Raw genomic sequence first — 230,686 nt, 5'->3', positions numbered from 1 at the left:
CGCCTTCCTTACTGCTGTATTCATGCAGTACGCCGTCGATCTCGACTTCGGTAACCGCGCAGCCGGGCATAGACGACAATAGGATGCGACGCAACGCGTTACCCAAAGTATGACCGAAACCACGCTCGAGTGGCTCCAGAGTCACCTTGGCACGAGTTGGGTTAACCTGCTCGATATCAACGAGACGCGGTTTAAGAAATTCTGTAACAGAACCCTGCATTGTGTCCTCTCTTGTTTGTTAGCCTTACTTAGAGTAAAGCTCGACGATCAGCTGTTCGTTAATTTCCGCAGACAAATCGCTACGTTCTGGCAGACGCTTGAAAGCACCTTCCATTTTTGCGCTGTCGACTTCAACCCATGTAGGCTTCTCGCGTTGAGCAGCCACTTCCAGAGCAGCCTTGATACGGGCTTGCTTCTGTGACTTCTCGCGAATGCTTACAACATCATTCGCAGACACTTTGAATGACGGAATGTTAACAACACGACCGTTGACCATAATTGACTTATGGCTAACCAGCTGACGTGCTTCTGCACGAGTCGCACCAAAGCCCATACGATAAACTACGTTATCCAGACGGGTTTCCAAAAGTTGCAGCAGGTTTTCACCTGTGTTGCCTTTCAGACGTGCAGCCTCTTTGTAGTAGTTACGGAATTGCTTTTCCAGCACACCGTAAATACGACGAACTTTTTGTTTCTCGCGTAACTGCAAGCCATAATCAGACAGACGTGGCTTACGAGCGCCATGCTGTCCAGGTGCTGCTTCCAGCTTACACTTCGAATCGATTGCTCTCACACCGCTTTTCAGGAAAAGGTCAGTACCTTCCCGGCGGCTGAGCTTGAGCTTGGGACCCAAGTATCTTGCCATGATCTTTCTCCAACTATCCTAACGAAACTGCCAATTACACGCGGCGTTTTTTAGGAGGACGACAACCGTTATGAGGGATCGGCGTCACATCAGTGATGTTGGTAATTTTGTAACCAACAGCGTTCAGCGCACGAATGGCTGACTCACGACCTGGACCTGGACCCTTCACGAAAACTTCAAGGTTTTTAACACCATAATCCTGAGCGGCAGTACCTGCGCGCTCAGCTGCCACCTGCGCAGCAAATGGAGTAGATTTACGTGAACCACGGAAACCTGAACCACCTGCAGTCGCCCATGACAGAGCGTTACCTTGACGATCTGTGATAGTAACAATTGTATTGTTGAAAGACGCATGGATATGAGCCATGCCATCAGCAACCTGTTTACGTACGCGCTTACGCGGAGAACGTGACGGAACTTTAGCCATTGTCTACCTTCCCGTTACTTCTTGATTGGTTTACGTGGACCTTTGCGAGTACGCGCATTGGTCTTAGTACGTTGCCCACGGAGAGGCAGGCTACGGCGATGGCGGAGGCCACGATAACAACCAAGGTCCATAAGACGCTTGATGTTCATTGAAACCTCACGGCGTAAGTCACCTTCTACTGAGTATTTGGCAACTTCTTCGCGTAGAGTATCGATTTGAGCTTCGCTCAATTCCTTGATCTTAGCGTCTTCGGCAATGGCTGTAGCCGCGCAGATAGCTTTAGCGCGAGTACGACCGATACCGTAGATAGCAGTCAGTGCAATGACTGTGTGCTTTTGATCAGGAATGTTAATGCCAGCGATACGGGCCACTATGCACTCCTTAAGTTAAAGGCCATCTGTGAAAAGCCCGAAAGGATACTCGACAGATGACTAGTTTGCAAACAATATTTTTGGCCAGCCCAGTTAAGAGCTGGCCAAGATTTTTTAGCCTTGACGCTGTTTGTGTTTTGGTTCAACACAGATAACGCGTACAACGCCACTACGCTTGACGATCTTGCAGTTACGGCAGATCTTCTTCACGGAAGCTCGAACTTTCATTTCATCACTCCGTAAAGCTATCTTATCGACCAAAGCGATCGAGATTCGCTTTGTTCACCAGATTAGCTTTCTTCATCACAGACTCATATTGATGAGACATCATATGGGTCTGAACCTGAGCCATGAAGTCCATGATCACAACTACCATAATCAGTAGTGAAGTACCGCCAAAATAGAACTGTACTTTCCATGCGATTAACATGAACTCCGGAATTAAACAGATAAAGGTAATATACAACGCGCCTGCCAGAGTCAAACGGGTCATCACTTTATCAATGTAACGCGAAGTCTGTTCGCCGGGACGGATCCCGGGAATAAACGCACCGCTCTTCTTCAGGTTATCTGCTGTCTCGCGTGGGTTAAATACCAACGCGGTATAGAAGAAACAGAAGAAAATAATTGCTGCTGCATACAACAGAGAGTACAGCGGCTGTCCGGGAGAAACTGCGAGAGAAACCTCAGACAGCCATTCCATAGACGGATTCTTACCAAACCACTGAGCCAGTGTGCCTGGGAACAGAATAATGCTGGACGCAAAAATTGGCGGAATTACGCCGGCCATATTAACCTTCAGCGGCAGGTGGGTTGACTGCGCGGCAAACACCTTACGGCCTTGCTGACGCTTGGCATAGTTAACGACGATACGACGCTGACCACGCTCCACAAATACCACGAAATAGGTTACGGCAAACACAATCACCGCAATCAACAACAATACCAGTACGTTCAAGTCGCCTTGACGCGCTTGCTCGGCCGTTTGACCGATAGCAGAAGGCAGACCGGCTACGATACCTGCGAAAATCAGGATCGAAATACCGTTACCTATACCACGCTCGGTAATTTGCTCGCCAAGCCACATCAGGAACATGGTTCCGGTGACTAAACTGACGACTGCAACAAAATAGAACTCAAAACCAGGATCGACCACCAGGCCGTTCACCAGATTTGGCAATCCTGTTGCAATACCGATCGACTGGAATGTACCCAACACCAGCGTACCCCATCTTGTATACTGGCTGATTTTCTTGCGTCCTGACTCACCTTCCTTCTTCAGTTCAGCGAGTGCGGGATGCACAACAGTCAGCAACTGCATGATGATCGAGGCCGAAATATACGGCATGATCCCCAATGCAAAAATAGAGGCGCGCTCAAGGGCACCACCCGAGAACATGTTGAACATGCCCAGGATGGTGCTCTTTTGCTGAGCAAAGAGCTCTGCCAATACAGCAGCGTCAATACCAGGAATTGGCACAAATGAACCGGCACGAAACACGATAATTGCGCCAATCACGAACAGGAGGCGAGCTTTCAATTCAGAAAGTCCACCTTTCGCGCTTTTTAAATCAAGTCCTGGTTTTGCCATCGACCTATTATTCCTCGATATTCTCGATCTTACCGCCGGCAGCTTCGATAACTGCGCGTGCACCTTTGGTTACCTTCAGACCTTTTACGGTCACTGGGCGCTCAATGGTACCTGAAAGAACGATTTTCGCAAACTGGATGTTGCGAGTTATTACGTTCGCATCTTTCAGTGCGTTCAGGTCGATAACGTCACCAGTAACTTTTGCCAGTTCGCTCAAGCGAACTTCAGCAGTTACCATAGCGATACGCGAGGTAAAGCCGAACTTAGGCAGACGGATCTTAAGTGGCATTTGACCACCCTCGAAGCCAGGGCGTACACCGCCACCGCTACGAGATTTTTGACCCTTGTGACCGCGACCAGCGGTCTTACCTAAGCCAGAACCAATACCACGGCCTACACGCTTAGGTGCAGACTTAGCGCCTGCTGCTGGAGATAAAGTATTCAGACGCATTTATTAGTCCTCCACCTTTACCATGTAGTAGACCTTATTGATCATACCGCGAACAGCAGGAGTATCTTCCAGCTCAACGGTGTGACCAATACGACGCAGACCAAGACCAGTCAGAGTGGCCTTGTGCTTAGGCAGACGGCCGATAGCACTTTTGGTCTGGGTTACTTTGATAGTTTTAGTAGCCATGGTGCATTACCCCCGAATTTCATCAACATTCAGGCCACGCTTGGCTGCAATCTGCGCTGGTGACTTCATGTGTACCAGAGCGTCAACAGTTGCACGAACGATGTTGATCGGGTTAGTAGAACCGTATGCTTTCGACAGAACGTTGTGAACGCCTGCTACTTCCAATACGGCACGCATTGCGCCACCGGCGATAATACCGGTACCCTCTGAAGCAGGTTGCATATAAACGCGTGAACCAGAGTGGCGACCCTTCACTGGATGGTGCAGAGTGCCTTCGTTCAGGTTTACAGTAACCATGTTGCGACGGGCTTTTTCCATTGCTTTTTGAATAGCAGCTGGAACTTCACGCGCTTTACCATAGCCGTAGCCGATCTTACCATTACCATCACCCACTACAGTCAGAGCGGTGAAGCTAAAGATACGACCACCTTTAACTACTTTAGAAACACGATTAACTGCAATCAGCTTTTCTTGCAGATCGTCTTTTTGCTGAGCTTCTAATTTAGCCATTGTTTTACCCCTTAGAACTGGAGGCCAGCTTCACGAGCGGCTTCTGCAAGAGCAGCAACACGACCGTGATACTTGAACCCAGAACGATCGAAAGCAACAACAGTTACGCCTTTTTCGATCGCGCGCTCAGCAATAGCTTTACCTACTGCTTTGGCCGCATCTACGTTACCGGTGTACTTCAGTTGTTCCTTTACTGCTTTCTCGGCAGTAGAGGCAACAGCCAACACCTGAGCTTCAGGGTTGATTACCTGAGCGTAAATGTGACGCGGTGTACGATGTACAACCAGACGGTTGGCGCCCAGCTCTTGGATCTTCTTGCGAGCGCGAGTCGCGCGGCGCAAGCGAGATGTTTTCTTATCCATATCGCGTTACCTACTTCTTCTTAGCCTCTTTACGGCGTACTTGTTCGTCATCATAGCGAACACCCTTGCCCTTATAAGGCTCTGGTGGACGATAGCCACGAATTTCAGCCGCAACCTGACCAACCAGCTCTTTATCGATACTTTTCAGTACGATGTCTGTTTGGCTTGGGCATTCAGCTGTAACGCCTGCTGGCAATTGATGAACCAGAGGGTGAGAGAAACCTAAGGTCAGGTCAAGAGCGCTGCCGCTAACTTTGGCACGGTAACCCACACCAACCAGCTTCAGCTTCTTTTCGAAACCCTGAGAAACACCAACAACCATGTTGTTGATCAGTGCACGAGCAGTACCAGCCTGTGCCCAAGCGTTAGCAACGCCTTCGACAGGAGAGAACTTGATTTCCGCACCTTCAACAACAACGTTAACTGCGCTGTTGATTACTCGAGTCAGACTACCTTTACCGCCTTTAACGGTAATAGTTTGGTCGTTTAAAGTCACCTCTACGCCGGCTGGAATAGATACTGGTGCTTTTGCTACACGAGACATTCCTAGCTCCTTACGCTACGTAGCAGATAACCTCACCACCCATGCCTGCAAGGCGGGCGGCACGATCAGTCATCAGGCCTTTAGAAGTGGACACAATTGCGACACCCAGTCCGCCCATAACCTTTGGCAGCTCGTCTTTACCTTTGTAAATACGAAGACCAGGACGGCTTACGCGCTGGATAGTCTCAACAACAGGTTGGCCCTGGAAATACTTCAGAGTGATTTCCAGTTCAGGCTTAGCGCCTTCTTCTGCTACGGCGTAGTCAGTGATGTAACCTTCATCTTTCAGCAGCTTTGCGATAGCAACTTTCAGTTTGGCAGAAGGCATCTTCACAGATACTTTGTTAGCAGCTTGGCCGTTACGAATACGGGTCAACATATCCGCAATAGGATCTTGCATGCTCATATTAGCTTACTCCGTGACAAGTGCTTACCAGCTGGCCTTACGCAGACCAGGAACTTCACCACGCATGGTTGCTTCACGCAGCTTGATACGGCTCAGGCCGAATTTGCGCAGGAAACCATGAGGGCGGCCAGTTTGATTACAGCGATTGCGTTGACGCGATGCGCTTGAATCACGTGGTAGAGCTTGCAGCTTAAGAACCGCATCCCAACGAGCTTCGTCAGAAGACTCAGGGCTGCTGATGATAGCCTTAAGAGCTGCACGCTTTTCAGCATACTTGGCCACGAGCTTTGCACGTTTTGCTTCACGTGCCTTCATTGACAGTTTTGCCATTTCGCTACCCCTTATTTCTTGAATGGGAAGTTGAAAGCATCAAGCAAAGCGCGACCTTCTTCGTCAGTATTCGCAGAGGTAGTGATAACAATATCCATACCACGAATCTTATCGACTTTATCGTAGTCGATTTCTGGGAAGATGATCTGCTCGCGCACGCCCATCGCGTAGTTACCACGGCCGTCGAACGACTTAGCGCTCAGGCCACGGAAGTCACGGATACGAGGGATTGCGATGTCAACTAAACGCTCAAAGAATTCCCACATACGCTCACCGCGCAGGGTCACTTTACAGCCAATAGGGTAGCCTTCACGGATTTTAAAACCAGCAACTGACTTACGAGCTACAGTCACAACTGGTTTTTGGCCGGCAATAGCAGTCATATCACGGACAGCATTTTCCATGATTTTCTTGTCAGCTACGGCTTCGCCAACACCCATGTTCAGGGTGATTTTCTCAATCCGAGGGACTTGCATGACACTGGTATAACCGAACTTTTTAGTCAGTTCAGCAACAACAGTCTCTTTGTATCTATCATGCAGTTTCGCCATCGTTTACTCCAGTTACTTAACGAGTTCACTGTTCGATTTGAAGAAACGGACTTTCTTACCGTCTTCGAATCGGAAACCAACACGATCCGCCTTGCCAGTGACAGGGTTAAAGATCGCAACATTAGATGCTTGAATCGGTGCTTCTTTCTCAACGATACCACCAGTCACACCCAGTTGTGGGTTAGGCTTCTGGTGCTTCTTAACGAGATTGATGCCTTCAACAATTAACTTACCGGTAGTAAGTACACGAGTAACCTTACCGCGCTTACCCTTATCCTTACCGGCCAGTACAATTACTTCGTCTTCACGACGGATTTTTGCTGCCATTTTGAAGCTCCTTACAGTACTTCTGGTGCCAGCGACACAATCTTCATGAATTGCTCAGTACGCAGTTCACGTGTCACAGGTCCAAAGATACGAGTACCAATCGGGGCAAGGTTTGCGTTAAGCAATACCGCTGCATTCCGATCGAAGCGAATGACAGAACCGTCTGGACGACGTACGCCTTTCTTAGTACGGACTACCACCGCGTTATACACATCACCTTTCTTCGCTTTAGCGCGAGGAATGGCTTCTTTAACAGAAACCTTGATGATGTCGCCGATACCGGCATAACGACGATGAGAGCCACCCAAGACCTTAATACACTGAACTCTGCGCGCGCCGCTGTTACATGCGACATCGAGAGTCGATTGCATTTGGATCATTTTAAGTGCTCCGCTATCGTTACTACACAATCCCCACCATGGGGCTAAATAAACACCACTTTTGCCGTTCAAATCGGTCAAAAATGGCGCGCAAGTATAACACCATAAATAGAGGATGGATAGTATTAAAAAACAAACGGCCCCGAAAAGGAGCCGTTTACCAGTTAACCTAATTAAAAATTAGGCCTTGCTTACTACTTCAACCAGGGTCCATGACTTGGTCTTGGACAGAGGGCGACATTCGCGAATAGACACGAAATCACCTTCTTTACACTGGTTTTGTTCGTCATGTGCATGGATCTTAGTAGTACGTTTGATGTACTTACCGTAGATTGGGTGCTTAACTTGACGCTCAACAGCTACAGTGATGGACTTGTCCATCTTGTCGCTGATGACTTTACCCTGCAAAGTACGGATTTTCTCAGACATTATGCACCTGCCTTAGAAGTAATAATGGTCTTAACGCGCGCAATGTTACGGCGCACTTGCTTCAGCTGGTGAGTTTGTGCCAGCTGACCAGTGGCGTGTTGCATACGCAGGTTAAACTGCTCACGCAGCAGACCAAGCAGTTCAGCGTTCAATTCCTCAACGCTCTTTTCTCTCAGTTCGCTCGCTTTCATTACATCACCGTCTTAGTTACGAAGGTAGTCTTGATAGGCAGTTTAGCAGCGGCCAGTGCGAAAGCTTCGCGGGCCAGCTCTTCTGAAACGCCATTCATTTCATAGAGTACCTTACCTGGTTGAATCTGACATACCCAGTATTCAACGTTACCTTTACCTTTACCCATACGCACTTCAAGAGGCTTAGAGGTAATTGGCTTGTCAGGGAAAACCCGGATCCAGATTTTTCCTTGACGCTTAACGTGACGTGTCATTGCACGACGGGCAGATTCGATCTGACGTGCAGTCAAACGGCCGCGGCCAACTGCTTTCAGACCAAATGTACCGAAGCTAACTTCAGTACCGTTCGCCAGACCGCGGTTGCGGCCTTTGAACATTTTGCGAAACTTCATACGTTTAGGTTGCAGCATTGCCGGCTCTCCTATTTACCACGAGGCTTGCGCTTAGGTTGCTGCTTCGGCTCTTCGATCTGAGGCATGATACCGTCCAGAACTTCACCTTTGAAGACCCAAACTTTAATGCCGATCACACCGTATTGAGTGTGACTTTCAGAGGTTGAATAGTCGATGTCAGCACGCAGTGTATGCAGAGGCACACGGCCTTCGCGATACCACTCGGTGCGCGCAATCTCAGCGCCGCCTAAACGGCCACTAACTTCAACTTTGATACCTTTAGCGCCCAGACGCATAGCGTTCTGTACCGCACGCTTCATAGCGCGACGGAACATAACACGACGTTCCAGCTGTTGAGCGATTGAATCGGCTACCAGCTTGGCGTCCAACTCAGGCTTGCGGATCTCAGCGATGTTAATTTGCGCAGGAGTGCCAGTAATTTTGGCAACTTCAGCACGCAGAACCTCAACGTCTTCACCTTTCTTACCGATCACAACACCTGGACGGGCAGTGTGAATAGTAACGCGGATGCTTTTCGCTGGGCGTTCGATAACGATCTTAGATACTGATGCGGCTTTCAGCTTCTCTTCGAGAAACTTACGCACTTCCCAGTCGCCGTGCAGATTAGCAGCGTAGTCTGCTTTATCAGCGTACCAGGTAGAGATCCAAGGCTTAGTGATACCCAGACGGATACCATTAGGATGTACTTTCTGTCCCATTGCTCTCTCCTAGCGATCTGATACAACCACAGTAATGTGGCTGGTACGCTTCATGATACGGTCGGCGCGACCTTTAGCACGTGGCATGATGCGCTTCATGGTTGGGCCTTCATCAACGAAGACTTTTCCAACTTTCAGTTCATCAATGTCGGCACCTTGATTGTGCTCAGCATTGGCAATGGCTGAATCCAGTACTTTTTTGACCAGTACGGCGGCTTTCTTGGGGCTAAAGGTCAGGATCTCGAGGGCCTTGGAAACAGGCAGACCGCGGATCTGATCAGCTACCAAACGAGCCTTTTGAGGCGACGTACGGGCAAAACGATGTTTAGCTAAAACTTCCATCTTACTCCTCCCGTATTAGCGCTTCTTCGCTTTCTTATCAGCAGCATGGCCGCGATAAGTGCGAGTTGGTGAGAATTCACCAAGCTTGTGGCCGATCATTTCGTCAGTTACGAACACAGGAACGTGCTGACGACCATTATGGACAGCGATGGTCAAACCAATCATGTTTGGAATGATCATAGAGCGACGTGACCAAGTCTTAATAGGCTTCTTGTCACCTGCTTCCACCGCTTTCTCTACCTTCTTCAGCAAGTGCAGGTCAATGAATGGACCTTTCTTGAGAGAACGTGGCATGGCGAATCCTCTTACTATTTATTACGACGACGTACGATGTACTTGTCAGTGCGCTTGTTACTACGGGTCTTGTAACCCTTAGTTGGCACACCCCATGGAGTCACTGGGTGACGACCACCAGAAGTACGGCCTTCACCACCACCATGTGGGTGGTCTACTGGGTTCATTGCAACACCACGAACTGTTGGGCGTACGCCTCTCCAGCGCTTGGCACCAGCTTTACCCAGCTGACGCAGCATATGCTCGGCGTTACCAACTTCACCCAGAGTCGCGCGGCAATCAACTGGCACTTTGCGCATTTCGCCAGAGCGAAGACGCAGAGTGGCATAAGCGCCATCACGAGCTACAACTTGTACATAAGCACCGGCAGAACGTGCAATTTGAGCACCTTTGCCAGGTTTCATTTCAACAGCGTGAACTACGCTACCAACTGGGATGTTACGCAGTGGCAGGGCGTTACCTGTCTTGATTTCAGCTTCTACGCCAGAAACGATTTTGTCACCAGCCTGCATGCCTTTGGCTGCCAGGATATAGCGACGCTCACCGTCTGCGTACAGTACCAGCGCGATGTGCGCAGTACGGTTTGGATCGTATTCCAGACGCTCAATCTTCGCTGGGATACCATCTTTATCACGTTTGAAGTCAATAAGACGGTAGTGTTGCTTATGACCACCACCAACGTGACGAACAGTGATACGACCAGTGTTGTTACGGCCGCCACTCTTAGATTTTTTCGCCAACAGGCCAGCAAAAGGTTTACCCTTGTGCAGGTCAGTGTTCACCACTTTAACGACGTGGCGACGACCTGGAGAGGTTGGCTTACACTTAATAACTGCCATGAGTAATCTCCTTACGCTTCAGCGCCGACGAAATCGATGTCAGCACCCTCAGCCAGAGTAACATAGGCTTTTTTCCAATCGCTGCGACGACCAGCACGGGCACCGTGACGCTTGGTTTTGCCTTTGTTCACCAGAGTGCGAACTGAATCAACTTCAACTTCAAACAGTTTTTCAACTGCAGCTTTGATCTCTGCTTTAGTGGCGTCGATAGCTACACGGAAAACTACAGTGTTGTTCTTCTCAGCAACCACAGTACTCTTTTCAGAGATGTGAGGCGCCAGAATAACTTTCAGTAAACGTTCTTCGCGGATCATGCCAGCATCTCCTCGATTTGCTTAACAGCATCAGCAGTTACCAGCACTTTGTCGAACGCGATCAGGCTTACTGGGTCGATACCAGCAACATCACGAACATCAACCTTGTACAGGTTGCGAGCTGCCAAGAACAGGTTCTCGTCAACTTCGGAAGTTACAATCAATACGTCTTCCAGACCCATGTCTTTCAGCTTGGCCTTCAGCTCTTTAGTTTTAGGAGCTTCAACAGCAAACTTTTCAACAACGATCAGACGTTCTTGACGTACCAGCTCGGACAGAATGCTCTTCAGAGCGCCGCGGTACATTTTCTTGTTGACTTTCTGGCTGTGATCCTGGGTTTTAGCAGCGAAAGTTACGCCACCGCCACGCCAGATTGGGCCCTTGACACCACCCGCACGAGCGCGGCCAGTACCTTTTTGGCGCCATGGCTTTTTGCCAGAGCCAGTCACTTCAGCGCGAGTTTTCTGAGCACGAGTGCCCTGACGCGCGTTTGCAGCGTAAGCTACAACTACCTGATGAACCAGTGCTTCATTAAAGTCACGGCCGAAGGTAGTTTCGGAAACTTCAAGAGCGCTTTGCGCGTCTTTCAATACCAATTCCATTACTATCTCCTCAGACCTTAGGCTTTAACGGCAGGCTTGATGATCAGGTCGCCATTGGTAGCGCCTGGAACAGCACCTTTAACCAGCAGCAGGTTACGCTCAGCATCTACACGTACTACGTCCAGATTTTGAGTGGTAACACGCTCAGCACCCATGTGGCCTGACATTTTTTTGCCTTTGAATACGCGACCTGGCGTCTGGTTCTGACCGATAGAACCGTTAGCACGGTGCGCCAATGAGTTACCGTGAGTCATATCCTGGGTACGGAAGTTCCAGCGCTTAACGCCACCTTGGAAACCTTTACCTTTTGATTGACCGGTAACATCTACTTTCGCTACGTCAGCGAAGATATCTACGTTCAGCTCAGCACCAACTTCAATGCCTTCGCCTTCACCGTCTGCCAGACGCATTTCCCACAAACCACGGCCGGCGTCAACGCCCGCTTTGGCAAAGTGACCTGCTTCTGGTTTAGTGATGCGGTTGGCTTTTTTGGCACCAGTAGTAACTTGAAGTGCACGGTAGCCGTCGTTTTCCAGAGTTTTCACCTGAGTAACGCGGTTTGCATTTACTTCAATTACAGTAACAGGGATAGACACGCCATCTTCGGTGAAGATGCGGGTCATACCCACTTTACGACCAATAAGACCGATAGCCATCTCTCAAACCTCTTCTAAGGATCTCAATTAACCCAAGCTAATCTGTACGTCGACACCAGCCGCAAGATCCAGACGCATCAGCGCGTCGACTGTCTTCTCAGTTGGCTCTACGATGTCAACCAAACGCTTGTGAGTACGGATTTCGTATTGGTCACGAGCATCTTTATTAACGTGCGGAGAGATCAAAACGGTATAACGCTCTTTGCGCGTAGGCAGTGGGATAGGACCACGTACCTGGGCGCCAGTACGCTTAGCAGTTTCAACGATTTCCGCAGTAGACTGATCAATCAAACGATGATCAAATCCTTTCAAGCGGATACGGATTCTTTGGTTCTGCATTGACCAGAGCTCCTAAAATGGACACATAAAAAATCACCCTCTAGCCATTTCCTTTCTTGGAAAGACAGAGCGAGATGATTTAACCGTTCGACTCCCAATCGGAGTCGCTGTATTTGTGTTTAGCCCCTAGGGCTAAATCAACTTTTGTCGCTTACTCAAGTTAAGCGAGGAGGCTATTATACTCATCCAGTTACGGATTACAAGCCTACTGTCGGAATTATCAACAGCATTAACGCTTCAAAAAGTGGCGCAAATTATACTGACTTTAGCGCTCATTGCCAACCGTTTTTGAGCGACTGACAAGCGGCCAATAAAAAGGCGACCCGGGGGTCGCCTTTTTACGATAGCTTAGATCAGCAATTAAGCGATGATCTTGGCTACAACACCAGCACCAACTGTACGGCCACCTTCACGGATGGCGAAGCGCAGACCTTCGTCCATCGCGATTGGGCAGATCAGAGTTACTGTCATCTTGATGTTGTCACCTGGCATTACCATCTCTACGCCTTCTGGCAGTTCGATAGTACCGGTCACGTCAGTTGTACGGAAGTAGAACTGTGGACGGTAGCCTTTGAAGAATGGAGTGTGACGACCACCTTCTTCTTTAGACAGCACGTAAACTTCTGATTCGAACTTGGTGTGTGGAGTGATTGAACCAGGCTTAGCCAGTACTTGACCACGCTCTACTTCATCACGCTTGGTACCACGCAGCAGGATACCGCAGTTCTCACCGGCACGACCTTCGTCCAGCAGCTTACGGAACATTTCTACACCAGTACAGGTAGTCTTGGTAGTGTCGTGGATACCCACGATTTCTACTTCGTCACCAACTTTGATGATACCGCGCTCTACACGACCTGTTACTACAGTACCGCGACCAGAGATTGAGAATACGTCTTCGATAGGCAGCAGGAATGGCTTATCGATATCACGCTCTGGCTCAGGGATGTAGGTATCCAGTGCTTCTGCCAGTTCGATGATCTTGGCTTCCCACTGAGCATCGCCTTCCAGAGCTTTCAGAGCAGAACCCTGAATTACTGGCAGGTCATCACCTGGGAAATCGTACTCAGACAGCAGTTCACGAACTTCCATCTCTACCAGTTCCAGCAGCTCTTCATCGTCTACCATGTCACACTTGTTCATGAATACGATGATGAAAGGTACACCTACCTGACGAGACAGCAGGATGTGCTCACGAGTCTGTGGCATTGGGCCGTCAGTAGAAGCTACTACCAGGATTGCGCCGTCCATCTGGGCAGCACCGGTGATCATGTTTTTAACATAGTCAGCGTGACCTGGGCAGTCTACGTGGGCGTAGTGACGAGTTGGAGTGTCATACTCGATGTGAGAGGTATTGATGGTAATACCGCGCTCACGCTCTTCTGGAGCGTTATCGATCGCTGCGAAGTCACGCGCCTCACCACCGTAAGTCTTAGACAGTACAGTTGAGATAGCAGCAGTCAGAGTGGTTTTACCATGGTCAACGTGACCAATGGTGCCCACGTTAACGTGGGGCTTGGAACGTTCAAATTTAGCTTTAGACACGATATATTCCTTTCTTTTCAGAAGAGTCCGGCGCTGCCGGACACCATCAATCAAAATAACAGTTAATGCCGTTACCTAAATCAGGTACGAGCTTCGATAACTGCTTTAGCAACGTTTTGCGGCGCTTCAGAGTACTTCAAAAACTCCATGGAGTATGAAGCCCGACCCTGAGTCGCTGAGCGCAAATCTGTTGCATAACCAAACATTTCAGCCAAAGGTACCACAGCTCGAATGATCTTGATACCGGCGACGCCGTCATCCATACCTTCGATAAGACCACGACGACGGTTCAGATCACCTACTACGTCACCCATGTAGTCTTCTGGGGTTGTCACTTCAACCTTCATGCAAGGCTCGAGCAACACAGGGTTAGCTTGCAGCGCCCCCTTCTTGAAGCCCATAGAACCTGCAACTTTGAACGCCATTTCGTTCGAGTCCACATCATGATATGAACCATCGAACAGAGTGACCTTCACGTCCAATACAGGGAAGCCGGCGACAACACCGTTCTTCATCTGTTCTTGGATACCTTTGTCAACCGCAGGAATGTATTCTCTAGGAACTACACCACCAACGATTTCGTTGACAAACTCATAACCGGCACCCTCTTCACGAGGCTCCAGTTTCAGCCAGACATGACCGAATTGACCACGACCACCAGACTGACGCACAAACTTACCTTCCACTTCCACGGCACTGCGGATAGTTTCACGATAAGCCACCTGAGGTTTACCAACGTTACATTCAACGCTGAACTCACGGCGCATACGGTCGATGATAATGTCCAAGTGTAGCTCACCCATACCTGAAATCAGAGTCTGACCCGACTCCTCATCAGTCTCAACCCGGAAAGAAGGATCTTCCATTGCCAGCTTCTGCAGCGCAATGCCCATCTTTTCCTGGTCAGCTTTGGAACGAGGTTCCACAGCAATGGTAATAACCGGCTCGGGGAATTCCATCCGCTCCAGAATTACCTTATGGTCTGGGTCACACAGGGTGTCACCGGTTGTCACATCTTTCAGGCCGATAGCAGCAGCTATATCACCTGCGCGCACTTCTTTCAGTTCTTTACGGTCGTTGGCGTGCATCTGCACGATACGACCGATACGCTCACGCTTCTCTTTTACAGAGTTGTAAACGGCTGAACCCGACTCCAGGACACCTGAGTAAACCCGGATAAAGGTCAAAGTACCCACAAATGGGTCTGTTGCGATTTTGAATGCCAACGCAGAGAAAGGTGCATTGTCATCAGAAACACGCTCAACTTCCTGTTCTCTGTCATCGATGCCCTTAATCGCAGGAACATCAACAGGAGCAGGAAGGTATTCAACAACGGCATCGAGAACTGCCTGTACGCCTTTATTTTTAAAGGCACTACCACAGGTAGCCAGCACAATTTCGTTGTTGATAGTACGTTGACGAAGCGCTTTTTTGATCTCTTCTTCTGTGAGCTCACCTTCTTCAAGGTATTTGTCCATCAGCTCATCAGAAGCCTCTGCGGCACTCTCTACCAGGTATTCGCGCATTTCGGTTGCCTTGGCAAGCAAATGCTCTGGGATCTCTTCGTGAGTGAAAGTCAGGCCCTGGTCTTCTTCATTCCAGTTGATGGCTTTCATCTTGATGAGATCGATAACCCCGCTAAAGTTTTCTTCTGTACCAATATTCAATTGAATAGGTACACAAGTTGCACCGAGACGGTTACGGATCTGTCCTACTACGCGATCAAAGTCGGCACCGGCACGGTCCATCTTATTGACGAACACCAGACGGGGGACATGATACTTGTCGGCTTGACGCCATACGGTCTCAGATTGAGGTTCCACACCAGAAGAACCACAAAAGACCACTACGGCACCGTCAAGTACGCGCAGAGAACGCTCTACCTCAATAGTAAAATCGACGTGACCTGGGGTATCGATGATATTGATACGATGCTCAGTAAACTGGGCATCCATACCTCGCCAGAACGTGGTAACAGCCGCAGAGGTAATAGTAATACCCCGCTCCTGCTCCTGAACCATCCAGTCAGTGGTAGACGCACCGTCATGGGTTTCACCCATCTTGTGGTTTACCCCTGTATAGAACAGGACTCGCTCTGTGGTAGTGGTTTTACCTGCGTCAACGTGAGCACAAATACCTATGTTGCGATAACGCTCAATTGGAGTTGTACGAGCCACGATTATACCCTCTTGACTAAGATAAAAATCTTAGCAATGTCAGAGAAAGCGCGGGCAATCCCGCGCCCGATATTACCAACGGTAATGAGCAAACGCTTTGTTGGCTTCTGCCATACGATGCACGTCTTCGCGCTTCTTAACGGCAGTACCTTTGTTTTCGGAAGCGTCCAGCAGTTCACCTGCCAGGCGCAGAGCCATAGATTTTTCACCACGCTTACGAGCAGCTTCAACCAACCAGCGCATCGCCAGTGCGTTACGACGAACTGGGCGAACTTCACATGGAACCTGGTAAGTAGAACCACCAACACGGCGAGACTTAACCTCTACCGCTGGGCGAACGTTTTCCAGGGCTGCTTCAAGGATAACCAGATGCTCTTCGCCTTTCTTATCGGCGACAACATCCAGTGCTTTGTAGATAATTTTTTCAGCAGTCGACTTTTTGCCGTCCTGCATAATGACGTTGATGAACTTAGCCAGCAACTCACTTTGAAACTTTGGATCAGGTAGGATCTTACGTTGTCCTACTACGCGACGTCTTGGCATAACTATTCTCCGTATGCTTCAGGTATTTCCAAAACTGGAATTTATATTTAGCTTGGCCTTACTTAACGGAAAACCATTAAGACTTAGGACGCTTAGCACCGTACTTAGAACGAGCTTGGCGACGTGAAGTCACACCAGCACAGTCCAGGGCGCCACGAACAGTGTGATAACGCACACCAGGTAAGTCTTTAACACGACCACCACGGATCAGGATTACACTGTGTTCCTGCAGGTTGTGGCCTTCACCGCCGATGTACGAAGTTACTTCGAAACCGTTGGTCAGACGCACACGAGCTACTTTACGTAGTGCAGAGTTAGGTTTTTTTGGAGTAGTGGTGTACACACGAGTACAAACACCACGCTTTTGTGGGCACGCGTTCAACGCAGGCACGTTAGTCTTTTCGACTTTAGGTGCGCGAGGCTTACGTACCAACTGGTTTACAGTTGCCATGTATAGCTCCGAATCAGTTGATTTCAACTCAACAATAAGGTGTGAAAAATCTAATCCCACAATAGTGGGACGCGGAATTTTAGAAAGGTAAGGCTTGGCTGTCAAGAAATAGCCAACTTTTGCAGCGTATTCCAATGAAAAAGGCGCCTTTCGGCGCCTTTTATAACATCTATGCTACTTATTCCTGACTACCAGCCAGGTTCAACAGATCGGCCAGGTTCTGTTCGGCTTCGCTGGCGCTGATGCTAGGTGCTTCAGTCGCTACTTCACCGCGGGCCTGGTTACGGTTGTTGTGGTAAGCATAACCGGTACCAGCCGGGATCAGACGACCTACGATCACGTTCTCTTTCAGACCGCGCAGGTTATCACTCTTACCGCCTACTGCCGCTTCGGTCAGTACGCGAGTGGTTTCCTGGAACGAGGCCGCAGAGATGAAGGACTCAGTCGCCAGAGAGGCTTTGGTGATACCCAGCAGTTCGCGTTCGAACTTGGCCGGAATCTTGCCCTGCTCTTCCAGTTCGCGGTTAGCGATCTTGACGCGGGACACCTCAACCTGCTCCCCTTCGAGGAACTCAGAATCACCGGCTTCAGTGATCAGACACTTACGCAGCATCTGGCGAATGATCACCTCAATGTGCTTGTCGTTAATCTTCACACCCTGCAGACGATATACGTCCTGTACTTCATTCACAATGTAGTTGGCTACGTTGTGGATACCGCGCAGACGCAGAATATCGTGAGCAGACTCTGGACCATCGGCGATCACTTCACCGCGTTCGACTTTTTCACCTTCGAACACGTTCAGGTTACGCCATTTAGGGATCATCTCTTCGTATGGGTTACCGCCTTCAGCAGGGGTAATGACCAGACGACGCTTACCTTTGGTCTCTTTACCGAAGGAGATAGTACCGCTGATCTCAGCCAGAATCGCCGGCTCTTTTGGCTTACGGGCTTCGAACAGGTCAGCAACCCTTGGCAGACCACCGGTAATATCGCGAGTCTTGGACGATTCCTGAGGAATACGAGCCAGTGCATCACCGACGCTGATCTGAGCATTATCTTCCAGGTTTACGATCGCATTGCTGGGCAGGAAGTACTGCGCAGGTACGTCGGTACCAGGAATGGTCAGGTCATTACCGTTTTCGTCAACCAAACGGATCATTGGACGCATTTCTTTGCCGGCGCTTGGGCGCTGGGCCACATCCAATACCACGATAGAAGACAGACCGGTCAGCTCGTCGGTTTGACGCGAGATGGTGACACCGTCAATCATCTGCTCAAACTTCACATAACCCGCCACCTCAGTGATGATTGGGTGAGTATGTGGATCCCAGTTAGCGATAGTCTGGCCAGCTGTAACTTCGGCGCCTTCCAGCGTTTCCAGCACAGTACCGTAAGGCACCTTGTAGCGCTCTTTCTCACGGCCCAGTTCATCGATAATCGCCAGCTCGGACGAGCGCGATACGATAACCAGCTTGCCATCGCTGTTCTTAACGAACTTGGCGTTATGCAGCTTCAGGTTACCGGCGTTCTTCACCTGAACGTTGTTTTCTGCAGAAGCCCTGGATGCCGCACCACCGATGTGGAAGGTACGCATCGTCAGCTGTGTACCAGGCTCACCGATTGACTGAGCAGCGACAACCCCGATTGCTTCACCTTGGTTAATCAGGTGGCCTCGGGCCAGGTCACGACCGTAACACTTGGCACAAACACCGAAGTCGGTATCACAGGAGATCACAGAGCGAACTTTAACTTCGTCAACACTGTACTCTTCCAGCTTGTCACACCATGCTTCATCCAGCAGAGTGTTACGTGGCGCCAGGACTTCGTCGGAACCAGGATAGTAAACATCCTCGGCAACAACACGACCCAGTACCCGCTCACGGAGCGGCTCAACCACGTCACCACCTTCAATCAGCGGCTTCATGATCAGACCTTCGTGAGTACCACAGTCATCTTCGATAACAACCAGATCCTGAGCAACATCCACCAGACGACGAGTCAGATAACCTGAGTTCGCAGTCTTAAGTGCGGTATCCGCCAGACCCTTACGAGCACCGTGAGTAGAAATAAAGTACTGCAGTACGTTCAGACCTTCACGGAAGTTCGCCACGATGGGCGTTTCGATGATAGAGCCGTCTGGCTTGGCCATCAGGCCACGCATACCCGCCAACTGACGGATCTGAGCGGCACTACCACGAGCGCCTGAGTCGGCCATCATGTAGATGCTGTTGAAGGAAGCCTGTTTCTCTTCTTCACCGTCGCGGTTGATAACCACTTCGGAAGACAGGTTTTCCATCATCGCCTTGGAGACTTTCTCGTTGGCGCTGGCCCAGATATCGATAACCTTGTTGTAACGCTCACCGGCAGTAACCAGACCAGACTGGAACTGTTCCTGGATTTCCAGAACTTCGGCTTCTGCGTCGGCAACCAGCTTGTACTTGGCTTCCGGGATTTCCATATCGTTGATACCGACAGAGGCACCAGAGATAGTGGCGTATTGGAAACCTGTGTACATCAGTTGGTCAGCAAAGATAACAGTATCTTTCAGACCCAGCTGACGGTAGCAGGTGTTCAGCAAACGGGAGATCTGCTTCTTGCCCATGTTCTGGTTAACCAGATCAAAAGACATACCGGCTGGCAAGATCAGTGACAACAGAGCACGACCTACTGTGGTGTCGACAATGCGGCGCTGCTGGGTGCGTTCACCATTCTCATCGATATGAGTTTCGGTGATACGAACTTTAACCCGGGCGTGCAGCTCGGCGGCACCAGTGCGATAGGCTTTCTCGGCTTCGGCAACAGACTCAAAGGCCATACCTTCACCGCGGCCATTTACGCGTTCACGGCTCATGTAGTACAGACCCAGTACCACGTCCTGAGAAGGAGTGATAACCGGCTCACCGTTGGCAGGCGACAGAATGTTGTTGGTTGACATCATCAACGCACGGGCTTCCAGCTGGGCTTCCAGCGTCAGAGGCACGTGTACCGCCATTTGGTCACCGTCGAAGTCGGCGTTATAGGCCGCACACACCAGTGGGTGCAGTTGAATCGCTTTACCTTCGATCAGTACAGGTTCGAACGCCTGGATACCCAAACGGTGCAGTGTTGGTGCACGGTTCAGCATCACAGGGTGTTCGCGGATCACTTCATCCAGTACGTCCCAAACCTCGGCAACTTCACGCTCAACCATCTTCTTGGCGGCTTTGATGGTAGTGGCCAGGCCACGACCTTCCAGCTTGCCGTAGATAAATGGTTTGAACAGTTCCAGCGCCATTTTCTTCGGCAGACCACACTGGTGCAGACGCAGAGTTGGGCCCACGGTAATTACCGAACGGCCTGAGTAGTCAACACGCTTACCCAGCAGGTTTTGACGGAAACGACCTTGCTTACCCTTGATCATGTCGGCCAAGGACTTTAGAGGACGCTTGTTGGAACCGGTAATGGCACGACCGCGACGACCGTTATCCAGCAGGGCATCAACAGATTCCTGCAGCATACGCTTTTCGTTGCGAACTATGATATCCGGAGCAGCCAGATCCAGCAGACGCTTCAAACGGTTGTTACGGTTGATCACGCGGCGATACAGATCGTTCAGATCTGAAGTCGCGAAACGGCCGCCGTCCAGTGGAACCAGAGGACGCAAATCAGGTGGCAGAACCGGCAGCACCTTGAGGATCATCCACTCTGGCTTGTTGCCTGAATGGTAGAAGGCCTCAACCAGCTTCAACCGCTTGGTGACTTTCTTGCGACGGGTCTCAGAGTTGATAGATGGCAGCTCTTCGCGCATCTGCTCAACTTCTTTCTCCAGATCGATAGCGCGCAGCAGTTCCAGAACCGCTTCGGCACCCATCTTGGCTTCAAACTCGTCACCATACTCTTCCAGCGCATCCAGGTAGGTTTCTTCGGTCAGCATTTGACCGCGCTCCAGGCTGGTCATGCCTGGCTCGATAACCACATAAGATTCGAAGTAGAGTACCCGCTCAATATCACGCAGAGTCATGTCCAGCATCAGACCGATACGGGATGGCAGTGACTTGAGGAACCAGATGTGGGCAACTGGGCTGGCCAGTTCGATGTGGCCCATACGCTCACGACGTACTTTGGTCTGGGTCACTTCAACGCCACACTTCTCACAGATCACACCGCGGTGCTTGAGACGCTTGTACTTACCGCACAGACACTCGTAATCTTTGACCGGGCCAAAGATACGGGCACAGAACAGGCCTTCACGCTCAGGCTTGAATGTACGGTAGTTGATGGTTTCAGGCTTCTTAACTTCACCAAATGACCAAGAACGGATCAGATCAGGCGACGCCAGGCCGATCTTGATGCCTTCAAATTCTTCAGTCTTGCTTTGCTGTTTCAGAAACTTTAATAAGTCTTTCACGTTTCTCTCCTGAAGGAGTTAAACCCGGTGCCCCGCTCTCGCGGAGCACCAATTCGTTGCCAAACGCAGGCTTTAAACCGCGTCTTACTCTTGATCCAACTCGATGTTGATACCGAGAGAACGGATCTCCTTCAGCAATACGTTGAAGGACTCTGGCATTCCTGGCTGCATCTGATGGTTACCGTCAACGATGTTCTTGTACATCTGAGTACGACCGTTAACGTCATCCGATTTCACTGTGAGCATTTCCTGCAGAGTATACGCAGCACCGTATGCCTCCAGGGCCCACACTTCCATCTCACCGAAACGCTGACCACCGAACTGAGCTTTACCGCCCAGAGGTTGCTGAGTAACCAAGCTGTACGAACCGGTAGAACGGGCGTGCATCTTGTCATCAACCAAGTGGTTCAGTTTGAGCATGTACATGTAACCTACGGTCACAGGACGCTCGAACTGGTTACCGGTACGACCATCAAACAGATTCAGCTGACCAGAAGTCGGCAGACCTGCGAGTTCAAGCATCTGCTTGATCTCTTTCTCTTTGGCACCGTCGAAGGCTGGGGTTGCCGTTGGCAGACCATCCTTCAGGTGTTTGGCCAGACGCAGAACTTCATCATCGGTAAATGAATCGATATCCACGCGCTGCTTCACTTCATCGCCCAGTTCATAGACCTGTTTGATGTAGCCACGCAGTTCGGCCAGCTCACGCTGTTCTTCCAGCATGGCATTGATGCGATTACCAATACCTTTAGCCGCAGCACCCAAGTGAACTTCCAGTACCTGACCTATGTTCATCCGCGAAGGTACACCCAGAGGGTTCAGTACGATGTCGACAGGGTTACCCTGCTCGTCGTATGGCATATCTTCGATAGGACAGATCTTGGAGATCACACCCTTGTTACCGTGACGACCGGCCATCTTGTCACCAGGCTGGATGGTACGCTTAACCGCCAGGTAAACCTTAACGATCTTCAGTACGCCTGGAGCCAGATCATCACCTTGGGTGATCTTGCGACGCTTGACTTCGAACTTCTTGTCAAAGTCGGCTTTCAGCTCTTCGTGCTGTTCAGCCAGCTGTTCCAGTTCGGTTTGCTTGGCTTCATCGTCGATAACCTGAACCAATACGTCTTTGCGTGGCAGTTCAGCCAGTTTGGCTTCACTGAAACCGGCGCTCAGCAGCAGGTTACGGGCACGGCTCAGTACACCCTCTTCGAGGATCTTGAACTCTTCAGTCAAGTCCTTACGGGCTTGAGCAATGTGCATCTCTTCGATTTCGATGGCGCGCTTGTCTTTTTCAACACCGTCACGGGTGAAGACTTGCACGTCGATAACTGTACCCTTCACTGAGTTAGGTACACGCAGAGAGCTGTCTTTAACGTCAGACGCTTTCTCACCGAAAATAGCCCGCAGCAGTTTCTCTTCCGGAGTCAGCTGAGTTTCACCCTTAGGCGTTACCTTACCAACCAGAATGTCACCGCCTTTAACTTCGGCGCCGATGTAAACGATACCGGATTCATCCAGCTTGCTCAGTGCAGACTCACCTACGTTAGGGATGTCAGCAGTGATCTCTTCGCTACCCAGCTTGGTGTCACGGGCAATACAGGACAGTTCCTGAATGTGGATAGTCGTGAAACGGTCTTCCTGCGCTACGCGCTCGGAAATAAGGATGGAATCCTCAAAGTTGTAACCGTTCCATGGCATGAAGGCCACGCGCATGTTCTGACCCAGAGCCAGGTCGCCCAAGTCGGTTGACGGACCATCGGCCAGCACGTCACCACGCACCACAGGCTCACCTACGCTACAGCATGGACGCTGGTTGATGCAGGTGTTCTGGTTGGAACGGGTGTACTTGGTCAGGTTGTAGATATCGATACCGGCTTCGCCTGGGCGCAGCTCATCTTCGTTAACCTTAACCACGATGCGGCTGGCATCAACATAGTCGATCACACCGCCACGCTTGGCAGCCACAACCACGCCTGAGTCAACAGCCAGTGTACGTTCAATACCTGTACCCACCAGAGGCTTCTCTGACTTGAGTGTTGGTACTGCCTGACGTTGCATGTTTGCACCCATCAATGCACGGTTAGCGTCGTCGTGCTCAAGGAATGGGATCAAAGATGCCGCCACAGAGATGATCTGCTGTGGAGATACGTCCATATACTGGATATCGGAAGCGCGCATAAAGGTAGATTCACCCTTGTGGCGACAGGCAACCTGCTCTTCCACAATGCGACCTTCGTTGTCGAGCTCGATGTTGGCCTGTGCAATCACATAGCGGCCTTCTTCGATGGCTGACAGATATTCCACTTCATCGGTAACCACACTGTCGATCACCTTACGATAAGGTGTTTCCAGGAAGCCGTATGAGTTGGTACGGGCAAAGGTAGACAGTGAGTTGATCAGACCAATGTTTGGACCTTCAGGGGTCTCAATTGGACACAGACGACCATAGTGAGTTGGGTGCACGTCTCGAACTTCGAAGCCGGCACGCTCACGGGTCAGACCGCCAGGACCAAGAGCCGAAATACGGCGCTTGTGAGTCACTTCTGACAGTGGGTTGTTCTGATCCATAAACTGCGACAGCTGAGAAGAACCGAAGAACTCTTTCACTGCAGCAGAGATTGGCTTGGCGTTGATCAGATCCTGAGGCATCAGCTCGTTCAGATCGCCCAGAGACAGACGTTCACGTACAGCGCGCTCAACACGTACCAGACCGACACGGAACTGGTTCTCGGCCATTTCGCCAACGCTACGGATACGACGGTTACCCAGGTGGTCGATATCATCGACTTCATCAAAACCGTTACGGATTTCGATGATCTTCTTCATTACGGCAACTATGTCTTCTTTGGTCAGTACACCGGTACCCTCGTTCTCGTCGATTTCGAGACGACGGTTGAACTTCATCCGGCCCACTTTAGATAGGTCATAGCGCTCTTCGCTGAAGAACAGGTTTTGGAACAGAGCTTCGGCGGCATCCTTGGTTGGTGGCTCGCCAGGACGCATCATGCGATAGATTTCAACCAGCGCTTCCAAACGGTTGGTGGTTGAGTCAATACGCAGAGTGTCAGAGATGTAAGCACCGTGATCCAGCTCGTTGATGTACAGGGTGCTGACCTCTTTGATACCGGCCAGTGACAGATTGGCCAGGTCTTCCAGGCTGATCTCGTTGTTGGCGGTAACCAGTACTTCACCTGTGTCAGGATCGATATAGTCCTGAGCCGCCACTTTACCAACTATGTACTCAACCGGAACTTCCAGTTCAGTAGTGTTGGTTTTTTCCAGTTGGCGGATATGACGGGCAGTGATACGACGGCCCTTCTCTACCAGCACAGTGCCTTCTGAATCCTTGATGTCATAGCTGGCAGTTTCGCCACGAAGACGCTCAGGAACCAGTGTCATGACCAGAGAATCTTTCTTGATCTTGAAGTCGACACGCTCAAAGAAGATGTCGAGGATATCCTGAGTAGAATATTCCAGGGCACGCAGAATGATGCTGGCAGGCAGCTTACGGCGACGGTCGATACGTACAAACAACGCATCTTTAGGGTCGAACTCGAAGTCGAGCCAAGACCCGCGGTAAGGAATAATACGCGCGTTATACAGCACTTTACCTGAAGAGTGTGTCTTACCACGGTCGTGGTCGAAGAACACACCTGGGCTACGGTGCAACTGAGATACGATAACACGCTCAGTACCATTGATAACAAAGGTACCGTTTTCAGTCATCAGAGGGATATCCCCCATGTAGACTTCTTGTTCTTTAATATCTTTTACAGTGCCGGCGGCAGCTTCACGATCATACAGCACCATGCGCAGCTTAACGCGCAGTGGAGCGGAGTATGTCACACCGCGGATTTGACACTCTTTCACATCAAAAACAGGCTCGCCCAGCTTATAGCTGACGTACTGCAGTTCTGAATTACCAGAAAAGCTCTTGATGGGAAAAACGCTACGGAAAGCGGCCTCAAGGCCACGCTCACCGGTAGGATCTTGATCGGTGAACTTCTTAAAAGAGTCTAACTGAATAGACAACAGGTAAGGGATGTCCAACACCTGTGGACGCTTACCGAAGTCTTTGCGAATACGCTTCTTTTCAGAATAGGAGTAAACCATGGGTTTCCTCTGCTTGCGAGATGTGACCAAGACTGAATCAACACAGTTAATCCAGCACGTTTGCCCATCACCGTTGATGGCAAGAACCTAACCAATAATCACTGCTAGGGACTGCAAAATCTGGCGACAAACGGTGAAAAAAATCGCCAACGCTTACAGCGCAAAAAAGGCCGACGGTCAAAAAACCGCCAGCCTCCACCCAATTGGCTTGGGTGATTGTAAGTCAGTATGACTTACTTGATCTCTACTTGAGCACCAGCTTCTTCGAGTTCTTTCTTCAGAGCTTCAGCTTCTTCTTTAGAGACAGCTTCTTTAACAGCTACTGGAGCAGATTCAGCCATAGCTTTGGCTTCTTTCAGACCCAGACCTGTGGCACCACGTACAGCCTTGATCACAGCAACTTTGTTGTCACCGTGAGAAGTCATAACTACGTCGAACTCGGTTTTCTCTTCAGCAGCAGCAGCTTCACCAGCGCCGCCAGCAACTACTGCGGCAGCAGCAGATACGCCGAACTTCTCTTCCATAGCTTCGATCAGTTCAACAACTTCCATTACAGACATAGCTGCAAAGGCTTCAAGGATTTGGTCTTTAGTGATAGACATAACAAATGTTTCCTATTGTTCTGAATTCAATTCTGTTAAGCAGCCAGCTTGAAATTAAGCGGCTTCTTGTTTTTGATCGCGCAGAGCGGCCAGAGTACGAACGAACTTGCCAGCAGATGCTTCTTTCATAGTCATCATCAGCTGTGCCAGTGCTTCTTCGTAAGTTGGCAGTTTTGCCAAACGATCAATGTCAGCTGCAGGGATGAATTCCCCTTCATAAGCTGCACCTTTAACTTCGAAAGCGGCTTGCTCTTTAGCAAAGTCTTTTAACAGACGAGCTGCAGCACCTGGGTGCTCGTTAGAGAAAGCAATCAAAGTTGGGCCAGAGAACACCTCTGTCAGACACTCAAAAGCAGTGCCTTCAACTGCGCGGCGAGCCAGGGTGTTACGTACTACACGTACATACACACCGTTTGCGCGAGCAGTCTTACGCAGAACTGTCATAGCACCTACAGTTACACCGCGTGAATCGGCGACAACTGCAGAAAGCGCACCTTTGGCAGCTTCGTTGACTTCAGCAACAATCGCTTTTTTGTCTTCGAGTCTTAATGCCATTGGCTTTACTCCTGGATTCTACCTGGGGAATCCCCCAGTGTTTACCATACTGAATACAAACGTACTCAGTTACTTACGGTGCAGATAATCCAGCAGAAATAAATCTATCTGGGGCCTGACACCGTCTACGCAGGAAATTAAGTATCCCAGACGGTCAACACCTGCGGTCTTGGACGGAAACCCATCCGAGTGTAAACACTCGTCATAGGTTCCAACCCACAAAAGTGCGCGCATTATAGGCTAACGCGCGCATTTTGTAAAATTAGTTAGCAGTGTCCAGAGTGTTCTGGTCAACAGCTACACCTGCACCCATAGTGGTGGAGATGCTTACCTTCTTCACGTACTGGCCTTTGGCTGCAGCAGGCTTGGCCTTCTTCAGTGCAGTCAGCAGTGCTTCCAGGTTTTCTTTCAGTTGAGCGGTTTCGAAGTCCACTTTACCGATAGTAGTGTGGATGATACCGTTCTTGTCGTTACGGTAACGAACCTGACCAGCCTTGGCGTTCTTAACAGCTTCGGCAACGTTAGGAGTTACAGTACCAGTTTTAGGGTTAGGCATCAGGCCGCGTGGGCCCAGGATTTGACCCAGCATACCAACAACGCGCATTGCATCAGGAGATGCGATAACTACGTCGAAGTTCATTTCGCCGGCTTTCACCTGCTCAGCCAGATCTTCCATACCTACCAGTTCAGCACCAGCTTCTTTCGCAGCTTCGGCATTGGCACCTTGAGTGAATACAGCAACACGTACTTCACGACCAGTACCGTGTGGCAGCACAGTGGCACCACGAACGTTTTGGTCAGATTTACGAGGATCAACACCCAGGTTAACGGCAACGTCTACGCTCTCAACGAACTTGGCAGTAGCCAGTTCTTTCAGCAGAGCTACAGCTTCGTTGATGTCGTATGCTTTGGTTACGTCCACTTTTTCGCGGATGGTGCGCATGCGCTTAGTCAGCTTTGCCATTATATTAGTCCTCTACTACCAAACCCATGGAACGCGCAGTACCTTCGATTGAGCGAGTCATCGCTTCAATGTCAGCACCAGTCATATCGGTTGCCTTGGTTTCAGCAATTTCCTGAACCTGGCTACGCTTGATAGTACCCACTTTCTGAGTGTTAGGACGAGCAGAACCTGACTTCAGACCAGCGGCTTTCTTCAGCAAGAAGGCTGCAGGTGGAGTCTTGGTTTCGAAAGTGAATGAGCGATCGTTGTAAACAGTGATCACTACTGGAATTGGCATACCTTTTTCGAACTTTTCAGTACGAGCGTTGAATGCTTTACAGAATTCCATGATGTTCACACCTTTTTGACCCAGAGCTGGACCAACTGGTGGAGACGGGTTTGCAGCACCGGCTGCTACTTGCAGCTTGATGTAAGCTTCAATTTTCTTTGCCATCTGACATTTCCTCAGTTTGGGTTCAAACGCTCAGGCGACATGCCTTGAGCTCCCCGAAAACAACGGGTGCGGATTATATAGAAATCCGCACCCGTTGCCAAACGGATTTTGTATTTTATTTAATCAGGATTTCTCGACCTGATTAAAGTCCAACTCAACCGGAGTTGAACGACCGAAGATCATCACAGACACCTTGACGCGGTTCTTGTCATAATCCACTTCTTCAACAGTACCATTGAAGTCGGCAAACGGACCATCGGTAACTCGAACCACTTCGCCGGGTTCGAACATAACTCGATGAGTCGGAGAATCTGTAGTCTCCTGCAGACGACGCAGGATAGCCTCGGCTTCTTTATCGGAAATAGGAGCAGGACGATCTGAAGTGCCGCCGATAAAGCCCATCACACGTGGGATGCTTTTCACCAAGTGCCAGCTTTGATCGTTCATTTCCATCTGTACCAGCACATAGCCGGGGAAGAACTTGCGCTCGCTCTTGCGGCGTTGGCCGGCACGCATTTCCACAACTTCTTCGGTCGGAACCAGGACTTCGCCGAAGAACTCTTCCATACCGTGCATTTTGATGTGTTCAAGCAGAGACTTACATACACGGCCTTCATAACCGGAAAAAGCCTGAACCACATACCATCTTTTCTTAGCTTCTTTAGCTTCAGTCATTCTAGTGCCTATACGCCAGTAATAAAGTTGACAATGCGCAGCAATACCGCATCCAGTCCCCAGAGAATCAAGGCCAGGATACCTGTCGCAGCCAGTACGATAAAGGTGGTATTCAACGCCTCTTGACGAGTCGGCCATACGACTTTGCGTACTTCAATTTGGGACTCACGGGCAAAGGCCAATGCTTGCTTACCCTTAACAGTTTGCAGAGCAATAAAACCAGCAATAGCAAATACAACAACCACACCCGCAGCGCGGATTGGCAGAGTGATGATTTCACTGTTGTTGTACATCTGGTTGCCAACGATAGCCACTACCACCAGTAGTATAGCTATTACCCACTTTACGATATCCAGAGAGTTGCCCTGGTTTTCAGTATTTGTTGTCATCGGTTAATTCCGTTACTCATTACGACCTGAGCCAAGGGACAGCTGAGTAAGTTTAAGGCTTAAATCAGCGCCAGCCCGCTTTCGAACTCGCCCCTGACGAGAATTCTCCGGCTCAGGGCACAAAAATCGGCCATAGATTGTATTCTTAATCAGCTTTGTTATCAAGGATACACAGGGCGAAACCAAGAGAAAGCCTGACACTTTACGCCAGCAAGCAAAAAAGGAAGCCGAAGCTTCCTTTTTCAAAGTAACCTGTCTCGCAATTAAGCGATGATCTTGGCTACAACACCAGCACCAACTGTACGGCCACCTTCACGGATGGCGAAGCGCAGACCTTCGTCCATCGCGATTGGGCAGATCAGAGTTACTGTCATCTTGATGTTGTCACCTGGCATTACCATCTCTACGCCTTCTGGCAGTTCGATAGTACCGGTCACGTCAGTTGTACGGAAGTAGAACTGTGGACGGTAGCCTTTGAAGAATGGAGTGTGACGACCACCTTCTTCTTTAGACAGCACGTAAACTTCTGATTCGAACTTGGTGTGTGGAGTGATTGAACCAGGCTTAGCCAGTACTTGACCACGCTCTACTTCATCACGCTTGGTACCACGCAGCAGGATACCGCAGTTCTCACCGGCACGACCTTCGTCCAGCAGCTTACGGAACATTTCTACACCAGTACAGGTAGTCTTGGTAGTGTCGTGGATACCCACGATTTCTACTTCGTCACCAACTTTGATGATACCGCGCTCTACACGACCTGTTACTACAGTACCGCGACCAGAGATTGAGAATACGTCTTCGATAGGCAGCAGGAATGGCTTATCGATATCACGCTCTGGCTCAGGGATGTAGGTATCCAGTGCTTCTGCCAGTTCGATGATCTTGGCTTCCCACTGAGCATCGCCTTCCAGAGCTTTCAGAGCAGAACCCTGAATTACTGGCAGGTCATCACCTGGGAAATCGTACTCAGACAGCAGTTCACGAACTTCCATCTCTACCAGTTCCAGCAGCTCTTCATCGTCTACCATGTCACACTTGTTCATGAATACGATGATGAAAGGTACACCTACCTGACGAGACAGCAGGATGTGCTCACGAGTCTGTGGCATTGGGCCGTCAGTAGAAGCTACTACCAGGATTGCGCCGTCCATCTGGGCAGCACCGGTGATCATGTTTTTAACATAGTCAGCGTGACCTGGGCAGTCTACGTGGGCGTAGTGACGAGTTGGAGTGTCATACTCGATGTGAGAGGTATTGATGGTAATACCGCGCTCACGCTCTTCTGGAGCGTTATCGATCGCTGCGAAGTCACGCGCCTCACCACCGTAAGTCTTAGACAGTACAGTTGAGATAGCAGCAGTCAGAGTGGTTTTACCATGGTCCACGTGGCCAATGGTACCCACGTTAACGTGGGGTTTACTACGTTCAAATTTAGCTTTAGACATGGTATTGCCTCAATCTAAGATTTTCTGGTGGTGAAACCATATATAGTGAAAAAGTCCGATGCAAATGAATGACATCGAACAGATTATAAAAGGCAGAGGTAAAATTTAAGATAGGCTGGTGCTGATAGGCAGATTCGAACTGCCGACCTCATCCTTACCAAGGATGCGCTCTACCACCTGAGCCATATCAGCATGCAAATTTGGAGCGGGCAGCGGGAATCGAACCCGCGTTATCAGCTTGGAAGGCTGGAGTAATACCATTATACGATGCCCGCGCAACCTACTTAAGGCTACCTACTTACCTTGAAAATGGTGGAGGGAGAAGGATTCGAACCTTCGAAGGCGGAGCCGTCAGATTTACAGTCTGATCCCTTTGGCCACTCGGGAACCCCTCCGATAAAATTGGTGCCGGCACCAAGAGTCGAACTCGGGACCTACTGATTACAAGTCAGTTGCTCTACCAACTGAGCTATGCCGGCACTTCATTTCGGTAGCGGATATTAGGTAAATGTTGGGGCGAGTGCAATAGGAAATTGGCTTTTTTTCGAAAAAAAGCCCTGAATGGTGCTTTTTTACTCTGACACTACGTAGGTATTCAACTCCTTCTTAACCCTCTGTACACGGGATAAACAATTCGGCTTGGCATAGGGATTTTTTATTGTTCATGAATAATTCATGGTGTACTGTGCCTTGCCTGAGCAGAGGAAATCAGATGACAACAGCCAACTCAATTCAACAGGCATTATATATGCCGTTTCACCGCCAGCAATGGGCCGAACTTCGCGAGTCGGTGCCTTTGACCTTGAGCGAAACCGAATTGAAAAAGCTGCGGGGGATTAATGAAAAGGTTTCCCTCACTGAAGTTACCGACATCTATTTGCCCCTCAGTCGTCTGCTTAACTTGATCGTTGGCGCCAAGCAGCAAAGAGGTTTGGTGTTAAATGAGTTTTTGGGGCAAACCCCGGCCAAGAGTCCTTACATTATCAGTATTGCCGGCAGTGTCGCCGTTGGGAAAAGTACCACAGCCCGTATCCTGCAGGCACTTTTGAGCCATTGGCCCGAACACCCTAAGGTCGATCTGATTACTACGGATGGTTTTCTCTACCCGCTGGCCGAGCTGAAACAAAAAGGGTTGTTGCAGCGTAAAGGCTTTCCGGAAAGCTATGACATGAAGCTATTGGTGGAGTTTATCGCTGCCATCAAGTCAGGCGCCGAGTTGGTCGAGGCTCCGCTATATTCCCACATCAGTTACGACCGGCTCCCCGAAGTGCAGCAGGTCAGACAGCCGGACATTTTGATCCTTGAAGGCTTGAATGTACTGCAGACAGAGCTGGATTCTCCCGTGAGTATCAAGCGTCCATTTGTTTCTGATTTCGTGGACTTCTCTATCTATGTAGATGCGGACGAATCACTGCTGAAACATTGGTATATAGATAGGTTCCTGCAGTTCCGGCATACGGCTTTTGCCAATGAGCGCTCCTACTTCCACCACTATGCCAAGCTGAGCGATGCCGAAGCCGAACATATAGCCGCCAATATCTGGGACACCATCAATGGCCCGAACCTGAATCTGAATATTGAGCCCACCCGCGAGCGGGCACATCTTATTCTGAAAAAGGGTCAAGACCACCTGATGGATAAAGTGCTGCTGCGAAAATAATCAAGCGCCGCGTAAGCTGATTTCCCCGCCGACAAAATGCTGTGGACCCGTTTCTGTCTGTAGGATGACGCCACCTTGCTCATCCACTCCCAGGTAGTGGCCGCTAATTTGCTGTTCACCCAGCAGCAATTTGACCTGTTGACCGGCAAAGATATCGGCACTCTGCCACCTGGTGCTGAATGCAGCCAATCCCTGAGTCTCAAACAGCTTAATATCTTTCAATAACTGTTGGTGGAGATTGATAGCCAACTCAGTCTTGTCCGGCATAGATTCAAGTCCACTGAGATCGCTCCAGGGTTGATCCAGTTGTTCACCCAGTTCAGCAGGCATAGCCATATTCAGGCCTATCCCGATCACCAGATCGCATTCGCTGTCGGCAGTACCACTCATTTCAATCAGCACACCGGCAAGTTTACGGCCATCGAGATAGATATCGTTGGGCCACTTCACTCCCAAACCGGCAATACCGAAAGACTCCAACACGCTAACCAGTGAACAGGCAACCACCAGACTCAAGCCCATCGCCTGAGAAAGGCCTTGAGAGAACTGCCAGTACATAGAGAAATAGAGGTGACTGCCGTAGGGCGACAACCACTGGCGTCCTCTACGCCCTCGTCCGGCAGATTGGTACTCGGCAATACAGAGATCGCCATTACTCAATTCATCGACATGGTTGAGCAGGAATGTATTGGTACCACCGAGTTCATCAAAGTAGAAACAACGGTTATCTATAGCGGAAAGCAAACGCGGCTTATCGATAAGATGCAGGCTTCTCGCTAACTTATAGCCTTTGCCTTTCACGCTGAAGATATCGATCCCAAAGGCAGTCAAGGCACTGATATGTTTGCTGACAGCCGTACGGCTGACACCGAGCTGTTCGGCCAGCTTTTCGCCGGAGACAAACTCACCCTGCTGCAACAGCTGTAATATTTCCCGCTTGCGCTTCCACTGTTCGGTCATCGTCAGAGACTCCTCTCTCCTGTTGCCGCAAAAATTCGCGGCTCGGGTTGCAATTCGACACCGAAGCGCGCTTGCACTTGCCTGATAATTTCCCGCGCCAAATTAGCCACATCCTTACCCCTGGCACCACCTTTATTCACCAGTACCAGGGCTTGCTTATCATGGACTGCTGCCGCTCCCAACTGGAAACCTTTCAAACCTGCCTTATCGATAAGCCAGCCTGCGGCCAACTTAACAGTACCATCCTGCTGAGCATAACCCACCAAATCAGGAAAGCGTTCGGCCAATTTAAGATAGTCGGCAGCAGCAACCACAGGATTCTTGAAAAAGCTGCCGGCATTGCCAAGCACTACAGGATCCGGCAGTTTTTCCTGACGAACCTGACATACCCGCTCAAAAATCATGGTCGCGGTCACCTCAATCTCTTCAGCGAGCGACTGCAACGGCCCATAACTCAGTTTCGGCTGCCAGGCTTTAGGCAGTTTCAAGCCGACAGAGGTGATCACAGCCTTCCCCTTGAGCTCATTTTTGAAAATCGACTCACGATAGCCAAAATCACAATCAGCGGCCTCGAGACGAGTTAGCGCGCCGGTCTGCAGATCCAAGTACTCAACCCAGTCACACAACTGACACAGCTCAATTCCATAGGCGCCTATGTTTTGAATAGGCGCTGCACCAACTGTCCCCGGGATCAGAGCCATATTCTCAAGCCCCGGCATCCCCAGCTTAAGCGTTTCGCAAACCAAATCGTGCCAGTTTTCACCGGCGGCAACCTTTAGATAAAAATGCTCTTGATCCTCACAGACATCGATTCCCTTGGTACCGATTTGAATCACTGTCCCTTGATAATCTTCAAGCAGCAATAGATTACTGCCACCACCGAGGATCAGCATAGGGGTCTCATCGCCCTTATGCTGCATGCAAGCCTGGACAAGCTCCGTGGTAGAACTCACTCTGATGAGTTCCCGACAGCAACAGTCGATTCCAAAGGTGTTCAAAGATTTAAGGGAGTGGACTAGAGTTGGCATCTAAAGCTTTCACTGCAAATAAAAGCAGCATTGTAACGGGATTAGCCGGCTATTTCAGCCGCAAAACACCCATAAGCGAATATCCAGCAGCAAGCTACTCGGCTGCTACCGACTCAAAGCTGGATTAAGGCAAATCTCACAGGCCCTAAACGCAAAAAAGCCACCTTATGCAGGTGGCTTCTCTACTTAATTGGGCGTCTGGCGATGGCCAGCTTCGAGCAAGCTCTCCGCGTTCGTCTGGCGCATCAAACTGAGTTTGATAAACGCGACAACCTCACCCTACTCCACATGGGATTGTGCCTCACTACGTTCGGACTCTTTATCTTCCCCATGTGAGAGTGGACATTTCAAAATGCAATTAAAACGAAAAATCCCCAACACAAAGTGCTGGGGATTTTCATTTTATTAGGCGTCTGGCGATGACCTACTCTCACATGGGGAGACCCCACACTACCATCGGCGCGATTGCGTTTCACTTCTGAGTTCGGGATGGGATCAGGTGGGACCACAATGCTATTGTCACCAGACATATTCTTACTGGTTAATTGTCCGTCTGACGGTATTGTTTCCTCGCTACGCTGCTCATGTACTTCAGTACACTGCGCGGCTCGCTCGTCACGGCTTTGTCAGCCAAACAATTACCTGCGTCATTAACCTTTATTCTTCAATTCAGAAAGCTGTGCTCTTCTTCAGAGCCTGAGTTCAAACTTCAATCAAGTATCTAACTTCTTCAAGTCCGTAAAACCCATCTGGGTTGTATGGTTAAGCCTCTCGAGTCATTAGTACAGGTTAGCTCAACGCCTCGCAACGCTTACACACCCTGCCTATCAACGTCCTGGTCTCGAACGGCTCTTCAGAGGGCTCCAGGCCCTAGGGATGACTCATCTTGGGGCTCGCTTCCCGCTTAGATGCTTTCAGCGGTTATCGATTCCGAACGTAGCTACCGGGCAATGCCATTGGCATGACAACCCGAACACCAGCGGTTCGTCCACTCCGGTCCTCTCGTACTAGGAGCAGCTCCCCTCAATCATCCAACGCCCACGGCAGATAGGGACCGAACTGTCTCACGACGTTCTGAACCCAGCTCGCGTACCACTTTAAATGGCGAACAGCCATACCCTTGGGACCGACTTCAGCCCCAGGATGTGATGAGCCGACATCGAGGTGCCAAACACCGCCGTCGATATGAACTCTTGGGCGGTATCAGCCTGTTATCCCCGGAGTACCTTTTATCCGTTGAGCGATGGCCCTTCCATTCAGAACCACCGGATCACTATGACCTGCTTTCGCACCTGCTCGACGTGTCTGTCTCGCAGTTAAGCTGGCTTATGCCATTACACTAACCGTACGATGTCCGACCGTACTTAGCCAACCTTCGTGCTCCTCCGTTACTCTTTGGGAGGAGACCGCCCCAGTCAAACTACCCACCAGGCACTGTCCCTAACCCCGATTAGGGGCCCAGGTTAGAACATCAACACTACAAGGGTGGTATTTCAAGGTTGACTCCAACAAGACTGGCGTCTCATCTTCATAGTCTCCCACCTATCCTACACATGTAGGGTCAATGTTCAGTGCCAAGCTATAGTAAAGGTTCACGGGGTCTTTCCGTCTAGCCGCGGGTATACGGCATCTTCACCGCAATTTCAACTTCACTGAGTCTCGGCTGGAGACAGCGTGGCCATCATTACGCCATTCGTGCAGGTCGGAACTTACCCGACAAGGAATTTCGCTACCTTAGGACCGTTATAGTTACGGCCGCCGTTTACCGGGGCTTCGATCATGAGCTTCTCCGAAGATAACCCAATCAATTAACCTTCCGGCACCGGGCAGGCGTCACACCGTATACGTCATCTTGCGATTTTGCACAGTGCTGTGTTTTTGATAAACAGTTGCAGCCACCTGGTATCTGCGACTCCCGTCAGCTCAGAGAGCAAGTCTCATCACCAACAGGAGCGTACCTTCTCCCGAAGTTACGGTACCATTTTGCCTAGTTCCTTCAGCCGAGTTCTCTCAAGCGCCTTGGTATTCTCTACCCGACCACCTGTGTCGGTTTGGGGTACGATTCCTGCTAACCTGAAGCTTAGAAGATTTTCCTGGAAGCATGGCATCAACCACTTCATCCCCTTAGGGACTCGTCGTCAGCTCTCAGTGTATGTGTGCCCGGATTTGCCTAAGCACACCACCTACTACCTTAAACGCGGACTACCAACGCCGCGCCGGCCTAGCCTTCTCCGTCTCTCCATCGCAGTTAGCAGAAGTACGGGAATATTAACCCGTTTCCCATCGACTACGCCTTTCAGCCTCGCCTTAGGGGTCGACTCACCCTGCCCCGATTAACGTTGGACAGGAACCCTTGGTCTTTCGGCGAGGGGGTTTTTCACCCCCTTTATCGTTACTCATGTCAGCATTCGCACTTCTGATACCTCCAGCGTGGGTTACCCCTTCGCCTTCAACGGCTTACAGAACGCTCCTCTACCGCACTGATGCAAGCATCAGTACCCGTAGCTTCGGTGAATTGCTTAGCCCCGTTACATCTTCCGCGCAGGCCGACTCGACTAGTGAGCTATTACGCTTTCTTTAAATGATGGCTGCTTCTAAGCCAACATCCTAGCTGTCTAAGCCTTCCCACATCGTTTCCCACTTAGCAATTACTTTGGGACCTTAGCTGACGGTCTGGGTTGTTTCCCTTTTGACGACGGACGTTAGCACCCGCCGTCTGTCTCCCGGATAGCACTCTTTGGTATTCGGAGTTTGCAAAGGGTTGGTAAGTCGGGATGACCCCCTAGCCTTAACAGTGCTCTACCCCCAAAGGTGTTCGTCCGAGGCGCTACCTAAATAGCTTTCGAGGAGAACCAGATATCTCCCGGTTTGATTGGCCTTTCACCCCCAGCCACAAGTCATCCGCTAATTTTTCAACATTAGTCGGTTCGGTCCTCCAGTTGATGTTACTCAACCTTCAACCTGCCCATGGCTAGATCACCGGGTTTCGGGTCTACACCTAGCAACTATACGCGCAGTTAACACTCGGTTTCCCTACGGCTCCGCTATTCGCTTAACCTCGCTACTAAATGTAAGTCGCTGACCCATTATACAAAAGGTACGCAGTCACGGTCTCAAGAACCGCTTCCACTGCTTGTACGTATACGGTTTCAGGTTCTATTTCACTCCCCTCACAGGGGTTCTTTTCGCCTTTCCCTCACGGTACTGGTTCACTATCGGTCAGTCAGGAGTATTTAGCCTTGGAGGATGGTCCCCCCATATTCAGACAACATATCACGTGTGCCGCCTTACTCGATTTCATCTCTGGTTAGTTTACGTGTACGGGGCTATCACCCTGTGCCGCTGTGCTTTCCAACACATTCCACTAACACCCCAAAGACTTAAGGGCTAATCCCCGTTCGCTCGCCGCTACTTGGGGAATCTCGGTTGATTTCTTTTCCTAAGGGTACTTAGATGTTTCAGTTCCCCTCGTTCGCCTCACTAAGCTATGTATTCACTTAGTGATGACACCTTATGGTGCCGGGTTTCCCCATTCGGACATCGCTGGCTCAAATGCTTGTTACTAGCTCACCAACGCTTTTCGCAAGTTACTACGTCCTTCATCGCCTCTGACTGCCAAGGCATCCACCGTATACGCTTGGTCGCTTAACCATACAACCCGGATGAGTTTTCATCGGACTGTATTGCAACCAGCTTAGGTTTACTTGTCTCACCTCCGGGTTAAGGAAGTGGACTCGCCTTGAAGAATTTCCAAAACACTTGATTGAAGTGTTTGAGAACTCAATTTGTATGCATCAAATCCTACTCCGAAGAGAGGTTTTGATGTCTACTATCAGCTTTCCAAATTGTTAAAGAGCGGGCTTAAAAAAGCCAAAGATAAATACTGACTTATCTTTGGCGTCTCTCGTCCTTTGTAGAGTGACGGTTCCAGCACTTCCAAGGGAAGTGGTGGAGCTATGCGGGATCGAACCGCAGACCTCCTGCGTGCAAGGCAGGCGCTCTCCCAGCTGAGCTATAGCCCCGTTTCTTTGCGGTTCTTTTTACCGATTTCGTTGTTAGCCTTCGCCTCTTCGCTCAGTCATTTAGTTAACTAAACTCCTTCACTCATCGCTCGGCTGCCTCGAACTCAATAAAAATCTCTCGCAAACAGTCTTGAACACCGTTCTGTTCATTTCTTCGACGCTAGTCAAGGCAAACAGGGAGGAAGTTTACTGGAGTAAACGACGACCTGCTTAACGCAGAATAGCGGAAGAATTGGTGGGTCTGAGTAGACTCGAACTACCGACCTCTCGCTTATCAGGCGAACGCTCTAACCACCTGAGCTACAGACCCCCATGCTCTACTTCTTTTATCAAGCAATCTGTGTGAACACTCAAAAGGTACACGGATGTACCGAATGTCGAAAATGCAGGAGCAATTTCCGACCAAGCACCAATTATCGCTTAGGTAAGGAGGTGATCCAGCCCCAGGTTCCCCTAGGGCTACCTTGTTACGACTTCACCCCAGTCATGAACCACACCGTGGTAAACGCCCTCCCGAAGGTTAAGCTATCTACTTCTGGTGCAGCCCACTCCCATGGTGTGACGGGCGGTGTGTACAAGGCCCGGGAACGTATTCACCGTGGCATTCTGATCCACGATTACTAGCGATTCCGACTTCATGGAGTCGAGTTGCAGACTCCAATCCGGACTACGACCAGCTTTATGGGATTAGCTCCACCTCGCGGCTTCGCAACCCTCTGTACTGACCATTGTAGCACGTGTGTAGCCCTACTCGTAAGGGCCATGATGACTTGACGTCGTCCCCACCTTCCTCCGGTTTATCACCGGCAGTCTCCCTAAAGTTCCCGGCATTACCCGCTGGCAAGTAAGGATAGGGGTTGCGCTCGTTGCGGGACTTAACCCAACATTTCACAACACGAGCTGACGACAGCCATGCAGCACCTGTCTCACAGTTCCCGAAGGCACCAATTCATCTCTGAAAAGTTCTGTGGATGTCAAGAGTAGGTAAGGTTCTTCGCGTTGCATCGAATTAAACCACATGCTCCACCGCTTGTGCGGGCCCCCGTCAATTCATTTGAGTTTTAACCTTGCGGCCGTACTCCCCAGGCGGTCTACTTAATGCGTTAGCTTGAGAGCCCAGTGTTCAAGACACCAAACTCCGAGTAGACATCGTTTACGGCGTGGACTACCAGGGTATCTAATCCTGTTTGCTCCCCACGCTTTCGTGCCTGAGCGTCAGTCTTTGTCCAGGGGGCCGCCTTCGCCACCGGTATTCCTCCAGATCTCTACGCATTTCACCGCTACACCTGGAATTCTACCCCCCTCTACAAGACTCTAGTTTGCCAGTTCGAAATGCGGTTCCCAGGTTGAGCCCGGGGCTTTCACATCTCGCTTAACAAACCGCCTGCGCACGCTTTACGCCCAGTAATTCCGATTAACGCTCGCACCCTCCGTATTACCGCGGCTGCTGGCACGGAGTTAGCCGGTGCTTCTTCTGCGAGTAACGTCACAGATGTAAGGTATTAACTTACACCCTTTCCTCCTCGCTGAAAGTGCTTTACAACCCGAAGGCCTTCTTCACACACGCGGCATGGCTGCATCAGGGTTTCCCCCATTGTGCAATATTCCCCACTGCTGCCTCCCGTAGGAGTCTGGGCCGTGTCTCAGTCCCAGTGTGGCTGATCATCCTCTCAGACCAGCTAGGGATCGTCGCCTAGGTGAGCCTTTACCTCACCTACTAGCTAATCCCACCTGGGCTTATCCATCAGCGCAAGGCCCGAAGGTCCCCTGCTTTCCCCCGTAGGGCGTATGCGGTATTAGCAGTCGTTTCCAACTGTTATCCCCCACAAATGGGCAAATTCCCAGGCATTACTCACCCGTCCGCCGCTCGTCATCTTCAAAAGCAAGCTTTTGAAATGTTACCGCTCGACTTGCATGTGTTAGGCCTGCCGCCAGCGTTCAATCTGAGCCATGATCAAACTCTTCAATTAAAGTTTTGGTTGATTCCGAAGAATCGACTCAATGAATTCTGTTCGTATGAACACTCTTCATCGAGTTAAATCGTTTTGTCGATTTCTCAATGCCTGTGAGTGTCCACACAGATTGCTTGATAGATTGTTAAAGAGCAGGACCGCGATGGAGCCCATCGGGTCAGGGCTGCGTATTCTACGCTTTCCCTTAAGTTCGTCAAGAAGTTTTTTATCACCATTTTGACGCCAACCTTGGATTATCTGGGAGTTAACCTCCATCGTCCCGGTCAGTGGATGCGCATTATAAGGAGGCCAGCCGATAGCGCAAGTGCTTTTTGACAGCTTCGGCGCCAAGCGTCCACCTTTTAACCGTAGCGGCTATTTACTGGTCTTTCCCCATTAAAAACTTGCTTTAAAGGCCCTGCTTATGTTGAAAAATGAGAGCAAAGGTCATTTTTTCGGCATCAGTCTGGTTTAAAGGTAAATAATTCATTACCATAGTTGCCGCTGTTAACAGTAATTTATCAATTCTTCTTCACAGAGAACATTTTTATGCAAAAGTCATTTTTGATTGTGCTGGGTATCGCCATTCTGGGCGCGCTTGCGATATATCAGCTCATGCCTCAACTGCCTGCATTTTTGGCCTTCCCTGTTGGCGCACTCCTTGCCGCTGCAGTTTATGCCTTCACATCCAGCCCAAGTCAGGTTCAAGCTAAAACACAAGAAGCTTACAATGGCCCAACCATGACTCTCTATGTAGGTAATCTGCCTTATAGAGCTCACGATACTGAAGTTAAGTCATTGTTTGAGGAATATGGCCCGGTGAATTCGGTTCGCTTGGTCAGAGATCGCAAGACCGGCAGACGTAAAGGATTTGGTTTTGTGGAAATGTCAGAGTCCGGCGCTCAAAAAGCGATGACCAAATTGAATGACTTCATCTTTCAGGAGCGCACCCTGAAAGTTCGTGAAGCCAAATCACAAGATTCAGATAAGCAGGAATAATAGTTCTATGTCATCACGCTGGTCGAGGCCTTGGCCGTTTGAGTAAAACCATACTCGGCCAGCGTTGATTTCAATCCTTCGGTAATTTTTTCACTGGTGTAAAAGGCCCACTCACTATCTGCTTGTTGTGAGACAGTCGGCTCCTGCTGATATTGCAGCAGACTCTTTACCCGTTTCGCTATCGCCTCGCCGGAGTCCAATAGTTCAACATCATCACCCAGTATTTGTTGTAGCTCAGGCTTCAGCATAGGGAAGTGCGTACAACCAAGCACAAGCACATCCAGTTCACTGTAGATAACAGGTTGCAGTAACTTCTTTATTGCTGCGACATCTATAGCCAGCCCAGCCGCCTTGGCCTCCGCAAGCAGCACCAGTTCAGAACAGCCAAAGAGCTCTACCTGGCAATCACAGGCAAAGTGGTTGATCAACTCTTTGGTGTAAGCCCTTTTGACTGTGCCAGGTGTGGCCAACAAACCTATATGTTTACGTTTGGAGATGGCTGCCGCCGGTTTAATAGCCGGGACAACACCTACAACCGGGATTGTCAGCTGAGCTCTCAACTCAGGAAGTACCAAGGTACTGGCTGTATTACAGGCAATGACCACTATCGCGGCATCTATCTGCTTGGCCATGGTCACAACTAAATCCACGCATCCGCTTATCAACTCGGCTTCCGCCAACTCACCATAAGGCAAGCGCGCGTTATCAAACAGATAGCAATACTGTCTCTGTGGTAATAGCTTGCGGATCTCCCCAAGCACAGACAAGCCACCTATGCCTGAGTCAAAAACCAATATGGGTCGCGACAAATTGTGCCTCTAAGCGATATACAAAGGGTGTCGTGGCTAGAAGCCACAACGGCGGATGAAACGCTATTTTTTCATAGCTTGGACAAAAGCACAAAGGTGCGAAACTGGACATCAGCGCCACGTAGTATAATATTTGCGCCCCGTTTGAAGCCAAGAGTGAATATTATGAATTTAGAAGCAATGGACCCAAGTCAATATGATGCGCAGCTGGAACAAAAGCGCCTCAAACTGGAACAGGCCTTTGCCCGCTTCACTCCACCGGCACTCGAAGTGTTTCCCTCAGCGCAGCAACACTACCGCATGAGAGCAGAATTTCGGGTTTGGCATGACGGGGAAGATCTCTACTACTATATGTTTGACCAACAGCAAAAAGCCAAGGTTCGTTGCGATCAGTTTCTGCCCGCCAGCGCTTTAATCAATCAGATGATGCCCGCACTGATGGCCGAGCTGCGCCCCAACAGCATACTGAGACACAAGCTGTTTCAAGTAGACTTCCTCTCTACTCTGTCTGGCGAGATTTTGGTGTCACTGCTGTATCACAAGCAGTTGGATGATAACTGGCTCAATGAAGCCAAGGCGTTGAAACAGAGACTCGAGAAAGCGTTCAAGGTCGACATCATAGGTCGAGCCCGTAAGCAGAAGTTTGTGTTGGACAGAGATTTCGTCATCGAACGCCTGCAAGTCAACCAACAGGAATACATCTATAAACAAGTGGAAAACAGCTTCACCCAGCCTAATGCCCAAGTGGCAACCAAGATGTTGGAGTGGGCGATAGACTGTACCCGTCACAGTAGTGGCGATCTGCTTGAGCTTTATTGTGGCAACGGTAACTTCTCCATCGCCCTGGCACAAAACTTCAACAAGGTGCTGGCAACCGAGTTAGCTAAACCCTCGGTCGATTCCGCTCAATACAATATTGAGCAAAATGGCACTGAGAACCTGCAGATCATTCGTATGTCGGCCGAGGAGTTTACCCAGGCCATGACGGGGGAGCGTAGCTTCAGACGTCTGGAAGGAATTGACCTCAAGAGTTACGACTGCAACACCATCTTTGTTGATCCTCCGCGAGCCGGCTTGGATCCCGATACAGTCAATCTGGTGCAGGGCTATGAGTCCATCCTCTATATTTCCTGCAACCCGCCAACCCTGGCCGACAATCTCGAACAGTTGAGTCAAACTCACGAGATCAAACGCTTTGCCCTGTTTGATCAGTTCCCTTACACCGACCACATGGAAGCGGGCGTATTGCTTTCCAGGAAAAGCCTATAGATTAGGATGAGACTGGTGTAGCAAGCCCAATAAGTCACTGGCCGATACAATGAATGACTGCAGAACCTGCAAAGCTACTAGCAAAACGGCTTTGCGGGCGCTGCATAAGCATCACCTTCCAGTTCATAGAGTCATCCTCTCCTCTTTAACTGCAGTTAAAGAGGAGAGGACTACCGAAGCAACTCAAAGAGATGTGGGACAGCACAGATGAAGCTGACGCCTAGCTCATGGAACCTCTGGCGGCAACAAGTCAGAAAGAGCGGTATCAGGCCGTTATTCCAATTTGGCCAGTGTCCTAAAAACCATCTTCATGGCATAGTTGCTTCTGCGGTTCATCCGTTACACACCTGCCAACTGGAAGGTATGAACAACAAATCAAACTACGGAAGCGAATGGGCTATGGCTACCGGGATACCGAATACTCCTTTCTGGAAGTCAGAGTGGCATTCCCCAGAGATCCGCGATGAACCAAACAAAAGGGCCCCGAAAGGCCCTTTTGTTTTGGCAAATTTTAATCAGCGGCTATCACGCTTTTGCTGCAACGCTTCGGCGCCCGTTGCCACCATTCGCAGTTGAGTCACCAGTCGGTCGGCCAGAATCTTGCGATCGGCACGTTTCATATCCAGGGCGGCGGCGCCGGCATTGAACACCAGAGTCACCAATGCCTCAGCCTGTGCCCTGGCCAACTCAGGGCTGCGGCCGGCGGTGTCCTCGGTGTAGTGCGCCAGTTCCGAGATAAAGTGTTCAATCTCCCGCGCCACGGCGGCACGAAAGGCGGCCGAGGTGCCTGAGCGCTCATGCAGCAGGATCCTGAATACGTTGGGATTGGATTCCAGTACTTCCATAAAGGTGTCGACCGAGATGCGGATAACACTGCCGCCGGCTTCGGCGCGCTGACGTCCCTTACGCATCATCTGTCTCAGCGTCAGGCCACCTTCATCGACCATGGTCAGCCCCAGTTCATTCATATCCTTGAAATGACGGTAGAAAGAGGTTGGCGCTATATTGGCTTCCCTGGCCACTTCCCTAAGACTCAGGCTGGAAAAACTGCGCTCGGCACTCAGTTGATTGAATGCTGCATCCACCAAGGCGCGGCGGGTTTTCTCTTTCTGCTGTGCTCTGATACCCATCTTTATTCCATTCACTGGATCTGTTGCGCAAATAATACAGGCTTTACTCAATAATCACATCCTCGGCTGGTGTCACTGTGATTGTGCTCCAATAGCAACTTAGCGTACACTTGTTAGCTTAAAGCGTTTTGGAAGTCATCATAATGAAAAAACCTCCCCTCATCTGGACCAACCTGATCCTCTTCCTGCTGACGTTTGCCGGTGCCTGTATTCTGGTGCCTTGGCGAGGCATCAGCCATGGCTTTGAGCTCAGTGAGTGGCTCACCTTCGTACTATTGGCCTTCGCCAGTGGTTTGTCTATCACCGCCGGTTACCATAGGCTGTGGTCACATAAGGCTTATAAGGCTCACCCGGCCGTGCGTTTCCTGTTTGCCCTGGGCGGTGCGCTGGCGTTGCAGAACAGTGCCTTGCATTGGGCTTCGGATCACCGTATCCATCACAAGCATGTGGATGACAATGACAAGGATCCCTACTCAGCGAACATGGGTTTCTGGTACAGCCATATTGGTTGGATGCTCAGGGAATATCAGGCACAACGTTATCACGACTATAACAACGTCAGAGACCTGCAAAACGATGCCATAGTCATGTGGCAGCATAAGCATTATCTGCTGCTGGCGCTATTGATGAATGTGGGCCTCCCCGCTCTGCTTGGTTGGTTGAACGGCGATATCCTGTCGATGTTGCTGCTGGCTGGTCTGCTCCGCTTGGTGGTAGTTCATCACTGCACCTTTTTTATCAACTCATTGGCGCATATCTGGGGTAAGCAACCCTATACAGACCGTAACACCGCCCGAGACAACGGTGTGCTGGCACTGTTTACTTATGGTGAGGGTTACCATAACTTCCACCATATCTTTGAAAACGATTACCGCAATGGTATCCACTGGTGGCATTACGACCCCACCAAGTGGTTGATCCGTTTCCTGTCCTGGTTTGGCCTGACCAAAGACCTGCGCAAGAGCCCTCAGGAGCGCATCGAAGCCGCCAAACTGCAGATGCAACTCAAGCGCGCCCAGAATAAGGTGGCCCACCTGCCCAATTGCGAGGAGATCCTGGAAAAACTGCAGGCAGAATACGAGGAATTGAAGAGCCACTTGCTGGCCTACTTTGAAGCCAAGAAGGCGCTGCTTGAGGCCCGCAAGCAGCAGTTGGCGGATAAGCATCTACTGTCTCAGGTGACGGAAATGCGTTTACGTTTTCGCGCCCAACGAAAACAATGGCGCCAACTGCGAGCCAGCATAGCCTAAAACCTTGTCGTAGCCTCCCAAGGCCTGGCGATCGGCTTAACAGAATTTACCTGAGTTGTGAAACGGTCGGCTTGTACTGCGGCCGTTTCTGTTTATGATCAGGGGTTATTTCAATCACTCAGGGACCCGGCTATGTCAGATCAGTCAGTAAAACTCACGGAATACAGCCACGGCGCAGGTTGCGGTTGCAAGATTTCTCCCAAAGTCCTCAGTACCATTTTAGCGTCTCAACTGCCGGACTTTAAAGATCCCCGCCTGTTGGTCGGCAACCAGAGCCGGGATGATGCGGCCGTGTATCAGTTGGATGATCACACGGGCATTATCAGCACCACAGACTTCTTTATGCCGATAGTCGATGACCCTTTCACTTTCGGCCGTATCGCAGCCACCAATGCCATCAGCGATATCTATGCCATGGGCGGCAAACCTATTATGGCAATTGCCATTCTGGGCTGGCCGGTGAACAAGCTGTCACCCGAGATTGCCCAGCAGGTAGTGGATGGCGGACGCCAAGCCTGCATGGATGCCGGGATCATGCTGGCCGGAGGCCATAGCATAGACGCGCCTGAGCCTATTTTTGGCCTGGCAGTCACAGGCACAGTGGCGCTGGAGCACCTCAAGCAGAACGATACCGCCAAGGCGGGTGACAAACTCTATCTCACCAAGCCTCTGGGAATTGGCATACTGACCACGGCACAAAAGCAGAAGAAGCTGGCGCCACAGGATGTCAATATCGCCCCCGAAGCCATGTGCCAACTCAATAAGATAGGTGCCGAAGTCGCCAAGATAAGCGCGGTTCACGCCATGACAGATGTGACGGGCTTTGGTCTGGCAGGCCACCTGCTGGAAATGTGTCAGGGTTCCAACCTCAAGGCCAGCATAGATACTGCCAAACTGCCGTTGCTGGAAAAAGCCTCCGAGTATCTGGCTATGGGCTGTATCCCGGGCGGCACCCACAGAAACTTTGACAGCTACGGTGAGCACCTCCCCGAGGTTTCCGAGCAACAAAAGGCCTTACTGTGCGATCCGCAAACCAGCGGTGGCTTACTTATCGCTGTCGGCGCCGAGGGTGAGGCAGAACTGCAGCAACTGCTGACCAGCCAAGGGCTGAAGCTACACTGCATAGGTGCGCTCGACTGCCGCGACGACAGTCAGCAGTGGGTGGAGCTTATATGAGTCGACAGATAATCGCGCCTGCAGAGTACCGGGAGATCTTCCTATCCGATCGTCCCCTGGTCGATCTGCGGGCGCCGGTTGAGTTTGCCAAGGGTGCCTTTCCTGCCAGCACCAACCTGCCACTGATGAACGACAGCGAAAGGCAGAAGGTGGGCACCTGTTATAAAGAGCATGGACAGGCTGCCGCCATAGAGCTCGGCCATTCGCTGGTCAAAGGCAAGATCAAGGCCGCACGTATTCAAGCCTGGCTGGATTTCTTCAGCGCCCACCCTGATGCCAACCTCTACTGTTTTCGGGGTGGTCTGAGATCTCAGCTGACCCAGCAATGGATCCGCGAGGCCGGTCTTGAAGTGCCCTATATTCAGGGCGGCTACAAAGCGATGCGCCAATACCTTATCGATACCATAGATAACACCCCGCAGCAGCAACAGCTGTTGATCCTCAGCGGTATTACCGGCTCAGGCAAGACAGAGTTTATTCTCAGTCGCAGCGAGTCAGTGGATCTGGAGGGCACTGCCAATCACAGAGGGTCGAGCTTTGGCAAGAATGTCACGCCGCAGCCCAGTCAGATCAATTTTGAAAACAGCTTGGCTCGGGAACTGTTGCGGCATCAAGAGAGGCAAGAGTCCTGCCTGCTGCTGGAAGATGAAAGCTTCCTGATTGGCCGCCGCGCCATACCCAAAGTCTTCTTCAGTGCCATGCAACAGGCCCAGGTATTAGTGTTGGAAGAGCCACTGGAGGCCAGACTCCCTCGCCTTCTGGATGAGTATGTGCACAAGATGCAGCGGGGTTTTGAACAGCATTATGGCGCCGAAGAAGGCATGGCGGTGTTCGGCGCCTATCTGCGTCAGAGTGTCGAGGGCATACGTAAGCGCCTTGGGCACCAGCAAACTGATCAACTGTTGCAGTTGGTCGACTCAAGCTTGCAGACCCAGCTGCAGCGCAACACTACAGAGCAACATCTGGAGTGGATCTCACTGCTGCTGGAGAAGTATTACGACCCCATGTATCAGTACCAGCTGGAGAAAAAGGCCGAGCGGATCATCTTCCGCGGTGACCGCCAGGCCATTCATCAGTGGCTGGATGAGAGGCGGTCAAACCGCTCCGAATGAATTCAAAAGCAAGAGAGATTCAATCCGAAGAGCCCGGCAACTGCCGGGCTCTGTCCGTTATCTCCTACCTTCCTCAACAGCAATACCGCTCAGCTGTCGGGTTTGGCCAGCAGATCGGCTACCCGCTGCTGCAGTGAGTGACGGCTCTCCTCCGCGCCGGGTACCTGAGATGCGATATTGACCTTAAGCCTTGACCAGAAACGTCTTGGTCGGGTCGTCAGGGCATGTCCATCTTTGTGGCTAAAGAAAGATCCCCACAAACCTTTGAGCGCCATAGGCACCACAGGCACAGGATCCTTTGCCAGTATCTGTTCGATACCGGGCCGAAACTCATGCAACTCACCATCGGGAGACAACCTGCCCTCAGGGAAAATACACACCAACTCTTCATTGGCCAGCGCCTGGTGGATACGCTCGAAGGCCCGGGTATAGGTATCAATGCACTTTTTCGGTGAGCAGATAGGGATCACCCCGGCATGGCGGAACAGATACTTGAGCAAGGGCATTTCACTTATGCTCTTGTCCATCACAAAGCGCACCGGACGAGTGGATGCTCCCAGCAGCACCAAGGCATCGACGTAGCTGACATGGTTACACACCAGCACGGCGGCCCCCTGCTTGGGAATGTTTTCCCGGCCTTCAACCTTGAGACGATACAACAAATGGCTCAGCAGGTAACTGATAAACCTCAGCGTAAACTCAGGCACCTGGCTATAGACATACAACGCCACCACGGCGTTGAATACCGCCAACAGAGTAAATAACTGATGAATCGATAGGCCGACCAGCTCCAGCAATATTATCGACAATATCGCCGAGCACACCATAAACAGGGCATTGACTATATTATTGGCGGCTATGGCCTGGGCACATTCACCGGGGGCCGAGCGCGACTGAATAAAGGCATACAGAGGCACAATAAACAGGCCGCCACTGACCCCTACCATAAACAGTGCGAACATCAGCCTGAAGTGTTCACTGCGGCCGACAAACTCGGCTATGTCGTAGAGATATCCCGCCGGCAGTTGGCTGTAGTCAGGAATGGCCCACAGCAGATCCAGGCCAAAGAAGGTTAACCCTGCTACCCCGAAAGGCAGCAACCCCAGCTCTACATGGCCAAAGGAGAAGCGTTCGCAGACAAAAGAGCCGACCGCAATACCTATGGAAAACAGCGCCAACAGCAGCGACACCACAGTGGCGTCCGAGTGCAGCGAGCCTCTGGCAAAATTGGGGAACTGGGTCAGGTAGGTGGCACCCAAAAACCAGAACCAGCTGATCGCCAGAATCGCCATCCAGATTGACGGCGTTTGCCGTACCCGCTTGATACTGGCCAAAGTACCGGACAAGGGGGCAAAGCGTACCTTGTCTATCGGCAACGGCGCCGGCAGTGATGGAATCGCCCGGCTGGAGAGGAAACCGGCCAAGGCCAGCATACATACAGTTATCGCCGCCCACATCAGGCCGTTGTCACTGGTTACCAGCAGCCCGGCACTCAGGGTGCCTATCAAAATAGACAGGAAGGTGCCCATTTCCACCCAGGCATTACCGGTGACCAACTCATCCTCTCTAAGCGCCTGCGGCAGCAGCGAGTATTTTACCGGACCAAAGTAGGCCGATTGGGTGCCGGTAAGAAACAGCAGCAGCAACATCAACAGATAGCTTTGCGCCATAATCGCCGCGGCGGCGCAGGACATGATGATAAGCTCCAGCAGCTTTAACCTGCGGATCATCAGCGCCTTGTCCATATTGTCGGCCACCATGCCCGCATGGGCGGAAAACAGAAAGAAAGGCAGGATGAAGATCCCTGCCGCCAGATTAACAAACAGATCGACACTCATCGGCAGGTTATCGACCTGGCTGTAGGTCACCAGCAGCAGCAACACATTCTTGTAGATGTTGTCGTTGAGCGCCCCCAAACATTGAGTGGCGAAATAGGGTAAAAATCGTTTGCTCAGGAACATGCTCCCTCCTCCTGTTGCATTGCCGTCCACCACAAGTGCACCTGAAATGTCAGTAACTGCAACCAAGAAGCCTGACTGAAAAGCTTATCGTCCAGCGCCAGGCCGGTCAGCCCATGGATACTGCTCCAGAAACTGCGACTGGCGAGTGCCAGCTTGGATGAGGACAAGTTTGGCAACAAGTCACCGAGTTGCTGCTCGAGTAAACCTATCAGCTCGGCAATCAACTGTTGTTGCGATTTAGGCAGAGGTTCTTCCGGCCCCAGATGTAAGGCAAACACCAAACGAAATGCCTGTGGTTGGTTATGGGCAAACTCAGCATAGGCCTTACCTAACGCCAACAGCTTCTGCTCACCGGATGTGAATGTTTGTCCGCACACCAACTGCATTTGCTCAAGCAGACGCCCCAAGACCCTGGCGGATACACTCAAGAGCAGATAGTTATAGCTACCAAAGAGGTTGATTAGGGTACTGGGGGCATAGCCCACTTGGGAGGCGATCCGCCTAAGACTCAGGCTGGTATATTCCTCCTGCGTCAACAACTGCTCAACGGCATCCAGTGCCATGAGGCGGATCTCTTGATGACTGTGTTCCTTGCGTCTTGCCATAGTGTCCATTCCTGAGAAGAGATGGCAGCAGACTAACAGCCTTCAAAATAAAAAACAATGTTCACAATATGATATTTTTTAGACACCCGTGCTGAATACCATTAATTAACCTTGGAAAATATCTTCAAAAAAAGCTAACGAAAATCGGGCGATCAGCCTCTGGAGCATAAGAGCCCCAAGCGTATCAGGGTTCCGGCACAAAGGCGCACTGTGCAAAACAGATTCAAAGGTTCGGGAATATGGCTCTATATTAAATCGAAGGGCGTTTTCAACCACGGCCCAGGCGCGTTCACTCAAACCACAAGTGCCAGCGCCTATTGACCCTGCCAGCGCAGCAGTAACCTGTGCTCACCGACGCCGAAATAGTCGGCTTCCAGCCCCAGGTTTTCAAACCCCATGCGGCTGTAGATATGGCGGGCGGGATTATCCGGCGCTACCGTCAGTAGCAGTTCATCGACACCATGGCGGCAGTCTTCCAGGCACGTACTGAGCAAGCTTTTGCCTATCCCTCGGCCCTGTTGTGCAGGAGACACGGCCAGTGACAGCAACCAGTGTCGCCCCGGCTGTTCAGCGCTCACCCGCAGCAGATAACCGGCCAGTTTCCCGTCGATAAAGGCCCCCAGAAAACTTGTGGGCCAGGCATCCAGTGCTTGACGGAAGAAGAAGTCCGGGTAGCAGTGCTCACCGAAGGTTGCCAACTCCAAGGCCAATACGGCATCCAGATCGGCTCTGGATATTGGTCTTATCTGCATCCGATTAATCTCCGGCCAGTATCTTGTCCCACTCGAGGTTAGGGGAGCCGACCACGATAAAGTTGGGATTTTCCAGCGATTCGCGCTCGTTGTAGGTCAAGGGCTGCAGCTCGGTATCCATCAACTGGCCACCGGCTTCTTCTATGATAATCTGCGCCGCACCTGTGTCCCATTCACCCGTGGGGCCCACCCGCACATAGCAATCTGCCCTGCCCTCTGCAACCAGGCAGCTCTTGAGTGCCGCACCGCCGAGCACCACGAGTTCACAATGCTTGGGTTGGTTGAACAGCTTGAGCACAGACTGAGGGTCCTGACGGCGACTGACCGCCAGGCGCAACGAGTTATCCTGCTCTTTCGGCAACTGCTTACTGTGAATTCTCAGCTCTGCCTGGAGGGTACGTTTGTAAGCGCCAAGACCTGCTATGGCGTAGTAACATACTTCAGTCATGGGCACATAAACCACACCCATGATGGGGCGGTTATGCTCAACCAGGGCAATGATGACCGAGAAGTCGCCGCTGCCGGCGATGAACTCTCCGGTGCCATCCAAGGGATCTACCAGCCAGTAGCGGCGCCACTGGCTACGCTCAGAGAGGGGAATATCGGCGGCTTCCTCGGACAAAACCGGGATCTCCGGGGTCAGCGCCTTTAAGCTGCTGCAGATAATCTCATGGGCCGCGATGTCGGCCGAAGTGACAGGGGTGTTGTCTTCCTTGGTTTCCTTGCTGAAACTGCCTTGTTGGTAGATCTGGCGAATTTTCTGTCCCGCTTCCGTTGCAATGACAATAACGTGATCTATCAACTCTTCTGGCTTCATAACTACTCCAAACGCCTTCCATCGGATAAGCAAAAGTCAGTGGCCGGGTGTGGCCAATTTTTTAGGGTGACTCAGTCAGTTTCAGCTGTTTCATCGCCAAAAACAAGGCGCTGACGCTGCGTCCTTCTGAAAAATCATTCATATCCAGCAGTTCTTGCCAACGCTCCAGGGGCCAGGGAACCAGTTCTATCGGTTCAGGCTCATCGCCTTCCAGGCGACTCTCGTAGAGATCTTCGGCCAGGAAAATCTGCATCTTACTGGCGAAATACCCAGGAGCCAGGCTTAACTCTTTCAGTTTAGTCAGTTTGCGGGCGCCATAGCCTATCTCTTCCTGCAATTCACGGTTGGCGGCTTCGGCGGCTGTCTCTCCCGGGTCGATCAGTCCCTTGGGGAATCCCAGCTCATAGTTATGGGTACCCGCGGCATACTCGCTGCCCAGCAGTAACCATTCACCATTGAGAACCGGCACCACCATCACGGCGCCGCGGCTGGCGCCTTTCATCCGTTCGTAGTGGCGTTCCTCTTGATTGGAGAAACGCAGATGTACCTGTTCTATTTGAAACAGACGACTGCGGGCAACAACTTCGGTGTGCAATATTTCCGGCTTCTTCTGCCGCTCTGTCATAGAGGCCTCTGACGCTGACAAACTGAAAATGTGACTCAGGCTACAATGTTATACCAATTTACACGAAATAACAGAGCCGCGGAGTTTGTCTGGGCGGTGGGAATTTTCAGATTAGTTGACTTGGATGCAAGCGCTGGCGGGTTACCGCAGGGGTTTTAAATGGGAAAGCTCAACTGAACAAACGGCAGCCGAGAGAAACCCGGCTGCCAGCCTCTTTAAAGGCCCGGGATCTTGCCGTTGTAATTGATAGGGAAATATCCCTGGGCATCTCGCTTGCCCAGAAATGGCAAAGCTTTTTTTAGATCTTCAGACTGAGCCTGAGTCTCACGAATGCGGGCCTTGACCTCAAGTTGTTCATTAGCCTTGAGCAGCAAGGTGCCAGCCACGCCTATGGCGTTTTTCTCTTCATCAGTCGCCAGTTGCACCTGACCGGCAACACACTGCAGGCCGAGTTCTATGTCTCCCAAAGGATACTGGCCAAACTGATTCCTGATGCCGACCCGGTTGAGAAAGACTTTGCCACTGAGCGCCTCACACCAAGGCTGCCCCTGCGCCAGGGTGTCGAGCAACACTGAGATATCACCGCTTACCTGAGTGCGAAATGGCAGACGACTGCCGGCCATTAAAAACTCGGCCGGAGCTTCAAAACGCAGCTTCTCGGCGCTGATACCGCCGGCAGCCAAGGTGACTTGGCCCTTGGCATTGACGGCACTGGCGCGGCTGCCCAGTTGGAAGTCCAGTTTGGCTCTGCCGGTCAGCAGCGCCCAGGGGCTGAGCTCCCAACTCAGTTGCTCCAACTGACGTTGCTGCAACTTAACCACATCAATACTGCCACTCCAGATGGTGCCGCTGACACCGCCAAGCTGCAAATTGGCCGGCAGGGGGGCCAGCGAAACCGCCAAGCGTGCAGGGAAGAGTGCCAGCATAAACGCCAGGTAGATCAGCACACAGAGTATTATTTTACTAATCAGTTTCAAGACAACACCTTACGACTGAGATAACTGGATTCGTCTGACTTTCACCATGCCAGGGCTATCACCTTCGGCCAGATCCAGGCTATCCAGCGACAAGCCCTGTTTCTGTACCAGATCACCAAGATAGGAGATCAGGCTATCGAAGGGCACTTCATCCATCCAGATCTGGATCTGTTTTCCCTGCGGTGCCATGCGGGTGATCTCCAGGTCATAGCTGGCGGCGCTCTGGGTCACCACTGTGCTGAGACTCCCCTTGAGAGCCGGTCTATTACCGCTCTGTTTAATACCGGCAATCTTATTGGCCGTCTGTTTCACAAAGCTGAGCATCTGGGTCTGAGCATTGAGGCTATTCTGCGCCTTCTGCTCGGCATTGCTTATCGGTGTCCAGATCCCCCAGTAAAGGATACCAACAGCCACTATCACCGCCATGGCAGCGACCAGCTGTTGCTCCCTCTGTGCCAGTGATTCCCACCAGTTACGCAAATTTTCCATTTATTTGCTCCTTAGGGTCAGGGTACTGGTGACCGCATTTTCAGTACTGTTCATCGCCCCGCCCTCGAGACGGAATTTACGCCCGGCCAGCTCTTTAAACTGCTCTATCTGGGCATAGCTCTTGGCCGTCACCTGCATACGAATTTCACTGCGTCCGGCATCAAACCTCAGGCTGTTGGGCTTGAGATCCGGCACTTGTTTGAAGGCACCTTCGAGCCCATCCAGCATGGCAAAGAACTCACCACCCGAACCACTGCCCTGCAGGGTTCTGAGTTGAGATTCCAGCTGCGAGCGCAAGTTAACTATCCGCGAACTGCCGGGAACCACCTGACGATAAATACTTTCGCTCTGGGCCCTCAGTTCATCGGCCTCTGTCTGCATCTGATGGATATTGAGTCCCTTGTTGACCAAACCGAGCAGCAGCGCGACAGCGGCGACGATAGCCACTCGCTTCCATAGCAGCAGGTGCTTGCTGTATTCACGCTTGGGAACATAGGGGCCGGACAGCAGATTGATAGGCGACTTGTGTAGCCCCTTGGCCAACACCAGCATGGGCATCTCCAGTGGCATCTGCCGACACTCAAGCTCTGGCCATTGAAATTCGGTATAGCAGGCCAGACTCGGCGCCGTTTGCTGCTCTTCGAGCAACCCGGGCAGCAAGGGCTGCAGCCAGTCTTTGGGCATACTCATACCCATGCCTTCGCCGGTACGCAACAACAGCTGATCTTCATAGGCCATCAGGGCCCAGTCACAGTCTTCCCGTTCCAGTGCCAGACAATCCGGCACCATTTTACGCACCTTGAGCCCGGCCTCATCCAACCAGGAGAGCCAGTTTTGCATCTGCTCATGAGCAACCACAGCCACACTCAGGCTCTCGCCATCGCGGGGACCAACCACAAAGTGCAGTTCATCAACATTTTGGGCCAGGGTGTCTTCAAGCAGGAAAGGCAACGCCTTTAGAGCCTGGCGTTGCCCCTTCTCCGGCAGATTAACCGAAGTGAGCTGAAGGGCACTGGCCGGCACCAGTACGTCGACCGGGCGATTACCGGCTCGCTGCGCCAGAGTCTCCAGTGACCGCGCATCAGCCAGCTCTCCCGAGGCAATAATCTCCTGTTCCTGCTCAGACCATACGACCCAGGCGCAGGGCGAGCCCAGGTTTTTGCCTAAACGGATAAATAAGCGTTCACTCACTATTATTCTCCACAATCCCTGGCCTTGGTGGCTTAGGGGCTTGTCCTGTTATTCTTGTCCGCCATATTGCCGGGTCAACACTTCGAGCTGATTACCACCCACTATGTGCAGCATGCTCTCCAATCGGAACAGGGCATCATCCACCCTGGCCTTGGCCTCCAGTTTGAAAAACTTACTGTCGACCACGAAACTGGACTTGAGCTGATCATTCTTACTGGCAATAGTGGTCAGCGATCCCAGCGCCCAGAAATCTTCTATCTTGTCGAAGCCCCCCGCAGGGCGCTGGTTAATAATACTTTCGGCCTCGCCTACCGAGATTTGATTTTCCAGCATTCCCGCCAGCAGTGCTGCCTGCTCGACCTTGATGGTGTTGACGTTCAGCAACTGTCGGTCATTTCCCGGTATGGCGCAAACATAGGGCCTTAAAATGCGATAAGTCTCTTGGTTAAAGCCAAAAACGGCCCGTAACTCACTGCTGTGACTCATTAAGGTATTGGCCGCCCGATAAGGGACCACCCTTGCTTCATACTCGGCATCTTCGGCACCGAAGGGCGAGGCTATCGAGTCCTCGTCCAGATAATCTTTCAAGGTATGGGTCAAACGCTCGGCGCCGAACTCATCCATCCCCAAGGATTCCAACAATCCCTTGAACTGTCTGGCGGCCAGCGGCATCTTTTGCGGCTGACCATCTGCCGCCTCTTTGCTGCTGACACTCAAGGCATTGAGGTTAAAACAGCTGCGAAGGTCGGAAATGGTGCCACCAATCTCGCCGTTCTCCGCCGGAAAAACCACATCCGCCATGGCCCAGTATTGTTGCAGATGCACCCGACCTTCCGAGTCATCCAAATCCTGCTTCAATACCTTACGCGCCAATTCTTCGGCCGAAATAGCGTACCAGTAAGCCTGGTCATACTGCGCCAGATTCAAGGTTCTGCGCACCGACAACTGGTTGCGTCCGGTGATACTGGTAGCCAGCACGGCCACAATCGCCACTATCAGCAATACCACTATCAGGGCGACGCCTCTTTGCTTGCCTCCCATCAGAACTCCTCCTTGCCTTGGCCTGAGTTATTGCCGTCCTGGCCGTCGGAGTCCTGCTTGTCGTCGTTCTGATTGCCGTTGTTGTCACCCTTGTTGGTGTCGCCACCATTGTCGTCCTGTTTGTCGGCCGCAGGTGCCCCGACAGGCAACAGGAATTTGCGGGTGATAATGCCTCTGTCCTCTGTCTCTATCTCTATGGCGATCGCCTTGGGCAACTTGCTGGCCTCAACCTTGCGTTGCCACTTGTCCTCGACAAAAAACGCGTATTTGACCGATAACACCTTGTCCATCAATACGGTTTTAATCGGTTCGGCACCAAACTCCGGCTCGGGGTAAGGGTAGTACCAACGCTCGAGCCGCCCCTCCTGCACTACATAGGCCACAGACTGCAGACTGCCTCTTGGCAGCAAGCCACCCGGATTGAGCCACCCCAGGCGAAAAAACACCAGCGCCTCGGACTCAGAGTCCAGAATATCTGTCCCGGTCTGAAACACTGTGCTGCCGCGGCCGCCTTCCAACAGCCTGGGAGTACGGGCAACCATCTGCCCCAGATCCCGCTCCAACACCCCAAAGCCCTGCTGCAGGTACTTGAGCTGTTTTGAAAAGTCGCGGGTGACCTCGTCATTTTTCAGCACAGTTTGCAATACGGCGTTAGCCGCCAGGCCCAGCATGGCGAAGATCGCTATGGCGATCAGCATCTCCAGCAGGGTAAAACCGCTATTCCTGCTTGAGTACATACGAATTCACCTGAGCGATGATCCGCCCGAATCTGTCATCATCACTGACACTGATACGGATCATCCGAAAATTATCATCTGTGGTCTTGACCACTTCTTTGCGCCAATACCAGGTTTGGCCGGCCAGTTCGCTGCGACCATCTTTACGCCCAAGGGCCGGAAAACCCTTTTCCAACCTGGCATCTACCATCTGGTTATCTGCTACCCACTGCGCCAGGGTGCGTTCCTCCAGTATCGGCATATTGGCAATCTGATCGCCTATGCTTTTGGTAATAGCCACGGCCGCAATGGCAAACACCGCCAAGGCGACTATGACTTCCAGCAGCGTCATCCCCTTTTGCCGGGCAGGTTTATTCAAAATCATCGAACCTCCCCAGTTTGAGGCGACCCAGACTATCACCGCTGACCAGTACCTCTACGGTTTCGCCTTGGCTATCGCGGGCGATAAAACTCAGCTCGAAAGCGGTCATTTCGCCACTTGGCAACAGCATGATCTGCGGCTCGGGAAACTTCTTTTTGTCCGCGTCCGATTCCTCAATAAAGGGCTCGTCGAACCAGGAGTCCTGCTCTTCATCTTCCTGCACCAAAGGCAGGCCTTCGAGCTCGACCGACAGGCTGATGCCTTCCGGCAACTGCTTTTCGGCCAGCAGTCTGTCCTGTTCCAGCGGTTGCCATTTGTTCTCTTTAAACAGCACGAAGTGGTACTTGTCCTTGTCCACCACTATGCCGATAAACTGACCACTGAGCACAGTTTCATCCAGCACTGTCTCGGTGGCCGCCATAAACCTCTGCGCCTCACGGGTTAACTGCTGCTTGGGGCCACTATTACCCATGGTCATGGTCACAGCCGTAGCTGCCAGCCCCATCAGCAGCACCACCAACATCACTTCCAGCAGGGTAAAACCCCGTGAGTGCCTGATTTGCATTTTATTGGAAGTCTTGCAGATTCCAGTTGCCTATGTCGTCTTCTGTGCCGGGTTGGCCGTCAGGGCCTGAGCTGAAGACGTCGATCTTGCCGTGTTCACCCGGGCTCATCAGCAGATAAGGGTTGCCCCAGGGATCCATAGGCAAGCGCTTAACGTAACCGCCGTCACGATAGTTGCGTGGCTCAGGAGAAATATTGGGCTTCTCGACCAGAGCTTCCAGCCCCTGTTCGGTTGTGGGGTACACACTGTTGTCCAGCTTGTACATATCCAGCTGGTTTTCCAGTGCGACTATGTCAGACACCGCCTTTTGCTGGTCGGCCTTGTCCTTGTTACCCATCAGATTGGGCACCACCATGGAGGCCAGGATCCCCAGGATCACTATCACCACCATCACTTCCAGCAGGGTAAAACCTTTCTGTCTGTTGTTGCTTTGCATTAACTTACTTCCTCCTAAAAAACCTCAAATGGCTGCGGTGAAATGAGACTCAGCCACTAATCATATTGTTGAGCGCCAATATCGGTTGCAAAATCGCCAGAACAATAAACAACACTATCCCGGCCATACTCACCACCAACAGGGGTTCAAACACCCCCAAGGCGATATTGACGTTGGACTCGAACTCCCTGTCCTGGTTATCTGCGGCGCGCTCGAGCATCTGCTCCAGCTCACCACTCTTCTCGCCCGAGGCTATCATATACAACATCATGGGCGGGAACAGCTTGGTATTAGTCAGTGCCGCCCCCAGACTGGTTCCCTCACGCACTCTGGCCGTGGCCTCTTCCACCGCCTGACGCACCCGCACATTCAGCAAGACCTCACTGGCAATCCGCATGCCATCGAGCAGCGGCACTGAACTGGCACTGAGGATACTCAAGGTTCGGGCAAAGCGTGACGTATTCAGGCCCTTGCTGACCTTGCCAACCACAGGCAAACGCAGCAACAGCTTGTGATACTTGAGTTTGAAGGCGGGCTTGGTGAGCATCTTCTGAAACAGCAGTGCCAGCAAGACTATGGCGCCCAGGACGAACAGCCCGTAGTGTTGAACAAAGTCAGAAGCGGCGATCAAAAACTGGGTAGTACCGGGTAACTCCTGGCCCATATGTTCAAATTGGCCAACCACCTTGGGCACCACGGCCGCCAGCAGCACGGCGATAACACCGATAGCCACTGTGGTCAGCACTATGGGGTAAATCATCGCCTGGGTCAGCTTGGTCTTGAGTTGCTGGCGCCGCTCCGTGTAGTCCGCCAGGCGATTGAGTACGATTTCCAGATGACCGGACTTTTCGCCCGAGGCCACCATGGCGCGGTAGAGATCATCAAATACATGGGGAAACTCGGCCATGGAGTCGGCCAGAGAATAGCCTTCCACCACTCGCGAGCGCACCGCCATCACCATGGAGGCGAGACGGTCTTTTTCGCACTGTTGGCCTACGGCCTTGAGGGCCTCTTCCACCGGTAAACCGGCGGCGACCAGAGTCGCTATCTGGCGGGTGATCAGCGCCAATTCGGCCACGGAGATCTTCTTGCGCCGGTTCAACCAGCTGCCACTGCTGGCCTTGGCTTCCTTTTCGGTAACCGGGGCGATATCCAACGGCATCAGCTTCTGCTCACGCAGCTGACTGCGGGCCTGTCTGGCGGTATCGGCTTCGATAACCCCTTTGACCTGCTTCCCGGCTTGATTGAGCGCCTTGTACTCGAATGCCGCCATGAATTACTCCTCGCGGGTCACGCGCAGCACTTCTTCCAGGGTAGTGATCCCCGCCAGCACCTTGACCATGCCGTCATGGCGAATGCTGGGGCTGTGCTGACGAATATATTTTTCAATCGCCAGTTCGCCACGGCCGCCGTGAATGAGTTCGCGGACGTTGTCGTCCACCAGCAGCAGTTCATGGATCCCGGTACGGCCACGATAACCGTTATGGCCGCAGCTCTTGCAACCCTTGGCGCGATAGATCACCGCTTCTTCATCGCCTATACCCAGGAGTTCACGTTCGCGGGCATCCGGGGCGTGGGCCTCCTTACACTCGTTGCATAGAGTCCGCACCAGGCGCTGGGCCAGCACTCCCAGCAGACTGGAAGACACCAGGAAAGGCTCAACGCCCATGTCCTGCAAACGGGTAATGGCGCCGGAAGCCGTGTTGGTGTGCAAGGTAGAGATCACCAGGTGACCAGTGAGAGAGGCTTGCACCGCAATCTGGGCTGTTTCCAGGTCACGGATTTCCCCTATCATCACCACATCAGGATCCTGACGCAGAATGGCCCGCAAGCCGCGGGCAAAGGTCATGTCCACCTTGGTGTTGACCTGGGTCTGGCCTATGCCTTCCAGTTCGTATTCTATCGGGTCTTCAACTGTGAGTATGTTGATGTCGTTGTGATTGATCTCGGTTAGACCGGCATAGAGGGTAGTACTCTTGCCCGAACCCGTAGGGCCGGTGACCAGAATAATGCCGTGAGGTTTACGGATCAGCTCATCAAACTGACGGCGGATGCTGTCTTTCATCCCCAGTTGTGCCAAGTCCAGATTACCGGCGTTCTTGTCCAGCAGACGCAGCACGACCCGCTCGCCGTGGCTCGACGGCATGGTCGATACCCGCACATCCACGGCGCGGCCACCGATACGCAGCGAGATCCGGCCGTCCTGCGGCACCCGCTTCTCGGCGATATCCAAACGGGCCATTACCTTGATCCGCGATACCAGGAGTGAGGAAAGCTTACGGTTCGGCTTGAGCACTTCCTTGAGCACACCATCGACCCGGAAACGCACCACCAGCTGCTTCTCGTAGGTTTCAATATGAATATCCGAAGCCTCTTCTTTGATGGCTTCAGACAATAAGGCGTTGATCAGCTTGATGATAGGTGCATCATCTTCCCCTTCCAGCAGATCTTCGGTCTGCGGCATCTCTTCTGCCAGGGTAAAGAGATCCATCTCATTGCCTATGTCTTCCATCAGCTGCTGCGCCTCGGAAGAGTTACTCTGATAGGCCTGGGTCAGGTAGCGCTCAAACTCATTGGCTTCCAGCTTGTGCAGCGGTAACTCCTGACCGGCATAACGACGCACCTCAAACAGCACAGACAAAGGCGTTGCCTGAGTGTAATACAGAGTCAGCCGTTCATCTTGATCTTTGCTGAGCACCAAGTTGTATCTGTGGGCAAAGGCAAACGGCAGCCGCTCACGGCTGTTTGAATGAAACAGTTCGTCACTCTCTGCCTCGGCGACCAGCGCCAGCTCACTGGAAACCTGAGCCAGCTCTTCTGTTGGCGGCTGGACTTCACTCATCGGCTTCGCCCTGTTTGTTCTCATCCAATGTCTTCAGGGTGGAGTCCGTCTTGCGCATCTTGGTATCCAGCCCCTTACCTTGCTTATAGCGCTCGAGGATCTCATTGACCTCGGGTGGCAGATACTCTTCCTGGCTCCATTCTTCCAACATAGGCACATTGGTGTTTGGCATCAGGTTAATGCCGCGCTTCTGCTGCTCGAGCTGCAAGGCACGGAAGTAGTTATACTTACGGCCGGCAATGCCTTCCATGGTGACACCGTCACGGATAATGGTCGGCTTGATAAACACCATCAGGTTCTTTTTCTTCTTGCCGCTGCTGGACGATTTGAACAAGTGTCCCAAAATTGGAATATCACCCAGGAAAGGCACTTTCTGTACGCTCTCCTGCACCTCTTCATTGATCAGTCCACCCAGCACCACGATTTGGCCCGAGTCGGCCATCACAGTAGTAGTCAGGCGACGGGTGGCAAAGGTCACGTCCACATTGGTCTTGCCGTTGATACCGGAGACTTCCTGCTCAATGGTGAGCTTGACCGCGTTGCCTTCGTTGATCTGTGGCACCACCTTGAGCTTGACCCCGACTTCCTTACGCTCAACGGTTTGGAACGGGTTACTGTTGCCATTGGTCGAGTTTTGCGCACCTGTGAGGATAGGCACTTCGTCACCGACAATGAAGGAGGCTTCCTGGTTATCCAGGGTGGTAATAGAAGGCGTCGCCAACACGTTGGAGTTGGTATCGCTGGACACAGCCTGCACCAGAGCGCCAAAGTCGCCCATGGTCACGCCCCAGGCCATGCCGTTCACCTTACCGAGCGCCTGAGCCAACAGAGTAATATCACCCTTGGTGTCAGGGTTTTGGGTACAGGTCAGGTTGTCACCCGAACCGGTACAGGTCTGGGAAGCCTTCTGATCCTGCGCCGCCCAGATACCCGCACCAATTTCACCTATGGTGGGGCCAAGGTTATTGAACTGAGTACCGCCACCGGCCTCGGTGGCCCACTGAATGCCGAAGCCCACGTCATCCCCTTCAGCTACCTCGACTATGATGGCTTCCACCAGCACCTGGGCGCGGCGGATATCCAACTGGTTGATCACACTCTCCAGGGTGCGCATCTGATCCGGCTCGGCGCTGATCACCAAAGCATTGGTGTCTTCATGGGCCATGATATTGATTTCGTTGCGGCGTTTGCCACCGGCGCTGCCGGGGGCTGGTGCGGCACCATCTTTACCTTCCAGTTTTTGGGCAAAACCCGTCAGGACTTCCACCAGGTCTTCGGCCTTGGCATAACGCAAGTAGCGAACCTTGGTGTTACCCGTGCTGGCCTGCTCGGCGTCGAGACGATGAATAAGCTCCACCACCCGCTGACGGCTGCGTTCATCGCCACTGACCACCACGGCGTTGATACGCTCGTCGGCCACCACTTTGGGCGCCTGGCCCGGCAGTTGTGCCTGGTTGGCACTGGCGCGATAGAGGGTATCTATGATACGAACCATTTCACCGGCAGAGGCGTATTCCAAAGGCACCACCTGCACTTCGGTGTCACCCTGTTTGTCCACCCGACGTACAATCTCCACTAGCTTGTTGACCACATTGGCGCGGCCGGTGATCATCAAAACGTTGGAAGGATCATAGTTGACCACGTTGCCGCCACCGGCGTTGTCATTGAGCTGACGCAGCAAAGGCGCCAGCTGTTTGGCTTCTGTGTTGTACAGCGCCACAATGCGGGTCACCATCTCATCGCCAAGTCCCGGGGTATTGTCATCGGCAACCCGAATGGAAGAGGTCTTGGCGTCTTTGTCTTTAATTACCTTGATGACATTGTTTTCCAGCTCGACCACGGCATAACCGTAGACCTGCAACACGTTGAGGAAGAACTGGTAATACTGCTCATCGTTGAGCATGTCATAGCTGCGGACATTGATTTTGCCGCGAATAGTAGGATCGACAATGATGGTCTTATTGAGGTTCTTACCAACTATGTTGATAAACTCCTGAATATCAGTGCCTTTAAAGTTCGCCGCATATTGCTCAGACCAAGCGCTTTGTTGGGTCAGCAAGGCCGCTGTGGCTACCAGACCAGCGATAAGCTTGGTTCGAATCCGTTTGTTGTTCATTATTGTACTTTCCCCTAAACCTGCTTTATTGCGGCAAACTGAACATGATTTCAACCAACTGACCTTCACGCTCTACCATCACAGAGACCTCGGTCAGATCCGGCAGCTGGCCCATCACCTCCAGCGCCTGGCTCATATCAGTTAAATCATAACCATTGATGGATTTTGCCAGGTCATTGGGCTGGAACCCGGCATCCTTGAATAATCCGGCATCTTTACCCGGGTTGAGTCTGTACCCTTGTACTTCACCATCCTTTTGTACCGGAGAGATCGCCAGGTAATCGGTAATCTTGCTGGGATCGGCCAGCAACTCATCGCGGGAGGCCACCAACTCGCGGCCGATGTCGGCATCACGGCGGTCAACCTTGGTCACATCACCACCGCTGCGGGCCTGTTGCAGCTGGGCGTTGGCTTGTGACTGAGTGGTATATTGCAGACCGTCGAGCATCAGAGTCTCGTAGCGGCCGGCATTGGTAATAATGATGCGGTCGGCATACACCTCTTTCAGCGATGCCGAGGTACCCTTGATCTTGTCGCCCAGGCTGTAGGTTTCCTGACTGCCTTGAGACTCAATAATAGCCAGGCCTTTCTGCTCGGCACTGGATGCCACCACCCCGGTCAACAAAATCGACAGTGAAGTTTTTGGAGCATCTGTGATCATTTCGGCGGCTGGCTCAGACTTGGGCTTGGTGCTGCTGGCATCTTTCTTGCCGAATAGTGCCAAGCCGTTGATAGTGCCAATATCGACATTCTGGGATTGGGTGCCAGAAACCGGGGTTGGTGTCCAGTTGGCTGTCGGTTTGCCTGTTGGGATCAGCTTCCAGCTGATCTGTGCCATCAAATACAGAACCAACAGCATCAGTAGCCAAAACACGGCAGAGCTGGCGGGTTTTTGCGGTATGCTGCCCGTCTTGGCGATAATCTTATCCAATAAATCCATATTTTCCGGACCCTCTAATCAGGTCTCTGTTCTGATTATGATAGTGACTGAACCCTTCGCCATGCTAACCCACACTCTTGTTTGCAACAAGACCATAACAGGGAGTAGATTGGCGAAAATTGTACGATTATGCTACCTTTGCGCGCCTGGAAAGGGTGTGAAGCGCTCCACTGTTTAACCCCGTATCGACGGCTTGGACAAGGGATTTATCCCCGAGTTGTGAGCTCATCCCCTTTTTCATTTATGACAGGAGTATCCATGGCCCATAGCAATGACAACGCCGAGGCGGTCCGGCTCGATAAATGGCTCTGGGCAGCGCGTTTTTACAAGACCCGCGCCCTGGCCAAAGAGATGATCAACGGCGGTAAAGTACATTACAACGGCCAAAGGACCAAATCCAGCAAACTGGCAGAAGTCGGTGCGCGCATTAGGTTACGCCAGGGATATGACGAAAAAGAGATCGTCATAAAAAAAGTTTCCGGTGTCCGTCAGGGGGCGGTTATCGCCCAGAGCCTGTACGAAGAAACACCGCAGAGCATACAAAAGCGGGAAAGTAATGCAGAAGCCAGAAGGCTCAACATACTGCATAATCCGGCGCCCGATACCAAGCCGGACAAGAAACAGCGGCGGCAAATCATCCGCTTCCGCGAGACCTGAATTAACAGTGAGAAACCCAATGAACCAAGATACTCTCCATCGCTATCTGTTTGATAACGCCGATGTAAGGGGTGAACTGGCCCAGCTCAGTGATAGCTACCGCCAGATAGTTAACACCCACGATTACCCGGAGCGCCTTAAGGTACTGCTGGGTGAATTGCTGGCCGCCACCTCGTTGCTGACAGCCACGCTGAAATTTGAAGGAGATATCAGTGTGCAACTCCAGGGTCAGGGTGGCCCCGTGTCACTGGCAGTGATCAATGGTAACAACCGCCAGGAATTGAGGGGCGTTGCCCGTTGGCAGGGCGAGATTGCTGCCGATACGCCACTGGAACAGCTCTTTGGTCAAGGCTATATGGTTATCACCCTTACCCCGACAGAAGGCGAGCGTTACCAGGGCGTAGTGGCGCTGGATAAGCCCAGCATCGCCGAATGTCTGGAGAGCTACTTTGCCCAATCTGAGCAATTGCCTACCGGTATCTGGTTATTTGCCGATGGCGAACATGCCGCCGGTATGCTGCTGCAGGTATTGCCGAGCGAGCAGAGTGAAAATACCGAGTTTGAACACCTGACTCAGCTGACTGCGACTATTAAGGCCGAAGAACTGTTCAGCCTGCCGGCCACCGAAGTCCTGCATCGCCTCTACCATCAGGAGCAGGTGCGGCTGTTCGATCCGGTGAGCGTCAGCTTCAAGTGTACCTGCTCCCGTGAGCGCAGCGCTGCAGCCATCCGCACCCTGGCGAAAGAAGAGATAGACGCCATCATCCAGGAAAAAGGCCTGGTGGAGATGGGCTGTGAATACTGCAACAGCCACTATCGCTTCGACGCTATCGATATCGAAGCCATCTTCGCCAACGCTCAGGCACCGGATACTCCCCAATAATGGGGCGATAAATCTGTCGTTTTTCAAGAGGGCGAGTGATCGCCCTCTTTTTTTCACCATTTTCCAGATCTTGCTCACACTTCAGCCAGCGCTTAAGTTACAATCGCGCCAACCCGGCAGCAGACCGGGACCATACCAGACCTCACAATAGATGGAGACCTTACCTATGGCGGCAGAAGCAAACCGCATCCAACTCAATCTCAACAGTGCCCAACTGGTCGAGCAGGCTATTCTGCGCGGCGAAGGCACTCTGACAGCCAACGGCGCCCTGGTGGCCCAGACCGGCGAGCGCACCGGCCGTTCCCCCGCCGACCGTTTTATTGTCAAGGAGCCGGGTACCGAGGCCGATATCGAGTGGGGCGCGGTCAACCAAGCGTTTGAACCTCAAAAATTTGCTGCCCTATGGGAAAGGGTCGAGGCCTATCTGGCCGACAAGCAAGTATTTGTCTCTGAACTGGAAGTCGGCGCCGACGCCGATCACTACCTGCCTATCAGAGTCACGACTGAATACGCTTGGCACCAATTGTTTGCCCGTAACCTGTTTATCGTGCCAGAGCACTATAACCAGAGTCAGAAACCCGAGTGGCAGATTATCAATGCCCCTGGTTTTGTCTGCTCACCCGAGCGCGATGGCACCAACTCAGACGGCACAGTTATCATCAACTTCGCCGAGCGTAAGGTACTGCTGGCCGGTATGCGCTATGCCGGTGAAATGAAAAAATCCATGTTCTCGGTACAAAACTTCCTGCTGCCGGCCAAAGACGTACTGCCGATGCACTGCTCGGCCAACGTCGGTAAAGATGGTGACACTACCCTCTTCTTCGGCCTCTCAGGCACAGGCAAGACCACACTGTCTGCCGATCCCAAGCGCTTCCTTATCGGTGATGACGAGCACGGCTGGGCCGAAGGCGGCGTCTTCAATATTGAAGGTGGCTGTTATGCCAAGTGTATCGATCTCAGCCAGAAGAATGAGCCGGTGATCTGGGATGCCATTCGCTTCGGTACTGTGCTGGAAAACGTGGTACTGGACGCGCAGTGCGTGCCCGACTACAAGGATGCCAGCCTGACCGAGAACACCCGTGCCGCTTACCCACTGGAGCACATCGCCCAGCGCAAAGAAGACAACCGTGGCAACGAGCCACACGCCGTGGTGTTCCTCACCTGCGACGTTTCCGGCGTCCTGCCCCCGGTAGCCAAACTCAGCAAGGAGCAGGCGGCCTATCACTTCCTCTCAGGTTATACCGCCAAGGTGGGTTCCACCGAAGTGGGCTCAACCGCCGCGATTCAGTCAACCTTCTCCACCTGTTTCGGTGCTCCCTTCTTCCCTCGCCCTGCCGGGGTATATGCCGAACTGCTGATGAAGCGTATCCAAGCCTTCGGTAGCCAGGTTTACCTGGTGAACACAGGCTGGACCGGTGGCCCTTACGGCGTGGGTAAGCGTTTCGACATTCCTGTCACCCGTGCCATTGTTGATGCCATCGTCAGCGGTGAACTCAAAGAAGTGCCGACCGAACATATCGAGCAGTTGAACCTGGATATCCCGGTTGCCGTCCCCGGCGTCGACAGCACGTTGCTGAACCCGGTCAACACTTGGGCCGATAAGGAAGAATATGCCAAGTACGCCAAGCAGCTGGCTGAATCCTTCCAAAGCAACTTCGCCAAGTATCAGGTGTCTGATGCCATCAAGGCCGCTGGCCCTAAAGCCTGATAACGACAGTTGATGATGAAAACGGCTCCATTAAGGAGCCGTTTTCTTTTCCGAGAATTATATGTTCAATACCAAACCTAAGAGCCACAATACATTAATCGTTTCATCATCCATTAGGCATTAACTTAGTATCAGCATAAGTTGAGTTATCAAGTTAATCAGCCTGTCTTATTACTGTCATATATATACTTTAAGTTGCTCACTCCTGATTAATAATTAAACAATTCCCATATAAAAATAAGGGTATAACCAGTTACCGTACGACGATACAAATATACACTTTTGGGTAATTGTTATGACTAATATGTAACGGGAAAATTACGCGACAATTTTGTCTCAAGCAAATGCATCAAGGAGTGATAATGTACAAGGGTAAAATTCGCGGTCAAGGTATGACCGAATATATCATTATAGTAGCGCTTATTGCTGTCTCCGCCATTGGCGTATACAGCTTCTTCGGTAAAACCATTCGAAATCAAGTGGCTGGTCTGGCAACAGAGATGTCCGGTGTTGATTCGTCAGCTCAGATTGGTGCTGCCAAAACTGCTGCGGGGACAACCTCTACTGTTGCCAACGGTGATTATAACTTGGGTAACTATAACGCTGCTGCAAATAAGGCTGCGGCTGGTGGTTCTTCTGGTGGTTCAGGCGGTAATTAATACCTCTCTTACCTATAAAATGGGGAATACGTCTGGTGATTCCCCTTCTCATTCGTTAAAGGATTAACTCATGGCATCTAATAAACAGATGGGCCAAGGGATGACGGAATATATCATCATAGTGGCTCTGATCGCGATTACTGCAATTGGCGTATACAGTTTTTTTGGAAAAACAATACGCAACCAAGTCGCCGGACTTTCAAGTGAAGTTTCGGGGCAAGACTCCTCTGGACAAATATCCAATGCCAAGACAGCTGCCGACGATGCCAGCAATACAGCCGATAGCAACTACAACCTGAGCAACTATAACGAAGGGGCCAATAAGGCTGCCGGTGGTTCAGGTCAAGGCGGTGGCGACAGCGGAATCGACTAAACCAATACCAAGACCAGAGAGCAGGCAGGAGCAAAGGAATGATGCCTTCCCGTCAACAGGGGCAAGCCATGATAATGTCATTGATTCTTATGGCATTTGCACTAATGGTAATCCTCTTTAGTTTCAATGTGTCCCAACTGAATATCAAGGGCACTAAATTACAAAATACCGCAGATAATACAGCCTACAGTGTTGCCACTCTTGCTGCCAGGGACATGAATTTCAAGGCGTACACCAATAGAGCTGCGGTTGCCAATCAGGTAGCAGTAGCCCAACTCGTTGGCCTTTCATCTTGGTTCAATATGGCTGAAGTATTTTCACAGAATGCTTGCCGGGTATTGTGTGCAGTTCCCTACGTTGGCCAAGTGGTCAACGGTATCGCGCAAGTGGTAAAGGGGCTGAATCAAGGTGTGCAGCCTGCCATCAAAGTACTGGTCAATGTAGAAAATACCGTACTTAAAGCCATAAGTATCGCTCAGCAATCCATGCACTATGCAGGGGTAACGGCAGCGTTCGATAGCGCTGGCGATATAGTCAAAGCCAATGATCCAAATGCTCGTATGGATTTGATGCAAAACCCGCTATTGATACAAGATCTAAAGAATGTATGGGTAGACTTTCAAACTCTTCAAAAAAGACAAAACAGAAATAAGGGTGGCAGTCAGTATAAGGACTTTATAGGTGTCACTCTTAAATCCCGAGATCCTTTCAGCAACAAACGCACCTATAAACTGCCTTTCCCTTGGTCATTCCACTTTTTTCCGATCAAAGCCAAGACTTATAAAGCCGGCGGCAGCGAGCTTGTCAGCAACGGGAATCGTCCAGAATCATGGACATCCATGGATACCTTGAGTGTGCACTTTTCCAAGTTCAGATGTAAACGTTGGCGCTGCAAATGGCGTACCAGAGAAATTTCTGCCGGTTGGGGTGGAACCGTGTCCGACAATAGAGCCATTCTCAGCAGGTTGAACGATAGAACTTACTGGGGAAGCAGCAGAGGACATAATAGAAGCGCATCCAACTTTGCAGCCGCCGATCAAGTGACCCGTGGCAGCTATGATGGCGTACAACCTTTCTATTCCCTGTCGAATTCCGCAAAAGGGAAAAGTGAAACCAGCAATATTCTGGTCGTGGTATCCAAAAAACAAGACAAAGTGAGAACCAGCAACAGCGTACCTCTCGGAGGGGACATAGTTGACCCTGCGACCAATGAAAAAATGCTGGGTGACAGAATGACCGCATTGGCCGCGGCACAAGTCTACTACTCGCGGCCGAGAGATCTGATGAAATCAGGTTCTGCCTGGGCCAGAAAAGATAGTAAGCATGAGTACGGCAACCTCTATAACCCATTCTGGCAAGTGCGCCTGAGCCAATCTACTCAAGGGGAGAGGGCCGCAGTTCAGGCTCTGACAAGGTTACTCTAATGCAGTTCATTCATCGACAACGGGGCCAGGCCCTGGCTGAATCAATCATAGGGATGAGCTTTGTGATAATCCCATTGCTACTGTTGCTACCTTTCGTCTCAAAAATAACCGGGGTCCAACACAGAGCTAATCAGGCGGCTCAATATGCTGCTTGGGAACGCACGGTATGGAAGGAGCAGGCACCTTCACGCATGGTCACTGGCAAGGGAATTTTCCTGGCAAAAAAAACGGAACAACAGTTATCAGCCCAACTCCCATGGCGCTTTTATCAAGGAAAAGGCCAGGTAATAGATAGTCGTCCACCTAAGCAATGGAACTGGGAACAGAATGTTCACCCCTTGCTGAAACACCAGACTCGCCATGATGGTTCTCTATCTGGCTTGATCAAGGATAAGGGGGAAGGAAAGAACCGTCTAAGCTTCACCGAGCCGAGCTCCAAGATACCGGGTACGGTGAACTCTTTGATAGGCAAAGCACTTGGGGTGCTGGCCTATACCGGCTTCTCCCTTGAGCAAGATCAGTTCTACCGCACTCGCGTGGAAACTGACCTGGTACAGATGCACCTCGAGCCATTCGACAGTATGCAGCTGACTTATAAGGGCAACAGCGCCTTACTCGCCTCAGGATGGAATGCAGCTGGCCCTGAACATCTGCGTCGTAGAGCCGAACGCCTGGTACCAACCAACTACGCAGATGTCAGTTGGGTGAGAACCGCCCAAAAGGTTGCCAGCTTCATTCCCTTTGGTAAAGAACTGCACCCCAACTCCCTGAAGCTGGGCCATGTGGAAACTGAAGTACTGCCTGCCAACCGTCTTTGTAATTATGGTTCTAAAGGATGTGGAGGTTAACTATGAAACAACTCCTTTTGGGCTGTTGGTTTCTCAGCCTTCCTCTGCTGGCCGCTGAATGGCCTGAAATACAGTTTCCCGATTCCGCCACCGTGGAAGTGGTAGCTGAAGAAATGGTTTATCAAGGCACTCCCATGGCAACTTGGGTGATGCGGGATAAAAGCAATCAGATGATGACCGCAGCCTTCTTCAAACGCCAATGGCAGGGCAAAAGTGAACGCTTTGATGAACAGATGTTTGGCCAGGATTACATCATCAATAGCTTGCAACCACCTTTCCTGTTAACGGCCCGAATAAGGAAAGACTTTGATGGTGTTCTAGCTTACATAGGCATAAGTAAAGATCCCGGTAGCCCAGTCCATAGTAAGTTGGCATTTCCAATGCCGAGCGGTAGCACTGTGTTGTCTGATGTCAGTTCAAAGGATCTCTTCAAGAGTGGCCGAACCTTGGTTTTCAACAGCAACCGCACACTGGCAGATACCTTCCATTACTACCAACGTCACTTTCAACGTCAGGGTTGGAGCGAAGTTGGTACCTATCTGGATAGCGAAATCGGCACCCTGATGCTCACCCAGGGAAGCAACACTCTGGACATTAGCATAAACCGAAAAAATGGCTTGGTTTACGTGGTCGCTAACCAAGTTATGGAAGGGATTTAAGGTGTTAAACAAAAACCAAAAAGGACAAGCAAGCTTTGAGTATCTCGTGGTGTGCGGTGCCTTGGTCGCCGCACTCTTGACCCCAATAGAATCTCAAGGCGACCAGAATGTGGTCGAGCTGTGCCTGGAGGCTCTCAGAGCTTGGTATACCGCATTCGCCTATGCCAAATCACTGCCTGCATTACCTCTTTAGTATTGAGACAAAAGATGAAACTGAAATCGATAGACTTTAACTGGATCCTGCTGCTGGTTGCCATCGCCTTGGGTGGTGTCGCAGCCTTTGCAACCAAATCATATTTAGAGCAGCGGGAAGCCGAGCTCAGAGCTGAACTCAGTGACAGTGATGTCGTGATGGCTGACGTGCTTGTAGCCAATCAACCTCTTGAAAAAGGTATGATCATTTCTGAGCAGAATATGACCGTACGGCAAATACGAGCCGATATAGTCCCCTTGGAGGCCTACCATCCCAGTCAATTCGGTGAGGTGGTCGGCAAGATGCTATTACACCCGATGGCTCCCGGCAGACCCCTGCTTACTGCTTATGTACCCGGTCATGGTGTCAGTAAATTTTCCGACATGCTTGATGAAGGCCAACGTGCAGTGACTATCGAGATTGATGTCATTAACTCAACGGCCGGAATGTTGGTTCCATCTGATCATATCGATCTATTGTTGGCGTATGACGAACCGCTGGGTGACAACAACAACAATCGCAAGAAGTTACAGCTACTTCTGGAAGACGTCACTGTATTGGCAACCGGCAGACGCAGCCAGGAAGTACCTGATGAACTGGCAGACACCCTATTTGAAGATCCCGCCTCCTACAATACTGTGACCTTGGCTTTATCCGTGGATGATGCAGCCAGGGTGTCCTTGGCCCGCAACAAAGGTTCATTTGTCACTCTATTGCGTAATCAACAGGAAACTTTGCCACTGGAGTTTGCTTCCCTGTATCAGGATGAAATATTTGAAAAATCAGCTTCTGACAATAGTCGCCTGGTAGAGATTATTGTCGGTGGCGGCGGCGTTCAAACCCAATATCAAGAATACCCAAATCCAGATGCAGCCGAGCCTAAGCTGCAAATCACCCAACAAGAGACAAGAACCGCATTATGAGAAGTTTCATCCTCTTTCTGGCAGCCTTGCTGTTGCCATGGCAGACCTTTGCCCATAACAACCCTCCTCTCTCGCTTTATGTCGGCGCAGTGGAGCTCTATAAGGTCAACAATGTTGAACGCGTTGTGGTCGGAAATGGTGCAATTCTCAGTGCCAAAGTCATTGATGATAAAGGAGTATTGTTAATAGGTGAGTCTGAAGGTGTCTCAGACCTTCAGCTGTGGCAAAAAAATGGGAAACTCATCAAGCGCAGTGTCACTGTTTATGCCAAAAACCAACTGACCAGCATCCAGAATATCCAGCACCTACTGGCTTCTTTCCCCAAGCTAAGCGTGACTCAATCCAATGAGCTGCTGGTCGTTCAGGGAGAAGTCGATGAGAAACATAAAGGCGTCGTTGAAAAAATACTGGCCAGTCACCCAAACCTGATTTCACTTGTTGAGTTCAAACAATATGCCCCGGACATGGTTCCCATGGTGAAAATGCAGGTGCAGATAGTCGAGTTCAATAAATCTCGTCTTAACAACATTGGTATTCAATGGGATTCAGTTATGTCAGGCCCAGCCTTTGGTGCAGCTAAAGCCTTTACTGCCAACCCCATTTTCAGTGTGACATCTCCTGGCAATTATGTCGGCACCATCAATGAGGCTATTTCAGACAGCATTGGTGTTCTGGATACCAGAGGATGGAGTTATTTCGGCATAGTTACCGGAATTGGATCCAAGATTCAGTTGATGGCCGAAAAGGGGGATGCCCGCATGCTGGCGCAACCCAACCTCACCACTCGAAGTGGTGAGGCTGCCAGCTTCCTGGCCGGAGGCGAGTTCCCCATTCCTATGACCTCAGCCCTGGGCGTCGTCACCGTAGAATTCAAGGAATATGGGATCAAGTTGGATATCGAACCTGAGGTGGACGAACATCAAAACATCATTAGCCGAGTGCGAGCCGAAGTCAGTGCGATTGACCCTTCAGTTGCTATTGATGATGTTCCCGGCCTACTCACCCGTAAAGCAGAGTCCGTAATCAACGTCAAAAACAAAGAAACCATGGTGATTTCAGGGCTGGTCAACAGCGAAATGTCAAAGTCCGTTTCCCGTTTTCCACTGCTTGGTGATATTCCCATCCTGGGAGAACTATTCAAGTCACGTAATTTTAGGGAAAACAAGACCGAACTGGTTATTTTCGTTACCCCTACAATAGTTTATCCGGGTCATGAAGAGCACGAAGCACAGTTGGCCCGGGGTAAAGAACTTGCGGCAGAAGCTGACCAGCTAGAAGCCTTCTACATCCTGGACTAGGAGCGGTATATGTTCAGTATTATGGTGAGCACCAATAAAGGTACCCGGGTCGGTGAGTTTCAATGTATTCATTCCCAGTGCCAAATAGGCAAAGATCCAGACAACCTTATCGTCTTGAGAGGATTCAAAGTTTCACGCTTGCACGCCACGCTCATACAGGATGAAGAAGGCATCTTCGTGGAAGACAACAAGAGCCGCACCGGTATCAGGGTGAATGACGAAAAGCGGCAGCGTTTCGGTCCACTCAAGACAACAGACAGGATACAGGTAGGGGATTATCAGCTTCGCGTGATTAATCAAGATCCCGAATACCAGTTCGACAATAAAGATTCGTCAGCAGAATGCCCACCGGAGAATCCTGCTGACAAGCAGGTTGCAGACGTTGAAAGCACTAGGAACATGAAACCACTGGCTATGACCAATGCCAAGCTGGATCATATTCAATTCAGAAATGAGTGGCGCCGACGGGTACACAGAGAACTGCTGAAACAGATGGATCTTCGCAGGGTCAACGTCAACGAGATGAGCGACCAGGAGCTACGCCAGCAGAGTGAGTCTCTTATCCAGCAAATCATTAGCCAAATGCAGCTTCCTGCAGAGATTGAAGTCAACTCTCTAATAGAAGAAGTTCTGGATGAAACCATAGGGCTTGGCCCCTTGGAAGGCTTGGTTGCAGACCCTGAAGTGTCTGAAATCATGGTTAATAGTCATGATCAGATCTTTTATGAAAAAGCCGGCCAGCTGTTTCTTTCAGACGTTGCCTTTTCAGATGATCAGGCCGTATTGGGCGCCATAGAGCGAATAGTTACACCAATAGGCAGACGCATAGATGAAAGCTCACCCATGGTGGATGCGCGTCTTAAAGATGGTTCCCGGGTTAATGCAGTAATACCACCTTTGGCTCTTAAAGGCCCATGCATCACCATACGTAAATTTATGCAGCAGCGACTGAACTGTAGTGATCTGGTGCGCTTTGGTTCTATGAGTCAGGCAATGGCTGACTTTCTGGAGATTGCGGTTAAGCAGAAGCGAAATGTCGTTATCTCTGGTGGTACAGGTTCAGGGAAAACAACCCTGTTGAATGTTCTCTCCAACTTTATTCCGGAAAGCGAACGCATTATCACAGTTGAAGATGCCGCCGAGTTGCAACTCTATCAACCAAATCTGGTTTCACTGGAAGCTCGTCCAGCCAACCAGGAAGGTAAAGGCGCCATAGAGATCCGTGATCTGGTCAAAAACTGTCTTCGGATGCGTCCTGACAGAGTCGTTATCGGTGAATGCCGTGGAGGTGAGGCACTGGACATGCTTCAGGCCATGAATACGGGGCATGACGGCTCGCTGACTACAGCCCACTCAAACTCACCACGAGACTGTATCTCAAGGCTGGAAGTCATGGTGATGATGGCTGGCATGGAATTACCGGTACAAGCCATTCGTGAACAGATATCTTCAGCCGTCAATATCATAGTCCAGCAATCACGTTTCGCCGATGGTTCTCGTCGCGTTACCAGCATTTGCGAGGTTACCGGCATTGAAGGCTCCATAGTGCAACTCTCGGAGATATTCCGTTTTCAACAGACGGGTTTCAACGAGCACGGCAAAGTACAGGGTTACTATACGGCAACCGGTTCTGTCCCGGAGTTTTATGAGCGCTTAAGGCAACAAGGTATCAAGGTCAAACTGGATATTTTTGAGCGGGAGTCTCGCCATGAGTAGTCCGTTGTTCATCATAGGTTGCATTGGTATCAGTGCGGTGCTGCTGGTGTGGTCATTGAGGCACCTGTCGTCTAATTGGGCCAGAGAATATCAGGACAAATTCACCACATCAGCCAGTACAAACCTTGCCGATATGTTCATGTTCATCGAACCGCAGCAACTGTTTTTGATGAACATTATTACTTTGGTATCAGTGCCATTTCTAGTTTGGTTGCTGTTTGGTTCTTTGATACTGGGTATTGTCCTCAGCATAATATTGGCTCTGCTGCCACGCTTTGCATATCGCTATCTACGTAAGCGTCGCCAACGTAAGTTTGTCGAACAGTTGCCTGATGCACTTAATATGATCGCCTCTTCAATGCAGTCCGGCGCCAATACCACCTCAGCCATTGAATTTATGGCTGAGGAAATGGATGCCCCCATACGGCAGGAATTTCAGTTGTTTCTGCGGGAGCAACGCTTGGGGGTAGAGTTCAATACCGCTCTGAACAACATGTATGCTCGAATTCCTGAACCCGAATTTCAGTTAGTGATTGCCGGTATGCAAATATCCCGAGAAGTAGGGGGAAACCTGGCTGAAGTACTGTCAAGGCTGTCCAGTACACTGCGAAAAAAGCTGGAGATGGAAGGCAAGATAGACGCGCTAACATCACAAGGTAAGCTTCAGGGATTAGTGATGACCTTGCTACCAGTGTTTATCGGGGTAGTACTCAATCACATGGAGCCGGATGCCATGGGACGCATTTTTACCGAGCCCTTGGGCTGGCTCACCATCGCAGTCGTCGTATTGATGCTGTTCTGCGGTTACATATCCATTCGTAAGATAGTCACTATCGATGTGTAGTAGGAGCCGCAATCATGATTAATCTGATCATCCTCTGCTACGCCTGTGCTTTGGGCTTCACCATTATCAGTTGCGCAAGGATTTATCGCCGGGTTCCTCCCGATAACAGGGAGTTCATGGATCCGCTTTCACCAGGGTTAAAAATAATTTGGCCACTGGTGCAAGTATTGGCTTTCTACATCAGTGAGAAGCTCAGTGTCGACTATCTGGAACGGGTTTCCAAGAAACTACAGATATCCGGCCTGTCATACATCATGAGTGCCGAGCAATACTTCGCCATCAGGATCCTCAGCACGCTATTTGCAGTGGGACTGATGCTGGCAGCAACCGCGATGCTGGGAGAGGTCAACAGCCGCTACCTGCTCTTTGCTGCCATTGTTGGCTATTTCCTCCCCGTGATGACACTGAACGATCTGCGTAAGAAGCGTCAGCTAGACATTGTTAAAGTGCTACCTGTGTATCTGGACTATCTGACCATGTCCATCGAAGCCGGTTTGAATATGACTGGTGCGCTGACCCAAGCGGTTGAACGCGGTCCAGAAGGGCCTTTAAAAATTGAAATTGAAAAGGTTATCCGCGATATGCGCGCCGGGATGTCCAGAGCTCAGTCTTTTAGGAATATGGCCGAACGGGTACAAATAACCGAAATCAACAGCTTGGTAAGTGCCTTGGCTCAAGCAGAAAGAACCGGAGCAAGCCTGGGTAAAACACTTAGAATTCAAGCAGACCAGCGCCGAGTAGAACGTTTCCAACGTGCCGAAAAGAAAGCCCTGGAGGCTCCAGTAAAGCTGGTATTCCCACTCATAGTGTTCATCTTCCCTGTCACCTTCATGATTCTTCTTTTCCCGATAGTTATGAAGTTTATGTACGAGCTATGAAGATGGAAACCAAGACACTTATTACAGCCTCAGGCTATGAATTAGGGCAAGTGTTTCTGGCCAACAATCCCTGGCTGCGTCTAAGAGGGTTACTGGGAAGGCCAAAATTAACACCTTCTCAGGGAATGTTAATCAGCCCCTGCAGCTCGGTACACACTATAGGAATGCGTTATCCGCTGGACATAGTGTATCTGGACGCCCAGCACACAGTCCTCAAAGTGGTTTCCGAACTCAAACCCTGGCGCAGCAGTTTTTGCCATGGCGCCCATCACACACTTGAGCTGGTAAATGGAACAGCAGCCAAGGCCCAAATCCATGAAGGAGAAACACTCAGATGGAAAAGTTCCTAATCACGCTTATGTGCACCCTGATGTTGATTATGCAAGGGTGCGCTTCTCAGACACAGCACCAGGGCAATCAGGCTATCATGGAGATACAAGCCAGAGCTGAACATGCCTACAAACTGGCGATGATGGATCAGGCCGAAAGTCTGTACCTCGAAGTGTTGAGATCTGTTCCCAATTACGCTCCCGGTTGGTTTCGTCTGGGCAACATCTATACCCGAACCGGACGTCAAGATGCTGCCATAGCGGCCTATCAACGTTGCATTGAGCTTGAGCCAGACAATCAAAAAGCTTGGTATAACATGAGCCTGGTACGCTTGAAACAATCTGCTCAGGTATTGGAAATAGCCCAACAGCATGGTGACACTAGTTCTGTGGTTCATAGGCAAATAAAAGCGTTGCTCCAAGCCATCTACGAACTGCAACGTGAACCCAGCCCGGAGCAGGCCGCGAGATGAAACGGTTAACATCGCAAACAGGCCAAGCGATGATGGAGTTTAACCTCGCTCTGCCCTTTCTGATGCCACTGGTATTGGTTGCCATGATGTTGCTCGTTCAATGGGGATTTATCTATTCCGCCAAGAGCACCTTGGATGCTGCAACCGTCAAAGCCGTGCGCTCAGGAGCCCTCAATCACGGTAGTTTGAGTGCCATACGTAAAGGGCTGAGCGAAGGTATGATGCCCCTTTACAATCAGGATCCCAGCCTGACAGGTACCTTGGGAGCGTTAGCCAAAGCCAGGATTGCGGTGACAACCCAAGCCAAGATAACCATTCTCAGCCCGGATAAGAAGGTCTTCGATCGCTTTAAAGTAAGGTCCACCTACCAGGGCAAGAGCCTCTATGAAATCCCCAACAATAACCTTATGTACCGTAATCCGGCGTTACAAAACCTTGGGAATAACCGACAACTGAACATCCAGGATGCGAATCTTCTACAAATAGAAGTTCGCTGGTGCCAAAAGTTAATCGTTCCCTTTGCCAACTATGTACTCAGAGAGATTGTCAGTTCGCCACTATACATGCCCAGCAAGGAGCAACTGGAGTGCAATCTGCTCAGCCGAGCTACCGGGGATATTTATCTTGCTATGGTCTCTGATGGCCTTATGCGTATGCAAACTCCTTTCAGGATGTAACCAACACTTATAGGGAAGTAAATCATGTCCAAAAAAACTTACCTGGCTCTGCTGATAGCCGGGATAATGCTGACCGGTGGTTGTAATGGTGAGCTAGAGCCAGATGAAGGCCCGGGTCAGGAAGTTCCAACTGACCCAACAGATCCAACCGACCCGACGGATCCAACTGACCCAGACCCGGTTGACCCACCCAGCCATGAAGGTAGCTGGGAAATACGTGATGAGGACAATGACGGTATTCTGGATGAGAGGGATGATTACCCTTTTGATCCAACAAAACATCAATTTCCTCAAATTATTGAGCAAGAACCCAACGATAACCCCTCAATCGCAACCCAGGCAGGAATGGCTCCCCCATTTACGGTGCGAGGAGCCATTTCTCAAAAATCAGACAATGGCGATCTGTTTTCCTTTGAAGGAGAAGCCGGTCAATTCTACACCTTGATGCTCAGCTATGAGGATCCGGATTTCAAACCCAATATCTACTTTTCTGATGCTCAGGGTAATGCACTCAACTTTGGTGAGTTGGAAATAGATCCTGTGCTCAAGAAAGTCGCTATCAGCGTTGAAATTCTCAAAGATGGCCTTTATCACATTGGCGTCAACGATATTAACTTTGATGGCCGTCCTAGCTTCAGCTACAGCGCCCGTATTTTTGCTGATCGTGACAGTGATGGAGTTTATGACCAGCAAGAACTGGCATTGGGCATGGATCCAGAGAGTGATGACTCAGACCAAGATGGGATACCCGATACTCTGGAGTATCTGTATGGTTTAGCAGCCGATGACTTTGATCCAGATGGCGATGGTATTCCCAACTGGTATGACACAGATAGTGATGGTGATGGCCTGAGTGATGGATTTGAGGGTGGCGCCGATGCAGACGGCGATGGTCAGGGTAACTTCCTCGATTTGGATTCCGATGGCAATGGCATCGCTGATGCCATTGAGGCCGGCGACAATCCCAAGCACCCTTTGGACAGAGATCTTGATGGAGTCCCTGATTTTCTGGACTTGGACGATGACAATGATGGCGTCCTGGATATCAATGATCAGGACAGGCTGACCGCCGTCAGTATCAGCTCCGTAGCTATCCTGGGGCAGGCCTATACAGTCCATAACGATACCAAAGTCAGGTTTTTCCGCGAAGGCGATACACTGAACGTAGAATTGGATTCTCCCTTATCTGCCGGTCAACACTTTTTGGTTATCACCCGGGAAGGCTTACCTCCAATCAACTTACCTTTAACTCAAGCCTCAGGTCTTATCACTACAGTACTGCCCAAAGGTGCCAGTGAAGTTTTTGTCTCTGATGGTGCTCTGCGCACCAATGCGAGAGCCTTGAAACTTCAGCCTGCAGGCACCCCGGTTATCAGCACAGCCGGCGCAGTGATGCTTGACGAAAACGCCCAGGTGACTCTCTATGGTGACAGCCTAAATGGCAATATCACAGTGACAGCCAATGGAATACCTTTAGAGGTCATTTCAAATACAGCCCATTCTGCGAGAGTGAACGTCCCAACAGGACTTGTGGACGGTACGCTGCAAATCAACAACGCTCAGGGACAGAGCAACCAAGTACAATACTATGTACTCAAAGAAGCAGAAGTTACCCTCACCTCTGTAGGCGGTGTTGATCCCTTAGGTGTACGTGTAGAAACACTGCTGAATACCACAACGACACTGGATTACAACGGTCGGGCAAACATTAAAGTCTTTAAGAATCGGCTGACTCCTGTCACAGCCTTTGTTCCTACTGCAGATAATAGTCAGGGATATGTTTATCTAAACAGTTACTTGTTACCAGGCGAACAACAACTGACATTGGATATAAACAGTACGACTTTTAAGTACGTGCTGGACTTTATTGGCGTTGACAAGATCCCACAGGCTTCGTTGGCTAATTTTCGCGACACCATAGTGACTTATCCTGAGTTCATAGAACTGCAGGAACACTTCGCTGGCATGCTGCAAAGTTCTCCAATGGCACTGGAGCAATTATCTCAAGCAACAAACCTGTTGCTAATAAGCAACAGCAACAAGATATATCAGCGCTATAGTCAGAACCAGGTTAGCAACACAGCCAAAGCCCAGTCATTCAATGCTTCTCCAATGGCTATGGCCATGGTCAAGCGGGCTTCAGCAACCGGAAGCATTAAACCAAACATCACCAATTATGGTACGGCTTACTTTGACTATAGTCTTGCGGCCACTAACTTCCTCGATAATTGGCTACCGTCGGATCCAAGCTGTCCCAATAACAGCGAGATCACCAAAGAACAGAAAAACAAACTCCAGTACGATGGCTGCTCAGAGCTGCAAAATCGTACCCGGCTTTATTTGAGTACCATGATTATCCCTCTGGGTGAAAATGGACAGTATGATGAGTCCAAGCTGGATAGTCCGCTGCGCAAGCACGCTCAATCAGCTTGGGATGGCAATATAATAGGACCGCAATCTGGAACATACTTTGGTCTGGAGTTTTGGTCCAAAGATCAGTACTACAATGTTTGTCCCTATCAAGATTGCCTTTACCAAGTTCTCGCTCCGGGTGTAGATACTCCTTTGGGGCCTTCACCATTTAGCTTTCGTAATCAGTCTGCCTATGATGAGGCCAACCTCAAAGCTCGCCAATACTTGGCAATTCGCACCGTCATAGACGGTATCTTGCTTAAGTTTTTTGACCTTATTTTAATCGGGGTAGGTTATGAACCGGCAGGATTCGACCCCGTGGTCATCACCAAGTTAGTGATCCAGTACTCACCCAAGCTGCTAGAGGAAACTGAAAAACTTTATAAGGATGACAATGTTACTGGAACTGACCTTGCCAACTTCCTGGAACAGCTTGCGATAGAATTCTATAAAAATGAAATAGAAGTCTTCTACGATCCTGCCAATAGAGGCAAATTGGGCCCCATCACTACAGCAGTGCTGCAAAGTATGGGAGTAAAACCCGAAGACCTGGCAGCCTTGGCAGCCGGAGCCGCGTTACGCAAATGGGCTCCTTTTATTGGCCAAATGGAAGCGATAAAAACTGGCGCCCAGGTAGCAGACATACTGATCGACCAGCTCAAGACCATTACAGATATGGTCGGCGTACCGGTGAAGTCTGACTTTACCCTCACTTGGGGGATGCAAATTGTCGACATAGACCCTGCCATTATGAAAGCTGAGCCTATAGACAAGCCGTTGTCTATCATCGGCACAGGGTTTGGCGTTAACGAACGTTGGTATTGGTTTGATGAAGAACCCTTAACCGAACTGAAAGATGAGGGCAACAATGCTTATGAAGAGCGTGAATATGAATCTGTCTCCGAGGATGGCACTCTGCTGAAAATAAGCGTTCCAGGCTCTATGTTGAAAAACGCTGTCGGTCCTATCGCCGTTGCTGTTGAGCACAGAGGGCAGCGTGCTGAGTCACCTGTAAAAATCAAGATTGGTGATGGCCTTGAGATCATACGTTTGAAAGCAAGTAGCGGCCAACCCGGTGACCTAGTCGTCATCGAAGGCTTGGGATTCAGCCAAACCAAAGCAGATAATAGAGTCACATTCGCCGGTAAGAATGGTGAACGTATCGTTGCCTTTATCAACAAGGTCGAGCCAGGGAAACTAACGGTGAAAGTCCCCAATAATGTTGTCTCGGGTAATGTCACTGTAGAAGTAGATAACGAGCTCAGCAATGGACTCAAGTTTGAAGTCCCCCATCTACTGGAAATCACTTTCGGTGATAACGGCAACTTCAACGACGATATCTTTAAACTGGTTGTCGATGATAAAGTACTGACCGATGGCAGTAGCCCGCAACGCCAGGTTGGCCCCTTATCAATACCGCTTACCTCAGGCACCCACACAGTAAAACTGGTAGGGATCCGGGCTGAAGATGAGATAGGCACCTATTACATCCAGTTTGAAGGCGATGTTCTCTCTGTCTCGGGGGATGAATTGGAAGGCCGTGACCTATTGAAAGATAGCGTCAAACAATTCCAGGTCGAAGTCGGAACTCCCCAACAGAAGGCTCGTAGTCAATATCAGCCGTTGCGCAATCTGCAGCAGGAATAAAATCAAGGGAAGAGCCGTAAGGCTCTTCCCTGTTTCAAGGAGTTGAACAATGAAAATTCCATTTGCATATCTTTCACTTGGAGTAACCCTTTTCACGCTGCCAGTGGCGGCCAAACCAAATGAGAAGCTGACTCAACAGTGCTTGGATAGTTTTGAAATCATCAAAAACCAGGATGTACAAGCCTTTGTGGCACTAATGCCCTACGAAGCGAGTGCCAAGGAACAAGAGCATGCGGCCCAAATACTGGCCCGTTCACACAAGCGTTGGTATCAAGATAAGACTCTCGGCACCATTACGCCCCAAGATGTGAGTTACAGCGAACCCAGCAAAAGCAAGCAACAGAAAGGTGCGCTTCAGGAAGCGCGGGTTAAGCTACTGATAGAAGGAGAAAACTACCGTTCTTCTGTCAGCTGCAAATTTCTCCAAACCGATAAAGGCTGGTTTCTTTCCAAGTTGCCTTAACCCGTTTTGACGAACTTAACTCAAGGATGAATCAATATGCGTAAACTTTCCCTCCTGTCGGTAGCACTCAGTGCTACGCTGCTCTCTGCCTGTGGCGGCTCCGATTCAGATGACAATCAACCACCTGTTACGACTGATATTAGTGTTCAGGGCCAGGTTAGTTATTTGGGTGCTGTGCCGGGGGCCGATGTCTGCGCCGATCTCAATCGTAACCTGTCTTGCGATGCTGATGAGCCCACAACAACTACCGACAACGATGGCAAGTATCAGCTCGATTGGCGCAGCGATGACCCAACGCCCGACTATTATCTGCTGGCCAACTGGTTACCGCAGGCCAGTGACAATACCTCAGCCAAACAGCAGCACAACAAGCAGAGTGTTGCTGCCCAGACCACTGATGACGGCAGTCTGGTGCTCTTTGCCCTGAACCAGCATACGGGTGCCATCAACCTAGTGACCCATTTGGAATTCAGTCGTTTACAGCAGATGTTGCAAGCGGGCATTGGTGACGCCCAGCGCGATAACCTGCTTCAGGAACTCAGGCAGCTATATTCCCAGCTGTTCGCCCCGGAGAGCGAGAACCCTTACCAGCTTGCTGCCGAAGTCACAGCAGCGCCGGCCTTTGCCGAGGCATTTTGGTTACTGCAGCACATTCACGCTTTGACTGAAGCTCAGATAGAAAAGCTACTCGGTGAAGGCAATCATGAGGCCATTCTGGCGGCCGAGCAGACCCTCGCCATGACCCTGAATGAGCTGCGACAGTTGATCGCCGCCAGTGGTCAAACAGCGGCGACATTCCTGGCCACAGATCCCCAAGAGGTGCGTAACAAGGTAAACAACGCCATGGTTGCCCTGGGTTACCTGGAACCTCTTGATGACAAAACCATGAACGACAATGATTGGGTGATAGTACTCAATGGCTTGATGGAAGATGATGAGCAAGCTCATCTGCTTGATCTGGGGCTGACTGGCGGATCGGAGGTGTTCACCCTGCAATATGGCGACCCCTCCAAGTTTCTGACCGGAAGTGTCAACCAAGGCAAGGTCCTGGCCCAGGATGTCACTCTGGGAGATGAGGTCGCCAACGAGTGCTGGAATACTCAAATGGAGCGCTGGATAAATGCCGATCGCAAGGATCAGGGCTATAGCCCAAGCGCGCCGGTTATCGAAGGCAATCAACTACATACCTTCTATGATGGTACTCAGGTACCAATCACTATGCAGGTGGACAAGTACCAGGCCGGCGCCGAAGACTGGCAAACCTTGCTGGCAGGTACCCCGGCCGCGCTGCAGTTGGCCAAGCTAGAATGGCCTGGGCAGGTTTACCGCATCTGGACGGCGCAGCAAGCCGATGTAATGTGCCGGAATGAAGAGTTTGTTTCCTGGGAGATGCCGGTTGCCAACGCCGAAGATCTCGACTCCAGGTCGCTGATTACCCTCTTCTGGCCTATAGCAACAGAGGATGAAATTACCCTGGATGGCGAGCAGCGTTTCACGCTGAACTTTGGCGATACCCCTGAAAGCTACGAGTGGCAGCTAATCCAAAGCCCGAGTGGTGCGCCTTTGTTGCAGATCACAGAGCTGCTGGACAATCCAGAGCTGGCCGACAAGGTTCTGCCCAGCCAATATCTGATCCAAGGTGACCAACTCATTGAAGTGAATATTTACCGCGCCTTTGATTTCGATGCCGGCAGGCAGCAATTGCGACTCACCTACGAGCAAAGCTTCAGCGATTCCCTGTATCAACATCTGAAACAACTGGCGCAGGCCAATTGAGCAAGTAATGAGGAAGACTAATGTCTGTTACCAACCCCGTCATCCAGCAGCGGCAATTGTTGGCACCTATGTATCTGGACGGCTATTTTCCGGATTTTCTGGTTGATAAACTCAAAGGCGTATTGCTGCAACTGTGCAGCGAGATAGAAGCCCTTAAGCCCGAGGATGAAGGCGCCTTGCTGCAACTGACTCACGCCGCTACCCTGGCCATCAATGAGCTGCAAGATGAGTTTGAAGCCAACGGCAGTGAACTGGAGACAGTCGCCCGGGATTGCCTCGCCGATGAGTTTTACATCATCAGCCGTGCTTATGGCTTCGACAGTCTGGATATCGAACAAGCCATCTCCCCCAGAGATTGGTGATAAAAAAACGGCCCTTGCGGGCCGTTTTTGTTTTCAGGGGAGATTATGAGTAGCTCGGAGGCTTAGTTGGCGGCAGCCTGCTGACCGGCGATACGGCCAAAGACAATGATGTCTGTATAGGCGTTGCCACCCAGGCGGTTGGTACCGTGAGTCAAACCTGTCACCTCACCGGCGGCAAACAGACCTGGGATCACCTTGCCTTGTTCATTCAGTACGTGGGTCTTGGTATCTGTTACCAAACCACCCATGGTGTGGTGTACTGATGGCGTGGCTTTCAGGATCCAATATGGGCCCTTGCTCAAGTCCACCAGCCCGGCTCTGTGATTGAAGGCTTCATCCTTACCGGTTTTCGCATAGTGGTTCACATCCTTGATGGTCTTCTTGAGGTTTTCCAGCGGAATGTTGAACACCTTGGCGGCTTCTTCAATGCTGTTCACTTCATACATCAGACCACGGCTGGTGAAGTCTTTGTATTCACCTTGGTGCATACCAATGGTACCGGCCACATCGTCGATGTCCTTGTTCCACAGCACATAGGTGTAACGACCGGGTTGTTCCAGAATCGCATGGGAGATCACATCGCGACGTTCCAGCTCTTCCACAAAGCGCTCACCGTTTTGGTTGACCAGAATCGCACCGAAGAAACGGGAGTCGGCGATCAGGGCAATGGCGCCAGTCTCTGGGTTACAGATAGGATAGGTTTGGATATAGCCCAGGTTGCGGGTGTCAGCGTGGATCTTCTCACCCATGACAATACCGTCACCTGTGCCACCTGCAATACCCGTAGTACCGTAACGCTCATCCAGCTCTGGGTTGTATTGCTTACGCATAGCCACGTTGGCAGAGAAGCCACCGGTAGCTACCACAACACCGCGCTTGGCATGATAAGTGATCTTCTTGCCGTTTTTGGTCGCTTCAACACCGACGACCCGACCATTGTTGTCCATCAGCAGACGCTCGGCGGTAGTGTTGGTGTGAATAGGCAGACCGACTTCTTCGGCTTTCTTGGCAAATTTGCCAATCACTTCGGCACCCGTGTGTCCTTTGGGGATCAGGGCGCGCTTGACGCTGTGACCACCAAACTGGAACAGCTGGTTGGGATAGTACTCAACCTTGACATAGTCACGCAGCCATTCGGCGGCATCGACGGCATTGTCTACCATCACCTTGACCATCTCAGGATCACCCTTGAAGTCGCCCCCTTTGAGTGTGTCCTGGATAAACAGCTCTTTGGAGTCAGTAATTCCCATGCTCTTCTGTACCCAGCTACCGGCTACGTTCATCTCGGCGCCGGAGATCAGCGAGTTACCACCTATGATAGGCATCTTTTCAATGATGACGGCAGAAGCACCGGCTTCCATGGCCTCCAGACCGGCACTGAAACCGGCACCACCTGAACCTATCACAACCACATCATAGGTGTATTCGGCCGGAGTCAGGGCTTCACCATGCTTGGCGGTGGCCGTGGCGGCAACCAGAGTCACACCTGCGGCTTCAACACTGGCAGCCACGGCTTTTTTGAGGGCATTGGAAGTCACGGTCGCACCGGAAACCCCGTCAACATCTACAGAGTTGTTGTCTATGATCGCCTGTTTCACATCTTTGAATGCGGCGGCGGCCAACACAGGGTTTTCTTTCTGCTTCAGCACATCGATAGCCACAATACGGCCATCCTGAATGCTGGTTTCTACCTGGATCTCACCATGCTTGCCCTGGGCAGTCCCCTGACTCTTGATGATCTCATGGGTCACCTGACAGCCGGTAATCACCACGGCAGTGGATACGGCCACGCCCAAAACGGATTTGTTCAACTGCATATTCAGTTCCTGTCGATTAAAAAAGGGAGCCTGGCTCCATTGTTAAAACTGGTATCCAAAAGCCAACCCATACTCGATACCGTCGTTGTACTGTGCACCCCAACTGTCGTACTGAGTCAGGTGCAACTTGCCGTAGAAGGCATCGGTAAATTGGGTCTGCCAACCCAGAATGATCTGGTGCCCATAGCTGTCGTAACTGAACAGCTTTTGGTGGTCTTCATCCCTGTCTATCTGCGCTTCGTAGTTGACGGACAAGTTGTGCTTCAATCCGGCAAAACTCAGCGGGTATTTGGCATTGAGCACCAGGGCATAACCTGAAATGTCATTGAAGTTCTCATCTGTTGGTGAGAAATGACCAAAGGTATAGTTGAAACCAACCCCGTAGTTCAGCGCCAAATCGCCAAACTTACTGTTGTGCGTAACCCCCAGATACAGGTTGTCTTCGACCAGAGTCTCACTGGCAGAGATAAAGTTCTGGGCCCAAAAGTTAAAACCGCTTTCACCCAGCTTATGCTCTATGATTGCCAATGATTTTAAAGTGGTTTTACCATCTTCATTCTTCTGGTTTTCCGCGACTTCACCCGGGTTTTCCAGCTTGATATTGGCGAAATAACTGCCCCAATCGGCCAAACCCAAATGATTCAGCTTGAGAAAGGGTTGGTTAAAGACGCCAGGGTTATCATCCTTGGTATCACTGGTATAAAACTTATAACCAAGATCCAGACTTGTTTTGGTTACATCGGCCTGCACATTGGCAGAAAATGCCATAGCCAGTGCCACCCCACTCAACAACCATTTTGAGCTCATAATATTTCCTCAGACAAATACAATGCCAAGTAATTGAAAACTTTAAACACATGAATTGGACGAGAAAATAATAATTAATTGCCACCAATAGCAGCTGTGATCTTGGTCGATTACAATCCTTAAAAAAATAAACTCTGTGGTTTAAGGAAGTAGATAACAGGAGACCACAAGTTAAGTGAAAATTCCGTCAAACAAATTAAAAAGAGACAGACCAAGCTATCTCTTTTTAAAATATTAATAGCCAATCTATAAATATAAGCCTAAGCTCACACATTCCTTTAATCCGTAATTTCTATCTCGGCAATAAACATCTGCGGTGGCCGATATTCCTTGAACTGCCAACCCAGCTGTTTCGCCAGTCGCTTGACCAACATCAGCCCCAGACCAAAACCTCCCATGCCATCCTGTAAGCTTGAGTTGCTGACTCGGATGCACTTGCCCCGCTGCTCCACCTTGACTTCGCCGGTGCCATGCTCGAGCGCATTGCGCAGCAGATTATTGAGCATGATGCACAGAGGCTCTTTCAGCACCAGTAGTTGGGTATCGTCACAATCCAATTGAATAACCCCCTGCTTGCCCTGGGCGTGCTCCTGCTCAGTTGCCAGCTGCCGCAACAACTCGGCCGGAGCCAAGCGCTGTTTTTCCAGCCGAGTGCTGCTCTTGTTGGTGAGCCACAACAGGGTTTCTATGATGGACTTCATCTGCGCCGTCGCCTGGCTGGCAGCCAGTACTGGCCCGGTCAACTTGCCCTTTTGCAAGGTGAGCAGCTCAAAGGATGATTGGCAGATAGCCACAGGAGTGCGCAGCTCGTGGCTGGCAAAACGCAGGAAGTTGAGTTCCCGCTGCTGGGCCTTTTGTAGCTGCTGCAGCGAAGTATTGAGCGCATCCACTATCGATTGCAGCTCGGCATAGCCTTGTTTGGGAAAACTGAAGCCATTCATGCTTTGCCAGTCGTGCTGTTTGATCGCCTGACTGATCTTGTGCACCGGGGTGATCACTTGCTTTTGCATATGAAACGCCAGGCTGGCCACCACCCCGAAGGTCATCACTATCAGCAATAAAATGGCGGTCATGTTCTTGGGCGCAAAAACAAGATCATGGGTGGCATCGTAATGCAGCCACAGATACAGCGGCTGGCCTGAAGCCGTGTAATGCACACTCAGGGCATCGATATAGGGGCCATCGAGATGCTGATAACGAATACCCGTTTCTGAAGTGGGAGGCTGAAAGTCATTGATAGCTTTGATCTTATCCGGCACCCGCTGCCAGTCGGCAAACACGCTGATGTTGTCGGTATCCAGCTCTGTGCTGCCCTGAAGGAACACCGCTTCAGCCGCCTGCCCTGCGTTACGCAGAGTGATCTCATGCATGGAAAACATGCCGGTGCACATCATGCAAAGGGGGATGATGCTATTGATGGCCAGAGTGACCGCCAGAAAAATAAGCCCGTAAATTTGATAGCTGCGCTTGAGGCTGAACTTGGGCATCATCTTCAGTCACTCCTCAGGCAGAGTCCTACTCCGCGAATGGTGTGGATCAGTTGACTGTCGAACGGCTTATCCACCACCCGCCGCAACAGATGCAGATGGCTGCGCAGGCTGTCGCTGTCAGGTGGGCAGTCGGGCCAGAGCATACGCTCTATCTCTTCCCGCTCCACGGTTTCCGGGCTGCGGCGAGCCAGCAAGGCCAGTATCTGCCAGCCGGTGCGGCTCAGGGACAACAACTGCCCTTGGCGATAGGCCTCGTGTTTGCCAAAGTCCATCTCCAGCTCACCCAGTTGTAATCTTGGTGGTGCCGGACGGCGCTGAGCCACAACTCTTAGGCGGGCCACCAGCTCCTCCATGGCGAAGGGTTTGATCAGATAATCATCGGCGCCGGCATCAAAGCCGCTCAACCTGTCATCCAAACCGCTGCGGGCGGTCAGCATGATCACCGGCGTGGTCATACACTGGGCCTTCCAGCCCTGGCATGCTCGAACACCGTCCCCGTCGGGCAAGTTGAGATCCAGCACCACCACATCGAAATGCTGCTGTCTCAGCAGTTCATTGGCCTGAGCCAGGGTTTCGGCATAGTCACATTCAATGCCTTTTATCGCCAGGTACTGAATAATATTGTTTGCCAACAGACGATTATCTTCGACCAGCAGAATTAACATGTCAGATCAACTCAAATTGATGGGCCAGATGGATCAGATTTGCCCTGTTGCTGGCACCCAGTTTCTTGCGCATTGACTCCATATGGTATTCAACCCCACGAACACTAATGTGCAGTCGATCAGAGATCTCATGATTTTGTAGTCCGGTTGCGGCCATTCGCAGCACTTTTCTGGCATTGGCCTTGAAGATCCGGCTCTGCAGAAAGGGGTTGAACCTCTGCCTGTCATGTTCAAACAGCAGACTTTGCACCAAGATCAAGGTCTGCTGTACCCGTTCCGGATCCGGCTCGGGACGGCCCGATGCCAGCAATATGAAACGACCAAACCAGGTCGGGTTGGCATAGCTGGGGACAGGAAAGCTCAGAACAGTGTCGTAACCATGTTTGGCAAACAAAGTTTTTACCGGGTCGTGCTCTTGCCAGCGATACCGCCAGGCTTTATCTGCGCTTAAAGACTCGGCAAAGTTACTGTCGCTGCGGGCAAAATGTTCCAGATAATATTGCTGCAGGGTCGCTATCCTACCGGAGGAAGCCAGTGAGGCTATTGGCCTTCGCAGCCACACAGGGGCGAACAAGCCTTGATTTTCCGGGTGTTCCAAATACTCCCTGGCATTGCTTGGCAACCCCTGAAACCAGAACCCCTGGAACCCCAGCCTGGCGATCAGCGGGCCGACGGTTTGCAGTACTTGTCTGAAACTGCTCTGTGCTTCCGTGAGTGCAGCCTGATTCAATACTGTACTCATGCGATTACTCCTCAAGAATAAGAATCAAAGCCAACATAACTCAGGCTACGAATTGAACAAAGACAGTTGAAACAGATATTTAGAATAGGCTGCAAAAATGTAACCCCATGTAAAAACTACGGAGTTTTTGACGTTATTTTCACGTCACCTCCACTATGCTGATAAGGCCAGCTTCGAGCCGCTGTTTATAGCGCATGCCTGCCGCCAATGGCAGCGATAGTGGCCTCGAGCTCACTGAACCCCTGTCTGTTTGCTGTTGAATTTCCGAACAATGAAACCGTTGACCCTGAAAGCCAAGGCTGTTAATTATATTCGTACTCAGTAAAGTATAAGGATATACAAGATGAACAAATGGATATTATTAGCATGCTTTTCAGCAGGTTATACTTCATCTACCGCAATCGCAGAACCTGTCTCGGGTACGCTGCAACGCATTGAAGCCCATGCGGAATATTTTGGCTTTCAAGATCCGCAAGCCTACCTTCACTTCTCCGCCGAACTGAACCGGCTGATGGCCGGTGACAAGACACTGGGCGAGCCGATACTGTCTTCAACCACTTACAGCCAAACTCTGGGGGCCGGAATGGCCTTCTCGGCTCTTTCCAGTCAGCAACGAAGCGAACTCAGGGAGCTGGTTCAGGCGCGTAGAGCCAATATGGCCAAGAGCCTGGGGGTGAGCGAAGCGGCGCTGCAACAGAGGGTTGCGCAATATGCTGCCTATTCACGGCTGAATGCCAGGCTGCATGAGATCCCCATTGCCAAGGTAGTTCAAAACGCCTCACTCAGTGACAGCCCCAGACATCTGGAACTCAGTACAGAACAGCTGGCTGAATTGGGAGAGCCAGACTCACCTATAGCCCAGTTGGCCATTACTCAACTGGCGGCGCAGGCAGGTGTGCCCCAATTCACTCCGTTCGTGGTGCACTTCAGCGCCCGCGGTTCAGAGCAGAGATTTATCTACAATGACTTCTCCGGAGCCTGGAGCATTTCCGCCGAAACAACGTGTCCAAGCCGCGAGTGTGGCTCGAAAACCCAGTGAGCAAAGGCTATTCCCGATTCCCTAAACAAAGAGCCCCGGTGGTTAATCCTACCGGGGCTTGGTTTCCTTAGAACTTCATCAGGAACTGAGTCGAGGCCTCGACATCCGGGGTAAACAACCTGTCCTTGTCGTAGTAAGCCACCTGTTTGCGCAGCGCCTTTAACAGTTGTTCATTCTGGGGTGACAACTGCCTGTGGTTCACTTTCTTCTGCAGATCCATCGCCTGGGCCACCTGCATCAGCTCAAAGCCATAGATGCGTGCCACGCCATCCACCACCTTGCTGAGATTCTTGCCGGCCTGGAAGTAGTTGCTGAAGTTATCCTCGATACCGCCTTGGTTGGCTATACCATAGAAGGACACGGGATTGGCCGCATGGGCTATCTCGACAAACAGGGCGGTGAAGCCATTCTGCAGGGTATAAAAGGCCTGGCCATTGGCATCATCAGGGTCGACCAAGGCTCTTGGCAAACCCGTGAAGTAAGGGTCAATCAACTTGATCTGGCGATTACTGGAGTATTTGCCCAACTGCGCCATGGCATTGATAAAGGCCTCGGTTTGGGACGCCAATTGGATGGTATCGAAGTTGGCCGAGGAGTTAATCGCCCCCGATACCGTCCCTTGGGTAAAATACTGTGCCACTTGAGGGGCATCGGCGTAACGTCCGGGTTTGGCATTGATGTAAACCGTAGGATTATCATCAGAGCTGCTAATCTGAATATTCACCAAGGTTTCCAACTGCTGCAGCTGCGACATGGCATGGGCCACAGGCCAGTGAGCACCGCGATAAGATAGCGCATCCTGCAACGGCCGCTTCTCGTCACGCTGGAATAGATATCCCCCCTCCAGATTGGCCAAAATCTCTTGACCTACCTTCTCGACATTCGGCATAGGTCTGGCCGCCAGGGTATGAGGCAGCAGAGGGCTGATATTGCCGTTGATCCCCTCAAGGGCCGCGGCAATGAGTCTGGGAGAGAATTGAATGATCTGGCGGGCATCACCAATGGCGTTGACCACCTGTGCCGTTGCCAGGGCGTTGTTGGACAGAATCGAGAGTGAGTCCTTGCCAAAGGGCACCAGCGGCTTGATCCTGGCTTGCTTCATCGCCTTGGCGGCAGACATCCGCTGACCTTTGTAGAACACATCCCACTCGCCCATCATGGCGGCGCCTATGTGTGAGGCCAACAGGATGTCACTCAACCCCACAGAGCCATCTTCCGGCACCACGGGAATAATGTCTTCGTTGATAAACTCCTGGTAGATGCGGGCCACGTCCGGCTGCACACCCACATGACCCGTGGCTATCTGATTCAGGCGAATCGTCATCGCCATTTTCACGGTTTCCGGCGCTATGGGTTGGCCACTGGCCGCCGAGTGGGTAAACAGCATATTGCGGTTAAAGTCTTCCGACAGTTTGCGAGCTTCGGCACTCAAAGAACCGTCTTTGCCAAATACCGGGGTATCCTTGTTCTTGCCCACCCCAACGGTGAGCCCGTATACGGGCGTGCCTTTACGGGCAGAATCTATCAGGAGTTCATGGCTTGCATGAATTGTCTTTTGCGCTTCTTTGCTGAGAGCCACCTGCACTTGTTTATCTTTCAGCTGCAGTAGCTGCTCTATCTTGAGTGACTGACCATCCAGGGTAATCACCTCTGCCGCAGAAGCGCACCCCAGGGGTAAAGCCACTGCCGAAACTATCAATATATTGGATAAGCCTCTCATCAACACTGTTCTCCAAGAATAAAACGACTTAATCAGAACTTATTAATGTGAACGCCAAAAGCACTATTGATAATTTAAATGGCTGCCACATTAAAGCACTACTTTACTTATATAAGTTATTTATCCAGCCGCTAATAAATACTGGTATAAATATAAGATTCTTTTTTAATTTTCTCAGTTAAGAAATTACAGCACAGGAAATAACTAAAGAAGCGAGATTGGATATTTATTCAGACTGGACTGCAAATATGTAAATTACTGCCCTTGAGTGCCGTTTTTTGACATTACTTTGACAAAACAAAATTTAGGGAGGTGCAGTTTGCTTTCATTGCTATAACCACAACAGAAAGGGAGAGTCACTCCGGGTGACTTGCAGGGCTCGGCAAATTGGTGAAAGATAGAGCGCTTCAACAATAACAATTATCCTGTACCCGGAGCCTTTCATGCGCATGCTGTCCCTGCTCTGGCTCGCTGTCGCGACGTTACCTGGCGCCGCTCTTGCCGAACCAGCCACCCAAGCCAACACCTATATCAATGATGCCATTTTGCCGCCGCTCAAACCCTGGAGTGGTGCCAGCGAGGCCTTAATGCGTGCAGCCGACGACGGCTGGGCCACACCTTTTGAGCAATCCGGCGGTATTGAAAGCCCAAGTTATCAGCAGACCTTTGCCTGGCTGGATAGGCTGATGACCCAAAGCAACAAGCTTAACAAGGTGAGCCTGGGCAAGAGCCCCCAGGGGCGGGATATCTGGATGATAGTGGCCAGCGCCGAAGGTGCTGCCACCCCGGCACAGCTGAGACGTAACCACAAGCCCAATGTTCTGGTGCAAGCCGGGATCCACTCGGGTGAAATTGACGGCAAAGATGCCGGCATGATGTTATTGCGGGATATCATAGTCGGCGACAAGGCCGAGCTGTTGGAACAGGTCAACCTGCTGTTTGTGCCGATTTTCAGTGTCGATGCGCACGAGCGCTCCAGCCAAAGCAACCGAGTTAACCAACGCGGCCCTCTGAACATGGGCTGGCGAACCACCAGCCAAAACATCAACCTCAATCGTGACTACGCCAAGGCCGACAGCATGGAGATGCAACACATGCTGACCGCCATCAACGACTGGCAGCCGCAGCTGTATATCGATGTGCATGTCACCGACGGTATCGACTACCAATATGATGTGACCTTTGGTTACAACCTGTCTCAGGGGCTGAGCCCCGCCGGCTACAACTGGCTGCAGCAGGAATATCGCCCGGCGATAGAACAGGCGCTGACCCAGGCAGGTCATATCCCGGGGCCTCTGGTCTTCGCCTTGGACAATACCGATTTGAGCAAGGGCATGTCACTGTGGAATGCCTCGGCCCGCTACTCCAACGGTTACGGCGATGCCAGACACCTGCCGACCATATTGATTGAAAACCACAGCCTCAAGCCGTTTCGGCAACGGGTACTGGGCACTTATGTGATGCTGGAGCAAACCCTCAAGACTGTGGGCGCCAAAGCGACCAAGCTGCGCGCAGCGATAGAGAAAGACAAGTACCGCTATCCACGGCTGGTGCCCCTGACCTGGAAGTCACAAAAGCAGGAGCAGGGCTGGGATTTCAAAGGCATAGACTATCAACTGGAACAGAGCCCTATTTCGGGCAAACAAGTGGTGCGCTGGACCGGTGAGCCCAAGCTTTATCCCAACCTGCCGGTAATAGGCAACACAGAGGCGGATATCCGGGTCAGCCGCCCGGCCGCTTACTATATTCCGCCCCAGTGGCAAGAGGTGATTGCCAAGCTATCGCTGCACGGCATTCGTATGAGCCGCCTGGAGCAACCTCAAACACTGAAGCTGCAACAGTATCGCCTCAGCGAACCCCAGTTTGCCGCCAGTGACTATGAAGGCCGCCAGAGAGTCAGTGCCAAAGCCAAACTGGAAAAGGTTGAACTCACCTTACCCACCGGTACCGTCAAAATAAGCACTGAGCAGCCGCTTGGCGATCTGGCGATGATACTGCTGGAGCCGCAATCGCCCGACTCACTGCTGCAGTGGGGCCTGTTCAACACCATATTCACCCGCACCGAGTATATTGAGGACTACGCGGTTGAACCTTTGGCACAACAGATGCTGGCCAACTCCAAAGCGCTCCAGGCCGAATTTGACCAGGCGCTCAAAGACCCGGCCTTTGCCGCCGATGCCAAGGCCAGGTTACGTTGGTTCTACGAGCGCAGCCCTTACTATGACAAGGCTTACCAGGCTTATCCCGTCTATCGCGCCAGATAGGCCCTGATAATAAACTATCCAGGAGTCGAGCGATGAAGCAGCAGGATGAGTTACAGGGAGGCTGCCTGTGCGGCGCCATACGTTATCGCCTCGAGGGTGAACCGTTCGATGCCGACCACTGTTACTGCAGTCAATGCCGTAAGAGCACAGGGGCTGTAGTGGGCAGTTGGATGGACTTCAGGCTGGAGCAACTCACTTGGCAGGGTGAAGCCGTGCGGGAATACGCCTCTTCGGCCAAGATCCGCCGCGGCTTTTGCCCAAACTGTGGCACCAGCCTGAGTTATCGCAGTCTCGACTATCCCGAATTTATCAGCTTGAGTATTGCTTCTTTGGATGACCCAGACAGGGTGGCACCCAGATATCATATCTACTGCGCCGACAAACCCGCCTGGCTGGAGATTAGCGACGACTACCCCCGTTATCCCGCTAATCGCAGTCAAGGCGACTAGCCGTCGGCAGAAGCGTTATTGCGCAATAAAAAATCCGCCCTGTGGCGGATTTTTTATCATTCATTGAACCAAAGATTACATATCACAAGGCTTCAGCGGCTTACGCAGCTGCGCCCGGACATTATCCATACCGGCATAAAACTCTTTCATCATCAGCAGACCCATCATCTTGCCGTTGTCTGTAATGATCAGCTCATCCGGGTTGCTTGGATCATTCTTGATGGCGCCAATCAGCTTCATCGAGCTCATCTCTTTGAACAGGGCTGTGTCCAGATTAACGCCGAAGGTATCGCGGAAATACTTGCGCGACAGACGACCGGAGAACATCCCCAGCAGGAAACGATACTGCATTACATCTTTCTTGCTGTACTGCTTTTGCTGCTCAACACCCATCTTGCCGCTGGCGATCCGCTCCTGATACTTGCGCAGCGAGAAAGTATTCACATGCAGGGTATCGTTGAGGAAACTGAATGAGCCTGAACCCACACCCAGATATTCATCGTAGTCGATAACGTACTCGTCAAAGCCTTCATCGTTGGCCTTACCAAAGGCCCAGGCCGACAACTGGTTGTACTGGCCATTGAGGGTATTGAGGATCATCCGGTACTGGTTGGCCATATCGGCCTGAGGCGCAGCCAGTTTCCCTTTGACGCTCTTGCGGGTCTGGTGGGTGATCATCAGGGGATAAGTGGTGATCTGGCGCGGATCCAGTCTGGAAGCCATATCCAAGTCATGCTGGATCACTTCGTCTGTCTGACCGCGGAAACCGAAGATCAAATCGACATTGATAATAGGAAACAGCTCTTTGGCGGCCATGATCTTGTCGAATGTTTGCTGGCCGGTGCCAAACTTTTCCAACCTGTCTGTCATCTTGAGGATGTCATCATTAAAGCTCTGCACCCCGATGGACATGCGGTCAACCAATCCCTTGAGCTGTTTAAAGCCCGGGCTGTCCAAGTGTTGGGGATCCGATTCACAGGAGACTTCCTTGATGGAAGGGAACAGGGTCTTGGCATACTCGATGGTTCGCGCCAGTTCATCTTCCAGCACGGTCGTAGTGCCGCCGCCTATGTACATGGACTCGAAGTCATAGCCCAACTGCTTGACCATATCCATCTCTTTACGCAGCGCCACAAAATAGGCACGGGCCTTGTCTTCCTTGAACAGGAAGCGGTGGAAGGTACAGTAAGAGCAAAGCGTGTGGCAGAAAGGCACATGGGCATAGAGCATGTATTTCTTGCCCTCTACCGGAGCCGGCATCACATCAGCAGAAATAGTGTCCAGCCTCAGGTTCTTGTCAACATAGTACTGCATCACCCGCTCCATGGCCCCCAGCATCCAGTTGGGTACTGTAATATTGGCTTGGTATGGAGTGACCAGTTGGCGATCGAGAGTTTGGATAATTGATGACATAAGGCTTCCTGTTAGTTTTGCTAATCCTTAGATACCACAAACAGTTAGGTGATTTCCAAGGTACTGCCAGCTGTTTGTAGACTACCTCTTGCACAGGAGTCAAAACGTGAACTGGCTAGAAGTTAACAATACCTATCAGTATCGAGAGTGGCGTTTTGTTAAGCAGATCATGTTTTAGCATTAACGGATGAAAAATCAACCTTTCGAGGGGTGCCTTTACACCAGGCAGCAAAAAGGGGTCCGCAGACCCCTTATTTTCAGCTGAGCTTAAACTGTCTGACCACACTGGAGAGCTGATCTTTGGCAGCGGCCAGTGCCGCGGTGCTGCCGAGTGTCGCCTTGCCACTCTGATTCAGCTCTTCCACCATTTCGCGAATGACACTGAGGTTGCGGGTAATCTCTTCAGAAACCGAGCTCTGCTCTTCGGCAGCCGTGGCTATCTGGCTACTGAGGCCATTGATATCAAATACATGCTCGGTCAACCCCTGCAAACTTTCGGCCACCAGAGTCGTGGTATCGGCCGTTGCCTGACAGCTCTGGCGGGTACGATTCATGGCATTCACCGCCGAATCTGCTCCCTGACGCAGCTGTTCCAACATATTGTTGATCTCTGAAGTGCTGGCCTGGGTGCGTGCCGCCAACGCCCTGACTTCGTCTGCCACCACAGCAAAGCCACGTCCCTGCTCACCGGCTCGGGCCGCTTCGATGGCCGCATTCAGCGCCAGCAGGTTGGTTTGTTCGGCAATCTCACCTATCACATCCAGCACACCGGCAATTCTACGGGTGCTTTCATCCATCTCGGCAATGGTCTGGGAGGCACTGTCGACTTCGCTGACCAGCGCCATCACATTGTTGGAAGCCTGTTCGACCGCCTGACGGGACTCATCCCCTTGAGCTCTGGCCTTATCGGTCAACTGTGCGGCGGAGGCAGCATCGTTGGCAACCCCTTGAGCGGTAGCGCTCATCTCTTCAACCGCGGTGACAACCTGGTCGGTTTCCAAGGCGTGGGCCTGCAATGCGGCCGAGTTGGACTCAGACTGCACATTGAGCTCACCGACCTGCTGCGCCATATGTTCCGAGGCTTGGGCGATTTCACGGATCATGACTTGTAATCTGTCGCTGAGCTGATCCAGATCGGCCGCCAGAGTGCAGAGTTCATTCTTGCCCTGGATCCCTATCTTGTGGGTCAGGTCGCCGACCGCCAGCTTGGCGACAGATTGTTGGATCCGGCTGACAATGGCCACCAGATGGCGGCTCATAAGGAGTGCCATCAGCAAGGAAGCCACTATGGCAAACAGGATCAGACCGAGCAAAATAGCTTCGGCATTATCCACCTCGGAAACCGTCATCTGCCCCAATTCCTGGTTACGCTCGGTTATCTGCGCCACCAGCAGATTGATCTCGGCACTCACCTCAGGGCCCAGATCTCGTCTTACCGGAGTGAGAACCGGCTCTGTGCCGGTTCGCTCGGCCAGCGCCAGCTCATCGAAATAGAGACGGGTGTATCTGTCGATTCCGGGTTTGAGAACGGCGATTCGCGCACCACCATTCTTCATAAAGGCAGTGTCGAATTTACTCAGGCGGGCTATCAGGTCATGCACTCTGTCTTGATGCTGGCGTACCCCTTGAGTGTTGTGCACCAGGGAAGCCAGTCGCAGTTGATAGAACTCTTCGCGGATCCCGGCGAAAGTCTCGGTCAGATTGTTGTTGTTCACCAGACGTTCGCTGACGTCATTGAGTTGGAAAAAAGCACGATAAGCAAAGATGCCGATCACTATCAGTAGCACACTGGACAGCAAAGACGGCAGCATGGATAACACACTGGTTCTGGTATTGTTGATCATGATGGTATCTGATTGAATGAAGAAAAAGACTCGTAACTTTGTTACGTTTGTAGAACCATTTTACATATTGGTGATTAAATAAGCAATCCATCATAATGTCATTAAAAATTGAAATAACTCTTAATAAACATGATGTTGTTTTATTTGAATTGCATTTTTTACACTTTGACAGTCAAATCGTTAACTATTTTACTGATCAAATCAGAAATTTTGTTACAAAAACAGTTAAACAGCAGAAGAATTAAGCTAAGGATTAAAATAATTTAATGATTAAAAACAGTTAATTAATGCCAATCACTCAAGAAAATGGCACTTTGACCACCTATTTAGAGGTATAAGTGCCATAAATAAAATAATCACCGCTTTATTTTTCATTATTGATAAAAAAAGCCGTGTCGACTGACACGGCTTTTCTGCAAAGGGCTGGCCTCAGTCTCTGTATTTCAGAGTACCGTTGGCCTTGATCTCGTCATACCACAGGTTGTGGTGTTGAGTTGCCCAGTTTTCATCACAGTAACCGGAAACCATACACTCCATACCACCTTCAGACATAACAGTTGCCATAAAGATATGCACTATGGAGAAGGCACAGATGATGATGGCACTGATTGAGTGCAACACCAGAGCTATCAGGCTCAGGGTGCGGCTGGGTTCAAACAGGTTGGGGAACAGCAGCAGCATGCCTGAGGCCGAGATGATCAGTCCAAAGAAGGCAAAGGCCCAGAACCACATCTTCTCACCGGCGTTGGCAAAGCCGGCATCAGGGTGTTTGCCCTTGAAAGGACCGAAGTTGATGTACCCGCCCACGACCATGAACCACTTGACGTCATACATCTTGGGTAACTGGTTCTTGGCCCACAACAGAGTCATCAGCGCCCAGCCGAACATGAAGGGAATCGCCATCACGTCGTGCACTTGCTTGGCACCATTGACCATGGATGCCCAGAAGCCTTCACCCAGATAAGGCTGGAAGAAGAAACGCCCGGCCAACAGCACCAAGCCGGTGAGGATCAGCAGCAAGCAGGGAATCGCCCCCAGCCAGTGAATGCTCACATCAAACTTGGACCAACGATGTACCATCTTGCCGGAGAAACCATGGTGCAGTTTGGAAATACCGTTAACCATGATAAACAGGGCAAAAATGATGATCATGCCGAACAGGGCCAGCATCAACCCGGGGGCCAGCCAGTCGCTGCGCAGCTCCAGTACCCGCAGATCATAGGTGTTGATCGGCTGGTTGTGGAACTGGCTCTGGGACGTGGTGTAACCCGTTGCCCCATCCTTGAGCTGAGCCCAGATCTGGGCGTCGCTCGCTTGTGGTTCCACAGGTGCATCGGCACCATTGGCAAAGCAAACCGCACTGAACAAGAGCGCAATAGCCAAGCCTATGTGTTTGAACCATTTGTTCATATTAACCTCTCTCACCGACCCGGTAGTACCGGGTCGGATATTCGTGCCGTCTGTTACTTCCAGGCGCCGTTTTCGGCACCGCGATAAGCCACACGCTCGCGGTAGATGCCGGAAACCACTTCCGCATCACCGGCCAGCAGGGCCTTGGTTGCACAGAGTTCGGCACACATAGGCAGCTTGCCTTCTGCAATACGGTTGGCACCGTATTTCTGACGCTCGGCATCCGAATGGTTTTCTTCAGGACCACCGGCACAGAAGGTACATTTGTCCATCTTGCCACGGGAGCCGAAGGCACCTGATTTCGGGAACTGAGGTGCGCCGAATGGGCAGGCATAGAGGCAGTATCCACAACCGATACAGGTATCTTTGTTGTGCAGCACTATGCCATCTTCGGTGCGGTAGAAGCAGTTGGCAGGACACACGGCCATACAAGGCGCGTCGCTGCAATGCATACAAGCCACAGAGATTGAGGCCTCGCCGGGCTGACCATCTTTGATGGTCACTACACGGCGACGTTGGATACCCCACTCGAGAGCGGAGTCGTTTTCGTTTTTACAAGCGGTGACACAGCCATTACATTCAATGCAGCGCTTGGTATCACACAGAAATTTCATTGTAGCCATAGTGGCAATTCTCCTCGCTTAAGCTGCACTTATGCTTTGACGATCTGACAAAGCGACGCCTTGGTTTCCTGCATCTGAGTCACTGGGTCATAACCATAGGTCAGCGCAGTGTTACAGGATTCACCCAATACGTAAGGCACAGTGCCTTCCGGATAGTTGGGCTCCAGGCTCTCGCCGTGCATGATCCCGGCAAAGTGGTAAGGCATCCAGGTCACACCAGGTTTAACCCTTGGGGTCACCATGGCTTGAACCAGAATTCGGCCGCCTTCGGCGCCTTCCAGCCATACCTTCTCACCGTCACGGATACCGCGGTCGGCAGCATCACCAGGGTTGATCTCAACGAACATCTCCTGCTGCAGCTCGGCCAGCCATGGGTTGGAGCGTGATTCTTCACCACCACCCTCGTATTCCACCAGACGACCGGAAGTCAGTACCAGTGGGTACTTGCCACTGACATCTTTCTCCTGGATAGACTTGTACAGAGTCGGCAGACGATGTACTTGCATGTCGTCATAAGTTGGGTACTTGGCTACCAGATCGCGACGGGCTGTGTACAGCGGCTCGCGGTGTACTGGCACCTGATCAGGGAAGGTCCACACGATACAACGGGCCTTGGCGTTACCGAATGGGATGCAACCGTGCTTGATGGCAACCCGGACAATACCGCCTGAAAGGTCGGTCTTCCAGTTCTTGCCTTCGGCTTCGGCTTTCTCTTCAGCAGTCAGCTCGTCCCACCAGCCCAATTGCTTGAGCAGCTTGTCGGAGAACTCAGGATAACCGTCCTGGATTTCAGCACCTTTGGAAAAGGAGCCTTCGGCCAGCAGGTTCTTGCCTTGATATTCCACACCGTAACGGGCACGGAAGTTACCGCCACCGTCTTTGACGTGCTTGCTTGTGTTATAGAGGATCTGGGTACCTGGATGCTTCATCTCAGGTGTACCCCAACATGGCCAAGGCAGACCATAGGTTTCGCCCTTGCATGGGCCACCTTCGGCTTCCAGAGTCTTGTTGGAGAAAGTGCCCCAGTTCATTGTGTGTTGCTTCAAACGCTCAGGGCTTTGGCCGGACATACCGATAGTCCACATACCGCGGTTGATTTCGCGAGTGATGTCTTCGATCAGAGGCAGACCATTCTCTTTCTTGATACGCTTGGTGTACTGCTCGGCGAAGCCCAGTTTCTGTGCCAGACGATACATGATTTCGATATCTGTCTTGGACTCGAACAGCGGCTCGATAACCTGCTCACGCCATTGGATAGAACGGCCTGAGTTGGAGATGGAACCACGGGTCTCAAACTGAGTCGCGGCAGGCAGCAGGTAGACGCCATCCTTACGACGGTGCATAACACCGGCCATAGTTGGGAATGGGTCAACAACAACGACTGTATCCATCTTGTCCAGTGCATCACGCACGTCACGCTGACGGGTTTCAGTGTTGACAGACTGACCCCAGAAGAAGGCCAGGCGCACGTTGTCTTTCTGTGCCAGCTTCTGCTTGTCTTCCAACACACCGTCGTGCCAACGGGAACAAGGAATACCCGGAGTAGTCATAGGTTCGCGGCCCAGGTAAGTACCCTGGTCGAAGCGGCTCTTCATCCACTCCATATCCAGATCCCATACGTGGGTCCAGTGTTGCCATGCCGCAGAGGTCAGGCCGTAGTAACCTGGCAGGTTATCGAACAGCAGACCCAGGTCGGTAGCGCCCTGTACGTTATCGTGACCACGGAAGATGTTGGTACCACCACCGGAAACACCCATGTTACCCAGAGCCAACTGCAGGATACAGTAAGCACGGGTGTTGGCATTACCTACGTGGTGCTGGGTACCACCCATACACCAAACCACAGTGCCTGGACGGTTATCGGCCATCATCTTGGCGGCCTGGTACAGGTACTCCTCGCTACAGCCAGTGATGTTGGCCACTTCTTTAGGTGGGAACTTCTTGGCTTCTGCACGGATGGTTTCCATCTCGAACACACGTTCTTTGATGAAAGTCTTGTCTTCCCAGCCGTTTTCGAAGATATGCCACAACATACCATAGATAAACGGAATGTCGGTACCCGGACGGATAGAGCAATGCAGATCGGCATGAGCCGCGGTGCGGGAGAAACGTGGATCAACCACGATCAGCTTGGCATTGTTCTTCTCTTTGGCGATCAGAATGTGCTGCATGGAAACAGGGTGTGCTTCTGCAGGGTTGGCACCAATGAAGAAGATGGCGCGGGCATTCTGAATGTCGTTGAAAGAGTTGGTTTGCGCACCATAGCCCCAGGTGTTGGCCACACCGGCTACAGTGGTAGAGTGACAAATACGGGCAGAGTGGTCGACGTTGTTGGTACCCCACATGGCGGCCAGCTTACGATACATGTAGCAGCCTTCGTTGGAGAACTTGGCACTACCCATAAAGTAAACAGAATCCGGACCCGATTCCTGGCGGATCTTCAGCATCTTGTCACCAACTTCGTTGATGGCCTGATCCCAGCTGATACGCTTCCACTTACCGCCTTCAAGCTTCATTGGATACTTGAGACGCTTCTCACCATGGCCGTGCTCGCGCAGTGCAGCACCTTTGGCACAGTGACCACCGGCGTTGAATGGGTGATCGAAGGCAGGCTCCTGACCAGTCCAAACACCGTTTTGTACTTCGGCATACAGACCACAACCTACGGCACAGGCACTACAAATAGTACGCTTGACTTCGATAGGCGCATCATGAGGTACATCTTTGGCTTCGGCACGACGCATCATGCCGGCACCCAGCATAGAGGCGGCAGCGATACCACCGGCAGTAATACCGGCATTCTTCATAAACTGACGACGGCTGATCCCCAGTTTTGGTTTGTCAGCCTTAGGGGCGACATTGGATGTGCGAGTTAACTTCATCGCTTGAGATCTCCTGGATTAGCTACGCAGGCTGTTGTAATAGCTGCGGATATGCGCTGTTTCGTGATAGCCCTTTTTTGCGGACTTCGCTTCAACAGGCTCATTGGCCTGAGCGGCGCTCACCCCTGTAGCAGCAATCGCGGCACCCGCGGCACTGCCTATGGTGATAGCCTTCAGCAGGGATCTGCGGTTCAGATCTGGCTTCTGGTCTTTCATCTTCGCTCCTGATAATTTTCACCCGCGCGGCGGGTGACACGACTCTCTTTTGTGCACTCCAGCCCTTTAACAACTCAAGCTGCACTCATGTACAAAAAAGGTAAAAATTCCGTTACGTATGAATAGAGTCCTTCTATAAGCGTGGGCAATATAAGGCTTTGCAACTGGATGGATTTTGATCTGGGACAGTTTGAATGTAAGCCCCATGGGAGCGGCTGTTCAAAGCGTTAACTGCTTCAAACTTTCAATAAAAGGAAAATAGCGAAAGTATCAGTGACGCGCGGATTTTGAAGTAAACAATGTTAAAAAACAGATCATAAAAAAACACCCCGGCAGGCCGGGGTGTTTGCAGTCTTTAATCAGGTCGGGGCTCAATTATCTCGATATTTGAGCGTACCGTTGGCCTTGATTTCGTCATACCAGACATTGTGATGCTGCATCGCCCAGTTCTCATCACAGTAACCGGACTTCATACACTCCATACCGCCCTCAGACAGTACGGTTGCCATCCAGATATGCACTATGGTGAAGGCGATAATGAGCGTGGCACTGATACCATGCACCAACAACGCCGCCATTGAGGCTTCACGGGGCAAATCCAGGTTGGGCAGCACCATCATGATGCCGGAAATGCTGATAAACAGACCGAAAATGGCCAGGGTCCAGAACCACATCTTCTCACCGGCGTTGGCAAAGCCCGAATCCGGGTGCTTACCCTTGAAGGGGCCGAAGTTGATGTAGCCACCCACCAGCATGAACCACTTGAGGTCATAGCTCTTGAACAGCTGATCCGGCATCCATTTCACCACCAGTACCGCCCAGGAGGCGATAAACAGTGGCCCGACCCAATCGTGGATCGTCTTGGAGCCATAGATCAGTGCCGCCCAAATATCGCCACTGACATAGGGTTGCAGCACATGCTTGCCCAACATGATGTTGAGTCCGGTGAAGATCAGGATAAGACAGCTGATCGCCACTACCCAGTGGATGATCAGGTCCGCCTTACTCCAACGGAACACCAACTTGCCGGAAAAACCGTGGTGCAGCTTGGATGGTCCATTCACCAGGTAAAAGAGCACGAACGCCCCAAACACGCCGACTACGGCAATCGCCATAATGGGTGTCAGGTACTGATTGCGCAGCTCCTTGCCCTGATTACCGGCCACGTTGATCAGCACGCCGGTTTCAACCCCCTTGGCTGTGGTATAGCCGGATTCACCGGATTTTACCGCGCGCCAAAGATCGGCCTCACTGGTTTGCGCCTGCGCCTGTTGCTGGCTCGACTGTTCATCGGCGGCCATGGCTGTGGAAGCAAACCCCAGCCCGGCAACCAATACCAGCAGAGCGAACAGACTGCGCAGTGATTTGATTAACATAGTCACTCCTCGTCAGGGTGGGCCTTAGCCCACCCCCGCTCTGTCTCAGTTGATCTCACCGGTCTTGGGATTGTAGCCCCAAATCACATTGGGGTTACCCCGGGCGGCCATCCGCTCACGATAGATGTTGGATACCACTTCCGCGTCACCGGCCAGCAGTGCCTTGGTGGAGCAAAGCTCGGCACACATAGGCAACTTACCTTCGGCGATACGGTTGGCACCGTACTTCTTACGCTCGGCTTCAGAGAAGTTTTCCTCTGGACCACCGGCACAGAAAGTACACTTATCCATCTTGCCGCGACTGCCGAAGGCGGTCTTTTTCGGGAATTGAGGCGCCCCGAAAGGACAGGCATAGAAGCAGTAGCCACAACCGATACAGGTATCTTTGTTGTGCAGCACTATGCCATCGTCAGTGCGGTAGAAGCAGTCTGCAGGACAAACGGCCATACAAGGCGCGTCGGTACAATGCATACAGGCAACTGAAATGGACGCTTCACCGGGCTGACCATCATTGATGGTCACCACCCGGCGACGCTGGATACCCCACTCGAGCGCGGAGTCGTTTTCATTTTTACAGGCTGTGACGCAACCGTTACACTCGATGCAGCGCTTGGTGTCACATAAGAATTTCATGACTGCCATAATGGCTTATCTCCTCATCAAGTACGGTTAGGCTTTGGTGATCTGGCACAGGCTGGATTTGGTTTCCTGCATCTGTGTCACCACATCATAGCCGTAAGTCAGAACCGTGTTGGCCGATTCACCCTGAACGTAAGGTACAGTACCTTCCGGATAGTTCTTCACCAGGCTCTCGCCTTCGAAGATACCGGCGAAGTGGTACGGCATGAAACATTCACCGTTGATCACCCTTGGCGTTACCATGGCCTTGACCTTGATCTTGGCGCCTTCGGGGCTGTGTACCCAAACATCGTCGCCATCGCGTAGACCGCGGTCGGCTGCATCGCCTGGGCTGATCTCGATAAACATCTCCTGCTGCAACTCGGCCAGCCAGGGGTTGGAACGGGTTTCTTCACCGCCGCCTTCATATTCCACCAGACGACCAGAGGTCAGTGCCAGCGGGAAGTCTTTGGCGAAGTCTTTGTCCTGAATTGACTTGTACAGGGTCGGCAGACGCGCCACCATACGGTCTTCGTAGGTGGGGTACTTGGCGACCAGGTCACGACGAGGCGTGTACAGAGGTTCACGGTGCAACGGAATGTCGTCCGGGAAGTTCCATACGATACAACGAGCCTTGGCGTTACCATAAGGGATACAGCCGTGAGCTATGGCCACACGCTGAATACCACCGGAAATATCGGTTTTCCAGTTTTTGCCTTCGGCGTGTTTCTTCTCTTCTTCGGTCAGGTCATCCCACCAACCCAGCTGCTTGAGCATCTTGTCGGTAAACTCAGGGTAACCATCCTGAATCTCACTGCCTTTGGAGAAGGAACCTTCGGCAAGTATGTTATTGCCATTGTGCTCAACACCGTAACGGGCACGGAAGTTACCACCGCCGTAGCGGACTTCACGGTCGGTACGATAGAGGATTTGGGTACCTGGATGTTTCATCTCAGGCGTGCCCCAACATGGCCATGGCAGACCATAAGTTTCACCCTTGGCTGGGCCGCCGGGTGCTTCGAGGGTATCAAAGTCGAAGGTACCCCAGTTTTCCTGGTGCATCTTCAGACGCTCAGGGCTCTGACCTGTGTAACCTATGGTCCACATACCGCGGTTGAACTCGCGGGTGACATCTTCAACCAGCGGCTCTTCACCGTTGACCTTGATGTGCTTACAGAACTCTTTCTCAACGCCCCATTTCTTGGCCAGCTTGTACATGATCACATGGTCAGGCAGCGACTCGAACAGCGGGTCAATGACCTGAGAACGCCACTGCAGTGAACGGTTGGAAGCTGACACAGAACCATAGGTTTCGAACTGAGTCGCTGCCGGCAGCAGGTAAACGCCATCTTTGCGCTGGTGCATAACACCGGCCATGGTTGGGAATGGGTCAACGACGACCACAGTGTCCATCTTGTTCAGTGCTTCACGCACCTCACGGCCACGGGTTTCGGTGTTGACAGACTGACCCCAGAAGAAGGCCAGACGGATATTGTCTTTCTGGGCAATCTTGTTCTTGTCTTCCAGCACACCGTCGTGCCAGCGGGAACAAGGGATACCGGCTGAAGTCTGTGGCTTCTGGCCCAGATACTCGCCTTGGTCGAAACGGCTGCTGACCCAGGCAGGATCCAGATCCCACACATTGCTCCAGTGCGCCCAGGCGCCGGAAGTCAGACCATAGTAACCAGGCAGGTTATCGAACAGCAGACCAAAGTCAGTGGCGCCCTGTACGTTGTCGTGACCACGGAAGATGTTGGTACCACCACCGGAAACACCCATGTTACCCAGAGCCAACTGCAGGATACAGTAAGCACGGGTATTGGCGTTACCTACGTGGTGCTGAGTACCACCCATACACCAAACGATAGTGCCGGGCTTGTGCTCGGCCATCATCTTGGCGACGCGACGCATCTGAGCTTCACCGACACCGGCAACATGCTCAACCTCGGCAGGGTTGTACTTCTTCACCTCTTCGCGGATACGTTCCATGCCGTACACACGCTGATCGATAAAGCTCTGATCTTCCCAGCCGTTTTCGAAGATATGCCACAGCAGACCGTAGATGAAAGGAATGTCGGTACCGGGACGGATATGCACGTACTCGTCAGACTTGGCTGCAGTACGGGTGAAACGTGGATCAACCACTATGACTTTGGCACCGCGCTCTTTACCTACCAGAATGTGTTGCATCGCCACAGGGTGAGCTTCACTGGGGTTGGAGCCGATAAACAGCATGCACTTGGCATTGTGCATATCGTTGAAGGAGTTGGTTTGCGCACCATAGCCCCAGGTGTTGGCCACACCGGCTACAGTGGTAGAGTGACAAATACGCGCCGAGTGGTCGACGTTGTTGGTGCCCCACATGGCTGCGAGTTTGCGGTACAGGTAAGACTGTTCGTTGGAGAACTTGGCACTACCCATGAAGTACACAGAGTCAGGGCCGGATTCTTCGCGGATCTTCAGCATCTTGTCGCCGACTTCATTGATAGCCTGCTCCCAGCTGAGACGCTTCCACTTACCGCCTTCGAGTTTCATTGGATACTTGAGACGTTTCTCACCATGGCCGTGCTCACGCAGTGACGCGCCCTTGGCACAGTGACCACCACGGTTGAATGGATGGTCCACGGCAGGCTCCTGCCCGGTCCAAACACCGTTTTGCACTTCGGCGTAGATACCACAACCTACTGAGCAGTGAGAGCAGATAGTACGCTTCACTTCAGTGGGTGCATCGTGAGGAACATCTTTGGCCTCGGCTTTACGCATCATTCCTGCGCCCAGCATAGATGCTGCGGCAATCCCACCGGTAGCCAAACCGGCAGACTTAAGGAACTGACGACGATTCAGACCCAGAGCGGGCTTTTCAGCCACCGCGACCTGGTCTGTTTTGCGGGTTAATCGCATCACACACTCTCCTTATCGTTATTTGTTACGCAGTGAGGCGTAATAATTGCGCACATGGTCAGTCTCACGGTAGCCCTCACCCTTTGGCACTTCTGGTGCTTCAGGCTTGGCCGCCAAGGCTTGACCACTGACAGTCGCAACCGCGCCTGCCGCACTGCCGATCGCCAATGCCTTGAGCAGTTGACGACGACCCATGTCGGAAGCTTGCTTCTTCATAGTGTCTCCTCGTGTTGAAGGTAGACGGGGGAAACTCCCCCGCATGCTTTAGCCCGTGTTGCCACGGGCAAATTCTCAGGCCAACTCGCTGGCCTTGGGCTGGATCTGTACCGCCGGGGTTTCCACCACGGGCGTGCTCAGCACCAGCTGTTCAAACTCATTGATTTCGGTTTCAAAGAAGGCCCGGCCGAGTTGTGCCACCACGGCGTAAAACGCGGCGGAGGGACAACGGGACAAGGTATCGAAGAAACGTATGATCCAGCTGCCGATATGGCGGCGGTAGAAGGCCAGTTGCTGATGGGCCGGAGCTTCCAGCAGCAATACGCTCATCACCTCGCACAGGGCGGCAACATGATCTTCCGGCTCCTTGACGTTTTCTTCGCGCTCGAAGCCCAGCTGCATCAGATCCTGACGCAGCAAAGCCAAGGGCTTGTCCATCAGCGAACCTGTCATAAACCAGCTGCCATAGGGCAGGATTTCCCCCGAGCCCACGCCGAGGAAGATGTTGAAATACTCATCTTCCAACTGATTACTGTCGAACTGGACGGCCGCCAACTTGAGCGCCAACCAGGCCTTGGTCATATCACTGTCGTCATTGGCGTCGACTTCGAGGTCGCCAAGAAAACTCAGCAATTCCGGGCTGGGGTGGCGTCTCAGCAGCGCCGCCAGCAGCTGATAGATATCTGCTCTAAGCTGATCGTTTTCTGATACTTCTCTTACTGTTTCGGTCATAGCGGATCTCTTATCTCAGTTGCTTTTCCGGATCCTGGAGTATGTCTTCAAACATATCCTTAACCCGGCAATCACCACACATCTTCAAACGCTCAATGTTGGCGCTGAAGGCGCTGTGGTTTCCGACCATATCCAGCATCCGGTGCACCATAGACTGGGTCGCGAACGGCGCTCCACAACGAATACATTCGAACGGAGCTTCTTCTTTCAGGATCCGGCGCTGCTGCCGTGCAGCCTTATCCAGATTGACCTGAGGAGTCAGGCTGATCACCTTCTCCGGACAGGCGGCCTCACACAGACCACACTGCACACAATCCTGCTCGACAAAATACAGTGCCGGAGTGTCGCCACCGTCGGTCAGCGCCTGGGTAGGACAGGTCGCGACACAAGACATACACAGGGTGCACTTGTCGGCATTGATATTCACCAAGCCATAAGGAACATTGCCCATGGCCAGTTGGGTATCAACATTAGCAGCCTGCTCATTGAGGTGATCGATAGCGGCATACAGCTGGGTGCGCTTGTTACCCTCAGTGATCGCCGCAGGCACTATCACAGGCCAGTCCAGACTTACATCCAGTATAGGCCAGAGATTGGCAAGCTCGGCTTCGTCGATAACCCGAATCCTTTGTGGCTGCCCCATCTCATCCAAAATGGCATTGGCCAATCCCAGTTCACCCTTGAGCATCTGAGCCAGAGTCGGTGCTGTGGCACTGGTGTTGAGGATCAACACCTGGCGCGCACCCCAGGCCAAAGAAGCCATCCAGTGATCCATGCTGGCAACCGTGACTTCTTCAAGTGCTACCGGCAGAACCTCGCCCGGCAACTCTTCGTTGATCAGGGCGCCGCCCTGTCCCATGTCATGGAACAGCACCACAGGCGCGGTTTGGGCCTGCTCGCGGAAGCGGGAAATCAACTTGTTCAGGTATGAATGCAGCGCCTGAGGGGTTGGCTGGTCATAGGCAATGGCCCCGGTTGGACAGGCATTGGTACAGCTGCCGGCGCCGTGGCACAGATAGGGGTCTATCTCAATCTGCTTGGCCACGCTCTTGATAGCATCGGCCGGACAGAAGTTGAGGCAGCGGTTACAACCATTATTGCCGTTGCGATTATGGGCACAGAGATCGGCGTTGACCTTGACATAGCGCGGCTTGTCAAACTGGCCGATCATCTGGGGCAACTCTTGCAAGGCTTCGGCCAGTTTTTGCGGGTCCTGACCCACATAAAAATAGCCGGGTGGCAGCATTTCCAGCTGAATTTGCGGCTCGCGGCTCAGGTCAAGGATCAGATCAAAATGCGGCTTGCGCAGTGCAACCACACTGAGCTCGGCGGCGCCATTGTCATGTTCGACACTCACCTGGAATTGACCGAGGAAGCCTTTGATACCAATCAGCTTGTTGTAGTAGCTCTCGACATCTTCGGCGGCAGCCATTACGGCTTCGAGATGGGCCTCTTCCTGGCTGGTGATCGGCTCGTTGGCCAAGATCACTCTACCGGCCATGGCAGACAGTTTGTCTGCCGCCAGCCGAGCCAGATCCTCGGGGCCTATTACCAGGACATTCCCCTCTGTGGTGTAACTTACGGTCGGCGGGATCAGGTTTTGCAGAATCTGAGTCTGCTGGCTGACCTCACGACGCACCTGCCGCAGCGCTTGCTGGGCGGGATTATTGCTCACACTATTGTTCACTTTGCGTTCCTGAACAGTTTATGGCGGTGGCCGTATTCTTTATCTTGCTGCTTTTATTATTGATTTACAGCTTGCTATAGCCTGAACACAGCAATTCACATACCAAAATTATGGGCATTAAAGGCTGTTAAACTGACGTCAAACAACCGGCTTATGAGTTTCGGCCACTGCATCTGTGGCATTTTGGGCCTCTGCAGTCACATCCCCGTCCAAATTGTCCGTTGGCGACTGTGGCGCAGATTGTTCGGCCAACTGTGGCGTGTCGGCCTCGGCATCCCCTAGGGAAGCATCGGTTTCGGCCAGGGCTTCCTCAGCCTCTTCCGGCTCCTCTTTTTCCAGTACGTGACGGAAAACTTTCTTGGCCAATTCAGCCGAAGCTTCAGCGGTTAGCTTGGGTTGATTGCTGTAATCGAGTGCGTACTCGAGTAAGCCGTCGATTTCATTGAAGTGAGGTTGTTTCCAAAGGGTACGCAGTGCGGCGGTCTTGACTGCCGGGTCGACATTCTTGGCCATAAAGCTGGCGAAACTACCGCCAACCTCGATACCGCTGGGGTCGGGCAAGTCTTCGGCAGTCAACAGTTTTTCTTCCTGCAACTCAGTCTCAGGCTGAGTTTCGAGCACAGCCTGAGTTTCCGGCTCTGCCTCTGCAACAACTTCCGCTTCTTGCAGCGGTTCATCGATAGGGGTTTCACCGTCCAGAACTTGCTGCTTACGCAGTGCCCAGCGGCTGAGGAATCCACTCTTTTCGGCCATCAGTGCCTCCGAATGTTGTCTTCGGCCAATTCCTTGCGGCGGTTAACATGTTTACGTCTGTGGGCGGTGATTTCCACTTCACCGTGGCGGGTAATGAAGGCTTCAATCCAGCAGGCAATCGCCTCCGGCATCGGCATGTTCAGTACCGGGGTATCCCCTTCGAGACAACCGGCTGCGACATTTTGGTCGGCGGAGATGGCGGCTGGGATCCAGTTGCCCTCGACATCTTCGTCGCAAACTATGTAAAGCATGGGATTGTCCATATCCAGATTAAGGCGGTAACTGGCACGCTCATCACGAAACAACTCCAGCAGGACCAGCTTGGCTCCCGGAGGCGCCTCATGGGTGGCGGGCACGATTTGGTCCAGCTCCCAGCTGATGGATGTCCAACGACCGACCTGTTTCTCCACTTTTTTCAGTGAAACGTACATGGGCCATACGCTTTCGGAATGTTGCATACTGACTCTCCCTCCCGATGGGATTATTTTCGGGCATAAGTAAGATCCCCAAGACTTTGCAATTTTAGTGCCAGTTGCCATTTGAGAAATAAGTTTGAACTTGATCATCTATTTAAGGCTAAAAATAGGACATTTTGTCCAATATGCAATCTGGTTTGGGACATTCATGACCTGAGTGCCGCCGGCGCTTGCTGCGGATCACGCATTTTGCAGCCTGAATCCTGTGACGGTATAAATATTGCTATGCTGTGGCCCATGCTCTCTGTGAAGGTTCGATAATGACCAGTGCCAAACCCCAATTGATCAAGACCAATACCCAGGTGCCTTTGACCATTGCCGTGACTGCGGTCGATGAAAATGGCCAACTGCAGGAGAAGTATGTTGCCTGTGAAAGACCACTGACGGTTTACCTCAACTGGCGACCGATAGTCACCCTGATGACCTTGGGTGCAAGAGCCGAGGCCCTGGCACTGGGTTACCTGAAGAATCAAGGCTTTATCAATGATGTATCGCAACTGGAATCTGTGATTGTCGACTGGGACGTGGCTTCCGCTGCCGTGATCACCCGTGAGCAGACTGAGAATCTGGACGCCAAGCTGGCCGACAAGACAGTTACCACAGGCTGTGGCCAGGGCACTGTCTTCGGCGGCTTTATGGAAGGATTGGACGACATAGTCCTGCCGCAACCGAAACTGAAGCAGAGCATGCTCTACTCCCTGTTGAAAAACATCAGTGAATACAACCAAACCTACAAGAATGCCGGCGCAGTTCACGGCTGTGGCCTGTGTGAAGCGGATAAGATAAAGTCCTTTGTCGAAGATGTTGGCCGCCACAATGCGGTGGATACCCTGGCCGGTGAGATGTGGCTGGAGCAGGACAGAGGCGACAACAAGATTTTTTACACCACGGGGCGGCTCACATCCGAGATGGTTATCAAGGTCGCCAAGATGGGGATCCCTGTGCTCTTGTCCCGCAGTGGTGTCACCCAAATGGGCCTGGAACTGGCACAAAAGCTGGGGATCACCATGGTCGCCCGCGCCAAGGGACGCCATTTCCTGGTGTACAATGGTGCCGACAATATCGAGTTTGATGCCAGCAATCCACGCTGATACCCAAGATACCAAGGAGATGTGATGACGGAGCCCAGCGAACTTGTCTATATGAGCGCCAAGCAGGTGGCCGAGTATCTGGACCTCAACGAAAAGAAGGTCTATGCCATGGCCAACGAGCGTATGCTGCCGGCGACCAAAATCACAGGTAAATGGCTGTTTCCAAAAATATTAATCGACCGTTGGATCATGGACTCCTGCCACAGTGGCATGTTAACCGACCGACTGTTGATCACCGGCAGTGATGACCCCTTGCTGTCGATGCAGGTGGCCAGATTGATGGCCCAGGTAGGCAGTCGAGAACTGATCAGCTACAGTGCCACAGGTTCCCGCCTGGGGCTGGAGCTCTTGTCCAAGGGCTACGCCGATGTCTGTACCTTGCATTGGGGCAGTTTAGAGGAGCGCAATATCCGTCATACGGCGTTGCTGAAGGGGTATCCCAACCACCAGCAATGGATCATGGTTCACGGCTATAACCGCCAGCAGGGGCTAATTGTGCGGCCGGATATGCACCACAGGTGTCAGGAAGAAAGCAAGGTACTGCAACTCTCCTGGCGTTGGGTTACCCGCCAAGGCGGCGCCGGCAGCCAGCAACATCTGGAACATTGGCTGTTGAAACAGGGCGCCAAGCTTGAGCAGCTCAACTCAGTACTCACCGCCTTCAGTGAGCGGGAGTTGGCCGGTTATATTGCCCGAGGCGATGCCGATATAGGTTTCGGCTGTCAGGCTGTCGCCATGGAAAGCGGCCTGAGCTTTGTGCCCTTGGTGACTGAGTCTTTCGACTTCGTCATGCCACAGGGGATCTACTTCCGCCGCCAGTTGCAGCAGCTGTTCAAGATGCTCGGCGGCAGCCACACCCGGCAGATGGCCGCCCTGCTCGGCGGCTATGACCTCACCGACTGTGGTCAGTTGCTTTGGAGTCCGGAGTAACTCGGATTTTCAATCCACTTTGAGGCCTGCCAGCGGCGGGCCTCAAGCCTTGAACTTCCACCATTGGCGTCTGGCGGCGGCATCAAAGAAACTCCAGGCCAATACCCGGGTCTGCTTATTGCCCTGCTGCATCTCCAGTATCTTGACTTCTTTGGTGCCAAGTTGCTTTAACGCCTGCTGACAAGGTTTGAGGTTGTCACCCTTGGACACCAGCGAAGAAAACCACAGCACTTGTCCGCCATAGTCGCGGCTTTCGTGAATCATCCGCAGCAGGAACCCCAGCTCACCACCATCGCACCAAAGCTCGGCCTGACAACCGCCGAAGTTCAGCTTGTGCTCCTGACGCTGATGTTGTTCACCGCGACTTGCCGCCAAATTGCGCTGTTTGCGTTCACTGCCGCTAAGGGCATCGGCAGCCGAGCCATGAAACGGCGGGTTACAGAGGCTGAAATCAAAACACTCTCCCGCCTGCAAAAGACCATGAAATATCTGTTCCGGTTCGGGCTGTAGCCGCAGTTCAATGGCGCTGACCAACTTGGGGTTGTGCTGTAAAACGCCGGCGACATTATCCAGCGCCACGGGGTTGATATCGGCCCCGACAAACTGCCAGCCATAGACACTTGAGCCAAGCAAGGGGTAGACGCCGTTGGCTCCCGTGCCTATATCCAGGCCGCGAATACGCCGGCCTTGGGGAATTTTACCGCCTTCGGCCAGCAGGTCGGCGATATGATGCAGATAGTCCACCCGCCCGGGGATGGGCGGGCACAGATAGCCCTCGGGCAACTGCCAACCCTGGATATGATAATGGTGCTGCAACAAGGCGGCATTGAGGGCCAAGACAGCTTCCGGCTCGGCAAAGGGAATCGAAACCTGGCCATAGTCTGTGGTGATAAGGTGAGGCGCAAGCGCAGGATAACTGGCGGCCAGGGCGGTAAAATCATAGCCCTGGCGGTGCAGGTTGCGCGGATGGAGGCCCTTGTCCTTGGCTTTTCCGCCCGTTTTAACCGAGGTTTTGCCGGCCGTCGTCTCTTGGGTCTTTTTCTTTACTCTTGTCCTAACCTTTATCTCGGCCCTGGCCTTGCCTTTCGAGGCGTTGAGCCGATGCTTTTTTACCTCAGTCATACAGGTATTTGGTAAACAGCAGATTCACCACCAGCGCCCGACCGGTTTCCTGCTCCAGCAAACGATTGACTGTGTCGTAACACTCACGGCGGATCTCTTCTCTGCCGGTAAGCGACTTGACCCTGTCCTCGGGTTGGTTACCGAGAATCTCCACTATCGCGGCCCGCAGCAGGGGATCATGGTGTTGCAAGGCCACCAGGTCCTGGGGATCTTTCACCATCAGCTCAACACTGATGCGCACAAACCCCAACTTCTTGCGGTTGGAGATATAGTTGGTCACTATTTCAGGCTCGAAGCCATAGTAAGCATAAGTATCTTCGGCGGGCTTTTCATCGGCCGCCATCACAGGCTGCAACATGCCTGCCAGCATAAAAAACAACAGTGTCAAAACGCGTTTCATATTGAGTATCAAGCTCCCGTGACTTGTGCCGACGCCCCTTGCGATCTATCTGCCTGTGGGCAAGCGTGATAGACTCCCGGGTTGTAATATTGTACCGGGTATCCGATGAGTGTGACCAGTTTAAGCTTTCCTTATGGTGAATCAATTCAGTGGTTTTCGCCAGAGCAATCACAGCAACTTCCCGCAGCGCCATTGCACGATTGGCTGCTGGCGACCGGCAGTCTCACCAAGAGACTCAAGAGTTGCTGCAACCACTTTGAGGTCAAACTGCTCGGCGAAGCCATGCTGCCCTCATCCACTCGGGAGTGGCAGGGTAAGGAACATAAAGCCATCTGGATCAGGGAAGTATTGCTCTGCCTGGACGGTACTCCCTGGGTCTTTGGCCGCACCCTGATCCCGGCAAAGCTGCTGGAGCAACAGCAGAGACTGGGCAAGTTGGGCACCCGCCCCCTGGGAGAGTTGTTGTTCGGCGATATCGGCTTTGAACCCGGCGCCATAGAGGTCGCCAGTTTCGACAGCCAATCCAGGATTGCCTCCCTCGCCGACTCACTGTCACAACCCACCACTGAGGCAATATGGGGCAGAAGACGTTATTTTCACTTCCATGAGCAACAGCTGATTGTCGGTGAAATTTTCCTGCCGGCGGCGGTTGCCGCCATTAACCAAGGGCCACTAACCCCCTAATCAAACAAAGCCTTTGCTGAACTCCCCAAAACATAAGGGACGCCAAGGCGTCCCTTATTCTGTCAACGCCTGCGCCGCCAGGCGATCAGTGCCAGCCCCAATAGGCTCAGGCCACCGAGACTGCCACCACCGCCGGAACTGCTTTGTGTCGTATTAGGCACAACCGGGTTGGAGACCACCAAGGTACGACTATTACTGCTCTGATTATTCTGTGAGTCAGTCACAACCAAGCGCACACTGTAGCTGCCCGCCGCACTGTAGGTATGCGAGGGAGAAGCGAGAGTGCTGCTCTGGCCATCACCAAAGTCCCACTGATAACTGAGTTCTCCGCTACCACCGCGGCTGAGGTTATTGAACTGCACGGTTAAACCTGTACCACTGATATCGAACAGCGCCGACAGAGGAATGCTGACCGTCAGTTGCAAGCTGGTCACGGTCTGCCGGTTATTGGCGTCTGTCACCGTCAGTGTGACTGTGTAGGTGCCGGACTCACTGTAGCTGTATTGAGGCGTCGCTTGGGTACTGCCAACGCCGCCGACACCAAAGTCCCACTGATAAGTGTAAGGTGCAGTACCGCCACTGAGATTGGCGCTGAAACTGACATCGCCACCTTCCTGCTGGGCCGAAATGCTGGCGCTGAGTTCTGTGCCGTTGCTGTCGCCGCGTTTACTCACCAACAGCTGCGCCTGACTGCTGTCTTGCTCCTGGGTCAGCAGCTGCACCATAAGACCCAGCTTGGGCAGCACCAGGCCAGCCTGAGGCTTGAGTGGTGCACTATAGTCATCACTGTCATCAAACAGACTATTGTTGCCAAGATGGGTATCACCGAAGAAAGCCGACTGTGGATAGAGACTGAAGCTGGCATCACGGACCTGCACCTCAGAGTCCCGGTTACCTATCAGGTTTTGATCCGCATCTACCACCCCAATGAGGCCGTATCCAGGATGCTCGGCCACCTTGTTATCGCTGTAGGCCAAGTTTTCGTACCAAACCAAGAGCCCCGGCTCATAGCTATCCTGCTGCAGTCCGGCATCAACGCCCTGATAGTTGCGCAGTTGCAGCAGATAACGCCGCGGCGCGCCTGGGCGAGTATCGTCGGTGCGAACAAAACCGGAAAGCACCACAGTCTCCAGAGCCGTCTCGGCATCATCGCTATAGACCAGATTGCCGTCACTCTCGAGACGTATATCGTCGACAGCAAAGCCATAGCCACCGACCGCCTCATCGGTACGATACACCAGGCTTATCTGCTTGCTCATACCGGCATAGGCGCTGAGATCAAAGCTTATCTCTTGCCAGCCCTGTTCCCCCTCACCACCGGACAAGGCCGCCGAGTCACCACTGATAATATTGGCGGCATTGTTGATGCTGTTGCTGCTCTTGGTATGGCTTCCCGCCAATGGCACCCCATCCACCAGCAGCTGCACATAGTCGTAGTCCTGCTCTATTTGCCAATGGGCCTTCATCTTCAGGGTCAAACTGGTACTCATGGGTAGTTGCAACTCGAACGACAATGCATTGTTGAGCTGATCGCCCTGATTCGAATAGTACTGGTATTGCCCCTGATAGGCAGGGGTGAAGGCGATGGAATCGGACGGCAGCTTGATGGCCAACTGGTTTACGCCACTGCTATTGGCATGCTCCAGCGTCACTTGAGTACCGTTGCTATCCAGCGCCTGATAATCCAGGGATTGTTCGTTGACCCAGCGGCCCTTGTATCTGTCCTGCAGGAATGAGCGGGCATAGGGGCTGAAACCACTTGGCTGCGAGCCTCTCGGAGAACCTGCCCAGCTGCCGCCGGACATCAGAGACCAGAGGCCCACAGGCGAGCCATCGCTGGCTTCGGTACTGGTGTCATACTCATCCGGTAAACCGAGGTCGTGACCAAACTCATGGGTACAGACACCGGTTCCGGCATCCAGCGGCTGAATGGTGTAACCGAACAGACGCATATTGCTGCCCGGGATAGCCTGACCATATTGACCTGGCGCCGAGGGAACAAAGAATCTGTGTGACCAGATGGCATCATCACCGAGCACGCCGCCACCGGCCTCTTCACCTATGCTGGAATGGAAGATCATCACATGATCCAAAATCCCATCGGGTTCATCCAGGTTGCCGTCGCCGTCAATATCATAAGGATCTTCAATATCATACTGCGCCAGCTCATCGGCGCTCATGGTAGCAACTGCAGCCGCGACCGCCTCTTCCACCAATTCGGTGGCAGCCTTGTCGTCATTGTTATTATTCGGGTCGTTGGCACCATAGTAGGCGGCATTCTGGCTGGCTCTGAACCAACCTTTCACATCACCGTTGAAGAAAAAGCTCTGGCCGGAAACCGCTTGATAGTACTGATAGGCTGAGGGCAGTGTTTGCCCCTGGGGCCCAGGGAAACCTGCATCGGAAAACAACAGACCACGGTAATGGGCTACCGAGTAGTTGGCGTAATACATCTCGGTATCGCCTGGACTCAGGCGATTGTTGTTATAGGGCAAGTCGGGAAAATCCACCAGCACGGCCAACACCTTGACCCGCTTGGTTACATCGGTATCGGCCACCCGCGACTGTGCCCGCATTAACTTGCTTTGACGCAGGCTATTACTTCGTGCCTGTTGCAGCAGTTGCTGTTCTCTGGCCTTGAGCACTTGTGCGGCCTTGCTGCCTGCACCAGTAGATTTGGCCGTATAGGCCGCCAGCGCCTGCTGCCGTTCCTCTTCAGAGGCCTCGGCATCAAGTTCACCGCGTTTCACCAGCCAATAGAGGATCTGCTCTTTATTGATCACTCCGGGATCCGCCGGAGCCGTAGCGGCTAAAACATTCGTTGCCCCAAATAGACAAGATGCCCCCAAGGCCAGGGCCAGTAACGACTTCAAACTCATGACTTGGGCTCCTTAATACACTTTTCAAACTTCTGATTGCGCTGCTGGATATACTCAGAGAGCTTGGCTTCGGCCTCTTGCTCACTCATTTGCGGAGTGATGATGTTGCGCTCTATCAGACTGGCTTTAATTTTAGCCCGATTTACTACAGGTGCCCCACTGCCACAGGGCAACAAAGGTTTAACCTCTCGGTTTCCTTCCTGAACGACATCGGTTCCCGTGCCGTCCCCGGCCTGACAGGCACCCAGAAACAAACAGATAGCAAGAGTTGATGGCAGTCGCACCGGTCGCACCTTATCGTTAACAGAGATAGTACAGAAGATTAACAGCAGCACATGAGATTGCACAGCAGAAAGTCGCGACCAATTCGCCTCATTCAGGGATTATTCAGCCTCAGACAACAAACCTTCGCTATAAAGCAACAACAAGACCGAAGCTGACCAGCTGAAGTTGGTGCAATGCAGTCCTTCACCACTGAGCGGATGGTAATTTTCCCGTATCGGCAGATCCCGGCTATCGGCGGCAGTGGCCGCCAGCAAACGCCGCGACATTGCACTTGCCTGTTGCCGGTAACCGTAATGCTGCAACCCCTTGATGGCAAAGAAGGCCTGATCCAGCCATACCGGCCCGCGCCAATATCTGTCGGGGGCAAACTCTGGGCTGTCGCGGCTCACGGTCGGAAACGGCACCTGGGTGCCGAAGCTTTCTGGCCTAAGTTGCCGCTTTACCAGCGCTTCGGCCTGCTCAGGCGAAGCGACACTGGCCCACAGCGGGATCCAACCTTCAGTGCCCTTATTGTCGCTGAGCAATCGCCGCTTGCCCTCGGCATCGAAGCGTACATCATAGAAGAAACCGCTGGCAGGGTCGTAAAACGTCTGCCGAATCGCTTGTCCCAGTCGCTGGGCCTGTTGCCGCAGTTGCATTGCTTCGGCTTCCCGCCCCAACAGACTGGCCATTTGCGCCAGATACTGCTTATCGGCATAGAGAAATGCATTGAGATCGACACTCTCCTGATTGAGTGAGTAGCCGAGCAAACGCCCCTTGGCGTCGCGATTTTCCAGTACTTTCAAGCTGTTATCGGCATCGAATCTGGGCGCATTGTCCATCCCGGACTCCCAGGCTGCCGCCTGAATGATGGCATCACGATTAAGCGCCCCGGGCTCACCGTGCAGCGGATGCAAATTGGCGCCATATTCCGCCAGGCCATTGCCGTCATGATCCCGGTTGCGATACCACCAGGCATGCAGGGCCATCAGTCTTGGGTAAAGCTCGGCGACAAATGCCTTGTCACCGTCCTGAAGGTAGATCTCCCATACGGCCCAGGCCGCTAACGGCGGTTTGCCATTCCGCTCATTCCAGTTGCCGCCGTCACCGCCGCGGGCCGCATCTTGGTTGTAAAACACCGCATCCGGCATGCTGCCGGCATCCTGGGGCCTGACGGGATCCTGCTCATCAAATTGATAGTCAAACATCGCCCGCACATTGGACTTGGCAAGCCAGGGCTCGACTCGCGCCAAGGCCACCGCCTGTTTCCAGCTATCCCAGGCCCAGAGACCATTGAACCATTGGTAGGTGACCGAAGGCGTTACCCCGTGGTGACGCAGGGCCCCGGCCGGGCTGCGCCAGTTATGTGTTAGGGTGCTGATGGCCCTGGCAGCCATGCGCTTTTGTCCCAAGTCGCCATCGGCTAACTTGGCCAGACGCCAACCCCAGCGACTATGGTTGCGCTCGGCGCTCTGCAACAACTTAGGCCACTGCAGCGGCTTTGCCTCAGCTGCGGTGTGAAAATATTGCTGGGCACTGAGAAAACTGCGTCGCTCAGAGGGGGCCAGGTTCAGCACTTCAGAACTGGCTCGGTACCCCCGAGCCCCCCGCTCTTCCAGGAAGGTGGGTTCACGGAAGCTTATGCGGAATTTGGCATCATCGAGCAGCAGCGACCAGGTTTTTCTCAGTGGCCGAAACTGCCACTCCAGTTGATTGGTCGCAAATTGTCTGCCGGCAATCCAGGGCTTGCCTACCGCCTTGTCGAAGGGCTCTCCCTGCCACTGCAATTGCCACTGACCGGCTTGGGAGCCGGTATTTTCCAGCACAGTCTCAATCAGTGAGCTGCGCTCATCGGCAAAATAGAGCCTGGTGCTGAGGCTGAGATCTTTCCAGCGATATTCCTGATACAGGCCATCCGGGCGACTGAACAGGCGTCTCTCCGCTTCGGCAAAATTCTTCGCCTGCCCTGTGCTCAACTCCAATACACTGAGGTGCTGCAAGCTGGGCGCCAGATGTAGGCTGTATTCCTGGGCGATGATCAAGGGGCCGGTGAAGCTGCCATAAAATGCAGGATCATCAGGCAGATGGTATCCATGCCAGGCGCCCATATCCATGTAGACAGCGGGGATCTTCAGATTCCCGGCGACATCCCGCTCCTGTGCTTGTTGCGGCGTGCCTTGATAGGGCAAGAGATTGTCATAATCTCCGGCGGCCAGACTCAAAGCACAGATCAGGGCACAACTAAGCACTTCTACCTCGACTCAACAAAACGGTTAACAACTCAGGGATTCAAATATCGGGAGACGCCATCGAGGAACATCTGCACCGAAATCATCACCAGCACCATACCCATCAAGCGCTCGACCGCCGTGAGCCCCTTGTCACCCAACACCCGGGTAAATAGCTTATAGAACATCAGGATAACCACACTGGCGCCCCAAGCCGCTACCAAGGCTATGGTCCAGTCCGTCATACGGCTGCTATCCGTATGGGCCAGCAGTATCAGCGCCGCCAGAATCGAAGGGCCCGCCATCAAGGGAATCGCCATCGGCACAATGAAAGGCTCTTCACCGGCGGCCAGGCCCACCACCCCACCGGGTTGGGGGAAGATCATCCTGATGGCTATCAGGAACAGGATAATGCCACCGGCAATACTGACCGATTCTGACTTGAGATTGAGGAAATTCAGGATGGCTTCACCGGCGTAAAGAAACAACAGCATGATCAACAAGGCAAAAATCAGCTCTCTGATCAGCACTCGGCGGCGTTTCTTGGGCTCTATATGACGCAATATAGAGGCAAAGATAGGCAAGTTGCCCAAGGGATCCATAATGAGAAACAGCATTACGGCAGCCGACAGAGTATCCATAAATATCCATTCACCAACAAAACAACATAGAGTCGACTATTGTATAACTTTTTGGTCACCGGCAGTGGACTTTTATCCTTGGTCTCGGGTGGAAAATCCTTCAAGGTAAATTCCAGGTAACGGCACTGCTCATTTGCGCAGCTGCTGGTATACTATGGCGTTCTCTAAACTTCAGCCGTGAAATTCATGCTCTATCTCGTCGCCAGTTGTATCGCCCTGCTCCTGGGTCCACTGTTTTATCGCTACTTCTCTTCAGGAAGCGGTTTGCAGAAGGGTCTGGACGGCTTTATTTTTGTTTCCCTCGGCGGCCTGGTACTGATCCATATCCTGCCGGAACTGCTGGAACACGGCGGCATACTGGCGATCATCTTCGTGATCCTCGGCCTTTGGGGCCCGAGTGCCAGCGAGAAGTTGTTTCATCGCTATTCAGAGATCACCCATAACCTGACCCTCACGCTGGGGATCGGCGGCTTGTTGCTGCACACCATCACAGATGGTGGCGCCATGGTGCTGGCGCAACAGGAAGGCAACTCCAGCCTGTTGGCACTTGGGGTAATCATGCACAGGCTGCCAGTGGGCCTGGCGATTTGGTGGTTACTCAAACCCCAGGTCGGCACTCGTTGGGCCAGCCTGGTTTTGTTGGCCATGATGGCGCTGACTTCTGTGGGCTACTTCGCCGGTGAGCAGCTGCTCAGCCATCTGAGCCTGGATAATACCGTTTACCTGCAAGCCTTTGTCACAGGTTCTATTTTGCATGTGGTGCTGCATCAGCCCCATGGCCATGGGCAGCAAACCCCTAGCAGCAAATATGAATACCATGCCGGCATAGGCAGCCTGCTGGGGATAGGCCTGCTGGCATTGCTGCTGATGATGGATTCCGGCGGCCACCAACACGCTCATCATGACCACAGCACAGATCAACTGCTGCACTGGCTGTTGTTACTGGCCCCGGTATTGCTGGCAGCCTATGCCCTGGCCAGCATACGTTTTGCCGCGGGGCTGTCTCCCACTCAAGCCTCGCTACCGGGGCGCTGGCTGCAGCGTCTCGCCGGCCCTGAAGCCTTGTTGCTGACCTTGGTACTGCTGGGCTGGCAGTTTGCCCTGCTGCAAGCACTCGCTCTTGTCGCGTTGGGACTGTTTTTGAGCCGTGCCCACGTCGAATTGACCGATCCCCACGCCAAGGTGCCGCAGTCGGCCTGGCATTTCGGTTTCACCCATCTGGTGGATAGAAGCGCGCCCTGGATCTTGCTCAGTCTGATCCTCGCCAATCTGATAGGCCATCCGTCAGTGCCGCTGTCGCATCCGGTGGCGCAAGTGCTGGTGCTGGCCTTGCTGTTTCTGCCGCTGCGTTTCTGTAATCTGGGCGCCGCCGTGTTGGCTATGTCGCTGGCCTACAGCGGCTGGAGCCCCTTGGCGGTAGCCTTGACCCTGATAGCCGCACCTGTGCTTAACCTGTCACAACTCAAGTTGATGAGCTGGAGCCAACGGCTCGGTATGTTGTTGCTGTTACTCATTTTGCTTAGCGGCATTGCCTGGTGGCAACCACAGTGGCGTGAGCTGGGCGATCTGCCGAAAGAGATAAGCTACCCGGCGCTGACGCTGCTGTGTCTGCTCTACTCCAGCAGCTTGCTGCGTCAGGGGCCACGCAAGTTTTTGCGGGGAATGTGGCTGGCCAAAGGCCACAGCCATGACCATGGCTCGGGACAACACAATGACTCAGGCCATAACCATGGTTCACATAGCCACGGTTCGAGCAGCCATGACTCACACGGCCATGCTCACCATAATGGCCATGAGCATCAAGACAAAGGCTCTCACTGATTTAACCCTGTCAATTGGCGCTTTTGTTGGCTAACTTGTGGGATAAGCCCGCATTTAGACTAGGCATAAGGACAGCCCATGTGCATTCTGTTTCTGGCGCTGGATCAGCACCCGGATTATCCGCTGATCCTCTGCGCCAACCGCGATGAGTTTCATCACAGGCCCACGGCCCCGGCACACTTTTGGCCACCACAGCAGCAACTGCTGGCGGGTAAGGATCTGCAGGCAGGGGGTACCTGGCTTGGCTGTAATCGCCTGGGAATGATGGCCGGCCTCACCAATATCCGTCAGCCGATCACTCAGCCGGATGGTATGCGCAGCCGCGGGGAGTTGGTACTCAAGGCGCTCGATAGTCAAACGCCAATAGAGCCGCAATGGCTCAGCGAGCACAGCGACAACTATAATCCTTTCAATCTGGTTTTCGGCCAGGGCAAGCACTTTTGGTGTTATCACAGCCTGGATAAGTCATTGCGCCGCTTGAACAGGGGCTTTCACGCCATCAGCAATGGTGCCTTGGATGATATCTGGCCCAAGATGGCCCGCGGCGAGCAGGCATTGGAGCGATTGATAAGCCAATCGGCCAAGCCGGATATAGATAAGCTGCTGGCAATAATGCGTGATGAGACCCCGGCGCCGGACACCAGCCTGCCAAACACAGGTGTCAGCCTGGAATGGGAGCGGCGCCTGTCGTCCATCTATATTCGCCATCCGGAATACGGCACCCGGGCCACCAGCCTGATATTCCTCTCCCGCGAGGGTCAGCTGAACTTTTACGAAGCCAGGTATGATGGCAAAGGGCGGCAATTGGGGTTGGAGCAGTTCAGTTTTGTGCTGACAAACGCGGAGCCACTATGCTGATGGCGCCGCGGATCTGCCCCGGCTGATAACCTCTGGCGCTGTCATTCGGGTAGTGCTTATCCAATGCAGTTTTGACCTCGGGCGCCAATTGGCTACCATGGCAGGTGAGGCAAAGCGGTGCTACGCCCTGGGCCTTCATAAAACGCAGCTGTGACTCAGTCTGGGTAACCTGGCTCAGAGTCTGCGGGTCTTCACCGGCTGCGGCCCGCTGATCAAATGACAGCAAAACCTGTCGCTGCCAAGCCTCCGGCTCGGCCGCCGGATTACGGGGTTTCAGACTGACACGTTTCACCTGCCAACCACTCTCGACCGAGAGCTGGCGGGCAATTTCCGGCGCCTTATGGGAACAAACCTCGATGGCTGCCACCGGGCCACCTTCGGCCAGAGCTTGCTGCAGTTGCGGCTTGAGTGTTTGGGCAAAGCGCTTGGCCAGCGCGGCAGCCTCGGTTTTAAATTCTGCCGTTGCCGGCTCGGCTATGGCTTGATTCACCAAGGCGAAAGCCAGCAAGGCGATAAGTGTAGGTTTCAACATAGGGCGCTCCATTAGATTTTTTTAATGGAAAGATATTAGATAAATCTAATTCCCTATGCAAGTCATGATGAGTGATCGTGAGTGATTACCCATTGGTCGTCTTTCTTCTCCAGCAACAGGGTAAAGACCCCGGATGGACTATCCTTTTGCCTGAGCAAGACCCAACGACCGGCCACCAAGGCGGAATAGTTACTCAACATCTGCACATCCTTGAGCTCTAGCTTGAGCTGGCCCATAGTCGCGCGATCCGGATAGCTGCGCTTATAGGCGGCCAGCATCTTGTCCCAGCCATATCTGAACTCGCCTTTGGAGACAAATCTCAGCTTGGGATCGTGCCAGTAGCCCAACATATAGGCATTGATGTCGCCTTGATTCCAGGCTTGTTGCTGACGATTAAGCAACTCGGTAATTTCATCTGTCGGTACCGCTTTGGCCGGGGCGATCGCAAGCAGCAGTACAGACAGGAGCCCAAAGATTAATTTTTTCATACTCCCTCCTTTGCACCTCCCTGAACAAGACCCGGAAACTGTGTCGCCACAATCACTGGGCTTCTATGTATGATACTAACCTATCTGTTTGGGAAGTGCTTCTTGCAAAGGACCAGGGCCATTTGCTGCGAACCATGCCTTGCATCCAGTCCTGTAAGCCGACGCAGAGCACATATGAGATTCGTTCGCATCTTACCTTGTACGATAGGGACAGATCTGGGTAAATCATCGTCTTGGTATGATGTGGACGGCCAGGCTGTGTTCAGGAAGAAGAACCCAGGCTTGCACAAACGGGATAATGCTGAAATCATGTTTTCCCTCGGCCACTGCTTAAGTGAAGGTTTATGTTAAGTCAATGAAAGTCTTCGCCAAGCACAGGACTGACGTCTCCCTGACCACTTTTGGACTATACCTTTAATCAACCCAAGGTTTGGCATCTCTCTATGTTTAAAAAAATCTGCCAATGGCTGCTTTCTCTGTTCGGCTGGCAAATTCGCGGACAACTGCCCGACTCCCCGCAGTATCTGGTGATAGTGGCCCCCCACACCAGTAACTGGGATTTTATTCTCGGTGTGCTCGCCCGTGGGGCTCTGGCGGTCAAGATCCACTTTCTCGGCAAGCATCAACTCTTCATTCCTCCCTGGGGCTGGTTTTTCAGAGCCATAGGCGGCAGCCCGGTAGACAGACGCAAGAACAACAATCTGGTCGATGCGGTCAGCGAGTTGTATCGTCAGGATCCCAACTTCAAGCTGGCGCTTGCTCCGGAAGGCACCCGCAGCCCGGTGAAGCGTTGGAAGACAGGCTTCTACCATATCGCCTCCAAGGCAGGGGTACCGATTGTGGCCGTGGGGTTGGACTTCAGCCAGAAGGCGGTAGTGATCAATCAGCCTTTGATACCGAGTGCGGACATGCAGCAAGACATGGATCAGCTTATCGCCTTCTACCGCGGTATTCGCGGCCGCTTCCCCAAGGCGATTCCGGACTATTCAGCGGACAAGTGAGTCTTGTCCGGCAGGCGTCACCGGACTATAGTGACGCTTACCCGGAAACTTTGTATACAAAATTATGGATCACCAGACCTTCCTGCTGTACCTGTTTGCGATCTTACTGATAGCCATCTCCCCCGGCCCGATCGCCATGTTATCTATCTCTCACGGGATCCATTTTGGTAAACGCCGCAGTCTGGCCACGGCCTTAGGGAGTGTCACGGCAGCCTTGCTGTTGATGTTGGCTTCCATCGCTGGACTGAGCGCCCTGCTGCATGCCAGCGAATACGGCTTTACCCTGCTCAAATGGTGCGGTGCCGCTTACCTTATGTATCTGGGGATTAAACTGCTGCTCACCAAGCCCCATGCGGCCGAGCAAAGTGTCGGCCCCAAGGGACATGGCCATCCTCTCAGTCTGTTTCGACAGGCGTTTCTGGTGGGGATCAGCAATCCCAAGGATCTGCTGTTTTTCGCCGCCCTGTTTCCACAGTTTATCGACGTAAGCGCACCCCAGGGACCTCAGTTGGCAGTATTGGCTTCCACCTGGGCCTTGGTAGACTTCAGCTTTGTGATGATTTACGCCTCTATGGCCAGTGTGCTGGCCTCATGGCTTAAGCGCAGCCAACGGCTGCATTGGTTGGATCGCGTCAGTGGCGGGGTGTTTGTCACCCTCGCCACTGTATTGGCCGTTAAAGATTAAGGAAGGGCTTTAGGGAAGGTGTAAATAAGCCTACGTGGGTTTATTTGCACCGGCTCCATTATCTTTTAAGCTGCGAATATCATTGCCGGTTGGGCCCTGGAAGGCACGCAGATCGAATTGTGGCAAGATGGCAAAGATATGATCGAAGATATCTGACTGAATATCTTCATAATATGCCCAGCGGGTATCATTGGTGAAGATATATAACTCGATCGGCAGACCTTCGGTGGTGGGTGCCAACTGCCGCACCATCAGGGTCATCTCCTTATGCACCTTGTCGTGGTGCTTGAGATACTCCAGCAGGTAGGCTCTGAAGGTTCCCACATTGGTCAGCCTGCGGCCATTGACCGGCATTTCGATATCCGACACCTTGGCATTACATTCAGTGATCTCATGGATCTTCTTCGGCAGGTACTCTTTCAACAGGTTAATCTTCTCCAGCTTCTTCCTGTCCTCTTCGGTCAGAAAACGTATGCTGTTGATATCTATGTTGACCGAGCGCTTGATTCGGCGGCCGCCGGACTCAGACATACCACGCCAGTTACGGAAGGCGTCTGATACCAGCGCATAGGCCGGGATCATTGTGATGGTCTTGTCCCAGTTGCGAACCTTGACCGTTGTCAGCGACACCTCTTCCACCGCGCCATCGGCGCCGTATTTATCCATCTGGATCCAGTCGCCGGTGCTGACCATGCGGTTAGCCGCCAACTGAATACCGGCAACAAACCCCAGAATGGTGTCCTTGAACACCAACATCACCAAACCTGTGGCGACACCCAAGCCGCTGAGGAAGTAGACAGGAGACTGGTTGGCGAGCACAGAGATGGAAATAATGATGGCAACGAAGAACAGGAACAGCTTTATCAACTGCACAAAGCTCTTCACCGGTAGACGACGGCTAATCAGCTTAACGTCCGCCACCTCGTTGACCGCATCCAATGCCGAATAGGCAGCGCGGATCAGCAAGACGACCAGCCAGACACTCAGCAGCCTGTCGACCAAACCGGCCAGCAGTTTATGGTCTGTCAGTGCTATGGGGATCAGCAGGTTGAGCACCAGTGCCGGCACCAGCATGGCCAGCTTTTCCAGCACTCTATGGCGCATAAAGATATCGTCCCAGGTGACCTTGGAACGTTGAATCACCAGGTTCATCGCCCGCACCACACCGCGACGAACAATGAAATAAGCCAGTCCCGCCAGCAACAGGCAGGCAAGCACCATGAGCGAAGTGGACAAACCGTCGGCTGGCTGGCTATCGATACCCAGCTGCGATAACCAGTGTGACAGTTCGAATCTCAAGTCTTTGTCCAAGTTATCCAAAATTAACCTCTCAGAGAAAAATCACTCATCCCGACTCAAACCTGAGTCAGGTTGCAGAGTAACATACAGGTGTTAACTTTGGCTGAACAGTCGATCCCGTCCGCACAGGAAAACGTGCGCTCAATCACCTTTTAAGGCGAGCACCACTTCGGCACCCAATGGCTGCTGGAAGTGCTCCAGGTGATCTATGGGAAGCCCGGAAATCAATAACTCTCTGTGATTGTGCCAGTCGAGCTTCAACTCATCGTGGCGACCAGATACCACCAGCAAACTCGGAAAATGCTCACCCGACTCAAGATCAGTCAAGTCCAGATGGCTCTGCCAATGTCCGTGCCCGTGCAGGCTGCAGTTGGAAAAACTGATGTCTGCCTGCCAATCTTTATCCGGCGACCAACTACTCAGCAGTATCGATTCCTGACAGTGCTCGCTATGGTCAGGTAGCGTGCCCACCCAACCTGCCACATGGAACAGACTCCAAGAGGCCAGCAACAGGTAAAAGCATCCCCCGCCAAATTGCAGAGCCTTCGACAACCAGGCCTTGGTATTCGACGGCATACCCTCTCCAAACTATCAAATAGACTAAGAGCGGGATCATATAGGGGGGTATGCTGTAAGTAAACGCTGACCAAAGAGTTACAAACTTGGCGATTGTTTCATTGAATGGTTTAATTCGCCACAAAGCCGGGTGGATGTGTCATAGGACTCTCTACCGCAGCCAAAGTATAAGAGATCATAATGCCCTTACCCTTCAGGCATACCCAGAGCCAAAGTCGCCGGCAAGACAATTCTGACACTCTTTGCAGTCAAGGCTGACACATTAGCGGGCAACAACCTCACCTTCTTGCAAAGGACTGGGCCATTTGCTGCGAACCACGCCTTGTATCCAACCCGGTAAGCCGACGCAGAGCACGCATGGGGCTTGTTCGCACCTTCCCTAAGCACAGGCACTCGAACATACAACCCCGGCTTACTGTATGCCAAGCAACCAAGTTTGTGTTTTTCGTCATTGCCAGCCCAAGTTAGCCCGGTTATTGTTGACCCAGGATTCAGCCAAGCGAATTTTTTCATGTCGAAACAAAATCTTTTCAAACCCAGCTTTGCCGTCAGCGCCCTGGCACTGATACTGAGCTCAAACTTTGCCATCGCCGAACCGGCTCAGGTGGCCGAAGTCACTCTTGAAAACGGCGCCAGAGTCATACTCAAAGATGACTTCACCTGGGAGTATGTGCTCACTGAAGCTGTGATCAGCGCCGCCGAACCCGAAACGACCACTGAAGAAGTGGTTGCCGAGATGCCGAATTCGGCCGCCCATACCACAGCCGCCACAGCGGCAGCAGTGGAAATGGCCGCCAAACCAGAGCCAAGCAAAACCGCCGTGGTCGAGCAACTGACCCAGAGCGCCATGACCACTCCCGGACTGCTCGGCAAGACAGCCAGAGAAGGGATCAGCGTTTCGCTGCAGCAAGTGCAGTGGAAAGGCGACAAACTGGGCCTGACCTTCGAGCTTGACAGTAACAGCAGTGAAGATATGGTCGAAGTCCTGATCAGTGCCAGCTTCTATAACGATCAGGGGCGCAAGATGAAAGAAGAGGAGCTGCAGGTCTGGCGTGCCATCAAACGTATGCCGGAAACCTATCTGCGCAAGGGCCAGCAGCGGCAATCCTCGGTGATCTGGGTTGAAGGAGTAGATAAAAACCAGTGGCAGAAGCAGCTGCTGAATCTGAAGATCACAGAATTGGATACCTGGTAACGCCAGCCTCTAGGCATTGTGTTAATTTGATAAACAAAGAGCGCCAAATGGCGCTCTTTGTGTTTCTTATACGGACTCTTGTACCGTCAGATGCCAAAGGGTCTGCTGGCCCTTTCGGCGCGTCCCGGCTCAGAGGCTGCTTGGCAGCAGCTCCTTTGGCAGATAGGCATTATAGCGCCCACTCGCCAGCAGCTCAGTGGCCTTGCTGATATCCGGACCGAAGTACCTGTCCTTGTCATAGAAGGCAACCCGCTCGCGCAGTTCAGCCTTGGCCTTGGCTACCGCCGGGCTTGGCTGCAGCGGCGAGCGGAAATCCAGCCCTTGGGCCGCAGCCAGCAGTTCCACTGCCAGTACTCCGCGGGTGTTTTCCGCCATATCCTTGAGCCTGCGGGCGGCAAAGGTCGCCATGGAAACATGATCTTCCTGGTTGGCCGAGGTCGGCAAGCTGTCGACAGAGGCCGGATGAGCAAAGGTCTTGTTTTCACTGGCCAGTGCCGCAGCTGTCACCTGGGCAATCATAAAGCCCGAGTTAACCCCACCGTTTTCCACCAAGAATGGCGGCAGCTTGGAAAGATTGGAATCGATCAGCAGCGCAATGCGGCGCTCACTGATGGCCCCCAGCTCGGCAATGGCCAGCGCCAGATTATCCGCCGCCATGGCCACTGGTTCGGCATGGAAGTTACCGCCTGAGATGATCTCGCCGGTATCTTCAAACACCAGCGGGTTATCTGTCACGCCGTTGGCTTCAATTTCCAGCACTTCGGCCGCCTGACGGATCTGCGTTAGGCAAGCGCCCATCACCTGTGGCTGACAGCGCAGGGAGTAAGGGTCCTGCACCTTTTCACAATTGGCGTGTGACTCGGCAATCTCAGAACCGCTCCCCAGCAGATGACGGAATACTGCCGCCGAGTCTATCTGGCCCTTTTGGCCGCGCACCGCATGAATTCTCGGGTCGAACGGACTGCGACTGCCCATGGCCGCCTCGACACTCATGGCGCCGACCACAGAGCCAGCGGCAAACAGATCCTCGGCGTGGAACAAGCCTTCCAGTGCCAACGCCGTCGATGCCTGGGTGCCGTTGAGCAGGGCCAGGCCCTCTTTGGCAGCCAATTCAATCGGTTTCAGACCGGCGATACTCAAGCCCTCGATGGCGGGCATGATGCGCCCCTGATAACGCACTTCGCCCTCGCCTATGATCGGCAGACACATGTGCGACAGCGGCGCCAAGTCGCCCGAGGCGCCCACAGAGCCCTTCTCGGGTACGCAAGGGTAGACACCGGCATTGACCAGGGCGATCAGGAAGTTGATCACCTCGAGACGGATCCCGGAAAAACCGCGGGACAGTGAGTTGATCTTCAACACCATCATCAGCCGCACGGTTTCATCGCGCATCAATTGGCCGGTACCGGCGGCGTGGGACAACACGATAGAGCGCTGCAGCAGTTCCAGATCCGCCGGGGCAATCTTGGTGTTGGCCAACAGGCCAAAGCCGGTGTTGATGCCGTAAACCGTGCGGCCCTCATCCAAGACTTTTTGCACCACGGCGGCGCTGCTGTTGATGGCCGCCAGCGATTCCGGGTGCAATTGCAGCTGGGTTGGCGCGCGGCTGATACTGCGCAGTTCAGACAGTGTCAGGCTTCCCGGTGTCAGAGTGATTTGAGTGGTCATCATCAGTCCTCCAACATAGGCAGATCCAGGCCCTGCTCTTTGGCGCAGCACTTGGCAATCTCATAGCCGGCATCGGCGTGACGCATCACGCCCGTGGCCGGATCGTTCCACAATACCCGGGAGACCCGCTTGGCGGCGGCGTCGCTGCCATCACAGAGGATCACAACCCCGGAGTGCTGACTGAAGCCCATGCCGACACCCCCACCATGGTGCAGCGACACCCAGGTGGCGCCACCGGCGGTATTGAGCAGCGCATTGAGCAGCGGCCAGTCGGAGACTGCATCCGAACCGTCGAGCATGGATTCGGTTTCCCGGTTGGGACTGGCCACAGAGCCGGAATCCAGATGATCCCTGCCTATGACCACAGGCGCCGACAGCTCGCCGTTTTTCACCATTTCGTTGAAAGCCAGCGCCAGCCGGGCGCGGTCTTTGAGGCCAACCCAGCAGATACGGGCCGGCAGCCCCTGGAAGGCGATACGTTCACGGGCCATATCCAGCCAGTTGTGCAGGTGTGGGTCGTCCGGGATCAGCTCTTTCACCTTCTGATCTGTCTTGTAGATATCCTCAGGGTCACCACTGAGCGCCGCCCAGCGGAACGGACCAATGCCTTCACAGAACAGCGGCCTGATATAGGCGGGAACAAAACCGGGAAAATCGAAGGCGTTGGCCACGCCTTCGTCAAACGCCATCTGGCGGATGTTATTGCCATAGTCCAGGGTCGCGGCGCCGCGGCTTTGCAGCGCCAACATGGCCTGAACCTGCACCGCCATGGAAGCCTTGGCGGCCTTGACCACAGCAGCCTCGTCTTTGAGGCGCATCTCCTTGGCCTGCTCCAGCGTCCAACCCTGAGGCAGATAGCCATTCAGCGGATCATGTGCCGAAGTTTGGTCTGTCACTACATCCGGAGTAATGCCGCGCTCAACCAGCTCACTGAAGATATCGGCGGCATTGCCCAGCAAACCGACGGAAACCGGCTTGCCCTCGGCCTTGGCGGCTTCCAGCATCGCCAGTGCCTCGTCCAGGCTGTGGGCCTTCTTGTCCAGATAACGGGTACGCAGACGAAAATCGATACGGGTCTCGTCTACTTCACAGGCCAGCACAGAGAATCCGGCCATGGTACCGGCCAGAGGCTGGGCACCGCCCATACCGCCCAGGCCACCGGTCAGGATCCAGCGGCCCTTGGCTTCACCGTCGAAATGCTGCTTGGCCACGGCCACAAAGGTTTCGTAGGTGCCCTGGACTATGCCTTGGGTACCTATGTAGATCCAGGAGCCGGCTGTCATCTGGCCGTACATAGCCAACCCTTGCTTGTCCAACTCGTTGAAGTGTTCCCAGTTGGCCCAGTGGGGTACCAGGTTGGAGTTGGCGATCAGCACCCTGGGGGCATCGCTATGGGTCTTGAATACTCCCACCGGCTTGCCGGATTGCACCAGCAAGGTTTCATCCTCTTCCAGACGCTTGAGCACCTCGACGATTTTGTCGAAACACTGCCAATCGCGGGCGGCGCGGCCTATGCCGCCGTAAACCACCAGATCCTCGGGGCGCTCGGCCACATCCGGATGCAGGTTGTTCATCAGCATTCTGAGCGGCGCCTCGGTCTGCCAGCTCTTGCAGTTCAGAGTGGTGCCGGTCGGCGCAATGATTTTGCGCGCCGGATCATGTCTCTTATCCATAAACTTCCATTCCTCTGTTGCTTGTCTTGTGGTTTATTTTGTTGTTTTTATTTAGCTTTATGTTCGCCTCTGAAGGTCAAATGCCCTCCGAGACGGAAGCGGCTGCCGGGATGGATCAGCCGGGCAAAACTCACCACCCCCTGGCGTGACCAGGTGCGGCGCAGTATCTGTAAACAGGGCTCGCTGGCGGGAATCGCCAAGCGGGCGCGTATCTGTTCATTGGCGACTATCGCCTCTATCGTGTGGCGTGCCTCGGTCAAAGGCGCCACCTGCGACAGATATTCATGAGGGGTCTGCAAATTGAAATCCTGCTGCAGATAGTCGGGGATTAACTGGGGATTCACGAAACGCTCTTCGAGCTGTAGCGGCAACCCCTCTTCACAGTGCACCAGCACCGAGTAAAACACCCGGCTGCCGGTCTCCAACCCCAAGGCGATGGCGATAGGCGCCAGGGCCTCTATGGCTGTCAGCTCCAACACCTGCACGCTGTAACCATGGCCGCGGGCCTTGATCTCATCGGCGATATTACGGATAGACAACATGGATGACTGCGACTTGAACTCGGCCACAAAGGTACCCAGCCCCTGACTGCGCTCCAGCACGCCGTTGTCCACCAGCTCGGTCAAGGCCCTTCTGGCCGTCATCCGGCTGCACTCAAACAGCTCCGCCAGTTGGTTTTCGGAAGGCACCCTGGAGTGCTCCACCCATTCGCCTGACTCAATGCGGTCTGAGATGTACTGTTTAATGCGGGCGAACTTGGCTGTGCTCATCGAATCGACTCTGTGTTGGTTTCAATCTGCTGAAAAACTCGGCTATAATCCTAGCTTGTATATACAAGTAAATACAAGTTAGCTCACAAAATCACGGCAGTTGCCGCCACCGCGGCCGGCTTTAAGGCAAACAACAAGGAGCAAGCATGTCCTGGGATCAGGTTTGGATAGATATCAATATTGCCACTATGGACCCTTCTGTATCAGAGGCTTATGGTGCCATCACCGACGCAGCCCTGGCAGTAAAAGATGGTAAAATAGCCTGGATTGGCAAGCGCAGCGAACTGCCTGCCTTCGACGTGCTGGCAACTCCGGTTTACAAGGGCAAAGGCGGCTGGCTGACGCCCGGGTTGATAGATGCCCATACCCATCTGGTGTTTGCCGGTAACCGCGCCAACGAGTTCGAGCTGCGTCTCAAGGGCGCCAGCTATGAAGAAATCGCCCGTGCCGGTGGCGGCATTATCAGCACGGTCAAGGCCTGCCGAGAGGCCAGCGAGGCCGAACTGTTCGACGAGGCTCGTCGCCGTCTCAACGCCCTGGCCAAGGAAGGGGTTACTACGGTGGAGATAAAGTCGGGCTACGGGCTGGAAACCGCCACCGAACTCAAGTTGCTCAGGGTCGCCCGCGAGCTGGGTAAACACCACCATGTGGATGTGGTCACCACCTTCCTGGGCGCCCACGCCTTCCCTCCAGAATATCAAGGCCGGGAGCAGGAATATGTGCAACTGGTAATCGAGGAGATGCTGCCTCAGGTATTGGCGGAAGATCTCGCCGATGCCGTCGATGTGTTTTGTGAAAATATCGCCTTCGACCTGCAACAGACAAAAGCCATTCTCAGCGCCGCCAAGGCCAAAGGGCTGGATATCAAATTGCACGCCGAGCAGCTCTCCAACATGGGCGGCTCAATACTGGCCGCCCGTCTGGGGGCCAAGTCTGTGGATCATATCGAGTATCTGGATGAAGCCGGGGTCAAGGCCCTGGCCGAGAGCGGCACCTGCGCCACCTTGTTGCCCGGCGCCTTTTACTTCTTGCGGGAAACCCAGATGCCACCGATAGCCTTGTTGCGCCAATATCAGGTGCCCATGGTGCTGGCCAGCGACTTCAACCCGGGGACTTCCCCCATCTGCTCAACCCTGTTGATGCTCAACCTGGGCTGCACCCTGTTCCGCCTGACGCCGGAAGAGGCCTTGGCCGGTGTCACCCGCAACGCCGCCCGCGCTCTGGGCCGCGAACAGCACATAGGCATGCTGCGCCAGGGAATGGATGCCGACTTCTGCCTGTGGCGGATCTCAACCCCAGCGGAACTCGCCTACAGCTACGGCGTGAATCCATTGGTGGATGTCATCAAGGGAGGCAAACTTATTCATCAATAAGTTTGCCAAGTGATTGGATGGCAGGTCACCGACCTGCTATAGCTTGTGCGCAAGCTTCCCAGCGCCAGGGAATAGCTGCACAGCTTAGACTCATCAGTTTTAACTGGACTAATCTGAATCCAATCTGTCAGTTTCGTTTCCTTAATGTGACCATATCTGACAGATTGCCCGAGATTGGTTCTGCCCAAAAGTGTGTTACCTATCAGCCAGAAATCGCAAACTTACTAACTTACGGCCCTACAAGTTCTCATCTAAATCCTGTTTGTAACGATTAATCACGTTCAGAGAAGAGCCTCAGGCATACAGTCGTATTTAAACTTATGCAAGTCTTGAGTGAGTCGATATTCGTGTGCGCATTTTAGCTGGTCTAGTGAAATAAACCGACATGCGCTCTAATAAAATATTACATATCTTAAGGAAAGTTGTACCTAACCAAGAGAACTGTAGTGGAATAATGAAAATGAGGAGTCAGAGGACATTGAAGTGATTGTGATATTTGTGGCACACCATGCCCTAATGGTGAAATGACTTCATGGGAAGATACAGATTCCAGTGTATGTCCAAGAAGTGAAAATACTGAGGCATGGTGATATGACAAGCCACTGCACACGGATTTTTATTCGCTTTGATCCAAGAATTCCAGTGAGTGTAACGTTATGTGCCTTTAAGCACTAAGCCAACTTGGAGACTATTAATTGCTAACAGGTCTTTTATCATTTTTAGGTGTAATAATTGGGGCATCGCTTCAATATTTCTTTACACGCCATATTGAAAACCAGCGCCATCTGAGAGATCTCCGTTCTAAAGCTTACATGGATTATTTAAAGTGTGTCTGTGAACAAGCTCAGCTCCGCCCCAATGAGGGGTCGCAAGAAAAGAAAGAGCTATTTTCTCGAACCGGCGATGCTAAAGCCAGGATTTGTCTTTATGGCTCAAACTCAGCAATTAAGGCATTTTCCACCTTTGAGAAATTAGGCGCAGCAATGGCCACTAGCGAACAACGTCAAGCTTTCACAAATATGGTTTCGATAATGCGTACAGATTCAGGCAGCGAAACCGGTGTGGCAGCTAAAGACATCCAGAATGTCATATTGGGTGCCCATGATTAAACATTTAACAAGGCCATTGACTACACACCTTCATCACCCATAGAAGTTTTAATCTGAAACCTGCGAATTAGAGCTAATTATCTAACAAAGTTGTGTCCAGAAGTGAGCTGCATGGGCTCCGAGTGCGGGTGCACTTGCTCCACGACTTTAGGCCACTGGCACAGCGGCTAGCATTGTTTTCAGCTCAAAATAAGCCAGATAACATAGGTTGGACTTCCAGCAACGGATGTCTCCCATTGCCTGCCGCAGGCTTATGCATAGGCGATCCTGTGACACGGCGTTAATACGTCCCTGTAGCCTCGACGAAAACATCCCTGTTTTCGACGGTCACAGTTCCGCCTATGCCTGATAATTAGGTGTATGTCTGCAGCTTAAAACAACTCTGTGTGGGAAGAATTGCACCAATTCCCCCTTCGGAGCCGCCGCGGGCGTTGTTGCAAATTGGCGTAGCCGAGACAGGGATGTCGAGGCTCGAAGGTCGAGCAAGGAGGCGAGTCCTGAGTGTAGCCAATTTGATTCATAAGCCAGCGGGGATTTCGGCTACGTCGGGGTGTCCTTGGGGATGCAAGGGGCTTTGGACAAGCAAAGCCCCTGCCCGGTGTGGTGTGGAACACCACGACTTTAGGCCGCTGGCACAGCGGCTATCATGGCTTCAAGCCAATTGGCAACTTTGGCAACAATCCGGCATACCTTTGGGGATACAAGGGACTTTGAACAAGCAAAGCCCCTTTTGAGTTACTCCGCTGTCGTTGGGTCGATTGAACGTCTCACTTCATTGACCGCATTGATAGGAAAACCGCCCCTTTCGGCATGTTCACGCACCAGTGCCTCATTGGGGGCTATGTAAACGCAGTAAACCTTATCCGGGGTCACAAAGCTCTCTACCCACTGGACCTTCGGCCCCATATCTTCCAACACGGCACAGGACTTTTGTGAGATTTCGCGAAACTCAGCTGCGGATAAACCTCCGGCCCCAGGTAAGTCTCTTTCAATGATGAATTTAGGCATAACAACCTCCTTACGGGATCCCGTTCAGTATAGTTCCTGAAGGGGCCAGCTTCCGCTTGGACAAGGCGTTGCCGACACAGGAATAATAGGCGTATGCCCGCTAATTGCATCAGTATCCCTAATCGCTGTTTTGAGTTCTTGGGGTTATCACCCCAAAGGTTTCTGAGCAGCCACCAACAATAGCATGGGTCGCTCGGCTTCCTCGGCAAGCGCGGGATTGGCGGCTATCTGCTCTGCCGAAGGGCCCCATTCATTGAGCTCACACAACTCAAATCCTGCCTGCAACAGGGCATTGACCGTAGTGCCTAAGGTTCTGTGGTATTTGATCACCCCTTTGGCCAACCAGTCGCTACTGCGCTCACCTTCAGCCTGGTAACTGTTAATTGCCCAGGAACGCTTACCGGCTTCATCCACCAGCCACCCCTGATTCGGTGAGCAGGTAAAAATAGGATGCTCGGTACTGAACACCAAGCTGCCGCCGGGTTTCAGTGCCTGATACAGAGTCGCAAACAAGGGCCGAAGATCCGCAAGATAATGCAGTGCCAGCGAGCTATATGCCAAATCGACACTGTTTGATGGCAGAGTTAGACCATCTAGATCCCCTTGTCGATATTCAATCGCCTCATCCCGGGTTGTCGCCCGAGCCTCGGCCAGCATCTTGATTGAGAGATCTATCCCCAGCACTGACTCGGCCCCCAACTCCCTGGCAGCGCGGCAAAACCAGCCATAACCACAACCGAGATCCACTACGGCGCGACCATTCAACGGCGGTAACATGGCCTTAAGCACCGGCCATTCCGGGGCACCGTCCAAACCGTGAACCGAACGAGGCAACTGGGCATAGGCATCAAAAAAGCCCTGATTGTCATAGATATTTTGTGACATAACTGTCTCCTGAAAATATATGCAGAGTATAAAAAGAAAAAGCGAACGGCACCCGTTCGCTTTGAAATTCGCCAAAAGGCGGATACGAAAAGGGCCACAGATGAAGATTCATCTATGGCCCCCGTTGACTGCGCCAAGGCAAACGCGCCCTTCCCTTACGAAGCGGCGCCGAAAAATGCCGTGGCGATGACTGGGTAGAAAGCGCAGGCTTTCCTAATTAGGCTCCGGACAAGGCTTCATCGCAAGCAAATGTACGGAGCACACTCGGGTCACTCGCTGATCCGAGGCGTAGAGAGTCATGAAAGGATACCTCTTTGAAGTTGCCCGGATTCTAATCAAACCGGGGAAATACTGTCAATCACCGGGAAGCTTCATTGCCAGCAGCTTCAAACAACACGGCTGGAAAAGAAATGCCCCGATTCCCCTCGGAGCCGCCGCAGGCTTATGCATAGGCGATCCTGTGACTCGGCGAGAGTTGCGCAGCAACATGCTTTCGAGCGCGAACCAGGGATGGTGAGCTGGCCGTTAAACAGGGAAGTTGTTGTGAACCCATCCATGGGCGCTCGACGAAAACGTCCCTGTTTTCGACGGTCACAGTCCCGCCTATGCCTGATAATTAGGTGTATGTCTGTGGATATATAAGCAATTTCAAGCAACGCTATTATTACAGAATTGCACCAACTCCCCCTTCGGAGCCGCCGCTGGCGTTGTTGCAAATTGGCGTAGCCGAGACAGGGATGTTGAGGCTCGAAGGTCAAGCATGGATGCGAGTCCTGAGTGTAGCCAATTGGCTTCATAAGCCAGCGGGGATTTCGGCTACGTCGGGGTGTCCTTGGGGATGCAAGGGGCTTTGGACAAGCAAAGCCCCTTGCCCGGTGTGGTGTGGAACACCACGACTTTAGGCCGCTGGCACAGCGGCAATCATGGCTTCCAGCTAAAAGTCGCTAATTAGTATTGGCAGGGCCTCCGGCGACGGATGTATCCCATCACCTGCGGTGCGCTCTCGCACAGGCGATCCTGTGACTCGGCGAGGGTTGCGCAGCAACATGCTTTCGAGCGCGAACCAGGGATGGTGAGCTGGCCGTTAAACAGGGAAGTTGTTGTGAACCCATATATGGACCCATCCCGTTTGCAAGACATTTGATTTCAATTTGAGAAGAGTTCATTGCACCCATATATTCGGCCTGTTACTGAGTTAAATCTCTGGCCCTGATGGATATGTGCTTCTACTTTCCTCATCATCCCTGCGGCTTCACGATGAGCCTATGGATTCAACAGGTTTTAAGTAGAACAGTCTGACTGTCTCATCATCAAATCAATTGTCACCGCAACTTGGTGATAGGTTGGCATTATCTTACTTCACAACCTGATTTATAAGCTTCATGTCGCCGGCCGATACGTTTCTTCTTTGGCCGCTATGACCCAGGCAATTCTGGCAAGCTTGTTGGCTACTGCAACGCAGGCGCGATTAAAGCCTCGACGCTCCACGAGGGCCTTCGCCCATAGGCTGAGCTTATCGGTTTTGTGCTCGCAGTGACGCAAAATGGACCTGGCACCATGAATGAACAAGGTTCGTAGATAGGCATTGCCTCGCTTACTGATCCCCTGCAGATTATCCTTGCCGCCACTGCTGTGCTGCCTGGGCACCAGACCGCACCAAGCTGAAAAATGGCGGCCATTGTGAAATGCCTTCCCCTCCCCAACAGCGGCATAAAATGCCGTCGCAGTGACAGGACCAACCCCCAAGACGGTGCCTAATCGTTGGCAGATAGGATTATCAGCATTTTCCTGCAATACCTGCTTTTCACACCCTTTCAGCCTGTTCTCAAGTTCGACAAACTCATTATACAGTCCATGGAAAATCGCTCGACCTTTGGCTGTGAGTGCATTCTCACCGTCTTCCAAAATGTCGGGCAATTGACTGCGAAAGGCCGTTTTTCCCTTTGCCAGCACGATGCCATATTCGGCCAACATGCCTCGAACCTGATTCACCAAGGCGGTGGTTTGCTGTGTGAGTCGCTCACGAACCCTGTGCAACATCTGCACATCTTGTTGTTCGATAGATTTGGCGGGCACGAAGCGCATGTTTGGTCGCTGAGCCGCCTCCGCTATGGCAAGGGCATCGTTGTAGTCATTTTTATTTCCCTGCCGATAGGGAATGACATATTGAGGAGGGATCAACTTAACCTGATGACCAAGGGCAGTAATTTCCCTGTTCCAATAGTGAGCGCCACCACAGGCTTCAATCGCGACCAGGCAAGGTTCCAACTTAGCGAAAAAACCGAGTACTTCTTTTCGTTTAAGCATTTTCTTGCGCACCAGCTTACCTGCTTTGTTGACCGCAACAGCGTGGAACACCAACTTTGCGATATCCAAACCGATGGTTGTAATCTTCATAGTGGACCCATCCTCTTTCCAGATGACTTTCAACAACTTCATCGTGGCCCATTGCGAGGCCGGTTAAAAGGGGATGGGTCCATTCCATTATCCATGGGCGCTCGACGAAAACGTCCCTGTTTTCGACGGTCACAGTCCCGCCTGTGCCTGGAATTAGGCGTATATCTGCAGCTGAATACGACACTTTGGGATGAAGAATTGCACCGACTCCCCCTCGGGGTCGCCGAAAGCCATTGTTGCAAATAAGGATTATCAAGGGGCACACACGCCCCTTGAACTTAAACTACTTCTTGGTGGCCAGCTTAGCCCTTGCAGCATGCAGCTTCTTGTAGCTTTCGATCAGCCGCTGGTGTTTTTCCAGGCCTTCGAGCTGCATATTGGTTGGGGTCAGGCCGTAGAAGCGCACTGTGCCATTGACCGACCCTATGGCAGCATCCAGGGTTTCCTGGCCGAACATGCGTCCTAAGTTGTACCGGTAGTCGTCCAGCTCGAGTTCATCGTCCAGGCTGATCTCCAACACCGCCTGCAGGCATTGATAGAAGAGGCCACGAGCGACGGTATTGTTGTTGTACTGCAGGAAGGTTTCGGTCAGCTCCAACGCTTCTTCCAGTTCACCTATGGCCAGGCAGATTAGCAATCTGAGTTCGAGTATCGTCAGTTGGCCCCAGACGGTGTTTTCATCAAACTCTATACCTATCAGGGTGATGATATCCGTGTAGATATCCAATTGGCTGTCTTCGAGGCGCTCGGACAGGCTTTGCAGTTGGCTGTCGCTGAGGCGATGCAGGTTAAGAATATCTTCTCGGTAGTCCAGCGCTTTATTGGTGTTGTCCCAAATCAGATCCGATACCGGATACACCTCGGAGAAGTCTGGCACCAGGATCCGACAGGCGTTGCCTATCTCGGTAAACTCGGCGATGTAGACCTCTTTGCCCATCTCTTCAAGAATCCCGAACAGGCTCTGGCTCTCTTCGGCGTTGCTGCCGGAGAAGTCCCATTCGACAAACTCATAGTCCGGCTTGCTACTGAAGAAGCGCCAGGAGATCACTCCGCTGGAGTCGATAAAGTGTTCAACAAAGTTCTCCGGCTCCTGCACCGCCATGCTGTTGAAAGTAGGCTTTTGCACATCGTTTAGGCCCTCGAAACTGCGACCCTGCAGCAGTTCAGTGAGGCTGCGCTCCAACGCTACCTCAAAACTGGGGTGGGCGCCGAAGGAGGCAAACACGCCGCCGGTGCGGGGGTTCATCAGGGTCACACACATGACGGGGAACTGGCCACCGAGGGAGGCATCCTTGATCACCAGCGGAAAGCCCTGCGCCTCCAGCGCCTCTATGCCGGCCACTATCGAAGGATACTTGGCCAGCACGGCTTTCGGCACCTCAGGCAGGACCAGCTCCTCTTCTATGATGCGGCGCTTCACCGCCCGCTCGAAAATCTCGGACAGACACTGCACCTTGGCCTCATCCAGATTGTTACCTGCACTCATGCCGTTGCTGAGATACAGATTTTCAATCAGGTTGGAGGGGAAATACACAGTCTCGCCATCGGACTGACGCACATAAGGAATGGCGCAGATGCCGCGCTCGACATTGCCCGAGTTGGTGTCGATAAGGTTGGAGCCGCAGAGCTCACCATCCGGGTTGTAGATTTCCAGACAATAGTCATCGAGGATTCCGGGCGGCAGCTCATCGTTGGGGCCGGGTTGGAACCACTTCTCATTGGGATAGTGAACAAATTCGGCGTTGGCGATCTCGGGGCCGAAATACTGGTCGTTGTAGAAGAAGTTACAGCTGAGACGCTCGATAAACTCGCCCAGGGCCGAGCAGAGCGCGCTCTCTTTGGTTGCGCCCTTGCCGTTGGTAAAACACTTGGGCGAAGCGGCATCACGGATATGCAGCGACCAAACGTTGGGCACCAGGTTACGCCAGGAGGAGATCTCTATCTTCATCCCCAGTTCGGCCAAGGTGTTGGTCATGTTGGCTATGGTCTGCTCCAGCGGCAGATCCTTACCCAGAATAAAGGTGCTGTGGCTGTCATCCGGCTTAAGCATCAGCATCGCCTGGGCGTCCTGATCCAGGTTATCCACGGTTTCCAACTGGAACTCGGGGCCGGTCTGAACCACTTTCTTCACAGTGCAGCGGTCGATGGAACGCAGTATGCCTTCACGGTCTTTGTCAGAGATGGTGTCCGGCAGTTCCACCTGAATCTTGAAGATCTGGTTATAACGGTTTTCCGGGTCGACTATGTTGTTTTGCGACAGGCGTATGCCTTCGGTAGGAATATCGCGGGCGACACAGTACACCTTCACAAAATAGGCGGCACACAGCGCTGATGAAGCCAGAAAGTAGTCGAACGGGCTCGGCGCCGAGCCATCGCCCTTGTAGCGGATTGGCTGGTCGGCAATGACACTGAAGTCATCAAACTTGGCTTCGAGTCTGAGGTTGTCGAGAAAATTTACTTTGATTTCCATTGGATAGTTCCGAGTTCCGGCGGGGTTTCCCGCTCGCCCGATGACACTCGCCGCAGCGGTAAAACCGGCGACCGGCTGTGATCTGGGTCAAATTGAGCAAAATTGGGGGAATTATCCGCTTTTTAGCGGCAAAAGTCATTGTTGGCCAAGACTGTTGGCCACTGAAGGCAACTTGGCTCCGGCACCAGAAAAGCGAACCAAAGAAGCGAACCAAAGAAGCGAACCAAAGAAGCGAACCAAAGAAGCGAACAAGCCAGAATCAGGATCTAGATACGATAAAACATAGATATACATCACGCACACGAGTGTTTTTGCGAACCATACTGAATGCCTGACAGATCCAGTCAGGATTTTTATTGATCCAAATCAAATGCATGTTTATTTTATCGCTGAACATATAACTTAAATGAATCTTTGAGGTTGTCTTTATGTTGGATCAACACACTATCCAAGTGGTCAAGAGTACTATTCCCCTGCTGGTTGCCGCCGGCCCAGAGCTGACCAAACACTTCTATCAGCGCATGTTCCACCACAATCCTGAATTGAAAGATGTGTTCAACCTGGCTCATCAGCATAAGGGCGATCAGCCTGTAGCCTTGTTCAATGCCGTCGCCGCCTATGCCCAACATATCGACAATCTGGCTGTTCTCGGTGAAGCCGTGGAAAGAATTGCCCAGAAACACACAGGCTTTCTGATCAAACCCGAGCAATACGCCATAGTCGGCAAGCATCTGCTTGCCACTCTGGAAGAACTCGGTGGCGATGCCGTCACGCCAGAGGTACTGGGCGCCTGGGAGAAGGCTTATGGGGTGTTGGCCAATATCTTTATTGGCCGCGAAGCACAGATTTATGCCGATGCCGCAGGCAAACAAGGAGGTTGGAGCGGCACCCGCACCTTTGTTGTCAGCAACAAACGCCGCGAGTCTGCCGCCATTACCTCCTTCGAACTCACGCCCAAGGATGGCGGCCCTGTGGCCGATTTTAAGCCGGGGCAATACCTGAACCTCAAACTCAGCCATCCGGCGCTGGCCCATACCGAGATACGCCAATACTCATTGTCGGATGCCCCCAACGGCCGCAACTATCGCATCAGCGTTAAACGTGAAAACGAAGGATTGGTTTCCAACCTGCTGCATAATGAATTCGATATTGGCAGCGAGCTTGAGCTGATCCCGCCGGCGGGGGATTTTTTCCTGAATACTGAGCCTGACACCCGGGTTGTGCTGCTATCTGCCGGAGTTGGCCTGACGCCTATGCTGAGCATGTTAAACAGCCGCCTGCAGCAAGACTGCGCCGAGACACTATGGCTGCATGCCTGTGAAAATGGCGCCCAGCATGCTTTTACCGAAGAGATACGCCGCAAACAGGCCGAGCAGACAAATCTCAAGGCACTGACCTGGTATCGCCAGCCGCTTGAGACTGATATTCAGGGACAGGATTATGACCTGAAGGGCACCATGGTGCTGGAACCGATAGCGGCCATGCTGCCATCCGAGGGCCAATTCTACTGCTGTGGCCCCATAGGCTTTATGCAGAGCATCAAGGCGCAGTTGCTGGCTCTGGGTATTGAGGAAGCGCAGATCCACTATGAAGTGTTCGGCCCCCATCAAGGGCTCTGATGCAGCCATACGGGCGCCGCTTCAGGCGCCCTGTTGCAGTAAGCCTTCTTCTTCGGGCTGCTCTTCCAGCGGCTCCACATGGATAAACACCGCCGCATGGGGGATGGCAGCCATCAAGGCCTGCTCGATACGGTCACAGATGGCATGGGAATGGCCAACGCTCATCTCCTTGGGCAAGGTCAGATGGAAGTCGATATGACGCCGTCTGCCCGCCTGACGGCCACGCAAGTCGTGAAAGCCGCCTTCATTGGGACAGTGGTGCGCGATTATCTCGGCGGCCTGGTTCAGCTCCTCTTCGCTGATGCTGTGATCCAACAGCGGCTTGAAGGCCTGATCCAACATGCTTATCGCTTCTTTGAGAATAAACAGCGCCACCCCTATGGCTACTATGGGATCCAGCAGCGCCAGATTATGGCCAAAATAGCCACCCACCCAGATGAGCAGCAGCCCCACGGCTACCCCGAGAGAGGTGAGCACATCGGCCTTAAGGTGCAGGGCATCGGCCTCAAGCGCCACCGATTGTTCTTCCCTGGCCACCCGGTAGAGATAGGCACTGACGCCTGTGTTTACCAGTGCCGACAACAGCATCACCAATACCCCCCAGCCCAGGCCTTCTACCTCTGAGGGGCTGAGCAACTTGCCGACGGCCTCGAAAATAATCCAGCCGGCCGCCGCCAAAATCAACAGCGCCTCAATAACCCCGGAAACATTCTCTATCTTGTCGTGGCCGTAGGGATGATCCCAGTCAGGCGGCACATCGGCGCGGCGCACGGCAAACAGGGCGATCAAGGCCGCCACCAAATCCATGGCGGAGTGAATCGCTTCTGAAATGATACTGACCGAACCACTGACAATACCCGCCGCCACCTTCATGATGATCAGCGAAATATTGGAGCAGACCGAGACCATGGCGGCTCTGGCTTTTCTGGACATCTATTGTTCCCCCTTAATACGGCTTGGGAATTGGACTATCGTCAGTCAAGGGTGATTACCTGGGCTCGTGCGCCCTCGCCCCGGTCAATCAACAGCAAAATCAGGCCAAACAACACTTGTGTCGGCAATAGCAACACTAGCCAACTGCTCCACAGCAGGCTGTCGTCGACCCGAATGGCAAACTTGAGTTGCAACGCCAGCAAAGCAAGCAGCCAGAGCGCAAAACAACGAAAACGGCAAAAGAAGCTGCCAAGGCCCATGAGCCACAGCAACCAAATAGGCTCCGGCCACCAACCGGCCCCCTCTGGAGTCAATTGCCCGGGCAGTTCGGCGCCGCTGAAATAGAGTTTACCGACCACGGCCGTGTCGCCTATCTCGGCGGCCAGGGTAAAACTCGTGGCCAACCAAGCCATTAGCAGCAACAAACGTGCAGATGAAAAACGCATGCGGGCCCAACCAACAAACCAAAGGGCCCGATAGTGTATGACAATAGAAAAAGTTCAACAATAGCTTATAGTTAGAACAAAAACGGAACCATTTTCGTCCTCATTTACAATGCCTTGAAGCTAAACCTTAAAGGCCTGTCTCAGGGATGCTTGATCCCCAAGTTGCTTGCCAGGGCCTGCAGTTGGCTGCGGGAGTTGGGGGCAACCGCTTGCAGGTAATCCATATAACCACCGCGTACCGCTTCCAACAAGGCAGGAGAAGCAAGCTTGGGCGAACCACTGCTAAAAGGGGGGTGGGGATCATATTCAAGCACCAGCTGTTTGCCGCGGGCTGTCTGCTCATCTGTCAGCAGCGACAGCAGCAGCAAGCCAAAATCGATCCCTGAAGTGACCCCGGCGCCTGTGACTCGATTGCGGTCGTGAACCACTCTCTCGACTACAGGCTCGGCGCCAAAGTAGCGCAAGTCCTGCAACACGCCCCAATGAGAGGTGGCCTTATATCCCTTGAGCAAACCGGCGGCCCCGAGAATAAATGAGCCGGTACAGACGCTGGTGACCCAGTCTGCCTTGGCGCCGACCCGAGCCACCCAGTCAATCATTTCGGTGCGCTCCAGCTGTGTGTATGGATTACTGGTTCCCGGAACGCAGAGAATGTTTGTCTGCTCAATCTCGGCAAAGGTTGCGGTTGGCATTAACCCCAAACGCTTGTTGGCGCGGCTCTCGGCATAGACCACCTCCTTGTCGTACCAAACAAAGTCCACATCAAACTGTTCACCGGCTAGCACTTCAGCCGGCCCGATGAGATCCAGGGCCGTCATGCCCTCATACAGTACAAAGGCGATATGTGGCTTGCCGCTCGTGCTGGCTTTGGTGCCGGCGGGTAAAGAGTTTGCTGCCGGCCGTTGGCCTGAGGCGCCCGCGGCCAGCACTTGAGGTGCCACGCCGCCCAGAGAGGCTGCGGCCAGCGTTCCCAGGCAGGATAAGGTGAAGTCTCGACGGTTCATAAACGCTCCTTTGAGTCAGAAAGTCCCGTTGAGATTAGTAACCTATTGCAGGCTGCAACAGCCGGTTACCGGCCAATTGCCGCAAGAGTCTGGCCAACTTGGGCAGGCTGTGATCCAGGCAGTCACTTTGGCCACAAGCCGCTGTACAGGGTTTTGAGCTTGAACTAGATTGCCTTGCACACATACGCTATTGGGCCGCCGGAATGGCGCCGGGCAGGAAACATGTCTTCAGCTCTTTCTCAACCTCAGCACAGGATTGTGATTCTGGTACTGAGGGATTTTGTCGCCTTCGATCTCGCCATTCCTTACCAGATGTTTCCTCTGGTTTCCCTGAGCGGCGGCCACAAACCTTACCAGGTAAGCTTTTGCGGCCCGGAGCAATCCATCTGCAGTGGCGCATTGAGCATCTCGGATATCGCCCCGCTTGAGCTGCTGAGTCAAGTGGATACTGTGATAATCCCCGGCATCCGCAATCCCCTGGCATTCAACGAGCCCGAAGTCCTTCAGGCGCTGCAACAAGCCGCGAGGGCCGGAGTACGACTGGCATCTATCTGCACCGGCGCCTGCGTATTGGCCGCCGCAGGCCTGTTGGATAACCTCAGGGCAACTACCCACTGGCAACTGACGCCCGAACTGGCCAAGCGTTATCCCAATATAGAGGTGGAAGAGGACATGCTGTTTGTCGACAACGGCCAGCTATTGACCTCGGCGGGATTGGCCGCGGGCCAGGATCTGTGTCTGCATATGATAGCCAGTGACTTTGGTGCCCAGGCCGCCGAGACCACGGCCGACTTCTTTGTGATGCCGCTCGAGCGTCAGGGTTGTCAGTCGCAAAGAATTCATCGCCAATGGCTGCCGCAGCAGCAACAGCTGGCCAATTTGCAACTCTGGTTGATGGACAATCTGCACCTGCCTTTGACCTTGGCACAACTGGCAGAAAGAGCCTGTTTAAGCCAGCGTAGCCTGAACCGTAAGTTCCGGGAGCAAACCGGACTGGCGCCTATGGCATGGCTGGGGCAGGCGCGGATCCGCCGGGCGCAATCCTTGCTCGAGTCGAGCCATATGTCGGTGGAACTGATTGCCTCCAGCTGCGGTTTTGCCAGTGCCGCCGGTCTGCGAGACGCCTTCAAACGCGCCCTGGGGGTGAGCCCCAGCAACTGGCGCAAGACTTACTCTGGCTTTAGCCGTCCTTAAGCCGCGGCGCCGAATAAAGCCAAAAGATTAAAAAAGGGGCTAGCGTATATCACCTAAGCCCCTTCCCACTAAAATCCTCAGTCATTCACTGTTACAGACCATCAGCCCGCCGGTGAATAGTAGGTAGCCGCACCTGGGCCAACCGGCAGCCCCAGGCCGAATACCCAGAGGAAGAAGAACAGGGTCCAACCGACGAAAAATACCAGCGTGTATGGCAACATGGTAGCCACCAGAGTACCTATCCCCAGGTCCTTCTTGTAGCGCGCGGCGACCGCCAGGATAAGACCAAAATAACTCATCATGGGCGTGATCAGGTTAGTCACTGAGTCACCTATTCGATAGGCCGCCTGAATGGTTTCCGGCGCATAACCCACCAACATCAACATGGGCACAAATATCGGCGCCGTCACCGCCCACTGGGCCGAGGCACTGCCGAGCATCAAGTTGATGAAGCCACACATCATGATAAACAGCAGGAAGACTATCGGCCCGGTCAGCCCCAGGGCACTGAGGGCATCGGCGCCGGTCACCGCCAACACGGCGCCCAGATTGGTCCACTTGAAGAAGGCCACAAACTGCGAGGCGAAAAACACCAATACGATATACATGCCCATGGTGCTCATGCTGTGGGACATGGCGTTGATCACATCGGTATCTTTTTTCATGGTGCCCACCACCTTGCCGTATACCAGCCCAGGAATGGCAAAGCAGACAAAGATAAACACCACGATTCCCTTGAGAAACGGCGAACCGGCCACTTCCCCCGTCTCGGGGTGACGCAGTGGGCCCCACTCGGGAACCACGGTCAAGGCCAAGACTGCGCCGAGCAGCAGCGCCGCCAAACCAGCCATTTTCAGCCCCTTTTTCTCCAGTTCGGTGACGGTTTCCATCCGCTGATCTTCCAAATCGACACTGGCTTCAGAGACATCATAGCGACCGAGCTTGGGTTCAACGATTTTCTCTGTCACCAAGGCGCCGAGGAAAGAGATCACAAAGGTGGAGACAAACATGAAGTACCAGTTGACCTCGGGGCCCACAGTGTAGTCAGGGTCTATCATCTGCGCCGCCGCTTCGGTGATCCCGGATAACAGGGGATCCACGGTTCCCAGCAGGAGGTTGGCACTGTAGCCACCGGATACCCCGGCAAAGGCCGCCGCCAACCCCGCCAAGGGATGCCTGCCAAGAGAATGGAAGATCATCGCCGCCATGGGGATCAGCACGACATAACCCAGCTCGGCGGCGGTATTGGAGACGATTCCGGCAAAGACAATAGTCAGGGTAACCAGGCGCTTGGAGGCTCCCATCACCAGCGCCCGCATGCCGGCGGACAAGAGTCCTGAGCGTTCGGCAATCCCTACCCCGAGCAAGGCCACCAATACAGTGCCCAGCGGCGTAAAACCGGTAAAGTTGGTCACCAGGTTGGAGACTATCATCCGCAGCCCTTCGGCATTCATTAGACTGACCACATGGATCAGGCCATCGGCGCTGCGGCCACTGGCGCCTTCGGGACGAGGGTCCACCACTGTGACTTCAAAATAACCGGCAATGCCGGAGATCAGGATGACGGCTGCGCAAAACAACGCAAATAGTGTGATGGGATGTGGCAAAAGGTTGCCAAGGCGCTCCACCACATTGAGGAAGCGGATAAACCAGCCACTCTTGGCGGTTTCGAGCGGTTGCTGAGAATGATTGGACTGCATCTGATTTCCCTGTCTGCCGGCTCGGCTGCCGGTTCTATTTTCATGGCCGTAACATCTACGACAAGCGGCCGGCCATTTTGCCGTGACACTTTTAACTGAAACTTAACCTGGAAGAATGGCGGGAAATTAGAGGCAAAAAAAAGGACCCAGGGCGGGTCCATAAAGGCAAATTCGCTGAACTAATTCGCTTTGCCCCAACGTTGTGTCATTACAATTTACAATACGCTGTCTGAACCTTGCCTGAACATAATAAAAGCTGTTTGTAAATAGTATGATTCCATTTCTTCTCTTTGACGCACGGTAAACAGTTTTCTCATGGCCTATAGCGGCTTCCGACAGACTTGAGTCAAAAGTTGCTGTTTTTTTACCACTCAAAAATAGATAAATATTTCAAACAAATCATTCATATAATGTTTCCATGTACTAAAAACGTACAGCCCAAGCCTTTGATTTGCCAGCTTTTGCTTAAATCTATCTTTAAAGCCATATAAGTGATGGTTTTCATTGACTTGGCAAGACTCGCCGTCAAAGGGCCAGCATAGGTTCAAAATCACAACAAAGATGCATTTGCGGCCATTTTATGGTTAGCTGGCGCAGTTCAGAAAAAACTGCATGGAACTTTAGCAAATATGGATGGATTTTTGTTGATACTGGCGATCGCCGTGATACTGATTTATCTCTGGTATGTCAGCCTGATAAAAAAACGCAACACGGCCCGTGAAGCCCTCTCCGGCATAGATGTCCAGCTCAAGAAAAGGGCCAATCTGCTGCCCAATATTCTCACCATAGCCAAGCGCTTCATGGACCATGAAAAACAGCTGCTGACCGAGATCACCGAATTACGCACGCAACTGACCCAAAGCTACAATCCGGCCGACACAGATGCGGTAAAACAACATCTGGATTTGGCCAACCAGCTCAACAGCCGTGTCGGCCAGTTGATGGTGTCGGTAGAAAACTACCCTGAACTCAAGTCAGACAACACCATGTTGCAGGCAATGCAGACCTATAACGAAGTGGAGGCCCATATTTCTGCGGCGCGGCGCTTCTACAACTCGGCGGTCACTGAGCTCAACAATGCGGTGGAAATTTTCCCGGGTTCAATCATAGCCTCCATGGCCAAGGTGCAGGCTCTGCCCTTCTATGAGGCGGATGAAAGCGCCAAAAGTCCGGTCAATGCCGGCGACTATTTGAACTGAGACAGAGTAAAAGATTGACCCGTGAATATTATCACCTTCCTGATGGGGGCCAAGATTTCCCCGGTACGCCCGGGAAAAGGCTTACAGGCCCCCAGCGAAGACCTGCCCAAGCTGCAGCAATACTATCGCCAGCATATACAGCCCAAGGCCAGTAAGTATGAAAGACTGAGGATCAAGAGCCTCAAGCAGTGCCGAACCCGGGTAGCCCTGTTTGTACTGACACTTGTGGTGACTCTGCTGCTGGTTTGGCACTATTGGTACGACCTTATGTACTACAGTTCCCTTGGCCCGGAAGCTTCGTTTGCCCTCGCCCTTACCCCGGTTTTGCTGATGTTTTTCTGGTGTAAGAAACCCATCAAGGCGTTTCAAACACAGGTTAAAAAAGATCTGTTCCCGCTGATCTTCCGCTATTTCGGCGACGACTTTACCTTTAGTCCCAACGATGGTTTACCTCTGCGACCATTTCGTGATGCCGGCATTTTGCCCAAGCACGACATAGCGCATTCCAGTGATTTTATTACCGGTAGCTATAAACAGGTCGAACTGGGGATCAGTGAATTAGTGCTGAAGTCAGAATATCGGGATAGCAAGAATAAGAAGCGTACCAGCGAGGTATTCAAGGGACTGGCCATGACCTTTACCGTGCCACAAAACTTCGGCTGCCATGCGGTATTGATCCGCGACCGCGGCCTGCTGGGGAAACTCTCTTCCAGCTATTCGGGGCTGAAGCAGATGAAGCTGGAAGATCCTGTGTTCGAGAAAGAGTTCGATGTCTTCGCCGACAATCAGATCAATGGCCGGGTGTTGATGAACCCCTTGTTTATGGAGCGTTTGCTGGACTTGAGCAAGAAGTTCGGCCGGGATCTGCGCTGCGCCTTCCACGGCAGGCAGCTGTTGATCCTGTTTCCCAGTAACAAGGATAGATTCGAGACCGCCTCCATCTTTGAGGGAGCCACCTTCGAAAAGGAGTTCAGCCAGATCCACGGTGAAATGCAGCAACTCTTTGCTATCATTGACATATTGAAACTGGAAACACGGGCGGGTTATCAGGCGTGAAGCACACTTCCGGCCAAGGACTCATCTCTTTGCTACTCTGGCTGCTGAGCTCGGCGCTGCCCTTTGCTGCGCTTGCCGGCACCGAGATACCTATGCCTTCGAAAGAGGCCACTATGGGTGAAGAGCATTCAGCCGTAGGAAAAAAGCCTTCAGCTATAAGTAAAGAGCCTTCAGTCATGGGTGAAAAAATTTCAGCTTTGACTAAAGAGCCTTCGACCAAACCCCGTATAGTGGCGCGTTACTCCGAACACGGCATCAGTGACAGCAGTCTGCCGAAGCGTAAAGTCTATCAGTACCGCCAGGCCAACGGTGTGATGGCGTTCAGCGACAAGCCCCCCGGCAGCCAGGAATATCAGATCATTCTCTATGATTGTTTCGCCTGCCGACCAGACTCCAAGGTAAACTGGCAGGCAATCCCTCTGTTTGACAGTGACTATGCCGCCGAAATCGCCCTCGCCGCCCAAACTTACAATCTGGATCCTGCGCTAATCCGGGCGGTGATCCACGCCGAGTCGGCCTTCAACGCCAAGGCCCTGTCTCGTACCGGCGCTATGGGGCTGATGCAGTTGATGCCGGATACCGCCAAAGAGCTTGGTGTCAGCAACGCCTTTGTGGTATCACAGAATATCGATGCCGGTAGCCGCTATCTGGCGCAGATGCTGGCCCGTTTCGATGGCGATATGACCCGGGCGCTGGCGGCCTACAATGCCGGCCCTACCACAGTGACCCAATATCGCGGCGTGCCACCCTACCCGGAAACCCGCGCCTATGTGAAACGGGTGAAAATTTTGCTGGAGCGCTACCGCAATTTGAGCCGCGCCTGAGAGGCGCAACAACAAGGAAGTGAAGATGTTTAACCTCAAGTCCCTCGGCCTTTGTGCCTGTCTGCTGATGCCCTTTTCCAGCGTAATAGCCTGTGATGACAGCCAACTTGGGCCAGTTCCCGCAACCGCCGAAGCGATAGCGGCAGTTAAGCAAGTCATGCAAAGCCACAAGGGCGAGCTAGACAACAGCATGAACGACGAGGAGATGCTGGATAAGGGCAGCCAACTGACCCGCACCATCTTCTGTGAGGCGGGCTACAGCCTCAAGGCCACTTGGGCCGCCTGGGCTCAGGATCAGTGGAACGAGCAGCCGGCTTACGATGGCCCCAACGGCATGGCGCTGCGCAATATGATGAGTATCAGTGCCTATTTGATAGAGACTAATCCGCAGCAGGCGCTGGCGCTAGGGCTCGTAGATGAGGCGACGCTGGCCGAGCTGAAAGCACTGTCGGAATAACTCACCACAGTCGCTATCACACAGTCGCTTAGACGCCGTAAAGGCCACTGTTAACAGGCCGGTCCATTAGTACACAGCTCGGTATCCGACTTAGTACCCAATTAATACCCAGTGACCCGGCCAACTGTTTTTATGATGGAACCAAGCTTACTCGCCCACTTCCCAGGAGACAGTGACGCTGCCGCCACCCTGATTGAGCCTGGGATGGAGCCAGGCCAGCAGCTCTTCGGCCTGGGTATCCAACTGCCATGGCGGGTTGATGACCCACAGACCCGCCGCCGTCATACCGAATTCATCCGAATCCGGCTTAATACTCTGCTCTATCCGTAACTGGCGCCGAATGCCGCTGTCTTTCAGCTTCGTCAGCATGGCTTCAGTCTGGGCCCGATTGACGACCGGATACCAGAGCAGATACACCCCGGTGGCAAACTTGCGATGAGCTTTTATCAGGGTATCGGCCACATCCTGATAGTCACTCTTGAGCTCATAGCTGGGATCCACCAGCACCAGTGCCCGACGCTCCAGTGGCGGCACGGCGGCCAACAGGCCCTGCAGACCGTCGCCGTGAACCAGCTTCACCTGACGGGCACCTTCAAAATACTCCTGCAGCAATTCGACATCGGTATTGTGCAGCTCGTGCAGCAGCATTCTGTCCTGCTCTCTAAGGTGCATATCCACTATCGCCGGAGATCCGGGATACCAGGCCAGCTCATCAGTGGCCTGCTCCTCGTTGCCTTCGTTGAAATGGCGCACCGCCTCCAGATAGGCTGTCATCGCCTGCGGCACACTCGTTTCCTGCCAGAGCTTGCCTATACCTTCCAGATATTCCCCTGTCTTTTGGGCGAAATCATCTTCCAGCGCATAGCCACCGGCACCGGCATGGGTATCGATATAAACCAAAGGTTTATCTTTCTTCTGCAACAAGCTCAGCGCCTGCAACAAGATGGAATGTTTGAGCACATCGGCATAGTTGCCGGCATGAAAACCGTGACGGTAGCTGAGCATGGGTTCCCCAATGACTGACGGGTAAATGACCGCGGCATTATAGCTGCTCTGCCTGCGAGTTGCAGCCGAACGTATTCAGTCAGGTTGGCATTTGGCATAATGGCGCCAATTCAGCCAAGGACTCAAACACAGTGAAGCAGCCAAGCCATAGCATTTATTTTGATACCCGGGAGCCACGCCTGTGCGCCATTGCCGAGCGCTGGGGCCTGAAGCATTCAGAAGACTCTGTGTTTGCCTTGGGGTTTGAGCAGGAGATGCTGACCCTGTTCAAACGTGACGAACCCAAGCTTGGCGGTATCTGTGTCGATTTTGTCAGCGGTGCCGTGGCCCACAGACGTAAGTTCGGCGGCGGCCGTGGCCAGGCCATAGCCAAGGCGGTCGGTCTCAAGCAAGGCGCCTGCCCCTCAGTGGTAGATGCCACGGCCGGTCTTGGCCGTGACGCCTTTGTGCTGGCAAGCCTTGGCTGCCAAATGACTCTGATTGAACGTAACCCCTTGGTGGCGGCGCTGCTGGAAGACGGTCTCAGCCGCGGTTATCAGGACAGCGAAATCGGCCCCTGGATGCAGCAAAGAATGACGCTGCTGCACGACTCCAGTCTGGAGGCGTTGAGCCAGATAAGTCCGCAACCGGATGTGGTCTATCTGGACCCCATGTATCCCCACAGAGACAAGTCGGCATTGGTAAAAAAAGAGATGCGGGTATTTCAGACCCTGGTCGGCGCCGATACCGATGCCGACGGCTTGCTGGCCCCGGCGCTGGCACTGGCGAGCAAGCGGGTAGTGGTCAAACGGCCGGACTACGCCGAAGACCTGGCCGGGGTTAAACCCAGCACTGTTATCGCCACCAAGAAAAACCGCTTCGATGTCTATGTCAAAGCGGCGATGAACTGAGTCGACAAGGAACATAGAGCCGCGCCATTTTGTGGCTCGCCGCATATTTTGCTCCGCACTTTTGGGCAAGACTTATCGGATCCGCCCCATAAACAGAGTTCAGGAAATATCACAATGCAGTTAAGGATGATGTTTGTATGTGTTTTGATGGGAATCTTTCTCTTTGGCAAACCAGCTATGGCCGCAAGCGCTAAGCCCGAGACAGCTGCAGCCACAACTGCGGCGCACAAGCTGAACAGTTTGGATGAGGAGGGTCTGTCGCCACTGATGCGAGCTGTATTGGATGGCCAACTGGACTCGGTAAAGCAGCTGATTGCTCAGGGCGCTGACATCAACCTTGAGAACCCTGCCGGCTGGAATGCGCTGTTGATGTCACCCACTCCTGAGATGGCAAAGCTGCTGATTGAACAAGGCGCCGATATTCACGCCAGTAGTCAAAATGGTTTCAACTCTCTGCTGGTTGCCGCCAAGTTGGGGGATCTGGCCCTGATCTCTTTTCTGCTTGAGAGAAATATCGATATTAACGCCTCAAACCAATATGGCTGGACGGCTCTGATGGTGGCCGTCGAGTTTGGCCATCAGCAGGCGATCTCTTTGCTGCTGGAGAACGGCGCCAATCTCAAACAAAAGAATAACGGCGGCTGGGGGTTACCGGAGATAGCGGCCCACAATAATCATCTGGATATCTTCAAGTCATTATTGAATAAAACCGGCCAGGTGCTCTCCAAGGAATATGCCGAAGAGATTTCCATCATTGCGCTCAAAAACGGTGCCACAGAGATTTTGGATTACCTGGTAAAACAGCAAAGAGTCACCCTTGGCAACAAGGAGCTGATGCTCAAGACGGCCGTATCGGCCGGCAGCCTGGCTTCGGTTAAGTACCTGGTATCCAAGGGCGCCGACATCAATGCCCTACTGGTAATAAATGCCGAGCGCAGCAGTACACCGCTGATGATATCTGCGAATCGGGGCGACCTGGATATAGTGAAGTATCTATTGGATAAGGGGGCGAAACTCGAGACCCAGGACACAGACGGAGTGACCGCTCTCGCTTACTCCGTGCGTGATGACAACCTAGAGGTTGTGCGCTATTTGGTGGCCAAGGGTGCCAATTTAAATGTCAAGGGAAGCTATAAAGAAACCCTGATGCATCAACTCGTGGGCACAGATGATGCCAAAGTCTTTAATTATCTGGTGGAGAGTGGTGCCGACATTAATCAAACCAACGACTCTGGCAACAGCCCCTTGTATTACGCAGCTTGGTTTGGCCAGCTGGATTATGTCACTACTCTGGTTCGCCACGGCGCCAATATCACCAAACAAGATATTGAGAGAGCCGTTATGAGTAGCCAACTGGAAATAACCAGACAATTACTCGACAACGCGCCGCCAGGCCTTCTCACGGCTGAAATCTTGGTTGAGTTATTGTACTCGGCTGCGGGGAAAGAGAGCGTAGAGATGGTCAAACTCCTGGTTGAAAGAGGCGCCGACATTAACGGGCATTCTGGGAGTCGCCAGGAAACCGCTTTAATGGCGGCATCAATGTACCGACACCTGGACACGGTCAAATACCTTATCGGCATCAATGTCGATGTGAATGCCAGAGATAGTGACGGCCGCTCGGCGTTGATGTACGCCGCCAATCCGATTCAAGGAGCCGGTGAAAAAAGCAATCTTGAGGTGGTAAAGGCCTTGGTTGAGTCAAAGGCTGACTTGACCCTGGTCAGCCACTCGGGGGAAACCATGCTGGAGCAGATGGTGAGAACCAGTGATATCCAGGACTTTAACTATGTTTTGAGCAAGCTCGGCGCTGACATACTTCCGCAGGGCCATAAGGCACTTAAGCGTGCTATCAGCTACCAAAAGCAGGAATTTATTGATTCCCTGTCCCAATATGGGATCAAGCCTCCGGCGGAACAATAACCCGCATCATTACGCTTGAGGAGGCTCTGCTATGCCAAGCCTATGTTCAGCGGCAGGCACTTGTCAAAACCGCCCGCTTGAGTCAGCATCCATTTTGGTTGCAGCCCTGTGTGCTATGGGCGACACAGATAGAGCGGCAACAAAGCCAGAACCGGTCAGTTAAGATACAGGGCGGCTGCGGCAATCTGGTTTGGCCGGAACTCAGGGAGGCATGATGCTTAGAACCATACGCGACTATCTCAGACTACTGCTGTTCTTTGTGGGGGTGCTGGCGGGGATTCAGCTCCCCGGCTTTGTCGATCAATATGGCAAGAGCCTGCAGGCCCACCTGAGCGAGATCCAAACCCAATTGGCCGGGTTTCAGCGCGATGCCGACCGTTTCTTCGGTGGCGATCTGGATAAGCTTATCGCCCACTATGTGACCAACAAAGATCCGGTATTTACCTCCGGCGGCGACAAGCTCAACGCCATGGTAGAACGCCGCTCCGAGTTGCAGCAGGCCTTGGCCGACTTCCGCGAGAGTCTCTACAGCCCCTACCTGCAACTAGCCTTTGCGCCACAGGCGGATATCCGCCGCGAAGTCTGGGACAACTACAGCCACAATATTCTGCTCAAGGGCGATGCCATTGCCATTGGCCTACTCAGTGGCTTGCTGCTCGCAGCCTCGGCCGAACTGCTGCTCAGCTTATGCTGGCTGGCGTTGCGGACGCTGTTTCGGCGCCGGCCGGCTGCCGCCTGATTGCCCCTGTAGAATGTCTGTGTTTGTCCATTCCATTAACGGCTATGATGGTTTGTAATTCCCACTGAAAGGACAAATACCATGATTGCACAAGGTCAAGCTCTGCCGGATGCCACTCTGAGCCAACTCGCTAAAGAGGGCATGATCAACCACAAGGTTAAGGAACTGTTTGCCGGCAAGAAGGCCGTGCTGTTTGCTGTTCCCGGTGCCTTTACCCCCACCTGCTCCGAGGCTCACCTGCCGGGTTATGTGGTGCTAGCCGATGAACTCAAGACCAAGGGCGTCGATATCATTGCCTGTGTATCGGTCAACGATGCCTTTGTGATGAAAGCCTGGGGTGAAGCCCAAAACGCCGGTGAGATCATAATGTTGGCCGATGGTGATGGTGCCTTCACCAAGGCACTGGGGCTGGAAATGGACACTGGCGCCTTCGGAGGCTTACGCTCGCAGCGCTATGCCATGGTGATAGACGATGGCGTGGTTTCTTTGTTGAATGTGGAAGCGCCCAAGACTTTCGAAGTCAGCAAGGCCGAAACCATACTGGCGAGTCTCCAATAGCGACTCAGGCGGCTTTAATGCCGAGATTCTGTTCTATCTCGGCGACACCTGCAGCCACTTGAGAGGCAATTGCCTGCCCCTGCTCTGAGGCGGTGATCGCCTGGCTGCGCAGCTGTTCCATGGCGCTGGAGAAGGATTGCAGATGCGCCAGCTGTGACTGGGCATACTCAGTACCCTGCTGGGTCCCGCTCGCCATGGCAAAAGCCTGCTGTCTCACCTCCTGCGCCAGTTGTTTCAGGATCTCGGCTCTCTGTCTCTGCCTGTCGGTCGCCTCGGCTATGCCATCCATACTCTGCCCCAGACTCTTGTTGGCATTGGTGAGCCGATTGAGAATGGCACCTATCTCATCGAGCGAGCTCTGGGTGCGACTGGAAAGGCTGCGCACCTCATCGGCCACCACGGCAAAGCCTCGGCCCTGCTCACCGGCACGGGCGGCTTCTATGGCGGCATTGAGCGCCAACAGATTTGTCTGCCCGGCGATATTGCCTATCACGTCGATAATTCCCGCCACAGCCGCCACTGAATCATCCAGACTGGCGAGCGCTTGATGACACTCGGCAACGGCGGTGCGGGTTGAATCTGTAGCTTCCAGCATCTGCTGCGCTTCGAGTTCACTCTGGTGCATCTGTTCGGCGGTATTGCCGGCACGGGTGGCCAGCGAAGCTGAGCTGTCACTCACCAGTCCGGCCAATTCACTGAGCTCCAGCGTTTGCTGCCTAGCCTGATCCACCACTTGTTGGGTCTCGCGGGTACTGCCGGCCATTTCACTGATTTTTTGCACCAGGGCCGATAGGCTTTGGGAGATACGCGCCAATTGCTGCCGCTGCTGCTCATCCTCGGACTCGAAACGATTCAGCAGAGCATTGAAGTGGGCGGCTATCTGGCCGGTTTCACAGCGGCGACTGATATTGAGGCGCTCGCGGGTATTGGACTCACTCAGTTGACTGAAGGCGGCGTTGAGCAGTTGCAACGGCTTCACCACCCTGAGCTGCTGCAAAATCAAATAAGCCACGGCAAATAAGGCCAGCACCGCCAAAGCCAGATAGAGCCAAAGCTGCAGCTCGTGTTTGAGCTTGTCGGTACGTTGTTGCTGCTCAGCGGCCATGGTCAGCAAGTTCTGCTGCAACTTGTGCATATCGGCGCGCAGCGCATCCTGCATCTGACGGTTATCCAACAGTTGCTGCTCGGTATTGGTCACTTCCTTGGCGTAGCGACTGCTGAGACTCAGAAGTTCGGCGCGGTAGCTCTCGCCTATCTCCTCGCGCTCGGGTTCATCGTCACCCAGGGCAAATTCATCGGCCTCTACTGTGCGATAGAGACCAAGCAGTGGCAAGGCGCTGAGTCTGTCATGCCAGTCGGCCAATTGAGTTATGGTGCTGTCGAGGTAAGGCTTGAGTCTTTGCTCCCGTCCGAGCAGGTAATCCTGGGTCAGCTGTGACAACTGGTAAACCAACGGCGGAAGCTCCCGACTGAGCTGCAAGTATTCATGCGCCACTTGTGGCGCCGTTGCCAGCCCTTGATCGCCGTAATCCGCCAGGCGCTTGTTGTTGTCCAACATTTCGGTTTCGGCATGGGCCAACAGCTGCCTGGGATTTCCGGCCAACTTGCCGGCGGCGCGGTATTTGCCATCCAGAGCCGTCACCAATTGCGCCAGCTCCTGTGCCAACTGTGAATCTGCCGGCAAACGGTCATGAATATCATTGAGCTGGGCTCTGGCCTGTTCCAATCGCCCGGCATCGCCACTGGCGAGATACTTATCCAAATTGGCACGGATATCCACCAAAAATTCTTGCTGCAAGCCTTGCAGCGTCTGGCTCTGCAGTTCTGCCTCTTGTCTCTGTTCACTGCTCCAGAGCACCAGTGAGGCGAGCAAGGCCGCCAACAAGAGCAACAACGCCGAAGCGCCGAGAGAAAGGGTGGAAATCTTCATGGCAAACTGCGCCCAATTGATTGAACTGAGCGCAGTTTATGACTGGAGCATGACAGTTGAATGACAATCGGCAATAAAGCGTATGGCGTGTTAATCTCGCGGCAACCACACCTGAGCGTGCAGCCCACCCTGGGGGCGATTGCTGAGAATGACCTTGCCCTGATGCCTGTCTATGATGCGTTTGATGATCGCCAGTCCCAACCCTGAGCCAACGCTGCCGCGGGCGCTGTCACCTTGGGTAAAGGGCTGAAACAGCTTGGGGATCTGGCTCTCGGCAATACCCGGGCCATTGTCTTCCACACTAAAACCTATGCGGTGTTTTTCCACTTGGGAAGCGATACGGATCCAGCCGCGCCCATAGCGGAAGGCGTTTTCCACCAGATTGCCGATCACCCGCTTGATGGCCAGGCTCTGCATCGGCACTTCGGGGCACTCGGCCAGTACCAGCTCTATTTCACCGACTCTGTTACTCTCGGCCTGGGCCACTTCGCGGATTAAACGGTTGATCTGTTCCGGCTCGCGAATGCTCTCCTGATCCTGGCGGATATAGGCGATAAACTGATTGATGATGGCATCCATGTCTTCAATGTCTTTGACTATGCCCTCCTGCAGGTAGGCATCGTCGTCCACCATCATCTCGGAAGCCAGACGAATTCGGGTCAGGGGAGTTCTAAGGTCGTGGGAAATCCCCGCCATCAGCAGCGCCCTGTCCTGCTCCAGCTGTTTCATACTCTGGGACATACGGTTGAAGGCATTGGTCACTTCGACGAGCTCACTGGAGCCGGTCAACGGCAGCGGGTCAGGGAAATTGCCTCTGGAAACTGAGATAGCCGCCTTTTGCAGCCGCCGCAGCGGCCGGTTCTGTTGCCGGGCAAACCACCAACCACCGGCGACACTCAAGGCGCCTATCACCAGCAGATAGAGGTTAAGGGGCGACAGGGCATTTTCGTTCCAGCCATTGAGGGGAACCTTGATCCAGATAGAGGGAGCCTGAGGTGGGCGGATCCAGATCTGCAGCAGATTGCTCTGTGCAATACGCACTTCGGCCGGGCCACCGAGATATTCCGACATCTGGGCTGAGAGGAAACCATAGTAGGTCGCCCGCTCGATACCAGCTTCCCTGGCCTGTTTCTGGTTATAGACATGCATGCCATCGTCGCGCACCTTGGCATTGAGTGCATCCACTATGGTGAGGTGTTCACGGCCCACCTCGACCCCATCGACAAACAACAGATTGATCTGGCGGGCGATAAGCTGGTTGATCTGCTGGTAACTGGGCTTAATGAAATAAACCGTCACAGTCAAATAGGAGACCAGCTGATTGATCAGCAGCAGACAGCCTATCAGCATGACCGTTTGGCTGAAGGCACTCCTGGGCAACAGGCGTTGCCACCAGCGCAGCTTCATTTACGGGCGGCACCATCTGGCACAAACACGTACCCCAGGCCCCAAACCGTTTGGATATAGCGCGGGTTGGCGGGATCCTTTTCAATCAGCCGCCTAAGCCGGGAAACCTGAACGTCGATGGAACGCTCCAACGCCGAATAGTCACGGCCACGGGCCAGATTCATCAGCTTGTCGCGGGACAAAGGCTCCCTGGGGTGGGTCACCAACACCTTGAGCACGGCAAATTCACCACTGGTGAGGGCGATGGACTCTTCATTGTGGTACATCTCGCGGGTAGCCAGGTTGAGACTGAACTCGCCGAAACTGACCATCTCTTCCTGCTGCGAAGGCGCGCCGGGGATCTCCTGCACCTGACGGCGCATCACCGCCTTGATCCGTGCCAGCAATTCTCTGGGGTTGAAGGGTTTTGGCAGATAGTCATCGGCACCGAGCTCCAGGCCTATGATGCGGTCGACTTCATCGCCCTTGGCGGTCAGCATCACTATCGGCAGTGGGTTGCCCTGTTGTCGCAAGCGGCGGCAGATGGACAGGCCATCTTCTCCCGGCAACATAAGGTCGAGCACCAGCAGGTGAAAGTTCTCCCGCTCCAGCAAGCGATCCATCTGCTCTGCATTGGCGGCGCTGCGTACCTGATAGCCTTGTTCCATCAGATAGCGCTCCAGCAAGGCCCGCAGCCTCATATCATCATCGACAACCAGAATCTTGGAGGTTTCTTGTCCCATGGGCTATTCCTCGAGTGCCAAGCCTGAAACTTGCACAATAGTATCTGAAAAAGTGGCCAAATATCTTAAATTTAGCCATTTTGATACCAAAAATCACCCGAGACTTTGTAACAGTAGTTGATCTTCTGTTGCACCTCAGTGAGAACGGGCCAAGTCGGCGGCCGTGAGGCTGACCCCTTTAATCTGGGCGAAGAGCGACATACCGGGTTGCAACGCCAGCTCCTCAAGGGCCCAGCGGGTAATATTGGCCCACAGCGGCATACCCGCCAGCCTCAGCCTGAGCTGCACATAGTCGCGGCTGTCGACCCGGCTCACCTCTTCCAGGGTTACCGGCAGGATATTGCGAATACTGCTGCCGCTCGGCACCTGCAGGCACACAGAGACCTGGTTGCTGTGAACCCGCACCCGTATCGGCTTATCCTGTTTGGGCAACAGTTCATTGACCCACAAGCTGTTGCCATCGGCGAGCTGCAAACGGGTCATGGCATATTCGGGATGACTCTCGGCCACAGTGGCATGCAGCAAGGAGCTTTGCTCCTGAGCACTGAGCCAGGGTCTCAGCTCGTCACTGTCCCACACCTGTTCCAGCGGGCCACTGAGGACGCAGCGGCCCTTGTCCAGCACCAGCATCTGATCCGCCAGTTGCAGAATTTCATCCAGACTGTGGCTGACATAGATAATCGGCAGCTTAAGTTCGGCGGTGAGCCGCTGTAAGTAGGGCAACAGCTCGCGCTTGCGCGGTAAGTCGAGCGATGCCAGCGGTTCATCCATCAAGAGGATCTCTGGGCGGGTCAGCAAGGCCCGGCCTATGGCGACCCGCTGCTTTTCCCCGCCGGAGAGGGTAAAGGGAAAACGGTCGAGCAGTTTCTCCAGCCCCAAGAGTTGTACCACGGTATCAAACTCGCGACTGTCTTTATCCTTGCGGCCATAGTTGAGATTGCCGCGCACCCGATAGTGGGGAAACAACCTGGCATCCTGAAACACAAAGCCGGCGTTACGCCGCTCAGGCGGCAGATTGATCTTCTTTTCTTTATGAAACAGCCAGCGCTCTCCCAAGCGGATCTCACCGGCATCCGGCGTTGCCAAACCGCCGAGAATATTGACCAGCGAGGTCTTGCCGGCGCCCGAGCGGCCAAAGACGGCGCTGACCCCGGAGAGGGGTAATTCTGTGTCAACATCCAGCAGGGTTTGCCCCAGCTGTTGCCTGATAGCGATTTTCAGCATTGTCCCAGCGTCCTCTGTTGCGCCCGCTTGCTGAGCCATTGGGAAGCGATCAGCGAGGCCAGTGAAATCAATATCGCAATCACACACAGCCTGGCGGCCTCGGCCTCGGCGCCCGGGGTCTCGATAAAGGAGTACATGGCCAAGGGAATGGTGCGGGTTTCACCTGGTATATTGGAAACAAAGGTAATGGTGGAACCGAACTCCCCGAGGCTGCGGGCAAAGGCCAGCACCATGCCCGAGACTATGCCGGGTGCGGTCAGCGGCAAGCTAATGGTGAAGAAGACCTTGAGCCGGCCGGCGCCCAAGGTGCGCGCCGCCTGCTCCAGACGCACATCCACCCCTTCGAGCGCCTGACGAATGGCACGAACCATTAACGGGAATGACACCACCGCAGCTGCCAGTGCGGCGCCGCGCCAGCTGAAACTAAAGCTGAAGCCAAAAGTGTCATAGAGCCAGCCACCGAGAAAACCGCTGCGGCCCATGGAGACCAGCAACAAATACCCTATGACCACAGGTGGCAGCACCAGTGGCAGATGGATCAGGCTATCGAGCACAGACTTGCCGGGGAACTCCAGCCGCGCCAGCACCCAGGCACACAAAATGCCGAGCGGCAGGCTGCAGAGCACGGCCACAGTGGACACCTTGAGACTGAGCAGCAAGGCGGCCACTTCATAGTCGGTCAACAAGCTCAAAGTCAGGATCTCAGTTTACGCCGAAGCCGTATTTGGCAAATACCGCCTTGGCAGCGTCGGACTGCAGGAATTGATAGAAACCTTCGGCGCCTTTGCTGTGCTCTTTACCCACCAGTGCCATGGGATAGCTGATTGGCTTGTGAGTCTCTTGGGGGAATACCGCCAGCTGTTTTACCCCTTTGGCCACTTTGGCATCTGTGGAATAGACAATCCCCAGAGATGACTCGCCACGTTCGACCAACGCCAAGGCGCCGCGAACACTATTGGCTCTGGCAAGCAGAGGTTCGGCCTGTTGCCACAAACCTAAATTTTCCAGCGCTTGCTTGGCATAGCGACCGGCCGGCACATGATCAGGATCGCCAACCGCCATCCGGCTGTTACCCAATGCCTGTTTGAGATCCCAGGAAGCCGAGATTTCAACCTGGTTCAGCGCACTGCTTTTCGGTGCAATCAGCACCAGCGTGTTACGCAGCAGAGTAACCCGGCTGCCGGCGTCGATGGCCTTGTTTTCATCGAGATAGTCCATCCATTTCTGGTTGGCCGACAGAAACAGCTCGGCGGGCGCACCTTGGGCAATCTGGCGTGCCAGCGTCGAAGAGGAAGCAAAAGAGAACACGGTTTCAGTGTCATGCTTGCGGTCATATTCGGCGCCCAGTTCATTCATGGCATTGGTGAGTGAGGCGGCGGCAAAAACGGTAACTTTTTCCTTGGCACTGACGTTAAAGGCCAACAACAGCCCCAGAGCCAGGCTCAGGGCAGGACGGAACAGGGACTTCATAACGACTCCTTGATGAGATATATGCACTATTTGACACTGCCAACGTTATATACATAGTTATATAACGATAAGCAAGCCTGTGATCGTCAGTGAGTGATCCCTGTGGTCTTTATCAGCGCAATAAGGGAGAATAACCCCGACACTGATAAGGAATATGCCATGGATCTCAAAGCCCTGTTGACTCTCAACAATGCCGATAAACTGTTTGCCAATCCCAAGCGCATTGCGCTGTTGAAGCAGATACGCATTACCGGCTCCATCAGCCAGGGAGCCAAACAGGCGGGCATCAGTTACAAGGCGGCCTGGGATGCGGTCAACGACATGAATCTGCAAGCCCCTCAGCCTGTGGTCAGCAGTGAAAAGGGCGGCAAGGGCGGTGGCGGCGCCAAGTTGACCGAGTTTGGCGAGCGTCTGCTGAAGCTCTACGAACTGATGGATCAGATGCAGGACATGGTGCTCAAGGCGCTGTTGGATGCGGCCGTTCCCATGGATAACCTGCTGGATCTGATGGCACACTTCTCGCTCAAGACCAGCGCCCGCAATCAACTGGCCGGTGAAGTTATTGCGCTCAAGGATGATTCTCTCAATGACAATGTCAGGGTCAAGTTGGCCGGTGGACAGGAGATAGATGCCGCCATCACCCATGCCAGCACTGACAAACTGGGGTTGCATATCGGCAAGAAGGTATTGCTGCTGTTCAAGGCTCCCGCTGTCAGTATCCACTCGCTGCAGCAGCCCCTCAGCAGTGGCAACCGCCTCAAAGGCCAGTTGTTGCAAATCAAACGCGATACCCAGCGCAGCGAAATTACCCTGGATATCGGCGGCAACGACCGCCTCTACGCTTCGGTATGTAACGACAGCATTGAGGGCTTGCCATTGGCTCTGGGCGATCATCTACAAGCCTGCTTCGAGCCGGGGCAGACACTCATCGCCTGTGTTAAATGACAAACAAAGGCATCCTGTTTATCCCATTGGCAAGAAGGCGCACTTGCAAGCACGCCTGAGTTCTGTAAATCTTCTGCATTATTGGCATCGGCGCCTGGCGCCATCAGCAGTTGACCGAATAAATCGATGAAAGCCCATTTGATTACCCGTAAGGGCTGGGAAGCCCTGGATAAAGAACTCAAATACCTGTGGAAGGAATACCGCCCCGAGATCACCCTAAAAGTGCAAGAGGCCGCGGCCCAGGGCGATCGCTCCGAAAACGCAGATTACACCTACAACAAACGCTTGTTGCGGCAGATAGATCGCCGAATCCGCTATCTGGTTAAACGCTTGGAAGAGTTGAAGATTGTTGACTACTCACCGCAGCAGGAAGGAAAGGTGTTCTTCGGTGCTTGGGTCGAACTGGAAAATGACCAGGGCACTGTGGTGCGCTACCGGATTGTCGGCAAGGACGAGATAGACACTAAGAAAGGCTATATCACTATAGATTCCCCTATGGCCAGGGCCCTCATAGGTAAACAGGTTGACGATGAAGTTCAGGTGCAAACTCCATCAGGGGTCAAAGAGTGGTACATCAATGTGATCCAATACCAAGCGTTTGAAACAGAAACGCCAGAATAATCTCAATTTAACATTTTGTTATTGATAAAAATCCCTTGAAAAGGGTAGACTCCACCTGTTTGGCTCGAAGATGTGCAGGGAGATGCCTGCCGGGCCAGATTATTCAGCTTTCAACAAAGGAACAAGGAAGTGCAGACTCTCAGCAAATCCGATAAGAGTTATGGCGTAGCCGTGTGTCTTTCAGGCATTTTCGGCATCTTGGGCATACATCACTTTTACTGTGGCCGTATACTCCATGGCCTGTTCGATCTCGGTCTGGCAATAGTAGGTATTACGCTTATTTCAACCGACGAACCTACGTTGGTATTCACTGGAATGGCGGTACTTGCAGTCGATATTATCCACACTGTGATAGTCACTTTTATGTTACTGGTGGGAAGCTACAAAGATGGGCAGGGTAAGCTGATCACTTACCCGGGACAAAAGTTAACTTAAGGACAAACAATGACAATCGAAAATGAGCAACTGAGCGACAAGGGTTTCGTTCCTACTCTGCTGCTGTGCTTCTTCCTGGGTGGCTTCGGCGTACACCGTTTTTACACCGGCAAAATCGGCACCGGTCTGCTGATGTTGGTGACTCTGGGTGGCCTGGGTATCTGGACTCTGATCGACTTCGTTCGTATCGCCATCGGTAGTTTCCGTGACTCCGAAGGCCGACTGATCAAGTCAGCCTGATCCCTGAATGCCAGTGGTGCAAGCCACTGGCATCCATACTCACTCCTGCGAAAGCACTCTTCCCTTACTTAGCATCTCTTCCGCTTCCTGGCGTTCTTGCTCCCTTTGTGCCTGGGTGGTACATCTTCTGATCGGCATTCTTGAACCCGTCACTGTGACTTTTTCACAGCGATAACCATCACTGCGCTCCACATCTGCTTGAGCCTGCTGCGTTTCATTAGTACTGCTGCAAGCTCCCAGACAAAGCACCATAACCACTGCGGGAATACATCCTTTCATTAACTTTTTCCTGTAAAATTCTGCTGTCATTGCCAAACTACACAATTAATCGACAAGCAACAATTACGTTTCATTTGTCCAACAATGGCAAAGATACAAATTGGTGCGGCTTATTCGTTGCCAAAGCATCGACTATATTCGGCTATAGCGCGTTTTATCTGAATCTTGGCCCCAAAACCAAAGATCCATTTTTTAACATAAGTTGCGCGCCAAACCAGCATGGATACAAAGTGTCACATGGCAAAACTAAAATCCGCATGATGACAGTTTCACCCAAGAGGAATCTTATGACCCGCTTACTGATACTACTGCTGTGGCTGTTGCCTGTAGGCATAATGGCTGCACCATTTTCCGGTGAGTTGTTAATAGACAAGGCTTGTCCGCTGTTTCAATCGAAGAACAAGGGCACTAATCCCGGGCAGCTTTACAGCAGCCCAGGGCAGAGACTGGTGATAGTTGAGCGCCTCGGCCAAGACTCTCCCTCTTGGTTCAGGGTCAAGACCTCGGCGGTGCAATCACCACTGCGCTGGATTGCCGCTGATTGTGGCCAACTGCAAGCAGGCGCAATGCCAACTGAACCTCAAACCAAAAACGCCTGCAACCTGGCCGACAAATACGATAGCCATCTGCTGGCTCTGTCGTGGCAAAACGCCTTTTGCGAGTCAAGAGGTTCAGGTAAGGCCGAATGTCGCAGCCAGAGCGCCGATCGCTTCGATGCCAGTCATTTCAGCTTGCATGGCTTATGGCCCAATAAGCGTTCCTGCGGTATCAGCTATGGCTATTGCGGCAAGGTCAAACACAAGCCCGATAACTTCTGCGCTTATCCCGCCATTGAGTTGAGTGAAGCCTTATCCCAACGCCTGGGGCGCGTGATGCCCAGTCACGCCTACGGCAGCTGCCTGGAGCGGCACGAATGGTGGAAACACGGCAGCTGCCGGGATGAAAGTGCCGAAGCTTATTTTTCATTGGCACTCAGGCTAACGGCAGAGGTGAATCAGGCAACGCCCTTGCTTAATCTGCTGCAGCAAAATATCGGCACAAAAATAGCGACCGCTTCTTTGAGACAAGCGTTTCAGCAGAGCTTCGGCCCAGAGAGCGGCCACAAGCTGAGTCTTAAATGCCACCAGGGCATGCTGACCGAAATTCAACTCAGCCTTCCAGCCAAGATAGATAACAGCAATCTGAAGGCGCTGCTGGCGCAGGCGCCCAGAATTGCCCCAGGCAACTGTGGCAACTATATGCTCATCGATGCCGCCAACTGAGAGATTAGAGTGCCATTGTCAGCCGAATAATGCTGAATACAGCTCCCTGTGGGTCGTTGATCACCGCAAAGCGCCCCACATTGGGAATATCTGTTGGCGGCACACAAACCTTGCCGCCCAGTTCGGCCGCCCGACTGGCCATCACATCACAATCATCAACACTGAAATAGATCATCCAGTGGGGCGGCACATCGCCCCACAGCTCTGTCATTTCCAGCATGCCGCCAATGCCTTCATCACAACTCTCGCCATTGAGTAACCATTCTGTGTATTCAAAGTCGGCAGCGTTCTCACTGCGGCGCATCTGCCAGTTGAACACCTTGGGATAAAAAGTTTTGGCCAGTTCGGATTGCCGACAGGCGAGCTCTACCCAGCACAGAGTATTGGCTTCCCATTTACGTCCGGCACCAGGATGTTCGACACCTTGCCAAACCGAAAAATGGGCCCCTTCCGGGTCAGTAAACAGGGCCATTTTACCTGCGCTGCCAACTTCATGAGGGCCCATCAGAAGCTGGCCTCCGGCGGAGCTGACAGCTTCGATACACGCATTAATATCCTCCACCGCGAAATAAACCGCCCAGTGGCTGGGAACACCCTGCTGCTGCAATTCGGCGGGCAATTGATACATGGCACCTATATCCTCATGGGCCTGCTGCAACATGGTATAGGCGCCTTCCGGCATGGGGATATCTTCGGCCTGCCAACCAAAGAGTCGACAATAAAAGTGCTTGGCACTATTCCAGTCCTGCGTCCCCAACTCGACCCAGCAGGGTTCACCATTTCTGTATGCTGTAATCTTCATTACCCGATTCCCTTTCAATGTGAAGCTGTGGAGGCTGACCAAGGTCGGTTCCGTTTAAGGTAAACGCTAACAGAAATTATACCAAGCTGTATAGAAAGTGTTCGACGAGAGGAAAGGGTTAAGCCGTAAAGATGTAAAAAAAGCCGTAGTCTGTTAGTTGGCATAAGCTTCTCCCTGTCACTCCTCCCTGAGCGACGCAGTGTGCCAACTAACAGACTACGGCGGAACAATGAGACTCGATATCTCGTGCGTAAAAAGGATGCAAAAGGGGAATGGACCAAGCCCACTTTGCAGACTCGATACTAAAGAAAGCCCCCTAGGGGGCCTATCAGACAAATCCCAAGGGGGCTTGGATTTATTCCCAACGAAGGGAGACTTTTTGGTGTCACGCCTTATCGGCGGGCTGTTCGCTTACGGCCCCGCACCCGGCTGCGCCACATCCAAAAACCGGACAGCGCCATCAAGCAGGGCAAGAAACCCAACAGACACCAAAGAATTCGGGTTGTCAGGCCACCAAAAGTGCCGTAGTGCAATGGTCTGAAACTATCGACAAACTGGTATAGCGTCCCGGCAGTACGGACATCAAAACTGCTGCTGAGCTTGCCGGTCTGATCGTCGAAACTGATGATGGAACCAAAACGGCTGCGCAGTGGCCCCTTGTTATTTTGATGACCAAAGAAGTGCACTCCCGGATAACTGGGGTCGGGTAAGCGTACATAGGTAGCGACAAACCCGGGCAACGCTTCTTGGGTGGCGGCCAGCATGGCATCAAAATCCAACTCTGCATTGTAGTAGCGCTTGGTCAGCACAAACTGGCTGTCGTCGTGGCCTCCGAACTCTTCATCAATGAAGTGATCTATGTTCCACCAGGCTCCGGTAAACCCCAGAATAAGGAAAACCGGCACACCGAGAATTCCCAACATTTTGTGGCCATCACTGAGCAGCAGGCGTAAGCCGCGGCCAAACCTCAGGGTAAACAGAGTGCGCCAAAAATGGCGATGCAGAACTATGCCGCTGAGCCCAAGCAGGATCAGCAGCACCGACACCAGTGCCGACAAGAGTAATCCCGCATGATCCAGCAGCAAGGTATAGTGCAGTTCAAGCAGCCAGTCGGTCAGCATATGTGTCATGGACATGGGCGGGCTGAGCAGTTCCCCCGTAGCGGGATCCAACCACAGCTTTTGCCACTCATAGCTGCCCATCTTGGCGACATAGAGACTATCGGCTTCCCCGTTGGTGGCAAACTCCCAACCGAGTATTTCATGCTCAGGCAGAGCCTGATCCGCATGCTTCAGCAGTTGTCCGAAGCCCAGCCGGGAATCGGCGCTGGCCAGCACCTGTTCAGGGCTAAGCCAGGCATCCAATTCGGCCTTGAACACCAATAGGCTGCCACTGAGCGCTATGATAAACAGCGGCACAGCGACAATCAGCCCCAGCAGCCCATGCCATTTCCACAGGAATCTACGCATAACAGCAGGACTTCCTTACCAGTGAACACTCAGACTGAGCTTGAACTGACGCCCCTCGCCAGGCATAACCCGCAATAAGCTGTCAGAGCCGGAATAGTAATCTTCATCCAGCAGATTGGTGACGATGAACTTGAGATCATAATCATCCCAGCTGTAGCCCAGATTGAGATCCACCAGAGTGTAAGCCGGCAGGAAGAAATCATCACCACTGTTCAATACCGACTGGGCGTTGCCCTGCTGCTTACCGTAGTGATTCACCCCGGCCGCCATACTCATGCCGGAAAGCATACCCTCATCTATGTTGTATTTGAGCCAGCCGCCCAAGGCATAACGGGGCACATTGGCAACCCAGTTGTCGTATTCGGCGTCCACCGCATGGGTATAAGCCGCATGACCGATAAACTGCAGTGAGTCGCTGACCAACCACTGCATGTCCAGTTCAGCCCCTTTACTGTTGAGTTCTCCGGAAGCTAGATAGGTAAAATTACCACCTACGTCCACATTGGCGATGGCGATATTCTTCTTGGTCAGATCATAGAGTGACAAAGTAGCATTGAGATCGCCATCGAGCGCCTTGGCCTTGAGGCCAACTTCCCACTGACTGCCCTCTTCCGGATCCAGCACTTTGCCATTGGCATCGACATAGGACTGAGGCGTGAAGGCTTCCGAGTAGCTGGCGAAGGCAACCCAATCGTCGTTGAAGGCGTAACTCAGCCCAGCTCGTGGACTGAGCTTATTCTCATATTCATCCACAGATGCTTGCTTGTATCTGTCGACCCTGGCCCCCAGCGTCATGCTCCAGTGGTCACCCCAGTCTATTTGATCCTGGAAATAGAGGCCGAAGATACGGTTTTCCACTTCTGATTCAGGGCCAAAGTTATTGAGTTCCTGATCCGGGAATACGCTGTAATCCGGATTATAGAGATTGATCACCGGGTACTGGCTGCCGAGGGCGCTGCGGGTCTTGAGATCCGACAGGAAAATATCCAACCCTGTAGTAAAGGTATGCTCTGTATCCCCGAGATAGAAACTGCCATTAAAGCCACTGTCTATCGCCCATGTCTGCCACTGGGTTTGATAGCTGAACTTGTACAGTGTCATGTCACCGCTGGTTGCATCATAGCTGCTGGGATAATAGAGGTTATTCCAGTCGCTGGAGGCATCCTGATACCTGAGGTTCTGACGAAAACTGATGTTATCCGTCAGTTGATAGCGAAACTCATAGCCTATTCGGTAGGTTTCATCCTCTATGGTGCCGGGATCCTTGATATTACCGTAGAAGAGTTCTGAAGGCAGTTGCCCAAGCTCGGATGGCAACACTGTCCCCTGGGCAGGTAGTGGCATTCCGGGTTGATTGCTGTCCTTGGTGTAGCTGGTCAGCAGGGTCAACATGGCTTTGTCACTCAGCTCGAAAGTGACGGATGGTGCAATAAAGACTCTATCCTGGCCATCGACATAATCCGTCTCATTGGCACCTTCCCGATAAGTCAGCCCCAAACGGCCATAGATATTGCCCTCTTCATTCAGCACTTGGTTGAGATCGGCATTCACTTCCCGATAGTCGTTGCTGCCAAGGCGTAAATCCAGATTGCCAAAGTCGCTACCGGTTGGCCTCTTGGTGACCAGGTTCACCATTCCGGCGATGGCTCCCGAACCATAGAGGGTGGATGACGGGCCCTTCATCACTTCCAGGGTTTCCAGGTTGGATTGCTCGACGTTGGCCCCCAAGCCGTTATCATTCAGCCTGAGACCATCCAGATAGATCTCTTTCGAAGCATCGAAACCGCGGATCCGGAAATAGTCATATCCCTTGTAATAACCACCAGGTTGCACCCCGGCAACGTTCTTAAGCGAATCCTGCAGTAACACGGCGCCCTGCTCGTCGAGGAAATTCTTCGACAATATCTGAATATTCTGCGGTGCCTTGAGCAGATTGAAATCACCCTTGGTAGTGGATGGGGAGGTGGCCTTTGTGGTCACGATAATCCTTTCGATACTGGTATCGGCGGCTTCCTCTGCACTCACTGCACTTGCCGACATCAGTGCCACAGTCAGCCCCGAGAGTATCGGTAAGCTGGATCTGGACATGGATTGAGATTTCCTTGGTTGAATGAATCAGCGCACGATACTAACACCAATGATAACGATTTGCGTTAACTTTAATTAGACAAACGTCAGTTAAGTGTAAAGTCGCCAAAAGGCTCACAAAGATACAAAAAGTAACAAAGGTAATCACAAGAAGGATGGGCGATTTTGGAGCGGGTGATGGGAATCGAACCCACGTATGCAGCTTGGGAAGCTGCCGTTCTACCATTGAACTACACCCGCACGAAATACTCGGCGTGGACGGTATAAATTACTGACTTTTATAGTCTTGTCAAGGTGGGGCCCTCTCATTCCCTTGAAAAAGAGAGCCGCTTCTCGCTTCAGGAATACTTGGGTAACATGCCGGCCATGGCCAACAGATGGCAGGCGGCCGTCAGCACCCCAAACAGCACTACTATGGCTATCAAAGGCGTACCACCCGGTACGCGAAAACCCGGGTTATCGGCAAACTGTTGCCTCGAGCGCCAAGCCATCAAGGCCGGCACTATTACAGCCCAAACCGTGGCCGCCAAGGCAGCGAAGCCGATGGCAACCAGGAAGCCATCTGGAAACAGCATACCTAGCAGAGTCGGAGGCAGAAAAGTCACCAAGGCGGTCTTGACCCTGCCGCTGCGACTGTCGTCAAAACCAAACAGATCTGCCAGATAGTCAAACAAGCCCAAGGTTACCCCAAGGAATGAAGACGCCACGGCCAGATTGGCAAACAGGGTGAGCATGGTGTTGAGCAGCGAGTTATCCATCACCTTGGACAAGGCGCCGACCAATACCCCCATATTGCCGCCCTGGGCAATAATGGCGCCGAATTCACCGCGGGAAATATTACCCATGGTTGCCACCAGCCAACACAGGTAGATAGCCAAGGCGATAAAGGTACCGACAAAAATCGCCTTGATTATGGTGCCCGGCTGTTTGCCGTAGTATTTCACCAGAGACGGCACATTGCCGTGGTAACCAAAACTGGCCAGACCGAAAGGAATGGCTGCCCACAGATATGAGCCATAGCTGCTCTCGCCATCAGGTAGCAGCAGCTTACTGGTATCAACGCCGATCAACAGATTGCCTATCGCCAGAAAGAAGCTGATGATCATCCCTCCCAGCATTATGGTAGTGATCCGATCCACGGCCTTGGTGCTGATAAGCACCACCAGCGCCAGCACCAGGGCAAACACCAAGGCGGCAAAACTCTGCGGCAGGCTGATATCCATACCTTCCAGGCTATGATTGACTATGGAGCCGCCGCCACTGATATAGGCGTAAGTGAGAATATAGAGCACGAAGGTTATCGAAGCGCCGTTAAGCACCCGCCAAAACTGCCCCAGGGTCTCCTTGGTGAGGGTGTCAAAGCTGGCGCCAGGCTCAAAATGCAGGTTGGTTTCCAGCAGCAGCAGCCCGGACATGAACATGCAGAACCACACCCCCAGCAGCATAAGCACAGAGTAGCCAAACCACATGCCGGCGCCTTCTACCGGCAGGGAAAACATCCCGGCACCGACTGTGGTCCCGGCGATGATCATGGCGCCGCCCAGCAAAGACGCCTTGGCAGGCGCCGCATTCATATGATTGGCCATCAGGCCTCCTGTTCGGCGGCGACGCTGTCGACTATGGTTTGCTTGACCTGTGGACGCAGCAGCTGGTTGGCATAATCCCGGGTTCGCTCTATATCATGGCGGGTATCTTCCTTGGTGAGATACCCCAGCTCTTTGAGCTTGATACTCAAGATGCCGTAGAGTTTCTTGTCGTAAAACTCGGGGGCTGTAATCCCATGCAGCGCGCCCAGACGACTGGCCAATTTATGGCTTTCGCGCTCCAAATCGCCACGCTCAATACCTGGGTGAGCGGCCAGCAAGTTAAGGATGATGGCGTAGCGCTGCAGGGTTTCGCTCATGGTTTCAGCCAGCAGCGCCAGCGGATTTATGCCAGCTTCCAGCACCCGGAAACCATCGGCTTCTTCGGCGACCAAACCTTTGGCAATGAAACGATCCAGCAGCTGATCGGCATAAGCACTGACATCGGCCTTACCCATAAACAGCTCGGCCTGCAGCAGAGGGTAGAAATCCTCAAGCACCGCCTGCATCTGAGCTCGGCTGCACTGCTCCAGGCGCACCAGGCAGCTGGCCAGCAAAGAAGGCACCATAAACAGGTGAATGATGTTGTTGCGATAGTAAGTCATGGTTACCGCGATCGACTCGTCGATTGAGATGATATCGCCCAGTTCATCTTCCTGAACCGTGAACTTATTCAGCTCCAGACCTTGTTGCAGCAACTGCTTACCGTCGCCCTCAGCGACAGAAGTATACTGGGTATATGGCACTTCCTTGAGCAGATCCAGATACAAGTCCAACTGACGTTCCAACTGGCTTCGCTCCAGCGCATTCTGCTCTGATGACAAGAGTACCAGGCTGGTAAGAGTCACGGCGCTGGCTGCTGCGGCATCGTTGATATGAGTCATCACCCTATTGGCCAGAGTATTAACCGCCGGGGTCAGCCAGCTGGGTTTCTGCTCGGGATCGGCCGCCACTTCTTCGCGCCAGTTGGGCGCCGCTTCACTGAGGAAATTCTGCAGCGTCACAGGCTCACCAAAGTTCACATAACCCTGACCGAAATTGCCCAGCTTACGCAAGGCGCCAACCACCTGCCAAACAGATTCTTTCTGCTTCTTCTTGCCGCTGAGTTCTTTGTGGTAAGTGGCCACTTCCATGACATGGTCGTAGCCCAGGTACACGGGCACCAGAGTCACCGGCCGTTCAATGCCCCGCAGCACAGAGTTAACTGTCATCGCCAGCATCCCTGTCTTGGGTGACAACAGCCGTCCGGTACGGGAGCGGCCACCTTCGGTGAAGTATTCAACCGAATAGCCTTTGGCAAACAGCTGATCCAGATACTCGCGGAACACAGCGGTATAGAGCTTGTTACCGTTGAAGCTGCGGCGGATGAAGAAAGCACCACCACGGCGGAACATGGGCCCGGCGGGCCAGAAGTTCAAGTTGATACCGGCGGCTATGTGGGGCGGAACCATACCCTGAAAATAGAGAATATAGGAGAGCAGCAGGTAATCCATATGACTGCGGTGGCAAGGCACATAAACTATCTCATGGCCATCGTGGTGCAGCTGGCGTATCTGCTCGGCGCCCTTGATGTTGATCCCCTTGTAGAGCTTGTTCCACAACCAGGTGAGGATCCGCTCGGCAATACGCACCAGGCTGTCTGAATAGTGGGCGGCAATCTCATCGAGATATTCTTCCGCCATCTCCCGGGCTCTGGCCTCGGGGATCTTCTTGGCAGCGGCCTCTTCTTTAATCGCCTTTTTCAGCGTTTCCGAGCGCAGCAACTCATTGAACAGAGCCTGACGGTTGGGCAGCACGGGTCCTGTCATCACCTTGCGTTGCCGGCGGAAATGTACCCTGGCCACCCGTGACAACTTATGGGCAATAGCCTTGTCGGTCCCATGTTCATCGGCCATCAGCCGCAACGACACGGCATTGGAAAACTGCACAAAGTTGTCGCGCCCCAGAAACAGGATCATCAGAAACTTGCGCAGCCAAGTGGGATTTTCCCGCTCAAATACGGCGGCACGCATGCTGTCATCTTCCTTACCCGGAGTGCGGCCCCAATAGAGGCTCACTGGCACCAATTGAATATCCAGTTGTGGATTGGCCTGATGCAGGTTCAGCAGAGAAGTGAAACAGCTGAGAAATGGCTTGTTGCTCTTGCGCTTGCCGAATAGGGGCTTGGCTCCTTCCAGGCAGACGACTCGGGGAACGGTAATATCATCAACCTTGAGTGCCTCATAAGGACAAGGCAAACCAAACTTACGGGTGACTTCCGCCAATGCCGCAATATCACTGACAGATTCCGTCTTCATTACATAGGCCATCGGCTTGGCCGGATCCAGGTTCAAATCGGCGAAAGGATCCTGAGGCACCACAGTGGTATGCACCAGCTTGCTTTGGAGCCAGCGAAGAGATTTAAACCAGAATGAATCTTGTTTGGACATGTTTTTTTCAGTGTCTGAGCCACAATCAATAGCCCAATAGAATACCAGAATTTCCTGAACCTTAGCTAGGGAAGGTGCGAACCGGCCCCGGCAGTTCCTCTGGCCAATGCCTTGAACTCCCCATGCTGCATGGGCCAAGCCGTTAAAACCAAAGCACCGAATGGCTTACTTAGCCACTCCCTAAAAGTTTCAGTTTTGGTTAATACTTGCACTGATAAAAATACTGTATATACTGACAGGTACTGTATGAAAAAACAGGAATCACCATGAGACCACTGACACCGCGCCAGGCACAGATTCTGGAACTGATTAAACGCAATATAGCCGACACCGGCATGCCGCCAACCCGGGCCGAAATTGCCACCCGGCTGGGCTTCAAGAGCGCCAATGCCGCCGAGGAACACCTCAAGGCATTGGCCAAGAAAGGCTGTATTGAGATCATGCCAGGCACCTCTCGTGGTATTCGCCTGCCTCATGATGAACAAGCGGAGTCAGAAACAGGCTTGCCCCTGATTGGTCAGGTTGCCGCCGGTGAACCCATACTGGCACAGGAACACGTTGAGCAGTATTACCAGGTCGACCCTGGCATGTTCCACCCCAATGCCGACTTTCTGCTACGGGTACGCGGCGACAGCATGAAGAACATAGGTATTCTCGAAGGTGATCTCCTGGCGGTTCACAAGGTACAGGAAGCCCGTAACGGTCAAGTCGTGGTGGCCAGGGTTGAAGACGATGTAACTGTGAAACGCTTTGAAAAGAAAGGTAATGTGGTTTATCTACATGCCGAGAACGAGGCTTACTCCCCAATCAAAGTCGACCTGACTTTCCAGCCATTGACCATTGAAGGACTGGCGGTAGGGATAATACGCAATGGAGACTGGCTATGAGCATAATGACAGGCAACGCCCCAAGACACCCAGGCCTGTGGACAGACACCAGTATTGCCGGCAATCAACCTTGGCAACATACCGGCATCTCCAGCTTGGCCAGCCATAGCCAGGGACGTCAGGAATTATTGCGCCTCTGCCCTCAATTGGCGCAATTGAGTCAACAGGGACGCTGGATAGTCTTGATTAACGCCCCGGCCAGCATAGGTTACAAAGAAACCTTAGCAAGGGCCGGTGTCAGAATGGATAGAGTACTCTTGGTGCGCACCAAGGATGAAGTAGAAGCCTTGTGGGCAACGGAAAGAGCCCTGACCAACGGCACCTCCAGTGCAGTGATCAGTTGGATAGACAGCCTGGATGCCCGTGATAACCGCCGATTGCAGCTGGTCGCCCGTAACGCCAGAGCCATGGGCATAGTGTTGGAAACGGGACAGCAGGCGAAAGAGGTGGATAACCACCTCAACGAACTTACCCACTCCATCCATTGATTGTGTTTAAAGGCCATCCCTGGGATGGCCTTTTTTCTGTGCCTTTTTGGTGCAATGCCTTCCCCTGTCAATCGGCGGCAAACCGCGCAGCTCTGCTACTCACACAGAATTCACCTCTGGATTAACAGACGCTTTTTTTTCATATAGTTAGAAAACATCGTGATCTTGATCAATATTTAATCTACAAGTAATGTAAGAACAACGATTGTGTTATCTCCATGCAATTCGTCGTAGGTTGACCGCCCCATTTCGATTCATAGCGAGTGGTGCCGTCGCCGGAAATGCTGAGTATATTCAGCGGTAAGTGCAACAGTGGTCACCACCTGTATACCTAGAGCTAAGTGAAACCGCCGCCGCACTTTGAAGTCATCGTTGCTTTTTTGGGAACTGAAGAGTTTGCATAGAGCAAAGACTTACTGTGTGACTCTTCTTTGTAGTTGCGAATGCAATTGACAGAGGAGATGTCTTGTGAAGCAATGGCTGTGTGTTTTGCTGACCTTGTTGTGCGTCAGCTTGTTGTCTCCAGGCGCTCAGGCAGATATGCCCTTGAATATGACTCAAGGGGTAACTGAGATCAGTGGCAAGGTGTATCACCTGCACATGATCATTCTTTATATCTGTTGCGCCATAGGTTTGGTCGTATTCGGCGTGATGATCTACGCCATGCTCAACCATAGGAAGTCCAAAGGGGCAGTCGCGTCCCAATTCCATGAAAGTACCAAGGTAGAAATTGCCTGGACGCTTATCCCCTTTTTAATCCTGATCCTGATGGCAATCCCCGCAACCAAAACGCTGATTGCCATGGAAGATCCCAGTGATGCCGACCTGACGGTCAAGATCACCGGCTCGCAATGGAAATGGCACTACAGCTATTTCGGCGAAGACATCGACTTCTTCAGCATATTGGCAACGCCGAGATCCCAGATAGAAGGCCAGGAAGCCAAGGGCGAGCACTACTTACTTGAAGTCGACAAGCCTTTGGTATTGCCCATCAATCGCAAAGTCCGATTCCTGATGACCTCAGATGATGTGATCCACTCCTGGTGGGTGCCCGCCTTTGCCGTCAAAAAAGACGCCAATCCCGGTTTTATTAACGAAGCCTGGACCCGGGTGGACAAACCGGGGATCTACCGCGGCCAATGTGCCGAGCTTTGCGGTAAAGACCACGGCTTTATGCCGATTGTGGTGAAGGTACTGGCAGAAGATGAGTTTGACGCCTGGATGGCGGAACAGAAACAAGCCGCGGCTACGGCCGCCGAAGAAGCTCAGGCGGCCCTCAGTGAGACCATGAGCCATGATGAGGCCATGGCGCTTGGCGAACAGATCTATATGGCGCGTTGCGCCGCCTGTCATCAGCCCAACGGCGCCGGACTTCAAGGGGTGTTCCCGGCGCTCAAGGGCAGTGCTATTGCCATAGGCCCAATCGCTGCCCATCTGGACATAGTGATCCATGGCAAGACAGGCACCGCCATGCAGGCCTTCGGCAAACAGATAACCGCCAAGGAACTGGCTGCTGTGGTGACCTATGAGCGTAATGCCTGGGGCAATAATACAGGCGACACTGTGCAAGCCGCCGACGTCAATAACCACGGGCAGTAGGGGGAGAAGATGAACTCATTCAGTCAAGATGCCGAAGCCGGCGTTCAGGAAATCGCTGAACAGGAACACCAGCATCATCACGCCCCCAAGGGGATCATGCGCTGGTTGCTGACCACCAACCATAAAGACATAGGCACACTCTATCTCTGGTTCAGCTTCATCATGTTCCTGATAGGGGGCGCCATGGCCATGGTGATCCGTGCTGAATTATTCCAGCCCGGATTGCAACTGGTCGAGCCCAACTTCTTTAACCAAATGACCACAGTTCATGGCCTTATCATGGTTTTTGGCGCCGTGATGCCGGCCTTTACCGGTCTGGCCAACTGGTTGATCCCCATGATGATAGGTGCGCCGGATATGGCGCTGCCGAGGATGAACAACTGGAGCTTCTGGATTTTGCCCTTCGCCTTCTTAATCCTGCTTAGCTCATTGTTTATGGAAGGTGGCGGCCCCAATTTTGGCTGGACCTTCTATGCCCCATTGTCGACCACTTATAGTGCCGACAGCACAGCCTTGTTTGTTTTTTCAATACATATCATGGGGATAAGCTCAATCATGGGAGCGATCAACGTGATAGTCACCATAGTGAATCTGCGCGCACCTGGCATGAACTGGATGAAGCTGCCCCTGTTCGTCTGGACCTGGCTTATCACCGCATTCCTTCTGATAGCCGTTATGCCGGTATTGGCTGGTGCCGTGACCATGGTACTCACAGACAAATTCTTCGGCACCAGCTTCTTCGATGCCGCCGGCGGCGGAGATCCTGTGATGTTCCAGCATATTTTCTGGTTCTTCGGCCACCCCGAGGTGTACATAATGATCTTGCCGTCATTCGGCATCATCTCGGCCATCATTCCGGCATTCAGTCGCAAACCTTTGTTTGGCTACGCCTCAATGGTCTACGCCACCGCCAGCATCGCAATCCTCTCCTTCCTGGTGTGGGCACACCACATGTTCACCACAGGTATGCCTGTCTTTGCCGAACTCTTCTTTATGTACTGCACCATGCTGATTGCTGTGCCAACCGGGGTCAAGGTATTCAACTGGGTTGCCACCATGTGGCGGGGATCCATCAGCTTTGAAGCCCCTATGATGTTCGCCTGTGCCTTTATTATTCTCTTCACCATAGGCGGCTTCTCCGGCCTGATGTTGGCAATCACCCCAGCCGACTTCCAATACCATGACACTTACTTTGTGGTTGCCCATTTCCATTATGTGCTGGTCACCGGCGCCATCTTCTCCATCATGGCCGCCGCCTATTACTGGCTACCCAAGTGGACCGGGCATATGTACAGCGAGACCTTGGCCAAGTGGCATTTCTGGTGCTCGGTCATTTCGGTCAATGTGTTGTTCTTCCCGATGCATTTCCTCGGGCTGGCCGGTATGCCCAGACGCATCCCCGACTACTCGGTGCAGTTTGCCGATGTCAATCAGATTGTCTCCATTGGCGGTTTTGCCTTTGGCCTGTCACAGCTGATATTTCTGGTACTGGTGATCAAGTGTATTCGTGGTGGCGCCCAGGCTCCGGCCAAACCTTGGGAAGGAGCCCAGGGGCTTGAGTGGACACTCCCAAGTCCGGCGCCTTATCACACCTTCAGCACTCCGCCGGAGATTAAGTGATATGACAGACTCCCGCCCCGACAACCGTAAACTGGTACGCCTGCTGCTGCTTGGCGCCGTAGCCATGTTCGGCTTCGGCTTTGCCCTGGTGCCGCTCTATGACGTGCTTTGTCAGCAGTTGGGGATCAATGGCAAGACCAACACCAGCGCCGCCACTTATAGTGCCCAAGTGGATAACAGCCGCTTGGTCACTGTGGAGTTTATCTCTCAGGTGGCCAAGGGAATGCCGTGGGAGTTCAAGCCGGAAGTGACCCGTATCAAGGTGCATCCCGGCCAGTTGACCCATACCCGCTTTCTGGCCCGCAACCTGTCACACCAATACAAGATAGGTCAGGCAATCCCTTCCGTTTCACCGGGACAAGGCGCCGCCTACTTCAATAAAACCGAGTGCTTCTGTTTCAATCAGCAGCCGCTGGCTGCCGATGCCAGTGCCGAGCTGCCGCTGGTGTTTTACGTGGATCCGGACCTGCCGGACTCCATCAGCACTCTGACCCTCTCTTACACCCTCTATGACATCACGGATAGACAGATATCCGATGCCCTGGAGCAAGGAGCAGCGAAATGACCAGTAAACATGAACACTATTATGTTCCGGCTCAAAGCGCCTGGCCGATTGTCGGCGCATTGGGGCTTTTCCTTATCGCCTATGGTGCCGGTACTTATGTATCCCAGCTCAAGTCTGACGGTGGCCATGGCAGTTATGTACTGCTGGCAGGGATTGCCGTCATTCTGTTCATGCTGATTGGCTGGTTCAGAAACGTGATCCATGAATCCATGAGTGGTCTCTATTCGCCACAGATGGACAGGTCATTTCGTCAGGGAATGAGTTGGTTCATCTTCTCTGAGGTGATGTTCTTTGCGGCCTTTTTCGGCGCCCTCTTCTATGCCCGTATGGTGGCTGTGCCTTGGTTGGGTGGCGCATCCAACAATGCTATGACCAACGAAGTGCTCTGGCCTGGATTCAGCGCAGGCTGGCCCTTACTTAAAACCCCGAACGGCACTGAAACCCAAGCCATGGGTTGGAATGGTTTACCTCTTTTCAATACCATTATTCTGCTCACCTCCTCTATTACCCTGCACTTTGCCCACCTGGGGTTAGAGAAAGGCAAACGCACCGCCTTAACCCTCTGGCTTGGACTCACCATCTTGCTGGGACTGGCCTTTCTAATCTTGCAGGGAGAGGAATATGTCCATGCCTACACTGAGCTGGGGCTGACGCTGCAGTCCGGTGTCTATGGCAACACCTTCTTCCTGCTGACAGGTTTCCACGGTATGCATGTGACTCTGGGCACACTATTCCTGTTGGTGCTGTTTTTCAGGGTTTTAAAGGGGCACTTCAGCGCTGAGCGTCACTTTGCCTTTCAGGCCGGCAGCTGGTATTGGCACTTTGTCGATGTGGTTTGGCTATGCCTGTTTGTTTTTGTGTATGTGCTTTAGTAAGGCCGGGGATTGGGGGAAATAATCCCCAGCGCCAATGCCAGCAGCAACAAAAGAACCACCAGCGCCGAAAACAACACCCGGCGGCCAAGAAAACGGCTCATGGGAACAGATGAATCGCCGCGCACCATGATCCACAGGGCGCGACCAAGGTTGAAAATGATGAACAGCAGTAGCAGTACCAATATGACTTTAAAGAAAAAACTGACTGACATTCACTCTCCCATCCCTTGGGGGCGTTACCTTGCACTGTTATTTACTTTGGGGCTGTTTCTACTCATGGTCAAGCTGGGATTCTGGCAACTGCAGCGCGCTGAAGAAAAGCAACTATTGGCTCAGGAGATTGCTGCCAAAGCAGATGCGGGGCCAAGCAGTTTTTCAGCTCTGCTGAGGCAAGACCCTGGCAGCCGGCTCACAGGGCAGAAACTGCAGCTGAGTGCCAATATATTGAGCGGTAAGCAATTGCTGCTGGACAACCAGGTGTACCAAGGACGAGTGGGCTACCTGTTGCTGCAACCTCTGCAAGTTGAGCCGGAGCAACCCTGGTTATTGCTGGAGCTGGGGTTTATCCCAGCTCCAGAAAAACGCAGTGAACTGCCAGAGATATTGCCATTACCGCCACGCCTCACCCTCGAAGGCCGATTGTGGCAAAAGGGCAGTAACCCACTGAGCCAGGAGCTCTTGGCCGAAGCCGGTTGGCCCAAGCGAATACAGAATCTCAACTGGTCACAGCTCGAACACTTGCTTGGGCACAAACTGATTCAGGCCGTGTTGCAGCCGGTTCAGCTGGAAGGTGTAGACTTGCCAAGACCCTGGCAACCATTGCCCATGCCGGCTGAAAAACACTTGGGTTATGCCCTACAGTGGTTTTCCATGGCTGCCGCCCTGTTGTTACTGCTTGTCTGGTGGCGCTGGAAACTGAATCGACACTAACCACACTAACCATAGGGCGAGCTGAATTCAGAACGCCCAATTACAGCAAGAGGAGCCAGGATGAACTCCCGAACCCAAAGACCACTCTTGATACTACTGCTGGCCTTTGCCCTGCCGGTGATACTGGCAAAACTGGTACTGAGCTTCGAGCTATATCAAGGTGGAGCCACCAACAAGGGCCAGTTGCTGCCGGTTAATCTGGGTTATCAGCAACTTGGGCTAGACAACCCGCTTCCCGGCCGTTGGCAAGTCCTATACCTGATACCGGCCAACTGCGATGAACTATGCCAGGAACGGCTCTACATATTGCAGCAGAGCCATACGGCGCTGGGCGCCGAGATGGACAGGGTCGACACCCTGATTTTCATCAACCGGGAAAGCGACACGGGTGCTCCGCTAAACAACGACTTTCATCGAGTCACTCTGGATAAACCTCTGACCGCCGAGAATCCATTACAGCAGCAGATGTTGGTGATAGTCGACCCTCTGGGCGCTTGGGTGTTGGCCTATCCGGGGGTAGTGGATCACCAGGGCCAACTCCTGCAGGGCAAGGCCTTGGTCAGCGACCTGCGCAAGCTGTTGAAACTCTCGAGGGTGGGCTGATGAAACTGAACTTGCTACTGAAGATGACCCTCATCTGCACTCTGACGGTAATCCTGTTGGGCGCCTACACCCGGCTGTCGGATGCCGGCCTTGGCTGCCCCGACTGGCCCGGTTGCTATGGCCATATCAAGGTGCCTTCTCAGGCCCATGAATTGGCTCATGTCGAACGCCACTTTCCGGGACAAGAAATAGAACCCAAGAAAGCCTGGCTGGAGATGATCCACAGATATGTGGCCGGCTCGCTGGGGATTCTGGTATTACTTATTTTGATCCAGAGTTGGCGTGGCAGCACAACCCCGAAGACGCTGCCGGGACTGATCGCCGCACTGATCGTATTTCAAGCGCTGCTGGGAATGTGGACTGTGACCATGAAACTGATGCCCGTCGTGGTCATGTCTCACCTGCTCGGGGGATTCACCCTGTTTTCGCTGTTGTTGCTGCTGTATCTCAGGCTCCGGCCGCTGCAAATCCCGGATGGCGATCCCAAAGCCCGCACCTTGGCGCCTTTGGCCATGGTGGCGCTGGCCATTGTGGTACTGCAAATTATGCTTGGCGGCTGGACCTCCTCCAACTACGCCGCCCTGGCCTGCACAGAGTTGCCTATCTGCGAAGGTGACTGGAGCAACAACCTACGTCTGGCAGATGCCTTCTCTCCTTTTCAGGGGCAGCATCCCAGCTTTGAGTTCGGCGTATTGGATTATCACACCCGGATGACCATACATATTGCCCACCGAATAGGTGCCCTGCTGACCGCGATACTAGTACTCACCCTGGCATTCATGCTCTGGCGCAGAGCCGACTCAAGCATCCTGAAACGCTCGGCTCTGGTACTCACCTTAGTGCTGGGATTACAGCTGTCATTGGGCCTGGCCAACGTCTTGCTGCATCTGCCGCTGCCGGTGGCGGTTGCCCATAACGGCGGTGCAGCCCTGCTGCTGCTGACTTTGGTATTCATCAACTATGCGCTTTGGCGTAAAGCCTGAAGAGGGACTGTTTATGGCCAAACTACTCTCCATAGCCCAGGACGCGACCCGCACAGAGATCTCCTGGCGCGATTACCTGGAAATGACCAAGCCCAAGGTGGTGGCGCTGATGCTGCTCACCGTCCTGGTGGGCATGTGCCTGGCGTTGCCCGGTGCCGTCCCCCTACAGCCCTTGCTTGCCGGGCTAATGGGAATTGCCATGATGGCTGGCTCGGCGGCCGCCTTGAATCACCTTATCGATCGACGCATTGATGGCCTGATGGCCCGCACTTATAACCGCCCCTTACCCAAGGGACGAGTGAGCGTGAGTCGGGCCTTGAGCTTTGCCGTCTTGCTTGGACTGGCGGGCTTTACCCTACTCTATTGGCTGGTGAATCCACTCACCGCCTGGTTGACCTGTGCCAGCCTGATTGGCTACGCCCTTATCTATACCGCCTATTTAAAGCGGGCAACCCCCCAAAATATCGTGATAGGTGGCCTTGCCGGTGCCATGCCGCCACTGCTGGGTTGGACGGCGGTAACCAATGACTTTCACGGCCACGCCTGGCTGTTGGTGATCATTATTTTCACCTGGACTCCACCTCATTTCTGGGCCTTGGCCATTCACCGTCAAAAAGAGTATGCCAAGGTGGATATCCCCATGCTGCCTGTGACTCACGGGGTAGAATTTACCAAGACCTGTATTCTGCTCTACACCCTTCTGCTGGCCATCGCCTGCTTATTGCCGGTTTTGGTTGGCTTGAGTGGCCCCGTCTATCTGCTGGCTTCCACCATTCTCAGTTGCCTGTTTATCTACAAGGCCTGGCAACTCAAGTTTGCCGACCGCCCCGGGCTGGCGATGGCCGTGTTCCGTTTCTCCATCTATCAGCTAATGCTGCTGTTTATTGCCCTGCTTGTGGATCATTACCTCTGGAGTTGAATCATGAAGAAACGCATCTTGGTGGCGGGTATTTTGCTCATAGGTCTTGGCGGTTTGGCCAGTGTGCAGCTGTTTCACCGACCTTCGTCTCAGCCGCCGCAGGCACTACAAACCAGCTTTCAATATGAAACCCCAAGGCCTCTGCAACCTTTTAAGTTGCAGGACCAAAACGGTCATCAATTCGATAATGACAAGCTAAAACAGAAATGGAGTTTGATTTTCGCCGGTTACACCTCCTGCCCGGACGTATGTCCCACCACCCTTGGCAAACTCAGTGCCGTCTACCCGAAACTGGCACAAGTGGCACCAATACAGGTGATACTGCTCAGTGTCGACCCTGAGCGTGACAGCCAAAGCAAACTCAAAGACTACCTGGCCTTCTTTAATCCCGAGTTCATAGGTTTGCGGGCCGAGCACCCGGCATTATTGCCCTTCAGCCGCGATCTGGGCCTGGTGTATTCACTGGTCGGCGATGGCCCTGACTACCAAGTGGATCACAGCGCCTCTTTGATCCTGATCTCGCCCGACGGCCGCCGCTACGCCACCATCAAGCCCAGTTCACAGACACCCGGACAACTGCCGCAAATCCGCAACGATGAACTGCTGGCCGACTTTCGCACTCTGGTTACTCAGTATCAAGGGCCTCACTAACCCCCTAAAGAGCCTAGTCATTCATATACCATTTTTTCTTTTGAAAAGAGGCAGAAGTGAAATTTGCCGACTATCTTTTGTGTGTTGGGAAAACAGGGAAGCACTATGTCCATCGACACACTGGCACTGGGTTCAGAAATAAGCATTCGCAATATTCAGCCACTCTACCAAAAACTATTGGAGCTCTTGCATCGGGTCGATGAATTGATCCTGGATGCCGGTGAGTTGCACAAGGTGGATACTGCCGGCGCCCAGTTGCTGTACCTGTTTGCTCTGAGTTGCGACAAGCGAGGGTTGAAACTGTCATGGCAACAGGCTCAACCCGCCTTTATCGCTCAACTGACGCGCCTGGGTATCAGGATCCCGACACTCGATTCGGATTTTGAAAAGGAAACGCTCAATGAAGACAATCCTCGCAGTTGATGATTCAGCCTCCATGCGGCAAATGGTGAGCTTTACTCTCAAGACAGCAGGTTTCGACGTGACCGAAGCCAACAATGGCGAGGAAGCGTTGAAAGTAGCCCAAGGCAGAGAGTTTGACCTGGTGATATCGGACGTCAACATGCCAATTATGGATGGTATCGAGCTGATACGTAACTTGCGCGAGCTGCCCAACTACAAGTTTGTGCCCATGTTGATGCTGACCACAGAGTCGACCACAGACAAGAAGCAACAGGGACGAGCCGCCGGAGCCACCGGTTGGATAGTCAAACCCTTCAACCCGGATCAGCTGTTGGCCACGGTTCGCAAAGTATTGGGTTAGCCTCCGGCAAGGAGCGGATATATGGACATAGATCTGAGCCAATTCACCCAGGTGTTCTTTGAAGAAAGCCTCGAAGGCCTGGAGGTCATGGAATCTGAGCTGCTGAAACTGAACGTGCAGCAACCGGATCCGGAAACCATAAATACCATTTTTCGTGCCGCCCATTCGATTAAGGGAGGCAGCGCCACTTTTGGTTTCAACCAGGTCGCCGGATTCACCCACTTGCTGGAAACCCTGTTGGATGAAATCCGTGATGGCCGCCGGGAAATGACCGCCAATCATCAGGATATGTTGCTCTTGTCGGTGGATCTGCTGCGCAACATGCTGCAGGCCTTGATGGCAGGTCAAAGCTTTGAATCACCCCAGCAACAGGAGCTGGAAAACCGCTTCAATCAGGAGCTGTCCGAAGTTGCCGGGGTCGAAGATGCGCCGGATAACGCCAGCCAAAATAATGAAAAGTCATCAACCAAAGCATCAGAAACCAAAGATTCTGAAACCAAAGAGTCTGAAACCAAAGATATTGGGCTCAGCTGGCAGATAGATTTCCATGCCGGCGCCGACATTCTCAGATGCGGCAACGACCCCATTTTGATGTTCAACGAACTCGCCGAGCTGGGTGAGCTAAAGGTCAGCCTGCCAGCGCAGGAACTGCCTGAGTTTGAAGACCTGGACCCCGAATCCTGCCGTCTGTATTGGCAGCTGCAACTCGACACAGAGGCGCCACTTGAGCGGATAAAAGAGGTGTTTGAGTGGGTCGAGGACGACTGTGAAATCCATTATCAGCAGTTACCCGCCAAGGCACAGCTTGTCGAAGGTGTGTCTCCGCAGGAACAAGCCCCTATCTCGACTTCTGCCCCATCCTCCCAAGAGACACAGGTCGCAGCCACCACAGCCAAAGTGGAGTCCGGCAAGGCTGTTGCCAAAACGGCGGAAACCAGTTCTATCCGGGTCAGCACCGACAAGATAGACATGCTGATCAATATGGTGGGTGAGCTGGTGATCACCCAGGCTATGCTGGGGCAGATAGGCCAACAGGAACGCATTGACGATAACGCTCTGCTGTCACTGCAGCAGGGGCTGGAGCAATTGGCCAATCACACTCGGGATCTGCAGGAAAGCGTGATGCAGATCCGCATGCTGCCTATCAGCTTCGCCTTCAACCGTTTTCCCCGATTGGTACGCGATATAGGTCAGCAGCTGGGCAAGAAGGTTGAGCTGATCCTCAAAGGTGAGGAGACAGAGCTGGACAAGACAGTGATGGAGAAAATTGTCGACCCCATGGTGCATCTGGTACGTAACTCTTTGGATCACGGCATTGAATCCCCTGCCGTGCGCAGTGCCAAGGGTAAACCGGAAACCGGCAGGATCACCCTCAACGCCTTCCATCAAGGCGGCAATATCGTCATAGAAATAACCGATGACGGCGCCGGATTGGATACCGGCAGAATTCTCGCCAAGGCCAGAGATAAAGGCTTGGTCGGCGCTGAAGAGGAACTCAGCACAGAGGCGATTCAGCAACTCATCTTTAAACCCGGCTTTTCTACCGCCGACAGCGTCTCCAACCTCTCTGGCCGGGGCGTGGGTATGGATGTGGTCAGACGCAACATTCAAGCACTCAGCGGCAGTGTAGAGCTGGCCTCGACGCCCGGCAAGGGTAGCCGTTTTACCATTCGCTTGCCTTTGACCCTGGCCATTCTCGACGGCCAGTTGGTGAGGGTCGGCGAGCATACTTATGTGGTGCCGCTGGTCTCCATCTATGAGTCGTTGCAAGTGGAAAGCAGTAAGGTCAACAAGCTGTCTGAAGAACACGAAGTGATCCGCCTGCGAGACGAGTACCTGCCGGTCATCCGCGTTTATCAGGAGTTCAATCACCAGGCTCAGGCCAAAGAGGTCAAAGAGGGGCTGGTGATGGTGGTGGACAACAACAACCAAAAAGTCGGCCTGCTGGTCGATGAGTTGCTGGCGCAGCAACAAGTGGTGATCAAGAGTCTGGAAGACAACTACGCCAAAGTGCCCGGGGTGTCCGGTGCCACCATTCTCGGTGACGGCCGGGTGGCGCTGATAGTGGATATTCCCGGACTCGTGACCATGTCTGGCCTCAATCAAACTCAGGAACATGCAGCCTAGAAGGGAAGCGCAATGACAGAATCCAACCCTGCAACATCGGCAGCTGCGGAAGATCAATCACAGCAATACCTCACCTTTATGATGGCCGATGAGGAATATGGCGTCGATATTCTCTCGGTGCAGGAGATCCGTGGCTGGGAAGCAACCACGGTTATTCCCAATGCGCCGCCCCATGTCAAAGGGGTGATCAATCTGCGCGGCACCATAGTCCCCATCATAGATCTGCGTCAAAGGTTCGGTATCAAGACCCTGGCATATGGCCCAACCACAGTAGTGATAGTGCTGAAAGTGCGCCTGGATAAACAGCACAAGGTGATGGGCATAGTGGTGGATGCCGTTTCCGATGTTTTCAGTATCACCCAGAGAGAGATCCGCAGTGCGCCCGATTTTGGCCAGGACACGGACATGCGTTTCATCCATGGGCTCACCTGTGTGGCCGATAAGATGGTCATACTATTGAATATCAATATGTTACTCGGTAATGAAGTGCTGCCGGATGCATCACAACTTTCCAGTTTGCTGCAGCAACTGGACTTGGAACAGCCTCAGGCTGCCAACCTTTAAGACATCGAGGAAAGAAGAATGGATGCCGCCAATGCCAACATAATCAACAGCAATCCCTGGAATCTGCTTGGCTTAATCACGGGCATCGCCGTAATGGCGCTCATGCTGCTAGGCCAGGATCCCAATATCATTATTATTCTGCAGGGCGTCACACTGGTTTGCATACTGCTTGGGCTATTGCACTCACTCAAGCACAAAGGCACCCTGGATAGCGCCATCAACCAACTGCAGCGGTTGCTGAAAGACGGCACGCAGCAGTTTGCCGAGCTTGATCTGCCGGGCTGGAAGCCACTGCTGGACGAGCTCAGCCGTTGGCGTCAGAGCCAGCAACAGCAGCAAGCCATTCTCAAGGCTCTGGATATCTGCCAGGCCAATGTGATGGTGGCCAATCCGGCCGGTGATATTCTCTACTTCAACCACTCGCTGCAACAAACCATGCAGGACGCCGAGGCCGACATTCAAGAGGTATTGCCCAAATTCCAGGCCGACAAGCTGCAGGGCGCCAATATGGATGTTTTCCACCGCAACCCTGAGCATCAAAGGAAATTGATCGCCGGCTTGGAGCAGGTCTACTCGACTCAGATCAAGGTAGGTCGTCGCACCTTCAGCCTGATAGCTTCGCCGGTATTCGACGAAAACAAGCAGCGTATTGCCACTGTGGTCGAATGGCAGGATCTCACCGAAGCCCTTAGCAAACAACAATTGGAGCAGCAAAGCGCTACAGAGAACACCCGCATCAAGCAGGCTCTCAATGTCTGCCAGGCCAATGTGATGGTCGCCGATACCGACTACAACATCATCTACCTGAACGACTCACTGAATGAAATGCTGGCCGGCAATGAGCAAAAGCTGCAACAGGAGTTGCAGGCCTTCAACATGAGCAAGCTGATTGGCAGCAATATCGATATCTTCCATCGCCATCCTGAGCATCAGCGACAATTGCTGGACCAGCTCACCGACAGCTATAACACCCGCATCAAGGTGGCCGGGCTGACATTCAACCTGATTGCCACCCCGGTATTTGAACAGGGCAAGCGTACCGGCACAGTTGTGGAGTGGCAGGATATCACCGCCAGCCTGGCCAGAGAGCAACAGGAAAAACAGCTGTCGGCCGAAAATGCCCGCATTCGTCAGGCATTGGATAATGTCAGTTCAAATACCATGGTGGCGGATAACGACGGCAATATCATCTACCTCAACCAGGCTGTGCAGCAGATGTTTCAGGCAGCCGAGAAAGATATTCTCCGCGACCTGCCCAAGTTCAATGCCAGCAAACTGCTGGGACAAAATATCGATGGTTTCCACAAAGTCCCCAGCCACCAGCGCAGTATTCTCGCCGGATTGACCGAAACCTACGACAGCCAGCTGCAAGTTGGCGGCCGTACCTTCAGAATCATAGCCAACCCGATACTGGACCCGGAACAGGGACGAATTGGCACTGTGGTTGAGTGGGCCGACCGTACCAATGAAGTGGCCATAGAGCAGGAGATTGACGCCATTATCACGGCGGCCAACGACGGCGACCTGAGCCGCCGCCTGGATATTCACAACAAGGAAGGCTTCTTCCTTAACCTCTCCAACGGCCTCAACCGCTTGGTAGGCATAGCCGACAATGTCATCTCCAAAATCGCCGATATCTTCGATGGCCTGGCCAAGGGGCAACTGGATCGTAAGCTCGACGGCGAATATCAGGGTCAGTTTGCCAAGCTGCAGCAAGATGCCAATGCCACCATCAGTAAGTTGACCGAAGTGATTGGGGGCATCAATGACTCAGCCAATACCGTCACCTCAGGAGCCGAAGAGATAGCTCAGGGCAACGCCGACCTTAGCCAGCGTACCGAAGAGCAGGCCGCCTCCCTGGAGCAAACCGCCTCCAGCATGGAGGAGATGACAGCTACTGTGAAGCAAAGTGCCGAAAATGCCACTCTGGCCAACAACTTAGCCCAGGAGGCCAGCGAGAAGGCAGGCGAAGGTGGCAAGGTAGTCAAACAGGCTGTCAGCGCCATGGAGGAGATCAACACCTCGAGCAAACGCATTGCCGACATCATCAGCGTGATAGATGAAATCGCCTTTCAGACCAACCTGCTGGCGCTGAATGCTGCGGTCGAGGCTGCCAGAGCCGGAGAACAGGGCCGTGGTTTTGCCGTAGTGGCCGGAGAGGTACGTAACCTGGCACAGCGCAGCGCCGGTGCCGCCAAAGAGATTAAGGAGCTGATCCGCGACAGCGTCAACAAGGTCACAGATGGCACCCAGTTGGTCAATCAATCCGGTGAAACCCTGCAGGAGATAGTGCAAGCCGTGTCCAAGGTAGCCGGCATGATCAACCAGATCAGCATAGCCGCAGAGCAGCAGTCGGTTGGGATCCAGGAGGTCAATAAGGCTGTATCGCAGATGGATGAAATGACTCAGCAAAACGCCGCCTTGGTGGAACAGGTCTCGGCAGCAGGCGATGCCATGGCCGAACAGGCCAGAAGCATGAAGCGTCAATTGGGCTTCTTCAATACCGCCAATCTGGAAAAGGGCGCCGGCAAGCCCCTGACCCTGATCGCCGGGGATAAGTCCCCCAAGATCCGTGTCAGTTCAGAAGAGTGGAGCGAGTTCTAGGAGATACTGATTGAGCTTCGATGAAGAGAAGGCATTCCCGATGACAGCCGCGGATTTCGGCATCATCCGCGAGCTGGCCTACCAACACACAGGGATAGTGTTACCCGAGCGCAAGCGCCATATGGTGTATTCCAGGCTCAGCCGCCGGCTGCGATTGTTGCGGCTGGCCAACTTCGGGGAATACTGCCTCAAGCTGCAAAGCGACCCTCTGGAACTGGCGCCATTTATCAACGCGTTGACCACCAATCTGACCTCCTTTTTCCGTGAGCGGCACCACTTCAACTTTCTGGAAACCGAACTGGTGCCCTATTGGCAGCAGCGCAAGCAACGCAGGCTGAGAGTTTGGTCGGCAGCCTGCTCCAGCGGTGAAGAGCCCTACAGCATAGCCATGACCTTGGCAGAGCACTTTCCAGCCGCCTCGGGTTGGGACCTGAAAATATTGGCAACCGATCTCGATACCAATGTGTTGGCCAGAGCCGAAGCCGGAGTTTATCCCCTGGCCGGAATGGAGGCCATCCCTGAACGATGGCACCACTATCTGCAAGGCGCAGCGGAAGAGTTTAGTATTAGCAACCAGATCAAAAAATTACTCTTCTTCAAGCAGCTCAACTTACTGGAGCCCTGGCCGATGCAGGGCCCATTCGATGCCATCTTCTGCCGTAATGTGCTGATCTATTTCGACCAGAGCACCAAGCAGAAGATAGTGGCCGGTTTCAGAAAACTCCTGGCCGATGATGGTGTGTTATTTATTGGCCATTCGGAAAGCCTGACCAATATCTCCCGTGAGTTTGAAACCGTCGCTCAAACCACTTATCGCCTGCGGCATCAGGATTCGACTCTGCCGCGGCTGTCCCATGTCTCAGGAAGCAAGGAGCCATACTGATCATGGTAAAAGTTCTGATTGTTGACGACTCGGCACTGGTACGCCAGTTGCTGAGTCATATGCTCAGCCAGGCCCAAGACATAGATGTCGTCGGCTGCGCCGAGGACCCCTACGAAGCCAGAGAGATGATTAAGGCGCTGCAGCCTGATGTACTGACCCTGGATGTGGAAATGCCCAAGATGGATGGCCTGGCCTTTCTGCGCAACTTGATGCGCCTAAGGCCCATGCCTGTAGTCATGGTGTCGTCCTTGACCGAGCGCGGCGCCGACGTAACCCTGGAGGCCTTATCCCTCGGGGCGGTCGACTTTATCGCCAAGCCTAAACAGGACTTGACCAATAGGCTTCTGGACTATCAGCAAGAGCTGATCGATAAGGTGCATCTGGCTGCCGCCAGCCATGTCACCCCTCAACAAGGCAGCACTGCACCACTGAGCGGTGATGCCAAACTCAAAAACCGTATTATAGCCATAGGCGCTTCCACCGGCGGTACTGAGGCCATTCAACGGGTAGTGGCACCGCTGCCAGCCAATACCCCCCCCATAGTCATAGCCCAGCATATTCCCGCGGCCTTCAGCGCTTCATTTGCCCGCCGCCTCAACCAACACGCCAGAATGGAAGTGATAGAGGCTCAGGGCGGGGAAAGATTGACTCAGGGCGTTGCCTATCTGGCACCGGGCCATGCCCACTTGGTACTCGAGCGCCGTGGGGCCCATATCTACACCAGGCTGCTGGACACGGAAACCGTCAACCGCCATAAGCCCTCGGTGGATGTGCTGTTCAACAGCATTGCCGAGATTGCCGCTAAGTCGGCGATAGGGGTGATACTCACGGGCATGGGTAAAGACGGTGCGGCAGGCCTGCTGAAAATGCATCAGGCGGGAGCCCACACCATAGCCCAGGATGAGGCCAGTTCTGTGGTTTGGGGTATGCCTGGCTCGGCAGTGGCACTCAATGCCTGCAACGAGCAGTTGCCACTGGCGAATATCCCGGCCAGGCTGTTGAAATTACTGACTACTCCTTGATCCAGCTGCCGTCATCCTTTGGCCTAACCCATGCCTGGGAAAACCAATAATAGCTGCCGTGACGTTTGCTGGGGGCGGTACAGTTGTATCTGGATCGCCCCGGAGGCAAGTCCAGTTCAGCCTGAATACGGAAACGATTCGCCGACAACCATTGAGGTTTCTTGGCGCCCTGCCCCTGTACATAACACATGAGCTGCGACTGATTGATATCGCTCATGTCCAGAGTCACCTCAAGTTCGGGCCGCCACTGACCCATAGGTAACTCAGGGTTACTGGGGGAGATGGCCTGCACCGGCATATTCAGGCTATGCAGTTTCACCTTGAGAGCATTCATATCGGCATAGGCGCCAGCCACGGGGAAACGCGGCAAAGAGGTCAAAGCAGAGTGAGGGCCTGCCGCACCGGACTGCTGCCCCAAGCCAACAAACCCAAGACGCTGCAACAAGGCCTCCAACTGGCTGTTATATTCGCCGTAGGGATAGGCGAGTATCTTCAGGTTGTCGCCGGTTTCTTTGGCAATTCGGGCCTCGGTCTCAAGCAGGTTGGCTTCGATTCGCGCCAGCCACTGCTCCTCGGTTTCGGTGGCATTGCGGCGGATCAGATGCTCATGCCCCCAACTGTGGTTGGCAATCTCGGCGCCTTCTGCCACCAGTGTTCTGAGCTGCTCCCAGCTCATCATCTCACGGTAACCCTTTTCTATCGGCTCTATCGCCACAAACAGTGTGTAGGGAAAGCCAAACTCTTTCAGTATTGGGTGAGCGGCCTCGGCAATGCTGAGGTAACCGTCATCGAAGGTGATGGCAACCGTTCTCGGTGCCAGCGTTTTGGACTGACGAATCGCCTCTATTACTTGGGTCAGCGGCACCACATTGAAATCATGATCCGCCAGATACTGCATCTGCTCCCGAAACTGGGCCGGAGTCACACTGGTACTGGCCGGCGAGCTGTCAGAAACATGGTGATACTGTAGAATGACTGCCGCCAGGACGGGTGAACTTATTAGCCCAAGACAACTGCAGAGCAAAAAGCACAGCTTTTTCAACATCATTAACCTCTGAGAAATTATGACCACCAGCATTGGCCTGTTCGACAGGCAAAAAAACCGCCAGCTGTTTGCGCTGGCGCTTCCAATGATACTGTCCAACATAACTGTGCCGCTACTGGGTCTGGTGGATACGGCTGTCATAGGGCACTTGAGTGACGCCTATTATCTCGGGGGCGTCGCCGTTGGTTCGACCATTATAACACTGCTGTTCTGGTTGCTGGGGTTTCTGCGTATGGCCACCACGGGCATGGTTGCCCAAGCCTATGGCGCCGATGACAAGCCTCGGCAACTGCAGCTGTTGATGCAGGCCGGCACGCTGGCACTTTTCCTCGGCTTGATGGCTCTGCTGTTGCAAGGGCCGATACTCAGCCTGGCTGCCAGTTTATCCGATGCCAGTGAGCAGGTCAGTCACTACGCCGCGAGCTACTTTTCCATTCGTATCTGGTCGGCCCCGTTTGCATTGCTGAACCTGGCTCTACTTGGCTGGTTGCTGGGCCGTCAGCAACCCAAGGCCGCCATGTGGCAGTTGATCATCGCCAACTGTGCCAATATAGCTCTGGATCTGCTGTTTGTTATAGGTTTGGGTTGGGGCGTAGAAGGCGCGGCCCTGGCATCCGTCATCGCCGATATGACCGCTTGCGCAGTAGCCTGCACCATGGTGTTGCGCCAGTTAAAACTGTTCAATCTGCCGCCTATTGCTGAGCTGCTCGGGCAGTTACATCCCCGCGACTTTGGTCGCCTCTTGAGCCTGAACCTGGATATCTTTATCCGCAGCTTGTGTTTGCAGGCCACCTTCGCCTTTATGACCTTCAAGGGTGCCGGGCTCGGCGATGAAACTGTCGCGGCCAATGCCGTGTTATTGAATATGTTGCTGCTGATCTCCTACGCCCTGGATGGCATCGCCTACTATGCCGAGGCCGAAGTGGGCCGCACCACGGGTCAAAAACACCTGGACGCGCTCAAACAGGCGGTTTCCCTGGCCTTTAGTTGGTCGGCCATCATAGCGCTGGGGTTCAGCGGCTGTTTCTGGATTTTCGGTGAGCAGCTCATCGGCATGCTGACCAATATTCCCGAGGTGCGTCAGGTCGCATTGATCTACCTGCCATGGCTTATCGCCCTGCCGCTGCTGGCATTTGCTTCCTATCTATTTGACGGTGTCTATATTGGTGCCACCAAGGGTAAAGTGATGCGTAACAGCATGATTTTCGCCAGTTTGGCAGTATTTTTCCCGGTCTGGTTCATGTTGCAACCCTTGGGTAACCATGCTCTATGGGCCGCCATGAGCGCCTTTATGCTGGCGCGTAGCCTGAGCCTGGGGCTGCACTTCCTCTGGCGTCGGCGGCAATTTATTCCTGCCTGATGGCAATAAAAAAGGACAGTGTTGAACTGTCCTTTTCTTTGGAACCTGTACCAGTATTACTGGTAAGAATGGTCGCCATGCTGGTGATCTGTTACATCACGAACACCGGTCAATTCGCCGGGGAAACGCTCCAGCAACTGAGTCTCGATGCCGTCTTTCAGGGTCACATCGACCATGGAGCAACCGTTACAACCACCGCCGAACTGCAGTACCGCCACGCCGTCATCTGTGATCTCCACCAGCATGATGTGACCGCCGTGGCTAGCCAGCTGGGGGTTGATCTCGGCCTGGATCATATACTCCAAGCGTTCGGTCAGCGGAGCATCGTCAGACACTTTACGCATCTTGGCATTGGGCGCTTTCAGAGTCAGTTGTGAACCTAACTGATCGGCCACCAGATCAATGCTGGCTTCTTCCAGGAAAGGAGCGCTCTTTTCATCGACCATGGCCTTAAAGCCATTAAACTCCAGCTCGATATCGTCGGCTTCAACCGCATCCGGTGGGCAATATGAAACGCCACATTCAGCCTGAGGAGTCCCAGGGCTGATAACAAAGACCCGAATATGAGTGCCTTCCGGCTGACCATCCAGGAGTTTAACAAAGTGCGCCTGAGCTGCTTCGGAAATGGTAATCATGACAACCTGCTCCGTCAGGGTAAACCTGAGTAAATTAGTAAGAATTAGGGCTATCATACTCCGACTGTCATGCGCTTTGTAGTCCCGAAAGCGATAGAGCTGAGTTTTTTGTTGTCGGGATCTCGATTTTATCTTCCACAATTCCAGGCCGGATCTTGATCTTTAGTTGGCACCATACTTACCGCCTATAACCGCTCAGGAGCTATGGTTCAACCCAGGCGCTTCGGCTCTGGCCAAACACCAAACCTGAACATCCGGCGACCAGGGAGCCAAAGCCTTGGCGGCTTCCCGGATAGTGGTGCCTGTCGTCACCACGTCATCCACCAACACCAATCGTTGCCACTTTGGTGCCCCGCTCACGGCAAACGCCTTGGCCAGATTACGCCTGCGGGCCTTACCACTGAGGCCGGCCTGTGGCGCAGTATCCGCTATCCGCAGCAACAAAGAATCCTCCAGCGGCAGCGCCAACTCTTGGCTCAGCATAGATGCAATCACCCAGGCCTGATTGAAGCCCCGCTGTTGCAGCCTCGCCGGATGCAAAGGAACAGGCACCAAGGCCTGTGGCCAACAGATAAGTCCGGCTGCCGTCAATGCCTTTACCCTGCAAGACAAGGCCCTAACCAGTGCGGGTAGAGGGGCGAAATCCTGCTGGTATTTGACTCGGCCGACAAGCGGCCCCAATGCCGAGTGATAGCTGGCCGGGGCCACAACAGGGATAGGACTGTGTTTCATGCAGGAACCACAAAAGCGTGCAATGACGGTCAACTCCCGGCCACAGCCGAGGCAAATAGGTTGTCGGTAGCAGGTGGCCGCAAGACAGCAGGCACACAAACCTTGACTGGCTGACGGGATCTGCTGGTGACACAGTAGGCAACGGTTGGGTAAACTGGCGGCCAATAGGGCCCGGCATCCTGCCAATAGAGGGCTCCACATAACAAGTCTTCCATGAGGTGTTTCAGTGAGTCTGCATATCGAAAGCCAGGGACAGGGACGGGATCTGATCTTGCTCCACGGTTGGGGCGTCAACAGTGCCGTTTTTCATCCCCTGCTGCCTGGCTTGTCTCAGTATAGAGTCCACAGTGTCGACCTGCCGGGATTTGGTTTTAGCCAGGCCATTGACGGGGAACTTGACGACTGGGTGGACGCTCTGGTGGCTGCTCTGCCAGAGCAGGCAGTATGGTTGGGTTGGTCGCTTGGTGGCCTGGTTGCCACCCGAGTAGCTCAGCGCTTTCCAGAACGAGTTGCCGGGCTTATCACTGTCGCCTCCTCTCCTTGCTTTATGGCCAGGAGCGATAACCAATGGCCAGGAATAGCACCTAATGTGCTGACTCAGTTTGCCGAGCAACTGCAACAGGATCTGCAGCGAACCATAGAAAGGTTTCTGGCAATCCAATCCATGGGCAGTGATAGCGCCCGCGACGATATTCGCACTATTCGCGAGCTGGTTCTGGCGCGGCCGCTAGCCAATGAACAGGCTCTTGCGCAGGGTTTGGAGATGTTGGCCAAGGTGGATCTGCGCCCCGGACTGGAACGGCTCGCCCTTCCCTGGCTCAGGGTTTGGGGAAGATTGGATGGGCTGGTGCCCAGAAGAGTCGCTAACCTATTGCCGGGTAACGCATCAACCACAGATTTACTGCTGGCCAAGGCATCACACGCCCCCTTTATTTCCCATCCTCAGGAGTTTATTCAGGGGCTAAATAGCTGGCTAACAGAGAAAGACTTTAATTCCTTGCCCTGATTGACTATTATTTGGACAGCAATGTAAGGAATGACCCTATGCAGCTCGTCTCACACTATCCACAGGTACCGATCGCGACCAGTAATCCCGCGACCGATGCCGCTCGGGTAGAGAGTCAGCAAAGACCGCCGGTCATTCCGCCGCAGCAACCCAGTAAAGGCCATGAAGAAAGGGCCTTCAACCCGCAGCACGAACGCACTGCAGACTCGGCGCAGCAACAGGCCAGACTGGCCGACAGAGTCCAGGAGCGCCAACAGCAATCCGGTCAACAACAGCAGCAACAGGAACAACAGCAGCGCCAAGGCAGTAAGCCACTGCAGCTGAATCTGGTCAGCAAGCCGGCCCTGGATCGCCGCGATATCCGCAACCGTCAACTAGAAGCCGCTGCTTTTCCCAAGCCCGCCATCGAATCAAGTACCGAGCGCCATCCCATGCCGAATGAAGCGCCGCAGTTTTATCGTGAGCTGGGGCAGAGAATCGACACCTTCTACCATCAGCGTACTGAGCCCCTGCCCGATGCCGGCATTTCAGCATTGGTTTGATCCGTCTTTGGCGGCAACTTATATAAACCTTCCTGATACGCCATGCTACCCCAAAGCGCTAGCCCAAGAGCCTTGCGAGCCATAGGTTCTGCGAGCGGTGCTGTATGCAGTTGTTCCTTAACTGGATCATAATCAAAGGTCGCAGGCGCCTTCTCCGGCTGTAATATGGTGACCTTATTGCCCTGCATATAGGCAAAGTTCTTGTCGTACTGCATCAAGGCCCTGCCCGGCCAGCTATCGGGCACCTTTGACAGGTCCCGCCCCAACATGGGGTAAGTGGCATCTATGCCGGCTAAAGACAACAGAGTTGGCGGCAGATCTATCTGACTCACTACCCGCAAGTCCCGTTTGGCCGTTATTCCATCACCCAGCAACAAGCCCGGGATCCTGAATCTGGGCACAGGCACCAAGGAGGCCCCGGAAACCCGGCTGTCATGATCGGCCACCACCAGGAACAGGGTATCACGCCAATAGTCAGCCTCTTTGGCCAGGCGGAAAAATTCACCTATGGCGTAATCGGCATATTTGGCAGCATTGTTGCGGGTCTGTTTCGGTTGTTCATACAGCTCGATACGGCCATCAGGGAATTCAAAGGGATCATGATTGCTGGAGCTGAACACCAGGCTAAAGAAAGGCTTGCCCTCGGCATGGAGCCGCTTGAACTCTGAATCGGCCTTGCGCATTAAATCTTCATCCGAAGCGCCCCAGGAGCCGACAAAGGCAGGTTTACGATAATCTTTCTGGTCGACGATAGTGCTGAAACCATTACCGAGGAAGAAGCTGCGCATATTGTCAAAGTGGCTTTCACCACCGTAGATAAAAGAGGTGGAATACCCTTTAGCCTGCAGTAATTCCGCCAGGCTGAAGAAGCCGCTCTGGCTCTTGCCGAGTTTCACCACAGAGCGCGCCGGCGTGGGGGTAAAGCCTGTGGTCACCGCCTCTATACCGCGGACCGAACGTGTACCCGTGGCATACAGGCTCTCGAAATACCAGCCCTCATCGGCCAAGGCATCCAGATTGGGTGTCAGTGGTAAGCCTCCCAGGCTGCCAACGAAACGAGCTCCCAGGCTCTCCTGCAATATGATGACTATATTCTTGGGTTTACCGCGATAGCTGGCCTGATTTTGGCTCAGGCTGGGATATTTGTCTGATATGAAGTCAGCAGGCGCACGGCCACTCTCCTGGCGGATTATCTGATAGATCTCCTTTCTGTCCATATCGCCATAGATCCGCGATGCGTCGGCCTCGTTATTCATTTGGCTGATGGCAAAGGCCAGAGAGTAACCGGAATTGACCACCAACGAGTTGACGAGCGGATCATCGGCGAAGGCCACCATGGCTGGGTTCAACGGCCTGTGACCGAGACTGGATCTGGCCCCCGCCAGTGACAAGACAATGATCAGCACACCGAGCACAGGGCGCCAATACCACTTGGGGAAACGACAATTGCGACCGAGGTAACCTGAGAGTTTCCAGCCGCCCCAGAGGATGACTCCGGACAAGACCACAGAGAGGATCAGCTCCAGTTTGCGGCCGCTCCAGAGCATGGAGAGCACTTCTTTGGGGTAAATAAGATATTCGACGTAAAGACGGTTAGGCCTGACACCGTACTCTTCAATAAAGGAGGGTGTGGACAGCTCCAAAAACAGCAAATACCAAAGCCCGAGAGTCAGCCATAGACGTTGTATCCAAGACCAGCAACGCCCAAGCCAATGATCGCCGCCAAACAAGGCAGTACCCAGTGCCACAACGCCCCAGAGCCAACAAAGCATGGCCACATCGACCCGCAGCCCCTGCAACAACATATGGCTCCAACCACCAACGGCAGTTACCCGTTCATATTGCCAAAGCCCCAGCCCAATTCGGCTCAACATCAGGCATAACAGAGCCAATAAACTGAAAGTCAGTACACCGCGAAACGGCCCCGTAAACTTAAGATGGGAAAACTTCATGCCCTAAAATCCTTGCCACTCTTGTATCTCGGTGGTTGATATAAAAATTGAGGTTTAACCGCACGCCAACTCTTTGCCCGAGCCGATTTGCCGCGTCATTATGACAGAAAGGCTACGATAAAGTTTCATTAACATTTGTTTGTAATTGCCGATAACGCCAGAGGGTGAAACAGTTCGCAAAAGACCGGGAAAAGCGGCAGAGCTCAAGGTTAGTAGAAAAGAGCAGCATTGGCTCGAGTGTTGGTTGCAGAAAATGGAGTGTAAAAAAATCCCCCGATAATTATCGAGGGATTCCTTAAGCCAGACACTGACAGGTATTCAGTGGCTTACCGATCAGTTTTTCTTCAGCTTGGCAAAGGCATCGGCAAAAGCATTGCCCATGGCAGCATTCACTGGTTGTGGCTTAGCGGCCGGACGTTGCTTGCCCTGACCAGGCTTATTGCCCTTGGCCTGCGGCTTGCCGGTTCTTTGTTGTGGCTTACCGGACTCAATCTTTTCGTCCAGGCGCATCGACAACCCAATACGCTTACGCTCAACATCCACCTCCATGACCTTCACCTTGACCACATCACCGGCCTTGACCACGGTATGAGGATCGCTGACAAACTTGTCGGTCAGAGAAGATATATGCACCAGGCCATCCTGATGCACGCCGATATCGACAAAGGCGCCAAAGTTGGTGACATTGGTCACCACACCTTCGAGGATCATCTCAGGCTTGAGGTCCTTGAGAGCCTCAACTCCATCTTTGAATTTGGCTGTCTTGAACTCACCCCTTGGATCCCGACCCGGCTTATCCAACTCCTTGAGGATATCCGTCACTGTCGGCAGGCCGAATTCATCCGTGGTGAACTCGACTGGATTGATACTACTCAACAGTTCACTGTTACCTATCAGCTCGACAACCGGTTGGCCCTTAAGCTTGGCGATATTTTCCACCAGCGAATAAGCTTCGGGGTGAACGGCCGATGCATCCAGCGGATTACTTCCTTCACGGATCCGCAGGAAGCCGGCGGCCTGTTCGAAGGCCTTGGGTCCCAGGCGTGGTACTTTGAGCAGCTCTTTACGGTCGTTAAAGCGGCCATGCTCATCGCGGTATTCCACCAGATTTTTGGCCAAGGTGCGGTTAAGACCGGCCACCTGACTCAGCAGTGGCATGGAAGCCATGTTCACGTCAACACCGACGCCGTTTACACAGTCTTCAACGACGGCTTCCAAAGAAGCCGACAGCTGGCTCTGGCTGACATCGTGTTGATATTGGCCCACACCAATGGACTTGGGTTCAATCTTAACCAGCTCCGCCAGCGGATCCTGCAAACGTCTGGCGATGGATACGGCGCCACGCAGTGAAACATCGAGATCAGGAAACTCATTGGCCGCCAGCTCAGAGGCCGAATAAACAGAGGCTCCGGCTTCGCTGACCATCACCTTGGTGATGCCGGGATTGCTGTCTTTGACCATGGCAATCACTTCAGCTGCCAGCTTGTCGGTTTCACGGGAAGCCGTGCCGTTACCTATGGCGATCAGCTCCACCTTGTGCATATTGACCAGATTGGCCAGGGTGCGTATCGACTTGTCCCACTGGTTTTGCGGCGCATGAGGGAAGATAGTGGTATGGCCCACCAGCTTGCCTGTGTCGTTGACCACAGCCACCTTAACCCCGGTGCGCAGCCCGGGATCCAGTCCCATGGTGGCCTTGGCTCCGGCAGGAGGTGCCATCAGCAAGTCGCCCAGGTTACGGGCGAAAACTTTAATCGCCTCGGTTTCCGCCGCTTCACGCATTCTGGCGATAAACTCGGTTTCCATCTGCAGGGCGATTTTGATCCGCCAAGTGGCTGTGATAACCGTCTTCAGCCAGTTATCCAAAGCGCTGTCACTCAGCTTGAGACGCAAGTGCTCGGCGATGAGCACCTCACAATAGCTACCGGCTTTGGCTTCTGCCTCAGGGTCGGCATTCATAGATAGACTCAACACGCCTTCATTACGGCCGCGCAGCATAGCCAACGCCCGGTGAGAAGGCACTGAGCTGAGTTTTTCAGTGTGCTCAAAATAGTCGCGGAACTTGGCGCCTTCCTTCTCCTTGCCTGCAATCAAGCGGCTTTCAATGACAGCCGACTGTTGCAGGTGGTTACGCACCTTGGCCAGCAGCTCGGCATCTTCGGCGATCCGTTCCATCAGGATATAACGGGCACCATCCAACACCGCCTTGGCGTCGGCAAAACCGGCTTCCGGATTAAGATAGGCCTCGGCAGCCTGTTCAGGATCCATGGAGGCGCTGCCGACAGCAGCATAGAGGGCATCGGCCAAGGGCTCGATACCGGCTTCAATGGCAATTTGGCCCTTGGTACGGCGCTTGGGTTTATAGGGCAGATACAGATCTTCGAGCCGGGTCTTGCTGTCGGCTTCATTGATGGTGTGCTTCAGCTCGGCGGTCAGTTTTCCCTGGGCCTCTATCGAGGAGAGGATCACCTGACGCCGATCGTTGAGCTCCCGCAGATAACCGAGACGAGTGTGCAGGTTACGCAGCTGGGTATCATCCAGCCCCCCCGTCACCTCTTTACGGTAACGGGCCACAAAAGGCACTGTAGCGCCTTCATCCAGCAAGCTGATAGTTGCAGCAACCTGCTGCTCACGAACGTTCAGCTCCTGGGCAATAATCTGAGCAATATTATGCATAGTAAGGATCTGTTGGATTGACAAAATTCAGTTGCGCCAACCATACCACAGGCTGCCTGAAAGTTTCATAGCCGGAGAGTGAGATTCCAGCCATTAGTCGGCTAATCGCATTCCCGATTAAGCGTTTGACTCGCTCAGGTTTAGCACCTTGACACTCTTTACAAAAATTCATCACAGCTATGGACAGGGAAAACCTGCCTACTTATACTTCACAATCGTTATATAAATGACAATTATTTGTATTTACAAGGCTGGCAGGGAGCGCCGGAAACCACAAACCAATAAGCCGTCTTCCAAGGTGGCAAACATAGGAATAATGATGAAATTCACTCGCTCCCTCGTCGCTCTGTCAGTACTTTCCGGACTGGCAGCCCAGGTGGCTTACGCCAAAGATCCCCAAATGGAAACCATGGTCATCACTTCCAGTCGGATGGAGAAACCACTCAGTGCCATCCCCAATACTGTGACAGTCATAGACCAGGAACAACTCAAACAACAGTTGGCCACCACCCGGGACTTATCGACCATTTTGGGCAACCTGGCCCCCAGTTTCTCCCCCAGCCGCCAGAAAATGACCAATACCGGTGAAACCCTGCGCGGCCGAGCTCCCCTCATAATGATAGATGGCGTGCCTCAGTCAAACCCTCTGCGCAGTGGTGGTCGCTCGGGTCAAACCATAGATCCCATGATGATAGAACGAATTGAAATCATCCATGGCGCCAATGCCATGCACGGCCTTGGCGCTCAGGGGGGCATAATCAACTACATCACCAAGAAACCCAGCGGCGACAACGAAAGCCGGGTAAGTTTTGATCTGTCCTCCCCCACCAGCTTCGAGTCCGATAGCCTGAGTTTTGGTGCCAACTATGCCTTCTCCGGCCAAAGCGGCAACCTGGATATGCTGGGTTCAGTGGGATACCACAGCAATGGTGTTTACTATGATGCCAACGACGATGTCATAGGTGTCGACACCACCCAGGGCGAGTCGATGGACAGCCAGAGCAAGGACTTCTTCCTCAAATTGGGCTATGAGTTCAGCGAGTCGCGACTGGAGCTGATGGTCAACCACTACGATATGGACAACAATGGTGATTGGATGCCGGTCAAAGGCAATGTCGCCACAGATACTCCAACGTCGGCGGTAAAACAGCAACAACCCTGGCAGGCTGCCAACAACAAGGTCACCACCAGCAGCCTCACCTACAAGCATCGCAACATCGCCGGGCAGCAGTTGGAACTGCAACTGTTCAACCAGAACTTCAAGGGTGTCTATGGCGGTGGCTGTTTCGGCAGCTTCTATGATCCGGCCTTCGAAGGTGCAGCGAATCTGACGACTTGTGATACCGGCGCCAATGGCGAGCAGTACTTCTATGACCAGTCACGCAACAAGTCCAACAAGTGGGGCCTCAAGGCGTCTATGATCGCCAATAATCTGGCCGACAGCGGCGTGGATCTGGCCTATGGTGTAGACCTTTTCAGCGATACCACAGAGCAGGATCTGGTGCAGACCGGACGCTCCTGGGTACCCGAGACCCGTTACGACAATATCGCCCCCTATGCCCAGTTGAGCTTCTCACCTGTGGATGCACTGACCCTTTCCGGCGGCGTTCGTTATGAATATGCCAAACTCAAGGTCGATGATTTCCAAACTCTGTGGGCCTCTGGCCACAAACAGGTTGTCGGTGGCGAACCGGATTTCAATGAAACCCTGTTCAATATAGGTGCCAGCTATAACTTCACCTCAGCGCTGCGCCTCTATACCAGTTACAGCCAAGGTTTTGGTATGGCCGACATAGGGCGAATTCTGCGTGACGGCAACAGCTTCCCGGACCAGAACCCCAGCGTGGAAGGTTCCTTGACGCTGGAGCCCGTGGTCACAGATAACTATGAACTGGGCTTGGACTATCAAGGCGAGTTGTTGGCAGCCAAGCTGGCACTGTATCGCTCCGAGGCCAAACTGGGTGCCCGCTTGGCCCTGAATGAAGACGGCTTCTACAATGTGAAACGGGAAAAGAGCGTGATCCAGGGGCTGGAAGCCAATGTCACGGCTTACCTGGGTAATGACGACGATCTGGGGCTGAACCTGGCGCTACAGCAAGGGGAGTATGACTCCAATAAAGATGGCAGCACAGACACAGATCTCGACGGCGCCAACATAGCTCCGAATCGGCTTAACCTGTTCTGGGAACACAGGTTCAATGCCGAGATGAGTGGGCGCATTCAGGCCAACTACTATATGGACCGTAGCTTCAAGAAGGCCAATGGTGAAGAGTACGCCGAGTTTGACGGCTATGTCACAGTTGATGCCTCCTTCTCTATGCCGCTTTACCAAGGCACTTTGACATTGGGGCTACAGAATCTGCTGAATAAGGACTACTACAGTTACTACTCACAGACTATGGCTAATGACAATCGTTACTTCAAGGGCATGGGCCGTACTGTCAGCATAGGCTTCAGCTTGCCTTTCTAATCCAGCCTGTTAATGACAAATTGAGGGTCGCCAATCGGCGGCCCTTTTTATTACACGAGGCATAATTGCAAGCGACTTTATCCGCGAGCCCAGTCAGCGGCGGCATCAGCTCGATAGGGCAACAGAGCCTAAGGAAGGTGCAATCAGTCCTCGTGGCATTCTCTTGTGTAGAGAGTGGCTGACACAGTAATTGGCAGCTGGCACTTTTACAAGCTGCAATGTTTTTTGAAATCAGGGCATAAAAAAACCGCTGCAAGCAGCGGTTTTTCCAGCTCAAAGAAGATTAGCCCTTGGGATAAGGATGCGCTACACCCTTGTGGCAATCCACACAGGTCTTTCTGCTTTCAGGATCTTTCTTGAAGTTCATACTGTGCATTCTAACAGCCATTTTCTTCATGGTTTCAGGCTGGTTTTCATAGATGCGAGTATGACAATGCTGACAGTTGGCTGAGTCATTATCACGGAAGTAGTGCAGTGCTTTGTCAGCCTGCTCTTTACGGTTGGCATCCAACCATTCCTGAGTATTGAAGCCATCGATAGTCAGGAAACCGTAAAGATCCTTGGAAACGATGATCTTTTTCACCAGATAGTCAACCGGGCCGTGAGGCAGGTGACAGTCTTGACACTGAACAGTTACACCGGCACGACCGCCGCCGTGGGCAGAAGCCAGCACTTCATCTTTCAGTGAGTGGTTGCTGTGGCAGGTCATACAGAACGCATCTGTACTGGTTGCATGCAGCGTCTGCTGGGTAGCGAAGTAACCCACAACACCTATCACTATGCCGACAACCAGCAGCGACAGGATGGAATACTTTGCGCTGGGTTTAAAGATTGCACGCCAGTTCATCACTCTTCTCCAAAATAAAATTCTTATATCTATATTGAGCTATTCGTTGTTCTGAAATTTGATTATAAACCAGTTTTCTTTCATTAATCTGACCTGAAAAGTGCAAAATGAGACTTAGCTCTAACTCTCAAGGCCTATTGACGGCAGGATTTTAAGTCGGCGCCATATATGCACTTTTCCTAAACCTAATGCATGGCACAGGCTTAATCAAGCATAGTCAATCGAATAATTAACATACAGCCAATTCTCGAAACAATAAATGTGATCCAAACGACACCAAGGAGGTAATGCACAATTTATTTTGGACAAGAGGAAACTATTTAACCAATATGTCTGTCTATTGAGGCAAGCACCTATCGCGTGCTTTGCCAGACCAAAAGGATAATGATGAGAAGCTTGCTGCTGATACTGACACTGATAATGACGCTGGGACAGGCCATGATGCCTGCTGCTGCGTCTATAGCCGTGTCTGAGCATCAGCCGATGGCGACCATGAACTCATCTGCATCCGCTACCATGACCATGGATATGGATTGCTGCCAAGGCCAGCAGCATTGCCCCGACTGCGATCTGGGTATGGATTGCGGCACCATGGGCAACTGTGCCAGCCACTGCACACCAGGTGTAAGCCTGCTTACTACCAGCCACCCTTTGGTGATGACTGGAAGCCAGCAGATTACCCTGCCAAGCTGGAGCCTGCAAACCACCATACTCTCACAGCAAACACCCCCTCCCAACTCAGTACAGATGTAACTCTGGCCATCAGGCCACACAGCTTTAGTTAATGTTTTTACATCTGAATATTTTTGGGAGTTCCCACTATGTCTGCATACAAAATTTCTGCATCTCGTTTTAGCGCCGCCCTGTTAGTGCTTACCGCCCTGTTTATGGCTCCTGGCAGTTTCGCTGCTGAATTAAACTTGCCGGATAATCTGGCGATCAAGGCTATCGATGGCCAGGCAGTATCCAACTTTGACAGCCACAAACTGGCTGCCGGTGAACATGTCGTTGAGCTCCAGTACCGGGATATTTTTGCCGTCAATGCCGATGACTCGGGCGCTTGGGTCAAATCCGGCCCTCTTTACCTGACACTGACAGTGGCTGGACAACAAAGCCTACAACTGCAGTTACCGACTCTGGATACCGAGGCCGAAGCCAACGCCTTTATTCGCAGCCCACAGTTGCAAGTAGTGGATGAAGCTGGCCAGGCTGTTCCTGCCGAGGTAATGACCCATGGGGGCCTGATGGCCGACTGGTTGGCACAGCTGCGCCGCTGAGTTTTCAGAGTGGAGTGAGGCAGAAGGTCAGCCTGTAAACCAATGATTGCCCGAGAATAGCTGAAGATATTTTCGCACTTCTTCAGATGTGAATCACATCAAGGCAAGCATTTTAAAGCATGGTAGACTAATGGGGTTCATTCTCTCTGGAGTTCAAGCTCAAGATGCTATCGGTTCGCCGCCACATCCTGGTTCTGTTTACCATGCTCGCATTGCTCGGGCAGGGTATGCTAACCAATGGACACTGGATGGTACCCACAGCTGAAGCGCATTCCGGGGAAATGCACTCCACGGCACACCCAATGGCTGCCACCATGGATTGTCACCCTCAACAGACACAGAGCAGTCACTGCTGCGATGACCCGCAAGTTGATACAGTGCTTCCCGACACTGTGAGTCATTGCTGTGAAAGCAAAGGATTCTGCAAGAGTGACTGTAACCATTGTCTGGTGATATCCGTAGCGGGTACCCTCATCGCCGTCGGTTCCTGGCCGGTGATGTCTCTGCCCGAAGCCGCCGTGGCCACGCCTATGCCTCATTTCCACTCTGTTTCTGTCGGCCAGACTATCAAACCACCCATAGTTTGATGCCCACGGCACACTTGTGCCCAAAATCTGCCAATAAATACAATTTTTTATGGGATAAGCCCTAGGAATGCCAGCCGGCGCCTGGTCAAAGCCGTATCCCAAACGGAGTGAATCAATGAAAACCTTTATCAGTGTCCTGATTATTGCGTTACTGTCTGTCACCCTGGCCCGTGCCAGCTTCGCAAACGAACGTGAACATCATCACGGCCAGCAACAAGCCGCCGTAACGGCCGAATATGCTTGCCCCATGCACCCTGAAGTGACGGGTAACAAAGGGGATTCCTGCCCCAAGTGCGGTATGTTCCTGGAAAAACAGCAACAAGCCGGCTACCACTGTCCCATGCATCCTGAAGTGACAGGCAAGAAAGGTGACTCCTGCCCCAAATGTGGTATGAATCTTGAGCCTGTAGCAGGCCAGAAACACCACCACCACTAATCAAGCTGTAGCTGGAGATGAGGCATATGAGCGATTCAAACCGTAAACGCCAACGACTGGCCTGCGCGCTTAGTCTGGTGTTGGCTGTCGGCCCGCAATGGAGTATGCAGGCAATGGCCCAGGGCAATCAGCCCCAAGGGCAGGAACAACACAAAGATCATCAACATGGGACGGCAACTCAGGAGTATTACTGCCCCATGCATCCGGAAGTCACCAGCCATGAGCCGGGACGTTGCCCCAAGTGCAACATGTTTTTGGTCAAAGATGAGGCTACTGAAGCCTTGGTAGAACCAACACAGGCCCTGCAAAAAACCTATGTTTGCCCCATGCATCCGGAAGTGACCAGTCACGAACCGGGACGCTGCCCCAAATGCAACATGTTCCTGGTCGAAGAGGAAGAAGAGGAGCCCGGTTCCCATGCCGGTCACGCCGAAGCTACAGAAGCCCAGGCTACAAAAACCAAAGCTGATGACCATAGCCAGCACGCCATGCAGCAGACAAAGCCCGCGTTGGAGATTAAACCTGCACCTCTGGATCAGGGCAAGAACATCAAATATGTCTGCCCCATGCATTCTCATATCATCAGCGATGTGCCAGGCACCTGCCCCATCTGCGGCATGAATCTGGAAAAAGTCGAGATGGGCAGTCACTCGGAAACCGTTGAAATAGATGTCTCAGGCCAGATGCAACAAGCCTTGGCCCTCAAGGTGGCCAAGGTAGAAAGGGACACGTTGTGGAAGTTCGTCAAAACAGTCGGCCAGATAGACTATGACGAGAGCCAGATCAGTCATATCCATGCCAGGGTCAATGGCTGGATTGAAAAGCTTAAAGTAGAGTCTGTCGGTGACAGGGTCGAGAAAGGCCAGCTGTTGTACGAGATCTATTCACCGGATCTGGTCAATGCCCAGGATGACTATCTGTTGGCCCAAGATACCCTGAAACGCTCAGGCAACAGTGCCAACTACCAAGAGCTATTACGTAAGGCCGGGCTACGCCTCGAACTGCTGGGCATGAACCAAGAGCAGATCAAACAGCTGGCCAAGACTGGCAAGACCCAATACCGGGTTCCTTTCTACGCCCGCGAAAGCGGCATAGTCAAACAGCTCGCGGTGCGTGACGGCATGTATATACAACCTCAGACCGAGGTCATGTCACTGGTTGACCTCTCCAAAGTCTGGGTCATCGCCGATGTGTTTGAAAACGAGCAGAGCTGGCTGGAAGTGGGTCAGGCCGCCGAGGTTAATATCCCTGCCATGGGACTCAAGAGCATAGAAGGCAAGATTGACTATATCTATCCCGAGCTGGATCCCATCACCCGTAGCCTGAGGGTCAGAGTGGTACTCAACAATGATCAAGCGATGGAGCTAAGGCCCAAGACCTTGGCCAAGGTTTCCCTCTATGGTGGCCCCAAACGCGATACTTTGGTGATCCCCCAGGAAGCTTTGATCCAAACAGGCAAGGAGAACCGGGTCATAGTCAAACAGGATGATGCCAGTTTCAGCGCCAGAAAGGTCACTGTCGGCATGCTGAGTCAGGGTAAGGCAGAGATCCTCGAAGGCCTGCATGAAGGCGAAAACGTGGTGATTTCCGGACAATTCCTGCTGGATTCAGAGGCCAGTCTCAAGGGCAGCCTGATGCGCCTGAGCTCAGGCCACCAGCACTAGGAGGCAACATGCTGAAAAAAATCATTGAAGCCTCCATCAAACAAAGGGTGATGGTGCTGATTGTCACCCTGATGGTGACGGTTTGGGGGATTCAGGCGCTGCGTACCACGCCGCTCGACGCCCTGCCGGATCTGTCCGATGTGCAGGTCATCATCAAAACCGCCTATCCGGGACAGGCGCCCAAGCTGGTAGAGGAACAGGTGACCTATCCCCTGTCCACCGCCATGCTGGCCGTGCCCGGGGCCAAGACGGTGCGCGGCTATTCCATGTTCGGTGACTCCTATGTCTATGTGATCTTTGAAGATGGCACCGACATCTATTGGGCCCGCTCCCGGGTATTGGAATACCTGAGCCAGATAAGCAGTCGTTTACCCGAAGGGGTGCAACCCTCACTAGGGCCCGATGCCTCCGGGGTCGGTTGGATCTATGAATATGCCCTGGTAGACCGCAGCGGTAATCTGGACCTTTCGCAACTCAAGAGTTTGCAGGACTGGTATTTGAAGCTGGAATTGCAGAGTGTTGCCGGGGTATCGGAAGTCGCCACAGTCGGAGGCATGGAACAGACCTATCAGATAGTGCTGGAGCCGGACAAGCTGGCGATTTACAAGCTGGACATCGCCTCAGTCAAGCAGGCTATTACCAAGGCCAACAACGAGGCCGGCGGCTCTGTGGTGGAGATGGCCGAAGCCGAGTATATGGTACGCGCCAAGGGCTATCGTCAAACACTGGCGGACTTTCGTGAAATCCCGCTGGGGATCACCAGCCCCTCAGGCACACCACTGCTGCTGAAAGACGTTGCCACCGTACGCAAGGGCCCGGCATCCCGCCGCGGCATAGCCGAGCTCGATGGTGAGGGCGAAGTCGTCGGTGGCATCATAGTCATGCGCTATGGGGAAAACGCCCTGGCGACTATCGAGGCGGTGAAAACCAAGCTGGAAGAACTCAAGGCGGGGCTCCCCGAAGGCGTGGAGATAGTTCCCACCTACGACAGATCGCAACTGATTGAAAACTCAGTCGACAACCTGCTGCACAAGGTGCTGGAAGAGATGGTAGTTGTGAGCATTGTTTGCTTGCTGTTTCTGCTGCACGCTCGCTCGACTCTGGTGGCCGTCATTACCCTGCCACTGTCGATACTGATCGCCTTTATTGTGATGAACAAGATGGGGGTTAACGCCAATATCATGAGTCTTGGCGGTATCGCCATCGCCATCGGGGCCGTGGTAGATGGCGCCATTGTGATGATCGAGAATATGCACAAGCACCTCGAGCATTTCAAACAGGACCACCAGCGCCAACCCGACGCCAAAGAGCATTGGAAAATTGTCGCCGAGGCCTCCATTGAGGTGGGCCCGGCACTCTTCTTCTCCTTGCTGATCATTACCCTGAGCTTTGTGCCTGTATTTGCCCTCGAAGCCCAGGAAGGCAGGCTGTTCAGCCCTCTGGCTTATACCAAAACCTTTGCCATGGCCGCCGCAGCTGTGTTATCGATCACCTTGGTGCCTATCCTGATGGGCTTCTTTATCCGTGGCAAGATCCCCTCGGAAAGCAGCAACCCACTGAGCCGGGTGTTGATAGCCATCTACAAGCCTATGCTCAATGCCGTGCTGCGCTTCCCCAAGTTGACCCTGCTGGCGGCTCTGGTGGCGCTGGCCAGTGCCTGGTATCCGGTGAGTCATATGGGCAGCGAGTTTATGCCCGAGCTCGAGGAAGGGGATCTCCTGTACATGCCAACAGCTTTGCCTGGCATCAGCGCCAGCAAGGCCGCCGAAGTGCTGCAGCAAACCGACCGGTTGATCAAAACCGTTCCGGAAGTGGCGCGGGTGTTTGGCAAGGTTGGTCGCGCCGAAACCGCCACGGATCCCGCGCCATTGACCATGCTGGAAACCACCATAATGCTCAAACCCAAAGAGCAGTGGCGCGAAGGCATGGATCTCGACGGCATCATTGCCCAGCTGCAAAATACGGTCAAAGTGCCCGGTCTCACCAACGCCTGGGTGCAGCCGATCAAGACCCGTATCGACATGCTGTCTACCGGTATCAAGACGCCTGTGGGGATTAAGATCACCGGCGCCGATGTCAATCAACTACAGGAGATAGGGGCCCAGATAGAAGCGATTCTATCGGCGCAGCCTCATACCAAGTCGGCCTATGCCGAGCGGGTGGGTGGCGGCCGCTACATAGACATCACGCCGAAACTCGAGGTGACCTCCAGATATGGCATGACCCTGAGCGATATTCAGGACGTAGTACGTTACGCCATAGGTGGCATGAATATAGGTGAGTCAGTTCAAGGTGCCGAGCGCTATCCCATCAACCTGCGCTATCCACGAGACTTGCGTGACAATATCGAAAAGCTCAGAGAACTGCCGGTGATCACCAAGAGTGGCCACTATCTGCCGCTGCGCAATCTGGCCGACATCGAAATCACTGATGGCGCGCCTATGCTCAAGAGTGAGAATGGTCGTTTGATCTCCTGGGTATTTGTCGATATCGGCGGCACGTCCATCGGTGAGTATATCGAAGCCGTCAAGCCGGTATTGGAGCAGGAGCTCAAGCTGCCGGCCAGGTACAGCTACAGCTTTGCCGGCCAGTATGAGTATATGCAGCGGGTCGATGCCAAACTGCAGCAAGTGATCCCCATGGCACTGGCGGTAATCTTCATTCTACTGATGATGACCTTCGGCTCATCCATGCAGGCCAGCATCATTATGCTGTCGCTGCCGTTCGCCTTGGTGGGCAGTACCTGGTTGCTGTATCTGCTGGACTACAACATGTCGGTCGCTGTCGCGGTGGGCATGATAGCCCTCGCCGGGGTCGCCGCCGAGTTTGGTGTGGTCATGCTGGTGTATCTCAACAATGCCATCAAGCACAAGCAGGACAGAGGCGAATACCACAGAGTGGAGGACCTCAAGGACGCCCTGATTGAAGGTGCGGTGATGCGGATCCGCCCCAAGGCGATGACAGTGGCGACCATCTTCTTCGGTCTGCTCCCTATTATGTGGGGCGCAGGTTCGGGCAACGATGTGATGCAGAAGATTGCCGCGCCCATGGTCGGTGGCATGGTTACCGCCCCAGTGCTGTCGCTCTTTGTTCTTCCGGCGCTCTATCTGCTTATCTACCGTCGTCACTTGAGCAAGACTAAGGCTGAATAAGCAAACAGATGCTCGCAAAACGGCTGCCAATGCAGCCGTTTTTTATTGGATTGATATCAGTTACACCACTTCACCGGCGGCGTAGCCGGAACTCCAGGCCCACTGGAAGTTATAGCCGCCGAGCCAGCCACTGACATCCACCACTTCACCGATAAAATAGAACCCGGGATGACGCTTGGCCTCCATGGTCTTGGAGGATAACTCATCGGTATCCACTCCGCCCAGAGTCACCTCGGCGGTACGATAACCCTCGGTGCCGCCGGGTTGGATCTGCCAGCAGTGGAAATAACTGTCCAGCGCAGCTATATCAGCCTTGGACAGTTGGTTAAGGTTCTTGTTGGGTAATTCACCCAGCTCCAGCAGCCTCTCAACCAAGCGCTTAGGTAACAACCGAGATAATCCATTTTTAAGCGACAATTTTGGTGATTCAGCAGTAATTGTTTTGCACCAGTCGACAAAATCCAGGTCCGGCAGTAAATCAAAAAGCACACTCTGGCCTGGCTGCCAGTAGGAAGAGATCTGCAGCACAGCCGGCCCGGACAAACCTCTGTGAGTAAATAACATGGCCTCTCTAAACTGCTTGCCGCACTCGGCTTTGGCGATAACCGGCAAGCTGATACCAGACAGGCCTTCAAACCTGGCCTTGTCTTCAGGCTGTAAGGTAAAGGGAACCAGCCCGGCAGTTGTCGGCAACACCTTGATGGCAAACTGCTCGGCGATGCGGAATCCAAACGGCGTTGCCCCGAGCTTCGGCATGGACAGGCCCCCAGTGGCTATCACCAGTGACTCACAACGGTATTCCCCTTCACTGGTTTGCAGGCTGTAACCGCCATCTGTGGCTGCCACAGAAAGAATTTCGGTACGCAGCTGAATCTTGACCCCGGCCCAATCGCACTCTGTGGTCAGCATATCGACGATATCTTTGGCTGAGTCATCACAAAACAGCTGTCCCAGGGTCTTCTCGTGATAATCGATGCCGTGCCGCTCGACCATGGCGATAAAGTCCCACTGGCTGAAACGAGCCAGCGCCGACTTGACGAAGTGTGGGTTACTGCAGAGATAGGCGCCCGGTTCAATGTTCTGATTGGTGAAGTTGCAGCGACCGCCGCCACTGATCAGAATTTTGCGCCCCAGTTGTTTGGCGTTATCCAGCAAGAGGACATCCCGGCCCCGATATCCGGCAGTGAGGGCACACATTAACCCTGCGGCGCCAGCGCCGATAATGATCACCTGATGCTGTTTAACTGACATAACGCTTACTCTCGGGCCCAACAAGGGGCAATAAAAAAGGACGCTATTCTAGCATCCTTTTCCGGGATTGGAGATGGCTCAGTCTGCCGAGGTTTCCGACTTCTTCTCTCTGGCCAGCAGTTCTTTGGCCGCATCAATAGGCGATTTGCCCTGATACAACACCTGATAGATCTGCTCGGTGATCGGCATCTCTACCCCCAAGCGCTTGGCCAGAGTGTAGACCTCTTTGGTGTTACGGTACCCTTCAACCACCTGACCGATTTCAGCCTGGGCTGTATCGACATCACAACCTTTACCCAATGCCAAACCAAAGCGACGGTTGCGCGATTGGTTATCGGTACAGGTCAGCACCAGGTCCCCAAGACCCGCCATTCCCATAAAGGTAGAAGCATGGGCGCCCAGGGCTTCCCCCAGACGGCTCAACTCCACCAAACCTCGGGTGATCAGGGCAGTACGGGCATTGGCACCAAAGCCAATACCATCGGACATGCCGGCGCCTATGGCGATGACATTCTTGACCGCGCCACCGAGTTGCAGGCCGATAAAATCGTCATTGGCATAGACTCTCAGACGTTTGGGGCTGTGCAACAGCTCCACCAGATCCTGGGTAAACTCGGCATCGGTACCAGCCACTGAGATGGCGGTTGGTAAACCTGCCGCCAGCTCTTTGGCAAAAGTCGGTCCGGACAATACCGCCAGCGGATACTTCTCCCCCAGCACATCGCGGGCAACATCCTGCAACAGGCGACCACTTTCCGGCTCCAGCCCCTTGGTGGCCCAAATGATGCGGGCATCATCACGCAGCAGAGGTTTGGCCTGAGCCAACACATCAGCAAAGACGTGACTTGGTACCACAACCAGAATATTTCGCGACGCCGCCAATGCTTTGGCCAGATCGGCTTCCATCACCATGGAGTCGGGAAAGGCTATCCCGGGAAGAAAGGCTTGGTTGCTGCGCTCGGCAGCGAGTTTGGCTACATGCTCGGGCTCATGCCCCCACAACAGGGTGCTGTGTCCATTGCTGGCCAAAGAAATGGCAAGGGCGGTGCCATAAGAGCCCGCCCCCAATACCGTTATTTCGGCAGTGTCTTTCATCGGCTGATTACGCGTTAGCTTCTTCGGCCGGAGCTTGCTCTGCGGCGGCTTGACGCTGCTGCACGTACTGAGCGAACAGGGCGTCGAAGTTCACAGGAGCCAGGTTCAGCTGTGGGAAAGTACCACGGGATACTAGGCTTGCCACAGTTTCACGGGCATAAGGGAACAGGATGTTAGGGCAGTAAGCACCCAGAGAATGAGCCAGTTGAGGATCACTCAGACCTGAGATAGAGAAGATACCGGCTTGTTGTACTTCACACAGGAACGCAGTTTCTTCACCGTTTTTGGCAGTCACAGTCAGTGACAGTACCACTTCAAATACATCATCGGCCAACTTGGCGCTGCGGGTATCCAGATCCAGCTTAACTTCAGGATTCCACTCTTTCTGGAATACCGCTGGGCTGTTAGGGGTTTCGAAAGAAACGTCCTTGATATACACACGTTGAATGTTGAACTGTGGGGCTTGTTGTTCGTTGTTTGCTACTTCAGCCATAATTCCTACCTATCCATTTAGTCTCGGCTTGCAATGAGCCGGTGTTTGGGGCGTATGTTACTCGGGTCGGTTGCGACTCCCAGTCATCATCCCAGCTATTCATCTGTTCAGCGCCGGAACAGAACTCAGGATGCCGGTTGCCACTTCAGCATGGCCCACTCTACTAATAGAAGGACGCAGGATGCAATGACAACCGCCGACACTCATTATCTTTTGCTTTTGGACACAGGCATATTTGCTGCCTGCCAATCACCCATACCACCTTTGAGGTTAAAGACTTTTTCAAAGCCTTGCTTAACCAAAATCTGAGCCGCTTGAGATGAGGTCATGCCAGCGTTGCATACCAGTATAATGGGTGTGGTTTTGTACTTTTCAAGGTTAGCGATTTGATTATTTTTGATGTCGGCCATAGGTACATTCTGGGCATTGATAATATGCGCCTTACGGAAGTCGGCATTGGCACGCACATCTATCACCTTGGCATCTTCTTTATTCATCAGGAAAATCGCCTGCTGATGATCAACGGTTTTAACCTTGGAGAAGCCGGATTTGAACAGGGTTACCACCACGGCTATAAACAAACCTACCCAGGCCAGGCTCAGCATGGGGTGGGCTTTAAGAAACTCTACATATTCCTGCATTTTTAACTGCCTGTTATCTATTGGGCCATTTAGGACAAGCGCAGAGTATACCCAGAGGCCAGGCAGATTGCAGCTGTTTCGCTGCAGTTTTGCCCCTTGAGTCGGCGTTAAAGCGCGGTCCGCCCTATTATCACAATCGGGGTAAATGGCTTTTGCCCTCAGGACAGACGTAGTAATATTTAACCAATTTCAGATTTGACCGATTCTTTCAACTTTACAGGTATCAACATGAAGACAAGCAAACGTCCTTTGGCACTGCTTATTCTGGACGGCTGGGGTTATCGTGAGGGCACGCATATGAATGCCGTCCATCACGCCAACACTCCGGTTCTCGACAGACTCAACGCCGAATACGCCCACAGTTTGATTTCCGGCTCAGGTAAAGATGTAGGTTTGCCTGACGGGCAGATGGGCAACTCTGAAGTGGGCCATATCAATATTGGTTCCGGCCGTATCGTTTATCAGGAACTGACCCGCATCAGCAAGGCCATTGAAGATGGCGAATTTGAGCAAACCCAAGCACTGATCGAGGCGGTCGACGCCGCCATCGAGGCAGACGGCGCAGTACATATCATGGGACTGCTGTCACCCGGCGGTGTTCACAGCCATGAAGATCATCTTGAAGCCATGTGCCGTATGGCCGTCAAGCGGGGTGCTAAGCAAGTTTACCTGCACGCCTTCCTCGATGGGCGTGACACCCCACCACGCAGCGCCAAAGCCAGCTTGGAACGCTTCGACAAACTGTTTGCCGAATTGGGCCGAGGTCGCATAACCTCCATCGTTGGCCGCTACTATGCCATGGACAGGGACAACCGTTGGGACCGAGTCTCCCAAGCCTACGATCTGATCACTCAAGGTCAGGGGAAATACAGTGCCGACTCTGCCGTAGCCGCGCTGGAAGCTGCCTATGACCGCGATGAAAACGATGAGTTTGTTGCCGCAACTGCGATTCTGGATCAAGGTAAGGCCACAACACTGCACGATGGCGATGCGCTGATTTTCATGAACTTCCGTGCCGACCGCGCCAGACAGATCACCCGCGCCTTCGTCAATCCGGATTTCGATGGTTTTGAACGCGCAGTGACGCCCAAGGTTAACTTTGTCATGCTCACCGAGTATGCCGCCGATATCAAAGCCCCGGTAGCCTTCCCATCGGAAGACCTGGTCAACACCCTGGGCGAAGTACTGCAGAATCGCGGTCTGACTCAGCTGCGTATTTCAGAAACCGAGAAATACGCCCACGTAACCTTCTTCTTCAATGGCGGTAAAGAACAACCATTCGAGGGTGAAGACCGTATTCTGATCAATTCACCCAAAGTCGCTACCTATGACTTGCAACCTGAGATGAGTTCGACAGAGCTGACAGATAAGTTGGTTGAAGCTATTGAATCAACTAAATATGATGTCATTATCTGTAACTACCCCAACGGTGACATGGTAGGTCATACCGGCAAGTTTGATGCTGCGGTCAAGGCTTGCGAAGCTGTAGATGCCTGCATAGGCCGAGTAGTGGACGCACTGGCCAAGGTAGATGGTGAGTGCATCATCACTGCCGACCACGGCAACGCCGAGCAGATGGTGGACGAAACCACAGGCCAGGCTCATACCGCCCACACCAGTGAGCTGGTGCCCTTTATCTATGTCGGTCGCAAGGCCACAATCGATGAAGGTGGCCGCCTGAGTGATATCGCACCAACCATGCTGACACTGATGGGACAGAGCATTCCTGACGAAATGACAGGGCGTCCGTTAATCCATACAAAAGAGTAACACTGACCCGGTGCAGAAGCGTATTTTAGCCAAAGCCAGCATACTTGCTGGCTTTCTCGTGTTTTCCTCTCAGCTGCAGGCATCCGATCTGGAGCGGCGTCAGTCCGAGTTAAAGGCACTGCAATCCCAGATCACCGCCCAGCAAAATGCTCTGAGAGACACAGGCAAACAGCGGGAAAAACTGCTGCAACTGCTGAAAAAAGACGAGCAGGCTATCGCAGATGCCGCCCGTAAGGTCAATCAAACTGAAAATGCTCTCAGCGATGCCGAAAAGCGTCTCTCCGAGCTGAAGCAAAGAGCCGCACAGCTGGACAAGCTCAAAGAAAGCCAACAGCAAACCCTGGCCAAACAGCTAACCAGTGCTTATCTCGCCGGGAATCATGATTACAGTAAGATGCTGCTCAACCAGCAAGACCCGGCCACCATAGAACGGATGCTGGCCTACTATGACTTTCTCAACAAGGCCAGAATGCAGGCCATAGAACAACTGAAACAAACCCGCCAGGAATTGTCAGCGGTACAGCAGAGCGAGCAGCAGGAACGTAATCGACTCAACAAGCTGGTACTGGATCAAAAGGCTCAATCCAAGCGCCTCAATCAAGAACAGGATCAGCGACAACAGACATTGAAAGAACTGCAACGCACCATCAGCAGTAAGGCCTCAGAACTGGAGCAACTGCAGATAGAAGAAGCCTCGCTGAAACGGGTTGTCGAGCAAGCCCTGGCTGCCATGCGTGATAGCCCAAGCATGGATGGATTGGCCAAGTCCCGCGGCTCACTCAATTGGCCCACCAAGGGCAGGATCAAAAACAGCTTTGGCAGTCAGCGCTCCGGCAATGTGCGCTGGAAAGGTGTCATGCTATCGGCCCCGGAGGGCCAGTCTATCAGTGCAGTAGCCGCCGGTAAGGTGATCTATGCCGACTGGCTGCGCGGTTTTGGTATGGTGTTGGTTGTCGACCATGGCAAAGGCTTTATGAGCCTTTATGGCCACGCCCAGACATTGCTGAAAGATGCTGGAGATACGGTCAAGGCCGGCGAAGCCGTGGCACTGGTAGGACGTTCCGGAGGACAAACCGAGCCTGGCCTATACTTTGAAATAAGGCATAAGGGGCAAGCTGTCGATCCGGCAAATTACTGTCGGCGTTAATCATCAGCCCCCTGCACTTCAAAGGGGGCAACATGGGCAACTCTATTCGCAACCTGCTGTATATCGGTCTTGGTATAGTCATGGGAATCTCTCTCAGCCTGGCTAGCCACGAAAACTTTCCCAAACCCAACCACACTCACGAGCTTTCATTGCTGCTGGATGTGATGGATACAGTGGAAACCTACTACGTCAGGGACATCAGCCGCAGGGAACTTGTCGACGCCGCCATTGAAGGCATATTTCAACGTCTCGACCCTTATTCCAGTTTTCTGAAACCCGAGCAGATGAACAGCCTCAGGGACAGCAACCGAGGGGAATACTTCGGCTACGGCTTTGAAGTGTCCACCGAAGGGGAAAAACTCAGAATTATCGCGCCCTTCCCCGGCTCTCCGGCCGAACAAGCCGGGATCATGGCCGGCGATATTGTTACTGCCGTCAATGGAGAGAGTATTGCCAAGCAGTCTCTGGAAGAAGTGCTTAGCCAAATAAAGCACTTCAGCAGCAGCAACCGTGAGTTATCGCTGCAGCTGCATCATGCTCACTCGGATGTCAGCTTTGAAGTCAGCCTCAAACCGGCCACTATCAGCGTCCACTCTGTGCTTGGGAAAATGCTGACCAACGACATTGGCTATATTCGCCTGGCAAGTTTTCAGGAAGATTCGACCCGCGACATAGTCCATCTGTTGAGCGAGTGGCAACAGCAGCCACTAAATGGTTTGATTCTGGATTTGCGCAACAATCCAGGAGGCTTGCTGGATCAAGCGATTCGAATTGCCGATCTGTTTCTGGATAAGGGCCGTATAGTCGCCACCGAAGGACGCTTCTTCGATGCCAACTCAGATTACTATGCATCTCCGCAAACCATGCTGGCCGGCGTGCCCATATTAGTGCTGATCAATCGCGGTTCAGCTTCAGCATCCGAAGTGCTGGCGGCGGCGCTGCAGGAGAACAACCGTGCCAAGGTGATAGGCGAAACCAGCTTCGGTAAAGGTACAGTACAAAGCCTGATCCCAACACTTGTCGATGGTAATGCCATCAAGCTGACCATAGCCCGCTATACCACACCCAAAGGCCAGGATATCAATGCCAAAGGGGTGGAACCCGATATAAAAATCGCACCCAATACTGTTTCCGATAACAAAACTGTGCCTATAATCGACCTCATATCTCCCCATGCAGATACTGCCAGCGATAGAGCCATCAACTCGGCGGTGGCATGGATACAATCAAATAAATAAAATTAATATAAAACGTGCGCTATTGTTTCTACTTACTACTGCTGGTCGTAAGTTGCTCTCCCGCGTGGGGAGCCAGACTGGCAATCGTTATCGATGATATAGGTTACCGCCATACAGATGAGGCCGCCCTGTCCTTGCCTTCAGCTGTGACCTTGTCTGTATTGCCACATACCCCTCTCGGGCAACAACTGGCTCGCCAGGCTCACAGCAAAGGCCACGAAATCATGGTGCACCTCCCCATGCAGGCGCTTAACGGCAAGGCCATGGGGCCTGGTGGGCTCAACAACCAGATGTCAGAAACCGAGTTTAAAGCAACCCTCAAGAGAGCTTTGCAGAGCGTGCCCTTTGCCAGGGGAAGTAACAACCATATGGGGAGCCTGTTGACTCAACTTGAGCAACCTATGAGCTGGTTAATGGAAGTATTGCATCAGGAAGAGCACTTCTTTATCGACAGTGTTACCACACGCTACACCAAGGCGGGAGATAAGGCCGATGCCCTCGGCGTTCCGCTGCTGAGACGTCAGGTGTTCTTGGATAATCAGCTAACCGAGCAGGCTTTCGAAAGACAATTGGACTTGGCAATAGCCAAGGCCCAAAGTGAGGGTGAAGCCTTGATGATAGCTCACCCTTACCCAGAGAGTATGCAGTTCCTCAAGAAGAGACTGCCAGAGCTGGCAAAGATAGGGGTCACTCTGGTGCCGGCTTCCAACTTACTGCCAATCTCATGGGCCAAGAAGCAGAATACAAGCGGTGAAAAACTCTGACTAGAGTTGCAGTACAGGGATATCCAGATCCGGCAGCAAGGCTCGCAACTCCTGTTGGTTACTGACAATATCGGCCAGCGTATAACGGTCGAGCACAGCCAGATAGGCATTCACAGCTTGAGCCAGAACCCCTTTCAGCTGACAAGCAGGAGTCAATCGACAATAAGGCTTGCTGCAATCAATAGGCGCCAGTGAGTTTTCCAGTGCCCTCACCAGTTCGCCGACATTGATCTTCTCTGGAGCCATCCCCAAACGAAAACCACCACTCTTTCCACGTATAGTTTGCAGATAACCCAGCTTACCCAGGTGATGTACTATCTTGGAGACATGATTAGGTGAAAGATCAAAAACCTCTGTGATCTCTGCGATTCGAAACAAAGTCTCACGCTCCGGTTGAATCGCCAGGTACATAAGAGTTCTTATTCCAAAATCTGTATAACGCGTTAACTGCATCTTTCACCTTCAGGAAGAGGTTTCCACCTCTAAAGAGCCTATCAGCCAGAGCGCCTCTTCGTTGCTGTTACCACATACATCGACCGATGCCGAGAATTCGCTGCACACATCGGGACGTTCAGAGGAACCAAAGAGGCGACATAGATTGTTGTCATCCAGTTGCACACAGCGAACCCCTGCGGGTTTACCTCCCGGCATCCCGGGTATGGCACTACTGATGGAGGGTGCAATGCAACAGGCCCCGCAACCGATACGACAATCCACAATCATCACCTGTAATAGAATATGACTATTATAACGACAAAAAATTTTCGGGTAAGTACTCAAGTCACAGACTCAAGCGAATCCTACAGCCAAAGCGAATATAACAATAGCGCTTATGCATTCTCTATAGTCAACCTCAAGGACCTGGGTTCTACAGGTCGCAGGGATGATTCCCAGTAAATTTGCAGAAAAGAATCAAACGAAAAAAGCCTCATCTTTCGATGAGGCTTTCTCTTTAAGTTGGCGGAGCGGACGGGACTCGAACCCGCGACCCCCGGCGTGACAGGCCGGTATTCTAACCAACTGAACTACCGCTCCTTTAGTATCACGCCTTGGCGCACTACTAAAATTGGGCGTCTGGCGATGACCTACTCTCACATGGGGAGACCCCACACTACCATCGGCGCGATTGCGTTTCACTTCTGAGTTCGGGATGGGATCAGGTGGGACCACAATGCTATTGTCACCAGACATATTTGGTAATCTGGAAAGCTGTGCTCTTTTCAGAGCCTGAGTTCAAACTTCAATCAAGTATCTAACTTCTTCAAGTCCGTAAAACCCATCTGGGTTGTATGGTTAAGCCTCTCGAGTCATTAGTACAGGTTAGCTCAACGCCTCGCAACGCTTACACACCCTGCCTATCAACGTCCTGGTCTCGAACGGCTCTTCAGAGGGCTCCAGGCCCTAGGGATGACTCATCTTGGGGCTCGCTTCCCGCTTAGATGCTTTCAGCGGTTATCGATTCCGAACGTAGCTACCGGGCAATGCCATTGGCATGACAACCCGAACACCAGCGGTTCGTCCACTCCGGTCCTCTCGTACTAGGAGCAGCTCCCCTCAATCATCCAACGCCCACGGCAGATAGGGACCGAACTGTCTCACGACGTTCTGAACCCAGCTCGCGTACCACTTTAAATGGCGAACAGCCATACCCTTGGGACCGACTTCAGCCCCAGGATGTGATGAGCCGACATCGAGGTGCCAAACACCGCCGTCGATATGAACTCTTGGGCGGTATCAGCCTGTTATCCCCGGAGTACCTTTTATCCGTTGAGCGATGGCCCTTCCATTCAGAACCACCGGATCACTATGACCTGCTTTCGCACCTGCTCGACGTGTCTGTCTCGCAGTTAAGCTGGCTTATGCCATTACACTAACCGTACGATGTCCGACCGTACTTAGCCAACCTTCGTGCTCCTCCGTTACTCTTTGGGAGGAGACCGCCCCAGTCAAACTACCCACCAGGCACTGTCCCTAACCCCGATTAGGGGCCCAGGTTAGAACATCAACACTACAAGGGTGGTATTTCAAGGTTGACTCCAACAAGACTGGCGTCTCATCTTCATAGTCTCCCACCTATCCTACACATGTAGGGTCAATGTTCAGTGCCAAGCTATAGTAAAGGTTCACGGGGTCTTTCCGTCTAGCCGCGGGTATACGGCATCTTCACCGCAATTTCAACTTCACTGAGTCTCGGCTGGAGACAGCGTGGCCATCATTACGCCATTCGTGCAGGTCGGAACTTACCCGACAAGGAATTTCGCTACCTTAGGACCGTTATAGTTACGGCCGCCGTTTACCGGGGCTTCGATCATGAGCTTCTCCGAAGATAACCCAATCAATTAACCTTCCGGCACCGGGCAGGCGTCACACCGTATACGTCATCTTGCGATTTTGCACAGTGCTGTGTTTTTGATAAACAGTTGCAGCCACCTGGTATCTGCGACTCCCGTCAGCTCAGAGAGCAAGTCTCATCACCAACAGGAGCGTACCTTCTCCCGAAGTTACGGTACCATTTTGCCTAGTTCCTTCAGCCGAGTTCTCTCAAGCGCCTTGGTATTCTCTACCCGACCACCTGTGTCGGTTTGGGGTACGATTCCTGCTAACCTGAAGCTTAGAAGATTTTCCTGGAAGCATGGCATCAACCACTTCATCCCCTTAGGGACTCGTCGTCAGCTCTCAGTGTATGTGTGCCCGGATTTGCCTAAGCACACCACCTACTACCTTAAACGCGGACTACCAACGCCGCGCCGGCCTAGCCTTCTCCGTCTCTCCATCGCAGTTAGCAGAAGTACGGGAATATTAACCCGTTTCCCATCGACTACGCCTTTCAGCCTCGCCTTAGGGGTCGACTCACCCTGCCCCGATTAACGTTGGACAGGAACCCTTGGTCTTTCGGCGAGGGGGTTTTTCACCCCCTTTATCGTTACTCATGTCAGCATTCGCACTTCTGATACCTCCAGCGTGGGTTACCCCTTCGCCTTCAACGGCTTACAGAACGCTCCTCTACCGCACTGATGCAAGCATCAGTACCCGTAGCTTCGGTGAATTGCTTAGCCCCGTTACATCTTCCGCGCAGGCCGACTCGACTAGTGAGCTATTACGCTTTCTTTAAATGATGGCTGCTTCTAAGCCAACATCCTAGCTGTCTAAGCCTTCCCACATCGTTTCCCACTTAGCAATTACTTTGGGACCTTAGCTGACGGTCTGGGTTGTTTCCCTTTTGACGACGGACGTTAGCACCCGCCGTCTGTCTCCCGGATAGCACTCTTTGGTATTCGGAGTTTGCAAAGGGTTGGTAAGTCGGGATGACCCCCTAGCCTTAACAGTGCTCTACCCCCAAAGGTGTTCGTCCGAGGCGCTACCTAAATAGCTTTCGAGGAGAACCAGATATCTCCCGGTTTGATTGGCCTTTCACCCCCAGCCACAAGTCATCCGCTAATTTTTCAACATTAG

At 52.8% G+C, this 230,686-nt stretch carries 215 protein-coding genes, 8 tRNA genes, 5 rRNA genes and 1 pseudogene (2 of these 229 running past the window's edge); 88 read left to right on the top strand and 141 right to left on the bottom strand.

What is annotated here, in order from left to right; all coding sequences use genetic code 11:
• The 44 genes from E1N14_RS01340 to E1N14_RS01125 form a co-directional block, all read right to left on the bottom strand.
• On the bottom strand, positions 1-220 hold the 5' end (the start) of the coding sequence (locus E1N14_RS01340) for a DNA-directed RNA polymerase subunit alpha (RefSeq protein WP_025011980.1). Its footprint begins 770 nt before the window's first position; 220 of the gene's 990 nt are visible here — the first part of the coding sequence; the start codon lies at positions 218-220; the stop codon falls past the left edge of the window.
• Positions 221-244: 24 nt separating this feature from the next.
• The gene (gene rpsD, locus E1N14_RS01335; RefSeq protein WP_025011979.1) at positions 245-865 is read right to left on the bottom strand and encodes a 30S ribosomal protein S4; all 621 of its coding nucleotides are present in this window, start codon (positions 863-865) and stop codon (positions 245-247) included.
• A 34-nt stretch (positions 866-899) separates the two neighbouring features.
• Positions 900-1,292 (bottom strand): 30S ribosomal protein S11, encoded by a 393-nt coding sequence (gene rpsK / locus E1N14_RS01330; protein ID WP_025011978.1) that lies wholly within the window; start codon positions 1,290-1,292, stop codon positions 900-902.
• Positions 1,293-1,306: 14 nt separating this feature from the next.
• The gene (gene rpsM, locus E1N14_RS01325; RefSeq protein WP_025011977.1) at positions 1,307-1,663 is read right to left on the bottom strand and encodes a 30S ribosomal protein S13; all 357 of its coding nucleotides are present in this window, start codon (positions 1,661-1,663) and stop codon (positions 1,307-1,309) included.
• A gap of 114 nt (positions 1,664-1,777) precedes the next feature.
• Positions 1,778-1,891 carry a 50S ribosomal protein L36 gene (gene rpmJ / locus E1N14_RS01320; protein WP_006083579.1) on the bottom strand — a complete coding sequence of 38 codons (114 nt, stop codon included), beginning with the start codon at positions 1,889-1,891 and terminating at the stop codon, positions 1,778-1,780.
• A gap of 22 nt (positions 1,892-1,913) precedes the next feature.
• Positions 1,914-3,254 (bottom strand): preprotein translocase subunit SecY, encoded by a 1,341-nt coding sequence (secY, locus tag E1N14_RS01315; protein ID WP_025011976.1) that lies wholly within the window; start codon positions 3,252-3,254, stop codon positions 1,914-1,916.
• Positions 3,255-3,261: 7 nt separating this feature from the next.
• A complete protein-coding gene (rplO, locus tag E1N14_RS01310) occupies positions 3,262-3,705 on the bottom strand; it encodes a 50S ribosomal protein L15 (protein WP_025011975.1) in 444 nt (147 codons plus the stop codon).
• Positions 3,706-3,708: 3 nt separating this feature from the next.
• Positions 3,709-3,891 carry a 50S ribosomal protein L30 gene (gene rpmD, locus E1N14_RS01305; protein ID WP_025011974.1) on the bottom strand — a complete coding sequence of 61 codons (183 nt, stop codon included), beginning with the start codon at positions 3,889-3,891 and terminating at the stop codon, positions 3,709-3,711.
• Between the two features lie 6 nt (positions 3,892-3,897).
• Positions 3,898-4,401 carry a 30S ribosomal protein S5 gene (gene rpsE / locus E1N14_RS01300; protein WP_025011973.1) on the bottom strand — a complete coding sequence of 168 codons (504 nt, stop codon included), beginning with the start codon at positions 4,399-4,401 and terminating at the stop codon, positions 3,898-3,900.
• An 11-nt stretch (positions 4,402-4,412) separates the two neighbouring features.
• Positions 4,413-4,763 (bottom strand): 50S ribosomal protein L18, encoded by a 351-nt coding sequence (gene rplR / locus E1N14_RS01295; protein WP_025011972.1) that lies wholly within the window; start codon positions 4,761-4,763, stop codon positions 4,413-4,415.
• Between the two features lie 10 nt (positions 4,764-4,773).
• Complete coding sequence (gene rplF, locus E1N14_RS01290) at positions 4,774-5,307, bottom strand: 50S ribosomal protein L6 (RefSeq protein WP_025011971.1); 534 nt, start codon at positions 5,305-5,307, stop codon at positions 4,774-4,776.
• 10 nt (positions 5,308-5,317) lie between these two features.
• Positions 5,318-5,713, bottom strand: a complete 396-nt coding sequence (gene rpsH / locus E1N14_RS01285) for a 30S ribosomal protein S8 (protein WP_025011970.1) — start codon at positions 5,711-5,713, stop codon at positions 5,318-5,320.
• A gap of 24 nt (positions 5,714-5,737) precedes the next feature.
• Positions 5,738-6,043: a 30S ribosomal protein S14 gene (gene rpsN / locus E1N14_RS01280; protein ID WP_025011969.1), complete on the bottom strand. Its 306-nt coding sequence runs from the start codon at positions 6,041-6,043 to the stop codon at positions 5,738-5,740.
• Between the two features lie 11 nt (positions 6,044-6,054).
• Positions 6,055-6,594, bottom strand: coding sequence for a 50S ribosomal protein L5 (rplE, locus tag E1N14_RS01275; protein ID WP_025011968.1), 540 nt, complete (start codon positions 6,592-6,594; stop codon positions 6,055-6,057).
• 12 nt (positions 6,595-6,606) lie between these two features.
• Positions 6,607-6,921 carry a 50S ribosomal protein L24 gene (rplX, locus tag E1N14_RS01270; RefSeq protein WP_025011967.1) on the bottom strand — a complete coding sequence of 105 codons (315 nt, stop codon included), beginning with the start codon at positions 6,919-6,921 and terminating at the stop codon, positions 6,607-6,609.
• A gap of 11 nt (positions 6,922-6,932) precedes the next feature.
• The gene (gene rplN, locus E1N14_RS01265; RefSeq protein WP_011494644.1) at positions 6,933-7,301 is read right to left on the bottom strand and encodes a 50S ribosomal protein L14; all 369 of its coding nucleotides are present in this window, start codon (positions 7,299-7,301) and stop codon (positions 6,933-6,935) included.
• 180 nt (positions 7,302-7,481) lie between these two features.
• A complete protein-coding gene (gene rpsQ, locus E1N14_RS01260) occupies positions 7,482-7,730 on the bottom strand; it encodes a 30S ribosomal protein S17 (RefSeq protein WP_025011966.1) in 249 nt (82 codons plus the stop codon).
• Entirely contained in the window at positions 7,730-7,921 is a 192-nt protein-coding gene (gene rpmC / locus E1N14_RS01255; RefSeq protein WP_011758342.1) for a 50S ribosomal protein L29, read from the bottom strand. The genes rpsQ and rpmC overlap by 1 nt, the downstream gene beginning before the upstream one ends.
• The gene (gene rplP, locus E1N14_RS01250; protein ID WP_025011965.1) at positions 7,921-8,331 is read right to left on the bottom strand and encodes a 50S ribosomal protein L16; all 411 of its coding nucleotides are present in this window, start codon (positions 8,329-8,331) and stop codon (positions 7,921-7,923) included. Before rplP ends, rpmC begins: the two co-directional genes overlap by 1 nt.
• Before the next feature lie 11 nt (positions 8,332-8,342).
• Positions 8,343-9,032 (bottom strand): 30S ribosomal protein S3, encoded by a 690-nt coding sequence (rpsC, locus tag E1N14_RS01245; protein WP_025011964.1) that lies wholly within the window; start codon positions 9,030-9,032, stop codon positions 8,343-8,345.
• 9 nt (positions 9,033-9,041) lie between these two features.
• On the bottom strand, positions 9,042-9,374 hold the full coding sequence (rplV, locus tag E1N14_RS01240) for a 50S ribosomal protein L22 (RefSeq protein WP_025011963.1): 333 nt from the start codon (positions 9,372-9,374) through the stop codon (positions 9,042-9,044).
• Positions 9,375-9,389: 15 nt separating this feature from the next.
• The gene (gene rpsS, locus E1N14_RS01235) at positions 9,390-9,668 is read right to left on the bottom strand and encodes a 30S ribosomal protein S19 (RefSeq protein ID WP_025011962.1); all 279 of its coding nucleotides are present in this window, start codon (positions 9,666-9,668) and stop codon (positions 9,390-9,392) included.
• Between the two features lie 14 nt (positions 9,669-9,682).
• Positions 9,683-10,507: a 50S ribosomal protein L2 gene (gene rplB / locus E1N14_RS01230; RefSeq protein ID WP_025011961.1), complete on the bottom strand. Its 825-nt coding sequence runs from the start codon at positions 10,505-10,507 to the stop codon at positions 9,683-9,685.
• A gap of 11 nt (positions 10,508-10,518) precedes the next feature.
• On the bottom strand, positions 10,519-10,821 hold the full coding sequence (gene rplW, locus E1N14_RS01225) for a 50S ribosomal protein L23 (RefSeq protein WP_025011960.1): 303 nt from the start codon (positions 10,819-10,821) through the stop codon (positions 10,519-10,521).
• Positions 10,818-11,423 carry a 50S ribosomal protein L4 gene (gene rplD / locus E1N14_RS01220; RefSeq protein ID WP_025011959.1) on the bottom strand — a complete coding sequence of 202 codons (606 nt, stop codon included), beginning with the start codon at positions 11,421-11,423 and terminating at the stop codon, positions 10,818-10,820. The genes rplW and rplD overlap by 4 nt, the downstream gene beginning before the upstream one ends.
• A gap of 17 nt (positions 11,424-11,440) precedes the next feature.
• Entirely contained in the window at positions 11,441-12,079 is a 639-nt protein-coding gene (rplC, locus tag E1N14_RS01215) for a 50S ribosomal protein L3 (RefSeq protein ID WP_025889970.1), read from the bottom strand.
• A 27-nt stretch (positions 12,080-12,106) separates the two neighbouring features.
• Positions 12,107-12,418, bottom strand: coding sequence for a 30S ribosomal protein S10 (gene rpsJ, locus E1N14_RS01210; protein WP_011635639.1), 312 nt, complete (start codon positions 12,416-12,418; stop codon positions 12,107-12,109).
• Between the two features lie 360 nt (positions 12,419-12,778).
• Positions 12,779-13,963 (bottom strand): elongation factor Tu, encoded by a 1,185-nt coding sequence (gene tuf / locus E1N14_RS01205; RefSeq protein WP_071239068.1) that lies wholly within the window; start codon positions 13,961-13,963, stop codon positions 12,779-12,781.
• 80 nt (positions 13,964-14,043) lie between these two features.
• Positions 14,044-16,140, bottom strand: coding sequence for an elongation factor G (fusA, locus tag E1N14_RS01200; RefSeq protein WP_025012040.1), 2,097 nt, complete (start codon positions 16,138-16,140; stop codon positions 14,044-14,046).
• Between the two features lie 72 nt (positions 16,141-16,212).
• Entirely contained in the window at positions 16,213-16,683 is a 471-nt protein-coding gene (rpsG, locus tag E1N14_RS01195; protein ID WP_025012041.1) for a 30S ribosomal protein S7, read from the bottom strand.
• A 76-nt stretch (positions 16,684-16,759) separates the two neighbouring features.
• On the bottom strand, positions 16,760-17,134 hold the full coding sequence (gene rpsL / locus E1N14_RS01190; RefSeq protein ID WP_025012042.1) for a 30S ribosomal protein S12: 375 nt from the start codon (positions 17,132-17,134) through the stop codon (positions 16,760-16,762).
• 178 nt (positions 17,135-17,312) lie between these two features.
• The gene (gene rpoC / locus E1N14_RS01185; RefSeq protein WP_044733357.1) at positions 17,313-21,524 is read right to left on the bottom strand and encodes a DNA-directed RNA polymerase subunit beta'; all 4,212 of its coding nucleotides are present in this window, start codon (positions 21,522-21,524) and stop codon (positions 17,313-17,315) included.
• Between the two features lie 84 nt (positions 21,525-21,608).
• Positions 21,609-25,640, bottom strand: coding sequence for a DNA-directed RNA polymerase subunit beta (gene rpoB, locus E1N14_RS01180; RefSeq protein WP_025012043.1), 4,032 nt, complete (start codon positions 25,638-25,640; stop codon positions 21,609-21,611).
• 233 nt (positions 25,641-25,873) lie between these two features.
• Entirely contained in the window at positions 25,874-26,242 is a 369-nt protein-coding gene (rplL, locus tag E1N14_RS01175) for a 50S ribosomal protein L7/L12 (RefSeq protein ID WP_025890054.1), read from the bottom strand.
• A 54-nt stretch (positions 26,243-26,296) separates the two neighbouring features.
• Entirely contained in the window at positions 26,297-26,797 is a 501-nt protein-coding gene (rplJ, locus tag E1N14_RS01170; RefSeq protein ID WP_025012044.1) for a 50S ribosomal protein L10, read from the bottom strand.
• Between the two features lie 262 nt (positions 26,798-27,059).
• Positions 27,060-27,761, bottom strand: coding sequence for a 50S ribosomal protein L1 (gene rplA / locus E1N14_RS01165; RefSeq protein ID WP_025012045.1), 702 nt, complete (start codon positions 27,759-27,761; stop codon positions 27,060-27,062).
• A gap of 4 nt (positions 27,762-27,765) precedes the next feature.
• Complete coding sequence (rplK, locus tag E1N14_RS01160) at positions 27,766-28,194, bottom strand: 50S ribosomal protein L11 (RefSeq protein WP_025012046.1); 429 nt, start codon at positions 28,192-28,194, stop codon at positions 27,766-27,768.
• Between the two features lie 123 nt (positions 28,195-28,317).
• Complete coding sequence (gene nusG / locus E1N14_RS01155) at positions 28,318-28,869, bottom strand: transcription termination/antitermination protein NusG (protein WP_025012047.1); 552 nt, start codon at positions 28,867-28,869, stop codon at positions 28,318-28,320.
• A gap of 8 nt (positions 28,870-28,877) precedes the next feature.
• Positions 28,878-29,258: a preprotein translocase subunit SecE gene (secE, locus tag E1N14_RS01150; protein WP_025012048.1), complete on the bottom strand. Its 381-nt coding sequence runs from the start codon at positions 29,256-29,258 to the stop codon at positions 28,878-28,880.
• 263 nt (positions 29,259-29,521) lie between these two features.
• Entirely contained in the window at positions 29,522-30,706 is a 1,185-nt protein-coding gene (tuf, locus tag E1N14_RS01145; protein ID WP_071239068.1) for an elongation factor Tu, read from the bottom strand.
• A gap of 116 nt (positions 30,707-30,822) precedes the next feature.
• Positions 30,823-30,898, bottom strand: a tRNA-Thr gene (locus E1N14_RS01140).
• A 9-nt stretch (positions 30,899-30,907) separates the two neighbouring features.
• Positions 30,908-30,981, bottom strand: a tRNA-Gly gene (locus E1N14_RS01135).
• A gap of 35 nt (positions 30,982-31,016) precedes the next feature.
• A tRNA-Tyr gene (locus E1N14_RS01130) sits at positions 31,017-31,101 on the bottom strand.
• Between the two features lie 8 nt (positions 31,102-31,109).
• Positions 31,110-31,185: transfer RNA gene (locus E1N14_RS01125), tRNA-Thr, on the bottom strand.
• A 233-nt stretch (positions 31,186-31,418) separates the two neighbouring features.
• Here E1N14_RS01125 and coaA point away from each other — a divergent pair.
• The gene (gene coaA, locus E1N14_RS01120; RefSeq protein ID WP_025012139.1) at positions 31,419-32,366 is read left to right on the top strand and encodes a type I pantothenate kinase; all 948 of its coding nucleotides are present in this window, start codon (positions 31,419-31,421) and stop codon (positions 32,364-32,366) included.
• Here the strand turns inward: coaA and birA are convergent, their stop codons facing one another.
• The 7 genes from birA to E1N14_RS01085 form a co-directional block, all read right to left on the bottom strand.
• On the bottom strand, positions 32,367-33,326 hold the full coding sequence (gene birA, locus E1N14_RS01115) for a bifunctional biotin--[acetyl-CoA-carboxylase] ligase/biotin operon repressor BirA (RefSeq protein WP_025012138.1): 960 nt from the start codon (positions 33,324-33,326) through the stop codon (positions 32,367-32,369). It abuts the gene before it with no gap.
• 2 nt (positions 33,327-33,328) lie between these two features.
• On the bottom strand, positions 33,329-34,354 hold the full coding sequence (gene murB / locus E1N14_RS01110; protein ID WP_025012137.1) for a UDP-N-acetylmuramate dehydrogenase: 1,026 nt from the start codon (positions 34,352-34,354) through the stop codon (positions 33,329-33,331).
• A gap of 411 nt (positions 34,355-34,765) precedes the next feature.
• Positions 34,766-34,881: ribosomal RNA gene (rrf, locus tag E1N14_RS01105) — 5S ribosomal RNA — on the bottom strand.
• A gap of 231 nt (positions 34,882-35,112) precedes the next feature.
• Positions 35,113-38,005, bottom strand: a 23S ribosomal RNA gene (locus E1N14_RS01100).
• Between the two features lie 295 nt (positions 38,006-38,300).
• A tRNA-Ala gene (locus E1N14_RS01095) sits at positions 38,301-38,376 on the bottom strand.
• Between the two features lie 233 nt (positions 38,377-38,609).
• Positions 38,610-38,686: transfer RNA gene (locus E1N14_RS01090), tRNA-Ile, on the bottom strand.
• Between the two features lie 115 nt (positions 38,687-38,801).
• Positions 38,802-40,346 (bottom strand): 16S ribosomal RNA (locus E1N14_RS01085).
• Together the 16S, 23S and 5S rRNA genes with 2 tRNA genes alongside form the textbook arrangement of a ribosomal RNA operon.
• 531 nt (positions 40,347-40,877) lie before the next feature.
• On the opposite strand from E1N14_RS01085, the gene E1N14_RS01080 reads away from it, so the two are divergent.
• Positions 40,878-41,327 carry an RNA recognition motif domain-containing protein gene (locus E1N14_RS01080; protein ID WP_025010662.1) on the top strand — a complete coding sequence of 150 codons (450 nt, stop codon included), beginning with the start codon at positions 40,878-40,880 and terminating at the stop codon, positions 41,325-41,327.
• A 5-nt stretch (positions 41,328-41,332) separates the two neighbouring features.
• Here the strand turns inward: E1N14_RS01080 and murI are convergent, their stop codons facing one another.
• A complete protein-coding gene (gene murI, locus E1N14_RS01075) occupies positions 41,333-42,136 on the bottom strand; it encodes a glutamate racemase (protein ID WP_025010661.1) in 804 nt (267 codons plus the stop codon).
• Between the two features lie 165 nt (positions 42,137-42,301).
• Here murI and trmA point away from each other — a divergent pair, with 165 nt between their 5' ends.
• Together trmA and E1N14_RS22200 are read left to right on the top strand one after the other, a co-directional pair.
• Positions 42,302-43,405: a tRNA (uridine(54)-C5)-methyltransferase TrmA gene (gene trmA, locus E1N14_RS01070; RefSeq protein ID WP_025010660.1), complete on the top strand. Its 1,104-nt coding sequence runs from the start codon at positions 42,302-42,304 to the stop codon at positions 43,403-43,405.
• Between the two features lie 207 nt (positions 43,406-43,612).
• The gene (locus E1N14_RS22200) at positions 43,613-43,981 is read left to right on the top strand and encodes a transposase (RefSeq protein ID WP_152134840.1); all 369 of its coding nucleotides are present in this window, start codon (positions 43,613-43,615) and stop codon (positions 43,979-43,981) included.
• Here E1N14_RS22200 and fabR read toward each other — a convergent pair.
• Positions 43,921-44,535 carry an HTH-type transcriptional repressor FabR gene (gene fabR / locus E1N14_RS01060; RefSeq protein WP_025010659.1) on the bottom strand — a complete coding sequence of 205 codons (615 nt, stop codon included), beginning with the start codon at positions 44,533-44,535 and terminating at the stop codon, positions 43,921-43,923. The genes E1N14_RS22200 and fabR overlap by 61 nt on opposite strands.
• Before the next feature lie 143 nt (positions 44,536-44,678).
• Here fabR and E1N14_RS01055 point away from each other — a divergent pair, with 143 nt between their 5' ends.
• From E1N14_RS01055 to mnmH, 3 genes are all read left to right on the top strand, one after another.
• A complete protein-coding gene (locus tag E1N14_RS01055) occupies positions 44,679-45,785 on the top strand; it encodes an acyl-CoA desaturase (protein ID WP_025010658.1) in 1,107 nt (368 codons plus the stop codon).
• A gap of 132 nt (positions 45,786-45,917) precedes the next feature.
• Positions 45,918-46,961, top strand: coding sequence for a selenide, water dikinase SelD (selD, locus tag E1N14_RS01050; protein ID WP_062793498.1), 1,044 nt, complete (start codon positions 45,918-45,920; stop codon positions 46,959-46,961).
• Positions 46,958-48,073: a tRNA 2-selenouridine(34) synthase MnmH gene (gene mnmH, locus E1N14_RS01045; protein WP_025010657.1), complete on the top strand. Its 1,116-nt coding sequence runs from the start codon at positions 46,958-46,960 to the stop codon at positions 48,071-48,073. The genes selD and mnmH overlap by 4 nt, the downstream gene beginning before the upstream one ends.
• Before the next feature lie 89 nt (positions 48,074-48,162).
• Here the strand turns inward: mnmH and E1N14_RS01040 are convergent, their stop codons facing one another.
• The 17 genes from E1N14_RS01040 to gspC form a co-directional block, all read right to left on the bottom strand.
• A complete protein-coding gene (locus tag E1N14_RS01040; protein ID WP_025010656.1) occupies positions 48,163-50,034 on the bottom strand; it encodes an MFS transporter in 1,872 nt (623 codons plus the stop codon).
• The gene (locus E1N14_RS01035) at positions 50,025-50,639 is read right to left on the bottom strand and encodes a TetR/AcrR family transcriptional regulator (protein ID WP_025010655.1); all 615 of its coding nucleotides are present in this window, start codon (positions 50,637-50,639) and stop codon (positions 50,025-50,027) included. The genes E1N14_RS01040 and E1N14_RS01035 overlap by 10 nt, the downstream gene beginning before the upstream one ends.
• A 314-nt stretch (positions 50,640-50,953) precedes the next feature.
• Entirely contained in the window at positions 50,954-51,391 is a 438-nt protein-coding gene (locus E1N14_RS01030) for a GNAT family N-acetyltransferase (protein WP_025010654.1), read from the bottom strand.
• A gap of 4 nt (positions 51,392-51,395) precedes the next feature.
• Positions 51,396-52,208: a 3'(2'),5'-bisphosphate nucleotidase CysQ gene (cysQ, locus tag E1N14_RS01025; RefSeq protein WP_025010653.1), complete on the bottom strand. Its 813-nt coding sequence runs from the start codon at positions 52,206-52,208 to the stop codon at positions 51,396-51,398.
• Between the two features lie 61 nt (positions 52,209-52,269).
• Entirely contained in the window at positions 52,270-52,833 is a 564-nt protein-coding gene (gene nudE, locus E1N14_RS01020; RefSeq protein ID WP_025010652.1) for an ADP compounds hydrolase NudE, read from the bottom strand.
• A gap of 215 nt (positions 52,834-53,048) precedes the next feature.
• Complete coding sequence (locus E1N14_RS01015; RefSeq protein ID WP_054745113.1) at positions 53,049-53,810, bottom strand: type II secretion system protein N; 762 nt, start codon at positions 53,808-53,810, stop codon at positions 53,049-53,051.
• A 9-nt stretch (positions 53,811-53,819) separates the two neighbouring features.
• Entirely contained in the window at positions 53,820-54,299 is a 480-nt protein-coding gene (locus E1N14_RS01010; RefSeq protein ID WP_025010651.1) for a type II secretion system protein M, read from the bottom strand.
• Positions 54,300-55,490, bottom strand: coding sequence for a type II secretion system protein GspL (gspL, locus tag E1N14_RS01005; protein ID WP_025010650.1), 1,191 nt, complete (start codon positions 55,488-55,490; stop codon positions 54,300-54,302).
• A 48-nt stretch (positions 55,491-55,538) separates the two neighbouring features.
• The gene (gene gspK / locus E1N14_RS01000; RefSeq protein WP_044733375.1) at positions 55,539-56,531 is read right to left on the bottom strand and encodes a type II secretion system minor pseudopilin GspK; all 993 of its coding nucleotides are present in this window, start codon (positions 56,529-56,531) and stop codon (positions 55,539-55,541) included.
• A complete protein-coding gene (gene gspJ, locus E1N14_RS00995; protein WP_025889490.1) occupies positions 56,531-57,268 on the bottom strand; it encodes a type II secretion system minor pseudopilin GspJ in 738 nt (245 codons plus the stop codon). The genes gspK and gspJ overlap by 1 nt, the downstream gene beginning before the upstream one ends.
• On the bottom strand, positions 57,249-57,632 hold the full coding sequence (gspI, locus tag E1N14_RS00990) for a type II secretion system minor pseudopilin GspI (RefSeq protein ID WP_037467875.1): 384 nt from the start codon (positions 57,630-57,632) through the stop codon (positions 57,249-57,251). The genes gspJ and gspI overlap by 20 nt, the downstream gene beginning before the upstream one ends.
• Complete coding sequence (gene gspH / locus E1N14_RS00985) at positions 57,619-58,194, bottom strand: type II secretion system minor pseudopilin GspH (RefSeq protein WP_025010648.1); 576 nt, start codon at positions 58,192-58,194, stop codon at positions 57,619-57,621. Before gspH ends, gspI begins: the two co-directional genes overlap by 14 nt.
• 1 nt (position 58,195) lies before the next feature.
• Positions 58,196-58,630 (bottom strand): type II secretion system major pseudopilin GspG, encoded by a 435-nt coding sequence (gene gspG / locus E1N14_RS00980; RefSeq protein WP_025010647.1) that lies wholly within the window; start codon positions 58,628-58,630, stop codon positions 58,196-58,198.
• A 49-nt stretch (positions 58,631-58,679) separates the two neighbouring features.
• The gene (gene gspF / locus E1N14_RS00975) at positions 58,680-59,903 is read right to left on the bottom strand and encodes a type II secretion system inner membrane protein GspF (RefSeq protein ID WP_025010646.1); all 1,224 of its coding nucleotides are present in this window, start codon (positions 59,901-59,903) and stop codon (positions 58,680-58,682) included.
• Positions 59,904-59,906: 3 nt separating this feature from the next.
• A complete protein-coding gene (gene gspE / locus E1N14_RS00970; protein ID WP_025889487.1) occupies positions 59,907-61,472 on the bottom strand; it encodes a type II secretion system ATPase GspE in 1,566 nt (521 codons plus the stop codon).
• Entirely contained in the window at positions 61,465-63,588 is a 2,124-nt protein-coding gene (gene gspD, locus E1N14_RS00965; RefSeq protein WP_025010645.1) for a type II secretion system secretin GspD, read from the bottom strand. The genes gspE and gspD overlap by 8 nt, the downstream gene beginning before the upstream one ends.
• Before the next feature lie 25 nt (positions 63,589-63,613).
• On the bottom strand, positions 63,614-64,528 hold the full coding sequence (gene gspC / locus E1N14_RS00960) for a type II secretion system protein GspC (RefSeq protein ID WP_025010644.1): 915 nt from the start codon (positions 64,526-64,528) through the stop codon (positions 63,614-63,616).
• 258 nt (positions 64,529-64,786) lie between these two features.
• Here gspC and hslR point away from each other — a divergent pair, with 258 nt between their 5' ends.
• From hslR to E1N14_RS00855, 21 genes are all read left to right on the top strand, one after another.
• Positions 64,787-65,185 (top strand): ribosome-associated heat shock protein Hsp15, encoded by a 399-nt coding sequence (hslR, locus tag E1N14_RS00955; RefSeq protein ID WP_025010643.1) that lies wholly within the window; start codon positions 64,787-64,789, stop codon positions 65,183-65,185.
• A 19-nt stretch (positions 65,186-65,204) separates the two neighbouring features.
• On the top strand, positions 65,205-66,068 hold the full coding sequence (gene hslO, locus E1N14_RS00950) for an Hsp33 family molecular chaperone HslO (RefSeq protein WP_025010642.1): 864 nt from the start codon (positions 65,205-65,207) through the stop codon (positions 66,066-66,068).
• A 166-nt stretch (positions 66,069-66,234) separates the two neighbouring features.
• Complete coding sequence (locus E1N14_RS00945; RefSeq protein WP_025010641.1) at positions 66,235-67,776, top strand: phosphoenolpyruvate carboxykinase; 1,542 nt, start codon at positions 66,235-66,237, stop codon at positions 67,774-67,776.
• Positions 67,777-68,138: 362 nt separating this feature from the next.
• Positions 68,139-68,435 (top strand): Flp family type IVb pilin, encoded by a 297-nt coding sequence (locus E1N14_RS00940; protein WP_025010640.1) that lies wholly within the window; start codon positions 68,139-68,141, stop codon positions 68,433-68,435.
• A gap of 70 nt (positions 68,436-68,505) precedes the next feature.
• Positions 68,506-68,808, top strand: coding sequence for a Flp family type IVb pilin (locus E1N14_RS00935; protein WP_025010639.1), 303 nt, complete (start codon positions 68,506-68,508; stop codon positions 68,806-68,808).
• 38 nt (positions 68,809-68,846) lie between these two features.
• A complete protein-coding gene (locus tag E1N14_RS00930) occupies positions 68,847-70,232 on the top strand; it encodes a Tad domain-containing protein (RefSeq protein WP_025010638.1) in 1,386 nt (461 codons plus the stop codon).
• Positions 70,232-71,080, top strand: a complete 849-nt coding sequence (locus E1N14_RS00925) for a hypothetical protein (RefSeq protein ID WP_062793499.1) — start codon at positions 70,232-70,234, stop codon at positions 71,078-71,080. The genes E1N14_RS00930 and E1N14_RS00925 overlap by 1 nt, the downstream gene beginning before the upstream one ends.
• Before the next feature lie 2 nt (positions 71,081-71,082).
• The gene (locus tag E1N14_RS00920; RefSeq protein WP_025010637.1) at positions 71,083-71,739 is read left to right on the top strand and encodes a hypothetical protein; all 657 of its coding nucleotides are present in this window, start codon (positions 71,083-71,085) and stop codon (positions 71,737-71,739) included.
• A 1-nt stretch (position 71,740) separates the two neighbouring features.
• Complete coding sequence (locus E1N14_RS00915; protein ID WP_025010636.1) at positions 71,741-71,932, top strand: hypothetical protein; 192 nt, start codon at positions 71,741-71,743, stop codon at positions 71,930-71,932.
• 14 nt (positions 71,933-71,946) lie between these two features.
• Positions 71,947-72,855: a Flp pilus assembly protein CpaB gene (gene cpaB, locus E1N14_RS00910; protein WP_025010635.1), complete on the top strand. Its 909-nt coding sequence runs from the start codon at positions 71,947-71,949 to the stop codon at positions 72,853-72,855.
• On the top strand, positions 72,852-74,153 hold the full coding sequence (locus E1N14_RS00905; protein WP_025010634.1) for a type II and III secretion system protein family protein: 1,302 nt from the start codon (positions 72,852-72,854) through the stop codon (positions 74,151-74,153). Before cpaB ends, E1N14_RS00905 begins: the two co-directional genes overlap by 4 nt.
• Positions 74,154-74,162: 9 nt before the next feature.
• Positions 74,163-75,869, top strand: a complete 1,707-nt coding sequence (locus E1N14_RS00900) for a TadA family conjugal transfer-associated ATPase (RefSeq protein WP_025010633.1) — start codon at positions 74,163-74,165, stop codon at positions 75,867-75,869.
• A complete protein-coding gene (locus E1N14_RS00895; protein WP_025010632.1) occupies positions 75,862-76,713 on the top strand; it encodes a type II secretion system F family protein in 852 nt (283 codons plus the stop codon). Before E1N14_RS00900 ends, E1N14_RS00895 begins: the two co-directional genes overlap by 8 nt.
• A 14-nt stretch (positions 76,714-76,727) precedes the next feature.
• Complete coding sequence (locus E1N14_RS00890) at positions 76,728-77,591, top strand: type II secretion system F family protein (protein WP_025010631.1); 864 nt, start codon at positions 76,728-76,730, stop codon at positions 77,589-77,591.
• Positions 77,592-77,593: 2 nt separating this feature from the next.
• Positions 77,594-77,941 carry a DUF192 domain-containing protein gene (locus tag E1N14_RS00885; protein ID WP_037437059.1) on the top strand — a complete coding sequence of 116 codons (348 nt, stop codon included), beginning with the start codon at positions 77,594-77,596 and terminating at the stop codon, positions 77,939-77,941.
• Positions 77,926-78,393: a tetratricopeptide repeat protein gene (locus E1N14_RS00880; RefSeq protein ID WP_025010629.1), complete on the top strand. Its 468-nt coding sequence runs from the start codon at positions 77,926-77,928 to the stop codon at positions 78,391-78,393. The genes E1N14_RS00885 and E1N14_RS00880 overlap by 16 nt, the downstream gene beginning before the upstream one ends.
• Positions 78,390-79,070, top strand: coding sequence for a TadE family protein (locus tag E1N14_RS00875; RefSeq protein ID WP_028780577.1), 681 nt, complete (start codon positions 78,390-78,392; stop codon positions 79,068-79,070). The genes E1N14_RS00880 and E1N14_RS00875 overlap by 4 nt, the downstream gene beginning before the upstream one ends.
• 24 nt (positions 79,071-79,094) lie before the next feature.
• Positions 79,095-83,129, top strand: a complete 4,035-nt coding sequence (locus tag E1N14_RS00870) for an IPT/TIG domain-containing protein (RefSeq protein WP_025010628.1) — start codon at positions 79,095-79,097, stop codon at positions 83,127-83,129.
• 49 nt (positions 83,130-83,178) lie between these two features.
• Positions 83,179-83,592 (top strand): hypothetical protein, encoded by a 414-nt coding sequence (locus tag E1N14_RS00865; RefSeq protein WP_025010627.1) that lies wholly within the window; start codon positions 83,179-83,181, stop codon positions 83,590-83,592.
• 36 nt (positions 83,593-83,628) lie between these two features.
• Positions 83,629-85,368: a hypothetical protein gene (locus E1N14_RS00860; RefSeq protein ID WP_062793500.1), complete on the top strand. Its 1,740-nt coding sequence runs from the start codon at positions 83,629-83,631 to the stop codon at positions 85,366-85,368.
• Between the two features lie 20 nt (positions 85,369-85,388).
• Positions 85,389-85,730: a DUF5713 family protein gene (locus E1N14_RS00855; RefSeq protein ID WP_025010624.1), complete on the top strand. Its 342-nt coding sequence runs from the start codon at positions 85,389-85,391 to the stop codon at positions 85,728-85,730.
• A gap of 62 nt (positions 85,731-85,792) precedes the next feature.
• Here E1N14_RS00855 and urdA read toward each other — a convergent pair whose 3' ends face one another.
• The 5 genes from urdA to E1N14_RS00830 all read right to left on the bottom strand — a co-directional run bounded on the left by urdA (position 85,793) and on the right by E1N14_RS00830 (position 91,251).
• Positions 85,793-87,547, bottom strand: a complete 1,755-nt coding sequence (gene urdA / locus E1N14_RS00850; protein WP_025010623.1) for a urocanate reductase — start codon at positions 87,545-87,547, stop codon at positions 85,793-85,795.
• A 42-nt stretch (positions 87,548-87,589) separates the two neighbouring features.
• Complete coding sequence (locus E1N14_RS00845) at positions 87,590-88,354, bottom strand: outer membrane protein OmpK (RefSeq protein WP_025010622.1); 765 nt, start codon at positions 88,352-88,354, stop codon at positions 87,590-87,592.
• Positions 88,355-88,632: 278 nt separating this feature from the next.
• Positions 88,633-89,844: a sensor histidine kinase gene (locus tag E1N14_RS00840; protein ID WP_062793501.1), complete on the bottom strand. Its 1,212-nt coding sequence runs from the start codon at positions 89,842-89,844 to the stop codon at positions 88,633-88,635.
• A gap of 2 nt (positions 89,845-89,846) precedes the next feature.
• Positions 89,847-90,509, bottom strand: coding sequence for a response regulator transcription factor (locus E1N14_RS00835; protein WP_025010621.1), 663 nt, complete (start codon positions 90,507-90,509; stop codon positions 89,847-89,849).
• 1 nt (position 90,510) lies between these two features.
• A complete protein-coding gene (locus E1N14_RS00830) occupies positions 90,511-91,251 on the bottom strand; it encodes a helix-turn-helix transcriptional regulator (RefSeq protein ID WP_025010620.1) in 741 nt (246 codons plus the stop codon).
• Between the two features lie 343 nt (positions 91,252-91,594).
• On the opposite strand from E1N14_RS00830, the gene E1N14_RS00825 reads away from it, so the two are divergent.
• Positions 91,595-92,290: a hypothetical protein gene (locus tag E1N14_RS00825; protein WP_025010619.1), complete on the top strand. Its 696-nt coding sequence runs from the start codon at positions 91,595-91,597 to the stop codon at positions 92,288-92,290.
• A 67-nt stretch (positions 92,291-92,357) separates the two neighbouring features.
• Here E1N14_RS00825 and E1N14_RS00820 read toward each other — a convergent pair whose 3' ends face one another.
• Positions 92,358-94,010, bottom strand: a complete 1,653-nt coding sequence (locus E1N14_RS00820; RefSeq protein ID WP_082813105.1) for an HAL/PAL/TAL family ammonia-lyase — start codon at positions 94,008-94,010, stop codon at positions 92,358-92,360.
• A gap of 443 nt (positions 94,011-94,453) precedes the next feature.
• On the opposite strand from E1N14_RS00820, the gene E1N14_RS00815 reads away from it, so the two are divergent.
• Positions 94,454-96,274 carry a M14 family metallopeptidase gene (locus tag E1N14_RS00815; RefSeq protein WP_062793502.1) on the top strand — a complete coding sequence of 607 codons (1,821 nt, stop codon included), beginning with the start codon at positions 94,454-94,456 and terminating at the stop codon, positions 96,272-96,274.
• Between the two features lie 32 nt (positions 96,275-96,306).
• A complete protein-coding gene (locus tag E1N14_RS00810; RefSeq protein WP_025010618.1) occupies positions 96,307-96,723 on the top strand; it encodes a GFA family protein in 417 nt (138 codons plus the stop codon).
• Positions 96,724-96,798: 75 nt separating this feature from the next.
• Here E1N14_RS00810 and E1N14_RS00805 read toward each other — a convergent pair whose 3' ends face one another.
• The 14 genes from E1N14_RS00805 to E1N14_RS00740 form a co-directional block, all read right to left on the bottom strand.
• On the bottom strand, positions 96,799-98,136 hold the full coding sequence (locus E1N14_RS00805; protein WP_025010617.1) for a coproporphyrinogen III oxidase family protein: 1,338 nt from the start codon (positions 98,134-98,136) through the stop codon (positions 96,799-96,801).
• 257 nt (positions 98,137-98,393) lie between these two features.
• Entirely contained in the window at positions 98,394-99,980 is a 1,587-nt protein-coding gene (locus tag E1N14_RS00800) for a methyl-accepting chemotaxis protein (protein ID WP_025010616.1), read from the bottom strand.
• Positions 99,981-100,409: 429 nt separating this feature from the next.
• Positions 100,410-101,390 carry a formate dehydrogenase subunit gamma gene (locus tag E1N14_RS00795; protein WP_044733397.1) on the bottom strand — a complete coding sequence of 327 codons (981 nt, stop codon included), beginning with the start codon at positions 101,388-101,390 and terminating at the stop codon, positions 100,410-100,412.
• A gap of 53 nt (positions 101,391-101,443) precedes the next feature.
• Positions 101,444-102,013, bottom strand: coding sequence for a formate dehydrogenase FDH3 subunit beta (gene fdh3B / locus E1N14_RS00790; RefSeq protein WP_025010615.1), 570 nt, complete (start codon positions 102,011-102,013; stop codon positions 101,444-101,446).
• 29 nt (positions 102,014-102,042) lie between these two features.
• Entirely contained in the window at positions 102,043-104,895 is a 2,853-nt protein-coding gene (locus tag E1N14_RS00785) for a molybdopterin-dependent oxidoreductase (RefSeq protein ID WP_025889567.1), read from the bottom strand.
• An 18-nt stretch (positions 104,896-104,913) separates the two neighbouring features.
• On the bottom strand, positions 104,914-105,111 hold the full coding sequence (locus tag E1N14_RS00780; RefSeq protein WP_025010614.1) for a twin-arginine translocation signal domain-containing protein: 198 nt from the start codon (positions 105,109-105,111) through the stop codon (positions 104,914-104,916).
• A 371-nt stretch (positions 105,112-105,482) separates the two neighbouring features.
• Positions 105,483-106,487: a formate dehydrogenase subunit gamma gene (locus E1N14_RS00775; RefSeq protein ID WP_045283914.1), complete on the bottom strand. Its 1,005-nt coding sequence runs from the start codon at positions 106,485-106,487 to the stop codon at positions 105,483-105,485.
• A 45-nt stretch (positions 106,488-106,532) separates the two neighbouring features.
• On the bottom strand, positions 106,533-107,129 hold the full coding sequence (gene fdh3B, locus E1N14_RS00770; protein WP_025010613.1) for a formate dehydrogenase FDH3 subunit beta: 597 nt from the start codon (positions 107,127-107,129) through the stop codon (positions 106,533-106,535).
• Between the two features lie 27 nt (positions 107,130-107,156).
• Entirely contained in the window at positions 107,157-110,006 is a 2,850-nt protein-coding gene (locus E1N14_RS00765) for a molybdopterin-dependent oxidoreductase (RefSeq protein ID WP_044733399.1), read from the bottom strand.
• 18 nt (positions 110,007-110,024) lie between these two features.
• Entirely contained in the window at positions 110,025-110,222 is a 198-nt protein-coding gene (locus E1N14_RS00760) for a twin-arginine translocation signal domain-containing protein (RefSeq protein ID WP_025010612.1), read from the bottom strand.
• A 75-nt stretch (positions 110,223-110,297) separates the two neighbouring features.
• A complete protein-coding gene (locus E1N14_RS00755) occupies positions 110,298-110,954 on the bottom strand; it encodes a TorD/DmsD family molecular chaperone (RefSeq protein WP_025889566.1) in 657 nt (218 codons plus the stop codon).
• A gap of 10 nt (positions 110,955-110,964) precedes the next feature.
• Entirely contained in the window at positions 110,965-112,629 is a 1,665-nt protein-coding gene (locus E1N14_RS00750) for a 4Fe-4S binding protein (protein WP_025010611.1), read from the bottom strand.
• A gap of 150 nt (positions 112,630-112,779) precedes the next feature.
• On the bottom strand, positions 112,780-113,394 hold the full coding sequence (locus tag E1N14_RS00745) for a DUF3306 domain-containing protein (protein ID WP_025010610.1): 615 nt from the start codon (positions 113,392-113,394) through the stop codon (positions 112,780-112,782).
• Positions 113,394-113,852, bottom strand: coding sequence for a DUF3305 domain-containing protein (locus E1N14_RS00740; protein WP_025010609.1), 459 nt, complete (start codon positions 113,850-113,852; stop codon positions 113,394-113,396). Before E1N14_RS00740 ends, E1N14_RS00745 begins: the two co-directional genes overlap by 1 nt.
• Positions 113,853-114,130: 278 nt before the next feature.
• Between E1N14_RS00740 and E1N14_RS00735 the strand changes: the two genes are divergently transcribed.
• Together E1N14_RS00735 and E1N14_RS00730 are read left to right on the top strand one after the other, a co-directional pair.
• On the top strand, positions 114,131-114,961 hold the full coding sequence (locus E1N14_RS00735) for a formate dehydrogenase accessory sulfurtransferase FdhD (RefSeq protein WP_025889561.1): 831 nt from the start codon (positions 114,131-114,133) through the stop codon (positions 114,959-114,961).
• 24 nt (positions 114,962-114,985) lie between these two features.
• Complete coding sequence (locus E1N14_RS00730) at positions 114,986-115,891, top strand: helix-turn-helix transcriptional regulator (protein ID WP_025010607.1); 906 nt, start codon at positions 114,986-114,988, stop codon at positions 115,889-115,891.
• A 42-nt stretch (positions 115,892-115,933) separates the two neighbouring features.
• On the opposite strand, the gene rlmF is transcribed toward E1N14_RS00730, so the two are convergent.
• Both rlmF and E1N14_RS00720 read right to left on the bottom strand, forming a co-directional pair.
• The gene (rlmF, locus tag E1N14_RS00725) at positions 115,934-117,013 is read right to left on the bottom strand and encodes a 23S rRNA (adenine(1618)-N(6))-methyltransferase RlmF (protein WP_025010606.1); all 1,080 of its coding nucleotides are present in this window, start codon (positions 117,011-117,013) and stop codon (positions 115,934-115,936) included.
• On the bottom strand, positions 117,006-117,413 hold the full coding sequence (locus E1N14_RS00720) for a flagellar basal body-associated protein FliL (protein ID WP_025010605.1): 408 nt from the start codon (positions 117,411-117,413) through the stop codon (positions 117,006-117,008). Before E1N14_RS00720 ends, rlmF begins: the two co-directional genes overlap by 8 nt.
• A gap of 105 nt (positions 117,414-117,518) precedes the next feature.
• On the opposite strand from E1N14_RS00720, the gene E1N14_RS00715 reads away from it, so the two are divergent.
• Positions 117,519-118,097 carry a chorismate--pyruvate lyase family protein gene (locus tag E1N14_RS00715; protein ID WP_025010604.1) on the top strand — a complete coding sequence of 193 codons (579 nt, stop codon included), beginning with the start codon at positions 117,519-117,521 and terminating at the stop codon, positions 118,095-118,097.
• 62 nt (positions 118,098-118,159) lie between these two features.
• On the opposite strand, the gene E1N14_RS00710 is transcribed toward E1N14_RS00715, so the two are convergent.
• From E1N14_RS00710 to E1N14_RS00695, 4 genes are all read right to left on the bottom strand, one after another.
• Entirely contained in the window at positions 118,160-120,976 is a 2,817-nt protein-coding gene (locus tag E1N14_RS00710; protein WP_062793503.1) for an immune inhibitor A domain-containing protein, read from the bottom strand.
• The gene (locus E1N14_RS00705) at positions 120,973-121,260 is read right to left on the bottom strand and encodes a hypothetical protein (RefSeq protein ID WP_025010603.1); all 288 of its coding nucleotides are present in this window, start codon (positions 121,258-121,260) and stop codon (positions 120,973-120,975) included. Before E1N14_RS00705 ends, E1N14_RS00710 begins: the two co-directional genes overlap by 4 nt.
• Before the next feature lie 99 nt (positions 121,261-121,359).
• Positions 121,360-123,489, bottom strand: a complete 2,130-nt coding sequence (locus tag E1N14_RS00700) for an MGH1-like glycoside hydrolase domain-containing protein (RefSeq protein ID WP_025010602.1) — start codon at positions 123,487-123,489, stop codon at positions 121,360-121,362.
• A 32-nt stretch (positions 123,490-123,521) separates the two neighbouring features.
• On the bottom strand, positions 123,522-124,109 hold the full coding sequence (locus E1N14_RS00695; protein WP_062793504.1) for a YhgN family NAAT transporter: 588 nt from the start codon (positions 124,107-124,109) through the stop codon (positions 123,522-123,524).
• A 186-nt stretch (positions 124,110-124,295) separates the two neighbouring features.
• Here E1N14_RS00695 and E1N14_RS00690 point away from each other — a divergent pair, with 186 nt between their 5' ends.
• Together E1N14_RS00690 and E1N14_RS00685 are read left to right on the top strand one after the other, a co-directional pair.
• Complete coding sequence (locus E1N14_RS00690) at positions 124,296-125,930, top strand: ZIP family metal transporter (RefSeq protein WP_025010601.1); 1,635 nt, start codon at positions 124,296-124,298, stop codon at positions 125,928-125,930.
• A gap of 78 nt (positions 125,931-126,008) precedes the next feature.
• Entirely contained in the window at positions 126,009-126,788 is a 780-nt protein-coding gene (locus E1N14_RS00685; RefSeq protein WP_025010600.1) for an NRDE family protein, read from the top strand.
• On the opposite strand, the gene E1N14_RS00680 is transcribed toward E1N14_RS00685, so the two are convergent.
• Positions 126,751-127,320 carry a Tll0287-like domain-containing protein gene (locus tag E1N14_RS00680; protein WP_025010599.1) on the bottom strand — a complete coding sequence of 190 codons (570 nt, stop codon included), beginning with the start codon at positions 127,318-127,320 and terminating at the stop codon, positions 126,751-126,753. The genes E1N14_RS00685 and E1N14_RS00680 overlap by 38 nt on opposite strands.
• Positions 127,321-127,382: 62 nt before the next feature.
• Positions 127,383-127,808: a YybH family protein gene (locus E1N14_RS00675; protein WP_025010598.1), complete on the bottom strand. Its 426-nt coding sequence runs from the start codon at positions 127,806-127,808 to the stop codon at positions 127,383-127,385.
• 443 nt (positions 127,809-128,251) lie between these two features.
• On the opposite strand from E1N14_RS00675, the gene E1N14_RS00670 reads away from it, so the two are divergent.
• Complete coding sequence (locus E1N14_RS00670) at positions 128,252-128,809, top strand: lysophospholipid acyltransferase family protein (RefSeq protein WP_025010597.1); 558 nt, start codon at positions 128,252-128,254, stop codon at positions 128,807-128,809.
• A gap of 64 nt (positions 128,810-128,873) precedes the next feature.
• Complete coding sequence (locus E1N14_RS00665; RefSeq protein WP_045283906.1) at positions 128,874-129,494, top strand: LysE family translocator; 621 nt, start codon at positions 128,874-128,876, stop codon at positions 129,492-129,494.
• A 30-nt stretch (positions 129,495-129,524) separates the two neighbouring features.
• On the opposite strand, the gene E1N14_RS00660 is transcribed toward E1N14_RS00665, so the two are convergent.
• Positions 129,525-130,805 (bottom strand): mechanosensitive ion channel family protein, encoded by a 1,281-nt coding sequence (locus E1N14_RS00660; protein WP_044733460.1) that lies wholly within the window; start codon positions 130,803-130,805, stop codon positions 129,525-129,527.
• Between the two features lie 129 nt (positions 130,806-130,934).
• Complete coding sequence (locus E1N14_RS00655) at positions 130,935-131,369, bottom strand: hypothetical protein (RefSeq protein ID WP_054745069.1); 435 nt, start codon at positions 131,367-131,369, stop codon at positions 130,935-130,937.
• A 511-nt stretch (positions 131,370-131,880) separates the two neighbouring features.
• Between E1N14_RS00655 and E1N14_RS00650 the strand changes: the two genes are divergently transcribed.
• Positions 131,881-132,564 (top strand): DUF3157 family protein, encoded by a 684-nt coding sequence (locus tag E1N14_RS00650; protein WP_025010594.1) that lies wholly within the window; start codon positions 131,881-131,883, stop codon positions 132,562-132,564.
• Positions 132,565-132,693: 129 nt separating this feature from the next.
• Here the strand turns inward: E1N14_RS00650 and hutH are convergent, their stop codons facing one another.
• The 3 genes from hutH to hutC are packed head-to-tail and all read right to left on the bottom strand — an operon-like array spanning position 132,694 to position 136,675.
• Positions 132,694-134,235 carry a histidine ammonia-lyase gene (hutH, locus tag E1N14_RS00645; RefSeq protein ID WP_062793505.1) on the bottom strand — a complete coding sequence of 514 codons (1,542 nt, stop codon included), beginning with the start codon at positions 134,233-134,235 and terminating at the stop codon, positions 132,694-132,696.
• A complete protein-coding gene (hutU, locus tag E1N14_RS00640; RefSeq protein WP_025010593.1) occupies positions 134,235-135,905 on the bottom strand; it encodes a urocanate hydratase in 1,671 nt (556 codons plus the stop codon). Before hutU ends, hutH begins: the two co-directional genes overlap by 1 nt.
• 47 nt (positions 135,906-135,952) lie before the next feature.
• Complete coding sequence (gene hutC, locus E1N14_RS00635; RefSeq protein ID WP_025889536.1) at positions 135,953-136,675, bottom strand: histidine utilization repressor; 723 nt, start codon at positions 136,673-136,675, stop codon at positions 135,953-135,955.
• 146 nt (positions 136,676-136,821) lie between these two features.
• Here hutC and hutI point away from each other — a divergent pair, with 146 nt between their 5' ends.
• Positions 136,822-138,048 (top strand): imidazolonepropionase, encoded by a 1,227-nt coding sequence (hutI, locus tag E1N14_RS00630; protein WP_062793506.1) that lies wholly within the window; start codon positions 136,822-136,824, stop codon positions 138,046-138,048.
• A 695-nt stretch (positions 138,049-138,743) separates the two neighbouring features.
• On the top strand, positions 138,744-139,157 hold the full coding sequence (locus E1N14_RS00625; protein ID WP_025010592.1) for a hypothetical protein: 414 nt from the start codon (positions 138,744-138,746) through the stop codon (positions 139,155-139,157).
• A gap of 735 nt (positions 139,158-139,892) precedes the next feature.
• Here E1N14_RS00625 and E1N14_RS00620 read toward each other — a convergent pair.
• The 4 genes from E1N14_RS00620 to E1N14_RS00605 all read right to left on the bottom strand — a co-directional run bounded on the left by E1N14_RS00620 (position 139,893) and on the right by E1N14_RS00605 (position 145,917).
• Positions 139,893-140,165, bottom strand: coding sequence for a DUF4242 domain-containing protein (locus E1N14_RS00620; RefSeq protein WP_025010591.1), 273 nt, complete (start codon positions 140,163-140,165; stop codon positions 139,893-139,895).
• Between the two features lie 147 nt (positions 140,166-140,312).
• Positions 140,313-141,050, bottom strand: coding sequence for a class I SAM-dependent methyltransferase (locus tag E1N14_RS00615; RefSeq protein ID WP_025010590.1), 738 nt, complete (start codon positions 141,048-141,050; stop codon positions 140,313-140,315).
• A gap of 1,380 nt (positions 141,051-142,430) precedes the next feature.
• A complete protein-coding gene (locus E1N14_RS00610) occupies positions 142,431-143,447 on the bottom strand; it encodes an IS110 family RNA-guided transposase (protein WP_025012161.1) in 1,017 nt (338 codons plus the stop codon).
• 283 nt (positions 143,448-143,730) lie between these two features.
• Complete coding sequence (locus E1N14_RS00605; protein ID WP_025010787.1) at positions 143,731-145,917, bottom strand: OsmC domain/YcaO domain-containing protein; 2,187 nt, start codon at positions 145,915-145,917, stop codon at positions 143,731-143,733.
• A gap of 428 nt (positions 145,918-146,345) precedes the next feature.
• Between E1N14_RS00605 and hmpA the strand changes: the two genes are divergently transcribed.
• Positions 146,346-147,536, top strand: coding sequence for an NO-inducible flavohemoprotein (hmpA, locus tag E1N14_RS00600; RefSeq protein WP_025010788.1), 1,191 nt, complete (start codon positions 146,346-146,348; stop codon positions 147,534-147,536).
• A 21-nt stretch (positions 147,537-147,557) separates the two neighbouring features.
• On the opposite strand, the gene E1N14_RS00595 is transcribed toward hmpA, so the two are convergent.
• The 3 genes from E1N14_RS00595 to E1N14_RS00585 all read right to left on the bottom strand — a co-directional run bounded on the left by E1N14_RS00595 (position 147,558) and on the right by E1N14_RS00585 (position 149,919).
• Positions 147,558-148,469, bottom strand: coding sequence for a cation diffusion facilitator family transporter (locus E1N14_RS00595; protein WP_025010789.1), 912 nt, complete (start codon positions 148,467-148,469; stop codon positions 147,558-147,560).
• 41 nt (positions 148,470-148,510) lie between these two features.
• The gene (locus tag E1N14_RS00590) at positions 148,511-148,915 is read right to left on the bottom strand and encodes a hypothetical protein (protein WP_152134843.1); all 405 of its coding nucleotides are present in this window, start codon (positions 148,913-148,915) and stop codon (positions 148,511-148,513) included.
• A gap of 140 nt (positions 148,916-149,055) precedes the next feature.
• A complete protein-coding gene (locus E1N14_RS00585; RefSeq protein WP_025010791.1) occupies positions 149,056-149,919 on the bottom strand; it encodes a DJ-1/PfpI family protein in 864 nt (287 codons plus the stop codon).
• Between the two features lie 222 nt (positions 149,920-150,141).
• Here E1N14_RS00585 and E1N14_RS00580 point away from each other — a divergent pair, with 222 nt between their 5' ends.
• Positions 150,142-151,113: a GlxA family transcriptional regulator gene (locus tag E1N14_RS00580; RefSeq protein ID WP_025010792.1), complete on the top strand. Its 972-nt coding sequence runs from the start codon at positions 150,142-150,144 to the stop codon at positions 151,111-151,113.
• A 101-nt stretch (positions 151,114-151,214) separates the two neighbouring features.
• Here E1N14_RS00580 and E1N14_RS00575 read toward each other — a convergent pair whose 3' ends face one another.
• Positions 151,215-152,813 (bottom strand): AbgT family transporter, encoded by a 1,599-nt coding sequence (locus tag E1N14_RS00575; protein WP_028780867.1) that lies wholly within the window; start codon positions 152,811-152,813, stop codon positions 151,215-151,217.
• A 629-nt stretch (positions 152,814-153,442) separates the two neighbouring features.
• Here E1N14_RS00575 and E1N14_RS00570 point away from each other — a divergent pair.
• The 4 genes from E1N14_RS00570 (at position 153,443) to E1N14_RS00555 (ending at position 156,349) form a co-directional block, all read left to right on the top strand.
• Positions 153,443-154,012 carry a LemA family protein gene (locus tag E1N14_RS00570; RefSeq protein ID WP_025010793.1) on the top strand — a complete coding sequence of 190 codons (570 nt, stop codon included), beginning with the start codon at positions 153,443-153,445 and terminating at the stop codon, positions 154,010-154,012.
• A gap of 21 nt (positions 154,013-154,033) precedes the next feature.
• A complete protein-coding gene (locus E1N14_RS00565; RefSeq protein WP_025010794.1) occupies positions 154,034-155,068 on the top strand; it encodes a DUF3137 domain-containing protein in 1,035 nt (344 codons plus the stop codon).
• A gap of 176 nt (positions 155,069-155,244) precedes the next feature.
• Positions 155,245-155,892 carry a lytic transglycosylase domain-containing protein gene (locus E1N14_RS00560; RefSeq protein ID WP_081782944.1) on the top strand — a complete coding sequence of 216 codons (648 nt, stop codon included), beginning with the start codon at positions 155,245-155,247 and terminating at the stop codon, positions 155,890-155,892.
• Positions 155,893-155,917: 25 nt separating this feature from the next.
• Positions 155,918-156,349 carry a hypothetical protein gene (locus E1N14_RS00555; protein WP_062793578.1) on the top strand — a complete coding sequence of 144 codons (432 nt, stop codon included), beginning with the start codon at positions 155,918-155,920 and terminating at the stop codon, positions 156,347-156,349.
• 147 nt (positions 156,350-156,496) lie between these two features.
• Here the strand turns inward: E1N14_RS00555 and E1N14_RS00550 are convergent, their stop codons facing one another.
• The gene (locus E1N14_RS00550; protein WP_025010798.1) at positions 156,497-157,354 is read right to left on the bottom strand and encodes a 23S rRNA (adenine(2030)-N(6))-methyltransferase RlmJ; all 858 of its coding nucleotides are present in this window, start codon (positions 157,352-157,354) and stop codon (positions 156,497-156,499) included.
• A gap of 131 nt (positions 157,355-157,485) precedes the next feature.
• Between E1N14_RS00550 and E1N14_RS00545 the strand changes: the two genes are divergently transcribed.
• The 4 genes from E1N14_RS00545 to E1N14_RS00530 all read left to right on the top strand — a co-directional run bounded on the left by E1N14_RS00545 (position 157,486) and on the right by E1N14_RS00530 (position 161,464).
• Entirely contained in the window at positions 157,486-158,244 is a 759-nt protein-coding gene (locus tag E1N14_RS00545) for a class I SAM-dependent methyltransferase (RefSeq protein WP_037437101.1), read from the top strand.
• A gap of 177 nt (positions 158,245-158,421) precedes the next feature.
• Positions 158,422-160,167: an ankyrin repeat domain-containing protein gene (locus E1N14_RS00540; RefSeq protein ID WP_168429419.1), complete on the top strand. Its 1,746-nt coding sequence runs from the start codon at positions 158,422-158,424 to the stop codon at positions 160,165-160,167.
• A gap of 211 nt (positions 160,168-160,378) precedes the next feature.
• The gene (locus tag E1N14_RS00535) at positions 160,379-160,906 is read left to right on the top strand and encodes a DUF2937 family protein (RefSeq protein ID WP_240905009.1); all 528 of its coding nucleotides are present in this window, start codon (positions 160,379-160,381) and stop codon (positions 160,904-160,906) included.
• 81 nt (positions 160,907-160,987) lie between these two features.
• Positions 160,988-161,464, top strand: a complete 477-nt coding sequence (locus E1N14_RS00530) for a peroxiredoxin (protein ID WP_025010802.1) — start codon at positions 160,988-160,990, stop codon at positions 161,462-161,464.
• Positions 161,465-161,468: 4 nt separating this feature from the next.
• On the opposite strand, the gene E1N14_RS00525 is transcribed toward E1N14_RS00530, so the two are convergent.
• From E1N14_RS00525 to modA, 6 genes are all read right to left on the bottom strand, one after another.
• Positions 161,469-163,394 (bottom strand): methyl-accepting chemotaxis protein, encoded by a 1,926-nt coding sequence (locus E1N14_RS00525; protein ID WP_062793576.1) that lies wholly within the window; start codon positions 163,392-163,394, stop codon positions 161,469-161,471.
• Positions 163,395-163,484: 90 nt separating this feature from the next.
• Positions 163,485-164,801 (bottom strand): two-component system sensor histidine kinase EnvZ, encoded by a 1,317-nt coding sequence (envZ, locus tag E1N14_RS00520; protein WP_044733425.1) that lies wholly within the window; start codon positions 164,799-164,801, stop codon positions 163,485-163,487.
• Positions 164,798-165,523 (bottom strand): osmolarity response regulator transcription factor OmpR, encoded by a 726-nt coding sequence (gene ompR, locus E1N14_RS00515; protein ID WP_025010803.1) that lies wholly within the window; start codon positions 165,521-165,523, stop codon positions 164,798-164,800. The genes envZ and ompR overlap by 4 nt, the downstream gene beginning before the upstream one ends.
• Before the next feature lie 135 nt (positions 165,524-165,658).
• Positions 165,659-166,747, bottom strand: coding sequence for a molybdenum ABC transporter ATP-binding protein ModC (gene modC, locus E1N14_RS00510; protein ID WP_025010804.1), 1,089 nt, complete (start codon positions 166,745-166,747; stop codon positions 165,659-165,661).
• Complete coding sequence (gene modB, locus E1N14_RS00505; RefSeq protein WP_028780857.1) at positions 166,741-167,433, bottom strand: molybdate ABC transporter permease subunit; 693 nt, start codon at positions 167,431-167,433, stop codon at positions 166,741-166,743. The genes modC and modB overlap by 7 nt, the downstream gene beginning before the upstream one ends.
• Before the next feature lie 16 nt (positions 167,434-167,449).
• A complete protein-coding gene (modA, locus tag E1N14_RS00500) occupies positions 167,450-168,217 on the bottom strand; it encodes a molybdate ABC transporter substrate-binding protein (RefSeq protein WP_037475203.1) in 768 nt (255 codons plus the stop codon).
• A gap of 159 nt (positions 168,218-168,376) precedes the next feature.
• Here modA and E1N14_RS00495 point away from each other — a divergent pair, with 159 nt between their 5' ends.
• The 4 genes from E1N14_RS00495 (at position 168,377) to E1N14_RS00480 (ending at position 170,458) form a co-directional block, all read left to right on the top strand.
• Positions 168,377-169,162: a TOBE domain-containing protein gene (locus tag E1N14_RS00495; protein WP_025010805.1), complete on the top strand. Its 786-nt coding sequence runs from the start codon at positions 168,377-168,379 to the stop codon at positions 169,160-169,162.
• A 126-nt stretch (positions 169,163-169,288) separates the two neighbouring features.
• Positions 169,289-169,783, top strand: a complete 495-nt coding sequence (gene greB, locus E1N14_RS00490; RefSeq protein ID WP_025888206.1) for a transcription elongation factor GreB — start codon at positions 169,289-169,291, stop codon at positions 169,781-169,783.
• A gap of 129 nt (positions 169,784-169,912) precedes the next feature.
• The gene (locus tag E1N14_RS00485; RefSeq protein ID WP_025010806.1) at positions 169,913-170,218 is read left to right on the top strand and encodes an NINE protein; all 306 of its coding nucleotides are present in this window, start codon (positions 169,913-169,915) and stop codon (positions 170,216-170,218) included.
• A 9-nt stretch (positions 170,219-170,227) separates the two neighbouring features.
• Entirely contained in the window at positions 170,228-170,458 is a 231-nt protein-coding gene (locus E1N14_RS00480) for a TM2 domain-containing protein (protein WP_025010807.1), read from the top strand.
• A gap of 39 nt (positions 170,459-170,497) precedes the next feature.
• Here E1N14_RS00480 and E1N14_RS00475 read toward each other — a convergent pair whose 3' ends face one another.
• The gene (locus E1N14_RS00475) at positions 170,498-170,737 is read right to left on the bottom strand and encodes a hypothetical protein (RefSeq protein WP_025010808.1); all 240 of its coding nucleotides are present in this window, start codon (positions 170,735-170,737) and stop codon (positions 170,498-170,500) included.
• 287 nt (positions 170,738-171,024) lie between these two features.
• Here E1N14_RS00475 and E1N14_RS00470 point away from each other — a divergent pair, with 287 nt between their 5' ends.
• Positions 171,025-171,999: a ribonuclease T2 family protein gene (locus E1N14_RS00470; RefSeq protein ID WP_025010809.1), complete on the top strand. Its 975-nt coding sequence runs from the start codon at positions 171,025-171,027 to the stop codon at positions 171,997-171,999.
• A 4-nt stretch (positions 172,000-172,003) separates the two neighbouring features.
• On the opposite strand, the gene E1N14_RS00465 is transcribed toward E1N14_RS00470, so the two are convergent.
• From E1N14_RS00465 to plsB, 6 genes are all read right to left on the bottom strand, one after another.
• Entirely contained in the window at positions 172,004-172,801 is a 798-nt protein-coding gene (locus E1N14_RS00465) for a VOC family protein (protein ID WP_062793575.1), read from the bottom strand.
• A gap of 392 nt (positions 172,802-173,193) precedes the next feature.
• A complete protein-coding gene (locus E1N14_RS00460; protein WP_025010810.1) occupies positions 173,194-174,270 on the bottom strand; it encodes a PepSY-associated TM helix domain-containing protein in 1,077 nt (358 codons plus the stop codon).
• A 15-nt stretch (positions 174,271-174,285) separates the two neighbouring features.
• Positions 174,286-176,358, bottom strand: coding sequence for a TonB-dependent siderophore receptor (locus tag E1N14_RS00455; protein WP_062793574.1), 2,073 nt, complete (start codon positions 176,356-176,358; stop codon positions 174,286-174,288).
• Between the two features lie 166 nt (positions 176,359-176,524).
• Positions 176,525-176,598 (bottom strand) — tRNA-Gly (locus tag E1N14_RS00450).
• 98 nt (positions 176,599-176,696) lie between these two features.
• Positions 176,697-177,944: a tryptophan permease gene (gene mtr, locus E1N14_RS00445; protein ID WP_025010813.1), complete on the bottom strand. Its 1,248-nt coding sequence runs from the start codon at positions 177,942-177,944 to the stop codon at positions 176,697-176,699.
• Entirely contained in the window at positions 177,944-180,370 is a 2,427-nt protein-coding gene (gene plsB / locus E1N14_RS00440) for a glycerol-3-phosphate 1-O-acyltransferase PlsB (RefSeq protein WP_062793573.1), read from the bottom strand. Before plsB ends, mtr begins: the two co-directional genes overlap by 1 nt.
• Positions 180,371-180,636: 266 nt before the next feature.
• On the opposite strand from plsB, the gene lexA reads away from it, so the two are divergent.
• The 6 genes and pseudogenes from lexA to E1N14_RS00410 all read left to right on the top strand — a co-directional run bounded on the left by lexA (position 180,637) and on the right by E1N14_RS00410 (position 186,401).
• The gene (gene lexA, locus E1N14_RS00435) at positions 180,637-181,257 is read left to right on the top strand and encodes a transcriptional repressor LexA (RefSeq protein WP_025010814.1); all 621 of its coding nucleotides are present in this window, start codon (positions 180,637-180,639) and stop codon (positions 181,255-181,257) included.
• The gene (locus E1N14_RS00430; RefSeq protein WP_025888195.1) at positions 181,254-181,745 is read left to right on the top strand and encodes a cell division inhibitor SulA; all 492 of its coding nucleotides are present in this window, start codon (positions 181,254-181,256) and stop codon (positions 181,743-181,745) included. Before lexA ends, E1N14_RS00430 begins: the two co-directional genes overlap by 4 nt.
• A 468-nt stretch (positions 181,746-182,213) precedes the next feature.
• Positions 182,214-183,335 (top strand): annotated as a pseudogene (coxB, locus tag E1N14_RS00425) (cytochrome c oxidase subunit II); the annotation flags it as partial.
• An 18-nt stretch (positions 183,336-183,353) separates the two neighbouring features.
• Positions 183,354-184,964 carry a cytochrome c oxidase subunit I gene (ctaD, locus tag E1N14_RS00420; protein ID WP_025010816.1) on the top strand — a complete coding sequence of 537 codons (1,611 nt, stop codon included), beginning with the start codon at positions 183,354-183,356 and terminating at the stop codon, positions 184,962-184,964.
• Position 184,965: 1 nt separating this feature from the next.
• Entirely contained in the window at positions 184,966-185,529 is a 564-nt protein-coding gene (locus E1N14_RS00415) for a cytochrome c oxidase assembly protein (protein ID WP_025010817.1), read from the top strand.
• Positions 185,526-186,401, top strand: coding sequence for a cytochrome c oxidase subunit 3 (locus E1N14_RS00410; protein WP_025010818.1), 876 nt, complete (start codon positions 185,526-185,528; stop codon positions 186,399-186,401). Before E1N14_RS00415 ends, E1N14_RS00410 begins: the two co-directional genes overlap by 4 nt.
• Here E1N14_RS00410 and E1N14_RS00405 read toward each other — a convergent pair.
• Entirely contained in the window at positions 186,398-186,616 is a 219-nt protein-coding gene (locus E1N14_RS00405) for a DUF2909 family protein (RefSeq protein WP_025010819.1), read from the bottom strand. The genes E1N14_RS00410 and E1N14_RS00405 overlap by 4 nt on opposite strands.
• On the opposite strand from E1N14_RS00405, the gene E1N14_RS00400 reads away from it, so the two are divergent.
• From E1N14_RS00400 to E1N14_RS00345, 12 genes are all read left to right on the top strand, one after another.
• Positions 186,588-187,334, top strand: coding sequence for an SURF1 family protein (locus E1N14_RS00400; protein ID WP_025010820.1), 747 nt, complete (start codon positions 186,588-186,590; stop codon positions 187,332-187,334). The genes E1N14_RS00405 and E1N14_RS00400 overlap by 29 nt on opposite strands.
• 60 nt (positions 187,335-187,394) lie before the next feature.
• On the top strand, positions 187,395-187,937 hold the full coding sequence (locus tag E1N14_RS00395) for a hypothetical protein (protein ID WP_025010821.1): 543 nt from the start codon (positions 187,395-187,397) through the stop codon (positions 187,935-187,937).
• The gene (locus E1N14_RS00390; RefSeq protein WP_025010822.1) at positions 187,937-188,920 is read left to right on the top strand and encodes a COX15/CtaA family protein; all 984 of its coding nucleotides are present in this window, start codon (positions 187,937-187,939) and stop codon (positions 188,918-188,920) included. The genes E1N14_RS00395 and E1N14_RS00390 overlap by 1 nt, the downstream gene beginning before the upstream one ends.
• Positions 188,921-188,933: 13 nt before the next feature.
• Positions 188,934-189,839, top strand: coding sequence for a heme o synthase (gene cyoE, locus E1N14_RS00385; protein ID WP_028780842.1), 906 nt, complete (start codon positions 188,934-188,936; stop codon positions 189,837-189,839).
• A gap of 3 nt (positions 189,840-189,842) precedes the next feature.
• Positions 189,843-190,490, top strand: coding sequence for an SCO family protein (locus E1N14_RS00380; protein WP_025010823.1), 648 nt, complete (start codon positions 189,843-189,845; stop codon positions 190,488-190,490).
• 105 nt (positions 190,491-190,595) lie between these two features.
• On the top strand, positions 190,596-190,913 hold the full coding sequence (locus tag E1N14_RS00375) for an STAS domain-containing protein (protein ID WP_025010824.1): 318 nt from the start codon (positions 190,596-190,598) through the stop codon (positions 190,911-190,913).
• Positions 190,891-191,253 (top strand): response regulator, encoded by a 363-nt coding sequence (locus tag E1N14_RS00370; RefSeq protein ID WP_025010825.1) that lies wholly within the window; start codon positions 190,891-190,893, stop codon positions 191,251-191,253. Before E1N14_RS00375 ends, E1N14_RS00370 begins: the two co-directional genes overlap by 23 nt.
• Positions 191,254-191,274: 21 nt before the next feature.
• On the top strand, positions 191,275-193,380 hold the full coding sequence (locus E1N14_RS00365; protein WP_025010826.1) for a chemotaxis protein CheA: 2,106 nt from the start codon (positions 191,275-191,277) through the stop codon (positions 193,378-193,380).
• A gap of 12 nt (positions 193,381-193,392) precedes the next feature.
• Complete coding sequence (locus tag E1N14_RS00360) at positions 193,393-193,944, top strand: chemotaxis protein CheW (protein WP_025010827.1); 552 nt, start codon at positions 193,393-193,395, stop codon at positions 193,942-193,944.
• 18 nt (positions 193,945-193,962) lie between these two features.
• Positions 193,963-196,548, top strand: a complete 2,586-nt coding sequence (locus tag E1N14_RS00355) for a methyl-accepting chemotaxis protein (protein ID WP_025010828.1) — start codon at positions 193,963-193,965, stop codon at positions 196,546-196,548.
• A 10-nt stretch (positions 196,549-196,558) separates the two neighbouring features.
• The gene (locus E1N14_RS00350; RefSeq protein ID WP_306440268.1) at positions 196,559-197,431 is read left to right on the top strand and encodes a CheR family methyltransferase; all 873 of its coding nucleotides are present in this window, start codon (positions 196,559-196,561) and stop codon (positions 197,429-197,431) included.
• 2 nt (positions 197,432-197,433) lie between these two features.
• The gene (locus E1N14_RS00345) at positions 197,434-198,453 is read left to right on the top strand and encodes a protein-glutamate methylesterase/protein-glutamine glutaminase (protein ID WP_062793572.1); all 1,020 of its coding nucleotides are present in this window, start codon (positions 197,434-197,436) and stop codon (positions 198,451-198,453) included.
• On the opposite strand, the gene E1N14_RS00340 is transcribed toward E1N14_RS00345, so the two are convergent.
• Positions 198,443-199,498, bottom strand: a complete 1,056-nt coding sequence (locus E1N14_RS00340) for a polysaccharide deacetylase family protein (RefSeq protein WP_025010830.1) — start codon at positions 199,496-199,498, stop codon at positions 198,443-198,445. The two genes, E1N14_RS00345 and E1N14_RS00340, sit on opposite strands and share 11 nt — an antisense overlap.
• Before the next feature lie 19 nt (positions 199,499-199,517).
• Between E1N14_RS00340 and E1N14_RS00335 the strand changes: the two genes are divergently transcribed.
• The gene (locus tag E1N14_RS00335; RefSeq protein WP_062793571.1) at positions 199,518-200,858 is read left to right on the top strand and encodes an MATE family efflux transporter; all 1,341 of its coding nucleotides are present in this window, start codon (positions 199,518-199,520) and stop codon (positions 200,856-200,858) included.
• A 56-nt stretch (positions 200,859-200,914) separates the two neighbouring features.
• On the opposite strand, the gene nfuA is transcribed toward E1N14_RS00335, so the two are convergent.
• Both nfuA and E1N14_RS00325 read right to left on the bottom strand, forming a co-directional pair.
• Complete coding sequence (gene nfuA / locus E1N14_RS00330; protein ID WP_028780834.1) at positions 200,915-201,493, bottom strand: Fe-S biogenesis protein NfuA; 579 nt, start codon at positions 201,491-201,493, stop codon at positions 200,915-200,917.
• A gap of 195 nt (positions 201,494-201,688) precedes the next feature.
• A complete protein-coding gene (locus tag E1N14_RS00325; RefSeq protein WP_232785987.1) occupies positions 201,689-202,225 on the bottom strand; it encodes a ComF family protein in 537 nt (178 codons plus the stop codon).
• A 226-nt stretch (positions 202,226-202,451) separates the two neighbouring features.
• Here E1N14_RS00325 and bioH point away from each other — a divergent pair, with 226 nt between their 5' ends.
• Both bioH and E1N14_RS00315 read left to right on the top strand, forming a co-directional pair.
• Positions 202,452-203,231, top strand: a complete 780-nt coding sequence (gene bioH, locus E1N14_RS00320) for a pimeloyl-ACP methyl ester esterase BioH (protein WP_062793570.1) — start codon at positions 202,452-202,454, stop codon at positions 203,229-203,231.
• A gap of 38 nt (positions 203,232-203,269) precedes the next feature.
• A complete protein-coding gene (locus E1N14_RS00315; RefSeq protein WP_044733444.1) occupies positions 203,270-203,773 on the top strand; it encodes a hypothetical protein in 504 nt (167 codons plus the stop codon).
• On the opposite strand, the gene E1N14_RS00310 is transcribed toward E1N14_RS00315, so the two are convergent.
• Positions 203,725-205,725: an LTA synthase family protein gene (locus E1N14_RS00310; RefSeq protein ID WP_062793569.1), complete on the bottom strand. Its 2,001-nt coding sequence runs from the start codon at positions 205,723-205,725 to the stop codon at positions 203,725-203,727. The two genes, E1N14_RS00315 and E1N14_RS00310, sit on opposite strands and share 49 nt — an antisense overlap.
• A gap of 333 nt (positions 205,726-206,058) precedes the next feature.
• Positions 206,059-208,401: a Tex family protein gene (locus tag E1N14_RS00305; RefSeq protein WP_062793568.1), complete on the bottom strand. Its 2,343-nt coding sequence runs from the start codon at positions 208,399-208,401 to the stop codon at positions 206,059-206,061.
• A 319-nt stretch (positions 208,402-208,720) separates the two neighbouring features.
• Here E1N14_RS00305 and E1N14_RS00300 point away from each other — a divergent pair, with 319 nt between their 5' ends.
• Positions 208,721-210,871, top strand: a complete 2,151-nt coding sequence (locus E1N14_RS00300) for a TonB-dependent receptor (protein WP_062793567.1) — start codon at positions 208,721-208,723, stop codon at positions 210,869-210,871.
• A gap of 283 nt (positions 210,872-211,154) precedes the next feature.
• Here the strand turns inward: E1N14_RS00300 and E1N14_RS00295 are convergent, their stop codons facing one another.
• Positions 211,155-211,718 (bottom strand): NapC/NirT family cytochrome c, encoded by a 564-nt coding sequence (locus tag E1N14_RS00295; RefSeq protein ID WP_025010834.1) that lies wholly within the window; start codon positions 211,716-211,718, stop codon positions 211,155-211,157.
• A 384-nt stretch (positions 211,719-212,102) separates the two neighbouring features.
• On the opposite strand from E1N14_RS00295, the gene E1N14_RS00290 reads away from it, so the two are divergent.
• The 6 genes from E1N14_RS00290 to E1N14_RS00265 all read left to right on the top strand — a co-directional run bounded on the left by E1N14_RS00290 (position 212,103) and on the right by E1N14_RS00265 (position 218,834).
• Entirely contained in the window at positions 212,103-212,471 is a 369-nt protein-coding gene (locus tag E1N14_RS00290) for a hypothetical protein (RefSeq protein ID WP_152134845.1), read from the top strand.
• A gap of 68 nt (positions 212,472-212,539) precedes the next feature.
• Positions 212,540-212,995: a DUF2057 family protein gene (locus tag E1N14_RS00285; protein ID WP_025010836.1), complete on the top strand. Its 456-nt coding sequence runs from the start codon at positions 212,540-212,542 to the stop codon at positions 212,993-212,995.
• Positions 212,996-213,243: 248 nt separating this feature from the next.
• Positions 213,244-213,582: a hypothetical protein gene (locus E1N14_RS00280; protein ID WP_243756811.1), complete on the top strand. Its 339-nt coding sequence runs from the start codon at positions 213,244-213,246 to the stop codon at positions 213,580-213,582.
• A 115-nt stretch (positions 213,583-213,697) separates the two neighbouring features.
• Positions 213,698-214,018, top strand: a complete 321-nt coding sequence (locus tag E1N14_RS00275) for a heavy metal-binding domain-containing protein (protein ID WP_025010837.1) — start codon at positions 213,698-213,700, stop codon at positions 214,016-214,018.
• A gap of 26 nt (positions 214,019-214,044) precedes the next feature.
• Positions 214,045-215,682, top strand: coding sequence for an efflux RND transporter periplasmic adaptor subunit (locus E1N14_RS00270; protein WP_025010838.1), 1,638 nt, complete (start codon positions 214,045-214,047; stop codon positions 215,680-215,682).
• 8 nt (positions 215,683-215,690) lie between these two features.
• Positions 215,691-218,834 (top strand): efflux RND transporter permease subunit, encoded by a 3,144-nt coding sequence (locus E1N14_RS00265; RefSeq protein WP_025010839.1) that lies wholly within the window; start codon positions 215,691-215,693, stop codon positions 218,832-218,834.
• Between the two features lie 60 nt (positions 218,835-218,894).
• Here the strand turns inward: E1N14_RS00265 and E1N14_RS00260 are convergent, their stop codons facing one another.
• The 4 genes from E1N14_RS00260 to E1N14_RS00245 all read right to left on the bottom strand — a co-directional run bounded on the left by E1N14_RS00260 (position 218,895) and on the right by E1N14_RS00245 (position 222,314).
• Positions 218,895-220,085: a BaiN/RdsA family NAD(P)/FAD-dependent oxidoreductase gene (locus E1N14_RS00260; RefSeq protein WP_025010840.1), complete on the bottom strand. Its 1,191-nt coding sequence runs from the start codon at positions 220,083-220,085 to the stop codon at positions 218,895-218,897.
• 78 nt (positions 220,086-220,163) lie between these two features.
• Entirely contained in the window at positions 220,164-221,180 is a 1,017-nt protein-coding gene (gene gpsA / locus E1N14_RS00255) for an NAD(P)H-dependent glycerol-3-phosphate dehydrogenase (RefSeq protein ID WP_025010841.1), read from the bottom strand.
• A gap of 7 nt (positions 221,181-221,187) precedes the next feature.
• A complete protein-coding gene (gene secB / locus E1N14_RS00250) occupies positions 221,188-221,673 on the bottom strand; it encodes a protein-export chaperone SecB (protein WP_025010842.1) in 486 nt (161 codons plus the stop codon).
• A gap of 206 nt (positions 221,674-221,879) precedes the next feature.
• Positions 221,880-222,314 carry a rhodanese-like domain-containing protein gene (locus tag E1N14_RS00245; RefSeq protein ID WP_025888165.1) on the bottom strand — a complete coding sequence of 145 codons (435 nt, stop codon included), beginning with the start codon at positions 222,312-222,314 and terminating at the stop codon, positions 221,880-221,882.
• A gap of 228 nt (positions 222,315-222,542) precedes the next feature.
• Here E1N14_RS00245 and gpmM point away from each other — a divergent pair, with 228 nt between their 5' ends.
• From gpmM to E1N14_RS00225, 4 genes are read left to right on the top strand one after another with little or no spacing between them, the layout of a single operon-like run.
• A complete protein-coding gene (gene gpmM, locus E1N14_RS00240; protein ID WP_062793580.1) occupies positions 222,543-224,084 on the top strand; it encodes a 2,3-bisphosphoglycerate-independent phosphoglycerate mutase in 1,542 nt (513 codons plus the stop codon).
• A gap of 10 nt (positions 224,085-224,094) precedes the next feature.
• Entirely contained in the window at positions 224,095-225,231 is a 1,137-nt protein-coding gene (locus tag E1N14_RS00235; RefSeq protein WP_025010843.1) for a murein hydrolase activator EnvC family protein, read from the top strand.
• 32 nt (positions 225,232-225,263) lie between these two features.
• Entirely contained in the window at positions 225,264-226,469 is a 1,206-nt protein-coding gene (locus E1N14_RS00230) for a S41 family peptidase (protein ID WP_062793566.1), read from the top strand.
• Positions 226,470-226,483: 14 nt separating this feature from the next.
• Positions 226,484-227,233 (top strand): divergent polysaccharide deacetylase family protein, encoded by a 750-nt coding sequence (locus tag E1N14_RS00225; RefSeq protein WP_025010844.1) that lies wholly within the window; start codon positions 226,484-226,486, stop codon positions 227,231-227,233.
• On the opposite strand, the gene E1N14_RS00220 is transcribed toward E1N14_RS00225, so the two are convergent.
• From E1N14_RS00220 to E1N14_RS00200, 5 genes are all read right to left on the bottom strand, one after another.
• A complete protein-coding gene (locus E1N14_RS00220) occupies positions 227,234-227,686 on the bottom strand; it encodes an Rrf2 family transcriptional regulator (protein ID WP_025010845.1) in 453 nt (150 codons plus the stop codon).
• Positions 227,687-227,695: 9 nt separating this feature from the next.
• Positions 227,696-227,950, bottom strand: coding sequence for a YkgJ family cysteine cluster protein (locus E1N14_RS00215; protein WP_025010846.1), 255 nt, complete (start codon positions 227,948-227,950; stop codon positions 227,696-227,698).
• A gap of 241 nt (positions 227,951-228,191) precedes the next feature.
• Positions 228,192-228,268 (bottom strand) — tRNA-Asp (locus E1N14_RS00210).
• Between the two features lie 37 nt (positions 228,269-228,305).
• Positions 228,306-228,421: ribosomal RNA gene (rrf, locus tag E1N14_RS00205) — 5S ribosomal RNA — on the bottom strand.
• Between the two features lie 101 nt (positions 228,422-228,522).
• Positions 228,523-230,686: ribosomal RNA gene (locus E1N14_RS00200) — 23S ribosomal RNA — on the bottom strand; it runs 729 nt beyond the window's last position.

Origin of the sequence: Shewanella algae, from assembly GCF_009183365.2 — a bacterium.
Taxonomy (GTDB): Bacteria; Pseudomonadota; Gammaproteobacteria; order Enterobacterales; family Shewanellaceae; genus Shewanella; species Shewanella algae.
Note: the sequence above shows the minus strand (reverse complement) of the source record. Positions and strands in the feature narration are given on the sequence as shown.

Bases quoted from the DNA above. Each gene is read 5' to 3' on its own strand.
- rpsD (WP_025011979.1), bottom strand. From the start codon at position 865: ATGGCAAGATACTTGGGTCCCAAGCTCAAGCTCAGCCGCCGGGAAGGT.
- rpsK (WP_025011978.1), bottom strand. From the start codon at position 1,292: ATGGCTAAAGTTCCGTCACGTTCTCCGCGTAAGCGCGTACGTAAACAG.
- rpmJ (WP_006083579.1), bottom strand. From the start codon at position 1,891: ATGAAAGTTCGAGCTTCCGTGAAGAAGATCTGCCGTAACTGCAAGATC.
- secY (WP_025011976.1), bottom strand. From the start codon at position 3,254: ATGGCAAAACCAGGACTTGATTTAAAAAGCGCGAAAGGTGGACTTTCT.
- rplO (WP_025011975.1), bottom strand. From the start codon at position 3,705: ATGCGTCTGAATACTTTATCTCCAGCAGCAGGCGCTAAGTCTGCACCT.
- rpmD (WP_025011974.1), bottom strand. From the start codon at position 3,891: ATGGCTACTAAAACTATCAAAGTAACCCAGACCAAAAGTGCTATCGGC.
- rpsE (WP_025011973.1), bottom strand. From the start codon at position 4,401: ATGGCTAAATTAGAAGCTCAGCAAAAAGACGATCTGCAAGAAAAGCTG.
- rplR (WP_025011972.1), bottom strand. From the start codon at position 4,763: ATGGATAAGAAAACATCTCGCTTGCGCCGCGCGACTCGCGCTCGCAAG.
- rplF (WP_025011971.1), bottom strand. From the start codon at position 5,307: ATGTCTCGTGTAGCAAAAGCACCAGTATCTATTCCAGCCGGCGTAGAG.
- rpsH (WP_025011970.1), bottom strand. From the start codon at position 5,713: ATGAGCATGCAAGATCCTATTGCGGATATGTTGACCCGTATTCGTAAC.
- rpsN (WP_025011969.1), bottom strand. From the start codon at position 6,043: ATGGCAAAACTGTCAATGAAGGCACGTGAAGCAAAACGTGCAAAGCTC.
- rplE (WP_025011968.1), bottom strand. From the start codon at position 6,594: ATGGCGAAACTGCATGATAGATACAAAGAGACTGTTGTTGCTGAACTG.
- rplX (WP_025011967.1), bottom strand. From the start codon at position 6,921: ATGGCAGCAAAAATCCGTCGTGAAGACGAAGTAATTGTACTGGCCGGT.
- rplN (WP_011494644.1), bottom strand. From the start codon at position 7,301: ATGATCCAAATGCAATCGACTCTCGATGTCGCATGTAACAGCGGCGCG.
- rpsQ (WP_025011966.1), bottom strand. From the start codon at position 7,730: ATGTCTGAGAAAATCCGTACTTTGCAGGGTAAAGTCATCAGCGACAAG.
- rpmC (WP_011758342.1), bottom strand. From the start codon at position 7,921: ATGAAAGCGAGCGAACTGAGAGAAAAGAGCGTTGAGGAATTGAACGCT.
- rplP (WP_025011965.1), bottom strand. From the start codon at position 8,331: ATGCTGCAACCTAAACGTATGAAGTTTCGCAAAATGTTCAAAGGCCGC.
- rpsC (WP_025011964.1), bottom strand. From the start codon at position 9,032: ATGGGACAGAAAGTACATCCTAATGGTATCCGTCTGGGTATCACTAAG.
- rplV (WP_025011963.1), bottom strand. From the start codon at position 9,374: ATGGAAGTTTTAGCTAAACATCGTTTTGCCCGTACGTCGCCTCAAAAG.
- rpsS (WP_025011962.1), bottom strand. From the start codon at position 9,668: ATGCCACGTTCTCTCAAGAAAGGTCCATTCATTGACCTGCACTTGCTG.
- rplB (WP_025011961.1), bottom strand. From the start codon at position 10,507: ATGGCAGTTATTAAGTGTAAGCCAACCTCTCCAGGTCGTCGCCACGTC.
- rplW (WP_025011960.1), bottom strand. From the start codon at position 10,821: ATGATCCGCGAAGAACGTTTACTGAAAGTTATTCTGGCGCCTCACATC.
- rplD (WP_025011959.1), bottom strand. From the start codon at position 11,423: ATGGAATTGGTATTGAAAGACGCGCAAAGCGCTCTTGAAGTTTCCGAA.
- rplC (WP_025889970.1), bottom strand. From the start codon at position 12,079: ATGGCTATCGGTCTTATTGGTCGTAAAGTGGGTATGACCCGCATCTTC.
- rpsJ (WP_011635639.1), bottom strand. From the start codon at position 12,418: ATGCAGAACCAAAGAATCCGTATCCGCTTGAAAGGATTTGATCATCGT.
- rpsG (WP_025012041.1), bottom strand. From the start codon at position 16,683: ATGCCAAGACGTCGCGTAGTAGGACAACGTAAGATCCTACCTGATCCA.
- rpsL (WP_025012042.1), bottom strand. From the start codon at position 17,134: ATGGCAACTGTAAACCAGTTGGTACGTAAGCCTCGCGCACCTAAAGTC.
- rpoB (WP_025012043.1), bottom strand. From the start codon at position 25,640: ATGGTTTACTCCTATTCTGAAAAGAAGCGTATTCGCAAAGACTTCGGT.
- rplL (WP_025890054.1), bottom strand. From the start codon at position 26,242: ATGTCTATCACTAAAGACCAAATCCTTGAAGCCTTTGCAGCTATGTCT.
- rplJ (WP_025012044.1), bottom strand. From the start codon at position 26,797: ATGGCATTAAGACTCGAAGACAAAAAAGCGATTGTTGCTGAAGTCAAC.
- rplA (WP_025012045.1), bottom strand. From the start codon at position 27,761: ATGGCAAAGCTGACTAAGCGCATGCGCACCATCCGCGAAAAAGTGGAC.
- rplK (WP_025012046.1), bottom strand. From the start codon at position 28,194: ATGGCAAAGAAAATTGAAGCTTACATCAAGCTGCAAGTAGCAGCCGGT.
- nusG (WP_025012047.1), bottom strand. From the start codon at position 28,869: ATGACTGAAGCTAAAGAAGCTAAGAAAAGATGGTATGTGGTTCAGGCT.
- secE (WP_025012048.1), bottom strand. From the start codon at position 29,258: ATGACAACAAATACTGAAAACCAGGGCAACTCTCTGGATATCGTAAAG.
- tuf (WP_071239068.1), bottom strand. From the start codon at position 30,706: ATGTCTAAAGCTAAATTTGAACGTAGTAAACCCCACGTTAACGTGGGT.
- coaA (WP_025012139.1), top strand. From the start codon at position 31,419: ATGACAACAGCCAACTCAATTCAACAGGCATTATATATGCCGTTTCAC.
- birA (WP_025012138.1), bottom strand. From the start codon at position 33,326: ATGACCGAACAGTGGAAGCGCAAGCGGGAAATATTACAGCTGTTGCAG.
- murB (WP_025012137.1), bottom strand. From the start codon at position 34,354: ATGCCAACTCTAGTCCACTCCCTTAAATCTTTGAACACCTTTGGAATC.
- E1N14_RS01080 (WP_025010662.1), top strand. From the start codon at position 40,878: ATGCAAAAGTCATTTTTGATTGTGCTGGGTATCGCCATTCTGGGCGCG.
- trmA (WP_025010660.1), top strand. From the start codon at position 42,302: ATGAATTTAGAAGCAATGGACCCAAGTCAATATGATGCGCAGCTGGAA.
- E1N14_RS22200 (WP_152134840.1), top strand. From the start codon at position 43,613: ATGAAGCTGACGCCTAGCTCATGGAACCTCTGGCGGCAACAAGTCAGA.
- fabR (WP_025010659.1), bottom strand. From the start codon at position 44,535: ATGGGTATCAGAGCACAGCAGAAAGAGAAAACCCGCCGCGCCTTGGTG.
- E1N14_RS01055 (WP_025010658.1), top strand. From the start codon at position 44,679: ATGAAAAAACCTCCCCTCATCTGGACCAACCTGATCCTCTTCCTGCTG.
- selD (WP_062793498.1), top strand. From the start codon at position 45,918: ATGTCAGATCAGTCAGTAAAACTCACGGAATACAGCCACGGCGCAGGT.
- mnmH (WP_025010657.1), top strand. From the start codon at position 46,958: ATGAGTCGACAGATAATCGCGCCTGCAGAGTACCGGGAGATCTTCCTA.
- E1N14_RS01040 (WP_025010656.1), bottom strand. From the start codon at position 50,034: ATGTTCCTGAGCAAACGATTTTTACCCTATTTCGCCACTCAATGTTTG.
- E1N14_RS01035 (WP_025010655.1), bottom strand. From the start codon at position 50,639: ATGGCAAGACGCAAGGAACACAGTCATCAAGAGATCCGCCTCATGGCA.
- E1N14_RS01030 (WP_025010654.1), bottom strand. From the start codon at position 51,391: ATGCAGATAAGACCAATATCCAGAGCCGATCTGGATGCCGTATTGGCC.
- cysQ (WP_025010653.1), bottom strand. From the start codon at position 52,208: ATGAAGCCAGAAGAGTTGATAGATCACGTTATTGTCATTGCAACGGAA.
- nudE (WP_025010652.1), bottom strand. From the start codon at position 52,833: ATGACAGAGCGGCAGAAGAAGCCGGAAATATTGCACACCGAAGTTGTT.
- E1N14_RS01010 (WP_025010651.1), bottom strand. From the start codon at position 54,299: ATGGAAAATTTGCGTAACTGGTGGGAATCACTGGCACAGAGGGAGCAA.
- gspK (WP_044733375.1), bottom strand. From the start codon at position 56,531: ATGGGAGGCAAGCAAAGAGGCGTCGCCCTGATAGTGGTATTGCTGATA.
- gspJ (WP_025889490.1), bottom strand. From the start codon at position 57,268: ATGTACTCAAGCAGGAATAGCGGTTTTACCCTGCTGGAGATGCTGATC.
- gspI (WP_037467875.1), bottom strand. From the start codon at position 57,632: ATGATTTTGAATAAACCTGCCCGGCAAAAGGGGATGACGCTGCTGGAA.
- gspH (WP_025010648.1), bottom strand. From the start codon at position 58,194: ATGCAAATCAGGCACTCACGGGGTTTTACCCTGCTGGAAGTGATGTTG.
- gspG (WP_025010647.1), bottom strand. From the start codon at position 58,630: ATGCAAAGCAACAACAGACAGAAAGGTTTTACCCTGCTGGAAGTGATG.
- gspF (WP_025010646.1), bottom strand. From the start codon at position 59,903: ATGGCGGCATTCGAGTACAAGGCGCTCAATCAAGCCGGGAAGCAGGTC.
- gspE (WP_025889487.1), bottom strand. From the start codon at position 61,472: ATGAGTGAAGTCCAGCCGCCAACAGAAGAGCTGGCTCAGGTTTCCAGT.
- gspD (WP_025010645.1), bottom strand. From the start codon at position 63,588: ATGAACAACAAACGGATTCGAACCAAGCTTATCGCTGGTCTGGTAGCC.
- gspC (WP_025010644.1), bottom strand. From the start codon at position 64,528: ATGGATTTATTGGATAAGATTATCGCCAAGACGGGCAGCATACCGCAA.
- hslR (WP_025010643.1), top strand. From the start codon at position 64,787: ATGGCCCATAGCAATGACAACGCCGAGGCGGTCCGGCTCGATAAATGG.
- hslO (WP_025010642.1), top strand. From the start codon at position 65,205: ATGAACCAAGATACTCTCCATCGCTATCTGTTTGATAACGCCGATGTA.
- E1N14_RS00945 (WP_025010641.1), top strand. From the start codon at position 66,235: ATGGCGGCAGAAGCAAACCGCATCCAACTCAATCTCAACAGTGCCCAA.
- E1N14_RS00940 (WP_025010640.1), top strand. From the start codon at position 68,139: ATGTACAAGGGTAAAATTCGCGGTCAAGGTATGACCGAATATATCATT.
- E1N14_RS00935 (WP_025010639.1), top strand. From the start codon at position 68,506: ATGGCATCTAATAAACAGATGGGCCAAGGGATGACGGAATATATCATC.
- E1N14_RS00930 (WP_025010638.1), top strand. From the start codon at position 68,847: ATGATGCCTTCCCGTCAACAGGGGCAAGCCATGATAATGTCATTGATT.
- E1N14_RS00925 (WP_062793499.1), top strand. From the start codon at position 70,232: ATGCAGTTCATTCATCGACAACGGGGCCAGGCCCTGGCTGAATCAATC.
- E1N14_RS00920 (WP_025010637.1), top strand. From the start codon at position 71,083: ATGAAACAACTCCTTTTGGGCTGTTGGTTTCTCAGCCTTCCTCTGCTG.
- cpaB (WP_025010635.1), top strand. From the start codon at position 71,947: ATGAAACTGAAATCGATAGACTTTAACTGGATCCTGCTGCTGGTTGCC.
- E1N14_RS00905 (WP_025010634.1), top strand. From the start codon at position 72,852: ATGAGAAGTTTCATCCTCTTTCTGGCAGCCTTGCTGTTGCCATGGCAG.
- E1N14_RS00900 (WP_025010633.1), top strand. From the start codon at position 74,163: ATGTTCAGTATTATGGTGAGCACCAATAAAGGTACCCGGGTCGGTGAG.
- E1N14_RS00895 (WP_025010632.1), top strand. From the start codon at position 75,862: ATGAGTAGTCCGTTGTTCATCATAGGTTGCATTGGTATCAGTGCGGTG.
- E1N14_RS00890 (WP_025010631.1), top strand. From the start codon at position 76,728: ATGATTAATCTGATCATCCTCTGCTACGCCTGTGCTTTGGGCTTCACC.
- E1N14_RS00885 (WP_037437059.1), top strand. From the start codon at position 77,594: ATGGAAACCAAGACACTTATTACAGCCTCAGGCTATGAATTAGGGCAA.
- E1N14_RS00880 (WP_025010629.1), top strand. From the start codon at position 77,926: ATGGAAAAGTTCCTAATCACGCTTATGTGCACCCTGATGTTGATTATG.
- E1N14_RS00875 (WP_028780577.1), top strand. From the start codon at position 78,390: ATGAAACGGTTAACATCGCAAACAGGCCAAGCGATGATGGAGTTTAAC.
- E1N14_RS00870 (WP_025010628.1), top strand. From the start codon at position 79,095: ATGTCCAAAAAAACTTACCTGGCTCTGCTGATAGCCGGGATAATGCTG.
- E1N14_RS00865 (WP_025010627.1), top strand. From the start codon at position 83,179: ATGAAAATTCCATTTGCATATCTTTCACTTGGAGTAACCCTTTTCACG.
- E1N14_RS00860 (WP_062793500.1), top strand. From the start codon at position 83,629: ATGCGTAAACTTTCCCTCCTGTCGGTAGCACTCAGTGCTACGCTGCTC.
- E1N14_RS00855 (WP_025010624.1), top strand. From the start codon at position 85,389: ATGTCTGTTACCAACCCCGTCATCCAGCAGCGGCAATTGTTGGCACCT.
- urdA (WP_025010623.1), bottom strand. From the start codon at position 87,547: ATGCAGTTGAACAAATCCGTTTTGGGCGTGGCCGTATCCACTGCCGTG.
- E1N14_RS00845 (WP_025010622.1), bottom strand. From the start codon at position 88,354: ATGAGCTCAAAATGGTTGTTGAGTGGGGTGGCACTGGCTATGGCATTT.
- E1N14_RS00840 (WP_062793501.1), bottom strand. From the start codon at position 89,844: ATGATGCCCAAGTTCAGCCTCAAGCGCAGCTATCAAATTTACGGGCTT.
- E1N14_RS00835 (WP_025010621.1), bottom strand. From the start codon at position 90,509: ATGTTAATTCTGCTGGTCGAAGATAATCGTCTGTTGGCAAACAATATT.
- E1N14_RS00830 (WP_025010620.1), bottom strand. From the start codon at position 91,251: ATGAGTACAGTATTGAATCAGGCTGCACTCACGGAAGCACAGAGCAGT.
- E1N14_RS00825 (WP_025010619.1), top strand. From the start codon at position 91,595: ATGAACAAATGGATATTATTAGCATGCTTTTCAGCAGGTTATACTTCA.
- E1N14_RS00820 (WP_082813105.1), bottom strand. From the start codon at position 94,010: ATGAGAGGCTTATCCAATATATTGATAGTTTCGGCAGTGGCTTTACCC.
- E1N14_RS00815 (WP_062793502.1), top strand. From the start codon at position 94,454: ATGCGCATGCTGTCCCTGCTCTGGCTCGCTGTCGCGACGTTACCTGGC.
- E1N14_RS00810 (WP_025010618.1), top strand. From the start codon at position 96,307: ATGAAGCAGCAGGATGAGTTACAGGGAGGCTGCCTGTGCGGCGCCATA.
- E1N14_RS00805 (WP_025010617.1), bottom strand. From the start codon at position 98,136: ATGTCATCAATTATCCAAACTCTCGATCGCCAACTGGTCACTCCATAC.
- E1N14_RS00800 (WP_025010616.1), bottom strand. From the start codon at position 99,980: ATGATCAACAATACCAGAACCAGTGTGTTATCCATGCTGCCGTCTTTG.
- E1N14_RS00795 (WP_044733397.1), bottom strand. From the start codon at position 101,390: ATGAACAAATGGTTCAAACACATAGGCTTGGCTATTGCGCTCTTGTTC.
- fdh3B (WP_025010615.1), bottom strand. From the start codon at position 102,013: ATGGCTACAATGAAATTTCTGTGTGATACCAAGCGCTGCATTGAATGT.
- E1N14_RS00785 (WP_025889567.1), bottom strand. From the start codon at position 104,895: ATGAAGTTAACTCGCACATCCAATGTCGCCCCTAAGGCTGACAAACCA.
- E1N14_RS00780 (WP_025010614.1), bottom strand. From the start codon at position 105,111: ATGAAAGACCAGAAGCCAGATCTGAACCGCAGATCCCTGCTGAAGGCT.
- E1N14_RS00775 (WP_045283914.1), bottom strand. From the start codon at position 106,487: ATGTTAATCAAATCACTGCGCAGTCTGTTCGCTCTGCTGGTATTGGTT.
- fdh3B (WP_025010613.1), bottom strand. From the start codon at position 107,129: ATGGCAGTCATGAAATTCTTATGTGACACCAAGCGCTGCATCGAGTGT.
- E1N14_RS00765 (WP_044733399.1), bottom strand. From the start codon at position 110,006: ATGCGATTAACCCGCAAAACAGACCAGGTCGCGGTGGCTGAAAAGCCC.
- E1N14_RS00760 (WP_025010612.1), bottom strand. From the start codon at position 110,222: ATGAAGAAGCAAGCTTCCGACATGGGTCGTCGTCAACTGCTCAAGGCA.
- E1N14_RS00755 (WP_025889566.1), bottom strand. From the start codon at position 110,954: ATGACCGAAACAGTAAGAGAAGTATCAGAAAACGATCAGCTTAGAGCA.
- E1N14_RS00745 (WP_025010610.1), bottom strand. From the start codon at position 113,394: ATGGCCGAAAAGAGTGGATTCCTCAGCCGCTGGGCACTGCGTAAGCAG.
- E1N14_RS00740 (WP_025010609.1), bottom strand. From the start codon at position 113,852: ATGCAACATTCCGAAAGCGTATGGCCCATGTACGTTTCACTGAAAAAA.
- E1N14_RS00735 (WP_025889561.1), top strand. From the start codon at position 114,131: ATGACCAGTGCCAAACCCCAATTGATCAAGACCAATACCCAGGTGCCT.
- E1N14_RS00730 (WP_025010607.1), top strand. From the start codon at position 114,986: ATGACGGAGCCCAGCGAACTTGTCTATATGAGCGCCAAGCAGGTGGCC.
- rlmF (WP_025010606.1), bottom strand. From the start codon at position 117,013: ATGACTGAGGTAAAAAAGCATCGGCTCAACGCCTCGAAAGGCAAGGCC.
- E1N14_RS00720 (WP_025010605.1), bottom strand. From the start codon at position 117,413: ATGAAACGCGTTTTGACACTGTTGTTTTTTATGCTGGCAGGCATGTTG.
- E1N14_RS00715 (WP_025010604.1), top strand. From the start codon at position 117,519: ATGAGTGTGACCAGTTTAAGCTTTCCTTATGGTGAATCAATTCAGTGG.
- E1N14_RS00710 (WP_062793503.1), bottom strand. From the start codon at position 120,976: ATGAGTTTGAAGTCGTTACTGGCCCTGGCCTTGGGGGCATCTTGTCTA.
- E1N14_RS00695 (WP_062793504.1), bottom strand. From the start codon at position 124,109: ATGGATACTCTGTCGGCTGCCGTAATGCTGTTTCTCATTATGGATCCC.
- E1N14_RS00690 (WP_025010601.1), top strand. From the start codon at position 124,296: ATGCTCTATCTCGTCGCCAGTTGTATCGCCCTGCTCCTGGGTCCACTG.
- E1N14_RS00685 (WP_025010600.1), top strand. From the start codon at position 126,009: ATGTGCATTCTGTTTCTGGCGCTGGATCAGCACCCGGATTATCCGCTG.
- E1N14_RS00680 (WP_025010599.1), bottom strand. From the start codon at position 127,320: ATGTTGAAACCTACACTTATCGCCTTGCTGGCTTTCGCCTTGGTGAAT.
- E1N14_RS00675 (WP_025010598.1), bottom strand. From the start codon at position 127,808: ATGAAAAAATTAATCTTTGGGCTCCTGTCTGTACTGCTGCTTGCGATC.
- E1N14_RS00670 (WP_025010597.1), top strand. From the start codon at position 128,252: ATGTTTAAAAAAATCTGCCAATGGCTGCTTTCTCTGTTCGGCTGGCAA.
- E1N14_RS00665 (WP_045283906.1), top strand. From the start codon at position 128,874: ATGGATCACCAGACCTTCCTGCTGTACCTGTTTGCGATCTTACTGATA.
- E1N14_RS00655 (WP_054745069.1), bottom strand. From the start codon at position 131,369: ATGCCGTCGAATACCAAGGCCTGGTTGTCGAAGGCTCTGCAATTTGGC.
- E1N14_RS00650 (WP_025010594.1), top strand. From the start codon at position 131,881: ATGTCGAAACAAAATCTTTTCAAACCCAGCTTTGCCGTCAGCGCCCTG.
- hutH (WP_062793505.1), bottom strand. From the start codon at position 134,235: ATGATGACCACTCAAATCACTCTGACACCGGGAAGCCTGACACTGTCT.
- hutU (WP_025010593.1), bottom strand. From the start codon at position 135,905: ATGGATAAGAGACATGATCCGGCGCGCAAAATCATTGCGCCGACCGGC.
- hutC (WP_025889536.1), bottom strand. From the start codon at position 136,675: ATGAGCACAGCCAAGTTCGCCCGCATTAAACAGTACATCTCAGACCGC.
- hutI (WP_062793506.1), top strand. From the start codon at position 136,822: ATGTCCTGGGATCAGGTTTGGATAGATATCAATATTGCCACTATGGAC.
- E1N14_RS00620 (WP_025010591.1), bottom strand. From the start codon at position 140,165: ATGCCTAAATTCATCATTGAAAGAGACTTACCTGGGGCCGGAGGTTTA.
- E1N14_RS00615 (WP_025010590.1), bottom strand. From the start codon at position 141,050: ATGTCACAAAATATCTATGACAATCAGGGCTTTTTTGATGCCTATGCC.
- E1N14_RS00610 (WP_025012161.1), bottom strand. From the start codon at position 143,447: ATGAAGATTACAACCATCGGTTTGGATATCGCAAAGTTGGTGTTCCAC.
- E1N14_RS00605 (WP_025010787.1), bottom strand. From the start codon at position 145,917: ATGGAAATCAAAGTAAATTTTCTCGACAACCTCAGACTCGAAGCCAAG.
- hmpA (WP_025010788.1), top strand. From the start codon at position 146,346: ATGTTGGATCAACACACTATCCAAGTGGTCAAGAGTACTATTCCCCTG.
- E1N14_RS00595 (WP_025010789.1), bottom strand. From the start codon at position 148,469: ATGTCCAGAAAAGCCAGAGCCGCCATGGTCTCGGTCTGCTCCAATATT.
- E1N14_RS00590 (WP_152134843.1), bottom strand. From the start codon at position 148,915: ATGCGTTTTTCATCTGCACGTTTGTTGCTGCTAATGGCTTGGTTGGCC.
- E1N14_RS00585 (WP_025010791.1), bottom strand. From the start codon at position 149,919: ATGAACCGTCGAGACTTCACCTTATCCTGCCTGGGAACGCTGGCCGCA.
- E1N14_RS00580 (WP_025010792.1), top strand. From the start codon at position 150,142: ATGTCTTCAGCTCTTTCTCAACCTCAGCACAGGATTGTGATTCTGGTA.
- E1N14_RS00575 (WP_028780867.1), bottom strand. From the start codon at position 152,813: ATGCAGTCCAATCATTCTCAGCAACCGCTCGAAACCGCCAAGAGTGGC.
- E1N14_RS00570 (WP_025010793.1), top strand. From the start codon at position 153,443: ATGGATGGATTTTTGTTGATACTGGCGATCGCCGTGATACTGATTTAT.
- E1N14_RS00560 (WP_081782944.1), top strand. From the start codon at position 155,245: ATGGGTGAAAAAATTTCAGCTTTGACTAAAGAGCCTTCGACCAAACCC.
- E1N14_RS00555 (WP_062793578.1), top strand. From the start codon at position 155,918: ATGTTTAACCTCAAGTCCCTCGGCCTTTGTGCCTGTCTGCTGATGCCC.
- E1N14_RS00550 (WP_025010798.1), bottom strand. From the start codon at position 157,354: ATGCTCAGCTACCGTCACGGTTTTCATGCCGGCAACTATGCCGATGTG.
- E1N14_RS00540 (WP_168429419.1), top strand. From the start codon at position 158,422: ATGGCCGCAAGCGCTAAGCCCGAGACAGCTGCAGCCACAACTGCGGCG.
- E1N14_RS00535 (WP_240905009.1), top strand. From the start codon at position 160,379: ATGATGCTTAGAACCATACGCGACTATCTCAGACTACTGCTGTTCTTT.
- E1N14_RS00530 (WP_025010802.1), top strand. From the start codon at position 160,988: ATGATTGCACAAGGTCAAGCTCTGCCGGATGCCACTCTGAGCCAACTC.
- E1N14_RS00525 (WP_062793576.1), bottom strand. From the start codon at position 163,394: ATGAAGATTTCCACCCTTTCTCTCGGCGCTTCGGCGTTGTTGCTCTTG.
- envZ (WP_044733425.1), bottom strand. From the start codon at position 164,801: ATGAAGCTGCGCTGGTGGCAACGCCTGTTGCCCAGGAGTGCCTTCAGC.
- ompR (WP_025010803.1), bottom strand. From the start codon at position 165,523: ATGGGACAAGAAACCTCCAAGATTCTGGTTGTCGATGATGATATGAGG.
- modC (WP_025010804.1), bottom strand. From the start codon at position 166,747: ATGCTGAAAATCGCTATCAGGCAACAGCTGGGGCAAACCCTGCTGGAT.
- modA (WP_037475203.1), bottom strand. From the start codon at position 168,217: ATGAAGTCCCTGTTCCGTCCTGCCCTGAGCCTGGCTCTGGGGCTGTTG.
- E1N14_RS00495 (WP_025010805.1), top strand. From the start codon at position 168,377: ATGGATCTCAAAGCCCTGTTGACTCTCAACAATGCCGATAAACTGTTT.
- greB (WP_025888206.1), top strand. From the start codon at position 169,289: ATGAAAGCCCATTTGATTACCCGTAAGGGCTGGGAAGCCCTGGATAAA.
- E1N14_RS00480 (WP_025010807.1), top strand. From the start codon at position 170,228: ATGACAATCGAAAATGAGCAACTGAGCGACAAGGGTTTCGTTCCTACT.
- E1N14_RS00475 (WP_025010808.1), bottom strand. From the start codon at position 170,737: ATGAAAGGATGTATTCCCGCAGTGGTTATGGTGCTTTGTCTGGGAGCT.
- E1N14_RS00470 (WP_025010809.1), top strand. From the start codon at position 171,025: ATGACCCGCTTACTGATACTACTGCTGTGGCTGTTGCCTGTAGGCATA.
- E1N14_RS00465 (WP_062793575.1), bottom strand. From the start codon at position 172,801: ATGAAGATTACAGCATACAGAAATGGTGAACCCTGCTGGGTCGAGTTG.
- E1N14_RS00460 (WP_025010810.1), bottom strand. From the start codon at position 174,270: ATGCGTAGATTCCTGTGGAAATGGCATGGGCTGCTGGGGCTGATTGTC.
- E1N14_RS00455 (WP_062793574.1), bottom strand. From the start codon at position 176,358: ATGTCCAGATCCAGCTTACCGATACTCTCGGGGCTGACTGTGGCACTG.
- mtr (WP_025010813.1), bottom strand. From the start codon at position 177,944: ATGGCCAATCATATGAATGCGGCGCCTGCCAAGGCGTCTTTGCTGGGC.
- plsB (WP_062793573.1), bottom strand. From the start codon at position 180,370: ATGTCCAAACAAGATTCATTCTGGTTTAAATCTCTTCGCTGGCTCCAA.
- lexA (WP_025010814.1), top strand. From the start codon at position 180,637: ATGAGACCACTGACACCGCGCCAGGCACAGATTCTGGAACTGATTAAA.
- E1N14_RS00430 (WP_025888195.1), top strand. From the start codon at position 181,254: ATGAGCATAATGACAGGCAACGCCCCAAGACACCCAGGCCTGTGGACA.
- ctaD (WP_025010816.1), top strand. From the start codon at position 183,354: ATGAACTCATTCAGTCAAGATGCCGAAGCCGGCGTTCAGGAAATCGCT.
- E1N14_RS00415 (WP_025010817.1), top strand. From the start codon at position 184,966: ATGACAGACTCCCGCCCCGACAACCGTAAACTGGTACGCCTGCTGCTG.
- E1N14_RS00410 (WP_025010818.1), top strand. From the start codon at position 185,526: ATGACCAGTAAACATGAACACTATTATGTTCCGGCTCAAAGCGCCTGG.
- E1N14_RS00400 (WP_025010820.1), top strand. From the start codon at position 186,588: ATGACTTTAAAGAAAAAACTGACTGACATTCACTCTCCCATCCCTTGG.
- E1N14_RS00405 (WP_025010819.1), bottom strand. From the start codon at position 186,616: ATGTCAGTCAGTTTTTTCTTTAAAGTCATATTGGTACTGCTACTGCTG.
- E1N14_RS00395 (WP_025010821.1), top strand. From the start codon at position 187,395: ATGAACTCCCGAACCCAAAGACCACTCTTGATACTACTGCTGGCCTTT.
- E1N14_RS00390 (WP_025010822.1), top strand. From the start codon at position 187,937: ATGAAACTGAACTTGCTACTGAAGATGACCCTCATCTGCACTCTGACG.
- cyoE (WP_028780842.1), top strand. From the start codon at position 188,934: ATGGCCAAACTACTCTCCATAGCCCAGGACGCGACCCGCACAGAGATC.
- E1N14_RS00380 (WP_025010823.1), top strand. From the start codon at position 189,843: ATGAAGAAACGCATCTTGGTGGCGGGTATTTTGCTCATAGGTCTTGGC.
- E1N14_RS00375 (WP_025010824.1), top strand. From the start codon at position 190,596: ATGTCCATCGACACACTGGCACTGGGTTCAGAAATAAGCATTCGCAAT.
- E1N14_RS00370 (WP_025010825.1), top strand. From the start codon at position 190,891: ATGAAGACAATCCTCGCAGTTGATGATTCAGCCTCCATGCGGCAAATG.
- E1N14_RS00365 (WP_025010826.1), top strand. From the start codon at position 191,275: ATGGACATAGATCTGAGCCAATTCACCCAGGTGTTCTTTGAAGAAAGC.
- E1N14_RS00360 (WP_025010827.1), top strand. From the start codon at position 193,393: ATGACAGAATCCAACCCTGCAACATCGGCAGCTGCGGAAGATCAATCA.
- E1N14_RS00355 (WP_025010828.1), top strand. From the start codon at position 193,963: ATGGATGCCGCCAATGCCAACATAATCAACAGCAATCCCTGGAATCTG.
- E1N14_RS00345 (WP_062793572.1), top strand. From the start codon at position 197,434: ATGGTAAAAGTTCTGATTGTTGACGACTCGGCACTGGTACGCCAGTTG.
- E1N14_RS00340 (WP_025010830.1), bottom strand. From the start codon at position 199,498: ATGTTGAAAAAGCTGTGCTTTTTGCTCTGCAGTTGTCTTGGGCTAATA.
- E1N14_RS00335 (WP_062793571.1), top strand. From the start codon at position 199,518: ATGACCACCAGCATTGGCCTGTTCGACAGGCAAAAAAACCGCCAGCTG.
- nfuA (WP_028780834.1), bottom strand. From the start codon at position 201,493: ATGATTACCATTTCCGAAGCAGCTCAGGCGCACTTTGTTAAACTCCTG.
- E1N14_RS00325 (WP_232785987.1), bottom strand. From the start codon at position 202,225: ATGAAACACAGTCCTATCCCTGTTGTGGCCCCGGCCAGCTATCACTCG.
- E1N14_RS00315 (WP_044733444.1), top strand. From the start codon at position 203,270: ATGCAGCTCGTCTCACACTATCCACAGGTACCGATCGCGACCAGTAAT.
- E1N14_RS00310 (WP_062793569.1), bottom strand. From the start codon at position 205,725: ATGAAGTTTTCCCATCTTAAGTTTACGGGGCCGTTTCGCGGTGTACTG.
- E1N14_RS00305 (WP_062793568.1), bottom strand. From the start codon at position 208,401: ATGCATAATATTGCTCAGATTATTGCCCAGGAGCTGAACGTTCGTGAG.
- E1N14_RS00300 (WP_062793567.1), top strand. From the start codon at position 208,721: ATGAAATTCACTCGCTCCCTCGTCGCTCTGTCAGTACTTTCCGGACTG.
- E1N14_RS00295 (WP_025010834.1), bottom strand. From the start codon at position 211,718: ATGAACTGGCGTGCAATCTTTAAACCCAGCGCAAAGTATTCCATCCTG.
- E1N14_RS00290 (WP_152134845.1), top strand. From the start codon at position 212,103: ATGATGAGAAGCTTGCTGCTGATACTGACACTGATAATGACGCTGGGA.
- E1N14_RS00285 (WP_025010836.1), top strand. From the start codon at position 212,540: ATGTCTGCATACAAAATTTCTGCATCTCGTTTTAGCGCCGCCCTGTTA.
- E1N14_RS00280 (WP_243756811.1), top strand. From the start codon at position 213,244: ATGGTACCCACAGCTGAAGCGCATTCCGGGGAAATGCACTCCACGGCA.
- E1N14_RS00275 (WP_025010837.1), top strand. From the start codon at position 213,698: ATGAAAACCTTTATCAGTGTCCTGATTATTGCGTTACTGTCTGTCACC.
- E1N14_RS00270 (WP_025010838.1), top strand. From the start codon at position 214,045: ATGAGCGATTCAAACCGTAAACGCCAACGACTGGCCTGCGCGCTTAGT.
- E1N14_RS00265 (WP_025010839.1), top strand. From the start codon at position 215,691: ATGCTGAAAAAAATCATTGAAGCCTCCATCAAACAAAGGGTGATGGTG.
- E1N14_RS00260 (WP_025010840.1), bottom strand. From the start codon at position 220,085: ATGTCAGTTAAACAGCATCAGGTGATCATTATCGGCGCTGGCGCCGCA.
- gpsA (WP_025010841.1), bottom strand. From the start codon at position 221,180: ATGAAAGACACTGCCGAAATAACGGTATTGGGGGCGGGCTCTTATGGC.
- secB (WP_025010842.1), bottom strand. From the start codon at position 221,673: ATGGCTGAAGTAGCAAACAACGAACAACAAGCCCCACAGTTCAACATT.
- E1N14_RS00245 (WP_025888165.1), bottom strand. From the start codon at position 222,314: ATGCAGGAATATGTAGAGTTTCTTAAAGCCCACCCCATGCTGAGCCTG.
- gpmM (WP_062793580.1), top strand. From the start codon at position 222,543: ATGAAGACAAGCAAACGTCCTTTGGCACTGCTTATTCTGGACGGCTGG.
- E1N14_RS00230 (WP_062793566.1), top strand. From the start codon at position 225,264: ATGGGCAACTCTATTCGCAACCTGCTGTATATCGGTCTTGGTATAGTC.
- E1N14_RS00220 (WP_025010845.1), bottom strand. From the start codon at position 227,686: ATGCAGTTAACGCGTTATACAGATTTTGGAATAAGAACTCTTATGTAC.